Below are 172,710 nucleotides of genomic sequence, written 5' to 3' on the forward strand. Positions count from 1 at the left end.
CATCTTTGGGGTTGATCAGGTAGACCACCAACGGCACCTCGGTATGCCGCAGGCCGATACCGCCATGCGCCCCTTCGATATCACCATCAATGGCCGGTTCCATCAGCGGAACAACGATGGGCGGCAGCAGGGGGTCAAGTGTTTTGTCCTTGGGCATGGCGAGAGTCCTCACGGTCGTGCGCTGTTGGCTTACCGTTATCAAACGCCTTAAATCGCGGCGTGCCTACTGTCAGAATTAACAGGTAGTGCGGGATGCCCCTGGATCGGTACCTGTTAATTCTGACAGTAGGCAATGCCCGGTTTCAGGTGTTTGATAGCGCCAACAGCACACTTCGCAGGAACAGGAGAACAGCTATGCCAGCCCAGAAAAACCAGACATCCGCGCCTGCGACCAAGCCAGCAGCGGCAGAGGGAAAGACCAAGACCAAAGCCTCTGCCAAACAGAAGGTTCCGGCCCTATCACACACCATCATGACGCTGGAGGAAAAGAAGGCGCCCAAGTACCTCGACCGGCTTTACATTCCCGGCATGAGTGAGAACGTCAAAGGCTACGACGCTGGCGTCCCGAAGTGGTTGTTTGAGTCGGGCATGACGATTCAGGTAGACAAAGGCTGGGCCGCGGCCCCGGGCGATGTCATCACGGTCGGTAAACTACTCGACGACGGCACCGTGTCGGTACTCGCCACCAAGCAGCTCAAACCTGGCGAGGAGCTGAACAACGCCTACTTTTTCGCCGCCGAACAGAAGGACCTGCCCGACGGCCCGTATGCCCTGGTGTATGTGGTCCACTATGCCGGAGGCACGGACTACGACAGGTCTTACCCGCTGCTGACGCTGGTCAAGACCGACCTTCCCGCCGGTGACGACGACGACGGCCCTACAGTACCCGGGCATTCAGGACTGAAATTCAGCGTATCCGAGACGGTCATCGTCCCAGGCAACGCCAGCAAAGGCGTCACTATCACGCTCCAGCCGCCCCCAAACACCAACCCAACCGATGAAGTCGATCTTCACTGGGGATCGGTGATCAAGACGCAAAACATTGCGGGGGCACTCAAGCCCACAGTGATCTTGGTGACCTATGCGGATTTGCTTGAAGCCGGCGACAGTGATCTTCGGTACGTCTGGCTGGAGGTGCGGGATCTGGTGGGGAATGTCTCGACGCCCGGCTCGGCCAGCGTGGAGGTCTCGGTGAACCTGGGCCAGCACCTGACGGATGGCCCCGTCATCGTCAATGGCGGGCCACCTGGCTATATCGACCTTGAAGTCGTGGGGGAAAACCCCCTGGAGCTGCAGGTTCGCACGCCGTCTAGCGTGGGCGGTGTGGGTGATATTTATGATGTGATGTTCCGCATCTACCCGCCTAAAGGTGGCGTCAAAATCATTCACAAATTTGTCGAGATCAGGCGAGGTGGTCAGGTCTATTCAGTGTTCATCGATTACCTGGATGTACGGATGGCCGCTGAAGGCCGAGTGGAGACCAGCTTCGTATTGAGAAAGTCCGGCCCGCCCTACGAGGTGTACTCCAAGAAAACCGCCGCCGAGGTCAGAGGCTCAGTGGTTCGCCTGGAGCCACCGGACCTTGAGGGCTACCCAGACGATCACATCGGTAACGACCCGGCGCATGTCATCGCACGCTGCCCCTACTATGCCTGGCGGCAACCCACCGACGAGATTCTGTGGATCTTTCGACTTGTAAAAGGGTTGAACGAGGTGATCCTCCACACCGAGACACAAATCGTCGGCCAATCCTGGCCCGTCGGTGCGCCGGTCAAGCAGGTGTTTTACTGGGAACAATTGCGCCAGTTCAAAGGCTACAGCTTTGAGTTCTATTACGTGATCTCAAGCAGCTTCACCCGCGCGCGCGCAATAGACCTGAATGAATCCTTGCGTCGGATGTTGACCATCAGCTAGATACGTCAAACCCCAAGGCACTCCCGCGAGTGGCTTGGGGTTTGAGTCGCTCGACAATCAGTTTTGAATCTTGTGATCCAGCGCCGCATAAAAGTTGGCACTCTGTTGCAGGTACTTCTGAGTATAAGCCGTGACATTGGATTTTTTGCCGGTGACTTCCACGCTGGCGGCGGCAGGCAAGGCCACAGTGGCGGAAACAGCAGAAGCAGCGATGATCGAGAAGAGATTGAAGTTCATGGCGGTAACCCTTGTGTTCGTTTGGTTGGGTGGCCTGGGAAGGCCTTGGAACCCAACTTACGCCCGAGGGTTGAACCTTAGAAATGCTTTGAAACAGTAGCCGTTATCACTGCGATTAATACAAAGGCTCAGGCCCCGCAGTGCGGGGCCTGTGGCTTATTGACGCACCAGGAACTTGAGGTCACTGGGGGCATCGATCGGCAATTTCTGCACGGTTTTACCCAGCAGGCCGGTCTTGGGGTCGCGCTCGACGACGACAATTTCATTGCTTTTCTGGTTGGCGATCAGCAGGAATTTTCCGCTAGGGTCGAGGCTGAACTCACGCGGATGGTCGCCTTCGACAGAACGGCGCTGGATTTCCTTGAGGTGCGCGGTGGCTGGATCGATGCTGAACACCAGCATCTGATTGGCCGTGCCACGGTTGCTCACGTACAGGAATTTGCCGTCGTTTGACGCATGCAACGCCGCACCGGCCTTGTCGGACACCGGTTGGCCGGCGGCATAGTCGAGCAACTGGGTTTGCGTCAGCTTGCCGTCGTTGTAATCGAACACGGCTACCTGGGCGCTCATCTCAGTGGTCAGCCAGGCGTGTTTGCCGTCCGCGCTGAACAGCAAGTGACGCGGGCCGCTGCCCGGTGGCAACTGCACCGACGCCGGGTCGGCCGCTGTCAGTGGCAGTTCGTGATTGGCCTTGGGGTCGTAGCGGTAGGCAAACACCTTGTCCGCGCCCAGGTCCTGCACGAATACATACTTGCCGTCCGGCGACGACACTACCGAATGCACATGGTTGGACGCCTGGCGCTCCGGGTTCACACGGCTGGCCGGGTGTCCGCTCAATTGCACCGGTGCCGACAGCTTGCCGCTGGCATCCACCGGCAGGATCGCCAGGCTGCCACCCGGGTCTTCCACCACCGAATAGTTGGCGACGAACAGGTAACGCCCATCGGCGGCCACACTGGAGTGGGTGGGCTCATTGCCCAGGCTCTGCACCTGGTTGATCAGGGTCAACTGGTGGTTCTGGGGGTCGATGCTATAGCTGCTGACACGCCCCACCGGGTCTGCCTGGCCGGGGCCGTTCTCATTGACCACAAACAACTGCTTCTGGTCTTTGGAGATCGTCAGCCAGGAAGGGTTGGCGGTTTTCGCCGCCAGCACTGGCTTGCCGCTGAACTGCCCGGTGCTACTGTCGAATTGCAGGCGGTAGATCCCTTCACTGGTGCCGGCCGTATAGCTGCCGACCAACAGTTCATGGATATCGGCCGGTGCGGCCTGCACCGACATCGCACCGACACTGCCTGCCATCAGCAGGGGCCAGAATTTACGCATCATCTGCTTCGTCCTCGTCGTTATTGTTGTCGCCCTGGATGGCGCTCAAGCAGACCAGACGGTGTTCACCGTCGTCGTTGATCAGCAACCAGCTTTGCAAGCTCTCGTCAAAGGTAGCCGCCTGCAATTGTTCTGGACTGAAGGTCCAACGCTTGAGTTCCCGGCCATCCATGCTTTGGATCTGCAGTTGCTGATCAAGCTCGAAGTCAAAAGCGTGCAGCCCATTGATGATCAGCATATCGCTGGTGGCAAGGACGCAGGTCAGGGTGTCGGCAGTCATGGCAGTAATCATTTTGGGGAAAGCCGCAATGATAGCCCAGGCTGTAACCTAGAGGTTGAACACTGCGGTGATGCTATCGCAGCATAGGTATCTACAACTTCGGTACGACGCTAAACTTGTGGCGAGGGAGCTTGCTCCCGTGACGGCCTGACAGCCAACGCCCGCCTACCTGACACCCCCACGATCAAACTGTGGGAGCTGGCTTGCCTGCGATGGCGGCCTGACGGCCGACGCAGTTATACCGGGTAAATATCCATTCCTGCGGTATCAGACATGTAGGCGCTCTGATCCAACATCCCAGTTGGCTGCCAGGCCGTCTTCGCAGGCAAGCCAGCTCCCACACTTGGCACGGTGCGTCAGTTGGATCAGCTTCGGCTGTCAGGCCGTCACGGGAGCAAGCTCCCTCGCCACAGGTCCAGCTTTGCACCAACGTTGTGTAGATACCTATGCCTATCGCAGGCAAGCCTGCTCCCGCCTTTTGGGAGCAGGATCAGTGTGCGAACAACGAGTTGCCCTTCTGCCCTGCCAGCTTTTCAGGCTTGATCAGGAATCGCGCCAGCGCCGGCAACAGCCACAGCGCGCCGAACATGTTCCACAGCAGCATGAAGGTCAGCATCAGGCCCATGTCGGCCTGGAACTTGATGGCCGAGAAGATCCAGGTGCACACGCCGATGGCCAGGCACAAGCCGGTGAACAGTACGGCCTTACCGGTGGACTTCAATGTCTGGTAATACGCCTCTTGCAACGGCAAGCCAGCACGCAGGAAGCTTTCCAGACGGCTGTAGATGTAGATGCCGTAGTCCACGCCAATCCCCACACCCAGGGCTACCACCGGCAAGGTTGCGACCTTGACGCCAATGCCCATGAACGCCATCAGTGCGTTACCCAGTACCGAGGTCAGCACCAGCGGCAACACGATGCACAGGGTCGCCGCCCAAGAGCGGAAGGTGATCATGCACATGGTCGCCACGCACAGGTACACCAGGATCAGGATGATCAGTTCCGACTCCTTGATCACCTCGTTGGTGGCTGCTTCGATCCCGGCATTACCCGCTGCGAGAATGAATTCCAGGCCGTCCTTGTTGTTTTCCTTGGCGAAGTCCTGCACCGCATGCACCGCGCGGTCGAGGGTTTCGGCCTTGTGGTCATTGAGGAACACCAGCACCGGCGCCAGGGAGCAATTGTTGTTGTACAAGCCATCGGCACGGGCGATGGAGTTGTTCAGCACATCCGGGTTGCGCGACAGGGTTTCCCATTTCAGGTTGCCTTCGTTCATGCCCTTGATCATTTGCTTGGACACAGTCACCAACGAGATCGCCGACTGCACGCCCTCGGTGTTCTGCATCTTCCACATCAACTGGTCGATGGGCGCCATGGCTTCATAGCGCGAGCAGCCTTCGGCCTTGGTCTTGACCATCACCACCAGCACGTCGGAGCTGGTGGAGTAATTGCTGATGATGAAGTTGTTGTCCTTGTTGTAGCGCGAATCCGGGCGCAGTTCCGGTGCGCCTTGGTCCAGGTCGCCAATCTTCAGGTTCTGGCTGTACCAGAGGCCGCCACCAAAGGCGATCAACGCCAGGAACACCGAAACCGGCGCGACTTTCGGGCTGGCAAATTTGGACAGCAGGCGCCAGAAGCTATGTTCGCGGTTCGCGTCTTTCTTGCTCTTGGCGATGGCGCGCTTGCTGATGCCCACGTAGGAAATCGCGACCGGCAGCAGGATCAGGTTAGTGAACACGATCACCGCCACGCCGATGGACGCGCCGATAGCCAGTTCGCGGATCACGCCGATGTCGATGATCAGCAGCGTGATGAAGCCCACCGCATCCGCCAGAATGGCGATCATCCCCGGCAGGAACAGTTGCCGGAAGGTGCGCCGCGCGGCGGTGAGGGCGTTGTCTGCCTCGCTGGATTGCAGGGCAATGCCGTTGATCTTCTGCACGCCATGGGAAATGCCGATGGCGAAGATCAGGAACGGCACCAGCATCGAATACGGGTCCAGTCCGAAACCGAAGAAGTGCATCAACCCCAGTTGCCAGACCACCGCCACCAATGTCGTGCTCAACACCGCAATGGTGCTGCGCAGGCAGTTGGTGAACCACAGCAGCAGAATCAGGGTGATGACGAACGCAACGCCGAAGAACAGCACCACCATCACTAGGCCATCGATCAGGTCGCCGACCTTTTTGGCAAAGCCGACAATATGAATCTTGACGTTGGGGTTCTGGGTTTCGAACTTGTCGCGGATCTTGTCTTCGAGTTCATGGGAGAACTTGCGGTAGTCCAGGGCCAGCAACTTGCCCTGGTCTTGCGGGTCCGGGTAGGACTCCAACAGCGGGATATCAACGATGCTCGACTTGAAGTCATTGGCGACCAGCCGCCCGACCTGGCCGGACTTGAGCACGTTATTGCGCAACTGGTCGAGGCTCTGCGGCGAACCGTTGTAGCTCTGCGGGATGACCTCCCCGCCGGCAAAACCTTCTTCGGTCACCTCGGTCCAGCGCACGCTGGGGCTCCACAGCGACTTGAGGCCCGAGCGGTCCACACCGGAGATGTAGAACACCTCGTCGTGGATCTGGCGCAGGGTCTCCATGTACTCCTTGGTGAAGATGTCCCCGTCCTTGGCTTCCACCGAAATACGCACGGTGTTGCCCAGGTTGGCCAAATCGTTGCGGTGCTCCATCATTTTTTCGATGAAGGGGTGCTTGAGCGGGATCATCTTTTCAAAACTGGTGGACGGGCGAATCAAGGTCGCCTGCCAGAACAGGAAGAGGCTCACCAGCAGGCAGATGACGATCACCGCCGGGCGATTGTTGAAGATCAGACGCTCAAGAAAGGTCGCTTTATCGTTGTGATGACTGCTCATTGAATCCCCGCCTTCTTATTATTGTGAGAGCTCTGCGCCGGCCGATGTGGCAACCCGCATGCCACCCTGCCCCGCGAGGATCAAATTGCCATTGCCGGCCGCCGTGACCGCCGAGAGTGAAATACGGTCCGGGCGATTGAACACACTGAAGGTCTGGCCGTTGTCATGGCTGACCACCACGCTGCCGCCGTTGCCGACCACAACAATGGAACCGTCCTCCAGCAAGGTCGCCCCCGACAGGCCAAACTCCAACGCACCACGCGCTGCGTTCAATTGGACCTGTTCCCAAGTGCTGCCGAAATCAGTGGAGCGGTAGAGGTTGCCGCGCAACCCATACGCCAGCAGGGTTTGCGGCTGTGCGGTGCTGATCACGCCAAACAGCGAACCCTCGTAGGGGCCTTCGAGTTTTTCCCAGGTCTGCCCGTCGTCGCTGGAGCGAAACATGCTGCCTTGCTCACCGACGATAAACAGGCCGGCGCCCTTGACGTGCGCAATGGCGTTGAGGTGGTACTGGTCTTCGTTGTCGAGGCGCTCGCTCACATCGTTCCAGGTTTTGCCGGCGTCGGTAGTCTCGATCAACGCACCGTAGGCGCCCACGGCCAGGCCGTGGTTGGCGTCGTTGAACCACACATCGAGCAACGGCGCTTCGCGTTTGAGGTCTTGATATTGCTGGGTCCACGTGGCGCCGCCATCGGTACTGGCAAGAATCTGCGCATCGTGGCCGACGGCCCAACCGTGCTGATCATCAACGAAAAACACCGCCGTGAGCAGTTGCCGGGTGGGTACTTTGGCTTGGGCCCAGGTGTTGCCCTGGTCATCGGAATAAAGGATATGCCCCCGATCACCGACCGCCACCAGGCGCTTGCCCGCGTGAACCACGTCGATCATCAAGCCTTTGGCGGCCTTGGGGGATTCAATTGCAAAGACTGCGGCGGCGGAGGTATCGCTGGCGGCCAGAACCGGCAGCGACAATGCGCTGCCAGCAAGCAGCGAGAGCGCTGTGGCCAGCAACGCAACCCTGCGTGCGGCGCGTGGGCGGCAAACAACCCAACCCATGACAGGCTCACTCATAGACCTTTCTCCCATTTATTATTGTTAGGTCGTCTTCTCTGCCAGGACCTTGAAACCTGCAATCTAGAGCGCCTGGAGGAAGCAGGAGCCATCCTATCGGGCTTTGGAATCGTCTGACAATCGGCGCTACGTTATCTTTTGTTAACTGGCGGCGTTTGGCCCTGTGCTGAATATAGCTATATCAGCTGAAATGATGGCCCCACGTGATCGTTCCCACGCTCCGCGTGGGAATGCATCCCCTGACGCTCTGCGTCCTCACCGCGCAAACAGCGGGGCGCAGAGCGCCCCGGCCGGCATTCCCATGCGGAGCGTGGGAACGATCAGAAGAAATGAATTTTTATTCTATCTATTGAATTTAGTGAATTTTTATTCCATTAATAGCCTTCCTGAAAACAATAATCCAAAGGACCACGACGATGCGTGAACTCGGAATCGGCTTGATCGGCACAGGCTTCATGGGCCGCGCCCACGCGCTGGCGTTCAACAACGCCCGGGCGGTATTTGAACTGCCGGTGCAGCTCAAGCTGGCCGCCCTGGCCGATGCCGACACCGAACGCGCCCAGCGTTGCGCCAGCGCCTGGGGGTTTGCCCAGGCCCATGGTGACTGGCAAGCGCTGATCAACGACCCAAAGGTCGACGTCGTGGCCATCACCACCCCCAACCATTTGCATTACCCCATGGCCATGGCCGCGATTGCGGCCGGCAAAGCCGTGTATTGCGAGAAACCCCTGGCCGTCAGCCTCGAACAAGCCGACGCCATGCGCCGCGCAGCCCATACCGCCGGGGTGGTGACGCGTGTCGGCTATAACTACCAGCACAACCCCATGATCGTGCTGGCCCGGCAGATGATTGCCCAGGGCGAACTGGGCCAGATCATCAGTTTCCAAGGTGAGTTCAGCGAAGACTTCATGGCGGACCCGGCCTCCCCTTGGTCGTGGCGCTGCGAAGTGGAGCATGCTGGCGGCGCCCTGGCTGACCTGGGCAGCCATTTGCTGTCAATGGCCCGCTACCTGGTGGGCGACGTGACCCATGTCTGTGCCGATACCCAGACCGTGCACAACCAACGCCCCGCCACCGCCGGCAGCCCAACCTCAAAAGCCATTGCCGTGGATGACCAGGTGCATGCCCTGTTGCGCTTCGCCAACGGCGCCCGTGGCACGGTGAGCAGCAGTTGGCTCAAGCACGGCTACAAAAACCATCTGAGTTTCGAGATCAGCGGCACCCAAGGCACGCTGGCGTTTGACCAGGAACGCTTGAATGAACTGCGCCTGTACCGCATCGGCCAGGACGGCTTCCAGCGCCTGCTGGCTGGCCCCGCCCTGCCCGGCTATGCGGCATTCAGCCCGGCGGCGGGGCATCAGTTGGGCTACAACGAGTTGAAGACGTTGGAAGTGCAGGAGTTGATCATGGCGCTGGCCGGCCAAGGGGCCCAGGGGACGGACTTTGAGGCGGCGTGGGAGGTGGAGCGGTTGGCGACGGCGATTCGAGTGGCCGCCCTTGAGGAACGCTGGGTCAAAGTGGACACGGTTTAAAAGTGGGAGCGGGCTTGCTCGCGAATACGCTGTGTCAGTCGGCACCTTCAGTGCCTGAACCGCCGCATTCGCGAGCAAGCCCGCTCCCACATTTGGTTATCTGAACCATTCAATCAGCGCAAGGCCCGGCGCAGCACTTTGCCCACCGTGGTCTTGGGCAGTTCCGTGGTGCGAAACTCCACATACTTTGGCAGCTTGTACCCCGTCAGGTACTCCCGGCAGTGAGCAAGAATCTGCTCCTGGGTCAGGGTCGGGTCCTTGCGCACGACGATGATCTTGACCTTCTCCCCGGTCACTGGGTCTTCGACCCCAATGGCCGCCACTTCAGCAACCCCAGGGTGCATGGCCACCACGTCCTCGATTTCATTGGGGTACACGTTGAAGCCCGAGACCAGGATCATGTCCTTCTTGCGGTCCACCAGGCGGATATACCCGCGTGCGTCCATCACGCCGATGTCCCCGGTGGACAACCAGCCCTCGGCATCCAGCACCTCAGCGGTTTCCTTCGGCCGTTGCCAGTAGCCCTGCATCACTTGCGGGCCACGTACTTGCAACTCGCCCTGCTCGCCGATATCCGCCAGTTCGCCGTCTTCGCGTACGAAGCGCACCCAGGTAGAGGGCAATGGAACGCCAATGCTGCCGGTGAATTCCATCTCGCGCATGCGGGAAATATCAATAGGGCTGATGCTCACCACGGGCGAGCATTCGGTCAGCCCGTAGCCTTCGATGATCGGCAGCCCGGTTACTTCCTTCCAGCGCTTGGCCACCGCGGTGTGGGTGGCCATGCCGCCAGCAATCACCAGGCGCAGGTCGGAAAAGTCCCGTGCACAGAACTCCTTGTTTTCCAGCAAGCCATTGAACAGCGTGTTCACCCCGGCGATGCCATTGAAGCGTTCCTTGCGCAGGATCATCTGCACGCGCTTCACGTCCCGAGGGTTGGCGATGAGGATATTGCGCCCGCCCAGGCACATGAACATCAGGCAGTTCACCGTCAGTGAGAAGATGTGGTACAGCGGCAGCAAGGTCACGTTGGTTTCCTGCTTGTGCAGGTTTAACTGATCACCGACCCAGGCCTTGGCTTGCAGCAGGTTGGCAATGATATTGCGATGGCTGAGCATCACGCCCTTGGCATCGCCGGTGGTGCCGCCGGTGTATTGCAGAAAGGCCAGTTCATCGCGGTGCAGGCTGACCGGTAAATGGTGCATGGCCCTGCCCTGTTTAAGCACTTGGTTGAAACGCAGCGAACCGGGCAGCCTGAAGGCTGGTACCTGCTTCTGCACGCTGCGCAGGATGAAGTTCATTGCCGCGCCCTTGAAGGTGCCCAGCAAGTCACCGATCGCCGCGACCACCACACGCTTGACGCTGCTGCCGACCATGGCTTTTTCCAGGGTATGCGCGAAGTTTTCGAAGATCACCACGGTTTCGGCGCCACTGTCCTTGAGTAGGTGCTTGAGCTCGTGGGCGGTATACAACGGGTTGACGTTGACCACTACCGCCCCGGCCAGGATCGTGCCCAGCAGGCAGATCGGGTACTGCAAGCAGTTGGGCATCATCAGGGCCACGCGATCGCCCTTCTTCACGCCCTGGTCCTGCAGCCAGGCGGCAAAGGCAATGCCCTGGGTGCGCCAATCGGCATAGGTCATTTCAGTACCGATGCTGACGTAGGCCACCCGCTCACGGAATTTTTCCAGGTGCTCAAGGAACACTTCGCGCAACGACGGGTAGTCCTCAATCCCGGCCTCTATATCCGCCGGCACGCCAGGCAGGTATGTGTTCAACCAGATGCGTTCGGTGTGTTCCAGGCTGATCGCGTTCATCGCAGTGTCCTTATTGTTGTTTTTGATAGCGCTACTTTTCGACGATGGCGGTGATGCCCAACCCACCCGCCGCGCAGATCGAGATCAGGCCGCGACCGCCACCGCGTTCATGGATAGCCTTGGCCAGCGCCGCCAGCTGCCGGCCACCGGTGGCCGCAAAGGGATGGCCGCAACCCAGTGAGCCGCCGTTGACGTTCATCTTGGCCCGGTCGATGGCGCCCAGGGGGGCGTCAAGGCCGAGTCGCTCGCGGCAATACTGCGGGTCTTCCCAGGCCTTGAGCGTGCACAGCACCTGGGCGGCGAACGCTTCGTGGATCTCGAAGAAATCGAAGTCGGCAAACCTCAAGCCTTCCCGCGCAAGCATGCGTGGCACGGCGTAAGCCGGCGCCATCAGCAGGCCCTCGGTGCCGTCGACAAAATTCACCGCAGCCGTTTCGCCCGTGCGCAAGTAGGCCAACACCGGCCAGCCATGGGCGGCGGCCCATTCTTCACTGGCCAGCAGCACCACCGAGGCGCCATCGGTCAGGGGCGTGGAGTTGCCGGCGGTGAGCGTGCCGTTCTGGCGGTCGAAGGCCGGCGACAAGCCGGCGAGCTTTTCCAGGCTGATATCGGCACGCAAGTTGTTGTCACGGGCCAAGCCGCGGTGGGGGCTGATCAGGTCGTCGAAGAAGCCACGTTTATAAGCCGCATCCAGGCGCTGGTGGCTGGTGAGGGTCAGCTCGTCCTGGGCCAGGCGTTTGATCTGCCAGCGCTTGGCCATTTCTTCGCAGTGCTCGCCCATGGACAGCCCGGTGCGCGGCTCGCCATTGCGCGGCAGCAATGGTTTGAACAGCATCGATGGGCGCACTTTCATCAAGGCCTTGAGCTTGTCGCCCAGGCTTTTGGCGCGATTGGCCGCGAGCAAGGTATGGCGCAAGGATTCGTTGATGCCAATGGGCGCGTCGGAGGTGGTGTCGGCACCACCGGCAACGCCCACTTCGATCTGGCCGAGGGCGACTTTATTCGCCACCAGCAGCGCAGCTTCAAGCCCTGTGCCACAGGCTTGTTGCACATCATAGGCAGGGGTTTGCGCAGACAACGTGGTGGACAACAGCGCCTCGCGGGCCAGGTTGAAATCCCGCGAGTGCTTGATCACCGCTCCGGCGGCAAACTCACCCAGGCGTTGGCCGTGCAGGTTGTAGCGATCCACCAATCCTTGCAGGGCGGCGACCAGCAGGTCCTGGTTACTGTCGTGGGCATACACCGTGTTGGAGCGCGCAAATGGAATACGGTTGCCGCCGATAATCGCCACGCGGCGGGTCGGGGCTGGGGTAAAACTGTAATCACTCATTGCTGGCTCTCTTTCCAAATGAATAGCCCGCGCATATGGGGCTTGTCCCCGACAAAATTGCGCACTTCGAACTCGCGCCGTGGCCCGCTCACGGGGTGGCGCCACAGGGCGACCTGGCCGGGCAGGAAGATCGGCAATTTGAAGTCGCAATGTGCCTCGGCCTGGTCCAGGCCACCGGGCGGCTGTTGCGCTGCCAATGCGCGGCCCAGGGTCCACATGCCATGGGCGATGGCGCGACGAAAGCCGAAGAGCCTGGCACCGATGACCGACGTGTGAATGGGATTGAAATCCCCCGAGACCTTGGCAAAGCGTCGCCCCAGGTCGGCGGGCAGTACCCAGCGCTGGGTGCGTAACAGACCGTCTTCCTGCAGTGGCAGAGGGTCATTCCAGGGTTCACCCACCGGATTGCTGACGTCACGGCGCAAATACAGGCTATCGCTTTCCCACACCAGGGTTTCCTGGCTGTAGGCACGGGTAGCAATGCTCAACGCCTGCCCTTTGGGATGGGCCACCCAGCGCTCGCAATACACCTCCAGGCGCAACGCCTGCCCCTCGTACAAGCGCTGGTGCTGACGAATACGATTGGCCAGGTGCACCATGCCACTGGCCGGGTACGGAAAGCTTGGCCGAGTCAGCAGCATGAGGTGCAGTGGGAACGCCAGCACATGGGGATAGGACAATGGCACGCCCTGCTCGCGACGAAAACCACACGCCCGTGAGTAAGCGGCGATACCGGCCGACGAAAGCTCCACCGCGCTGCGCACCAGGCGTGCGGTGGGCAATGGCGGCGCACCGTCGGGCTTGGGTTTGCGCAAGGCGCGCAGGCCGTCGAGCAACAACTGCGTGCGCGACGGCGGTGGGTCGATAATCTGCGTCACGTAGTCCATCGGTCAGGCTCCCAACAGGCTTTGGCCGCACACCCGCACCACCTGGCCATTGACGCCGCCCGACGCCGGATGCGCCAGCCAGGCGATGGTCTCGGCCACGTCGATGGGTTGCCCGCCCTGGGACAACGAATTCATGCGCCGCCCCGCTTCGCGGATCATCAGCGGGATCTTCGCGGTCATCTGGGTCTCGATAAAGCCGGGCGCCACCGCGTTCACCGTGACCTGCCGGGCTGCCGCACGCGGTGCCAGGCCCTGTACCAGGCCTATCACACCGGCCTTGGACGTGGCGTAGTTGCTCTGCCCCAGGTTGCCGGCGATACCGGAAATCGACGACACGCACACAATGCGCCCACCAGGGTTCAAACCCTGACTGTCGAGCAAGGCCTCACTGAGCTGCCACGGCGCTTCGAGATTGACCGCCAGCACACTGCGCCAGGCGCCCTCGGTCATTTTGGCGATGGTCTTGTCGCGGGTGATGCCGGCGTTGTGCACCACCACATCAAAGGCGCCGTATTGGCTGACGTGGGTTTGCAACAGCGCGGCGGTGTCGGCGGCGGTGATATCCAGGGGCAACGCCGAACCGCTCACGCTGGTCGCCGCCTGCTGCAAGGCTTCCTGGGCCTGGGGCACGTCCACACACACCACATGGGCACCGTCGCGCGCCAGCACCTGGGCAATCGCCAGGCCGATGCCACGGGAGGCGCCGGTGACCAGGGCACGTTTGCCGGCAAAGGGTTTGTCCCAGTTGATGGCGGCGTGGCCATCGACCGGTTTTTCCAGGCGCACCACCTGCCCCGAGACATAGGCGGAACGGCGCGACAGGAAAAACCCCAGGCTGCTGTCCAGCGCGTCTTCCGCGCCCGGCGCCACGTACAGCAGTTGCACGGTGATCGCGCGGCGCAGTTCCTTGGCCAGCGAACGCACCAAGCCTTCAAGGGCGCGTTGGGCGATGGCCTGGGGCAAGTCGTCGCAATGCTCGGGTGCCGTTCCGAGCACCACTACTCGGCCATGCTGGCCGAGGCGCTTGGCATTGCTGTGAAAGAACAGGTAGAGCTCATCCAACTGTTGCAGGTCGGCCACGCCGCTGGCGTCGAACACCGCGCCTTGCACCTTGACCGTGGACGGTGCCTTGAGCGTCGCCGGGCTCGCGGCGACGGTGTCGGTGGCGCTGAACACGCGCTGCACCGAGGCCACCAGGCGCCCTGCCCCGGCGATGATCACAGGATTAGCCAGGCCGGCCTGGCCGCTGCGATGCCGTTGCAGGGGCAAGGGTTGCGGCAAGCCGACCGCCTGGGCCAGACGCCGGCCCCAGGGAGAATTGACGAACGAAAGGTAGCTGTCACTCATAAGGAGTCCACTCACAACACAGTTCTTGCCTGATAAACCGGTCAAATGTGGGGAACTGGATCGCCCTCTGTAGGAGCGAGCTTGCTCGCGAAAAACGTCAACGATAACGCTGGCTTCCTGAATCAACGCGGCGCCTGTGAGTTCTTCGCGAGCAAGCTCGCTCCTACAAAAAGCCTTCTGCCTGGTATTCAAGGCAAGCAGTTCCCACCTGTGGACCGGGTTTTCTCTTAATTGACCGGGACGCTGCGCCGTTTGGCCACCGGCTCGAGCGCCTGCTTACGCTGCTGCAGAGCCTCCAGCAAACCAAAGTCCTGGGGAAAGTCGTCCACCTGGATACCGTGGTCGGCGTATTCCACATAGCGCGCCAGCAAGGCGTCTTCGTCGTCGCTGATCAAATCCAGCGCCCGCGACTTCACGCGCCAATCGGTGAAGGCCGTGGCAGAAATCGGCAGCGGGCCGAGCAGACCTTGCTTGATGGCGGGCTTGAGCCGCGCCTCGATCAGCTCCACTTGGGGCAGCAAACGGAAACCCAATTCGCCGTAGGCCAGCTTGTCGACTTCCGCACGTGGGATGTAGGAGTTGGCCAGCAAACGGTCGCGGGTCTCGCCAGGGGTCTGCACCACCTCCGCCACCTGCGCCAACAGGCGGTCCGACGGTTTGCGCAGCGGGATGCCAAACGGAAAGCTCAAGGTGCGCACTACTGCTGCTGCGGGTTTTGAAGGGTAGTTGTCGAGCACTTCGGCCAAGGCTTCGTGGGCGCGCAACAAGGCGTCCTGGGCCGCCCAGTGCACCAGCGGCAAGTCCGCCTGGGGCCTACCGTCATCCTCGAAGCGCTTGAGCACGCAAGACAGGATGTACAGCTGCGACAAAATATCCCCCAGGCGCCCGGTAATACTTTCCTTGCGCTTGAGGGCACCGCCCAGCACGCCCATGGAGATATCCGAGATCAGCGCCAGCACCACCGACAGCCGATTGGCCTGGCGGTAGTAGGCAGCCAGCGCCGGGTCGGTCTTGGCCGGGGCCGCAATCAGGCGCCCGCCGGTCACGGCATGCACCGCTGCGCGTACGGTGTTGGCTACTACAAAACTCACATGGCCAAACATTGCGCTGTCGAAGTCTTCCAGTGCCTTGCGCCGGTCGGGGTTGTGCGCCGCCTCCATCTCGCGGAACACGTAGGGATGGCAACGAATCAAGCCCTGGCCAAAGATGATCAGGCATCGGGTCATGATGTTCGCGCCCTCCACCGTAATGGCGATGGGACTTTGCTGGTAGGCACGGGCGAGGAAGTTATTGGGGCCCATGCAGATGCCTTTGCCGGCGACGATGTCCATGCCGTCGTTGACGATGATGCGCGCCCGCTCTGTGACGTGGTACTTGGCAATGGCCGAGATCACCGACGGTTTCTCGCCGGCGTCCAGGGATGCCACCGACACCTTGCGCACCGCATCACAGGCATACAGATGCCCGGCCATGCGCGCCAGCGGCGCCTGTACACCTTCGAACTTGCCGATGGGCAGGCCGAATTGCTTGCGCATCGCCGCATAGGCTGTGGTACCGCGCACCGCCACTTTACCCAGGCCGACGTTGGCCGAAGGCAGGGAAATCGCCCGACCTGCCGCCAGGCACTCCATCAACATGCGCCAACCGTTGCCGATTTGTTCGCGGCCGCCGATCACCCACTCCAAGGGAATGAACACATCCTTGCCGGTGGTTGGGCCATTCTGGAAAACCGCATTCAACGGCCAGTGACGCCGGCCGCTGTTTACCCCCGGATGGGAGGTGGGGATCAACGCACAGGTAATGCCCAGGGAACCTGGCGCGCCAAGCAAGCCCTGCGGGTCTTCGGCGCGGAACGCCAGGCCCAGCACCGTGGCAATCGGGCCGAGGGTGATGTAGCGCTTGTCCCAGGTCACTTTGAAACCCAGTACTTCCTCGCCCTCATGCATGCCTTTGCAGACAATGCCCAGGTCGGGGATCGCGCCTGCATCCGAGCCGGCATAAGGGCTGGTCAGGGCGAAACACGGAATGTCGTCACCGCGTGCCAGGCGCGGCAGGTAGTAGTTGCGCTGGGCGTCGGTGCCGTAATGCAGCAGCAGCTCGGCCGGGCCCAGGGAATTGGGGACCATCACCGAAATCGCTGCCGCCGAGCAGCGTGTCGACAGCTTCATCACCACCTGGGAATGGGCGTAGTGGGAGAAGCCTTTGCCGCCGTACTGCTTGGGAATGATCATGCCGAGGAACCCGGCATCCTTGGTGTACTGCCAGCCTTCGGGGGACATGTCCTGCCAGACCTGCGTGGTTTCCCAGTCGTTGGCGATGTCGCACAGGGTTTCGACTTCGTTGTCGAGGAAGGCTTGCTCCTCCGCGCTCAGGCTGGCCGGCGCGGCTTGCAGCAGACGCTGCCAGTCGGGCTTGCCGCTGAACAGCTCGGCATCCCACCACACCGTGCCGGACTCGATGGCCGCACGCTCGGTATCGGACATCGCCGGCATGATTGTACGAAACAGGCCCAAGGCCTTGGTGGTCAGCAGCTTGCGGCGCAGGGGTTTGATTGCCAGCACCAAGGCGGGCAGCACCACCAACACTGCCGCCAGGGCAATGCCTGGCACAGCCACTGCGCTGAACAGGTAACCAACCGCCAGCCAGAGGATGCCGGCGCTTAGCCACAGGGCGGCAGCGGCTTGTCGGTAAGCCAGGGCAATCGCTGCTGCGATACCCACCAATAACCAGATAAGCATGGGGGAGACCTCTACTTGATTCAGGACGTGAAACCACACTACAAACTTCAAATCATTAATTCAAATTTTGTTTTGAAATTTTTATTTAATTCCTTGCCGAAAAAATTGGCTGACCGGGTCAGCCTGACGAAAGAAGGAATCAACGCACGTCGCCGAAAACAACAGCCATGGCAAGGCCTCCAGATGCGCTGAGTGCCCTGCCTTGCACGCGCCTCAGAACTTATAAGTCGCCGACAGGCTGACCACGTCACCTGAGGATTCAGCTTTGCCGTCCAGCTGCGCGCCTCCAAGGCGGTCAACGTTCTTGGTCTTCAGATTGACCTTTTCGACAAACTGGTGCGAGTAGGCGGCATCCACCGACAGGCCTGGTACCGCCTTGATGTCATAACCTGCACCGAACGCAAGGAAGTAGCGATCCCCGTCGGGGATCCGAGGGTCACGGGTGGAGTTTCGGGTCGGTGTCTGGTCGTAAGCCACGCCGGCACGCAGGGTGAGTTCGTCGGTCGCTTTGTAGTCGCCGCCGATAGAAGTCATCCACGCGTTCTTGTAGTTGTAGGGTATGGCAACGATGGTCGAGCCTTGTGACTTGAGCGTGAGGTCCTTGAACGAGGACCACTCTGTCCACTGGGCACTCACGCCCAGCGTCCAGCGATCATTGAACTGGTGGACCCAGTCAATCGCCGCCGTCGCCGGGATATCCAATTGAGCACTGGCATGCGCGCCATCCGGGAACAGTTTGAGACCAGGGTAGGCCATTTCAACCAGCGTTTCGCCGTTCGGACCAATCGGGTTGGTCATCGCGTTACGGCCAATCGCGTCTGTATAAACGTCGTACTTGCCCGTCATCTTGTTTTTGATCTTGGCGTGATAATTCACGCCCAGCGTGTCTTGCGCTGTCGGCTTCCAAACCACGCCGCCAAACCAGCCCACTGAGATATTGTCGACTTTCACGCGTATCAAGGAATGCCCGACGCCGGTCGGAAAACCGGTGCCTCCCAGACCGGGAGAGACATCCGCAGCAGCCAACAGGTCAACGTTCTGGCTGACGTTCCCTTGGCTACGTTGAACGATGGCACCGGCACCGACGGAAAACTCATCATTGACCTTGAATGACAAGGAGCCTGTCAGGCCAATGGTCTCGATCTTGGTGTCAACGGCGAAATCTCGCAGCTTAGAGTTTTCGTTCCACGTACTTTTCATGCCTTGCGGTACGACTTGGCTCAGGCCAAAAGCAAAACGGTCGCCGATGGGCATGACCATAAAGCCAGTAGGTAGCCATGCGGTGAAACCACCCTGGCCGCCATTATTCGTATTCAGCGTCGGATCGCCCAGGTTGCCCTGATCATCCAGCACCGGCGTATTGGTCACCGGGTTACCGTTATGGTCATACGCCTGGCCAGAATATTTGATCTTGATCCGGGCGTAATCGACGGTCTGCTGCACGATGGTTGAATCGATGAACGCCATGGCCGCCGGGTTGTTGTACGCGGCACTGGGGTCGTTCTTGAACAATGAACCGCCACCAAACGCGCGCCCCCAGCCAGGCGCACCGTAGGTTGGCGTGGAAAAGCCGCCCGCCTGCACATTTCCTGTGGTCAACAAGCCTCCCAACAGCGCCAACCCCAGTAACGTGTGAGCGTGTTGTTTCTTATTATTCATGCGCTGCTCCTTATTATTATTTCGCCCGGCCCCTGCCGGTGGGTCGTGTGGCCGTAGGCAGACCGTAAGTACCCTGCCCAACCGATGCCTCGCATGAGGCATCGGCCTTTCAACGGGTGATCAGCCCTCTGGAGTCACATGCTTACGGGTTAACCGTCAGCGTCGGGGCAACAACATTCAGCGATACGACAGTGCAGTTGCCGGTCAGCGACTGATTGGTAGCCGAAAGTGTTTTGGTACCAGGAGTCCAAGCCACGGCAATGGTGGTAGGGCCGCAGTTAGTGGCCGGAATCGAGGAGATTTTGTAGCCTACGTTGGTCACGGTGCCGGTGGTGCCCGTCGCAGCGGTAAGAACCCAAGGCAGGTTAGTCAGCGTGGGCAGTGCGCATAGGCCGCCGCCGGTCAAGGAAGCACCGTTGATAGAAGCCACGCCACCGCTAACGTTGCCGGTAAAGGTAATGCCGCAAGTCACTGCCGCACCAAAGGATGAGGGCGACTTCACCACGATGGTACCGGCATTAGTCGAGAACGGACCGTCTGGAGAAACGGAAGCCGCGCTCGCCATGGAGGCGGCACCAAAGCACAGAGCAAACGAAGTTGCACAAACGAGGGTTTTCAAGCTTTTCATTGTTTTTCCTCACATGTTATGGCGATTCATTTCGCCAGGGGTAATGGCCATGATCGAGAGGTCACGGTGAAACTGCAGAACTTCCCTTTCCAGCCAAATTTCAATGCATTTACCGCTACAACTGTCGGAACGTGTTATTCGACAACTTTGAAGTTGGGCGGCATCTTGATCGACACCGTCTTGATCTTGCAGTCTTCGCCAATCGCAACATCAACGGCTTCCAACTTGCCGGTGGCGTTATCCCAAGTTCCGTCGGCCGTCGACGGCCCACACTTGCCGCCCAGGCCAAAGGCATGCACGTCCACGCTGATCTTAGACATGGAGCCGCTTTTTGTATCTTTGGCGATTAACACCCAAGGCAAGTTGATGGCTTCGACACGGCTGCACTTGAGGCCACCGTCGAACTCGACTTTGTCGACATTCACCGATGAACCGTCGGCTGCAACCTTGCCAGCCACCTTGATGGTGCAGTCGGCACTGATGAGCTTGCCTTTGGAAAAGCTGATAGGCCCTTGGGCAGTGAAGGCACTGCCGGCGGGTTCGATACGCGCAGCCTGGGCCTGGTGGTAAGCAATCAGGCCCATGGCCGCCAACAGGATGTGGGCGGTGAACTTGGCAGAACTTTGCATGGTGTACGTCCTTCCCTTGAAATTATTGTTGTAGGGTCAAACCAGGTGCTTGCACTCAATACTCCAGGCGATCAGAACCTGCGCGATACACAGATCCCGAGTACACCCTGAAGGCTTACTTCATCTCAAAACGGCTTGGCACTGCCGCTGTACTTCTCCAGGTACTTCAAGCGTTTTGACGGTTGAAGATTGGTCAAGTTGATATCACCGGCATAGTGATTCAGTACGCGATGGTCCATGCGCCGCCGCCACAAGTACGGCACATACGCCCAGACAATCATGCTGGCGTAGCCATACGGAAGTTGCGGTGATTCATCAAAGTGACGCAGCGACTGATAACTGCGCGTGGGGTTGGCATGGTGATCGGAGTGCCGCTGCAACTGGAACAGAAAGATATTGGTGACAATCCGATTACTGTTCCACGAGTGGCGCGGCGAGCAGCGTTCATAACGGCCATTGGGCAACTTCTGACGCTTGAGGCCGTAATGCTCGACGTAGTTCACCACTTCCAGCAACGAGAACCCGTAGATGCCCTGGATAATCAGGAACGGAATTACCGCTGCCCCCAGCCAGGCAATCATTGCGCCCCACAACACCACGCTGTACATCCAGGCGCTGAGTACGGCGTTCTTCCAGTGCAAGGTCGGCAGGCCGAGTTTGCGCAGGCGTTCGCGCTCCAGGTTCCAGGCCGACACGGCGCTGAACCACACCGAACGCGGCAGGAATGCCCAGAAACTTTCACCGAGGCGCGAGCTGGCCGGGTCTTCCGGGGTGGCGACCCGTACGTGATGGCCACGGTTATGTTCGGTGTAGAAGTGGCCGTAGAAGGTCGGCGCCAGGGTGACCTTGGCCAGGAACACTTCCAGGGGTTTGGGTTTGTGCCCCAGTTCATGGGCGGTATTGATGGCAATACCGGTGGCGGCACCGGTGGACATGGCCATGCCCACATAAGTCAACCAGCTGACTGCACCGTGAAGTTCAGTGCGGGCGGTGATGAACGCGGCGGTCCTGGCCAGCCAGTTCGAGGGTTCCAGGGTGGCCGTGGCGTGCAACAGGCCGCCGTTGATGATCCAGTCTATACCGCCCGCAGCGAGCCAACCGGTGATGACCACCGAGGCAATCACAAACAGCACGCCGGTGTAGACGATCCAGCGGTAGTAGCGTTGGGACTCAAGGTGGCTGACCGCAGATTCGGGCGGGTTGCTGACGTCTTCGCCGAGCAGGCCGTCAATCAGCGGGATCAGGCCGAAGATCACGAGTACGCCCACCCACCACAGTTGTTGCACGCCTGTGGTGATGGCAAGGGCGCCGGAGAGCAAGGGCGTCGCCAGCGGCATGATGCCGAGCCACCACAGGTGGCGTTTGCCGTCGGCCCAGACATGCGGGGCTGCCAGAGTCTGGTTCATGGCAGCCTCCGAACGCATTCGGTGGGCAACGAGGCAGACGACAGGTATACGGAGCGTTGACTGCTCCTGGAAATCAACCATGCGATAAAAGGCGTTTTTTTCATTATTTTATTCGCTCTTAGGCATTTCAAAAATAATTTCAAATTACACATTGAAATAATTTTTTTAAATAAATAGCGCGGAATCGTTAGGTCGTCAACTAGTTTCTCCAGCCCTTTTTTCCGTGACCGAGCAGTCTCTTTTCAGCCGTTTGGTCAGGTACTCAGGGGCAGGCGTCAACGCCAGGCGCCGCAGTCAGGTGGCACTGTTACTGGCTCGCCAGGGCGACAGGTGGGTTTATCGGCCGGACGCTCTCGCCGGGTCGAGCCCGCTTGGCCACCTGCTCCACCAGCGCCGCCACGCGCTCGGTGGCGGTGATCGGCAACATATGCCCACGGCCTTCGATCACCTGCATTTTCAGCCCTGGCACCTTGCTGGCCAGGGCCTGGCCGTGTTTCTGGAAGTCGAGCACCTTGTCCTGCGCCCCGTAGATCAGGCCGATGGGCAGGGTCAATCGTGAGTAGCGCTTGACCATCTCCGGCAGGTGGTCGTTGACCCGGTTGATCTCGGTGGACGCGGCGTAGAAGTTGTCGGGGCGCATGCCCAGCAAACCGCCGCCACGGGTGGCGAAGTCTGGTGGCGCAAGATCGGGGGCAAATACGCCCTTCACTACCGAGTCTTTGGTCAGCAGGCCGATGGGCAGGGTCAAGGTGTGCGCTACCCAGCGCCGCAGCCAGGCCGGGCGCACGGCCAGAGACAGGAACACCAGCGGCAGCATGCGTTGGGGGTGAGTCAAGGGCGCAACCAGCACCAGCCCGGAAACGGCATGGGGATGGTCAAGGGCCAGCGCCAGGGCAATCGCGCCGCCCAGGGAGTGCCCCAGTACCAGCGGTTTGCCCAGATCCAGCGTATTGATGAAGGCCGCGATTTGTTGCGCCTGGGCCGGCAAGTCTGCCGGCGTACCGCTGTGCCGGGTGGAATAGCCTGAGCCCGGCCGGTCGAGACTGATGACCCGAAAATGCTCACGCAACTGACCGGACAAGGCATAGGTCAGGTTGCGACTACTGCCCATCAGCCCGTGAATCATCACCAGCGGCGGGCCCTTGCCCTCTTCGACATAATGAAAGCGCTCGCCATCCACCTCGACGAAGCGCCCGTTGATCGGCACAGTCGCTTCAATGCGCCGCGTCATCCAGGCACTCAAGCCCCACAACGCAGCACTGGCGCCTGCCAGCACTCCCGCAGCGACAACCCATTCGACAGCCATAGCTCGGTCCTCTGCTTCCCTGCTGCTGGCGACCCGACCGGAATTGATCTGGCCCCAGCCATCGTCCACACCCTGGACCTAGACTTCATGCATACCACGTTCGTCCGTCGGACAAATCGCTCATGCGCAACAAGGCCCTAGCGTAGGCGAATTTTTCAGGTAGATTATTCAAAATCTTTTTTAAAATAAATAATTCAATTTTCCTTTGCAATGGTGTTCTATCTAAGAGACAAAACAAAAACAGGAGCACATCCGATGCCCAAGCGCTTTATTGACGAGGCAGCCCTATGAATGCCCCCAGTGACTCAATCGACATCGCCATCATTGGCTCCGGGTTCGCGGGCCTGTGCATGGCGATCAAACTCAAGGAAGCCGGGCTCACCGACTTCTTTATCGCCGAACAGGCCCAGACCCTCGGCGGTACATGGCGCGACAACCACTACCCAGGTTGCGCCTGCGACGTGCAGTCCCATGTGTATTCGTTTTCCTTTGCGCCCAATCCGAACTGGACGCGACAGTTCGCGGCGCAACCCGAGATCCGCGCCTATCTGGAAGACTGCGCCAGGCGCTTCGAACTGGCGCCCTACCTGCGCTTTGGCATGGGCCTGCAACGTGCGGTGTTTGATGAACAACAACAGCGCTGGCAACTGACCTTCAGCGACGGCCGTCAGGTCAGCGCACGGGTGCTGGTGTCGGGCATGGGGGGGTTGTCACGCCCGGCAATGCCGGATATCCCAGGGTTGGACAGCTTCAGGGGCAAGCGCTTCCACTCCCAGCAGTGGGATCACGAGTATTCCTTGAAGGGCAAGCGCGTGGCGGTGATCGGCACCGGTGCCAGCGCCATCCAGTTCGTGCCGCAGATCGCACCGCAGGTAGCGCACCTGGACCTGTTCCAGCGCACACCGCCGTGGATCATGCCCAAGCCTGATCGGCCGATTTCCGCTGCCGAGCGCTGGTTGTTCAAGCATGTACCACTCACCCAAAAGCTGGTGCGCGCTACGCTTTACTGGGCGCTGGAAGGCCGTGTGGTGGGCTTTGCCCTGCATCCACGCCTGATGAAAATGGTGCAGAAAATCGCCCTGCGTCATCTGCGCAAACAAGTGGCCCGCCCTTCCCTGCGCAAAACCCTGACGCCGGACTACACCATCGGCTGCAAGCGCGTGTTGATCTCCAACGATTACTACCCGGCACTCTCGCGCAGCAATGTCGAGGTGGTCACCGACAGCGTACTGCGCATCGAAGCCGACGGCGTGGTTACCGCCGACGGTATCAAGCACCCCGCCGATTGCCTGATCTTCGGCACGGGTTTCCAGGCCAGCGACCCGTTGCCCCGTGGCTGCATCATCGGCCGTGACGGCATCGACCTGATGGACGCCTGGCGCGATGGCGCCCATGCCTACAAAGGCACCACCGTGCCGGGCTACCCGAACCTGTTTCTGATCGTGGGCCCCAACACCGGCCTGGGGCATAACTCGATGATCCTGATGATCGAGGCCCAGGTCGCGTACATCCTCGACGCCCTGAAACACATGCAGCGCCAGCGCCTTACCACGGTAGAGGTCAAGCCCGCCGTGGAGCACGCCTACAACCAGCAGTTGCAGGACAAGCTCAAGCGCACCATCTGGAATACCGGCGGCTGCCAGAGCTGGTACCTCGACCCGCGCACCGGCAAGAACACCACGCTGTGGCCCGGCTCGACCTGGCGCTTCAAGCAGGTCACCCGGCATTTTGCCCTCAAGGACTACAGCGTCAGCCAGGCGCCGGCGCCCGCCCTGCCGCGAGCGGTTGCAACGCCCCACTCCACCACAGAAGGCAGCCTGTCATGAAGTCATTCAACGGCCGCGTCGCGGCGATCACCGGCGCGGCTTCCGGCATGGGCCGCGCACTGGCCCTGGCGCTGGCGCGGGAGGGATGCCACCTGGCGCTGGCAGACAAAAACAGCCAGGGCCTGGAACAGACCCTGGCGCTGATCCGCACCTCGACCTTGTCGCCCGTCACTGTCACCACCCAAGTGCTGGACGTGTCCGACCGCCAGGCCATGCTCGATTGGGCGGCGCGTTGCGCGGCCGAGCACGGCCAGGTCAACCTGGTCTTCAATAATGCCGGGGTGGCGCTGTCGAGCACCGTCGAAGGCGTGGATTACACCGACCTGGAATGGATCGTCGGCATCAACTTCTGGGGAGTGGTGCATGGCACCAAGGCATTCCTGCCGTACCTCAAGGCCAGCGGCGACGGGCATATCATCAATACGTCCAGCGTGTTCGGCCTGTTCGCCCAGCCCGGCATGAGCGGCTACAACGCTACAAAGTTCGCGGTACGCGGCTTCACCGAAGCCTTGCGCCAGGAACTCGACCTGCAACGCTGCGGCGTGTCGGCCACCTGTGTACACCCCGGTGGCATTCGTACCGACATCTGCCGCAGCAGCCGCATCGACGCGAACATGACCGGCTTTCTCATCCACAGCGAGCAACAAGCCCGCGCCGATTTCGAAAAACTCTTCATCACCGACGCTGACCAGGCCGCCAAAGTGATCCTGCAAGGCGTACGCAAAAACAAGCGCCGCGTGCTGATTGGCCGCGATGCCTATTTCCTCGATCTGCTCGCCCGTTGCCTGCCGGCGGCCTATCAGGCCCTCGTGGTGTTTGCCAGCAAGCGCATGGCGCCCAAGCCGCGCACGCCAGTGTTTGAAACCAACGACGAGCCCCGACTCTGAACAGGAGCACGCACCATGTTGCCGATCCGTCGCGATATCCGTTTTGCCTTGCCTGCCGAGCGCATCAAGAACTGGCACGAACAAGGGCCTGTGGTCAGCCATTTCTTCAATGCCCTGTCGTTGCTGTTTCCCCAGGGCGAACTGTTCTTCATGGACAGCGTGCGCCACTACCGTGGGCAGATCGACGATGCCGAACTGAAAAAAGAGATCCAGGGGTTTATCGGCCAGGAGGCCATGCACAGCCGTGAACACGTGGCGTATAACGACTTGCTGCAAGCGGCCGGCCTGCCGGCGCACACCCTTGACCGACGCTTGAAGTTCTTCCTCGACCTGCAGAAAAAACACCTGCCGCCGTCGTTCAACCTGGCGGTGACCATCGCCCTGGAGCACTACACCGCAATGCTCGCCGAAATCCTGCTGAGCGACCCGTCGCGCTTTGGCGACTCACTCAAGGGGTACCAGCAGATGTGGTATTGGCACGCCCTGGAAGAAACCGAACATAAAGCCGTGGCGTTCGATGTGTGGAACAGGGTGATCAAACCAGGGCCTGCACGTTACCTGCTGCGCACGGGGACCATGCTGACCACCAGCGTGCTGTTCTGGGTGGTGGTGCTGGATTTTCACGTGCGCCTGTTGATTGCCGACCGCACTTCGGGCGGCACGCTGAAGGGCTTGTGGCGCATGGTGAAGTTCTTGTATGGGCCCAAGGGGGTGTTTCCACGGATGTTCCGGCCGTGGCTGCATTATTTCAAGCCGGGCTTTCATCCTTGGGATCATGACAACCGAGCACGGTTGGCGGGCATTGACCGGTTGGTCGAAGAGATAGAGCGCACGCGCCGCAGCTATGAATCGGCCTAGTGCCAGGGATCAATCCTGCCGCCTGTAGGAGCGAGCTTGCTCGCGAAAAACGTCAACGATGACGCGTGCTTCCTGAATGAACGCGGCGCCTGTGAGTTCCTCGCGAGCAAGCTCGCTCCTACATAAAGCAATGAGGGTTACGCCAGGCTCTTGCTGACCACCTCAAACACATCGCTGGACAGCTCACCCGCGCCCAGGATGCGCTCCAGCTCCGCTTTCATCAGCGCCTGCCGTGCGCTGTCGTATTTACGCCAGCGTGTCAGCGGCGCCAGTTGGCGCGAGGCGATCTGCGGGTTCAACGTATTGAGCTGGATCACCAGGTCCGCCAGGAAGCGATAGCCCGAGCCATCCGCCGCATGGAAGTTGATCAGGTTCTGCCCGGCAAATGCGCCCACCAGTGCGCGCACCTTGTTGGGGTTCTTGATGGTGAACGCCGGGTGCTCCATCAACGCCTTGACCCGCGCCAGCCCGCCCGGCAAGGTGCTGCCGGCCTGTACGCTGAACCATTGGTCCATGACCAGCGGGTTGTCCTTGAAGTTTTCGGCAAACACCGCCAAGGCCTGGGCTTTCTCTGCTTCGAACGGCGAGTTCACCAACACCGCCAACGCCGTCAGGCGTTCGGTCATGTTATCGCTGGTGTCGAACTGATCCAGGGTGGCCGCCACCACTTCTGGCTTGCCGCTGAGCATCAAGTAAGACAGCGCGATGTTCTGCAGCGCACGGCGGGCGAAGTGCTCGGCCTCTGCCACGTAAGGCGTTTGCTTGGACAGCTCGCGGTTGGCCTGGTAGCGCAGCCACAAGCCTTCGAACAGGTTGTCGGCCAGTTGCTTGCGGGCAAACTCGCGGGCAGCGTGGATAGCGTCCACGTCCGCCACCTCGCTGATTTCCGTGAGGTAGGCTTCGCTCGGCAGCGAGAGCATTTCGGCGACCATGGCCTGGTCCAGGCTTTCATCGCTCAACACCGTGCGCAGCGCGTCGATCAAGCGCTGATCAAGCTTCAGCGGCTGGCCCGCCTGGTGCTGGCCGATCAGTTCCTGCAATACCTGCACCGCCAACTGCTGGCCAGCATCCCAGCGGTTGAAACCGTCGCTGTCGTGCTGCATCAGGAACATCAGTTGATCGCGGCTGTACGGGAAGCTGAGCTTCACCGGCGCCGAGAAACCACGCAGCAACGAAGGCAAGGGTTTTTCAGCGATGTCGACGAAGGTAAACGTCTGCTCCGCTTCGGTCACCGAGATTACCCGCGAAGTGTCGCCCGCCGTCGCTTCACCGGCCAGGCGCAAGGCAATGCCGGCGCCCTGCCCGTCCAGCAAGCCCAGCTCCACCGGGATCACGAAGGGCAATTTCTCGACCTTGTCCGGAGTCGGCGGGCAGCTCTGGCGGAAGGTCAGGCTGTAGGTCTTGGCCGCCGCATCGTAGGCCTCGCTTACCGCCAGGCGCGGGGTACCTGCCTGGCTGTACCAGCGCTTGAACTGGCTGAGGTCGGCGCCATTGGCGTCTTCCATGGCCTTGATGAAGTCATCGCAGGTCACGGCCTGGCCGTCATGGCGTTCGAAATACAGGTCGCTGCCTTTGCGAAAGCCCTCGGAACCGAGCAAGGTGTGGATCATGCCGACCACTTCCGAGCCCTTTTCATACACGGTCAGGGTGTAGAAGTTGGAGATCTCGATAAAGCTGTCCGGGCGCACGGCGTGGGCCATGGGGCCGGCATCTTCAGCGAACTGGTGTGTACGCAGGTACGCCACGTCCTGGATGCGCTTGACCGTGGCCGAGTTCATGTCGGCAGAGAAGCCCGAGTCACGGAACACGGTGAAGCCTTCCTTGAGCGACAGTTGGAACCAGTCGCGGCAGGTCACGCGGTTGCCCGACCAGTTATGGAAGTATTCGTGGGCGACGATGGCTTCAACGCGCTGGTGAGCGGCGTCTGTAGCGGTTTCGGCGCGGGCCAGCACGGCACTGGAGTTGAAGATGTTAAGGCCCTTGTTCTCCATGGCGCCCATGTTGAAATCGTTGACCGCCACGATCATGAAGATGTCGAGGTCGTACTCGCGACCATAGGTTTCTTCGTCCCAGCGCATGGATTTTTTCAGGCTGGTCATGGCGTGCTGGCACTTGTCGATGTTTTCCGGCTCGACGTAGATGCGCAACGCGACTTCGCGGTTGGTCATGGTGGTGAAGCTGTCTTCGACGCACCACAGGTCACCTGCCACCAGCGCAAACAGGTACGCCGGCTTCTTGAACGGATCTTCCCAGGTCGCCCAATGCCGGCCGTCTTCGCCAGGGCCGCTGGCAATCGGATTGCCGTTGGACAACAGCACCGGATAGCTGTGCTGCTCGGCGATCACCGTGGTGGTGAACACACTCATCACGTCCGGGCGGTCGAGGTAATAGGTGATCTTGCGGAAACCTTCGGCCTCGCACTGGGTGCAGAACATGCCGCTGGATTTGTACAAACCTTCCAGGGCAGTGTTGGTTTCCGGATGAATCTTGACGGTGGTGTCGAGGGTGAAGGTCTCACTCTTTGGCTGCACGGTCAGGTGGCTGTCGGTCAGCTGGTAGTCAGCGTCCGTGAGCGGCTGGTCGGCCAGGTTGACACTCAACAGCTCAAGTTGCTGGCCGTCGAGCACCAATGGTGGCAAACCGGCGCCACGCTCGGGATTGCGGCGCATCACCAGCTGCGCGTGGACCAGGCTGTGGTCCTCGAACAACTCGAAGGTCAGGTGCGTCTCGTCGATCAGGTAGTCCGGCGCCTGATAGTCCTTCAGGTAAATCATCTTCGGTTGTTCGGTGCGCATGCTTGGGATCCTTCTACTGATGCACGGCGAGCTGGTAGGCCGTGTATTTACGAATGTTGATAACGCCGGTATCGAAGATCAGGTATTGGCCCTTGATCCCCAGCAGCGTGCCTTCGGCAATCGGGTTCTTGTCCAGGTTGAAGCTGACGATCTTGGTCGGATACTGCTCGACCGGGTAGCGGATTTCAATCGGCTCGATGTCAGCAATAGTTTGGATGGCTTGCAGGCCAAAGCGTTCCTGCAAACCCAGCAAGCCCTCGGCGCAAGAGGCAAATAGCTCATCACGCACCTGCTTGAGGTCCACCGATTGCGCGTCGCCCTTGAGCAAGGCACGCCAGTTGGTCTTGTCGGCCACCTGGCTGCGAAACAGATCTTCGACGAAGCCCGATTGCTGGCGCGTCGCCACGCGCATGATCGGCAGCGCCTGGCTGGCGCCCTGGTCCAGCCAACGGGTGGGCAACTGCGTAGCACGGGTAATGCCGACCTTGATCCCCGACGAGTTGGCCAGGTACACCACGTGGTCGGTCATGCAGAATGTCTCGCCCCAGCCCGGATCGCGGCAGGTACCGGCGTCGTAATGGCAACGCTCGGGGCTCATGATGCACAGGTCACACTGGGCCAGCTTGGTCATGCAGGGGTAGCAGTAGCCCTGGCTGAAGCTGGTCTTGGTCTTGCGCCCGCAATGGCTGCAATGAATCGCGCCCAGGTATTCCAGGCGTACATGGGTGCCGATCAACGGATTGACCGGCACCTCGGTGTCGCCCAGGCGAAAGGCGTATTGAACGGTCGGCTCACCGAGCTGCGCCGACATTTTGCTGACTGCACCGCGACCAATTTCAATCAATGGATCGCATCCGACTTGAACAGGATATTCGGTACTGGCGCGGATTTGGACGCGCACTCCTGCGGGCCCATATAACCGGTGCGCTGTTCTTCGGGCAGGTTCTGGATCTCCCAGGCGATCATCGCTTGCAACGACAATTCGCGCTGCTCGGCGGTGAGCTTGCGGCCATCGGACCATTTACCAATCTCTACCGCGAGCTTGAGGCTCTCGTAGATGTCCGGGGTGATGTTTTCGATCATTTCAGCAAAAGAGGACATAAGGCTCTTCCTTATCAAAGAGACGCTTTGCGACGGTTGTACAAACCGCCGAGCAAACCCGTCAAGCAACCGATGACCAACCCGCCCACATGGGCCGCGTTGGCGATTTCGCCGAAACCGATCATCGAGACCAGCCCCGACAGGCAGAGCAGCAACCACACCAGCATCATCACCAGCACCCCACGGGGCAGGCGATAGGCCGGGTTGGGCGACAATAATTGAAAGATCCAGCAGTGCCCGAGCAGGCCGTACAACACGCCAGACAAGCCGCCAAACAAGCCGGGGCCACCGTAGGCGTATTGCGCGTAGTTGGAGACCAGGCTGAACAACAGGGTCAGGCCCAGCAGGTTGATGCTGCCCTGGCGCGCTTCAATGCGCCGACCCAGCTCCCAGTACCACATGCCGTTCATCGCCAGATGCAGGATGCCGAAGTGGATCAGCATCGGCGTGACCAGGCGCCACCACTGCCCCGAGGCCAGGGTGTCAGCCAACGGCGTGAACTGGATGTACTCGCCCAGCACCCGGAACGGCAGGAAGGTCAGCCAGGCCATGGTTTGCAGGTTTTCGCCGAGCAACGTCACGGCCGCGACGATGAGGCTGGCCAGCAAAACCAGCGCGGTGACCGGGCTATGGCGCACTTGCTGGACAAAGCCCGGCCGCGCAACCGGCGCCTGCTCGGGAATATCCAGTTGCTGGTCCGGGTCGCCAGCGGGGAAACGTTGATACAGCACGCGCACGTCGTCGCTGATGGCCTCGGGCACCCACAGCACCTGTTCACCGGCCTCCTCGCTGACGCGGTGCGGCACCTGCATGCGGTGCAGCAACTTGACGAAACCACCCAGGTCGACGCTCAGGGGCAAGCGCAATACAGCTACGGTACTCATGGAATGGCCTCTGGTCGCTCAACGTCGACCCATACGAATTTACGCGGATCCAGCTGGGTTTCCTGGTCCAGTCGATACGCCACCAGCTTGCCGTACAGCACCGCGCTGTAGTCCAGGCAGGCCAGGTTCGGGCGGATCGGCGCGGGTTTGCCGCTGCGCCAGTAGTGGCCGACGAACAACAGCGGTTCATCGACGCCATAGCGCAGCAAAGAATTCTTTTGTGTGGACGACAACGGCGTGCGTGCCACCGGCTCCGGCAAGGCGTCGGGCTGGAACACGATGTCGCCGTAGGTCTTGGGGTCGTCTTCCCAGAACTTGGTGCGAAAGAACGAACGCGTCAGGCCATCGCCACCGGTCAGGGTGAGCCCATCGGGCAGGCGCATATCGGTGCCGCGCAACAGGCGATCGAATGCATTGCAGGCGAAACTGCCCGGTACGGCGGCGGCTTGCAGGAAGTGTTGGTCGATGCAGCCGTCCGGAAAGGTCGCGCGCAGCGGCTGGATAAAACTGTCATCCCAGCACGCGTGCACTACGCGAAAACGCCCGGCGTCGACAAACAGCGGCATGTCGTAGAACCAGCCGAGGAAGTCGTGCCAGTCGGCCGGGTGGTGTTCGAACTGGGTCAGGGTCTCTTGGATCAAGCGGGCGTGGCGCGGGTTGTGCTCACGCACGAACTGCTTGCCACTGCCCGGCGGGGCCGGCGTGGTCCAGCCCAGCGCATTGAACTCGTGGTTACCCATGATGCACAGCGCCTGGCCGGCCTCGGTCATATCGTGGACGATATGCAGCGCCTCACGGATGCGTGGGCCACGGTCGATGATATCGCCCAGGAACACAGCCATGCGTGACGGATGGCGCCAAGTGCCGCCCTGCTTGTGGTAACCCAATTGGTCGAGCAAGTGCTCAAGGGTATGAGCGCAACCGTGCACGTCACCAATCAGGTCGTAGCTACGCGCGGGATCGAGCATCAGTCGCCTCCACCTCCCAAGCGGCTGCCCCAGCCCAACTTGGTGCGGCACACTTCGTAGTAGTTGTGATCCAGCGGGTGGATCAAGCGCAACTTCTGTGCCTTCTTGCTCACGGTGATGGTGTCACCGGGGGCGCAGGTGAAATGGTTCTGCCCGTCGCAGGAGACTTGCGGGTAGATTTGCATGTCTTTGGACACCACGATTTTCAGCTCACTGTTGCCATCGACCACAATTGGCCGACTGGACAACATATGGGGGTACATCGGCACGATCACAATGGCATCGAGCTTGGGATGCATGATCGGGCCTCCCGCCGACAGCGCATACGCGGTTGAGCCGGTAGGCGTGGCGACGATCAGGCCGTCAGCCTTCTGGCTGCACACGAACTGGCCGTCGATATACAGTTCGAACTCAATCATCCGCGTGGATTTGCCCGGGTGCAGCACCACATCGTTGAGGGCATCGCCCTGGCCGATCGCCTCGCCATGGCGGCGCACTTCGGCCTGCAGCAGGAAGCGGTTCTCCACCAGGTAATGGCCGTCGAGCACCTTGGCCACTTCGACTTCCAGCTCATCGGGGCGTATATCGGTCAGAAAGCCCAGGCTGCCACGGTTGATGCCCAGCACCGGCACGTTATGCCGCGCCAGTGCCCGGGCAGCGCCGAGCAGGCTGCCATCGCCACCGACCACGATGACCATGTCGCACACCTCGCCGAGCATCTTGCGCGACGAGGTTTGCAGGCCGTGGCCGGGGAGGATTTCAGCGATGGTGTCTTCGAGGATCACATGCAGGTGGCGCTCGAGCAGAAACTTCTTCAGCCGGCGGACGGTGTCCAACACCTGGGTACTGCCCAGGCGACCGATAATGCCGATATTGCGAAATTGCTCCATGGGGCTCCTGCGGGATCTGGGGTGAGGCAAAAAGAGCGATTATGGGCGAAAGGCCGTCTCAGGCAAAATCCTTTGTCGCCGCCAAGCCTTGATGACAATGGTTCTCAGGCACCTTCTGCGCGCTGAAAAGGCTATGCTCGGACCATGACGCCATTCCCCGACTTGCACACCCTGCCCCGCCAACTGCGCCACCCCGAGGTGCGCGACCTGGCGTGGGTGATGCTCGCACCACCGATGCTGGCGCAGACGCCTTGGCCGCAGCGCCATCCGCTGGCGGGCAGTGACTGGGTGCAAGCCCCTCACCAACTCGAAGCCTGGCTGCGCCAGCTGGACCAGGACAGCAGCGCGTTGCAGCAGTGGTTGAGCCTGGCACGTACCCGGCGCCTGGGCCTGTACTACGAGCGCTTGTGGCAATTTGCGGTGCAGCAGGCGCCGGGTGTGGAGTTGCTGGCCGCCAACCTGCCGATCCGCCGTGCCGGGCACACGCTGGGCGAACTGGACATGCTGCTGCGCGACCGCGATGGGGTGCACCACCTGGAACTGGCGATCAAACTCTACCTCGGCCCGCAGGACGGCAACGGCCAGGACGCTACGCAATGGCTGGGGCCTGGCTGCCATGATCGGCTGGACCGCAAACTCGCGCATCTGGCCGAGCATCAATTGCCAATCTCCGCGCGGGCAGAAAGCCGCGAGGCATTGGCGGCGCTGGATATCCAAGCGTTCGATGCGCACTTGTGGCTCGGTGGCTATCTGCTCTACCCCTGGCCCGGCGCGGCGCTCTCCCCCCTAGGCGCACACCCGCAGCATCTGCGTGGGCGCTGGTTGCATCAGCGCGACTGGACGGACTTTGTCAGCACCCGCCCAGAGGGTCGCTGGCAACCCCTGCCCCGCCATGCCTGGCTGGCGCCCGCGCATTACCCGGCCGATGAAGTGTGGAGTGAGGTGCAGATGCAAGACTGGCTGGCAGAGCTAGACCCCATGGCCCCGGCGCAGTTGCTGGTGCGCATGGTGCCGAACGGTGAGGAGTGGGAAGAAGCCGAGCGGTTGTTTCTGGTGGCCGATCTTTGGCCGAATGTGCCGGGGACAGGCTGATAGGTGTGGGGTGTTTGAGGGCCTCATCGCAGGCAAGCCAGCTCCCACAGTTTGACCGCGCCGCTGGCTTGCCTTTTGTAGGAGCGAGCTTGCTCGCGAAAAACTCACTGACTCCGCGTTCATTCAGCAAACACGGGTTATCGTTGACGTTTTTCGCGAGCAAGCTCGCTCCTACAGAATTGACCGCAGCGCCGATTCCATGTGGGAACTGGCTTGCCTGCGATGGCGATAGCCCAGGCGCTACAGCTTATCGATGTGCTGATACTCCAACTGCAACCCCACCGCCAATTCCTCAGCCCGCCCCAACCTGATCGGCCCACGCTCGATGTCAATCAACATGCCTGGGCACTCCAATCGCGGCAGCGCGCCAATCGCCTTGAGCCTCCCATCGGTCACCACCAGCAACTTCTGTTGCTCGGCAGGATAGCGCTTGCGTCGCGCCGCCAACCAATGCCCCGCCTCGGTCAGCGCAGCCAGCAACGGCGTGCCCCCGCCCGCTCCCAACTGCTCCAACCAATCGGACAAGCCTTTCGCCGCCTTCAAACCTTGCACCTGCCACTTCGGCGATTGCCCGCTGGCCGTCAATAACGCCATACGCGCCCGTTGGCGATAAGCATCATCAAACAGCTGGGCCAGCAGCCCCTTGGCATCGGTCAGTGCCCGATGGCGCCGCGTGGACGCCGAGGCATCGACAATCACCAGCCACAGTTCAGGAGCCGACCGGCTACGCAGGTGGAACAACAGGTCCTCACGGCATTGCGGCCGCCCACCCAGCAACGTGCCCGGCCAATTGATCGCCCCGCGCTGTGCGCTGCGGGCCTTGCCCTGCCGGCCGGTGTTCAATCGCCCCGCCTGGGGCCGGGCATCCGCCCCCGCGTCAGGTCGGGGGCGGATGCCTAAGGCTTTTTTGGCCAGGTGGGTACATCGCGGCGTGCGCCCGTGGGCAAGGCGGGTGCGGGCATATCGCCCCACTGGCCTTGGCCGGGCGAGGTTTCAGAAGGTGACGACGACGGCCCGTCATTCGGCTGGGGCGGCGCGCCTGCCGGCGCTTGCTGCTGACGTCGATGGCGCAAGGCAAACTCCGCCACCGCGTCGATATCTTCCTGCTCGATAGCAGCGGCGCCACGCCAAGCCGCATGGGCACGGGCGCCACGCAACCAGACCAGGTCGGCACGCAGGCCGTCGACCCCTGCGGCAAAGCAGCGCTCGGTGATGCGGGACAACGCCTGGTCATCCAGGGCGATACTGTCTAGCCGTGCCCGTGCCAGGGTGCAGCGTTCGCGCAAGGCAGCTTGCGCTGGCGCCCACTGCGCGCAGAACGCAGCCGGGTCAGTGTCGAAATCCAGGCGACGCCGGATGATCTGCCCGCGCTCGGCGGGCAGAGTCTGCCCGCTCAAGGCCACGTTGAAGCCGAAGCGGTCGAGCAACTGCGGGCGCAGCTCGCCCTCCTCAGGGTTCATGGTGCCGATCAGTACAAAGCGCGCCGCATGGCGATGGGAAATCCCGTCGCGTTCGATCAAATTGGTGCCGCTGGCGGCTACGTCCAGCAGCAGGTCCACCAAGTGGTCGGCCAGCAGGTTGACTTCATCCACGTACAACACCCCGCCGTCAGCCTTGGCCAACACACCGGGGGAGAATTGCGCGCGGCCTTCGCCCAGCGCGGCATCCAGGTCCAGGGTGCCGACCAGGCGCTCTTCGGTCGCCCCCAGGGGCAAGGTTACAAACTGCCCGCTGGCCAACAGGTCTGCCAGCCCACGGGCCAGAGTCGACTTGGCCATGCCGCGTGGCCCTTCGATCAGCACGCCGCCGATCTTCGGGTCGATGGCGGCCAGGCACAGTGCGAGCTTCAAGTCATCAGCGCCGACCACGGCGGCCAGCGGAAAATGGGGAATATCAGTCATAGTCAACTCTTAATAACGCGTTCAAACGCTCCCGCGTGGGAACGCTTCGCTGGACGCTCGGCGTCCGTTCTTGTGACGCAGAGCGTCACGGGCTGCATTCCCACGCGGAGCGTGGGAACGATCAGCGGAGCGAGGGAATGATCAGCGGAGCGCGGGAACGAGCACTCAGCTGTCTTCTTCTATGTCCAGCAACAGGTTTTCCAAAGCTTCGCGGTACGCCCCCGGTGCCTGCCACAAGCCACGTTGCTGGGCTTCGAGCATGCGCTCGGTCATGTCGCGCAGGGCATCGGGGTTGTGCTGTTGCACAAAGGCACGGGTGTCAGGGTCCAGCAGGTAGGCATCGGCGAGCAAGGCGTATTGGTGATCGTCAATCAGCGCGGTGGTAGCGTCGAAGGCGAACAGGTTGTCCACGGTCGCGGCCATTTCAAACGCGCCTTTATAGCCATGGCGCTTCACGCCCTCGATCCACTTGGGGTTGGCCGCACGGGAACGGATCACCCGGTTGAGCTCTTCCTTCAAGGTGCGGATTTTCGGCACGTCCGGCTGGCTGTGGTCGCCATGGTAGCTGGCGGCCTTTTCGCCGCTCAGGGTTTCCACGGCGGCCAGCATGCCGCCCTGGAATTGGTAGTAGTCGTTGGAGTCGAGCAAGTCGTGCTCGCGATTGTCCTGGTTCTGCAACACCGCCTGCACCTGGCTCAAACGCTGGGCAAATTGCTCGCGGGCCGCAGTGCCTTCGTCAGCCCCCCCGTAGGCGTAGCCACCCCAGTTCAGGTAGACCTCGGCCAAGTCCTCGCGGCTCTGCCACAAGCGCCCGTCAATCGCGCCCTGCACGCCCGCGCCATAGGCACCCGGTTTGGCGCCGAAAATGCGCCAGCCGGCCTGCTTGGCCGCGGCACCTTCATCCAGGCCCGCCTCGAGCAATGCTTGGCGTTCACTGCGTACTTTGGCGGCCAGCGGGTTCATGTCGTCGGGTTCATCCAGGGCGGCCACCGCCTGCACCGCCGCATCGAACAGGCGGATCAGGTTGGCAAACGCATCGCGGAAGAACCCGGATACGCGCAGGGTCACGTCCACACGCGGACGGTCCAATAAGCTGATCGGCAGGATCTCGAAATCGTCCACCCGCTGACTGCCAGTGGCCCATACCGGGCGCACGCCCATCAGTGCCATGGCCTGGGCGATATCGTCACCGCCGGTGCGCATGGTCGCGGTGCCCCATACCGACAGGCCGAGCTGGCGCAGGTGGTCGCCATGGTCTTGCAGGTGCCGCTCAAGAATCAGGTTGGCCGACTGGAAACCGAGACGCCACGCCGTGGTGGTTGGCAGGTTGCGTACGTCCACGGTAAAGAAGTTACGCCCCGTAGGCAGCACATCCAGCCGACCGCGACTCGGCGCACCGCTGGGCCCGGCCGGGACGAAACGCCCATTCAAGGCATCGAGCAAGCCGCGCATCTCTGCGGGGCCGCAGGCATCCAGGCGTGGCGCGACGACAATGCGCAGGCTTTCGATCACCGACTTCACCTCCTGCCAGCCGGGCTCTTCCAACTGTTCGATGGGGCCTTCCAACGCCTGCTCGATCAAGCGCGCCGCGTACAACTCCAGACGTTCACGGGTATCCCCGGCCGTACGCCACAGCTGATCGTCAATCTTCTGCAACACCAACGGGCGCCGCCCCGTCCAGGGCTCGGCCAGTGCGCAATCGAGCGGATCAAACCCCAGGTCGAATGCCTTGGCCAACACACGCAGCAGACTCGACTGCGGGCCCCGGCCATCGCCACGGGGAATGCGCAACAGCGCCAGCAAGGTGTCGATACGCAAACGGCCCTCGGGCGACTCGCCAAAGATATGCAGGCCATCGCGGATCTGCGATTCCTTCAAGTCGCACAGGTAGGTATCCAGGCGCGGCAGCCACACCGCCGCGTCCGCCTCACTGCCCAGTTCAAGCTCCTGGTCGATACGGGTTTCGCGCACCAGCTTGAGGATGTCTTTTTGCAGCTCCAGCGCACGGCGCGGGTCGAGCAATTGCGCCTCGTAATATTCGTCGGCCAATAACTCAAGGTCACGCAGCGGGCCGTAGGTTTCGGCGCGGGTCAGCGGCGGCATCAGGTGATCGATGATCACCGCCTGGGTGCGCCGCTTGGCCTGGGCGCCCTCACCCGGGTCGTTGACGATAAACGGGTAGACATTCGGCAGCGGCCCCAGCAATGCATCCGGCCAGCAGTGCTCCGACAGGCCCACGCCTTTGCCGGGCAGCCACTCCAGGTTGCCGTGCTTGCCCACATGGATCATGCCGTGGGCGCCGTAGGTATGGCGTAGCCAGAAATAGAACGCCAGGTAGCCATGGGGCGGCACCAGGTCCGGGTCGTGGTACACCGCGCTGGCATCTACCTGGTAACCCCGGGCCGGCTGGATGCCGACGAAGGTCAGGCCCAGGCGCAGACCGGCGATCATCATGCGGCCATCGCGGCACATCGGATCGTTTTCCGGGGCGCCCCAACGCTCCAGCACGGCCTGGCGATTGGAGGCCGGCAAACGATCAAACATTGCCTGGTATTCCACAAGGCCCAGGCTTTGATGGCAGGGGCGCAGGTCGAGGCTGTCGAGGTCGTTGGTGACGCCGCCGAGCAGTTCGTGGATCAGTGCGGTGCCGCTGTCGGGCAGCCGCTCCGCTACCGGGTAGCCCTCTGTTTGCAAGGCGCGCAGGATATTCAGCGCTGCCGCCGGGGTGTCCAGGCCCACGCCGTTACCGATGCGACCGTCGCGGGTCGGGTAGTTGGCGAGGATCAACGCAATCCTTTTCTGGGCATTGGGCACCCGCGCCAACTCGACCCAACGGCGTGCCAGCTCAGCGACAAAATCCATGCGTTCGGGCGCTGCGCGGTAGCACACCACGTCCGACTGGCTGCGCTCGCTGCGCCAGGCCAGGTCCTTGAAACTGATCGGCCGGCTGATGATGCGCCCGTCCAGCTCCGGCAAGGCGATATGCATCGCCAGGTCGCGGGGCCCCAGGCCTTGTTCGCTGGCCTGCCAGCCGGGTTGGTTGTCCTGGGCGCAGATCGCCTGGATTACCGGGATATTGCGGCGAAACGGGCGCAAATGCGGCGCTTCCGGGCTCGATTGGGCAAAGCCGGTGGTGTTCAGAATTACCGCGGCTTGCACGTCATCCAACAGGTCCTCGACCACCGAGAGGCAGCCGGGTTCTTTCAAACTGGCCACCGCGACAGGCAACGGGTTGAGGCCCGCCGCCTGTAAGCGCTGGCAGAACACATCAATAAAACCGGTATTGGCAGCCTGTAAATGGGAGCGGTAGAACAGCACCGCAGCCACGGGCCAATCAGCGTGCCAATCGGCCTGCCAGTCATTGAGGCGGGCATTGGCGTTGTGCGGGTGATAGATCGCCGTGCGCGGCAGCGCTTGCGGCTCGGTCCAGGCATAGTCCCGGCCCAAGTGGGTACTGGCCAGGCAATGGTAAAAATCCAGGGCATTGCCCAGGCCACCTTGGCGCAGGAAGTGCCACAGGCGCTCGCGGTGTTCGGCAGCAACAGTGCTCAGGCCGCTGAGTTCCGGGTCCGGACGGTCGTCACCCGGCACCAGGATCAGGGTGACGCCGCGTTCGGCCAACTCCACCAGGCGCTCGATGCCGTAGCGCCAATACCCGATACCGCCGTGCAATGACAGCAGGATGACCTTGGCGTGGCGCAATACCTCGTCCACGTACAGGTCGACCGAGGCATGGTTCTGCACCTGCATCGGGTTGGCCAGGCGCAGGCTGGGGTAATCCTCGGGCAATTGCTGGGCGGCTTCGGCGAGCAGCGCCAGGCTGGAGTCGCCGCTGCACAGGATCACCAGTTCAGCGGGGGTCTGGCCAAGGTCGGCAATATTGTCGTCCGCGACGAAACCACCGGGTTGGGTCCTGAGCAGGTGCATGGTTAAACGCTGAGGGCAGCGCGCAATTGCGCTTCGAGGCCAGCGGCGTCCAGTTCCTGGCCGATCAGCACCAGGCGCGTGGTGCGTGCTTCGTCAGCGCCCCAGGCACGGTCGAAGTGTTTGTCAAAGCGCGTGCCCACACCCTGGATCAGCAGGCGCATCGGTTTGTTGGGGATCGCGGCGAAACCTTTCACCCGCAGGATGCCGTGCTGCACCACCAATTGGGTCAGGGCGTCGAGCAGCAGCGCCTCATCGGCTTGGGGCAAGTCGATGGAGATGGAGTCAAAGGCATCGTGATCGTGGTCGTCTTCACCCTCGTGGTGATGGTCGTGATGGCTGTGACGCCCGTCGATATGCTCTTCGGAACCGGCGCCCAGGCCGATCAGCACGTCCAGGGGCAGACGACCGCTGCTGGCTTCGATGATCTTCACCGCCGGCGGCAGTTCTTCGGCCACTTCCAGGCGCACGCGGGCCAGGTCTTCGGCGCTGATCAGGTCAGCTTTGTTGAGGATCACCAAGTCGGCGCTGGCCAGTTGGTCGGCGAACAGTTCGTGCAAGGGTGATTCGTGGTCCAGATTGGGGTCGAGTTTGCGTTGGGCGTCGACCTGATCCGGGAACGCAGCGAAGGTGCCGGCGGCCACGGCCGGGCTGTCGACTACGGTGATCACCGCGTCAACTGTGCAGGCGCTGCGGATTTCCGGCCACTGAAACGCTTGCACCAGGGGTTTTGGCAACGCCAGGCCCGAGGTTTCGATCAGGATATGGTCAAGGTCACCGCGACGGGCGACCAGTTCGCGCATCACCGGGAAGAACTCCTCCTGCACGGTGCAGCACAGGCAGCCGTTGGCCAGTTCGTACACGCGGCCGTTGGCTTCTTCCTCGGTGCAACCGATAGAGCACTGCTTGAGGATCTCGCCGTCAATGCCCAGCTCGCCAAATTCATTGACGATCACGGCAATGCGACGGCCCTGGGCGTTGTCGAGCATATGGCGCAGCAACGTAGTCTTGCCCGAGCCGAGGAAGCCGGTAACGATGGTGACGGGAAGTTTGGCCAGTGTTTTCATCGGATGCCCTTTGGGGCGGGCATACGGGACGACAGGCCCTGCGGCGGCGCGCAGCAGCGGATTTCGTCACCGGATCACCCCGCCCGGTTGAATTGAAAATCGGTGACGAGGCAGGTCTCCTGGCTTGGGGTGTGCAGGTCTTGCGACCAACGTTGACTGCGCCTTCCCGCCCTATCGGCAGTGGCGTGGCAGTCAACTGAACCCTTCACAGTTGCGGGGGCAGCCGCGGCTTGAACCGCGTTCCCTTCTTAGCTTCGGCCTGGGCCGAAGAACCTCGAAGGTGCAAGGCTACAGTGGCTTGCAGCATTTGACTACCGTCCCGGCCCATGCTCTCCTACACGCCTTGTTTCGGGTGCCCTTCACAGGGTGAAACGGGAAACCGGTGCGTCATAGACCTATGACCAGTCCGGTGCTGCCCCCGCAACGGTAAGCGAGCGAAGCGTCACGGCCACTGTGCTTTATGCATGGGAAGGCGATGCTTTCAGGAGGACTCTTTCCAGAGCCGCCCCTCGCAAGCCCGGAGACCGGCCCGAAAAATTCAGATAACAAACCCGCGGTGGGCGGGCGCTGTTCAGAACCCTGCGTGCCTGGCGCGTGGGGTTTTCATGCGCTCGTTTCACCCTGACACCTGAAAGGGACGCGCCATGTCGATCATCAGCAGCACTTCGCACACCGCTACTAGCACCGCCACCCTCAGCCAACGCCTGACCGCCGCCATCGGTGCGTCGATACTCGGCGCGTGTTTGGTGTATTTCGCCGGGTTCTCGCATATCGAGGCGGTGCACAACGCCGCCCACGATACCCGCCACAGCGCCGCGTTCCCGTGCCATTGAGAGCTGCCGACATGATCAAGCGTATTGCGCAAACCGCAGGGTTCACTGGGCTTTTGGCTGCCTTGCTGCTGACCCTGCTGCAAAGTTTCTGGGTGGCACCGCTGATCCTGCAGGCGGAAAGCTTTGAAAAAGCCCCGCCAGCCGCTGAAGTGGTGCACGAGCACGCCGCTGGCGCTGCTGCCCACAGCCACGATGCCCAAGCCTGGGAGCCGGAAGATGGCTGGCAGCGTGTGTTGTCCACCACTGGAGGCAACCTGGTGGTGGCCGTAGGCTTTGCACTGATGCTCGCCGGCCTCTACACGCTGCGTGCGCCGACCCGCACTGCCCAAGGCCTGCTCTGGGGCCTGGCCGGCTACGCGACCTTTGTACTGGCACCCACCCTGGGCCTGCCACCGGAACTACCCGGCACTGCGGCGGCTGACCTGACGCTACGCCAGACCTGGTGGATCGGTACCGCAGCCTCCACCGCCGCCGGCCTGGCGCTGATCGTGTTCGGCCGCAACTGGCTGTTGAAAGGCCTTGGACTGGCGATCCTTGCCGTACCCCACGTCATCGGCGCGCCGCAACCTGAGGTACATTCGATGCTGGCCCCGGAGGCGCTCGAAGCGCAGTTCAAGATCGCCGCGCAATTGACCAACGTCGCCTTCTGGCTGGCACTGGGCCTGATCAGCGCCTGGTTGTTCCGCCGCAACCGCGACGACCAATACTCGGCATGATGCTGGTTGTCGGTTTGGGCTGCCAGCGTGGCTGTGAGGTTCACAGCCTGCTGGCGTTGCTGGACGGAGCCCTGGCCTCGGCAGGCATTGATCGCTCACGCATAACTGCGCTGGCAAGCATTGATCGCAAGCGCGATGAACCTGGGCTGCTGGCGCTGGCCCAGCGGTTGAACCTGCCCTTGCAGTGCTTCAGCGCCGAGCAACTGGCGGACTATGAGCATCGGCTAAGTCATCGCTCAACGCTGGCGTATGCCCATACCGGCTGTTATGGGGTGGCCGAAAGCGCCGCCCTGGCCCTGGCCGAGCACCTGTCCAACGGCCCCGCGCGCCTGCTGATCACCCGCCAGAAAAGCGCACAGGCCACCATTGCATTAGCCTGCGCGGGCTAAAATCCCAATAATTGCCGCTTTTGAGCATGAGCCGTGTTCATGCTCACGCGTTTCTGAACAGGACTTCTCCATGACCGTCTACTTTATCGGCGCCGGCCCCGGCGACCCGGAATTGATCACCGTCAAAGGCCAGCGACTGATCCGCAGTTGCCCGGTGATCATCTACGCCGGCTCGCTGGTGCCCGCCGCCGTACTGGAAGGTCATCAGGCGTTCCAGGTGGTCAACAGTGCCGAGCTGCACCTGGAACAGATCATGGAGTTGATCAAGACGGCCCATGCCAAAGGCCAGGATGTGGCGCGGGTGCACTCCGGCGATCCCAGCCTGTATGGGGCGATTGGCGAGCAGATCCGCCACTTGCGGGAAGTGGGTATTCCTTTTCAGATCATTCCCGGGGTTACGGCAGTAGCGGCCTGCGCCGCGTTGCTGGAAACCGAGCTGACTCTGCCGGACATCGCCCAGAGTGTGATCCTGACCCGCTACGCCGACAAAACCAACATGCCGCCCGGTGAGAGCTTCGACAGCCTGGCCCGCCATGGTACGACCATGGCGATTCACTTGGGGGTCAATCACCTGGAAAAGATCGTCGCCGAACTGCTGCCCCACTATGGCGCTGATTGCCCAATTGCCGTGGTGCACCGAGCGACCTGGCCGGATCAGGATTGGGTTGTCGGCACCCTGACAGATATTGCCGCCAAGGTCACAGCCAAGGGGTTCCGGCGCACGGCGCTGATTGTGGTGGGCCGGGTGCTGGCCAGCGACAGTTTCGGCGAGTCGTCGCTGTATCGGGCCGGGCATGCCCACCTTTACAGACCCTGATTATGTGGGGTGGCTTGCCCTAATCCCCGTAGGAGCGAGCTTGCTCGCGAAAACCCCATAGGCGCCGCGTTTATTCAGCAAGCACGCATTATCGTTGACGCTTTTCGCGAGCAAGCTCGCTCCTACAAAGAGCGCATAAAAAAACGGCGCTCACGGGGCGCCGTTTTTTATGCTCGCAGTGAACACCTTACTCAGTAGTAGGCGTTTTCTTTCTGCGTGTGGTCGGTCACGTCACGTACGCCCTTGAGCTCCGGGATGCGTTCGAGCAGGGTGCGCTCGATACCTTCGCGCAGGGTTACGTCCGCCTGGCCGCAGCCTTGACAGCCGCCGCCGAACTTCAGTACGGCAATACCGTCATCCACCACGTCGATCAGGCTCACCTGGCCGCCATGACTGGCCAGCCCCGGGTTGATCTCGGTTTGCAGGTAATAGTTGATGCGCTCATTGACCGGGCTGTCGGCGTTGACGTTCGGCACCTTGGCGTTGGGGGCCTTGATGGTCAACTGGCCGCCCATACGGTCGGTGGCGTAGTCGACCACGGCGTCGTCCAGGAAGGCTTCGCTGAAGGCGTCGATATACGCGGTGAAGCTTTTGAGCCCCAGGGCAGTGTCTTCAGGCTTTTCTTCGCCGGGCTTGCAGTAGGCAATGCAAGTCTCGGCGTACTGGGTGCCGGGCTGGGTGATAAAGACGCGGATGCCGATACCTGGGGTGTTCTGCTTGGACAGCAGGTCAGCCAGGTAATCGTGGGCGGCGTCGGTAATGGTTATGGCAGTCATGGAAACTCCTCACAGGCTTGCCCGCAGTTTACGCCAAATCATTACAGAGGTACAAAGTCCTAGTATTTTTGTCGGGAAATTATTTCCGGGCCCTCAATACCCCACCAACGCTTGAGCATTCGATAGGTTCCCTTCTCCAACCATTGGTAACTGCCATAGGAACCCAACAGTATCAGTACGATGCAAACCGCCAGGACTGCGTAGGGATCCATACCCGTTCGCTCGACAACCCATCGCCCGGCGACCAGTACGAGCACATGGATCAAGTACACCGAATAAGAGCAATCGCCGAGCATCTTCAATACCCTGGAACCCTTGAAACAGGGCTCTAATGTCACGCAACTGATGACCAAGAGTGCACTGGGCACGCCCCACTCCAACGCGCGGGGAACATCGGCCCCGTGATAAATCGCCGCCAGGGCAGCCATGATCCCCAGCAACGGCAGCCACGGTTTGGCCCGACACAGGCCGCGGCGATACAGCATGCCAATCCCGATACCCATCAGAAACTCGATGACAATGTCATCGCGGTAAAAACCACCGGCCAGGTCGAAGGCCGGCCCGATGAGGTCACACACCAGGTACAACAGCACCGCTACCACCCATAGCCGATAGTCCCGGTGAACCAGCAAGGCACAGGCGAACAGCACGTAAAACAGCATCTCGAAGTTCAATGTCCACCCCACATCCAACAGGGGATAGATGCCGTACCCACCGGGGTTCTGCGCAGGCACAAAGAGCATCGACAGAAGCACGCGGCTCAGTTCCAGTCGCACCTCTGGAAACATCGAGGGCACCGCTGACACCAGCAGGGCCAAGAGCAAGGTGTAAAACCAGTACGCCGGAGCGATCCTGGCCACGCGCATCAGCATGAAACGCCAGGGGGTCAGTGCCTTGTCAGCGCTCGCCAGGAAAATCACCAGGCCGCTGATCACAAAGAACACATCCACACCGATACCGCCTTTATCGGCGAGCAGATACTCCAGCGCGTTGTGGGCCTCAAAGTCGAAAAACACCTGCATGAAATGGTGGCCTACCACCATCCACGCCGCCAAGGCACGTAGCGCCTGCACTGAAATCAACATCGTCGGAGAACCTTTTCCAGTCTGTTGGTAAATATCCGACCGCTTCAGCACCTGATTGGAGAGATGACTGGATCAATAACGATAGTTATAGGTTCTCATAGCGGTTCATGTCCAATACGCCCTCTTCCACCGGCGTGGTTTCGCGGATGTACTGCGACAAGTCGTGGAAATACTGCCAGAACAACGGATGGCTGCGCCGCACACCCCAGCGGTCGACGATTTTCTCGAAGCTCTTGGCGTCCTTGGCCTGCTCCATCAGCGCGACAAACTCAGGCACTTGCCGGGCCGGGATATTGAACATGAAGTTCGGGTAGCTGCTGAGCACGCCAGGGTAAATGGTCACAGTGTCCAGGCCCGGCTGATAGCGATACGCCTCACCCAGCAGAAACGCCACGTTACTGTGGGCACGGTTGCGCAGCAGGCTGTAGACCTCGCGCTTGCCGCTGGCAGTTTCGATGCGCAGCATCGTGGCTTCGGGCAATTGCTCGATCACCTTGAGCCCTGCCGCCGGCCGCGAGGTCAGGCGGCTCAGCGCTTGTTCGGCATCCTGCAAGGCCGGGTCGATGCCGTCGCGGGAGCAGAACGCGCCGCTGCAGCGGTTGATCGGGTCGGGGCTGGCGTTCAAATGGCCGTAGCGGGTCAGCAACTGGTTGGCGAAGTCACGCTTGGGGTCTTTTTCGCTCAGGTGCAAACCACTGGCCTTGTCATCGTCAATCGCTTCGTAGTCCAGCCACAGCTTGAGCTTGCCGCTGTTCTGGTACCAGTCGTCCATGAAGTCTTCGCGGGTGTCGGCGGGCATCAGGCGCAGGAAGTTCTGCTCGGCACCGTTGCGGATCAGGTCGAAATACAGGCGGGTCTGGGCCTGGTGCGAGACGTTGCCAAACACATCGAAATTCACCGCCAACTGGTAATAGGTGCGTTCCAGCAGTGGGTAGTCGAACAGCCACATCGTCTGCGGAACCTCGCCAATCAGGCCCTTGGTCACCGAGGCGCTGTCGAAATGGCGGAAAATGCTCAACAAGGCATTGTCATTGCCCGCCCACAATGTCGACCAGCTCGGCGCCGGCAGGTCTGCATAGTTGTCACGGCGCAAGGCTTCGTACTGGTTGCGCTTGTCGCGATAGGCCAGCCACAGGCTCAGCACACTGCCCACATCGTCATTCTGCCCGGGCATGGCCAGCAACGGCGTGGCCTGGCCGCGATAACGCGCATCGGTGACGTACAGATCATGGTCGGGGTCCTGGAACAGCGTCCAGAAGTTATCGCGGATCACGTCCGTAGCGATCTGCCCACGGCACACCGGCCCGCGAATGAAGGTACGCACGAAGTACTCAGCGTTATCGAGCATGAATTGGTAACGCGCTTTAGCCGGGATGGCTTCGAATGTCGCGAACGGGTTGGCGCGGCTGCCGGGGCCGTAGCCTGGCAAGGCCGTGACTTGCCAGTCGGCGGCGTAGAACAATGCCTTGATCCGCGCCATCTTCGCCGCGCTGAAGGGGTAAGTGATGTGGGTTTTATGCACGATCACGCCCTGCACCGGCCACAGGCGGTAGTACACCTGGGTGCCGGGGTCGTCGTTGGGGCGGCGGGTGGCGATCAGGTCAATCGGCTGGCCACTGGGCGTACGCGAACGCACCCACTGGAAATAATGCCCCGGCTCGCCGTTCTCGAAATAGATATGCGCCAGGAACAAATGCTCGAACAGCCAGCGCGCCACCAGGCTTTCCCGGGCGCCCGGCTGGTTGAACAGGTTTTCCCACTGTTGCACTTGCAACGCTTCCCTGGCGCTCGGCGCCAGGCCCTGCTCGTCAATCGGCGCGCCGGAGGCCAGCCAGCGTTGCAAAGTCTGGTACTGCTGATCGGTCAGGCCGGTGACCGCCAGCGGCATGCCTTCCTTGGGGTGAGCGCCGGCATAGGCATTGAACTCTCCGGGCGTTGCGCACATATTTTCGCGGTTGAGCCCCAGCACAATGTTGTCGGGCAGCTTGGCATTGGGCGCCAGCGGCGCGTTGTGCCCCAGCTCCAGCATGCGCGCCATCAGCGCAGCCTGGCTGCCCTGGGCGTCCAGCACCGAATAGAAGCCCTTCTGCTGCCACGCCTGCTTACCGAATGCGTCATAAAACAACCGCGTAGTTGGCGTGGCCTGGCTGCGCTCGCCGTCATACACCGGCATTTTGCTTGCCCCGCGTGCGGCGCCCTCGGCGCTCCCGAGGTTGAGCTGGCAGGCGGAGTCGTAGCAGGCGTGGCAGGCCACGCATTTCTCGGTGAAGATCGGTTGGATATCGCGGGTATAGGAAATCGCCGAAGCGGGACCCTCTGCCTGCGCAGTACTGGCTATCAAGGCCAGGACGGCGCTGACGATCAAACGAAGTGACATGTATCGGGTCCCGATTCAAGGCGTGCGGTCTGTGAAATGGCGGTGATTCTACCGGGCCATGACCGCCAGCAACATGAGCGATATTCATGCACAACCCGGACATGCTCCAAATCGGCACAGGTTTGCTATGATTCACGCCCTCCGTAATGCCTGACCAGAGTAGTCCCATGCCCGATCGTAGCGCTCGCCTGCAAGCCCTTCACCAAGCCCTCAAGGAACGTATCCTGATCCTGGACGGTGGCATGGGCACGATGATCCAGAGCTATAAGCTCGAGGAGCAGGACTACCGTGGCAAACGCTTCGCCGATTGGCCAAGCGACGTCAAGGGCAACAACGACCTGCTGGTGCTGACCCGCCCGGACGTGATCGGCGGCATTGAAAAAGCCTACCTGGACGCCGGCGCCGACATTCTTGAAACCAACACCTTCAACGCCACGCGTATCTCCATGGCCGACTACGGCATGGAAGAACTGGCCTATGAACTGAACGTGGAAGGCGCACGCCTGGCGCGCAAGGTGGCCGACGCCAAAACCCACGAGAACCCGGCCAAACCGCGTTTTGTCGCCGGTGTACTGGGCCCGACCAGCCGCACTTGCTCGCTGTCGCCGGACGTGAACAACCCCGGCTACCGCAACGTGACCTTCGATGAGCTGGTGGAAAACTACACCGAAGCCACCAAGGGCCTGATCGAAGGCGGCGCCGACCTGATCCTGATCGAAACCATCTTCGACACCCTTAACGCCAAGGCCGCGATTTTCGCCGTGCAAGGGGTGTTCGAGGAACTGGGCGTGGAACTGCCGATCATGATCTCCGGCACCATCACCGACGCGTCCGGCCGTACCCTGTCGGGCCAGACCACCGAAGCGTTCTGGAACTCCGTGGCGCACGCCAAGCCGATCTCGGTCGGTTTGAACTGTGCCCTGGGGGCCAGCGAGCTGCGCCCCTACCTGGAAGAGTTGTCGAACAAGGCCAACACCCACGTTTCGGCGCACCCCAACGCCGGTCTGCCCAACGAATTCGGCGAGTACGACGAACTGCCGTCAGAAACCGCCAAGGTCATCGAAGAATTCGCCCAAAGCGGCTTCCTGAACATCGTCGGCGGTTGCTGCGGCACCACGCCTGGGCATATCGAAGCCATCGCCAAGGCTGTGGCCGGTTACGCGCCGCGCTCGATCCCGGATATTCCCAAGGCTTGCCGCCTGTCGGGCCTGGAGCCGTTCACCATCGACCGCAGTTCGTTGTTCGTCAACGTCGGCGAACGTACCAACATCACAGGCTCGGCCAAGTTCGCCCGCCTGATCCGCGAAGACAACTACACCGAAGCCCTGGAAGTCGCCCTGCAGCAGGTGGAAGCCGGCGCCCAGGTGATCGACATCAACATGGACGAAGGCATGCTGGATTCGAAGAAGGCCATGGTGACCTTCCTCAATCTGATCGCCGGCGAGCCAGACATCTCCCGCGTACCGATCATGATCGACTCCTCCAAGTGGGAAGTGATCGAAGCCGGCCTCAAATGCATCCAGGGCAAGGGCATCGTCAACTCCATCAGCATGAAGGAAGGCGTGGAGCAGTTCATTCACCACGCCAAGCTGTGCAAGCGCTACGGCGCGGCGGTGGTGGTGATGGCCTTTGACGAAGCCGGCCAGGCCGACACCGAAGCGCGCAAGAAAGAAATCTGCAAACGCTCCTACGACATCCTGGTCAACGAAGTCGGCTTCCCGCCGGAAGACATCATCTTCGACCCGAACATCTTCGCGGTCGCCACCGGTATCGAAGAGCACAACAACTACGCCGTCGACTTCATCAACGCCTGTGCCTATATCCGCGACGAACTACCGTATGCGCTGACCTCCGGTGGCGTGTCCAACGTGTCGTTCTCGTTCCGCGGCAACAACCCGGTGCGCGAAGCGATCCACTCGGTGTTCCTGCTGCATGCGATCCGTGCGGGCCTGACCATGGGTATCGTCAACGCCGGCCAGTTGGAGATCTACGACCAGATCCCCGCCGAGCTGCGTGACGCCGTCGAAGACGTGGTACTCAACCGCACACCCGAAGGCACCGACGCCCTGCTGGCGATTGCCGACAAGTACAAGGGCGACGGCAGCGTCAAGGAAGCCGAGACCGAGGAATGGCGTGGCTGGGAGGTCAACAAGCGCCTGGAACATGCGCTGGTCAAGGGCATCACCACGCACATCGTCGAAGACACCGAAGAGTCGCGCCTGTCGTTTGCGCGCCCGATCGAAGTGATCGAAGGCCCGTTGATGTCGGGCATGAACATCGTTGGCGACCTGTTTGGCGCCGGCAAGATGTTCCTGCCCCAGGTAGTGAAATCCGCCCGGGTGATGAAGCAGGCGGTGGCGCACTTGATTCCGTTCATCGAGCTGGAAAAAGGCGACAAACCCGAAGCCAAGGGCAAGATCCTGATGGCCACGGTCAAGGGCGACGTGCATGACATCGGCAAGAACATTGTCGGCGTGGTGCTGGGTTGCAACGGCTATGACATTGTCGACCTGGGCGTGATGGTGCCGGCGGAGAAGATCCTGCAGGTGGCCAAGGAGCAGAAATGCGACATCATTGGCCTGTCCGGCCTGATCACGCCGTCCCTGGATGAAATGGTGCATGTGGCCCGCGAGATGCAGCGCCAGGATTTCCACCTGCCGCTGATGATCGGTGGCGCCACCACCTCCAAGGCGCATACGGCGGTGAAGATCGAGCCCAAGTACAGCAATGACGCGGTGATCTACGTCACCGACGCCTCCCGCGCCGTGGGCGTGGCCACCCAGTTGCTGTCCAAGGAATTGAAGGCCGGTTTCGTCGAGAAGACCCGCCTGGAATACATCGACGTACGTGAGCGCACCTCCAACCGCAGTGCGCGCACCGAGCGCCTGAGCTATCCGGCGGCAATCGCCAAGAAGCCGCAGTTCGACTGGAGCAGCTACACCCCGGTGGTGCCAACCTTTACCGGCGCCAGGGTACTGGACAATATCGACCTCAACGTCCTGGCCGAGTACATCGACTGGACGCCGTTCTTCATCTCCTGGGACCTGGCCGGCAAGTTCCCGCGCATCCTCACCGATGAGGTGGTAGGTGAAGCGGCTACCGCGCTGTATGCCGATGCCCGGGAAATGCTCAAGAAGTTGATCGACGAGAAACTCATCAGCGCCCGGGCGGTGTTCGGTTTCTGGCCGACCAACCAAGTGCAGGATGACGACCTGGAAGTCTACGGCGACGACGGCCAGCCTATTGCCAGGCTGCACCACCTGCGCCAGCAGATCATCAAGACCGACGGCAAACCGAACTTCTCCCTCGCCGACTTCGTCGCCCCCAAGGACAGCGGCGTGACCGATTACATCGGTGGGTTCATCACCACCGCCGGCATCGGTGCCGAGGAAGTGGCCAAGGCTTACCAGGACGCGGGCGATGACTACAACTCGATCATGGTCAAGGCCCTCGCCGACCGCCTGGCCGAAGCCTGCGCCGAATGGCTGCACCAGCAAGTGCGTAAAGAACACTGGGGCTACGCCAAGGACGAGCAACTGGACAACGAGGCGCTGATCAAGGAGCAATACAGCGGCATCCGCCCTGCCCCCGGCTACCCGGCGTGCCCGGATCACACCGAAAAAGCCCAGCTGTTCCAACTGCTCGACCCCCAAGCCCGCGAAATGCACGCTGGTCGCAGCGGCGTGTTCCTCACCGAGCACTACGCAATGTTCCCGGCGGCAGCGGTCAGCGGCTGGTATTTTGCCCACCCACAGGCGCAGTACTTCGCCGTGGGCAAGGTCGACAAGGATCAGGTCACCAGCTACACGGCACGCAAAGGCCAGGACCTGAGCGTGACGGAGCGTTGGCTGGCGCCGAATCTGGGCTACGACAACTGAGGTAACGCTGCTACTGGCTGCGGTAACCGTTTACCGCACCTACGATGACTCAATGCGATTTCCTGTGTCGGACCGATTCTCGGTCCGCTGAACCGGCAGCTCAGCACAACCGGTTTTATACAGGAAACGCATGTCATCATGACCGAACCCAATACTCCCTCGTCAAACTCAGCCTTTCGCCAACTGCCCGCCCAGGCAGTGCATGAGCGCTTCGCTACGCGGCCGGCGCTGTATTCCGTCGTCTTCAAGGCATTGCGCAGCCGGATGCTGGAGCACTACCCGTCGCTGGACCTCGACTGGCTTGCGGTCAAACTGGCCAGCCCTCAGCCCAATGGCGAATACACCTACCCCGCACTCATGGAGGTGGCTGTCGCCCATGTACTGAACCCACAGTTACTTGACCTGCGCGCCGTACGCGAGCGTCCGTACTTCCTCACGACACAGCCCCCCGCCGCGCTCAAGACCGGGGATGGCCAGCCGCTCGACATGCAGGTGGTCGCCCAGATTCTTGACGAATTTCCCGCGTCCCTTTACTTGTACATGCAACACGATCTGGCCGACTACTGGAGCCAGGTCGACAATCATGGCAACAGCCGCTGGCAGTGGCTTGCAGAGTTTCTCAATGGTCAGATGATTGCCACTGCGGCCAGCCAGTCACCGCTGAGCGACGTGCAGCGCGATATGCTGGCGGTAGTCGCCGCCTGGCCAGCGCAACGTGAGCGCCTGCCCCGTTCCTCACCCGCCACCTATGTATATTTCATCGAGAGCACCCTCACCCGCCTCGGCAAGACGGTGCGGGTATTGACCCCGGACCTGTTATTGGTACGCGATAAACAGGTGTTGCTCTACAGCGTAGCCGGCGCAATCCAGGCGTTTGATTCGCTGGAGGCGTTCAGCCAGGCCTGGGGGAGCAGGATGCAACGCGAGTTTCAGTTCGACAGCCTCACTTGGCAACGCAACGAAACTGCCGCCAACGTGTTTGAACAACAGGCCGGGCTGATCCTCAACCAACAACTCGAAGACCTGGCAGCCCTATCGTTCCAGGGGCAAGACGAAAAAGAACTCGATCAACGCCTGGACATGATCACCAACCCGGCCAGGTATTTTACCGACATCAAGTTGCCCGACACCGAGCGCCTTGGCACTGTGAGCCAGCAACTGCCGCAATGGCTCAAGCAAGCCGAGCCCGCGGATCGTTTCGCCTATCACCGCCACTTGCAGGATATGGCGCATGTTCTGCAAAAAAACCAGGGGCGATCGTTCAACGAGGGTATTGAAAACATCCACACATTCAGCCGCAGCGCATTGCGCAAGCAGATGCAAGCCGATCACGGCGATTTCGACCCTGATGCGGTGCTGTTGGACTTTGCCGTAGCGGCAGGTTATCCGGGCGGCGCGGGAATCATCGAGCACGTGCGCATGTCGCTGACGGAGCTGGCCCTGAAGAATCTGGCCGGCAAGCCCAAAGGTACGTTGAAGCTGTCTTCCACAACAGCCACGCCACTGCCTGGCTGGTTGAATGAAGACTATCTGATGGGCAGCAACGGCCTGATCCAGCGCGTCGATATCGGCACCACCTACCCTAATGCCCTCAAAGATCTGCTGCTGTCCGATACCGTCGAGGCGCGTCGCCGCGAGTTGCTGTTTACTCGCGAACTGAAGGCTCATCTGCCGATGCAGGCGCTGGAATTCAAGGTCCGCCAGCAGCATGGCATGACCGTGACGGGTTATCAGTATGTCAAGGCGCTCATGGGAGAAACGCCTTCGCTCAGACTCGTCAACGATCAGGAAATCGTCCTGCGCCCCCTGGCGTTGTGCCGTAAAGCCGGGGCCACGCCGGACGAAGTGAATAATATGTTTATCATTGAGCCTCGCGACTCCCAGGTCGGCCCACACTTGCTGTACCGACCGCTGTACGCCGAGTCCCTCAACGAATACCCCACGCGCCAGGCGTTGCTGGAGGCCATCGCCGAACCGGGTGCGTTGCAGGACAGCGTGCTGACCTGGCTGTCGGACAAGGCGCGCCCCATCTATGCACACGGCGGCATCAAAGAGCCGCACATCATCCGTTTCTTGCCCGGCGACGAGTTCAACCGACCCAAGAAACCAGCGCCCGCGACCCTGGCCGTCGATGACGGCGCCGGTGAATGGCTCCAGTCCCAGCTCAACGGCCAACTGCCCAACCATCTGTTTGGCAGCACCGCACGGGCACTGGTCGACCTGGCGGACCGCGAGTCGATCTCCAACACCGAAAGCCGATGGGCCATTGTGATGGAGGGTGCCTGGCTGTTGTTCAATACACTGCTGCTGCCCTTGGTACAGGGCCCAGCCATGTTGGCCGGCTGGTTCCTAGTGCTGGTTGCCAGCCTGGAGCAGGACTTGGCAGGCCTGGACAGCAACGATCCCACCACCCGCGAGTTGGCGCTGATTGATTTGCTGCTCAATACTGCGATGGTGTTGCTGCATGGCGCATCGCCTTCTGCCAAACCGTTGTCGCCACCGAGTGCAACCGACAGCGCGTTGCGCCTTGAAACCTGGCGCCGTGCACCAGGCCTGCCGCCACCACAGGATGCGCCAGTGATACGTTCTGGCGCAGTGTCATTGCCGGGAGAACCCCCGGCATCAGGCTACACCGCACTGGACTTCATTCGCTCGCTGGCAAGCCCACACGCAAGCGAACGACTGAGGGCGATGCTGGACATCAATGTGCCGTGGCCTGAACCCTTGCCGACTGCGCAAGGCAGCGGCCCGCTCAAAGGCCTTTACCGCATAAATGGCACCTGGCACGCCAGCCTCGGCGGGTTGCTGTTCCAGGTCAATGTGGTGCCGGGATTCAACGAGGTCTATCTGGTACACCCGCAATATCCGCAACACCCCGGTTTCAAGCTGATAAGCGACCACCAGGGGCACTGGCGCCTGGACACTCACGCCAGGCTGGAGGGCGGAATGCCCCGGGAACGCTTGAGTAAATGGCAGAAGGAACGTGCCGAAAAACTGGGTGTATTAAAGGCCGAATTGCAAGCACTGAATGCCGAAATATTCTCGCTGATACCCACTTCGCTTTCGCTACAAAGCACTCTGAACGCAGCCCGTGCCCAACTTGTTGAACAAAGCAAAAGCCTGCGCAAGGATTGGTTATTGCTGGCCAGTTCCGCGAACATACCGAAGTTGCACGCAGAAGTTCTTATCCGTCATGAGAAACGGCGCGTCGCGGCGGCCCAAGCCAGGACGCAGTGGAATATCGCCCTCGATAACTTCCAGCAGTACGGCCGCGAGGTAATGACGCTGATGAAAAAAGTTGAAGCCAAGACCAGCGAACTGATGGCTGTCGACAGGACTGACCCCACTTATGTAAGGGAGCGAAACAGGGCAAGCAAAAGCAATTTTGACTTCTGGGCAGGCATCTACGAATCGGTGTCGCAAAAAATGGCAGACGCCCTGGAAACCGATCGTGGCGAAACCGACGCTGAACTCAGCGCCCGCGCATCACGGGAGCTGCCGCAAAACATCAGCGGCGCCTACGACGACTACATCATCACCAAAAAACGCCAGCTTGCCGCGCTTACGGAAATGGTCGAGCCCGCTGAAAAGATCGAGACGTTACTCAAAGAGGCAGACCCGGCCCTGCGCCAGATACTCTTGCAAGGCAAGCCCTCTGATCAAAACATCCGCTCGGTCGCGATCAAACAGCACGCCCTGCTGGTGTTCATGGACTTGGTGTTCAATCGCATGAATGACTCGCGCAACCCAACGGAATTTCCATTCGTACGCGAGCTGACCGACAAGAGAACCGCAACCAGCTTGATGGCGCATACGGAAATGCTCACCACTACCGGCTATTCAGCCCGAGAGCAGATCGACGTCCTCAAGGACGTTCTGGAGCGATATGAGCAATTGGAAAACGCTGTCACATCGCTGGCTGAAATGAATTCCGGCTTCATTCGCGAGGAGCATCGCCAACCGTTTCTGGACTACCTGGCTTATGCCCGCACCAGCCTTGAAGCGCAGTTGGCCAATTTGATTCTGGTGGAAGAAGGCTTCGCGCCACTGCCAACGCCCGAGCGCATCACACGGCAGAAAGCACCGAACCGAAGAGTGATCAAGACCCGTGACCGCAGGACCCTGGTGGGTGAAGTGCGCCCTGCCCAGCGCGACACACCGGGTAACTTCGTCGATATCAAGGACCCGCTCACCGGAAAAACCCTCGCCACCTACCTTGAACACCCCTGCGAAGGTGTATGGAACGTGGTTGAAGAGGTCGGGCCCTCAGCGCCCGCGCCGACGGCAATCAAGCGTTCGCTGAAGACCATAGAAGCACAGGCGCAAACCGTCAGGGACGAGCGCACCGGCATTGACAGCAGCATCGCCTTCCAACAACGAAAGTTACGCGACCCGGGCCGACTGGAAAGCCTCGATCCCCTTGAGTGGGATGTGATACTGACGCAGCACGCAGCGAAGTTCACAACCCTTGCCGAAGAACTCCAGCGCGATCACGCCAACGATCCCGGCGCTCGCACGTTGATCGATCAGTACCGCAGCCTGGCGGCCGAGGCAACGCAACAGGCACGTGAGCGTTGCAGCGAAGGGTACAAGTTGCAACGCCCCAAAGCCTCCCACGTCGATTACTTGTGGAAACACGGTTTTGTCGATATCAACCTGGTGAAGAGCCGCGTGCCGTTGAAGGCCGGTGACTTTCTCACCGAGTATGCAGTACGCGATAAAAGCAAAATCAGGGCGGGTATAAAGGGAAAGAAGAATGTTTTGTGGTACGCGCATTTTCATTATTCGGCCGTCGATCAAGCGCCCTCCCAACCTGATTTCGGTCACCTTAAAACCCCGAGTGAACAGCGATATACGCGCCGGGAACTGATTGAACAGGCGCGTGCCGACAACCGCGCCGTGGTCAACCTGGAGAAAGCCGAGATCAAGTCACCGCTTGATCAGCGACTATTCCTGGGGTTGGAGGTACTGGCTTCCAAATGAGCCTCGACAGACTGTCTATACTCTGCATGAGAACCTTGTTGACGAGGGGTTTATGGACGATCCAATCGATGACAAACCACCGACCTTCCGGCAGATGCTGCACAGCGTGACGGCCGCCGCGTTCGGTGTGCAAAGCGGCAAGAATCGCGCCCGCGATTTCACCCATGGCAAACCCAGCCACTTTGTGATCCTGGGCGTTGCGTTCACGGTGGTGTTTGCCTTGACGCTGTTTGGCATCGTCAAGCTGGTGCTGTACCTGGCCGGTGTTTAACGCCGCCGCCGATGCAGACTGAACGCATAAACAGGACGCCGGTTTGCCAACGACCGCCAGCGCACGGAATCCACCGGCGCTGGCGGCGCTGACAAATGCAGGCGCTCAGATGAACCTTGAATATCGACCGCCATCATCTTGGCTACTCGACAACCAATCGCTGCTCAATCAACGGTTTTATTACTGGTGGCTGACCCAAAATACAGCGGTGCCGACCACGAGAATAATCAGAAACAAAATGGCCCAGGCATCAACGGTACTGTCAGGTTTACGGGCTTTGGTGGAATTACTCATCGCATCGCCTCTTGTCGGTTTTATAGGTGACTGCACTAAGACTCGTCCACAGTAAAGACCAGTCTTGCCCCCATGACAAATGTGGGTATCGCGATAACTGTTCTCATTAGTCAGTTTGGTTATGTGCATATACCCAAACATCACTTTTGCGCATATACGCAAACTGGTATCGTGCGCCGGCTCCGTTGGGAGTGCGCGGCCGTGCGCGCAGATTTGCCGAGAACAGGACCTATATGTACGTATACGACGAATACGATCAGCGCATCATCGAGGACCGCGTCAAGCAGTTCCGTGATCAGACCCGACGCTACTTAGCAGGTGAACTGAGCGAAGAAGAGTTCCGCCCTCTGCGCCTGCAAAATGGCCTTTACGTTCAGCGCTTTGCGCCGATGCTGAGGGTGGCCGTGCCCTATGGCCAACTGACGTCGCGCCAGACGCGAATGATGGCCAAGATCGCCCGCGACTTCGACAAAGGCTATGCCCATATCAGCACCCGCCAGAACGTGCAGTTCAACTGGCCGGCCCTGGAAGATGTGCCGGATATCCTGGCTGAACTGGCTACCGTGCAGATGCACGCCATTCAGACCAGCGGTAACTGCCTGCGCAACGTGACCACCGACCAATTTGCCGGCGTCGCTGCCGACGAGTTGATCGACCCACGGCCGTGGTGCGAAATCGTGCGCCAGTGGACTACCTTCCACCCTGAGTTCGCCTACCTGCCACGCAAGTTCAAGATCGCCATCAATGGCTCGACCTCGGACCGCGCCGCCATCGAAGTCCACGATATCGGCCTGGAGCCGGTGTACAACGCTGCAGGCGAGCTGGGCTTCCGTGTGCTGGTGGGTGGCGGCCTTGGTCGTACGCCGGTGGTCGGTGCGTTCATCAACGAGTTCCTGCCGTGGCAGGACCTGTTGAGCTACCTCGACGCCATCCTGCGGGTCTACAACCGCTATGGCCGTCGCGACAACAAGTACAAGGCCCGGATCAAGATCCTGGTCAAGGCGCTGACCCCTGAGGTGTTTGCCCAGAAAGTCGATGCCGAAATGGAACATCTGCGCGGCGGCCAGACCACCCTGACCGAAGCCGAAGTGCACCGCGTCGCCAAGCACTTCGTCGACCCTGAGTACAAGGCCCTGAGCAATCAGGACGCCGAGTTGGCTGCACTCGACCAGCAACACCCAGGCTTCGCCCGCTGGCGCACGCGCAATACCCTGGCGCACAAGAAGCCGGGCTACGTGGCAGTGACCCTGTCGCTCAAGCCCACCGGCGTTGCACCTGGCGATATCACCGACAAGCAACTGGATGCGGTCGCCGACCTGGCCGAGCGCTACAGCTTTGGCCAACTGCGCACCTCCCACGAGCAGAACATCATTCTCGCGGACGTTGAACAGAGCCAACTGTTCACCCTGTGGGGCGAACTGCGCGAAGGCGGCTTTGCTACGCCGAACATAGGCCTGCTGACCGATATCATCTGCTGCCCGGGCGGCGACTTCTGCTCCCTGGCCAACGCCAAGTCGATCCCGATTGCCGAGTCGATCCAACGCCGTTTCGACGACCTGGATTACCTGTTCGATATCGGCGAGCTGGACCTGAACATCTCCGGTTGCATGAACGCTTGTGGTCACCACCACGTCGGCCACATCGGCATCCTGGGCGTGGACAAGAAAGGCGAAGAATTCTACCAAGTGTCCCTGGGTGGCAGCGCCAGCCGCGATGCGAGCCTGGGCAAGATCCTCGGCCCATCCTTCGCCCAGGAAGCCATGCCGGAGGTGATCGGCAAGCTGATCGACGTGTATATCGAACAGCGTACCGAAGATGAGCGCTTCATCGACACCTACCAGCGCATCGGCATCGACCTGTTCAAGGAGCGTGTCTATGCAGCGAATCATTAAGAACAACGCAGTCGTCGACGAAACCTGGCACCTGCTGCCCAAGGACGCGAGCTTCGACGGCATCTCCAACTGCGACGACCTGATCGTGCCGCTGGCCCTGTGGCGCGAGCACGGCCACGCCCTCAAGGCCCGCGACGGCGGTTTGGGTGTATGGCTGGACGCCGATGAAGAAGCCGAAAAAATCGGTGATGACGTGCAGCATTTTCAGGTCATCGCCCTGAACTTCCCGGCCTTCACCGACGGGCGCAACTACTCCAACGCCCGCCTGCTGCGTGACCGTTATGGCTACAAGGGTGAACTGCGGGCCATTGGCGACGTGCTGCGTGACCAGTTGTTCTACCTGCACCGCTGCGGGTTCGATGCCTTCGCCTTGCGCGCGGACAAAGACCCGTACGAAGCGCTGGAAAGTCTCAAGGATTTCTCGGTGACCTATCAAGCGGCCACCGATGAACCCCTGCCGCTGTTCCGCCGCCGCTGACACCTTGTCCCTGTAGGAGCGAGCTTGCTCGCGAAAAAACTGAACGATAACGCAGGTCGCCTGGCTGTAGCGGCGCCCTCGCGTTCTTCGCGAGCAAGAACTGGGCGTCCCCCTCGTTCCTACAGTTCCGTCGCCCGTCAATCCTTCGTGATCGACTCCCGCTTGACATTAAAGTTAACTTTAAGCTTAGCCTGAGACCTCCCCTGCTCAGGAGTTAACCCATGTCACCGTTCGAATCGCTGCAACTGCCCAACGGCCAAGTCATCGCCAACCGCATCGCCAAGGCCGCGATGGAAGAGAATATGGCGGACCTGCATCAGGCACCGTCCAAAGCATTGAAGCAGCTGTACAAGACCTGGGCCGACGGCGAGCCCGGCTTACTGTTGACCGGTAACGTGATGATCGACCGCCGCGCCATGACCGGCCCTGGCGGTGTCGCGCTGGAAAACGAGCAACACCTGGCCAGTTTTCGTGAATGGGCCGACGTAGCCCGGGCCAAAGGTGTGCACTTCTGGGTACAGCTCAGCCATCCGGGCCGCCAGACCATGGCCAACCTCGGTCAACAAGCGTTGGCACCCTCGGCTATTGCGCTGGATGTGGGCAGTTTTTCCAAGATGTTCGCCAAACCCAAGGCCATGACCGAAGACGACATCCAGGACGTCATCAAGCGCTTCGCCACCAGCGCCCGCCTGGCCGAGCAAGCCGGGTTCACCGGGGTGCAGATCCACGGCGCCCATGGCTATTTGTTGAGTCAGTTCCTCTCGCCCTTGAGCAACCACCGCACCGACCGCTGGGGCGGCCCCTTGGAAAACCGCGCACGCCTGCTGCTGGAGGTCGTCCGTGCCGTACGTGCCAGCGTCAGCCCTTCATTTTGTGTGTCGGTAAAGCTCAATTCCGCAGACTTCCAGCGCGGCGGCTTCGATGAGACCGATGCACGCGCTGTAGTGGAAATGCTCAATACACTGCCGATCGATTTGCTTGAGTTGTCCGGCGGCAGCTATGAAGCGCCGGCCATGCAAGGTGAAGCGCGGGACGGCCGCACCTTGGCCCGTGAAGCCTACTTTTTGGATTTCGCCACGCAAATGGCGAGCATCGCCACCATGCCACTGATGGTGACCGGAGGTATTCGCCGCTTGCCGGTGGTCCAGCAAGTATTGGACAGCGGCATCGCCATGGCCGGCATCGCCACCGCCCTGACCCTGGAGCCGCAACTGATCAAACAGTGGCGTGAAGGTCGCGACCTCAACCCACAACTGCGGCCCATGGAATGGAAGCGCAAACCGCTGGCCGCCCTCGCCACCCTCGCCGTGGTGCGCGACCAGATGCGTCGCCTGAGCCGCGGCCGTCTGCCCAAACCCAACGTTGCGCCCTGGCTGGCATTGGCCTGTGACCAGTGGTTTATCGCGCGGCGTACGCGGCAGTATCGCGCGAGCATGACGCAATCTTCACATTAATGGCGGAGCATTCGCCGTGATTGAACTGTCCCCTACTGATCAGCAGTTTTTCAACCTCACTGACGATTGGAGTTCCTCATGGCGAAAATCAACCTGGCCCAGCAGTTGGCGACCACCCTGGAACAAGCGGGTATCAAGCGTATCTGGGGGCTCACCGGCGACAGCCTCAATGGCCTGACCGACGCCCTGCGCAGCATGGACAGCATCGAGTGGATGCATGTGCGCCACGAGGAGGTCGCCGCCTTCGCTGCCGGTGCCGAAGCGGCGGCCACCGGCGAGTTGACGGTGTGCGCCGGCAGTTGCGGGCCGGGTAACCTGCATTTGATCAATGGTTTGTTCGATTGCCATCGCAACCATGTGCCGGTGCTGGCGATTGCCGCGCAAATTCCGTCCTCGGAGGTTGGCCTGAATTACTTTCAGGAAACCCATCCCCAGGAGCTGTTCAAGGAATGCAGCCACTTTATCGAGCTGGTGAGCAACCCCGAGCAGATGCCTCAGGTGCTGCACCGTGCCATGCGTTCGGCGATCCTCAACCGAGGCGTGGCGGTGGTGGTGATTCCGGGGGATGTGTCGCTGTTGGAGGTGGAAGATAAGCTCAAGCCGTGGCCGGCCTTGCACGCACCGCGCACCGTGCCGATTGAGCAGGACTTGCAGCGCCTCACCGACATGCTCCAGAGCAGCGAGAAAGTCACCCTGCTGTGTGGCAGCGGCTGTGCCGGTGCCCACGATCAAGTGGTGGCGCTGGCCGACGCCCTCGGCGCGCCGGTGGTGCACGCACTGCGGGGCAAGGAGCACGTGGAGTGGGATAACCCGTTCGACGTCGGCATGACCGGCCTGATCGGTTTCAGCTCCGGCTACCACGCCATGCTCGATTGCGACACCTTGGTCATGCTCGGCACCGACTTCCCTTATCGCCAGTTCTACCCGACCGACGCCAGGATCATCCAGGTGGACCGCAACCCCCAAGCCCTGGGGCGCCGTGCGACCCTGGACCTGGGCATCGCCGCCGACGTCAGTGAAACCATCGACGCGCTGTTGCCGCGCCTGACCCGCAAGACCGATCGCAGCTTCCTCGAAACCTCCCTCAAGCACTACGAAAAAGCCCGCCAAGGCCTGGATGACCTGGCGCAACCGTCCAAGGCCGGCCGGCCAATCCATCCCCAGTATGTGGCGCGCTTGCTCAGCGAACTGGCCGATGATGATGCGATCTTTACCGCCGATGTCGGCTCACCCACCGTGTGGGCGGCGCGTTATCTGAAGATGAACGGCAAGCGCCGGCTGATCGGCTCGTTCAACCATGGCTCGATGGCCAACGCCATGCCTCAGGCTATCGGCGCTCAGGCGGCGTTCCCTGGACGACAGGTGATCTCGATGTCCGGGGACGGTGGTTTCACCATGTTGATGGGGGATTTCATTTCCCTGGCGCAGCTGCAATTGCCGGTCAAACTCGTGGTGTTCAACAATTCGTCCCTGGGCTTTGTCGCCATGGAGATGAAGGCTGCGGGTTACCTGGACACCGGCACCGAGCTGAAAAACCCGGACTTCGCGGCCATGTCCAATGCCATGGGCATTTTGGGCATACGTGTGGAGCAATCCGAAGACTTGGAGCCGGCACTGCGCCGAGCCCTGGCCCACGATGGCCCGGTGTTGGTGGATGTGGTGACCGCGACTCAGGAACTGGTGATGCCGCCGAGCATCAAGCTGGAACAGGCCAAGGGGTTCAGCCTGTACATGCTCAAGGCGGTGATGAGCGGGCGTGGCGATGAGGTTATCGAACTGGCACGCACCAACTGGTTGCGATAACCCCCTACTGTAGGAGCGAGCTTGCTCGCGAAGATCGCTAACGGTAACGCTGACATCCTGAATGAACGCGTTGTCGTCGAGTTTTTCGCGAGCAAGCTCGCTCCTACAGGTGCCGGGCTAATTTCAGCCTTTCTGCTTTTCCACCCACTTGCCGTAGGCATCGATGAATGCCTGCAGGAACGGCTTGGTCTTGTCCGACACCTTCCCCGCCTCATCGAACACACTGCCTGCCCCGCCCAGATAGGCTTCCGGCTGTTGCATGCACCACACATCCAGGAACACCAGGGACTGTCGCAAATGGTGGTTGGCGCCAAAGCCGCCAATGGCACCCGGCGACACGCTGATGATCGCCCCCGGCTTGCCACTCCAGGCGCTCTGTCCGTATGGGCGCGAGCCCACGTCAATGGCATTTTTCAAGGCCGCCGGCACGGAGCGGTTGTATTCGGGGGTGACGAACAGCACCGCGTCGGATGAACTCACTTGTTTGCGGAAAGTACTGTAGGCTGCGGGCGGAGTTGCACCGTCGATGTCCTCGTTGTAGAGCGGCAAGTCGCCGATTTCAACAATGTTCAACTTGAGATTGGCTGGGGCCAGTTCGGCCAGGGCCAGGGCGACCTTGCGGTTGATCGACTCTTTTCTCAAGCTGCCCACCAGGACGGCAATCGTGTAGACCTTGCTCATTGAGGTTTCCCGACTTCTGAATAAAGGAGCTTGTAGTTATAGAGGCTTCGCGACGCGTTCACCAGAGGGTTGTGCGGATTCCCTCGCCGTTTTCCTTGCAAGCACTTGCGTAGGAAGCGTCTGAAAATATCAGCGAATAGTATTTTTTTCTTATAGGTAAACTACCCCGCTCCCTGACGGTCTACAGAACCGCAAATCGAGTGTTTATCTCCAGAGGTTCTAAACAGATGGCTGCAGTACTTGTTGGACAGTTTCATGCCAGAGACGCGGAAGGTCGCGTTTATTCGGTGCATGAGTTTCAGGAATCCAACCCGGCGCAAGGCGACCTGGCCGGATCGACGCCCACCACGACCTACAAGCTGGCCATTGGCGACCGTGTAGAAAAGCTGGAAGGTGATGAATTCAAACTGATCCAGTCGGGCACCATTCTCGTGCGCGAGTCCGAAACCACTCTGGCATCGTAAGCGCTTGCCTTGTTCACCTGCTCAGTCCTGGCGGCTGGGCTGGGGACGTTCATGGGCGGCGGATCTGCGTCACCTCTATGCCCTGCTCGTCTTGCTTGAGCGTCACCAGCACCTGGCCGTGCTCCCCTTGCACGGTAAACATCGAGCGCTTGTAACCTGCCGCATTGTACGCGGGGTACGCCTCCACTTCCCTGACCAGTGTGATCCCCACGACTGCGCCCACCTGCTCGCCCACCTGTTGCTGGGAGCGAATAAAGGCCTCCAGTGCGAGATTGTCCGGCGTCGGTTCATCCTGATGATTGAAGAAGTAAGCCGCCAGGCCTCCCACGGTCACCATGACCACGAGTTGCTTGGCCGTTACCCCGAAGAACGTCGAGGGTAGAGGCATATGAGACCAGACCTGTTTTTTATTTTAAGTACCGGCAAACCGGCAGGGGTCGTTGCTGATCAGACCCGCCATTCTAATGGGGTCCTGGCTGAGCGCCATAGGCCGGGACGACCCCGGCAGTCTTTTTTGCGCACGAAGGCCTGCGCCATTGAATCCCCTGCGCACTGCACATAGACTCCGGCCATGCGTTTACGTCATATCGAAGTGATTCAGGCCATCTTGCAGACCGGCCACCTCGGCACCGCCGCCGAGTGGTTGCAACTCCCCGTGGGCGAAGTAGACACCATCCTCAAGGACGCTGAGCAGCAATTGGGCTTCATGCTGTTCGCCAGCGTGCGCGGGCGTTTGCAGGCCACCCGGGAAACCCTGGAATTGCAGGCACAAATCACTGCTCTGTATGAAGCCCTGGAGCCGTTGCAACGCCTTGCCAGCCGCTTGAAACACCATCATGCGCCGCCCCTGCGCGCGCTCTGCACGCCGCCGTTGGCCAACCAACTGTTGCCCCAGAGCATTGCTGCACTGCGTCGACGCTTCCAGGACATGCCGTGCAACCTGTCGAGCCAGCCAGTTGGCGAGATCATCAACAGCCTGCTGTTGCATGAAGCCGATGTGGGCCTGAGCCTGCATGACCCAGAACATCCCCATATCCAGAGCACGGTGCTGGCCCAAGGCAAATTGCAGTTGCTGGCCCCCCATGGCTGGCTCAAGCCCAAGCAAAAATACATTGCGCTGCAGGAGTTGGCCGGCCAGTCGTTGATCGGCCTTGAAGGCCATGACCCGCTCAGCCGCTTGCTGGATGCCAAGCTGCACGCCCTGCGGCCGCTGCCCGTGGTGCAGACGCGGGTGCAAACCTACCCGATGATGCGCGGCCTGGTGGAGGCCGGAGAAGGCCTGGCGATTGTCGACCCATTCACTGCCTTGGGTGCACGCGAGTCCGGGCTTGATGCGTGCCCGGTGTCACCACCGATAGTGGTCAGCCTGTATGCGTTGACCTTGAAATACGCTGCGCCCTCCCCGGCATTGAATGCGCTGCTGGAAATCGTCATCCAGAAAGCCGAAAGCCTGCTTGGCAACGACACCAAGTCCCCGTAGGAGCGAGCTTGCTCGCGAAGAACGTGAACGATCACACGCTCATCCTGATGCAACGCGGCGCCTTGGCGTTTTTCGCGAGCAAGCTCGCGCCTACAGGGGTCAGACAGCCTCCACTTGCGCCTTGAACAACCGATACCAGAAAATCGCGACCTCGCGGGTTTGCGGGTCAATCCCGCGATAACGCAGTTGATCGATGCCGCCCATTACATAGCCACAACGCTCATACAGGCGACAGGCGCCGAGGTTGTTGTTCTGGGTCTCAAGCATCATGCCCGGCAGGTTCTTCTTGCGGGCCCAGAACTGCGCCACGTCCAACAACGACTTGGCCACGCCATGTCGGCGCGCCGGTAACGCCACCGCCAACTCGTCAACATGGGCAAAACCGTTCCAGTTGGTGCTGACCACGATATGCCCCACTGCGCGGTCATCCAGGTACGCCATGAAGATCGAGCTGTCGGCGGCATCACGAAAACTGGCGAACTCTTCCGGGTCGATGCCATAGCACTTGCGGTACGGCAGCACTTTTTCCACCGGCCATTGTTCGACGCGCTGGCCCATTTGCGGCACCCCATAGGCACTGACTTCAAAGCTGAAATCATTGCCCCACACATAGGCGTCAAAACCTTCGTCGGCGACTCGCACACTGAGCCCTGGATACTTCGGGTTCATTACAGCTTGCATAGACTTCCTTAACCCTTGATGCAGTCGACGGTATAACGACGGCCCCTGCCGTCATCTTCGTGTTGCAGCCCATGCACATCCGCGACAAAACCGGGGAAACTGCTATCGAACGTGCGGGCAAATGCCAGGTAATCGATGATTGAACGTGTTGACTCGGTGAAGCGTTCGCCGGGCATGATCAGTGGTATGCCCGGCGGGTAAGGCACCAGCATTACAGCGGCGATGCGTCCTGCCAAGGCATCGATGCAGACCGCCTCCACCTCGCCCCTGACCAACTGGTCGTAGGCATCGGCGGGTTTCATCGCGATTTGCGGCAATACCGTGTACATACGCTTGAGGTGCCTGGCCGTGGCATTGCTACGGTAACAGCTGTGCAACTGGTCGCAAAGGTCGCGCAGCCCCAGGCCTTGATAACGTGCCGGGCCTTGGGCATACACCGACGGCAAGCAAGTGGCCAGGCTGACATTGGCATCGTAGCTACGCTTGAACTCCAGCAGCTCGGTGAGCAAGGTGCTCCATTTACCTTTGGTAATGCCCATGGAAAACAGCACGAGAAACGAATACAGCCCAGTCTTCTCCACCACCAGCCCGCGCTCCCAGAGGAACTTGCTGACCACTGCAGCGGGAATCCCACACTCGCTCAATGCCCCACCGGCGTTGAGGCCAGGCATCACCAGTGTGACTTTGATCGGGTCCAGCAGCACGTAGTCCTCTACCACGTCGCCAAAGCCATGCCACTCATCCCCAGGGTGCAACAACCAATCCGCTGTGGCGACCCGGTCGATGCCCGCGACCGAGGGTGGCTGCCAGATGGAAAACCACCAGTCTTCGGCCGCGATATGCTGGCGCAAGTTGGCCAGGGCGCGACGAAAACTCAAGGCCTCGTCGAACATTTCCTGAAGCAGCGAGCGCCCGGCCGGGCCTTCCATCATTGCCGAGGCCACATCCAGCGACGCGATGATGCTGTATTGCGGCGAGGTGGAGATATGCATCATGAAGGCTTCATTGAAGCGGTCACGGTCCAGTTGCCGTGCGCCGCCGTCCTGTACGTGGATCATCGACGCCTGGCTGAATGCCGCCAGCAACTTATGCGTACTGTGGGTGGTGAACACCAAGGGGCTGTCCGGCGTGCGCGAGGTACCCATGCCATAACGCCCGGCGAAGAACTCGTGAAAGGCGGCGTAGGCATACCAGGCCTCATCAAAATGCAGCACCTCGACACTGTTGCCCAGTTGCTGCTTGATCAGTTCGGCGTTGTAACACAGGCCGTCATAGGTGGAGTTGGTCACCACCGCCAATTTCACTTTCGGTGGTCGCCCACGGGTCAAGGGGCTGGCGTCGATCTTGGCGCGGATCGACTCAGGGCTGAATTCGCTCAGGGGGATCGGGCCGATGATCCCCAGCTCGTTGCGCTCCGGGCACAGGTACAGCGGGATCGCGCCGGTCATGATGATCGAATGCAACACCGACTTGTGGCAATTGCGGTCTACCAGCACCAGGTCATCGCGCCCCACCATGGAATGCCAGACGATCTTGTTGGCGGTGGACGTGCCGTTGATCACGAAGAACGTATGGTCGGCGCCAAAGTTGCGCGCGGCGCGTGCCTCGGCTTCGGCCAAGGGCCCGGTGTGATCGAGCAGCGAGCCCAGTTCGGGCACCGACACCGACAAGTCAGAGCGCAGGGTGTTTTCCCCAAAGAACTGATGAAACGCCTGCCCCACCGGGCTTTTTCGATAGGCCACGCCACCGCCATGACCGGGGGTGTGCCAGGAATAATTGGAATCGGCGGTGTGTTGCACCAGCGCCTTGAAGAACGGCGGCAACAGGCCATCCAAGTACGTGCGTGCGGCGCGGGCGACCTGGCGCGCCAGAAACGGCACGGTGTCTTCGAACAGATAAAGAATGCCGCGCAGCTGGTTGAGCTCGCTCATGGCATCGGCGGGCGCGTTTTCCAGGGTGACTTGCTCGCCCAGCGCAAAGATCGGCAGGTTGGGTGCGCGCAGGCGCGCCAAGCGAATCAACTCCACCATGTTCTGCAACAGATGGGTGTTTTCCCCGGCGCCTTCGGCGGCAATCAGCATGCAGGCCAGACCGTGATGGGTAGCGGCCACCAGCCGCCCCTCGGCGTAGTCCACCGCAGAAAAAATACTGAAGCCCTCCTGTTCCAACTCCCTGGCGATGCCTCGAACCCGGTCACCGGCAACGGTGTCGGCCTTGATGTCACGGTGCACGATCAGAACGGGGAACTTCAGGTCTTTGTACATGAGCACTCTTACTCCGGAGGCTTTGCACAAGGGTAGAAGCTGGAAGCAAAAGTGGCGAATGAAGATTTCACAGGTGGTCGAGAGGTATTTATATAACTTCGGTACGGGGCTGAACCTGTCGCGAGGGAGCTTACTCCTGTGACGGCCCGCCTGCCGGGCCATACCTACCTGACACCCCGCGATCAAACTGTGGGAGCTGGCTTGCCTGCGATGACGGTCTGCCAGCCGACACTTATCTACCTGAGGCTCCGCAATCCAAATGTCGGTGGGCTGGGCCGGCATTCCGGCTTTTCCAAAGTGACCCGCTGTCAGAGCGGAACGCTAAATGGCCGTTACCGCAGCAATGGATATGTACTCAATCCAACCGTGTTGACAGTCAGGCCGCATTCGCGAGCAAGCCCGCTCCCACAATTTGATCGCGGGGCGTCAGGTCGATAGGCGTTGGCTGGCAGGCCGCTATCGCAGCATAGGTATCTACACAACTTTGGTGCGACGCTGGACCTGCGGCGAGGGAGCTTGCTCCCGTGGCGCACTGACAGCCGACGCTGATGTAGCTGACGCACGCGATCCAAATGTGGGAGCAGGCTTGCCTGCGAATGCGGCCTGACAGTCGACGCAGTTATACCGAGTACATATCCATTGCTGCGGTAACGGCCACTTAGGGTTCCGCTTTTACAGCGGGTCACTTTTGGAAAAGAGCCCCAAAAGTAACCAAAAGGGCTCTTGCCCCACCACTCGGCACCTCGCCTAGGCTCGGTGTACCCGTAATCCGCCAATGATTTGGGGGGCCGCCGCCACGCGCCATCTATGGCGCGGGGCGGCTAAACCGGCATCCCTGCCGGTTTACCCCCCAAATCACTGTCGGATTCCGGCCAGCGTGGTTTAACGGGGCGCCTGAGATCAAAAGCAGATCAAGAGCAAGATCAAGAGCGACTCGCTTCGCATCGTGGTTACCGTCCAACGTTACAGCGTTGTGTAGATACCTGTGGCTATCGCAGGCAAGCCCGCTCCCACAGTTTGATCGCGCAGCGTCAGGTAGATAGGTGTTGGCTGGCCGGCCGTCACGGGAGCAAGCTCCCTCGCCACAGATGCAACTGTGTAAGTACCCATGGCTGCAAGCCTGCTCCTACATGAGCGGTTATTGCTGAGTGAGTTGAGTCCACAACGCCGGCGCACCGGCTGCCTTGGCAATCGCCTCCAGCCTTGCCGCATGCTCGGCCAGGTCCTGCTCGCTGGCACGGATGATCGGCGTCGGCTTGCGATCAGCTGGCAAGCGGCGGATTTCCGAAGGGCGGTTGCCCGACCCTTCCGCCGAACCGCTGCCATCGGATGCATTACCGGCCAGGGACAGGCTGGTCTGCCCGCCGGTCATGGTCAGGTAAACGTCGGCCAGGATCTCGGAGTCAAGCAAGGCGCCGTGGAGTTCACGGCCGGAGTTGTCGACGCCATAGCGCTTGCACAAGGCATCGAGGCTGTTGCGCTGGCCCGGGTGACGCTCGCGGGCCATCATCAAGGTATCGAGGATCGTACAGTGCTGGGAGATGTCCGCACGGTCAGTCTGCCCCATCAGGGCAAATTCGTTGTTGATGAAGCCGATGTCGAACGCCGCGTTATGGATGATCAACTGGGCGCCATTGATGAATTCGAAGAACTCATCGGCCACTTCGGCGAAGCGCGGCTTGCCCTTGAGGAATTCGTCAGTGATGCCGTGGACGCCAATCGCGCCCTCGTCACTGTCGCGGTCCGGTTGCAGGTAGACGTGGAAGTGGCGGCCGGTCAGGCGGCGCCCCATTAGTTCGACACAGCCGATTTCGATGATCCGGTGACCATCGGTCACCGGCATGCCGGTGGTTTCGGTATCGAGTACAACAGATCGGATGGCCATCAGGGTTCAGCTCTCAACGGTTCGGTACAGTTCAAGGGGCGGGATATTAGCACGCTCTGTAAACGAAGCGCCCATGGCACCCAATCACCGGTGGACACCCAACAGTTATTTACAACGTTTCGCAAACTTGCTGCGGTTTTCTACGTCCCTCGTCGCTAACCTGCGCGCCTCCTCCAGATACGGAATTCACTGACTCATGTTCAACCTGAAATGGCTGTTCATCCCCTGCCTGTTCAGCGCTGCCGGTGCGCAAGCCACCAGTTTCGTGATGACCACTGACGCCTTGGTGAGCCTGTCGATGAGTGCCACGGGCGGCACCAGCAGCAGCTTCAAGGACGACAAGATTGTGCTGGCGGCCAAGGCCGATGCCGCATCGTTTGTCGCAAGCGAAGGTGCAATACGCGGTGTCCAGTTGGAGTCAGCCTTGCGGCATATTCGCCAGACAAGAGTGGACCTGCGCTGCACGGACGAACAACTCGCCCGTGCAATCCTGGCTCTGTAAGCGACAACACTCACGGCATCTTTGTGATCAGGCCAAAGTATGCCTGCCTGAAGCTCAATGCCGTGCTGGTAGATTCGCCACACGCAATGGCGGCGGTGAAGCAGCGGCTCGAACGGCCGCCGCGGTGTCGCTGATTCAGCTCTGCTTGTAGCCGCGCACTTCATCCACGCCACGGTTGGCCAACTGGTCGGCGCGCTCGTTGCCAGGATGGCCGATGTGCCCGCGTACCCATTTCCAGGTGATGTCGTGACGGTTGCACTGTTCATCGAGCAATTGCCACAGGTCGGCGTTCTTGACCGGCTCCTTGGCCGCCGTTTTCCAGCCGCGTTTTTTCCAGTTGACCATCCACTCGTTGATGCCCTTCATCACATATTGCGAGTCGGTCACCAGCAGTACGTTGCAACGCCGCTTGAGTTCTTCGAGGCCGCGAATCGCGCCCATCAATTCCATACGGTTATTGGTGGTATTGGCTTCGCCGCCCCACAGTTCCTTCTCCACGCCCTTGCACACCAGCAAGGCGCCCCAGCCGCCTGGGCCCGGGTTGCCTTTGCAGGCGCCATCGGTGAAGAGTTCTACGCTATCGGTCATCGATTATTCGGCCTGAAATCAAAAAGAGGTTTTACGGTTCGCCTTGTTCGCGGTTGACCTTGGCCAACGGCATCGGCACGAGCTTGCCGATCGGCTCGCGGCGCACTTGCTGCAACGGTCGCAGCCCGACCACGATCTTGCGTGCGACCAATAAATAGAAGCCGCCACCCGACAGCTGCCAGGCTCCTGCCCGGCGTTCCCAACCGGCCAGACGGCCCTGCCACTTGGCAGTCGCAAGCGGCGGACGATAGCACCCGAAGCGGCGTTTCTCCAGCGCGAAGCCCAGCAGGTTGAGCCAGTCGCCCACCCGTGATGGCGCGATGCAACGCGCCTGGCGCAGTCCGTCATGGGCGAACACACGGCGCAGGCCCCAACTGCTCCAGGGGTTGATGCCGACAATCAGCAAATGGCCACCAGGGCGCACGCTGCTCGCCGCTTCGCGCAACAAACCGTGGGGCGACAGGCAGAAATCCAGGCCGTGCTGCAACACCACCACATCGGCGGCGTGTTCGCTCAAGGGCCAGGCCTGTTCCTCGCAGACGATCTCCACGCCCGGCAACGGTGCACCCAGGCGCACATTGCGTTGCACCTGCGGCGCCGATGGAGGCGTGTCGGCCGACGGTCCGTAATGCACCAGGTAGCCACCAAAGAACCGGCCCAGCTCGTCTTCGAGCATGCGCCGTTCTTCTTCCAGCAAAAACTGCCCAATCGGCCCGGACAACCATTCGCGGGCCGCGCTGATCAGGGCCAGCCACTCAGGATCGGCCTGGGCGAACGCTTTATCAGTCATTGCATTCTCCAACTCGCCTAGACGTTCTAAGATGCACCAATGTGTTCAGCTTGGCGAATCGAAGAATGATACAGATCAGTGCCCTACCCGCCTTTACCGACAACTACATCTGGTTGTTACAAGACCCTACGACCCAGCGCTGCGCCGTGGTCGACCCCGGCGATGCCACGCCAGTGCTGGCCTGGCTCAAGCAGAATGCCGAGTGGCGCCTCAGCGACATACTGGTTACCCACCACCACCATGATCATGTAGGCGGTGTCGAGCAACTGAAAAATGCCACCGGCGCCAAGGTTTATGGCCCTGCCAACGAAAAGATTCCGGCGCGGGATGTGGCCTTGCACGATAACGACCATATCCGCGTGCTGGGCTGGGACTTCGACGTGTACGCCGTGCCAGGCCACACCCTCGGCCACATCGCCTTTTATCACCAAGGCGTATTGCTGTGTGGCGATACCTTGTTCGCCGCCGGTTGCGGTCGCCTGTTCGAAGGTACACCCGAACAGATGTACAACTCTCTGGAACGCCTGGCCGCCCTGCCCGCCGATACGCAGGTGTACTGCACCCATGAATACACGCAAAGTAACTTGAAATTTGCCCAAGCCGTGGAACCGCACAATGCCGACATCGCCGAACGTGTGGAAAATGTCGCCCAACTTCGCGCCCGTGGCGAGATGACGCTGCCCTCCAACCTGGCCCTGGAAAAACGTACTAACCCTTTTCTGCGCACCGCTGAAACATTCGTTAAACAAAAAGCGGACGAACGGAACGGCCGCGACAACCGCTCTGGGGCCGAGGTGTTTGCTAGCTTGAGGGCTTGGAAAGATAAGTTCTAACCAGATGCAATCTGATACGTAATTTCTGAATGGTTGACCGGAACCAAAGCGCTTTCTAGAATCGCCCGACATTTTTGCCCGGAACTTACTTCCAGCCAATGTCGTCATCTATTCGTAAATCCATTTCTTCAGACGCATTGACCCGCCTGGCTCAAGCCGTGGCGGTGGCCGTTTCCGCAACTCTGGCGGGCTGCCAATCGACTCATTACGCTGCACAATCCACCGTGCAACCCAAACCGAATCTTGCTGCCAAGATCAAGCAAAAACCTATTTGGCTATCAGAGAAGCCCAGCCCCGAAGTACCCCAGGACGTCTGGGAACGCATGCGTCGGGGCTTTCAATTGCAGGACGGTGTCGGCGTCAACCCGCGCATCGAGCAACAGCGCCTGTGGTTCGCCAGCAACCCCTCCTTTCTGGAGAATGCCGGCGAACGCGGCAGCCTCTACATTCATTACATCGTCGAACGCCTTGAAGAACGCAACATGCCCCTGGAACTGGCGCTGCTGCCAGTGATTGAAAGTGCCTACAACCCGATGGCCTATTCGCGCAGCGATGCGGTGGGCTTGTGGCAGTTCATTCCCTCCACCGGGCGCTACTTCAACCTGCGCCAGACCCGCGCCTACGATGGCCGCCGCGACATCACCGCCTCCACCACCGCCGCCCTGGACTATCTGACGCGTCTGCATGACATGTTCAACGGCGACTGGCTGCTGGCCCTGGCGGCCTATAACGCCGGCGAAGGCACCGTCAGCCGGGCGATCGAGCGCAACGAAAAGCTCGGCCTGCCCACCGACTACTGGAACCTGCCCCTGCCCCAGGAAACCAAGGACTATGTGCCCAAGTTCCTGGCCTTGTCCCAGGTGGTACTGGCGCCCGAAGCCTACGGCGTCAACCTGAACCCGATTGCCAACACGCCGTACTTCGAGGTCGTTGAAGTCAAGCAAAGCATGGACCTGTCACGGGTTGCCGCGCTGGCCGAGATCGACGAAGACGAACTGTTTCAGCTCAACCCGGCCTTGAAACAACGCACCACTCTGGACGGCCCCCAGCATCTGCTGGTGCCGACCTCCAAGGCCCAACTGCTGACCAGCACCCTTTCGACGATGAAGCCGGAAGAGTTGCTGAGCATGCGCCCCAAGAAGCCGGTATTCGACGAAGTCGAGACCAAGGCGGTCGCAGGGCGTACCCGAAGCTACAAGGTACGCAGTGGCGACAACCTCACGCTGATCGCCAAGGCCAACAAGGTCGATGTGCATGACCTGCAGCGCTGGAACAAGCTCAACGGCCAGGCCCTCAAGGTCGGCCAGACCCTGGTGATGCAGGACACGCGTAAAGTCGCGGCGAAAAAACCGGTGCAGTATAAGGTCAAGAAAGGTGACTCGCTGTACATGGTGGCCAAACGCTTCAACGTCGAGATGCAACATCTCAAGCGTTGGAACCCGCGCACCGGCCAGGCATTGAAACCAGGGCAGATGCTGGTGGTTTCCGGGCCGCGCTAATACCTCGGGGAGAGCTGGCTTGTGTGGGAGCTGGCTTGCCTGCGATGCAGGCACCTCGGTCTATCAGTCAGACCGCAGTGATGCTATCGCAGGCAAGCCAGCTCCCACATTTGACCTTCACACCGTCCAATAGCTTGCAGTCCGCAAAATGGCCTTCCCGACAGCCTTTTTCCAACCGGAACAAGCTGTTACTGTACCGATCATAAAGCCCAAGCCGCCTGGATCGGATCTCTGACTTGAAGCGTCCCCTCCTTCTACTAATAAGTCTGGCCTTGAGCTTTGCGGCGAACGCGACGATCACCGAAAGCCACGGTTATGCGCAGTTCGGCACACTCAAGTACCCGGCCAAATTCACCCATTACGATTGGGTAAACCCTGCAGCGCCCAAAGGCGGGACATTGCGGGTGATGGCATTTGGCACCTTCGATACGCTCAACCCCTACACCTTCAAAGGTTCAAGCCCGGTTTCCACCGCCAACTTCCTGCAGTACGGCGTCAACGAGCTCAATGAACCCTTGATGGTGGGCACCGGGCAATACGCGCCGTCGGGCGATGAACCCACCTCAAGCTACGGCCTGATTGCCCAATCGGTGGAATACAGCGAAGACCGCAGTTGGGTGGTGTTCAACCTGCGCCCCGAAGCACGCTTTCACGACGGCAAGCCGATCACCGCCGCTGACGTGGCGTTTTCCTATCGCACCCTGCTGACCGAAGGCCACCCGCAGTACCGCACCAACCTGCAGGAAGTGGCCCGGGTCGATATCCTCAACCCTCACCGTATCCGCTTTGTGTTCAAGCGCGCCGGCAACCCCTTGCTGATCCTGCGCCTGGGCGAGTTGCCGGTGCTGCCCCAGCACTATTGGAAAAACCGTGACTTCAAGGCCACCACCTTCGAGCCGCCCCTGGGCAGTGGGCCTTACCGCATCACCAAGGTTGCGCCTGGGCGGCAACTGGTGTTTGAACGGGTCAAGGATTACTGGGGCAAAGACCTGCCGGTCAACCAGGGTTTCTATAACTACGACAAGGTCGAAGTGGAGTTCTATCGCGACAGCGACGTGGCCTTTGAAGCCTTCAAGGCCGGTGAATTCGACATTTATATCGAGCATCAGGCCAAGAACTGGGCCACCGGCTACAACTTCCCGGCGGTCAACCGCGGCGATGTGATCAAGGCGCAGATCGCCCATCAGATCCCCACCCAGAGCCAGGGCCTGTTCATGAATACCCGGCGACCGGCGTTCAGCCAGGCCAAAGTGCGTGAAGCCCTGGGGTTGATGTTCGATTTTGAATGGACCAACCGCACGCTGTTCAGCAGCGCCTACAAGCGTTCGGTGAGCTATTACCCCAACAGTGAATTCTCGGCCACCGGCCTGCCCGTGGGCCATGAGTGGTTGATGCTCTCGCCCTACCGCGACCAACTGCCGGCCGCGCTGTTTACCCAACCGTTCAGCCTGCCGCACACCGATGGTCGCGGCATCCCTCGCGAAACCCTGCGCCAGGCCCTGGCCCTGCTCAGCGAGGCCGGCTGGAAACTGTCGGGGCAGCGCCTGCTGGATAAGGACGGGCAACCGCTGCGCCTGGAAATCCTGCTGGTAAACCCGAACCTCGAGCGCATCCTGCAACCCTATGTCGAAAATCTGACCCGCATCGGCATCGACGCCCGCTTGCGTACCGTTGACCGCGCACAGTACAAACAGCGCCTCGATCAATTCGATTTCGACATGATTCTGATGACTCTCAACCAGACCTTGAGCCCCGGCCTTGAGCAGTGGCAGTACTTCCACTCCAGCCAGGCCGCAATCAAAGGCAGCAAGAATTACGCCGGTATCGCCAACCCGGTGGTCGACCACCTGCTGGACCAACTGCTGGCGGCGCAGACCCGCGAAGAACAACTGGCTGCCGGCCGCGCCCTGGACCGGGTGCTGCTGTGGCAGCACTACAGCATTCCCAACTGGTACCTCAACTATCATCGCCTGGCGTACCGCAACCGGTTCGCCTTCGTCACCACGCCGCCCTACAGCCTGGGCCTGAGCGCATGGTGGCTGAAAGCTTCGGAGAAAGCCCAATGATGTCCTTGCGTACTACCCTGCTCGCCAGCCTGTTGCTGTGCACCGCGGCGCACGCCGCGCCACAACATGCGCTGACTCTCTACAACGAGCCCCCCAAGTACCCCGCCGACTTCAAGCATTTTGACTATGTAAACCCCGACGCCCCCAAGGGCGGCACCTTCCGCGAATCGGCCATGGGCGGCTTCGACAGCCTCAACCCCTATATCAGCAAGGGCGTACCGGCAGACAACCTGCCACTGATCTACGACACCCTGGCCATGCAGAGCCTGGACGAACCCATCACCGAATACGGACTGGTGGCCGGCAAGATCGAAAAAGCCCCGGACAACAGCTGGGTGCGCTTCTATCTGCGCCCTGAAGCGCGCTTCCATGACGGCCACCCGATACGCGCCGAGGACGTGGTGTTTACCTTCCAGACCCTGATCAAGGAAGGCAACCCGCTGTACCGCAACTACTACGCCGACGTCGACGAAGTCGTGGCCGAAGACCCGTTGCGCGTGCTGTTCAAGTTCAAGCGCACCAACAACCGCGAGTTGCCGTTGATCCTTGGGCAGTTGCCAGTACTGCCCAAACACTGGTGGGCCAGCCGGGATTTTTCCAAGGGCAACCTGGAAATCCCCCTGGGCAGCGGGCCTTACCAGGTGGCCGAGGTCAAGCCGGGCCGCATGATTCGCTACGAGCGGGTCAAGGATTATTGGGCCAAGGACCTGCCGGTCAATAAGGGCTTCTACAACTTCGATACCCGCATCACCGATTACTACCGCGACAGCACTGTCTCCCTGGAAGCCTTGAAGGCCGGGCAGTTCGACTACTGGCTGGAGTTCAGCGCCAAGAACTGGGCCAATGCCTACAACATTCCAGCGGTGAAAGAAGGCCGATTGATCAAGGAAGAAATCCCCAACGGCAACCCCACCGGCATGCAGGGTTTTGTGTTCAACATGCGCAAGCCGATGTTCCAGGACGTGCGGGTGCGCAAGGCCATCAGCCTGCTGCTGGATTTCGAGTGGAGCAACAAGCAACTGTTCAACGGTGCCTACACCCGTACCCGCAGCTATTTCGAAAACTCGGAAATGGCCGCCACCGGCCTACCCGGTCCGGACGAGCTGGCGATTCTCGAGCCGCTGCGCGACAAGATCCCTGGCGAAGTCTTCACCCAGGCATTCGAACCGTCCCACACCGACGGCAGCGGCATGATTCGCACCCAGCAACGCGAGGCCTACCAACTGCTGCAGGAAGCGGGCTGGAAGATTGTTGACGACAAAATGGTCGACAGCACCGGCAAGCCAGTGACCATAGAGTTTTTGCTGGCCCAGACCGAGTTCGAGCGCATCCTGCTGCCGTTCAAGCGCAACCTGGCAGACCTGGGCATCGACCTGGTGATTCGTCGCGTGGACGTCTCACAGTTCGTCAACCGCCTGCGCTCGCGCGACTTCGACATGCTGGTGGGCAGCTTCCCGCAATCTACCTCGCCGGGTAACGAGCAGCGCGAGTTCTGGAAATCCTCCAGCGCCGACAAGCCCGGCAGCCGCAACTACATGGGCCTCAAGGACCCCGCGGTCGACCAGTTGGTGGAAGAGCTGATCGACGCCGGTTCGCGACAAAGCCTGATCGCCCACGCCAGGGCGCTGGATCGTGTGCTGCAGTTTGGTTACTACGTGATTCCCAACTGGCACATCAAGACCTTCCGCGTGGCGTACTGGGACCACCTTGGCCACCCCAAGGTCTCGCCACGCTACGACGTCGGCACCGCGACCTGGTGGAGCAAACCCGACGTCACACCTGCCGTCCCCCTGGACACACGCGCCGATGCGGCGAGCGGAGGCGATTAAATGCTGGCCTATATTGTTCGCCGCCTGTTGCTGATCATTCCCACGCTGTTCGGGATCTTGTTGATCAACTTTGTCATCATCCAGGCCGCTCCCGGCGGCCCGGTGGAGCAGATGATCGCCAAGCTCGAAGGCTTCGACGGCGCCACCAGCCGCATTGCTGGCGGCGGCGCCGAAGTTGCGGTGGCCGGTTCCAGCTACCGTGGCGCCCAGGGCCTGGACCCGGCGCTGATCAAGGAAATCGAAAAGATGTACGGCTTCGACAAGTCGGCGCCGGAACGCTTATGGATCATGGTCAAGAACTACGCCCAGCTGGACTTCGGTGACAGCTTTTTCCGAGACGCCAAGGTCATCGACCTGATCAAGGAGAAGATGCCGGTGTCCATTTCCCTCGGGTTGTGGAGCACCTTGATCATGTACCTGGTGTCCATCCCCCTGGGGATCGCCAAGGCCACGCGCCACGGCAGCCATTTCGATGTGTGGACCAGCTCGGCGATCATCGTCGGCTACGCGATACCGGCGTTCCTGTTTGCGATTCTGCTGATCGTGGTGTTTGCCGGTGGCAGTTATTTCGACTGGTTCCCCCTGCGCGGGCTCACCTCCAACAACTTCGAGGAGTTGAGCTGGGGCGGCAAGATCCTCGATTACTTCTGGCACCTGGCGCTGCCCGTCACTGCCCTGGTGATCGGCAACTTCGCGACCATGACCCTGCTGACCAAGAACAGCTTTCTCGACGAAATCAACAAGCAGTACGTGGTCACCGCCAAGGCCAAGGGCCTGACCAATCGCCGCGTGCTGTATGGCCACGTGTTCCGCAACGCCATGCTGCTGGTGATCGCCGGTTTCCCTTCGGCCTTCATTGGCATCTTCTTTACCGGCTCGTTGCTGGTGGAGGTGATCTTCTCCCTCGACGGCCTGGGCCTGATGAGCTTTGAAGCGGCGATCAACCGTGACTACCCAGTGGTGTTCGGCACGCTGTTTATCTTCACCCTGCTGGGGCTGATCGTGAAACTGATCGGCGACCTCACCTACACCCTGGTCGATCCGCGTATCGACTTTGCCAGCCGGGAGCATTGAGATGAACCTGTCCCCCCTCAATCGCCGCCGGTTCGAGCGGTTCAAGGCCAACAAGCGTGGCTGGTGGTCGCTGTGGCTGTTCCTGGTGCTGTTCGTGTTGAGCCTGGGCGCTGAGTTGATCGCCAACGACAAGCCCCTGGCGGTGCACTTCGACGGCGACTGGTACTTCCCGGCGCTCAAGCGCTACCCGGAGACTACCTTCGGCGGTGAATTCCCGCTGGAAGCCAACTACAAGAGCCCGTACATCCAGGAGCTGCTGAAAGCCAAGGACGCCTGGACCTTGTGGGCACCGATTCCGTTCAGCTACCAGAGCATCAATTACGACCTGAAAGTCCCGGCCCCGGCGCCGCCGTCCTCGGTCAACCTGCTGGGCACCGATGACCAGGGGCGTGATGTGCTCGCGCGGGTGATCTACGGCTTTCGCGTGTCGGTGCTCTTTGCCCTGACCCTGACCATACTCAGCTCGATCATCGGCGTGATTGCCGGCGCCTTGCAGGGCTTTTATGGCGGTTGGGTCGACCTGGCCGGGCAACGTTTCCTGGAGATCTGGTCCGGCTTGCCGGTGCTCTACCTGCTGATCATCCTGGCCAGCTTCGTGCAACCCAACTTCTGGTGGCTGCTGGGGATCATGCTGCTGTTTTCCTGGATGAGCCTGGTGGATGTGGTGCGCGCCGAGTTCCTGCGCGGTCGTAACCTGGAATACGTACGCGCGGCGCGGGCGCTGGGCATGCAGAACGGCGCGATCATGTTCCGTCACATTCTGCCCAATGCGATGGTCTCGACCATGACCTTCCTGCCCTTCATCCTTACCGGCGCCATTGGCACCCTGACCGCCTTGGACTTTCTCGGCTTCGGGCTGCCGGCAGGTTCGCCGTCGCTGGGTGAGCTGGTGGCCCAGGGCAAATCCAACCTGCAGGCGCCGTGGCTGGGCATGAGTGCCTTTGCGGTGCTGGCGATCATGTTGAGCCTGCTGGTGTTTATCGGCGAGTCCGCTCGCGATGCGTTCGACCCGAGGAAATGAGATGAATCCGGACAACCTGATCGAAATCCGCGACCTCAGTGTCGAGTTCGTCACCGGCGAGCATCATCACCGCGTGGTCAACCACGTCAGTTTCGACATCAAGCGCGGCGAAACCCTGGCGCTGGTGGGCGAAAGCGGTTCGGGCAAATCGGTCACCGCCCATTCGATCCTGCGCCTGCTGCCCTACCCGTTGGCCAGGCATCCGTCGGGCACTATCGAGTATTCAGGGCAAGACCTGCTGACGCTCAAAGAGAAGACCCTGCGGCATATACGCGGCAACCGCATTGCGATGATCTTTCAGGAGCCGATGACCTCGTTGAACCCGCTGCACTCGATCGAAAAACAGATCAACGAAGTGCTCGGCCTGCACAAGGGCCTGACCGGCAAGGTCGCCACCCAGCGCACGTTGGAATTGCTGGAGCTGGTGGGTATCCCCGAGCCACACAAACGCCTCAAGGCGTTGCCTCACGAGCTGTCCGGCGGCCAGCGCCAGCGAGTGATGATCGCCATGGCTCTGGCCAACGAGCCGGAGTTGTTGATTGCCGACGAGCCGACCACGGCGCTGGATGTCACCGTGCAGTTGAAGATCCTGGAATTGCTCAAGGAGCTGCAGGCGCGGCTGGGCATGGCGCTGCTGCTTATCAGCCATGACCTCAACCTGGTACGGCGCATCGCCCACCGTGTGTGTGTGATGCAGCAAGGTTGCATCGTTGAACAGGCCGATTGCGAGACACTGTTCCAGTCGCCCCAGCATCCCTATACCCAGGAGTTGCTCGCGGCGGAGCCCAGTGGTGGGCCAGCCAACAATGATGTCGGCCCTCCGCTGCTGGAAGTGGACGACCTGAAAGTCTGGTTTCCGATCAAGAAAGGCTTTTTGCGCAATACCGTGGATTACGTCAAGGCTGTGGACGGCATCAACTTCAGCCTGCCTCAGGGCCAAACCCTGGGCATCGTTGGTGAAAGTGGCTCGGGCAAGTCCACCCTGGGCCTGGCAATTTTGCGCCTGATCGGCAGCCAGGGCGGTATTCGCTTCGAAGGCCAGCAACTGGACCGCCTGAGCCAACAACAGGTACGCCCGTTGCGCCGGGAAATGCAGGTGGTGTTCCAGGACCCGTTCGGCAGCCTGAGCCCGCGCATGTGCGTCAGCGAGATCGTTGGCGAAGGCCTGCGTATCCACAAGATGGGCACGGCCGCCGAACAGGAAGCGGCGATTATCGCGGCGCTCAAGGAAGTGGGCCTGGACCCCGAATCCCGGCATCGCTACCCCCATGAATTCTCCGGCGGCCAGCGCCAACGCATCGCCATTGCCCGAGCGCTGGTGCTCAAGCCGCGCCTGATCCTGCTGGACGAACCCACCTCGGCCCTGGACCGCACGGTACAACGCCAGGTGGTAGAGTTGCTGCGCGGCTTGCAGGCCAAGTACAACCTGACCTACCTGTTTATCAGCCATGACCTGGCGGTGGTGAAGGCGCTGAGTCACCAATTGATGGTGGTCAAGCAAGGCCAGGTGGTGGAGCAAGGCGATGCCCAGGCTATTTTTGCCGACCCGCAACATGCCTATACCCAGCAGTTGCTCAAGGCCGCTTTTTTGGTACCGGCCTGACGTAACGCGGGTGAGAATGCAGGAGAAATAACGCCATGTCGCTCAGCCCAATCGCCCGTCCCGCAGACACGCCGCGCTTCTGGCGCGACGAACGCCTGCCGTTCATCGAAGCGCGCACCATCGCCGACGGGCGCAAGGTCACTTACACCCGGCACGCCCATGAGCATTTTTCCATCGGTGCGATCACCACCGGCTGCAGCTATTACCACTACGGCGCGCGCACCTTCGAAATCAGCGCCGGCACCGTGGTGCTGATGAACCCAGGCGATGTGCATGCGTGCAACCCCATCCATGACCAGCCCTGGTCCTACCACATGCTGTACCTCGACACGCCGTGGCTGACCGACCTGCAATACCAGTTGGGGTTCAGTACCGACCAGGGCTACCGGCCATTCGACACACCCCATACTCGCGACACCGGGCTGTACCACGGCTTGCTTGACCTGTACCGCACGCTAGTGGATGAACAGGCCGAACTGCTGCAAAAACAGAGCGCGCTAGTGAGTTACTTCACCGAGGTGCAACAGCGCCTGAACCCTTCGCTGACGCCGGTACGCGAGGTCAACCACAAACTGGAACGCGCCGCAGACTACATCCGCGCCCACTGCACACAGGCCTTGAAACTCGAAGACATCTGCCAGGCCGCTGAACTGTCGCCGTCTTATCTGATCCGCGCATTCAAGCAGTATTACGGCTTGACGCCCCACGCCTTCATGGTCAACCGACGCATCCAGTTCGCCCGCAGCCAACTGCGCAATGGCGCACTGATTGCCGACGTCGCCCTGGCCGCGGGCTTTGCCGACCAGGCGCACTTCCAGCGCACCTTCAAACAACACTTCGCGGCCACGCCGGGGCAATACCGCGAGAACCTCAAGCCATCAGCAAATAACCCACACTGGCCACCAGCAACGCGGCCATTGAGCGGTTGAACAGGCGCACACCTTTGGGGTTGTTCAAGTAGCGGCGCAAAAACGTCCCCGCATACGCCCAGCACGCCACCGACAGGTAGCAGATCACCAGGTAAAGCACGGCAAACAACCATACCTGCGCCGCATCGCCATCGGCCACGAACAACCCCATGCCTGCCACACACGCCAGCCAGGCTTTCGGGTTGAGCCACTGCATGATCGCGCCATACAACATCGACGGCGCGGAGTGCGCACCGTCAGCGTCCAGACGGCCATCATCCACCGCCAGCTTCCAAGCCATATACAACAAGAACGCCACGCCGCCCCAGCGGATCAATTGAATCAGGATCGGCCAGCGCACCAATACTTCATGCAACCCCAGGCCGATCAACACCAATAACAAGGTAAAACCCACGGCGGCGCCGAAGACATGTTTCTGGCTGGCGACGAAACCAAAACGTGCGCCAGAACTTAAAGCGACCACATTCACCGGTCCCGGCGTGATGGACGTGGCCAGGGCAAAGGCGGCCATGGAGAGAATCAAGCTCATTGCAGTTCCTTTTGTGATCCCAAACGAGGTTTAGATCACGGTACCGCGCAGGGACACGAGGGTATTGAAGAAAATGCCCCTGGGTACTTCAGAAACGGACGCTGATCTGATTAGTGCCCCCGCGATAAACTGTGGGAGCTGGCTTGCCTGCGATGGCGGCCGTTCAATCGACAGAGATGTCAAATGTGCCGCCCACAGGTAACCACGATGCGAAGCGAGCCGCTCTTGATCTTGATCTGCTTGTGATCTTGATCTCAGGCGCCCCGTTAAACCACGCTGGCCGAACGCAGGCTTGAATTCGTGGGTAACGTGGTGGGGCAAGAGCGTTTTGCTTACTTTTGTCTGGGCCGGCATTCCGGCTTTTCAAAAGTGAGACGCCGTCAGGGCGGAACCCTAAGTAGCCGTTACCGCAGGAATGGATAGGTACTCGGTATTACGGTGTCGACTGTGAGGCCGTCTTCGCAGGCAAGCCAGCTCCCACAGTTGGATCGCGGGGGCGTCAGGTAGATAGCCATCGGCTGGCACGCCGCCATCGCAGCGATACGGCGACCCAACAAGCCAGTTTTCATAGTGGGATCCAGGGCACTTCTCAGCGCTGGGTGGGAATACGAATATCGCCCCCCCGACACTGGCTCTTCACACTGCGCGGGCAACCGGCAAACGCGAGATCCTTGGTCAGGCACACCCGCACTTCCGACAGCACCTTGCCCTTGCAGATCACCGCCATACCGTGGTTGCCCATGCGTGGGTTGCTCTCGCGAAACAGCGCCTCGATCTCGTTGGCCTGCAATGACGGCGGCGTATTGAACGGCTGCAGTTGCTGCGGAATGGCAACCGCACCGAGCGCCACATCGGTCTTCTCCAGATACTCCAACGGCTCCAGCCCACTGCAGGTGCCATGCTTGGCCCACTCATGCTTGAGCAGCGTGCGGGTGGGAAACAGCGCCGCGCCCTTGTCCATTTCCGCCGCGCTCAAGCGCGTCTGCGGTGTACAAGACGCCGGCCACCCTCCCCGCGCGTATTGCGGCCACAAACCATGCAGCACAAAGCCGTAGCCTTTACCTGAGCATTGCTCGTTGCCTGGGTGCGTGAGGCAAAACGTGGGTGACCACGAGAGCGATAGCACATAGAAATCAAACTCACCCGCCTGCCCTTGGCTGCGTGGCGCCGCCGTTGCCGCGGTGGCCATCAGCAGCCACACCACCATCCAGTATTTCATCCCGGTATTCCTTTAAAAAAGTAAAGCCTTACGCTATCGCCACGCCTAGGGATGCTGGGAGTAACGGTGTAACACCTTGTCCAGGATGATATCGGTCTTCAGCGCTTCGATGCCCAGCGACGGATGCTCGGCCTCGCCACGAATATGCGCGTTCATGTTCAGGACGTGGTGCCATTGAATATGGGTGTGACACGGCACGTCCAACACCTCGGTGGTCTCGCCTTCAAGACGCAGCGGCTGGTCCTCGAACACCGAAAACTGAATACGACCGCGACTGCCGATCAGTTCGACCCGGTCTTCGCGTCGGTCCGCCACAAAATTCCAGCAGCCCATGCCCAATGCACCGCTGGCAAATGTCCAGCAGGCCGTCACGGCATCTTCTGCCGCGTAGCGCCCAGCCTGTCGCGCCGAAAAGCCTGAGACCTCGACGATGTCCCCGGCCAGGTACTGGAACAGGTCGAACCCATGGCTCGCCAGGTCGGCAAAGTAACCGCCACCGGCAATGGCCGGATCGGTGCGCCAATTGGTGGCGTCGGAGTCTGTTACGGCAGCGGGTTTGCACAAGGTCCAGGTCAGGTGGCGCAACTCACCGATACGGCCTTCGTGCAGCCAGGTGCGCACTTGCTGGAAGCGCGGCAAAGAACGCCGGTAGTAGGAGACAAACAGGTGCAGCCCGGCGCGCTCGAATGTGCGCTGCATCAACGCGCTCTGTTCAGCATTCAGCGACATCGGCTTTTCGACGCAACAATGTTTGCCCGCCGCGGCCACTCTCAGGGCGTACTCAAGGTGACTGTCGGGCGGAGTGGCAATGTAGACCGCATCCACCTCGGGGTCATCGATCAAGGCCTGGGCATCGGTATACCAACGGGCAATGCCATGGCGCGCCGCATAATCGCACACCGCCTCGGCACGCCGCCCCATCACGGCGACCAATGCCGAACCTGGCGCTTTATAGAAAGCCGGTCCACTCTTCAATTCAGTGACACTGCCACAGCCGATCATGCCCCAGCGTATGGTCTTCATCTAATGTCCTCGGTCGTATTCGTCAATCGGGCAGTATCCACATACAGGCCCTGGCGCGCCATAACCACTTAGCATGACAATTGCATTACACTTTTATGACATTCATCCGGCGCGGGGGCACACTCGATGAAAATTAGGGCGACCGTCATTTGCGAACATGAGGGGCACATCCTCTTCGTACGCAAGGCCAGATCAAAATGGGCATTGCCCGGCGGGAAAGTAGAAGCGCACGAGCGCCCGGTAGGCGCGGCGGAACGCGAGCTGGAAGAAGAAACCGGTTTAAACGTGGACGGCTTGCTGTACCTGCAGGAGCTCAAGGCCCGCGACACCGTCCACCATGTGTTCGAGGCCTCGGTGGTCAATATCGACGAGGCGCGGCCGTGCAATGAGATTGTCGATTGCCAGTGGTACGCCTACAGCGCCGTGGACGAGCTGGATACCACAGACACTACCCGCCACATCGTCAAATCCTTCCTGCGGCGCCTCTGACGCGCTGGACGGCCCTTAACCTACCGCAGCAAACCCACGGCGCCCGGCCTTTATCTCGGTACGCAACTCACCAATCAGGTTAGAGATGGCACGGATGCTGTCCAGGCCTTCGGGTGATACGCGGGTCAGCAGCAAGTCGACACGACCGGACGCAGGCTCGAACACGCTGATGCGCAGCGAGCCGTCACTATTGAGGCAGCACTCACACGCAAGCGGCAGGAAGCCTGAGGCCATGATGCGGTTGAATTCGGTGATGGAAATCATGATCAGCCCCCCGTCCCTGGGTTCTACCCGATTGAGGTGATGCAAGCAGCATAGATAAGGTTTTGCCGGTCGCCGGACAATTAATGCAAAAGTGTTAGCCAGCCCTCACTTTAGTAGGGCGTCACCGGCCATGAACGACAGGCCGAGATTAAATCGCGGGCAAAAAAAATCCCAAGTAGCTGATGGAAACTTGGGATTTAAAAATGCATAAACCGTGGGAGGTGAACGCCCGGCTATAGTAGCGATTGTAAAAACATGTAACAAGATTATTTTAATCCTTTCGTCGGATTGAAAGCGTCGTAAGTCATTCAATAACCACATATTTTTTAAGGTAGAAGGCAGTAGTCGTGCTACTTTTTGGTGCAAGTAACGACAGTAAGTCCCTGTATAAAAAATGGTTATTAATCGGGCGTAGCGCTTTCAAGTAACTGTTCACTTAACTGCTTGCATGTGTCTTGAAGGGCCTCACGACTGGAAGCAGTGGCGCCCACCACGGCCTCCAGATGACGACACAGCGTCAGGCGTTCAGCCGCCTCTTCGCGCTGGCGGTCGACCTTGGCGTTGAGTTGAATGAAATAGAACCCCAGCAGCACGGCGATGCCCAGCACACCCACCGCGAGGTAGCGCAAGCCGTTGGACGATGGAGGCTCTGGGGCATTCATGGCCTTATGGCGCCCTGCTCTTTTCATAACGAACGTCATCACCATCGACCGGCCCCACTACGGACCAGCCCAGGCGCTGATAGAACCCATTGGCGCGGATTTCATCACGCCCATCAGTCACCAGGTAGAGCGTGTCGTGGTGCTCAAACAGGGCCGCCTCGGCCACCGCCATCAGTTGACGGCCCAGCCCAAGCTTCTCGTGCGAGGGCAGCACGAACATTGCGAACACTTCACCTTCATCCAGGTCGACCATGGAAAACCCCGCCGCCTGGCCGTCCACTTCCGCGATCCAGCCGCAAGGTGCTGCACGCAACGTATCGCTCAATACCTGCGGGGTAATCCCCAGGCCAGCCATCTGTTCAAGGCTCAGGTGGTTTTGCACCACCGAGGTGCGAATCGCGCACAGCGTGTCGACGTCATCAGGTGTCGCCGTTCGAATCAGCACTTGCATACCCGCCTCCATCAAGAAGTGCGCAATTGTATGCAAATACTCACACGGGGTTTGTCGTGGATTTGTAAAGGCCCCACGGCTGGTGCGGGCTACGGATTACTTGCGCGCGACCTTGTAGCGCAGGCAATCCTGGTAAAAGCTTTGACGAATCGCCTCGGGCTTGAGCCTTGAGCGGCTGTCATAGGTCTGCTCGGTGATGCCCATGGCCATCATGCGCATCCACGATTTGCTGAACTTGAGGGTCTGGATCTTCTGCCGGGCCGCGTATAGCGAAACGCCGGATAACTTTAGCTCCTGGGCCCTGGCGGCCGTGCCTGCGCCCCAACTGCACATGTACTTGTCACCCTCGCGCAATTCCCTGGCCTGCGCGACAGTCGCGCCGCCGGCCAGGGAGCAGGCAATCAGCATCATTCCCACAGAGCGCATTTGCATCCTCACCTAACCACCTGAAAATAAAAGTGATTTTGGCGAGGATTTTGTTACAAAGGGGCCATTAAATTGCCTTACTGCGCAAAGCGACTCGCGGATGCTTCCTATCAAGGCTTGAGTTCGAACAGCGCCGGCATCGGTGGCCACTGCGAAGGCACTTTACGAAAGCGGCTGAACCCGGCTGCCTCAGCCATCTGGCGGGCACGCTTCTCGCCCATGAACGCCCCCAGCCCTGCCCCACCGTGGGACAGCGAACAGGTCATGCAATAGAGGGTGCTCTGCGGGTACATGACGCGCCCGAACAGGTTCATGTTCTCGTGCAGTTCCTCGGACAGGTTGAGCTCCACCATCAGGTAGGTACCGTCTTCGGCCGTGGCGGCGCGCAAATCCTTGAGCATCTGCTGAGGGTCGGTGGCATCGTGGATCACCACAAAGGTGGTCACGAAGTCGAATTGCTGGCCGCGCAAGGCATCGGAGTCGTTCACCTCGAATTGCACCCGGTCACCCACACCAGCCGCCTCGGCGTTGGCCCGCGCCAACTCGATGGAAGGCAGGTGGAAATCGCAGCCGACAATGCGCGCCTCGGGGTAGGCCTTGGCCATGGTGATCGCTGCAAGGCCCGCACCGCAGCCGAAATCCAGCACACTGCCGCCGGTCTTGAGCTTCTCCTCAACACCGTCCAGGGATGGAATCCAGTGCTGGACCAGGTAGTGCTTGTACCAGGGCATGGTCATGCGCTCCATGCCTTTCCAGGTTTCCAGCGGGAACGCCTCTTCAGCGCAACCACCACCATGGCGGAAGGCCTCGATGACCTTGGGCGCCATGCTCACGAACGGCACGCTCAGCTGGATAATGCCACCGGCAAAATACGGCGAATCTTCATCGGCCAGCACCGGCACAAACTCGGCGGGCATTTGGTAGCGGCGGGTTTGTGCGTCGTAGGTCACATAATTGCCGGTGGCCATGCTGCCCAGCCATTCGCGCAAGTAACGTGCGTTGTAGCCGGTCTTGTGCGCCAACTCTTCCAGGGTCACCGCCTGGCCGTCGGCCAACGCCTTGAACAAACCGAGCTGGTCGCCGATGTAGAGCATGGCGCCGCGCAGCGTGTTGCCGTAATCCTCCATGATGCGCGCCGAAAATTGCTGGACCTTGGCTTTATCAACTTCCATAACGTTGGACATCTGTCGCTCCTTGATGAATATGCAAATCTGTTAAGGGATCAGTGGCCGGCGAGTTTGGCCAGCACGTTGTCAACGATGCGTTCGGACATGCCCAAGTGAGTACGGGGCTCGAACAGCCGGGCCAGGGCGCCATCATTCATGACAGCAAGCACCCGCGCATCGGCCTCGATTGCCTCGCGGATCGACACGTGATTGCGCTGGCTGGCCTGGGACACTTCGAAGATGATCTGGTAGGCGCTGCTCTTGCCCAGCTTGCGCGCCATTTCGAACACCACCGCTTCGGTGCAGATGGCATCGCCATAGGCCTGGGCGGTGCTTTCCATCTTCTGCACATTCACGGTGAGCCCCTCGATGGTCTCGGTCAGAATCGAGAGCGCCATCAGCGCATAGTGGGAAACGTCCGCGACCGCGCACCACTCCAACCGCGTACCGCGGTAATCGCGCTCATGCTCAAGAATCATCGCGTCCAGCGCGAGCATGACCTGGGCCTTGGCCAGCCGTGCCAACACCACCACCTGCTCGCAGCCTTCGGGGTTGCGTTTGTGCGGCATGGTGCTGCTGCCGATCTGCTGGTCGCTCCAGCCCACTTCCACTTCAGCGATTTCCCAACGATTGAGCGTACGGATTTCATCGGCTACGCGGGCCAACGAGGCGGTGACCATGGCCAGGGTGCTGACGAACTCCGCAACGCGGTCACGGGACACATGCCAGCCCGTCAGGGGCACTTGCAGCGACAAGCGCTGGGCAAAACGCTCCAGCATCGGCATGGCGTCCGGGCCGAACGCCGCCATGGTGCCGACCCCGCCGAACAGTTGCACCACCAGTACACGCTGGCGGGCTTCGGCCAAGCGCTGCCGGTGGCGCAACAGCTCATCGATCCAGCCGGCGACCTTCAGCCCGAAGGTGGTCGGCAAAGCGGGAATCGAGTGGGTCCTGGCGACCATCAGCGAGTCACGGTGCGCATCGGCCAGGGTCGACAACTTGCCCAGCAAAGTCTCCAGGGCCTTATCCATCGCATCAAGCACATCGCGCATCTCCAGGGATTGGGCGGTGTCCTGGATGTCTTGGGTGGTAGCGCCGTAATGCACGTATTCACGGGCACTGGGGCTACAATTTTTTTGCAGGGCGCTCAGCAATGGCATCAGCGAATGCCCAGTGGCAGCCACGCCCTCGGCCAGTTGGCGCACATTGATGCCCGATAGCAACGCGGCCTTTTCGATCTCCAGGGCCGCCTCGCGCGGGATGATGTTGACATCGGCCTGGGCCATGGCCAGCGCAGCTTCCACGTCCAGCCAACGTTGAAGGCGACAATGACTGCAGAAGATCTTGCGGCTCTGCGGGCCGGCATAACCCGAACCGTGGGTTTTCGAATCGAGGATGTGGCTGTGTTCGTGACGGCATTGCTCGCCGTCATGATCAAAGCCCGGGTGGTCCGAACGTGCGGTGCAAGACGCACGGGCTGTCTTTTCCAATGTTTGCGCATCCATCACATACCCTCCGTAGCGTACAGGGACTGATTGGTATTGCCTTGGGTTGCCATCACTGCTTCAGCGCCATCGCCTGAAGCGCGAGGTCGTGCTTTAGTTGCCACCAGATCGACCATCTCGGCCGCCAGCCCTGTGTAGGCTGTCGGGTCAAGCAAGTCATCGAGCATTTGCGCGCTGAAACAACCGCGCAGCCGAGGGTCGCCAAGCAGCGCGTCGCGAAAGCAAACGCCCGCGTCTTGGGCCTGCTGGGCGATGTCGTGCACCAGGTGATGGGCCGTCTGCTTGCCACACCGAGGCGCCAGCGCAAGCATCACGCGCTCCGACAGGATCAGCCCGCCCAACAAGTCCAGGTTGCTGCGCATGCGCGCTTCACGCACCTGCAGCCCAGCCTGCAGCAAGCCTTCCATACGAGCGAGCAACGCACCGGCGTAAATGAACAGCTCGGGTAAGGCCGCCCATTCGATGCGCCAGGTGGTGCCGTCACGCTCGTGCATCTGGAAAGCGGCGTCGGTCAGCGCGACCATCTGCGCGCGCACCAGCCGCGACAGCGCGCTGATCAGGTCCACGGTCGATGGGTTTTGCTTGTGGGGCATGGTGCTACTTCCCACTTGCCCGGCTCGCCGCCCCTCGCGCACTTCGTCGATCTCGGTGCGCTGCAGGTGGTAGATCTCATTGGCGACACGGCCCAACGTCGCCGACGCCTGCACCAGCAACCACGCTGCTTCCAGGATGCGGTCGCGGGCGCTGTGCCAACTGCTCAACGGTGCCGACAGGCCGAGGCTTTCCAGGGTACGGCGCTGCACTTCCAAACCCTGCGGGCCAAGCCCGGCCAGGGTGCCCACGGCGCCGGTCAGGTTGCCGACCATCACCCGGGCGTAGGCTTCTTCAAAGCGTTCAAGGTGTCGATCAATCTCATCGACCCACACCGCCACCTTGTAGCCAAACGTGGTGGGCAAAGCGTGTTGACCATGGGTCCTGGCGACCATCGGCGTGTGCTTATGGCGCAGGGCGAGCGTGAGCAGATGCCCACGGATCCCGCGCAAACGCTGCATCACCAGGCCCCAGGCATCGCGGATTTGCAGGATCAGCCCGGTGTCGAGGATGTCCTGGGTGGTCACGCCGTAATGCACGTATTCGCCCAGCCCATCGGCGCATAACCCCTGCAATGCGCGCAGGGTCGGCACCAGGATGTGCCCGGTTTCCAGGCCTTCGCGCCCCAACGCGTCGAGGTCCAGCAGTTCCACGCTGGCTACCCGGGCAATCTCCCGGGCGGCCTCGTGGGGGATGAGGCCCATCTGCGCCTGGGTCGCCGCCAGCGCTGTTTCAACATCGAGCCACTTCTGCACCTGATTGGCATCAGAGAAGATCGCAGCAAATTCCGGGGACGAGTAAGCGCCCCCGTGGATACGGGATTCAGTGATATGACTTGGCATGTCGGGTTACTCGGGTTGTCCAGGGAGGGCTACTTCACGCGTTGTACTTCTTCCCAGACTGCATCGTAATAAGCCCGCTCCAGCCGGAAGTGCTCGGCCAAAGACGTCAGGAACGCATTCTGAAACCCGAGGTCCGGAATACGCCGTGAGATCAGCGCCCATTCACGCTTGGCCCGCGGCGGCACCAGGCTGATATGCACTTCGTAGTACTCCGCGTCATCCTGGCTCAAGCCCGCGTTGCGCAGGGCGTTGTACAGCTTGCCGTGGTTGCCCGGCACCACCAGTTCGGTGATGTAGAACACCGCCAGGCCCCAGCCGACATCGGGGTTGCGGAAACAGCGTGCGCGGTTGTTGAGGTAGGCGATTTCCTCGGGCATCGTCGAGAGCGCCTCGAAATCGGCATTCAGGCCCACGGCGGCAAGCAGCTTGGCTAACAGGCGGGGGTGGGAGCGCCGCTCGTCTTCTTCGCCCAACTCGCCGTAGAGATAACGCGCCAGGGCGGCCGCTTCGTCCACGTCGGTCAGGTTGACCAGCAGGTCGGCGGCATCCCGGTACAAGCGGTACGTGCGGAACCACTGGTGACGCAGAAACACCTGCAGTTGCTCGCGAGAGGCTTTGCCTTCAAACACATACTGCGACATCGGATGGTTTTCCCGCGACTGCGCGGCAATCTGCTCTTCCAGGCGTTGCTGGAAACCAGCCTCGGACAAGGGTGATGCCAGGTCGGCTGACGGCATGAAACGCTCTTGCACGCTATAGACGGCATTGGCCAGCCAGCGCCGGGTCGAGGCGGTGGCCACGTCATCGCTCAGCGACAGGATGTACAGCAATTGCTGGCACTGCGCTGCATTCGCGGCGTCGCCACGTTGGCCGGTCTCGCACAGGGCGCGCAGCATATTGGCGGCAATTTCGATGCGATTGAACGTCGCGTCCGGCTTCAAGGCTTCCGCCAAGAGACGGGCTTCGGCCGTGTGAATATTCTGCAATTGCGGCAGGGAAAAATTACGTGGGCTCATCATGTGCTCCATTATTTTTGTTTTCGGATCGCAGGTCGTTCAGGCAGACAGGCGTTGGGCCTGCATCTGCTGCCACAGGCTGTCGAAGTAGGCTTTGTTGATTTCGAAGTGGCGCTTGAGTGCGCGCATGAACGTGCGCTGAAAGCCCTCCTCGCTGGCGAACTTGGCAATCAGTGCCCACATTTCCTCGGTGTCGATCTCATCCTGGGTGCCATGCAAACGGTGGAATTCGCTGGGCTGCTCTGGAACGTCGAGGCGCTGCAACAGCTCGTAGATGCGCCGATGGTTGACGCAACTGACAGACTCCACCGCATACAGCAGCGCAAGGCCCCAGGCGACATCCGTGTGGCGCACACAGCGAATACGATTATTCAGGTAGGCCTTTTCCAGCGGATGCAGCGCGGGAAAGTCGATGGCCAGCGGAATATCGAAATACTCCATCAGATGGGCGAGCATCGCCGGGTGCGAACGCTCCGGTGTCTCAGCCCCTGCTTCGCCGTACAGGTTGCGGTAAAACACCGAGGCGTCCTCGATGGCTTCGAAGCGAAAGGCCAGTTCGGCCAGCAGGCTGTAGAAGTTGTAGGAACGGGTCCAGTGATGCTCCAGGAAGAAGCGCACATCCTGCACCGGCGGCGTACCTTGGAACAGGTGTACCGACATCGGGTGGTTGACCCGGCTACGTGCGGCGATTTCAGCGTCGACCTGTTGACGGAACTCGTCCACCGGCAACGCGGTGAAGCCCGGCACGTCGGCGGCGAACTCATCTTCGACGCGGTAGACCTCGCTGGCCATCCAGCGCCGGGTCGGCTCGGTGCGCGGGTCACCTGGAATGTGCAATTGCAGCAAGGCTGACTGGTAGTGCGCGTAGGCGCCAGCGTCTCCCGCCAGGCCTTGTCGAGTCAGTGCGAGCAGCGCTTCCAGCGCGCGGGTGACCTGGGTGTAGTTGGCGCCGGGTTCCAAGGCATTCGTCATCAGCCGCGAGGCGGTGGTGAACAGATCGGAATCCGAGCGTTGTTGCAGGGTAGCAGTATCCATTGATAACCCCTGAATCTTGTTTTTGTGGTTGGGCATACTCGGAAAAAAGCCTAAAGGTTCCCGTAGTGGCAAGGTCAACACCTGTAGGAAAATTCTTTCAAGGCTTGGCGATGGGAGGTGATGGCGTCAGGGCGGAGCCCCAATTAGCCGTTACCGCAAGAATGGATATGTACACGATCCAACTGTATCGGCTGTCAGGCCGTCTTCGCAGGCAAGCCAGCTCCCACAGTTAGATCGCGGTGCGTCAGTTAGATCAGCGTCGGCTGTCAGTCCGTCACGGGAGCAAGCTCACTCGCCACAGGTCCAGCGTCGCACCAAAGTTGTGTAGGTACCTATGGTCATCGCCGACGAGCCAGCGCCCACAGTTGGATCGGGGTGCCAGGTAGATAGGGTCGGTCATCAGACCAACGCCCTGCGCTCAAGCACAAAGCGCGGCAACTGATCCCCAGGCAGCGCCTTGCTGAAATACCAGCCCTGGATAAACAACTCAGGCCCGTTACTCAAAAAGGCCAATTGCTCAGCCGTCTCAACCCCTTCCACGACCACGCCCAGGTCCAGGGCCTCGCAGAAGCGCAACATACCGGTGAGCACCTGGGCGCCTTTAGGGTCGTGCTGGGCAACCACAAAACTGCGGTCGATCTTGATGAAATCCACAGGAAACTGGTGCAGATAGCTCAACGCAGAAAACCCAGTGCCAAAATCATCCAGATAGACCTTGGCCCCCATGGCTTGCAACTTCTGGATGGTCTGGCGGGTGGCCGGGATGTCGCTGACCAGCGCGTCTTCGGTAATTTCCACTGAAACTTGCCCACGGGCCTGGCCAAGAATTTCCACCAGGCGGTCGCCATAGGCGGCGTCCTTTAGTGTGGTACTGGAAATATTGATGGTCATCGGCAGTTCAAAACCCATCTTCTGCCATTTCTGATACTGGCGCACGGCCTGGGATGCCACCCACACATCCACGTCCGGCATCAGCCTGGCGTGCGCCAGCCATTGCAGGAACTCCCACGGCGAATGCACCGTGCCCTGGCTGTCCCGGGCGCGCATCAGCGCCTCGCACCCGGTGCATAAACCGGTACGGGTGGAGACCTGGGGTTGAAACTCAAGATAGAACTCGTAATCGCTGATCTGCTGGATGCGGTTCAACTCAGCGGCCTGGCGGGCCAATGTCTGGTGGGTGGCCAGCACCGGGTCGAACTCTAGCAGACGGCCTTTTTCCTCAAGGGCGCGAAACGTCATGTCCAAAGATTTGAGATACACCGTGCCGCCATCGCTGGACTGGCGGTGAATCGCTCTCACGTAAGGCGCATACACCAGCGTGCCGGCCCCCAGCAGAACGATCTGCAACACCACCGCCGCCACGTCGCCGTGGGTGCTGAGGTATGCATTGAGCAGCACCGGGGCGGTAAACGGCACGCTGGCCACCGCCGGCGACACCCAGCCCAGTTGTACCACCATCAACGCCACCATCGCGTTGAACGCCGGTACCAGTAGAAACGGTATAAACAGGCGCGGGTTGAGGATGATCGGCAAACCGAACAACAGCACCTCGCTGACATTGAATAACGACAACGGCAAACTCGCTACCGCCAGCAAGCGCATGGACTGGCTTTTGGAAAACAGCAGGATCGCCAGCAGCAGGCATAAGGTTGCCCCCGAACCACCGATAAACGCAAAACTGCCCAGCAAGCCGTTATTGAGCAAGTACAGCACCGGCTCCCCCGCCGCCAACGCTGCGCCATTGAGCGCCACGGCCTGGTCCAGGGCATCGAATAGCGGCTGCATGGCATACACGCCGTGAATGCCGAAGAACCACAGCAGCGAATTCATCAGTGTCACAAACAACCCGCTGCCGTAAGGCGTCTGCAACGCATCAAGCACCTGCGGCCCCTGGATTTGCGCCACATGGGGGATCAACAGCAGCAACGACAACATTGTCACCAACGACAAGGCCGTGAGTGCGCCGGGTATCACCATGTTGATGGTGCCCTTGAGGTTATGGCCGACCAGGTCTTGGTTGACCAGGCGTGTCCAGCGAAAGCGGTGCAGCCAGGCAATGGCAGGCACATTGATCAAGGGCGAAGCAATGGCAATAAACAGCAGGAACGTGGCCGAAGCACGCGGGTAATCACGCAGCACGAAGGTGGCGACCACCACATGGGCCAGGCACAGGAAGGCAACCGGCAGCTGTGGCAGACGGTGTTGAATCGCCAACATATAACCGATGGAGGCCGCGACCAGCAGTGGGATCACCGAACTGATCTGTTTATGCAACCCCGCCAGGAAACTCACCACTTGGGGATCGAACCCCAGCGCCAGGGCACATTCGGACAGAATCAGGAAGCCGGCGGACACCAACAGGCACGGCAGAATCCACAGCAGCCCCTCACGAATCGCACGCAACGACTCCGTGCTGGCCAGGACCGCCAGGCGCTGGGTCAGGAAAAGTTTGAACAGGGTGTGCGCCATGGGCCGTCCTCTGCCTGTCACCGACTGCCGCTGAAGATCAGCGGCCGGAAACACCGCTAACGCTACACGCCCTGATAGCCGAAGCGAAAGCCTTTATCCCCGTCCCAGCCCGGCTTTTTACCAGTGAATGCTTGGCTGCTAGACTAAATCCCTACAGATTTATCGAACTTTCTGACTTGAATCATCCCCTAAGGCTGTCTGAGTCGGTATCATCCGCACGGTTTGTGCGTGTTAAACGATGTTACAACCTGTCTGATAATGGGTACGCACTCAGGGAATCTTGCCTGGAACGACAACAGGCCAAAGGAGAGAACCTCACTATGCAAGACAAGCGCTCAAGTAACATGCGTCCTCTATTCGTCACCATTGTGCTGTGGTTGTGCAGCGTGGTGTTGCTGTTTGTGATCAAGAACGTCATTGAATTGTTTACCGGGCCTGTGGCTGAAACCTGGGTAGACCTGACGCTGGTGCTGATCGCCTATCTGATGTTTTTCTTGCTGGCGCCGTTGCAGAACTGGATGCGACGCAGGTCGCGCAAGCGTGCCCGCCATCACCTCAACGCACGCACGTCCGAGAGCAGCTCTCATCCTTCTCGTTAAGGTGTCTATCTGTGTCGACGCCTAACGATACTTATCAGCTTGCACTGGACAGATTTCTGCGCGAACAACCGCAGGTCGCTGCCGAGCTGGACAGTCTTAACCCGCTGGTAGCCCAGGCCAGGGGCGAAACCCTGGCGCAGTATCGCGCTGAACGCCTGCATGAGGCTTTCGAGGCACACGCTGAACAGCAACAGCTGTTCGCCTGGGAATTGACCCTCAAGCTGACGGCCGATTCCACCGAAGTCTTCGAGGCCCAGCGCCGTGAAGTGCATAAAGAAGTCGCACAGATGGCGGGCATGGACTGGCTGGAGTACTGCCAGTTGCACGGCTTGGCCGTTTGACCTCTTCCCTACAAGCGCCAGCGTGGCCGGTTGCGCCCCATGACTTGGCGCAACTCGGCGACCGTTATGCTTCGGTGCTGCGGGTCCACCGCGAGCGCAGCCTGTAACGCCGCCCAGCAATGCCTGGGCAACTGCGCAGGCCGGGACAGCCGGTCCATTGCGCAACGTTCGCCAACGCGCTTGCCATGGGCCAGTTCGTATAGGATGCAGGCCACGCCGTACAAGTCGGCGGCCGCGGTCAACGCCCCGCCGGCCAACAGTTCCGGGGCTGCGTAGGCAGGTGTCCAGGCATTGAAACGACTGCGGCTGACACTCGGCAAACCCACCCCAGCCTGCCCGGCGGCATGGCCCAGCCCAAAATCGAACAAGCGCACGCCCTCCTCGCCCACCATGACATTGGCTGGTTTGACGTCACCGTGCAGCACGTTTTGCTGGTGGGTGTAGACCAAGGCATCCAGCAACTGCACGGCGATGGGTTGCAGTTCGCGCCAGGGCAACCCATAAGGGCATTCCAGCAGCAGACGGTCCAGGGTCAGCCCCTGCAACAACTCCATGGTGAAGAACGCGACCTGGCTGTGTGTGTCGACTTCGAACGAGAACGTCCGTACCACGCGGTCGTGCCGAAGGCTGCGGGTCAACGCAAACTCGTTGTACAACAACACATGCGCATCGGGACATTGGGAAATGGATTCGTCCACCAGCTTGAGCGCCACGTTCGAACAGCGCTCGCCTAATTGCTCGTGCAGCAGGTCGCGCGCACGGTACACAACGCCCATCCCCCCTCTGCCCAAGACATGCTCAAGGTGATAACGCCCAACCAGCAGACGCAAGGCTTGTGGCGACGCGCTCAAGGCTGCACGACAACCGCGGTCAGGTCATCATGTACCGGCCTGCGCAACGCCCCTGCAAATAGCCGTTCCACTGCCTGCTGGGGCGTTTGCATACTCAACGCTCGTCCCAGGTCCACATGGCTGAGGGCCTGATACAAACCATCACTGCATAATAAAAATACATCCCCTGGGCGGGTACTGAGTTCCAATGCCTCAAGGTGCAACCGCGAACCCGCGCCCACGGCTCGGGTCAAGGCCCTGGCATCGGGGTAGGCCTGGGCTTGCGCGGCACTGAGGTGACGCTCGTCCATGAGCCGCTGCAGCAACGAATGGTCCTTCGACAATTGGTAGAGACTCTGCCCGCGCCATAGATAGCAGCGACTGTCTCCCGCCCAGAGACAAGCCGCCCGGCCTTTCTCCAGCAGCAGTGCAACTACGGTACTGCCCATCGTCGCGTCACCAGGTGCGCCAGGTTCTGTCCATGCACGCCTCAACCCTTGGTTGACGCCCTGCAAACAACTGCGAACGGCCTGGATACGCTGATCGAGGTTGCCCTGAGCCGACACGGCTGCCAACTGCCTGATTACCCATTGGCTGGCGACATCCCCGTTGCGATACCCGCCCATGCCGTCCGCAACCGCCCAGCAGCTGCGGCGCGGGTCGTCCAGGAATGCATCCTCGTTGCGCAGCCGCGCCTGCCCCTGCTGTGTACGACCAGCGCTGCGCCAGGGGGCTGCCATCTTCACAGTTGCTCCGGCAAGCGAAAGGTGCGCCACGTATCCACATCAAACGGGACAGGCGTGCGTTGGCTGGTCAGCAGGTAATTGACGCGCAGGCCGGCGAGGTCTGCCTTGAAAACCTGAGCATTTTGCCCACTGGCGGGTTCTCTCTGCAGCTGGTCCAGAAACCGGAACAGTGACCAAGCCCCTGTGTTCTTCTCGATTCCCAAGGGTCGCTGCTCGGTGCCTTTCTCCAGGACGAGACTGCTGCGCCCATTGTCTGCATCGGTGGGCCAACGGAACGCCACGGGCACGATGGGACCGTGGCGATATTCCAATTGCTGGTCACCCACGCGCAGAATCGCACGACTGATCGATGGGTCCAGGCTGTAGGGCGCCACGGTAAACCGCACAGATAACTCCTCCGTGTCCTCGGTAAAAAAACCGCGGCGTATGGCCTGGGTTTTTGTCAATTGCTCCAACAGCGAACGCGAAACCGGCAAGCTCTGGTCATCCAGCCCACGCAATCGGTAGCGAGTGCCGTCGACACTGATGAAAGGCCGCAGGTAGTTCTCATAAAAGCGCGCCATCACCCCTCGTGGCTTGAAGAACTCCTGAAAATCATGAAGGGCTACGTCATTGCTCGCGTTGGCATGGAACGGGTAACGTCGTCCAATTGCCTTGGCGTAAGGGCTACGCACATCGCTCTGATAGCGTTGGTTGACGTGCACATAGGCCTGCTCCAGCAAATGCCGCCAACTCTCGTCGGCCAGGCCCTCAAGCCAGCCGGCAACGGGTAGCGGCAGACGCGCAGCGGCATCACGCAGGCTACCCAGCACATCCTGCTGCCCCTCCATACGCTGCCGGGCACGCAGGAAGGCTGCCTGCTCGGGTGCGCTGTCACGGTTCAATGCCGTCAGTTGCAAGTGCAGTTCATCCAACTGACGCAAAGCCTGGGTCAGCTCTGCTCCGGGGTTGTTCTGCTCATCCAGCAATTGATGCAAAGGCTCGAATTTTTGTTGCAGCGCCCGCCGCGCAGCATCAGTCCCAGCCACCAGCGCCGCCTTGGCCACGTCTGCGGGATGTTGCACTGCTTTATCGAGCAGCTCATGACCTGGCAGCAAACGCGTGTTTTCACGCAACTGTTGCAACAACCGAATCAAAGGGGACTGGGCCGAAGTCAGGCTCATGAGCTGCTCGGCGTCCTGGCGTAGGCTGTCGGTCTCTTGCAGCGTGATACGGCCGAGAACATCGCTCCAGGCATCGGCATATTCACTGAAATAGCGCTGCTGCAATTGCGCCATCAGCCGACTCAGATCTTGATGGCCCAGGTCGGTACCCTCACCGAGCACCCAGTTATCCCGGGCAATGGTGTCAACCAACCGCGGGCCCTGCGTCTCAAAGTACTGCAGATACCTTTTGGTATAGAAACCCGGTACGGAGGGGGCGATACCAGCGAATACATTGCCTTCGGCCAAGCGCAAGGGTTCCAGGTCGCGGGCTTGTTCGCGCAGTACCCGATACACCACGTCGGCCAATGACTCGCCCCTCAGTGCTTCGCGAGCCTGAGCCACCCGTTCCTCGTTGAGCGGCACGACAAACGGACGCTCAAGCAGCCGCGCAAAGTGATCATTCAGGCGCTTTTGTGTCGACATGTCCCCGGCAAAACGCTCCGACCAGAGGCTCGCCATATGTTGTGCCAGCCAAGCAGTCTCACGGCGCTCGCGCAAGTTGAGCATCAAATACGCGCGCAGATTGTCCAATAGCCGGTCCCGATCTCCCAGGCTGGCATATACCTGCTCGTCCAGTTGGGCGGTTATCCAACGCAGCAATTGCTGGTGCAGTGCCTGCTCATAGGCGTGTTCGACACTGGGCCGACTCAGCTCGCCCTGATACAGCCCAACATGCTCGACCAGGCGCACATCTGCCGACCTGGGAAAAACCCGGGTCGCCGCCAGCCGCGCATCCAACAGCGCCAACAGCGCCGTGCTGTCATCGCTGGCTTGCGAGCCAAGTGGCGGGAGAGCTACCAGTGCCGCCAACTGCGCCAGTCGTTGATGGTTGACGGCATAACTGTGCCACCACAGCCCGCCGACACCGCCAATAACCAAGGCTACGGCCATCGCTTGCAACCCCTGGCGCCAACGGATTCGCTGTCGTTCCTCGGCCTGCAAGCCAGCGAGGTCGGCTTCGGCAAAGATTGCCTGGCTGAACAGGCCCTGCACAAATCGCGGGTGCCGGCCATCGGCGCAGGTCAGGAAAATCCCTCGCAGACCATTGATGGGTTGGTAGCGATGAGAGGAAAACGCCATTTCAGCGAACAGATTCACGCGTTCACCTATTCGTGCCACCTGCTGGGGGAATCCCAGCATCAGCCCCCGGCGCTCGACATTGCGCTCCTGGTGCAATCGCCCGATCAGCTCACTATTCAAGCGCTGTAACAATCGCTCGACCGCCCGGCGAACCTGCGTAGTGTCAGTATCCTCGACATGGGCGTCCAAGTGCTGCCCGAGCAAGCTGTCAGCACTCTCTGCGTGAGGCAGGTCGAAGAACTCAGCGAATCCCGACAACCGATCGGCCTGGGTCAAAACCAGGTAGATCGGCACATCCACATGCAACGTCTGCTGAATCTCCTGCAAACGTGAGTGCACACGGCGTGCGTGATGATCCAGGTCGTACTCGTTGATGCTCAACAACGTGTCGACCGACAGCGTCACCACTACACCATTCAGCGGACGCACTCGGCGCCGCCATCTGAGCAGATTGAGCAGGGTTGCCCAACCTGCGGCATCCACTGAGCTGTCAGGCTGGGTAAGGTAGCGCCCCGGCGTGTCGACGAGTATGCCTGCGGCGGCAAAGTACCATTCACAATGAGTGCTACTGCCCATTGGTCGCCCTTGGGCAGGGTCGAGCGCCAACGGCAAGCCGGCGGCAGCCAGTAACTGCGTTTTGCCACTGCCCGGCTCGCCGATCAACAGGTACCACGGCAGATCATGGCGCCACCGTGCGTTATGCACGCCATAATGGCTGGATGTTTTCAGCAGATGCACAGCGTTTTTGAATCGAACGCTTACCTGACGGCGCTCATCCTCGACCCACTTCAACGGCTGCTGACGCGGGGGCCTTTGGCGCCTGGTAGCACTACCAGTATCCGTAAGCGCTATCACCAGCCCCCACAGTAAAAACACGATGCTGATGGTAAGCAGGCGAGCAGTCGTCCCCTGCCAGATACGATAGTCATCCACTGCCAACAGCGGCCCTAAAAACCACACGAGTGCCGCACAGGAAAGCGCCAGCAGGAGGCTCCAAACCCAAACCCTGCCCAGCACGGCGCCCATCCTCTTGAAGAATGCGCTCATTCATTGCTCCAGCGTTTACAATGGCGTACGAATCAGGTCCGACGCCGAGAATTGAAGGGGTTGCAGTGCATTCGATCGCTCCTTGCTCAGTACCCAGGCAAATCCTGTATACAGAGCCAACAAACAGCTCAGGGTGAATGCCACACACCAGGTGACGGGAATGACACGGATCCGCTTGTGCGGGTCCTTCCCCTGTATGGCAGGCAGTAGCGGCGCCTTCAGCGGTTCCCCACGTACATGCCTGATCTGGCGATACAAGGCATCACGAACAGCCTCGAGTTGTGACGCGCCCCGCTCCATGACCCGGTATTTGCCCTCGAACCCCAAAGATAGACACAGGTACAAAAGCTCCAGCATCGCCAGGTGCTTGAGGGGGTCGCGCGACAGCCGCTCCAGCAGTTGGAAAACTTTTTCGCCCCCGAAGGTTTCGTTATGAAAGCGGCTCAACAGGCTCTTTTTCGACCACTCGCTCTGCGCCCCCCACGGAGTTATCAAGACCGCCTCGTCAATCACACTGCACAACACATAACGCGCCGATATTATCTGGCTGCTTTCCACGCCGCCCTGCAAAGCGTGGTTTTCAAATTGATTGACAGCCAACGACAACCGCTCGTTGAGCGTGTCCCAACTTTCACGGCCAGAGCAGCGCCTGAGCCCTACAACCTCGGACAATACCGCCCAGGCTGCGTCGACTATAGGGTTGAGCCCAACCTGGAAGCTTTGCGTATCGAGCCTGAGGCCGGCGTAGATCATCCGATCTTCCAACTGCTCATAACGCGGCGGCGACGGGAAGTCCGTTAATGGTCCTTGGGCAGGCCCATGACTTTCCCGGTCAAGCAAGACGGTTTTTTCATCTTGAGTGCATTCACTTTCCATGGCGTTCAATTCCTGATGGCCCAGAAGTCAAGTTCAAGCCCGGTGAACTCACCTCCTACGTGGAAAGCGAAACCACCTGACTGCTCCAGTTGTGCGATATCACGAGCGCTCATATCGAGCATGAAGTAGGTCTTGCCGGCGTGAAATGGAATCTGTCGCGGCGCCACTGGCAACGACGTGACCTTGATACCGGCCAAGTGCAGGTTGACCAATTCACGTATGCGCTCAACCGGCGCGACTTTCAGGTGTGCCGGCAGACGCTGGCGCAGTTCCTGCGCCTCACACTGCGCAGTGGCCGCCAAAATGAAGGTGGCCGTACCAAGCAATTTCAACTCGCTGACTGGGCATACCAGGACGCCATATTGGCGCGGCTGCAAAGCCAACTTGATCGCCTGTTGCTCCAACACCACAGACAGCACCAAGCGCACCTGCTCCATCAGCCCACGAAAACTGGCGCCCTGATTACCGTGTTGGTAATGAACGTTCAACTGCGCACGCTTACTGTCACTGGCGAACGTTGATAACTCACCGAGCAGCGACACCAGCGCACGGAACACTGCTTCGGGCCGCACCCGGGCCTGGCTCAGGCAGTGGCGCAGCTCCAGCTCGGTACGATTGATTACTTGCAGCATCAGGAAGTCAGCGATTTGTGTGCCTGCGTTCGTGCTCTCGCCACGAATACGTGCAGCGATGGCATCGCCCCTGCTGACAAGCAGGCCGATCACCTCCTTGAGACACGACGCCACGTACCCATGCTCCTGCACGAAAATGAACGTAGGGATGAACGCTGTATCCAGGTTCACTCCCCCCTCGTCGGTGGCGTCCAGTACCTGGGCAATCTTGAGTTTGACGAAGTGCTCGTCATGCGGGTGTTCGCCCAACAGAAGACGTAAGTCGGGACGTGCGCAGTTGATCCGGCAACGCGTATCCACACCCGCATTGGCATCTCCCACTTCCACTTCGCAGCTGACGTAGCGTGCCAGCACATCACTCTGTCCTGGCTGGCGAACTTCAAGGTGACTGCCACTGGCCAACGGGAGCGCCAGGAAAACGCCTTGTCTGCCCGTGTCGGTGGGTACCTGCAACACCAGAGGTTCCATGCCGGGGCTCAACTCAAACAGGCTACCGTCCGGCAAAACGCCGCTGGCCTGGTTGACCACCAGCTTGCCCAGCTTGAGGTACTGCAAATTGAGTTCCAGCGTGAGCAAGCCCCAGGTATCACTGCCCAACAAGCGCGTCTGGGTGAGTTGTTGATGATAATAACGGTCGTTGTGCTGCAAGTGCTGTGGCCGCAACAGCATGCCTTCTTGCCAGATAACTTTCTGAGCCTGCATGTCACTGCGCCTCCAGGCCGGCGAGTGAGCCAGCAACGCGTATACCGGTCTGATCCAATACCAGATCAGCACGGTTACGTTGTTGCACGGTCAGCGGGATCAGTAGCCGCCACTGGACATTGGGCAGGTCTCGATAAGCCGCCAGCACCCCCACGAAACGACTGTCAGGTCCGATACGAAGCTTGAGCTCCAGGCGGTCCCCAGGGCGCAATTCAAGTTCGTCGCTGTTTACCCAGTCCTTGGACAGCGTCTGCTGCGCATTGCCATACAGACCGAAGAAGTCGGCATGTTCAAAAGCGACGCCCTGGCGCAGTTCAATCAACTGCACCACAACTGGCGAGGGGCGGCCATGCAGATCCGGGTTGACGAGTTCACTGGCGGTCAGCGCCATGTCTAGCTTGGTCAGCTTAGAAAAAGGCGAGGCGGCGCTGCAACCTGTCAATAGCCCGAACATGAGCAACAGCAAAGCAAGGGTGACTCGGTACATGAGCATTATCCTGGAAAATCAATATGCAGGCTGGAGATCAGGCGCACCTGCTCCTCATAGGCCTTGGCGAAGTCGCCCCCCAAAGGACGATCATTCAATCGCTCTTGCGCCACCAGACGCTGGTAATGACGCTGGTACGCACGCCAATGCCCACCATCCGAGAAAAACCCGACCGACTTGCCCGAGGACTCGAAGCATCCCAACAGATAGCTGGGCTCAAAGGCCGCACGGGCGTTGCGCAAGGTGCTTCGACAGGCGGCCAACAGTGCGACCTGATGCGCTTGCAGTTCCCGGTGAGCCTGGGTGATAGCCCGTACAGCGGGCATCTGGCCTAACGCACTTATATCCAACATCGCAGCTACCGCAGCATCGATGTCGCTACACGCTTTCAAGGGATTAAGGCCCACACCATGGCTGCCGAACGGCGCTGTATCCAACTCGTTATTCAATTCGTCACGGGTGCGCAAACTTTGTTGCAACCCTTCGATCGTCAGGCGAAATAAGCGCGCCACCTTGATCGCCAGTGCTTGCCGACCCGGTTGATCGAGCGTATTCAGGTCCAGGCCCAAGGCTGCTGCAAATTGTGGCCAGAACTCGTCATCAGTCGGCACAGTCATCGCTGCCTGTACCGTAGCAACCTCTACCGCGGGTTCTTCCCGACGAGGGAAGACCACGTGCTCCCGGTCAGCCCCGTAGCGATCCGTCCACACTTGCTGCTCATCGGCGGACTCGTTCAATGCCTCCAGATCCTGCGAAAAGGCATGCATACGGCAATCAAGGTCCAACTGATGCGAAGGGCCCAGCGAGAGGAAGGCGTCTTCAGGGATCGTTACTGCCGAGGCGGCCTGCAAGCCGCCAGCAGGTTGCGGTGGCTCCAGCAAGCGCGCACGTATCGCCAACGCTCCCAGATCGAACACTTCGCCATCACTGATCAATCGCGCGTGCCCCTTGCGCAGGCGCTCATGACTCCCTGCCACCCTGATTCCGTTGCGGCTGATATCCGTGAGGAAATAGCGGCCCTCGCGGTAGGCGACCAGTCCATGGTGGCTGGAGAGCACGCGGCTGGCGTCAGGTATTACCCAATCACATTCCGAGCCGCGGCCGATCACGCCACCACTCACGTCAAAAACTTTGCGGTCCAGGGGCACGTTCTTTTCGCTCTCGGGCGCGCAGATCTCAAACACAAGCTGCATCTTCATGACCCTCCATTCAGCGGCCACGAGTGATCGCCTGTGGGTCACCCACAGGATGGTACTCAGCGTCATCGAATACATAGTTGGCGTTACAGCCACCCAGCAAAAACAGTACAAGCACGACGATGTGCCATGGACGATCAGGCATCGGCTTTCTCCCATAGTGAAAATAAGGTGCGTCATTCAGCGTTCTTCCCTGGCATCGCCAAAGGGAATGTTCAAGCGGGCAAGACGGTAGAGCAGCGTACGCCGGGCAACCCCTAGCTCCCGTGCCGTACGGGTGCGATTACCGCGATTCTTGTGCAGGCAATCGAGCAAAAACGTGCGCTCCACTCGTTCCATGCGCTGGCGCAGGGTCGCTTCATCGGTAGCGGCTGGCGTCAGTGTCATTGGCAGCGCCAGATGCTCCGGTCGGATCACGCTGTCGTCACACAACAGCACGGCGCGCTCCACCAGGCATTTGAGCTCGCGTATGTTGCCGGGGAAGCTGTGGCTGGAAAGTTGATCAAGGGCGGTATTCGACCAATCGACAGGTGACTTTTTCAGCGCTTCGCAAACCTTGTCCGTGAAATAGCGCGCCAGTTGCTGTACATCGCCGTCTCGCTCGCGCAGGGCCGGTAGAGTGATGGGGAACTGAGCAAGCCGATAATAGAGATCCTCGCGAAAGCGCCCCTCGGCAACCATCGCCGCGAGGTCGCGATGGGTGGCAGCAATGATGCGGACATCAACCTTATGGGCTGCACTGGCGCCCAGTGGGCGAACCTCGCCCTCCTGCAATACCCGCAGCAACTTGGCTTGCAGTGACAGCGGCATATCGCCGATCTCATCCAGCAGCAACGTACCGCCATGCGCAGCGTCGAACAGCCCCGCGTGATTGCGCTCGGCGCCAGTGAACGCGCCTTTTCGGTAGCCGAACAGTTCGCTTTCAAGCAACCCTTCCGGGAACGCTGCGCAGTTCTGCACGACAAAGGCCTTGGCCTTGCGCGGCCCGGCGGCATGGATGGCACGGGCCACCACTTCCTTGCCAGTGCCGGTCTCACCGTGCAGCAGCACGGTATAAGACGTGTGCAGCACTTTACTGATCAGCCGGCACGCCTGCTCCATTGCCGCACTGGTGCCAATCAAGCCATATGTTCCAGCCAACGGTTTGTAGCATCTGCGCTTTGTGCCAACGATGGGCTGGATATCGCGCAGTGCGAGTAACTGATTCAAGGCGAAGCTGCCCAAATGCCCCAAGGATGAGGCGTAGCCTCGCAACTGGACCGACTGCTGGCGGGCGAAGACCAGCACACCGGTCATACGTTTGCATCGGCTGAGCAGCGGCACGATCAATAGCGCACGCCAGGGTATCGCCATTGCCGGGAGGAAGCGGGTGTCATACCCACTGTCTTGCACATCCTCCAGACTCAGGACAGAGCCCTGGTTCAAGGTGTCGTGCAGCAGCCCTTGGTGGGGCTGATCGGGACACGCAGGCGCAACGGAGAGCGATGGTATCTGGGCCATATTTTGAGCGGTCAGTTCAAGCCGGCCGGTCACTTCGTCCAGCAGATACAATTGGCTGAGCTCACACTGGCTCAGCCGTGCCGCCCCGGTAACGCATCCTTCAAGTAACGAATGTTCATCGCGCTCGACCCCCAAGCGTGTGAAACAGGCAGACAGCGCGTCGACATAAACCAGCGGGTCGGCCTCTTTACCAAGCAGGTTATCGGTCATGGGCTGCACTCGTCGAAACACGCCAGGGCCAGCACTGTGTCGGTCTTGCCGACAGCGCGCCGATCAGTTGTTGCAGGTCCGCATTAGTCATGGTCATTAATCCCTGATGAATTGTGGGTCAGCGTGACCACGCCATCGGCCTGTTCATGCGCCAGCCAAGTGGTCCAGCCCAGGCGGCAAACTGTGTTCTCACCAATATGCAAGGCCTTGATCTGGCCCTGCGCCAACATCAGGCTCAGGTCGTAGTCCAAGGGGTCCCGCAGGGTCAGGCGCACCAGCGAACGCAGTGGTTGGTAGGCACTTCCGGTGGGCAGGAAATCGTGGAAACGCTCCCAGCACAGCGCCCGGACATGCACCCTGAACTTGCCACTGCGGTCAGCGATGCGGTGCCCCAGAACCAGGTCATCGCCAAGAGCACTATTGGCCCGCCCCAGATGATTGCGCTGCGTCTGGCAGACCTCGACCGTACGTGCAACCCATTGCTCTAGAAACAACGCCTCGTGCATGAAGTAGTAACGCAGGACCGACTCGATCAACGCCGCCGAATGCACCCGTAAACTCAGCAAGCCAAGGTAAGGCAGCAAGCGCTTGCAATCGACTTGGCAAACGCCCCGTATCGCAGCTGCGCCCAGCCCTATCAAGGCAAACATCTGCTCGGAAAACCTATCGTTGGCACCTGCCCGGAAACACGCCCGATAGCGGTACTTGCGCCAGATCGGCAGCATCAGCCGGTGCAGCCGATGGTGGAACAGGTCGAGTAAATCCCGAGTCGGGTTGCCACCCGAGCGCTCGGCGAATGCCTGCTCACCATAAAACGCGGGCAGTGGTGACCCCGCACCGAATAACCCCAACACATTCAGACGCAGGCGTGCGCGCAATTGGCCCTGTTCCATAAAGAACTCCACCCGGTCAATATCGTGCGCGGCAAACCCGAGACCAGGGTTGGCCTGGAATTCCAACTGGTCGTACAGCGCGTCGTCATCTAAAAGCGGATGGGCCTCGCGCAAATGCTCGATAACCTGCAGAACCGCCTGAAACAACGTGAACTCACGGATAACGCGACAAAGTTGAGTCAGAGCTGGGGTTGCTGTCCCATCTGGGATGGCCATAGATACACGTCTCCTTGTGTGCTGATGACCCGCAACTCGTGATACGAATTGAGGCTGGCATAAAGCGCAAAAAACTCATTTAGAACGCAAGCGAATACAAACAGGTCGCCCTGGCCAACAAAGCCCTGGGAATCGACCGTCAGATCGATCCGCACGCCTCGGATGGGCAGCCCGCGGTGCAGGCGATCCACTGGCTCTTGGCGGATGGAGAGCAAGGCGCCCAGTCTTTTCTGGCTGACCTTCAGCGCCTGGCGATCGTAATAACGCGACAAATCGTAGGACTCCAGAATCACTTTCAAGGCATTGATATCGGTCAACGACAAATAGTTGAGCGACATGTTGCTGATGAGCTTCCACAGATAGTCTTGGTCCAGTGGTGGTGCGAAGCTCGCCGTTGGCGCGGTGATGTTGCGGAACGTCAACGACTCCGGCGTCTGCTCACCGGGCAGATTGATATCACCCGCACGCAGTTGGCGCGGCAGGTTGCAATTAGTACAGGTCAGTTCGACCGACAAGGTCTCATGGCCCCGTTCGCGGCGGTTGCCAAACCCCATCCAGGTATCGAGCCCGGCATGTTGAACCGACGAGCGTTGGCGAATGCTGTAGCTGGGCGGTGCCGCCAGGGGCTCAGTGTCGCAGTCATGCTCAAACGACTCGAACGGCACGTAGGTTTGATAGCCCAAGCCACCGGGGCGCCACCCAGTGACCTGATCCACGGAAAAGACGCTGGCATTACCCGACGTATATTCCCCGGGCACCAAGAGGTACTCATCCTGCTTTCCATCCAGGCGAATAGGAATCGCATCCTGCTTGAACAGGTTGACGATAGGCGTGCAATACAACTTTATGTTGTCCAGGGTGGGACGCTGAGGTTCACGGCCGTAAGTGCGATGTTCAAAGCGCATTACCATGCCATGCGCCTGCCGGAGCAGCTCGTGAGACAGCGTGTGCAGCACACTCAGACCTTCAACGTCGACAAACAGGTACTTCTCGGGAAAAGCAAAGTACTCCTGCAGGTGTCGATAACCCCCCAGGGCATTCTGCGGATAAGGAATCAACGCCTGCTCCTTGGAGAATCCCACCGGCCGAACCTGGTCAGCAGCAAGCCGTAGCATCACGGGCATGCCATCGCTGGCGATGATCGGCATACCGTCGTGATCCAGTAACAGCAGGCAGATCCCATCGAGATGACGCAACAGGTTCAGATACAGGCCCTGACTGACATAAGGATCTCCGGCCAGGTGCAAGCGCAGTGAATCAAATGCCAACTCGCTGAAGTTACCTGCGACACTCATGCTCAGGTGCAAATCCAGACGGGCCCCTTCGCCCTGGCTCCGGTATTCCAGGCCACTGAGTTGCAGGGGCATGACATCGGTGGCGTAGCATGTACGGAACCGGCAACGCTCGCCGTGGATGGTGGCGCTTTCCACGGCGGTGTCCCGACCCACTCGAACACCGGGACCAGCGCGTTTCAACGGATCGAATTGCAGGATGCTGAAGGCCGGTATCGGCCGCATGTAATGAGGCCAGAGCAAGTGCATCAACGAATGCGTCAACTCCGGCAGTTCGTCATCCAGCTTCTGGCGCAGGCGCGCGGTCAAAAAGGCAAAACCCTCCAGCAAGCGTTCGACATCCGGGTCCTGACCAGCCTCGACGAGAAACGGCGCCAGGGCGGGATTGCGCTCTGAAAAACGCCTGCCCAGTTGGCGCAGGGCACTGAGTTCGCTTTGAAAATATCGGTCAAGCGTCATCGGTAAAAACCTCAACCCGCCCGGCATCCGTGAGGCGGGCGTGGAACACCACGGGCTGCAGGATGCCGTCAATGGCCCGCTCAGCCTCGATGGCAAACGCCAACTCCAGGGATTCACGCGCCCCCGGCAACAGCCTGACACGTGCATTCGTCAACCGCGGTTCATAGGCCTGGATAAAGCGCTCGATATGTAGACGCGACTGGCTCAAGGACTCATGCAAGCTAAGCCGCATGTCATTGAGGTCCGGCAGCCCATAATCAGGCAATGTCTTGACACTGCCCGCGCGAGTGCTGAGCATTTTCCCCAGATGGGCAGCAATGGATGCCGCCCCGCCCTCCGGGGGCGACGCACCGCATTCGAGGCGTTCGAAAAGGCTGCCGTGCTCTGGCATGCCGTAGCCTCTGCTCATTCTTTATCCAGCTTACCGACCAGGGACAAAGTGAAATCTGCCCCCATGTACTTGAAATGCGGGCGCACAGTCAGATTGACCCGGTACCAGCCAGGTTCGCCATCGACATCACTGACGACAATGCGTGCAGCTCGCAACGGGCGCCGCCCACGTACCTCGGCACTAGGATTTTCCTGGTCCGCCACGTACTGGCGAATCCACTTGTTGAGTTCCAGCTCCAGGTCTGTGCGCTCTTTCCATGCGCCCAACTGCTCGCGCTGCAGCACTTTGAGGTAGTGCGCCAAGCGGTTGACTACCATCATGTAAGGCAATTGGGTGCCCAGGCGGTAATTCAGCTCTGCGGCCCTGCCCTCCTCACTGATACCAAAGGATTTTGGCTTCTGCACGGAGCTGGCGGAAAAGAACGCCGCGTTATCGCTGCCTTTGCGCATGGTCAAGGCGATGAAACCTTCTTGTGCCAACTCGTATTCGCGTCGGTCCGATACCAGCACCTCGGTAGGGATTTTGGTTTCGATCTCGCCCATGCTCTGGAAGTGATGCAGCGGGAGGTCCTCGACCGCTCCGCCGCTTTGCGGGCCGATAATGTTCGGGCACCAGCGAAATCGCGCAAAGCTGTCGGTCAGGCGGGTGGCAAAGGCATACGCGGTATTGCCCCACAAGTAATGCTCGTGGCTATTAACCACATTCTCCTGGTAGGCAAAGGTCTTGACTGGATACTCAAGGGGGTCATACGGGGTACGCAACAGAAAGCGCGGTACGGTAAGGCCCATATAACGGGCGTCTTCGCTCTGCCGGAAACTTTGCCACTTGGCAAATTGCGGACCTTCGAAATGATCTCGCAGATCCTTCAGGTCCGGCAGCCCGGTGAAACTTTCCAAACCGAAGAACCCGGGCCCGGCAGCGGCGATAAAAGGCGCATGGGCCATGCTGGCGACGCTGGATGCGTACTGCATCAGCTTCACATCAGGTGCGTTGGGCGAGAGAAAGTAGTTGGCAATGATTGCGCCCACCGGCTGTCCGCCGAACTGGCCGTATTCAGCACTGTAGACATGTTTGTAAAGCCCGGACTGGGTGATCTCCGATGAGTCTTCGAAGTCGTCCAGGAGGTCCTGGCGCGAGACATTCAAGAGCTCGATCTTGATGTTTTCGCGAAAATTGGTGCGCTCGACCAGCAACTGCAAGCCTCGCCATGAAGCCTCCAGTGCCTGGAAGTCCGGATGGTGCAGGATTTCATCCATTTGCTGGCTGAGCTTGGTATCGATCTCGGCAATCATGCGGTCGACCAGGTGTTTCTTTACCGGCTCATCACAGTTATGTGGCTTCACCAGCTCTGCAATGAACGCCGACACGCCGCGCTTGGCGATGCCGTAAGCCTCGTCGTCGGCACTGAGCAAGGTCTGGGCAATGATGTTATCGAGGATGCTGCAGGTTTCGGTGGTTTGTACGAGTTTCGAGCTGTGTTCAATCGTGTTCATGGTGTCAGTGTCCCTTTACTGAAACGGCAATGCTTGAGGGCTGTCCAGCCCCAGTTCGGCCAGGACTCGAGCGCGGGAGTCGTCATTGGCCAATGCCTGCTCGATAGCCTTGCGAAAGTTCGGCGTGTTCCCCAGCGGCCCCTTGAGCGCCACCAGGGCTTCACGCAATGCCATCAGCTTTTGCAACGCCGGGATCTGCTCGACCAGGTTTGCGGGGTTGAAGTCCCTCATGACGTTGATCTGCACCTGGATCGGCAACTCCTCCACATCAGCGGTATCCTGCAGGCGATTGGGTACGCTCAGCGTCAGGCTCAAGGCTTGCTTGGCCAACACCTCGTCAAAGGTGTGCTTGTCGATACCGATGGGCTTGCGATCCTCGAGTTTGCGTGGGTCCGCACGCTGGGAAAAATCTCCCAGCACCAGCAGCTTCAACGGCAGCTCGACTTCTTCCTGGGCCCCACCGACAGCGGGTTTGAAAGTAATATTGATACGTTCCTTGGGGGCTACCGAACCGTCTTTGGCCATGGTGCTTTTCCTTTTTGATGAGGCGCTATTCAAGTACTGCTTCAAGATCGAAATGGCACAACCTGCGATGCAGTGCGTCTTTGCAGTCGCATATGGGCTGGGTTTGTGGCAACAGCTCATAGCAGCGATACAGAAGCTTGCCGACTTGCAAGGTCAGCGCCGGCTCCCAACTTTCCAGGCCTGTGCGCTGTAATTGAAGGTCGAGTTCTTCCAGCTGAAGCCTGGCCAGCTCATGCTTGCCAGCCGCCACGCACAACCTGGCCAGCGCCAGGCGCCAATGAAAGCGCGCTCGATCACCGCACGCCGCCTGCAGCCCTTGCTTGAGTACGGCCACTGCTGCCTTGAGGCCGTCCTTTCGCAGGCAAGGCATCACCGCTTGCAATGTGGTCTCCCAGGGCTGCGTGTGACTGTCGGCGACAACATGGGAGGGCTCGGGCTTGTGCACGTGACGCATCACATGCAGCGCGATCCACTCACCTGTCGCAGGGTCGGCAAAGGGGGTGCCGTCGTTGAACCGATATTCAGGCAGGTGCGGCAGGCGCTGCAGCAGCAGAGCCAAATGCATCTCCAGTTCAGTCATGGCCAGGTTTGCATGCAAGGCGTCCAGGCACTCCCAGACCATGCGCAAACCATCCAACCAGAACAACGCACCCGCCAGGCTTACCTCAAGCTCAGGCAACAGATCGGCGTAATGGCCTTGGCTGAGACGTTCTTGATAGCGCTTGCGCTTGTCCGCGACCAACGGGCGCAACGCCGTTACTCGCTCACTGTTGGCGTCGGGATAATTGACGAGCATCAACCACGCCAAGGTTCGACCCAGGCGCAAGGCACGCAGGTCGGTTGCGTTCTGGCGCAACCACCAGGCACATAACGGGCGGGCCTGCTCCTGTAAAGTGCGCAGCAGTCTGTGCGCGTCTTTTTCGTTATTGATCGGTTGCCCGGGACTCAGCAACTGGGTCGTCTGCTTGACCTGGGCAATGACGGTCGCTACACCGCCAGGTTCGGACACACCCTGCGCCAAGCGCTCCGACAACTGCCGGCGAATCGGCAGCAGCAAAGGTGCATCGCTTCCAAGTTGTTCTCCCCATAGCTGGTCGAGACATGCCAGGTGTTCCAACAGGGCCTGGAATAACGGCCGTTGATCGCTGAGCGACGGGTTGAGTGCAAATGCTTGCTCAAGGCGCGACACCAGCCAGCCAAACGCCGCAGCGCGGGTTCGTAGCTTGCCAGGGTAAACCTGCTCCCAATGGAGTTCACACAGGTCACGCAGCAAACCGAGACCGGCCAGCAATCCAGCAAATGAATCACGTTGATACAGGGCCCAGACCAACCAGACGGCGACGCGTAGATCCTTGGAGTGATCACGCAGCAAATGCTCGCTGATTTCGCTGACCTTCTGCCAATCCGGCTGGCCCGCAACATGGATAGACTGGGCTTTGCCAAGCTCGGCCTCCAGCGCTTCAAACTCGCTCGAAAAACGCACGTCACTACCAACAAAACTGCTTGAGCAACATGCTGTCCGTGCAAGCTTGCGGTAATGAACATAAAGTTCTTCTGAATAAGCCATTTTGAGTTGCACACATCCGTCCGAGGTAAATAGGAGGACTTAACGCCATTGTCGAAACGCCCTTGAACTTCCATTAAAAACTCATCGAAGTGAGTGAACCTTAGCCACGACAAAAACAATCAGCAAGTAACGGAACGGAACTTAAGAAACGTCCTACACACCCAACAAATAAAGGAATGCGCAACTATTTGCGCACCTCTTCATCGAAAAATCCACGCTTTATCTCCGACAGCCGCGCATTTACAACTTATAGGGCATGAGCAACTAAGTGCGCGCAGGCGTGAAACTAATAGCGCTGAAATCCACCTACCGCTCGACAATAAGCTCTCAACAAACGAACACAGAGCCGCCTTGGTCTTTATTTCATTGGTTTTCATACTTTCAGGCACGCTTCTTGTTATAGGCCTCTGCCCCTTCAGCGCTTTTGCTGTTCGGCAATACCTACTCAATCAGGCAAGGAAACCCGTCATGCCAACACCCGCGTATCTCTCCATCACCGGTGTCAAACAAGGTTTGATTACGGCAGGCACATTTACTCAGGACTCGGTAGGCAGCATTTATCAGGAAGGTCATGAGGACCAGATACTGGTACAAGCATTTGCTCACCAGGTGATCATTCCTCGCGACCCGCAATCCGGCCAGCCAACCGGTCAGCGCGTGCACAAACCGCTGATGATCAGCAAGGTTTTCGATAAATCCTCACCCTTGTTGTTCAGCGCCCTGACTACCGGCGAAGAAGTGTCCTGCCGGCTGGAATGGCTGCGCAACTCTTCCTCCGGGACCCTGGAGCACTACTTCACCATTGAACTGGAAGGCGCGACCATCGTGGACATCCAATCGCGCATGCCCAACTGCCAGGACCCCGACAACGCCCACTTCACCCATCTGGAGGACGTGCACTTCAGCTATCGCAAGATCATCTGGACTCACGAGGTCGCCGGGACGTCCGGTTCGGACGACTGGCGCAGTCCAGTGGCCGGCGGCTAAGCAGGGCGATAGGGCCCCGCTAACGAGGTGCCGAGTAATGGGGCAAGAGCGTTTTGCTTGATTTGCCGCTTTTGCAAAGTGAGCCGCCGTCATTGCGGAACCCTAGGTGGCCGTTACCTGAGTAACGGATATGTACGCGGTCTGATCTGACATCTGGTCGGCTATCAGGCCGCCTTCGCGAGCAAGCACGCAGTTTTGTTATCCTGGCGCTCCCGCCCACACGGATGCGCGCGTATGCACATCGACCCGGCCTTCATCCTTCACCAGACCGAGCACTGGCAGCTCAACCACCACCTGGCGTCGAAGCTGCCGGGCTACCTGATGCTTGGTGCCAAGGTACCGGTTGACTCCCTCGCTGACATGCCAGAAGCCGCACTGGCCGAAATGGGCCGTTTGCTCGCCAACATCCAACGAGTGATGCAAGCCCAGCTCCAGCCGAAGTGGCTATATATCAGCCGCTACGGACATATGCCGGGTTTCCCGCTGCACTTTCACTTCATTCCTGTCTATGACTGGGTGGAGCGAGCGTTCTGGCAGGACGAACGCTACCGCTCGCTGTACGCTTTCGGTACGCCGCCCCTCGAACCCCTGACCGATGGCGCTGAACTGACCCTGTTTGTATGGCGAGAGTTTGGCGAGAGCCTAACCCCGCCGCAGGTTCAAGGGCCAGGGGTGGCGCAGGTGATCGAGCAATTGCGCGCTGCATTCAAGCGGGACTCATAACCCGCAGCCGCTTCACCATCGGCACACACGCCAGCACCAACCCGGACGGAGAGCGATACACCGCCTGCTCATCGCCTACATACCCGCACGCGCTATAAAAACTTACCGCGTTCAAGGTCGCATCCAGCACAACCTGTTCAATCGCTTGCTGGCGTGCCACGCCTTCCAGATGAGCAAGCATTGCCTTGCCAAGGCCTTGCCCCATGTAAGCGGGCAATACAAACAAGGCCCCTATTTCACCGTCGGCAAGATCGAGCATACCGGTGGCGACAGGCTCGTCATTCAGCCAGCCCATGTAAAACTGTTTTTCCATCAACACGCTGTAGCCATCGCTGGCGTGACCTCGGGTCCAGAGCGCCATTTGCTCAGCGCTGTAGGCGCCAATGCATTGGCCGCGAATGGCCTCGCGTCGAATCTCGAACGCACGCTCGGCGTCATCCGGCGTGGCACGTTTTATCTCCAGCATCGCAAGCTCCTTCCATGACCTCAAACTGCCACTAGCCCATTTGTGCTAATCGACCCCACCCCACGGCGGCGCTATATTCCGCGGCACTTCCAACGTTCTCATCCACACCGCGCACTCAGTGCGCGCGGGTTCTTTGCGCGTTGGAAAAACCAAAACAACCCCAAGGAAGAAGCACCATGAAACTCCACTCCCCTGTCACTCGTCTTGCCCTGCTGGGCGCCTTGATCATCGGCGTCGCCGGTTGCAGCAATATCAAGCCCACCGAAGATCATCTCAAGAAGCTCTCGGAAACCAATCTGGGCGAGCCGGTAAAACGTATTTCCAATGTGCGCAGCGACTCCATGACCACCTACTACGTCGCTAACACAGCCTCCGGCGAGTACAACTGCTCCGTGCCCAGCGGTGCGAGCGGCGGCGCGTTCGCGATTGCCAGCTTCGGCCTGATGAAGCCCGCGGCCTACTGCATGCCCAAGGGCGCCAAAGGCAATGGGTTGACGCCGTTCATGCAGTAATTTTTTCCTGACTGAGCTCACGCAGGGTGCCGCGCAGCTCCGCAGGGCGTACCGGTTTGGAGAGGATAGCGATCTGCCGATCATGCAACGCGGCCTGGATTTTCTCCACATCGTGCCCGGTGAGGATCAGCGCTGGCACCGCCCAGCCGCGTTGTTCGCGTAGCTGGTCGATGCATTCAATGCCGGTGGCATGGTTGCCCAGATCGTAGTCGGCAACGATGATGTCGCAGTCGCTGACCAAGCCCTGCCCCGTGGACTCGGCCTGCACCTCGCACCCCCAGCGCTCGAGCAAAGCTTGGGTGGCGAGCAGCACGTTGTAGTCATCCTCCACCAGGCACACTTTCAGACCGCTGAGCAGACCGGCCTGGCGAGCATCGTCACGCACTGCCGGTCGACGCGGCGCGGTGGCCAGGGCCAGGCCATGCAGACTCACTGAGGTGCCATGGCCCACCCGCGAACGCAGGCTCACCTGCAACCCCATCAACTGCCCCAGGCGCTTGACGATGGACAGCCCAAGGCCCACGCCTTCAACGTCCTTGTCACGCAGTTGGCGCACGCGATAAAACTCTTCGAAGACCTTTGACAGATGCTCCCTGGCAATGCCCCGCCCCTGGTCGTGCACCTCCACCACCAAGCCGTTATCGCGAACACGCACACCGATCAGCACTGGTCGTTGCGCGCCGTATTTGAAGCAATTGGAGAGCAGGTTCTGCACCATCGTTGCCAACATGGCCGGGTCGACCAGCACCCAGTGAGCGCAGGCGCGCAAGCGCAACTGCACTCCAGCCCAACGCGCAGCCTCGGCGTTCTGGCGCACCAGGTCGGCGAGAAAGTCACCCAGGTGAATCACTTGGTATTTGGGCAACAGGCGTCCGTTGTCGAGGGTGTAAAGGTCGAGAATCGAACGAAACAATTGCGACACGTTAAGCAAAGAGCGGTCGATATTGTCCACCAGGCGCTGTTCGTCCTCCCCCAAGCGGGCTTCGCGCAAGCAGGCGGTGAACAGGCCGATGGAGTGGATCGGCTGGCGCAGGTCATGGCTGGCCTGGGCAAGAAAGCGCGACTTTTCCAGGTTGGCGGCGATGGCTTGCTCGGAAGCCTTGCGTGTGCGCTCCAACAGGATATGGGCGTACACCGGGATCACTGTGCTGGTGATCATCAGCATCAGCATCATGAAGGGTTGCGCCTGCCACAGCGGCGTGAGTTGGTACACGATCAACAGCGCCAGCAACGCCAGCCCCGTCGCGATTGCCAGGTAGCGCGAACCGTAGCGCATGCCGTTGCCCAGGTTCACCCAGACCATCACCGCATACAGCGGCAATGCCGCCTCACCGCCCATCACCAGGCCGAACGAAGTGCCCGTGTAGTCGTGGATCATGCCGAAGATCCGCCGCGCCGGATAATGCCCGGGCCAGCGTGCGATCACCTGGCGCAACACGATGGATGCCAGCAGGAACAGCAAGATATACAGGATCACCGGCAGATAGGTGTCCAACGACTGCCCAGGCAAAAAGCCCAGCACGCCGATGTAAACGATAGCGATGCTGGCCACTACGATGCGCAGATTAGCCTGATCGAGTTCGGAGTTAGTCTCGGGGCTCATCGTCATATCCTTGACCTATCATCTGTAGGAGCGAGCTTGCTCGCGAAAAACGTCAACGATAACGCGTTTGACCTGGGAATACGCGGTGCCGGTGCGTGCTTCGCGAGCAAGCTCGCTCCTACACCGAGGGTAAATAAAGTAGCATGCCTCGACACAACCTGGCCCCAGGAAGGAGCTCACCATGACCGGCCGGATCATCATCGCCGACGACCACCCCATGTTTCGCGAAGGCATGGCGCGCACCGTGCAACGCTTGCTGCCCGACGCCCAGGTGCAAGAGGCCGGCGACCTGGCCACGGTGAATACGTTGCTGCGCGAGGCGGGCGAGGTCGATACCCTGATCCTCGATTTGCGCTTTCCCGGCCTGACCTGCATCAGCCAACTGGCCGAACTGCGCCAGCAACTGCGACGCACCACCTTGGTGGTGGTGTCGATGGTCGACGACCCTGCGCTGATCGAACAAGTCATGGCCTTGGGCGTCGACGGTTTTATCGGCAAGAACATCGCCCCGGATGAGATCGGCCAGGCGCTGCTGGCGATACGCGCCGGCGAAGTGCTGGTCAAGTTCGCGCCGTCGGGCCTGCTGCCGCTGGACACTCATACCCTTACCACCCGCCAGCAGGAAGTGTTGCGCCTGATTGCCCAGGGCAAGACCAACAAGGAAATCGCCAAGGCCCTGGATATCTCGCCGTTTACCGTGCGCATTCATGTGTCGTCCCTGCTGCGCAGTCTGAAGGTACCGTCGCGGGCGGCGGCGGCGGTGAAGTACTCCGGAGAGCTCTAAGCTGTTTGTAGGAGCGAGCTTACTCGCGAGAAAACCACAGGCGCCGCGTTGACTCAGAAAACACGCGTTAGCGTTGACGTTTTTCGCGAGCAAGCTAGCTCCTACAGCCCCCTCTGCATCCGATATTTATGCTCAATTCCCAACTTAATAATATTTTATTAATCACCGCCCGCCCCCTAACTTGACGTCATGCCCAAGCTGAATCCAACTGCATTACGCAAGGACAGACACATGACTCAAGCAATAACAAAAATAGACACGCTGGTGGTGGGCGCAGGTCAGGCTGGCGTGGCCATGAGCGAGCATTTGAGCAAGCAAGGCGTGCCGCACCTGGTGCTGGAGCGCAGCCGTATCGCCGAACGCTGGCGCACCGGGCGCTGGGACTCGTTGGTCGCCAACGGCCCGGCCTGGCATGACCGCTTCCCCGGTCTGGAATTCGACGACGTCCCTGCCGATGGCTTCGCGCCAAAAGAGCGTGTCGCCGATTACTTTGAAGCCTACGCACGCAAATTCAATGCGCCGATCCGCACTGGCGTGGACGTGACGTCAGTGGTACGTAACATCGGCCGCCCCGGCTTCACCGTGCACACCAGTGAAGGTGTGATCGAAGCCAACCGCGTGGTCGCCGCCACCGGGCCATTCCAGAAGCCCGTGATTCCAGGCATAGCGCCGACAGGCACGGCTCTGCACCAGATCCATTCCGCCGACTATCGCAACCCTGGGCAACTGCCGGCGGGCGCCGTATTAGTGGTGGGCGCCGGTTCTTCCGGCGTACAAATCGCCGATGAACTGCAGCGCGCCGGTCGCCAGGTCTACCTGTCGGTAGGCGCCCATGACCGACCGCCCCGCGCCTATCGCAACCGGGATTTCTGCTGGTGGCTGGGGGTTTTGGGCGAGTGGGACCAGGCGGCGATGAAACCTGGCCGTGAACACGTGACCATTGCTGTGAGCGGCGCCCACGGCGGCAAGACCATCGACTTCCGTGAACTGGCCCAGCAAGGCATGACCCTGGTTGGCCTGACCCAAGCCTTCGACGGCACAGTGGCGACGTTCCAACCCAACCTGGTGGAAAACCTGGCACGCGGGGATGAGAACTACCTGGCCCTGCTGGACGCGGCCGACGCGTATGTCGAACGCAATGGTCTCGACCTGCCCCAGGAGCCCGAAGCACGTCGCGTGTTTCCCGACGCTGAATGCATCAAGCAGCCAATCCTGACGCTGGACCTGGCCGAAGCGGGCATCACCTCGATCATCTGGGCCACCGGGTTTGTCGTGGACTACAGCTGGCTACAGGTGGACGCTTTCGACGCCGCCGGCAAGCCGCAACACCAACGTGGTGTATCCAGCGAAGCCGGCATCTACTTCCTCGGTTTGCCATGGCAATCGCGGCGTGGCTCGTCGTTTATCTGGGGGGTGTGGCACGACGCCAAATACGTAGCCGACCATATCGCTATCCAGCGTCAGTACCTCGAGTACCGCGAAGCTGCGCCGGTTGCCCGCCAGACCCCTGTCAGCGCCTGATCACTTTTTCCTGGAGTTTTTTGATGCCTACTCACACTCGCATCCGCATGTTCAACACCAAAGAAACCTATCCCAACCAGAGCCTGGATAACGACCTGTGCCAGGCCGTGCGCGCCGGCAACACCGTGTATGTACGCGGCCAGGTGGGCACTGATTTCGATGGCAACCTGGTGGGCCTCGGCGACCCTCGGGCCCAGGCCGAGCAGGCGATGAAAAACGTCAAGCAACTGCTCGAAGAAGCCGGCAGCGACCTCAGCCACATCGTCAAAACCACCACCTACTTGATCGACCCACGCTACCGCGAGCCGGTGTATCAGGAAGTGGGCAAGTGGCTCAAGGGCGTATTCCCGATTTCCACCGGGCTGGTGGTCTCGGCCCTGGGCCAGCCGCAGTGGCTGATGGAAATCGATGTGATCGCGGTTATCCCAGAGTAAGGAGGCTAGCCATGACCTTTTCAATCGTTGGCCGCTGCGCGGAAACCGGCCAGTTGGGCGTTGCCATCAGCTCATCAAGTATCGCCGTAGGCGCTCGCTGCCCATGGCTGCGGCCCGGCGTGGGCGCGGTATCGACCCAGAACATCACCTTGCCGGCCCTCGGCCCAGATGTGCTCGACGGGCTGGAACAGGGCCTGGCCCCAACCGATGCCGTGGACAAAGCACTCACCCGCAACGGCTACAGCCAGTATCGGCAACTGACGGCGATAGACCACCTGGGCCGCAGCGTGCATTTCAGCGGCAGCCAGACCCTGGGTACCCATCACGCGGTATCGGGCGAGCAATGCGTGGCGGCGGGCAATATGCTCGCCGACCGTGAAGTCATCACCGCGATGGTCTCGGCCTTTGAACAGGGCGAAGGCCAGCTCGCAGACCGGTTGCTGGCAGCGATGCATGCCGCCATCGCCGCCGGTGGCGAAGCCGGCCCGGTGCATTCCGCCGCGCTGGTGGTGGTGGGCGAGTTGACTTGGCCGATCATCAACTTGCGCGTGGATTGGGCCGACGAAGCGCCGATTGGCGAATTGCAAAAACTCTGGGACGCCTACCGCCCACAGGTACAGGACTATATCGATCGCGCCCTCGCCCCCGACCGCTCCCCCGGCTACGGCGTGGCCGGAGACGAGCGATGAGCCGCAGCCGCGACCTGCTGGAAACGCTGGTGGGCTTCGACACCACCAGCCGTGAGTCCAACCTTCAGTTGATCGAGTTTGTGCGCGATTACCTGGCCGGGTTTGGTATCGCCAGCGAGTTGGTCTACAACGCGCAACGCACCAAGGCCAACCTGTTTGCCAGCGTCGGCCCGGTTGAGCTGCCAGGTATCGTGCTGTCGGGGCATACCGACGTGGTGCCAGTGGATGGGCAACCCTGGACCCTGCCGCCGTTCACGTTGACCGAGCGTGACGGCAAGTTGTTCGGGCGCGGCACTGCCGACATGAAGGGGTATATCGCATGCGTGCTGGCGTTGGTACCCGAACTGGTCAAAACACCGTTGCGCCTGCCGGTGCATATCGCCCTGTCCTACGATGAAGAAGTCGGATGCCTGGGCGTACGCTCATTGCTCGCTGCTCTGGAACAGCGCCCGGTGAAACCCATGCTGTGCATCATCGGCGAACCGACCGAACTCAAACCGGTGTTGGGTCATAAGGGAAAGTTGGCGATGCGCTGCGACATACAGGGTCAAGCATGTCATTCGGCGTATGCGCCCTCGGGGGTGAATGCGATCGAACATGCCGCCGATCTGATCTGCGAACTCGGGCGTATCGGCCAGCGCTTGCGTTCGCACCAGGACCCACGTTTCAACCCACCTTTCAGCACGGTACAGACCGGCCTGATCAGTGGCGGCAAGGCATTGAACATCGTCCCGGCCGATTGTCGCTTTGACTTTGAAGTACGCGCCCTGCCCGCCTCGGACCCCGCTGAAGTCGCTCAAGAACTGCAAGCGTACGCCATGCAGCAGGTACTGCCGCGTATGCAGGCGGTCAGCAAGCAGAGCTCCATTCGGTTCACAGAGCTGTCGGCCTACCCGGGGCTGGTCACGGATGAGCACAGCCAGGCGGCGCAGCTGATTGCGGCGTTTTGCGGCTCGCAAGCGTTCGGCACCGTAGCGTTTGGCACCGAAGGCGGGCTGTTTGATGCGGCGGGCATTCCCACCGTGGTATGCGGGCCCGGGAGCATGGAGCAGGGGCATAAGCCGGATGAGTTTGTGAGCGTAGCGCAGTTGGCGGGATGTGATGCCATGTTGGGGCGCATGCTGGACTCGATCCGCTGAGCCAAACACTGCTTCCACAGACAATGCAAATGGATCGTGTTGGATCAGGCAGATAGGGGTCGGCTGGGGGCCATCATCGCAGGCAAGCCAGCTCCCACAAAAGGCCAGCCTCCAGTCAGACCAGCTCCCGAGCAAGAAACGGCGCAGTCCGGCTGGTCTTGCTCTTGGCCACTTTCTGCGGCGCCCCACACGCCACGACTCTCCCGCCCAAGTCCCCTGCTCCCGGCCCGATATCAATCACCCAGTCACTTTGGGCCACCACGCGCATTTCATGCTCCACCACAACCACCGTATGCCCCGCATCCACCAGCTGGTTCAGTTGGCTGAGCAAACGATCGACATCCCTGGGGTGCAACCCGGTGGTCGGCTCGTCCAGCACATACAAGGTGGCGCCCCGGGCATTGCGTTGCAACTCGGTAGCGAGCTTGATGCGCTGTGCCTCACCGCCCGACAACTCGGTGGCCGGCTGCCCGAGGCGCAGATAACCCAGGCCGATATCGCGCAGCACGACTAACGAACGCAGGATGCCCGGCTGCTCGGCAAACACCTGCACCGCTTGCTCCACTGTCAACCCCAGCACCTGGGCGATGTTCAAGCCCTGCCATTTGATCGCCAGAGTGTCGGGGTTATAGCGCGCGCCGTGACAGGTCGGGCATGGCGCGTACACGCTGGGCATGAACAGCAATTCAACGCTGACAAAACCTTCACCCTCACAGTTCGGGCAACGGCCCTTGGCGACGTTGAAGGAGAACTGCCCGGCATCGTAATTGCGTTTCTTGGCCGCTGGCGTGGCGGCAAACAGTTTGCGCACGTTGTCGAACAGCCCGGTGTAGGTCGCCAGGTTGGAACGCGGCGTGCGGCCGATGGGCTTCTGGTCCACCTGCACCAGGCGCTGAATGTGCTCGAGCCCGGCGCTGATGCGCCCGCCACTGGCTTGCGGTGCAGCATCTTCCAGGCTCGGTTCGTCGTCGCTTTCCAGCACACGCCCCAGGCCCGTGCCCACCAATTCCAGCAGCGCCTGGCTGACCAGGCTGGATTTGCCCGAGCCGGAAATCCCCGTCACCGCGGTGAAACAGCCCAGCGGGAAATCCACGTTCAAATCTTTCAGGTTATTTCGCGTCACGCCTTTGAGCTTCAGCCAACCGGCCGGCTCGCGGCTTGGCACATTGGCCGGGCGAGGTGAGGCAAACAGGTATTCGCGGGTCTGCGAGGCCTCGACATCCGCCAACCCTGCGGGCGGCCCGCTGTACAGCACTTGCCCGCCATGTTCGCCGGCAGCCGGGCCCACGTCGATCAGCCAGTCGGCGCGGCGCATGGTTTCCAGGTCATGTTCCACCACAAACAGCGAATTGCCCGCGGCCTTCAAACGATCAAGCGCGGTGAACAATGCTTCGCCATCCGCCGGGTGCAGGCCCGCCGAAGGCTCATCGAGCACATAAATAACACCGAACAACTGCGAGCCCAATTGGGTAGCCAGGCGCAGACGCTGCAGTTCCCCGGACGACAGGGTCGGCGTGCTGCGCTCCAGGGACAGATAGCCCAGGCCCAGTTCGATCAAGGTGTTGACCCGTTCGAGCAGGTCCTGGGCGATGCGCTGGGCCGCCAGGCGTTTTTCCACCGACAGCTTCATCGTGTCGTGCCCCGCGGCCACCGGCTGCAGCAACTCGGCCAATTGCGCCAGGGACAATTGCGACAGCTCACCGATATCCACCCCGGCAAACTTCACCGACAACGCCGCCTGGTTCAGGCGTTTGCCCTCGCACAATGGGCAGGCACTGCCTTGCATGAACTGCGATACACGCTTTTTCATCAGCGCGCTTTGGGTGTGGGCGAAGGTGTGCAGGATATAGCGCCGAGCGCCGCTGAAGGTGCCTTGGTAGCTGGGTTCGAGCTTGCGTTTCAACGCCTCGCGGGTCTGCTGCGGGGTGAAGCCGGCGTACACCGGTACGGTGGGGGTTTCTTCGGTGAACAGGATCCAGTCGCGCTGCTTTTTCGGCAGCTCGCGCCATGGGATGTCCACGTCATAACCCAGGGTCACGAGGATGTCGCGCAGGTTCTGGCCCTGCCACGCCAACGGCCAGGACGCCACTGCACGCTGGCGGATGGTCAAGGACGGATCGGGCACCATCAGCGCTTCGGTCACTTCATACACGCGGCCCAGGCCGTGGCATTGCGGGCACGCGCCCTGGGGCAGGTTCGGCGAGAAGTCCTCGGCGTACAACATGGCCTGCCCTTTCGGATAACGGCCGGCGCGGGAATAGAGCATGCGGATCAAGCTCGACAAGGTGGTGACACTGCCCACCGACGAGCGCGCACTGGGTGTACCCCGTTGCTGTTGCAGGGCCACGGCAGGCGGCAAGCCTTCGATGCTGTCTACGTCCGGCACGCCGACCTGGTCGATCAAGCGCCGCGCATAGGGCGCCACCGATTCGAAATAGCGGCGCTGGGCCTCCGCGTACACCGTGGAAAACGCCAGAGACGATTTGCCGGAGCCAGACACGCCGGTAAATACCACCAGGGCGTCCCGGGGAATATCCACATCGACATTGCGCAAATTATGTTCACGGGCGCCACGCACCCTGACAAAGCCGGTTTGCCGGGCGGTGAGCGGTGGGATGTTGCGCTGTGAAGTCATGGGCAACCTTGTCTTGCGCTTAGCACCCTGCGCACGCGTTGGGTCAGGGCATCGGGGCTGTAGGGTTTGCTCAGCAGGTGGATATCGGCGCTGAGCAGATGATTGGAAGACAGAATGTCGCGGGTGTGGCCCGAGGTAAACAGCACCGGCACCGGCGGGTTCTGCGCGCGGGCCCAGGTGGCCAGGTCGGTGCTCTTGACCCGACCCGGCATCACCACATCGGTGAAGATCAGGTCCGGCGACACGCCGCGCTGCAACACTTGCATCGCGCGGTCGCCATCCTCGGCGGTCAGTACGGTATAACCCGATTGCTGCAGCAACTCGACCACCGTCAGGCGCACGCCTTCGTTGTCCTCGACCACCAGGATGGTTTCCTGGCCGCCGCCTTGCAGGTCCGCATCACTGTAGTCGTCGAAGCATTCAGGCTCCAGGCAGTGGGGGAAATACATCTGCACCACCGAGCCCTTGCCCTCCTCGCTCCACATGTCCACGTGCCCGCCACTTTGGCGCACAAAACCGAACACCATGCTCAGGCCCAGGCCGGTGCCGTGGCCTTCGCGCTTGGTGGTAAAGAAGGGTTCGAATGCGCGCTTGAGGGTCGCCTCGGACATGCCCACGCCGGTGTCGGCCACTGCCAGGCGCACGTACTCGCCGGGCTTGATGCTTTTACCGATGCAATCGTCCGGGTTGAGGATGACGTTTTCTCCGGTGATACGAATCACACCCTCGCCCTGCATGGCATCCCGGGCGTTGATCGCCAGGTTGAGCAGCGCGTTTTCCAGCTGGTTGCGGTCGACATTGATGCACCAGGAGTCCTGGGGCAGTTGCACGTCGATATGAATGGTTTCCCCCAACGCCCGTTGCAACAGCTCGCCCAGGCCAGCGTAGATGCGCTGCGGGTTGTACACCGCCGGAGACAAGGGCTGGCGACGGGCAAAGGCCAAAAGTTGCGACGACAGCTTGGCCCCTCGCTCCACGGCGGCGATGGCCGCGGTGACGCGACGTTGCACCTGACAATTGTCCGGCTCATGCCGGGCGAGCAAATGCAGGTTGCCGGCGATCACTTGCAGCAGGTTATTGAAGTCATGGGCCACGCCACCGGTCAGGCCGCCAATCGCTTCCAGCTTCTGTGACTGGCGCAACTGGTCTTCTGCGGCAGACCGCGCCTGCACTTCAGCGGCTACGCGTTGCTCCAGATTATGGGTGAGCTCCTGGCGCACCCGCTCGGACTTCACCAGTTCGGTGGTTTCCACCACAATCGCCAGCACCCCGGCCGGCTGTTGGTTGTCCCCGGCCACGGGGCTGTAATAGAGGTCCAGCCATACGCTTTCCGGTTGGCCGTGACGCGATAACACCAGCTCCTTGTTATTGAACGACAAGGTACCGCCCGCCAGGCACGTATCCACCACATGCCGATTGAACTCGGCCACCTCCGGCCAGCCCAGTTCTACCGGAGTGCCCAAGAGGTAGGGATGGCGCCCGCCGGCAAATACCGAATAGCTGTCGTTGTAGATCATGTACCCCGCCCGCCCCCACAGCATCACCATCGGCACGGGTGAGGCGAGCATCATTTGCACGGTGCAAGCCAGGCTCGTGGACCACTGATCCAAGGGGCCAAGGTCGGTACTTGACCAGTCAAACGTGCGAATCCGCTGGGCCATTTCGCCGGCCCAGCCTTCACAGCCATGGGGGTTGGATAAAAATTGCATGATTGGGCTCTGTGCAGGGACAAGACAGTCGCAAGTTTTGGAGCGCGCCAGCGGTGGATGGTTTCATCCTGAGCACAGAGGAATGCACAAACCCCTGGAACTCAATGAAAATCCCGGTTGCGCACCACCATTCCATCCAGCAACGGCGTCAAATCGGTGAGGCGCCCCGCGATCAAATGCCGCACCTCACCTACCGCCTCCCAACGGCCGTCCACCTTGAGCAAACGCGAGCCCACCAGCGCCTGGCGCTGACGCTCGGCCAGGTCGCGCCAGACCACCACATTGAGGTTGCCGAACTCATCTTCCAGGGTGACAAAGGTCACGCCGCTCGCTGTGCCTGGGCGCTGGCGCCCTGTGACCAGCCCGGCGATGCTCACGTTGCGCCCATGCTCCACCGCCAGCAATTCCTGGGAACTGCGGCAGCGGCGCCGGCGTAACTCGGCGCGCAATAGTGCCAGGGGATGGGGCCCCAGGGTGGTACCGAGGGTGGCGTAATCGGCGTGCAAATCTTCGCCTACCGTGGGCTCGGGTAATGCCACCCGCGTTTCATCGGGGCTCGGCAGCCCGGCAAACAAGCCCAGTTGCTGATGCACACCGGCCACGTCCCAGCGCGCCTGATGGCGGTTGCCGGCCAGGGCGCGCAAGGCCCCGGCATCCGCCAGCAGCGCCTGGGCACGCGTATCCAGCCCGGCGCGCGCGTCCAGGTCAGCGATGTCATTGAACAGCCGCTGCTGCCTCGCCGCTTCGATACGCCGCCCGTCGTCCTCGCGAAACCCAGAGATCATGCGCAAGCCCAGGCGAATCGCCGGTTGCTGGCCGTCGATGGGCTCCAGGCTGCATTCCCAGTCGCTGGCCTGCACATCTACCGGGCGGATCTGCAAGCGATGGCGCCGGGCGTCCTGCAGGATCTGGTCCGGGCTGTAGAAGCCCATGGGCCAGCTGTTGATCAGGGCGCAGGCAAAGGCCGCCGGCTCATGGCATTTGAGCCAGCAACTGGCATAGGTCAGCAAGGCGAAACTGGCGGCGTGGGACTCCGGGAAACCATAGCTGCCAAAGCCCTTGATCTGCTCGAAAATCTGCGCGGCAAAGGCTTCGGTGTAGCCGTTTTTCAGCATGCCGGTGCGCAGGCGCTGCTGATGGGGCTCCAGGCCGCCGTGGCGTTTCCAGGCGGCCATGGAGCGGCGCAACTGGTCGGCCTCGCCGGGGCTATAGTCGGCGGCGACCATGGCGATTTGCATCACCTGTTCCTGGAACAGCGGGATGCCCAGGGTGCGTTCCAGCACGGCTTTCAATTGCGGCGACGGATAGGTGGTGGGCTCTTCATTATTCCGTCGACGCAAGTACGGATGCACCATGCCACCCTGGATCGGCCCAGGCCGCACAATGGCAACCTCGATCACCAGGTCATAAAACGTCTGCGGCTTGAGCCTGGGCAACATCGACATCTGCGCCCGCGACTCGATCTGGAACACACCGATGGTGTCGGCCTTGCTGATCATGGCGTAGGTGGCCGGGTCTTCCTTGGGAATCGTGGCCAGGCTCAAGTCCCGGTGGCGATGTCGGCGCAGCAAATCGAAGCAGCGGCGGATCGCGCTGAGCATGCCCAGGGCAAGGATGTCCACCTTGAGCAAACCGACGGCGTCGAGGTCGTCTTTGTCCCACTGGATAATGGTGCGCTCGGCCATGGCCGCATTTTCCACCGGCACCAGGGTGTCCAGCGGGTATTCGCTGATCACAAAGCCGCCAGGGTGCTGGGACAGGTGCCGCGGAAAACCGATCAGTTGCTGGGTCAACGTCAAGACACGCCGCAGCAGTGGGCTGTCCGGGTCGAAGCCGCTTTCACGCAGGCGCTCCAACGGCGGCGCCTCATCGCTCCAGCGCCCGCAGCAATCGGCCAAGGCGTTGATCTGGTCCGCCGGCAGCCCGAGGGCCTTGGCCACATCACGTACCGCGCCCGTGGCATGGTAACTGCTGACCACCGCCGTCAAGGCTGCACGGGTGCGGCCATAGCGCTGGAACACGTATTGCAGCACCTCTTCGCGGCGCTCGTGCTCAAAATCCACGTCGATGTCCGGCGGCTCGTTGCGCTCTTTGGACAGGAAGCGCTCGAACAGCAGGTTGGTAAGGCTCGGGTTGATTTCGGTGATGCCCAGGGCAAAACACACCGCCGAGTTAGCCGCCGAACCACGGCCCTGGCACAGGATCGAACGGCTGCGGGCGAAACGCACGATGTCATGCACCGTAAGGAAATAGCTTTCGTAACCCAGCTCGCTGATCAGCTGCAGTTCACGATGGATTTGCTGCAAGGTCTTGTCGTCGATGCCTTCGGGCCAGCGCTGGGCGATGCCTTCTTCGGTGAGGGTGCGCAGCCAGGATTGGGCGTCATGCCCCGCGGGTACCAGCTCGCGTGGATAGTGATAGCGCAACTGGCCGAGGTCGAAGGTGCAGCGCCGCGCGAGGGCGAGGGTTTCATCCAGCAAGGCCTGGGGGTACAGCGCCGCCAGCGCGTCGAGGCTGCGCAGGTGGCGTTCGCCATTGGGGTGCAGGCGCGTGCCAGCTTCGGCCACCGGCACGTGGTGACGGATGGCGGTCATGGTGTCTTGCAGGGCACGGCGGCCTCGCGCATGCATATGCACATCGCCGCAGGCCACGGCAGGGATTTGCAGGCTGTGGGCCAGTTGCAAGCGCTGTTGCAGATGGCGCGCATCGTCCTGCCCACAGTGCAGGTGCACCGCCAGCCACAGGCGCTGGTCGAAGGTGCGGCGCAGCCAGTCGAGGCTGGCCTGGGTGTCGCTGTCTTGCGCCACCCACAACGCCAACAGGCCGGGCAACGGTTGCTCGAAATCTTCCTGTAGCAGGCGATAACTGCCCTTTTCAGCCCGACGCCGGGCCAGGGTGATCAGCCGGCACAGGTGCTGATAACCGCTCAGGTTCTCCACCAGCAGCACCAGTTTCGGACCATTTTCGATGTGCATTTCGCTGCCGATAATCAACGGCAAGTCCACGGCTTTGGCGGCTTGCCATGCACGCACGATGCCTGACAGCGTGCATTCATCGGTGATCGCCAGGGCGCTGTAGCCTTGGCGCTTGGCGCGCTCGAAAAGCTCCAGCGCACTGGAGGCACCACGCTGGAAGCTGAAATTGGACAGGCAGTGCAGCTCGGCATAATTCATGCGCCCCCACCCCCTGTTGTAGGAGCGAGCTTGCTGTGGCGAGGGAGCTTGCTCCCGCTGACTGCGCAGCAGTCTCCGGCTTTTATTGGGGGCGCTACGCACCCCAGCGCAAGCAAGCTTGCTCGCCACAGTAAGTGCGCTCCAACTGAGGGGATGCTCATGCAAACCACCCTTGCAACCACAGCCCATCGCCTTGCCCCACCGTGCGATAGGCCCAACCCTGCTGGCCGGCGCGGGTCTGGACCAGGTAATAGTCGCGGCGGACATCGGCGCCATCCCACCAGCCCGATTCAATGCGCTCCGGACCCATCAGGATCTGTACGCCGTGTTCGGCCAGCAAGGTCGGTTGCGGCAATAACCAGCCTGGGCGGCGGACCTTGTTCAAGCTCGGGCACGCCTGGTGGTCGGTCGCAGCCTGCCAGGCGCATTCGGGGCGATAGTCGGCCTGAAAACGCAGGCCCTGCACCGCCTCATCCCCCAGGCGTGCACGCAGGCGTTCGCGCAACTGTTCCCACGGCAGGGTTTGTTGCGGGCGGTCGTCGAACAGGTCCTGGCGTTGCGGCACGAACACCGGCAAGTCCTCGGCCACCAGGCGCACACCCCGCACCGGCGCGGTGACCTGTACCTGCTCCAGGCGCCCACGGGCCAGTTCGAACAACATTGAAGGCTCGCGCTCGGCGCTGAGCAGGCCCACCTTGATCACGCTGTCTTGTGCCTGGGCGTGTTCCAGGTGCAGGTCAAAGCGCTGCACGCCACTGTCGCGGCCGCACAGGAAAGCGGACAGGTCGCCGGTCAAACGCCGCAAGGGGAACAACAGCGCCTGGTGGGATTGCACATCGAAATTCAACTCGATGCGTGCATCGAACTGGTCGGGCGGTTGATAAAAATCCAGGGCCAATGGCCGCTGCCCGCTCAGGGCGTCGAGGTGCTTGAGCAGGCTGGCGTCAAAACGTCGCGCCAGGGTATGCCGGGGCAAGGCCTGCACCTGGGCCAGGCTGCGCAGGCCCATGCGCGACAAGGCGGTGGCGGCCTGGGGTTCAAGGCCTGCACGGTCGACAGGCAGCGACGCCAGGGCCTGCATCAGGGCGCTGTCATCGGCCACGGCCAGGCCGTCGTAGCCGTTTGCCAATATCCGCGCCGCCGCCGGGTTGGGCGCAGCGACGATGCGATGACGAAAGCCAAGTTCGGTCAGCTCTTTGCGCAAACGCGCCTCAAGTTGCGGCCAGGGGCCGAACAGGCCCAGGCTCGATTCGATCTCGAACAACAAGGCCCGTGGGTAATACAGGCTGACTTGGGAGCTGAATCGGTAGGCCCAGGCGGCCAGAAACTGCTGCAGGCGCTCGATCTCCAGCGGGTCGTATTCGACACAGGCAAACTGCATGACCAGGGCATGGGCTGCCGTCAACGATTGCCCGGGGCGCAGGCCCAAGGCGCGGGCGGCGGCGTTGACGGTTTGCAACACACGCCGCTGCGGCGTGCCGGCCAGCAGCGCCAGCGGCTGCTCGGGTTCGGGATGCACACGCTGTGCCCCGTCCAGCGCCAATTGCGGGAAGACAATACACACCCAACGCATGGCAACCTCAATGCCCCGCCAGGGCAATCGGCGCCGGATGGGCCAGCCCGCCACGGCACTTGAGCACCCGCACTTGCGCGGGCCTGGCCTCGACCGCCAGGCGCAGGGCGGCAGGCGAGGCATTGATCGCCTCGCTCAGGGAGCGCCAGGCAAACGCCAGGGTCTGCCCGGTTTCGGCCGCCACCTGCAAACGCCGCAAGGCACGATCATCGGCCTTGCGCGGCCAACACAACACCGCCCCGCAACTGCCAGAACGCAGGCATTGCTCCACCGCCCACAGCGCGTCACGCTCCTCGGCCCGGATGATGGACAGCTGGCGCACATCCACCCCGGCGTTCTGCCACGCATGGGGATAGGGGGTATAGGGCGGCGCCACCAGCACAATGCGCTCGCCCAAGGCCGACAGGCGCGCCAGGGTAGGCAGCACCAGTTGCAACTCGCCCACCCCGTCCTGGGCCATCAGGATTTCACTCAAGGCCGATTCCGGCCAGCCGCCACTGGGCAGCACCGCATCCAGCGCCGCCAGCCCCGTAGGATGTACGCTGGCCGGGGGCGCGGCGGGCCGGCCCTTCCAGACTCGCCCGCCATTGAACAGCGAGTCCAGGGCAACCACGGCGCCCATCAGCCTTGCCTCACCAGGCCGCAGAACACGCCTTCGATGGCCAGGTCCTGCTCGGGCCCGACCACGATGGGTTGATAGGCCGGGTTGCGCGGCAACAGGCGAACCCTGTCGCCGTGGCGCTCGAAACGCTTGATGGTGACGTCGCCGTCCAGGCGCGCCACCACAATCTGCCCGTTCAAGGCTTCGGCACTGCGGCGCACGCCCACCAGGTCGCCATCGAGAATGCCATCTTCAATCATCGAATCGCCCTGCACCCGCAGCAGGTAATCGGGGGTTTTGGCGAAAGTGGCGGGGTCCAGTTGCAAGCGGCTGTGCACCTCGGCATCGGCGCCAATCGGCCGACCGGCCGCCACACGGCCGAGCACCGGTACATCCAGCCACTCGGGACGCGCAGGTTGATTGAGCAAGCGAATGCCACGGGCCTGGTTGGGGTTGACCTCGATAAACCCAGCTTCGGTCAGCGCCACTACATGCTTGCGGGCGACGCTGCGCGAGGCGAAGCCGAACGCCTCGGCGATCTCGGCGAGGCTGGGAGGCTGGCCTTGTTGCGCGATGCGCTCGCGAATGAAGGTCAGGATGGCGATGCGGCGGGGAGTCAGGTTTGTCATGGAGTACATTTGTACTCCTGTGGGAAATTTCTGACAATAACCGTCAGTCTGCTAATTGCCAGCTCCCACATGAAGGCATAGGTATCTACTTAAGTCTGTAAGCTCAACGGTTAAAACGATGCGAAGCGAGCCGCTCTTGATCTTGATCTTGATCTGCTTTTGATCTTAGGCGCCCCGTTAAACCACGCTGGCCGGAATTCGACAGGGATTTGGGGGGTAAACCGGCAGGGATGCCGGTTTAGCCGCCCCGCGCCATGGATGGCGCGTGGCGGCGGCCCCCCAAATCACTGGCGGATTACGGGCACACCGAGCCTAAGCGAGGTGCCGAGTGGTGGGGCAAGAGCGTTTTGCTTACTTTTGCGCTTTTCAAAAGTGAGCCGCTGTAAGAGCGGAACCCTAGGTGGCCGTTACCGCAGGAATGGATATGTACGCATTCCAACCCAACTAAATGGTCGACCAGAAGGCCGCCATCGCAGGCAAGCCAGCTCCCACATTGGATCGCGGGGCATCAGTTATATCTGTGTCGGCTGCCAGGCCGTCACGGGAGCAAGCTCCCTCGCCACAGATTCAGCGTCGTGCCGAAGTTATGTAGATACCTATGCACATGAAGGCATACCTCACCACCCCTCTTTCAACATCCGCAGCTCCAGATGCTGCAACAACATAATCGTCTTGCCATCCACAATCTCCCCGCTCTGCACCATCGCCAGTGCCTGCTCAAAGCCCAGCTCCAGTACCTCGATATCCTCGCCCTCTTCTTCCAGGCCTCCGCCCGCTCCCACTCGGTCGCCTGGCTGGTATTCACCGATAAAAAAGTGAATCCGCTCCGTCACAGATCCCGGGCTCATGAACGCCGCGTAGATTTTCTCAACATGCCCGACGCGATAGCCGGTCTCTTCCTCGGCCTCCAGGCGGATGCGTTCTTCGGCGCTGGCGTTATCGAGCAAACCGGCCGCCGCTTCAATCAGGTAGCCGGGGTAATCGTTGACGAAAGTGGGCATGCGGAACTGGCGAATCAGCAAGACTGTGCGTTGCTCACGGTTGTACAACAGGATGGTCGCACCGTTGCCCCGGTCATACACCTCGCGGGTCTGGGCTTGCCAACTGCCGTCGCGACGGCGCAGGTCGAAGCTGTATTTCTTCAGCAGGTACCAGTTGTCCGAGAGGGTTTCTTCGGCGGTGATGCGCACGGGGCTGTTGTTCATGTGTGGGCCTTTGCAGGTAGGGCAGGTTCGAGCCGTCCACCCTATCAACCCGCGCGAGGATTGTTCAATGCTGTAACACTTTCATCCGTCACGGCCGTCGCATTAATGCCTACCCGCCCAGGCCATCTGGTAAAACCCGTGCTTCATCTTTGTTCTGGAACCTTCATGTCTTCTGTTTCTATGCCCCGCCGGGGCCTGCGCTGGCTTGTCTGGCTGTGCATGGCCGTGTTGATTGTCGGCCTGCCGGTCGGCTGCGCCGTGTTGCAACACAAGGAGCGCGAACTTGTGTTTCGCATCGAGCCGGGAACCGCCGGCTGGTACACCGGCCTGCCCAAGGCGGTGCAGGAATTCGAACTCACGCCCGCCAGTTTCAAAGCAGGGCAGAACATTCATGGCTGGTGGTACCCGGCAGCCAACAAAGACGCGCCCGCCATCCTCTACCTGCACGGGGTACGCTGGAACCTCACGGGCCAATTGTTTCGCATCGAGCAACTGCATGCCCTGGGCTTTTCGGTCCTGGCCATCGACTATCGCGGCTTTGGCCAAAGCCAGGGCGACCTGCCCTCGGAAGCCACGGTGTACGAGGACGCTCGCATTGCCTGGGAGCGTTTCCAGACCCTGCAACCAGACCCCGGCAAACGCCTGATCTACGGGCACTCCCTGGGTGGCGCGGTCGCCATCGACCTCGCTGCCGAGTTGGGCAAGCAGGTGCCATTGCCGGTGCGTGGGCTGGTGATCGAGTCCACGTTCACCTCCCTGGCGGATGTCGCCACGGCCGTTGCCAACACCTCATTGCCGGTGCGCTGGTTGCTGTCGCAGAAGTTCGATTCCATCGACAAGATTGCCGACATCCACATGCCGCTGCTGGTGGTCCACGGCCTCGACGACCGCTACGTACCACCGCGCTTCAGCCAGCAGTTATTCGAAGCCGCCCAGCAACCCAAACACCTGTTGCTGGTGCCCGGTGCCAGCCATAACAACAGCATGAACCTCGCCGGACGCAGCTATGGCCAGGCGCTGGAAAACCTGATGCGCACGAAGATGCCTGCCCAGGTGGTGACACACTCCACAGGCCGCGATAACGCCTCGTAAATACGCTTTTCGACACTGGGTTCGCGCTTGGCTATCAAGCGCAAACCCTGGCCATGTTGGCCCGAAATACAAGTTGATCAAATAATGACCTTCGCTGAAATCGCCAACGCTGCCGGGCCTTCGCAAAGTTATCCACAGAGATACCCACGGTTTTCGTGGACAACTCTTTTTATATTTTTACGGTTTTTTTGCTCAAGCCGTGCTCCCAGGAAAGGTACCGGGCAACAGGATTTCGCGATTCACTTCGCGTATATCCTTATAGCCACAGAGCGCCATCGACACATCCAGTTCGCGGGCGATGATATCGAGGGCCTTGGTCACGCCCGCCTCGCCCATCGCCCCCAGCCCATACAAGTGCGGGCGGCCAATCATGGTGCCCTTGGCGCCCAGCGCCATGGCCTTGAGCACGTCCTGGCCGGAACGAATACCGCCGTCGAGCCACACTTCAATGCGGTTGCCCACGGCCTCGACAATCGCCGGCAATTGGCTGATGCTCGACGGTGCGCCATCAAGCTGGCGGCCACCGTGGTTACTCACCACCAACGCATCGGCACCGCAATCGGCCGCCAAGCGCGCATCCTCCACATCGAGAATGCCCTTGATGATCAGCTTGCCGCCCCAGCACCGCTTGATCCACGCCACATCGTCCCAGCTCAGGCGCGGGTCAAATTGCTGGGCGGTCCACGACGACAGCGAACTCATGTCGGCCACCCCCTTCACATGCCCGACGATATTGCCGAAACCACGCCGCTGGGTACCCAGCATGCCCATCACCCAGCGCGGCTTGGTCATCATGTTGAGAATGTTCGGCAGGGTCAGCTTGGGCGGCGCGGACAAACCATTGATCAAGTCCTTGTGGCGCTGCCCCAGAATCTGCAAATCCAGGGTCAGCACCAATGCATCCACCCCGGCCGCCTTGGCGCGCTCGATCAACTGCTCGATAAAACTGCGGTCGCGCATCACATACAACTGGAACCAGAACGGCTGGCCGACGTGCTCGGCGATGTCTTCCAGCGAACAGATACTCATGGTCGACAAGGTATAGCGCAGCCCGAACGCGGCAGCGGCACGGGCAGTGAGGATTTCGCCATCGGCATGCTGCATGCCCGCCAGGCCAGTCGGCGCCAGCGCCACGGGCATGGCCATGTCCTGGCCAATCATACTGGCGCGGATCGAACGCTCGTCGATATTGCGCGCCACCCGTTGACGGAACTTGATACGCGCAAAATCAGTTTCGTTGGCGCGGTAGGTGCTCTCAGTCCAGGAGCCGGAATCGGCGTAGTCGTAGAACATGCGGGGGACACGTTTTTGCGCCAGCTTGCGTAAGTCTTCGATGGTTGTGATCAACGGCATCGGGTCACCTCTCCCTGAACTGAACACAGAGAGTAACCGGCAGGAGCGTGGGCAACCAGCCGTTGCGTTTAGATGGGCCGGCGATTAATCTCGCACAAACCCGCAATAAAGCGCACAAACATGCATAACACTCATCAAGCCATCGACCTGCCTTCCCTGCGCAAACAGAAGATCTTGTTGTTGCTGGAACGCGACGGCAAGGTCACTGCCTCCGAGTTGGTCGAGCATTTTGCCGTGTCCCAGGACACCATCCGCCGCGACCTCGGCGAACTCGCTGCCGCCGGCCTGTTGCAACGCGTACATGGCGGCGCCCTGCCCCGACCCAAGGACACCGGCAAGGATTTCTTTACCCGTGTCGGGGAAACCAACGAGGTCAAGCGCCACCTCGCTCGCGTGGCGGCGGAGCGCGTTGAAGACGGCCAGATCGTGCTGTTCGATTCTGGCTCCACCACCTTGCAGATCGCACAGTGCTTGCCCCATGCACTGCACCTGACCGTGGTCACGCCATCCCCCATGATCGCCATCGCCCTGGCCGACCATCCGCATATAAAAGTGATCCTGGCCGGCGGCCAACTCAACCCCGCCACGCTCTCCACCGGCGGCCATGACGCGGTGCGGCTGATCCAGAGCGTCAAGGCCGACCTGTTGTTCACCGGGGTTTGCGCACTGCATCCGCAAGTGGGCATCACCTCGCTGCATTTTGGTGAAGTCGCCGTCAAGCAAGCCTTGCTCGACAGCGCGTCCCACGTCATCGCCGTGACCACCTCAGACAAGCTCGGCGCGGTGGAACCCTTTGTGGTGGCGCCTTGCAGCCGTATTCATACGCTGATTACCGAGTGGGACGCGCCGGAGGTGCAAGCATATGAACAGTTGGGGTTGCAGGTGCAGCGGGTGGACGTGCAGTGATGCAAACCCTGTGTAGAGCGAGCTTGCTCGCGAAAACGTCAACAATAACGCGTGTTTCCTGAATGAACGCGGCGCCTGAACGTTTTTCGCGAGCAAGCTCGCTCCTACAAAAAGGGCACACCGAGCCTGGGCGAGGTGCCGAGTGGTGGGGCAAGAGCCTTTTGCTTACTTTTGGCTGGGCCGGCATTCCGGCTCTTTTCAAAAGTGAGCCGCTGTAAAAGCGGAACCCTAAGTAGCCGTTACCGCAGGAATGGATATGTACTCGGTCTGACACCCTGTATCGGCTGTCAGGCCGCTATCGCAGGCAAGCCAGCTCCCACAGTTGGATTGCGGGGTGTCAGGTAGGTAAATGTCGGCTGGCAGGGCGTCAGGCAGCGCTGCGGATCTTGTGCAAAGCATCCGCCACCCATTGACCAAACGCATCCACCGGCCCTTGCAGGTTGCCGAGAAAATGCGGATAGATCAGCCACAAATCCATCACCGGCTTGAAGTCCTTGAGGGGCATCGCCGCCAGGTGCTCGCGATGAGCACTGCGTTCCAGCAACGGACGTGGCACCAGGCCAAGGCCGAGGCCGTCGGCCACCAGGCCCAGTTGCAGTTCGGTGCCGAAGGTTTCCAGGTTCACCCGCAACGCCAGGCCCTGGTCAGACAAGGTGCGCTGCAACCCCGCACGGAACCCGCAACCGTCCGGGTTGAGGATCCAACCGCTCTGGTACACGTCCGCCAGCTTGCAAGGCTTCTTCGGCAACTGCGCCTTGGCACAGACCACCACCAACTCCATCTTGCCGATGGACTCACCGACCAGGTTGTCCGGGAAGATCTTGCCTGCGGGGAACAACGCCACCGCCGCATCCAGTTCGCCGCGTTCAATCTTGCCGACCAATTGGCTGCCCCAGCCGGTGGCAACCTGGGCGCGCAAGTCGGCGTATTCGCTGCGCAGGTGCTTGAGTGCGTCCAGCAGCACCACATCGCCGATGGTCTGCGGTACGCCCAGGCGCAGCACGCCGGTGGGCGGCGCATCGGTAGCCACCAGTTCGCGCAGGGCATCCATCTCGCGCAGGATCAACCGGCATTGCTCATAGACACGGGTACCGATCAGCGTTGGCTTGAGGGGCTTGGTGTTGCGGTCGAACAACTCCACTCCCAGGGCCTGCTCGAAGTTCTGCACGCGGCGGGTGATGGCTGGCTGGGTCAGCTGCAACGACGCGGCGGCATGGCTGATGGACTGGCAACGAATCACTTCGACAAAGGCATCGATATCGTCAATTTTCATTTGGGCCGCACATACAGATCAGTCATTAAGATGTGCGTGAAGCATAGTGGCCGCACACAGGTCTGGATAGCCCAGCCAGTGATCAATAACGTCTAACACTATTCAAACCGGTTCTAAATTACCTCCGGCTATAAGCTAATCATTAAAAAATAGCATATTAAAAATAAACATTATGCTTAGATAAAGCATACCAACAGCCCGATGGAATGGTCATGACCCAGGCCCGACACCCCGAGAGACTCAGAGCCTTCATAGGCGCCCTGGCGGAATTGATCGACGGCAACCCGCGTGAAGGCGACCTGCTGCACCGTGGCGGCAAGCTGCTGGCGCAACTGGTCAGCCACGATGATTGGCTGCCCGACGAGTTCGCCCAGCCCGACCCCGAGCGCTACCAGCAATTTTTGCTGCATGCCGATTCGCGCCAGCGGTTCAGCGTGGTCAGCTTTGTATGGGGGCCAGGGCAACGCACGCCGATTCATGACCACAGGGTGTGGGGGCTGATCGGCATGTTGCGCGGGGCGGAGGTTTCCCAAGGGTTTGCCCGGGCGCCGGGCGGCAGCCTGATAGCGCGAGGCGAACCCGTGCAATTGCTGCCGGGCCAGATCGAGGCAGTGTCACCCAAGGTCGGCGATATCCACCAGGTCAGCAATGCCCACGGCGATCAGGTGTCCATCAGCATCCATGTATACGGCGCCAATATCGGTGCGGTGCGCCGGGCGGTGTATCAACCCGACGGCAGCGAGAAACTGTTTATCTCCGGTTATTCCAACGCCTATCTCCCGAACATCTGGGACTTGTCCAAAGAAAAGAGCCCTGCCCTATGACCACCCTATCGACCCGCAGCTTTGCGCAGATTCGCCAGGCCCTGTTGGCACGTGAAGAAGTCGCGCTGATCGACGTGCGTGAGGAAGCCCCCTTTGCCGAGGCCCACCCGCTGTTCGCCGCGAATATCCCCTTGTCCAAGCTGGAGCTGGAGGTGTACGCGCGCATTCCACGCCGCGATACCCAGTTCACCCTGTACGACAACGGCGAAGGGCTGGCCCACCGCGCCGCCGAACGCCTGGTTGCACTGGGCTACACCCAGGTCAGCCTGCTGGAGGATGGGCTGGACGGTTGGCGACGGGCCGGTGGCGAGCTGTTTATCGACGTCAATGTACCCAGCAAGGCGTTTGGCGAACTGGTAGAGAACCAGCGTCACACGCCGTCCCTGGCCGCCGAAGAGGTCCAGGCCCTGCTCGACAGCCAGGCCGATGTGGTGGTGCTCGATGCGCGCCGTTTCGACGAATACCAGACCATGAGCATCCCCACCGGCATCAGCGTGCCGGGAGCCGAGTTGGTATTGCGCGCCCGTGAGCTGGCGCCCGATCCGTCTACGCGCATTATCGTCAATTGCGCCGGGCGCACCCGCAGCATTATCGGCACCCAGTCGTTGATTAACGCCGGCCTTCCCAACCCGGTGGCAGCCCTGCGCAACGGCACCATCGGCTGGACCTTGGCCGGGCAGACCCTCGCCCATGGCCAGGCGCGCCGCTTTGCGCCGACCTCGGAAAACCATCGCCAGCTCGCCGCCCAAAAGGCACGTGGTGTTGCCGACAAAGCCGGGGTAAAACGTGCAACGCTCAATGACCTGCAGCGCTGGCAACAGGACGCGACCCGCACCACCTACCTGTTCGATGTGCGCACCGTAGAAGAATTCGAAGCCGGCCACCTGCCGGGCGCCCGCGCCACCCCGGGCGGGCAACTGGTGCAGGAGACCGACCACGTTGCCAGTGTGCGCGGCGCGCGCCTGGTACTGGTGGACGACGACGGCGTGCGCGCCAATATGTCCGCGTCATGGCTGGCCCAGTTGGGCTGGCAGGTCTCGGTGCTGGACGACCTGCAAGCCACGCACTTCAGCGAACGCGGTGCATGGGTCGCACCCGTGCCGCCACCGCCCCAGGCCGAACTGATCAGCCCCCACACCCTTGCCGACTGGCTCAGCCATGGCGACACGCAGGTGCTGGACTTCACGGCCAGCGCCAACTACGTGAAACGTCATATCCCCGGCGCCTGGTGGGTGCTGCGCGCGCAACTGCCCGAGGCCCTGAGCAAGGTACCGAGCGCCCAGCGCTATGTGTTGACCTGCGGCAGCAGCCAACTGGCGCGCCTGGCCGTGCCGGAAGTCGAGGCCCTCACCGGCAAGCCGGTCTTTTTGCTGCAGGACGGCACGGCTGGCTGGATCCATGCGCAACTGCCCCTTGAGTCAGGCGAAAGCCACCTGGCTTCCCCGCGTATCGACCGCTACCGCCGCCCGTACGAAGGCACCGACAACCCACGGGAAGCCATGCAGGCTTACCTGGATTGGGAGTTCGGCCTCGTGGAGCAACTGGCCCGCGACGGCACCCATGGTTTCTACGTGATCTGATTCACCGCTGCACCGTTTCGCTCAACCGACCCCTTCTCCAGGCGGAGGTACTTTCCTTTACCCAACGCCTGGAGTTTTTCCCATGCTGTACGCCATTCCATTCAAACGCCTGTTGCTGGGCGCTGCCCTCGCCCTCGGCCTGCTTTCCACCGTCCAGGCTGGCGACCTGCAACCGCTGCGCGTGGCCAACCAGAAATCCACGATCAAGGCGCTACTGGAAGCCTCGGGCGAAAGCCAGAACGTGCCCTACGAGATCAAATGGTCGGAATTCCCCTCGGCCTCGCCCCTGGGCGAAGCGCTGAACGCCGGCGCTGTGGATGTCGGCGCCCTGGGTGATGCCCCTTATGTGTTCGCCCTCGGCGCCGGTGCCTCGATCAAGGTGATCAGCATCATCCATGCCGAAGGCCGTAACACCACGGCGCTGCTGGTGCCCAAGGATTCGCCGATCAAGACCGCGGCCGACCTCAAGGGCAAGAAGATCGTCACCGGGCGCGGCTCCATCGGGCACTACCTGGCGATCAAGGCCCTGAACGATGCCGGGCTGACCACCCAGGATGTGCAGTTCATCTTCCTGCTGCCCGCCGAATCCCGGCTGGTACTCGACAACGGCACCGCCGATGCCTGGGCGACGTGGGACCCTTACACCACCGTGGTCACCTCACAGAGCAATGCTCGCGTGCTGGTGAGCGGCAAGCACCTGCTGAGCAATCATCTGTACTTCGCCGCTACCGGCCAGGCCATTGCCGACAAGCGTGTGCAACTGGACGACTTTGTCGCCCGCATTGATCGCGCCTACGCCTGGGCCAATACCCATCCCGAGCGATACGCCGCTGCCCAAGCCAAGATCACTGGCCTGCCACTGGCCGTGCATATAGAAGTGGCCCAGGACACCCATCTTTCCCCGGTCACGATTGACGATACGGTGATCCATGGCCTGCAAGCCACCGCCGACACCTATGTAAAAGAAGGCCTGCTGAGCAAACACATCGACGTCTCCCAGGGCTTCGATTCCAGCTTCAACGCCAAGCGTATCCCCCTCGAACAAGCCTCGCGCTAAGGAGCAGAACATGAGCAAGCCACGTCAATTGAAACTCGGTGCCATGGTGCACGGTGTCGGCCACGGTTGGGGCGAATGGCGCCACCCGCAGGCACAACCCGACGCCAGCACGAATTTCGGCTTCTACAAGCAGCAGACCGAACTGGCCGAAGCCGCCCGGTTCGACTTCGTGTTCATCGCCGACAGCCTGCATATCCACCCCAAGTCCAGCCCCCATTACCTCAACCGTTTCGAGCCGCTGACGATCCTCTCGGCCCTGGCCGCGCTGACCACTCATATCGGCCTGGTCGCCACCGTGACCGTCAGTTACACCGAGCCTTACCAGGTAGCACGCCAGTTCGCCTCCCTGGACCACATCAGCGGCGGCCGCGCCGGCTGGAACGTCGTCACCTCGTGGCTGAGTGGCACCGCCGATAACTTCGGCAAGGCCGAGCATCCGCCCCACGCCGTGCGCTACCGCATCGCCAAGGAACATCTGAATGTGGTCAAGGGTCTGTGGGATTCCTGGGAGGACGATGCCTTTGCCTATAACAAACACAGCGGCGAATTCTTCACCCCAGGCAAGTTGCATGCGCTTAACCACAAGGGCGAATTCTTCTCGGTCAAAGGCCCGCTGAACATCGCGCGTTCGCGCCAGGGCCAACCGGCGATTTTCCAGGCAGGCACTTCGGAGGATGGGCGTAACTTTGCCGCTGAAAACGCCGATGCGATTTTCGTGCATGTGGAAACTATCGATGAGGCCAAGGCCTACAGCGCCGATTTGAAACGCCGCGCCAAGGGCTTTGGCCGCGACCCGGACAGCCTGTCGATCCTGCCGGGCATCCGCCCAATTGTCGGGCGCGATGCCGCCGAAGTGGAAAGCCGCTACCAGCAAGCCGTGGCGCTGGTCACCGTGGAAGACGCCATTGTCGCCCTCGGCCGACCGTTCAACGACCATGATTTCAGCCAGTACCCGCTGGATGCGCCCTTCCCTGAACTGGGCGACCTGGGCGCCAACAGCCAGAAAGGTGGCTCCGAACGTATCAAGCAACTGGCCCGTGACGAAGGCCTGACCCTGCGCGAAGTGGCCCTGCGTTTCTCACGGCCCCAGCGCGACTTTGTCGGCACCCCTGAACAGGTCGCGGATGCCATTCAGACCTGGTTCGAGAGCGGCGCCAGCGATGGTTTCATCATCAACTCGGTACTGCCGGATGGCCTGCAGTATTTCACTGAGTTGGTGGTGCCTGTGCTTCAACAGCGAGGGTTGTTCCGTACCGAGTACAGCGGCCACACCCTACGGGACAACCTCGGCCTGGAAGTGCCAGCGAACCGCTACAGCGTGATCGAAGCCACCGAACAAGCCCTGGCCTGAATGCTACCCCCTGTAGGAGCGAGCTTGCTCGCGAAGAACGCCCACGATAACGCGTACTTCCTGAATAAACGCGGTGCCTGTGAGTTTTTCGCGAGCAAGCTCGCTCCTACAAGGGGGTCAGGGCTTGCCACCCTCCCACATTTTTGACCGAGTACAGACTTATGACTCAACCGTCTCTCAAGGCTGTGGAGGCCGTCGATTTCGACGCCCTGCTTGATCACCTCAGCGCCGAGCTGGCCAGTACCGCGCCCCTCTATGACGAAAGCGGCGCCTTCCCCCACGCTAATTTCAAGCTCCTGCACCAACACCAACTCATCGCCCTGACCGTGCCGAAAAAACTCGGCGGCGGTGGCGCCAGCCTGTCCCAGGCGCGCAAGGTCATCAGCGCCATCGCCAAGGGCGAACCGTCCACGGCATTGATCCTGGTGATGCAATACCTGCAACACGCCCGCCTGCAAGACAACCAGAGCTGGCCCGCACACCTGCGCGTGCAGGTCGCGCAGGAGGCGGTGCAGAACGGCGCGCTGATCAATGCCCTGCGCGTCGAACCTGACCTTGGCACCCCAGCCCGTGGCGGGTTGCCGGCCACCACTGCCGTGCGCACCGCCGACGGCTGGCGTATCAGTGGGCGCAAGCTCTACTCCACCGGCAGCCATGGCCTGAGCTGGTTCAGCGTGTGGGCGCGCAGCGATGACGCCGACCCGCTGGTAGGCGCCTGGCTGGTGCCCCAGGCCAGCCCCGGCGTCAGCATCATCGACACCTGGGACCACTTGGGCATGCGCGCCACCTGCAGCCATGAGGTGGTGTTGGACAACGTATGGGTGCCCCTGGACCATGCGGTCAGCGTCAGCCCCTGGAGCGCCCCGCAAGCGGAGCTGGATGGCGAAGGATTCCTCTGGATGTCGGTGTTGTTGTCCTCGGTGTACGACGCCGTGGCCCAGGCGGCACGAGACTGGCTGGTGGACTGGCTGGAGGAGCGCAAGCCGTCGAATCTCGGCGCGGCACTGTCCACCCTGCCGCGTTTTCAGGAGACCGTCGGCCATATCGACACTTTGCTGTTCGCCAACCGTAGCCTGCTCGATGCTGCTGCCGCAGGGCACACGCCGACGGCCAATGCCGCACAAGTGAAGTACCTGGTGACCGGCAATGCGATCCGTGCGGTCGAGCTGGCCATCGAAGCCTCGGGCAACCCTGGCCTGTCACGGCACAGCCCACTGCAACGGCATTACCGCGATGTGCTGTGCAGCCGCGTCCACACTCCGCAAAATGACGCCGTGCTGCAAGGCGTCGGCAAAGCTGTGTTCAACCAGCGCCAAAAGGAACGCACATGAGTCAGGTGATTATTGCCAGCCAACTGGACGAAGATTACAACCAGGTGATCCGGGAGCGCCTTGCCCCACTGCACCCCGAAGCCCAGGTAATCGGCGTGCCGGTCGGTGTGCCCAGTGACTTGCCGCCCCACGCCAATATCCTGCTGCTGCGCCCGATCAATGTGCGGGGCTACACCGCCCCCGACACCCCGCCACCGGGCTGGCCCTACGGCGCACAGTGGGTGCACCTGGTGTCGTCGGGTATCGACTTCTACCCCCAGTGGCTATTCAACGGCCCACCCGTGACCACTTCCCGTGGCAGCGCCGCCGATAACCTGGCCGAGTTCGCCCTGGCGGCAATCTTTGCCGCGGCCAAGCATTTGCCGGACATCTGGGTAAAGGATGCCCAGTGGCAGTTCACCGCGCTGCGCCCGCTCAAGGGCACCACGCTGGGCCTTTTGGGCTTCGGCGCGATTGGCACAAGCCTGGCGCAAAAGGCTCTGGCACTGGGGCTCAAGGTGGTGGCGCTGCGTCAAAGCACAACCCCGTTCGGCCTCGATGGCGTGGAAGCGGCCAAGGACATCCACGACCTGTTTGCCCGCGCCGATCACCTGGTGGTGGCGGCCCCCCTGACGGAAGCAACGCGGCATATCATCAATCGTAATGTGCTGGCCAGCGCCAAGCCGGGGCTGCACCTGATCAATATCGCCCGCGGTGGCCTGCTCGATCAGCAAGCGCTGTTGCACGCAGTGGATAACGGCCAGATCGGCCTGGCGTCCCTCGACGTCACCGAGCCAGAGCCACTGCCCGATGGGCATCCGCTGTACAGCCATCCGAGGGTACGGCTGTCGCCGCATACTTCGGCTATTTCGACCCGCAGCAAGGAGGAAATTGCGGATACGTTCCTGGCTAATCTGGAACGGTATGTGGCGGGCCTTGAGTTAAGTAACCTCGCGAACGCCTGATGGCTTGCCCGCGAAGAGGGGGTGCCAGCCACTGAATATTCAACTGAGCCACCGCTATCGCCGGCAAGCCAGCTCCCACACTGGTCATGCATTGCCCAAAAAAAATCAGCGCCTGGCACAGATCCCTGTGGGAGCGCGGTGTGTCAGTCACTGAATATTCAACTGAGCCACCGCTATCGCCGGCAAACCAGCTCTCACAGGTTTTGGGAAGGTGGCGGGGGAAGCTCATTTGATGCGGTAGTGGAAGGTGTTGCGCACTGCCGGTACGGCAACAGCTTTGCCATCGACGATTCTCGGCTGGTAGCGAAAAGTATTGGCCGCCGCCAATGAGGGCCTGATGAACAACGGGTGACAGCCTTCCAATACCTTGGGGTTTTCAACGTGCCCCTGGATGTTGACGGTGTACTCCACCGAGCAGTCGCCTTCGATGTTCTTGTCCAGGGCGCGTTCGGGGTAGTCGGGGGCGGCCTTGCTCAAGGGTTGGTACTGGCGGATGTCGAATGCAGGGGTAGGCGCAGGCACGGCGGCTCGGGCTTTTTCCGAAGCGGCACGCTCCTGACTCAGAAGTTGCTGTTCCAACTCCCGATTGCGCTGCTCGGTCGCCATGCGCTGCTGTTGTTGCTCGAGTTTCTTTTCTTCAACCCGCTTGCGCGCCAGCGCGGCTTTCTCGAGCTTTTGCGCCTGCACCTGCGGATCAACCGTCGGCCTGGTCGGTACCGGGATGACAACAGGTTCTGCCAGCGCGGCAGCTACGGGCTCGGGTGTCGGCACAGGCGCCGGCGCCGGAGCGGGTAAAACCACCAACTGCGTGTGCATCACCCGCGGCGCATCCACCCCTGGTCGCTCCGTCGACCAGCCCAGCATCAACGCCACTGCCACCGCACCATGCAGCGCCACGGCCAGACTCGCTGCCAGGCCTTTACGCCATAAACCATCGCCGTTGGGCGCCAAGGCCAGTGCCGGACTGTGCAGGATCATCGTTGTCATTGTGGGGCCTCTGTCACCAGCCCAAGATTGCTGATGCCGCCCTTCTGCAGCACCGCCATGGCCGCCACTACACGGCCATAACCTGCATTGTCGTCAGCGCGGATATACACCTGGGTATCGCTGCGCGCCGCCACCACCTGCATGACCTTGGCGCTCATTTCTTCCAGGGTCACCGCGCTATCGGTCTGCTGGCGCGTATCCAGCTCGCCACCCAGGTTCCAGTAGTAGCCACCGTCCGCCTTCACCGACAACGTCAGGATCTGCTGGCGCGTATCGGTGGCCAGCGCCTCGGCGGCGACCTTGGGCAGTTCGATCTTTACGCCCTGGGTGAGCATGGGCGCAGTGACCATGAAGATCACCAGCAGCACCAGCATCACGTCGATGTAGGGCACCACATTCATCTCGGCCTTGGGCCCGTGCTTGCGTTGCGGCCTGATCAACATCGCTTTGCTCCTTGTTCAGGCGGCCACGGCCAGATTGTTCGAAGTACCGCGCAGCGTGCGGTGCAGGTGCACTTGCAGCTCATTGCCAAAAGCGTAGTAGCGCGTGAGCAAGGTCTGGCTGCGTGCCGCGAAACGGTTATAGGCGATCACTGCCGGAATCGCCGCAAACAGGCCAATGGCCGTGGCAATCAAGGCTTCTGCGATACCCGGTGCCACGGTCGATAGCGTGGCCTGTTGCACCTGCGACAAGCCGAGGAACGAATTCATGATGCCCCATACAGTCCCGAACAGGCCGATATAGGGGCTGACCGACCCCACCGTCGCCAGGAATTGCAGGCCCTTTTCCAGCTCAAGTTCCTGCTCGGTGATCGCTACCTGCAAGGCGCGCTCCACACCCTCGAGCACTGCCGGATCGTGGTGGTGCAGATGCTGGTATTCCTGCATGCCGGCAATAAAGATCGGCGCCACACCGCCCTCGCCCGCCTGCACGGTGTCGCGATACAAGGGTTGCAGGTCCGACGCCACGCGAAAGCGCGCCAGGAAGCCGTTGAGCTGCCGTTCCAGACCACGCAGCACACTGCTGCGCTGAATGATCAGATACCAGCTGAACAAGGAAGCCAGCAACAAAGTGACCATCACAGCCTTGACCAACAGGCTAGCGTCGCTGATCAAACTCCAGATCGTCATATGTTCCATCGTCGCGTGCATGGTAAAGCTCCTATTCGATTAAAAACGGATGACTGCGTGATGACAGCTCAGGGTAATTTCAACGCGCGGCTCACCTCGGCCCAGGGCACAAACTTGAAGTTCTGGGCTTGCTCGGGCATGCGCTTGCGCCCGTCCTGTACCACCAGCATGCCCTGGCTCCATGGCCCACCGAGGTTGACGGCAGTGACCTCCAGGCCATCGGTTTCCGAGGCGCCATCAATGCCTGCGGCCGCATTGAGGCCAACGCGCAAGGCGCCGTGCACAGCGAATGGCGGCTCGGCGTCCAGCACCAGGTAGCTGTCATTGCCTTGGCTGGAGATCACCAGGTAATCCCGCGCGGGGCTTTGATACAGCGCCAGGCCTTCGACATCTGCGTGCAGTTGCGGGCCGACTTTGATCACCGGAGTGAGCGTGGCCGGTTGGTCGGCACGGGCATCCATCGCCCACACACCGACATCTTCCTCACCGATAAACAAGCGTTGGCGCTGGTCATCGGCCACGCAGCCCTCGGGCTGGCTGTCGACCTTGAACTGACGCACCAACTCGCCCTGCACACGGCCAGCCGGTGCACTCAGGCGGTATTGCAGGAAGGTGCCATCCTTGTCATTGGCGAACGCGTAGAGCTCACCGCTGGCGGGCTGGTACAGGCAGATGCCGTAGATGTCCTTGAGTGGCGTGGGGACCTCACCGGCTTCAAGCAACTCGCCGCTCTGGCGGTCGATGCTGAACAGGCTCAGGCTATTGCGGTCGCGATTACTCGCCACGGCCAGGTCGACGGTGTGCGTACCGAGTTTGAAGCCAGGGCGTATGTCGACATTGTTCAGGCGCCCCACTGCCAGCTCCTGCAACAGCTTGCCGTCGAGATCGTAGGCCAACAGGCCCTGTTTCTTGTTGGTCCCCAGCACACGACTTTTGGCCGGCGTTTCAGGGTGAACCCAGATGGCCGGGTCATCCGCCGCGTCGCCTTGGCGACCCACGGGTTCGGTCTGGCGCAGTGCGGCGACTTGCGCAAGTATCGGCGCAACCGGCACCGGCGTGGCTTGCCAGTCAAGGCGGCCCTGATAGAGCTGCTCGCTGTCGTCGTCCCGCACCAGCACCTGCCGGCCCTGTATCACCAACTGCTCCGGTTCCTTGAGGCCCGGCAAGGCCAGGCTGGGTTGCTCAACCCAACGTTCCCCGACTTGCTGGAACAGGTGCAATTGCGCGGTTTTCGGGTCCAACGCGAGCATCCCGCCCGGCACCAGTGCCATGGCGCCTGCTTCGCGCTGGGGATCGTCGAACAGCGCCACGGGCGTGCGCTTCACCTCGGCTTCCGGGTGCGCCGGGTAGGCCCACCAGCCGACGTTTTGCTCGTTCACTACCAATCGCTCGGCCGCATCATCCACTTGGCAGAATTGCGCCGATGGCGGCAGTGGCAGGCTGCGAACACGCTGCGCCTGGGCCAACAGCGTCGAACCATTGCCCACCAGCCACTGCTCGCCCTTGCCCTCTTCACCGACCAGAAACACAAACAGGTTGGCCGCCGAATCGCGATAGAGGCACAGGCTATTTACCGCGAAGTCGCGGGTCGGCAGGTACAGCGGCGTACCCCAGGTTTTGCCGGCGCCATCGAGACCGATCAGCAAGGCCTGCTGGCGGTCGTTATCGAGGCTGGCGATCAGCGATTGAGTGCCGGCAGCGCGTGTGTCGAGGCTGCTGAAACGGCCTTTGAAGCGGGCCAGTTCGACGCCTTTATCGTCGAGCAGCAGCAGGCCGTCGCGGGCACTGGCGGCCACGCGCTGGGTGCCGCCGGGCAGGAAGGCAACGGCCTGGGCGTTCAGGCTGGGTGCCCAAGGGGTCAGCGGTAGGTCAGTGGCGAACGCATTGGCGCTGCTAACCAGTACGACCAGCAGGCACAGCTTGGAAATTCTCATGAACAGACAATCCTTCGAAAACAATGGAGATCCCGTTTGGGAGGGCTTGCCCTGATGCCCTGTAGGAGCGAGCTTGCTCGCGAAAAACTCCCAGGCGCCGCATTCATTCAGGCGCCCCGCGTCATCGTTGAAGTTTTTCGCGAGCGAGCTCGCTCCTACAGGGGCCAGGGTTAGAAATGGGTGAACGTCAGGCCCAACTTGTAGGTGGGACCGTACTCTTCGTACTGGCCGTTGTAGCTTCGGTGGCCGGTATAGACGAAGTACGACTCGTCGGTGAGGTTCTGTGCCTCGAAGCTGACCTGCAGGTTCTTGGTCAGTGAGTAGCGCGCACTGAAATCAACGAAGGTTTGCGCGTCGACGTGCAGGTCATGAGCCTTGTCATTGATCGACGCCAACTCATACAAATAGGCCGATTTGTAATTGGCCGACAGGCGCAGGCTGAGGGTGTCGTCTTCCCAACCGAGCATCAGGTTGCCGACCGTGTCCGACTGGTTGGGCAGGCTGATGTTGCGCTTGCGATTGCGCCCGCTGGCACTGTCGAAGCCCTCGATGTCCGCGCTGGAACGGCTGAAGGTGCTGTTGGCACCGATCATCAGGCCGTTCCATGGCGCAGGCAGCCAGTCGAACTTCTGTGAGTAGGCCAGTTCCAGGCCATACAGTTTGGCGCTGTCGCCGTTGGCAAAGGTGTGCGCCTCGGCGAAGTTGGCCCAGGCACCGGTACCAGCCACGTCGGTGTTGTAGACGAAGTTCTGGATGTCTTTGTAGAACACGAAGGCCGACACGGTACCGGCACGGCCCATGAAATGCTCGATGCCCAGGTCCAGGTTGCTCGATTCCAGAGGCTTGAGGTCCGGGTTGCCGAACGTGGCCTCGTCATCGTCGATCACAAAACCCGGGGCCAGTTGGCCAAAGGTCGGGCGCACCACCGATTTGGTCCAGGCGGCGCGCACCTGGGTGTTCTTGTCAATCTGGTAGCGCGCATGCAGGCCCGGCAGCCAATGGTGATAACGGCGCTTGGTCTCGGTGGCGCTGAACTGGCCGTCCGTGGCACCGGTGCCCTTGGCTTCGAACTCGGTACCCTCGTAACGCATACCGGCGATGAAGCGCCAGTCGTCAATATCGACGGTGTTCATCAGGTAGCCGGCATTGATGTCTTCGCGGATGGTGAAGTCGTTGACAGTGGATTCGGTCGGGTCATAGAAGTCATCACGGTTGAGGCCGCCGATCAACTGGCGGATATTGCCCGCGCTGATGCCTGGGCCAAAGCGGCCGAGGCGGTAGTCGACGTTGCCCTTCTGGAACTGCGTGAGGTTGAGTTGTTCATCGCTCAAGCCCTGTTCATCCAGGTCCTTGTAGACCCAGGCCTCCAGGTCATTGTCCTTGTGGCGCCGGCTGACCTTGCCGCCGAACTTGAACTGGGATGCGTAACCGCGCAGGTCATAGTCGCGGGCCAGGTCCAGGCGCAGGTTCTTCTCGGTGTCCTGGGTGTGCTGTTTTTCCCAGTCGACTTTGTCGAGGCTGAAATTGGCGGGGTCGTAGAAACCGCTACCAACGAGCGGGCGCGGCTTGGCCGTGTCGTAGAAGCCGCTGTCGGCAAAGTCACCGCCGTCGAAGGTCGCACCGGCAATATGCCCCGGGCTGTCTTCGCTGGAACGGCTGTAACCGGCCTGGCCGCTCAAGGTCCACAGGCCGAGCAGGCGTTCACCGCCCAATACGTAGGACTGGATTTGCTGGGTTTCCTCGCGGTTCTTGAGCTTGCGTTTGCCCTCGGCTTCGCCCAATTCACCGGGCGCTTGCGGGTCAGCGAACTCGAGGCTGGCGGCGTTGCGGGTTTCGGTGTCCTTGTAGCGGCTGTAGAGGGTGCGCAGGTAGTAGCTGCTCAGGTCATCGGGCTTGTAATCGAAGTTAAGGCCACCACCGGCGCGTTCACGGCTGATGTCATAGTCGCGCTGCTCGAATTTGTTGAGCCGGGCGCCGTTGGTAAAGTCCCAGGCGCCGCCGGTTTCGACGTTGTCCGAGCCGAAATCACGCTTCTGCCAACTGAGGGCCGCGGCCACGCCAAAGTTGTCGATACCGTCGCCGAGGCTGAACCGGTTACTGGCGGCGCCGGAGAATTTCGGGCTGGTCTGGTGCGTGTTCTTGTCGTAACTGGCCTCGGTGCTGCCGGTGTAGAACAGGCCCTTGTGATCGAACGCCGAGAGGCTCTTCACATCGACGGTGCCGCCGAGGGAGTTGGCGTCCATGTCCGGTGTGAGCGTCTTGATCACGGACAGCGACTGCACCAATTCCGAAGGCAGAACATCGAGGGCCACGGCGCGGCGCTCGCTCTCGGGGGATGGCACCAGGGTGCCGTTGATGGTCACGCTGTTGAGGTCCGGGCCCAGGCCGCGCACGCTGACAAAGCGGCCTTCGCCCTGGTCACGTTCAACGCTGATGCCCGGCAAGCGCTGCACCGCCTCGGCAACGTTCTCATCCGGCAACTGGGCGACGCCGTCGGCATGCACTACGCTCTTGATACTGTCGGAAGAGCGCTGCTCCTTGAGGGCGCTGTCGATCGCAGCGGCTTGGCCGACCACATCGACATGCTCGGTGGCCGCTTCCGCGGCGTTGAGCCGCTCGCAGGCTATCGCCAGAGCCAAGGCGGTAAGCGTAAAGCTGACGAGCCCGGTGCGCTTGTACATGAAACCCTCCCCAAGAATCCGTTGGCGCCAGGCAAGGGGCCCGGCAACTGGGAGGGCACGCTAGGGGGCAGGCGTGACGGTTCTGTGACAAGGTTGCGGGCAGAGCCTGTCAAAGCGGGTTTACAGGCTTCTGGAGCGGATAAATGAGCTGAAATGACCTCAGTCAGATGCGGGAGCAAGCGGGCTTGCCTGCGAAGACGGCAGTTCAATCGACAGAGAAGTCGAATGTGCCGCCAGGTAACCACGATGCGAAGCGAGCCGCTCTTGCTCTTGCTCTTGCTCTTGATCTGCTTTTGATCTTAGGCGCCCCGTTAAACCACGCTGGCCGAAATTCGACAGGGATTTGGGGGGTAAACCGGCAGGGATGCCGGTTTAGCCGCCCCGCGCCATGGATGGCGCGTGGCGGCGGCCCCCCAAATCACTGGCGGATTACGGGCACACCGAGCCTAAGCGAGGTGCCGAGTGGTGGGGCAAGAGCGTTTTGCTTACTTTTGCGCTTTTCAAAAGTGAGCCGCTGTAAAAGCGGAACCCTAAGTGGCCGTTACCGCAGGAATGGATATGTACTCGGTATAAACAGTGTCGCCTGTCAGGTCGCCATCGCAGGCAAGCCAGCTCCCACATTTGGAACGCTGACCGTCAGATAGATAGAGGCCGGCTGCCAGGCCGTCTTCGCAGGCAAGCCAGCTCCCACATGGGCTCTATGTCCAGCTAAAAAATAGGCCGACGGCATGAGCTGATTCGACCCTCCCCGCCCGTCATCCAACCGTCACATCCATCTGCTGTGCTGGCGCCCATTACTCATTTGCCCAAGGACCCGTGGCCATGTTTTCCGTGCTCAAACCCCACCGCTGGAAACTCGCATTGCTCCTGATCGCCGCCAACCTCGGGCTGATCCTGCACCTGGCCTGCGGCGAGCTCAAGAGCGTCAGCGAATGGGTGTGGCTGGATATCATCGGCGAAGGCGGTTCGGCGCTGCTCGCGCTGATCTGGCTGGGCCTGGTATTGAAAAGCCGCCCCGCCGGACGGGTCACCCAATACCTGGCGCTGGGGCTGTCGTGCATCTTTTTTTCCTGGTGGATCGACAGCCTCGACGAATTCATCCGCCTGCCTGACAGCATCTCCTGGGATCACTGGCTGGAGTCAGGGCCAATGCCGGTGGGCATGATCCTGCTGACGATTGGCATTTATCACTGGCACCACGAACAACTGGCGATCAGCGCACAGATGGAAAAACGCGAGCGGTTGTTTCGCGAGCATCGGCTGTTCGACAAACTCACGCCCCTGGCCGGCGCCGACTACCTCAAGCGCCAACTCGCCGACAGCCTGCGCGACAGCCAAGCGCAGCAACAACCACTGTCGTTGTTGGCCCTGGACCTGGACAACTTCGCCACCATCAACCAGGCCTACGGGCATGCCGAGGGTGATGCGGTGCTACAGGCGGTCAGCCATGTGCTGCTGCTCAACCTGCGTCGCCAGGACCTGTTGTGCCGCCTGGCGGGCGATCGTTTTGTGGTGCTGCTGCCCAACACCGGCGAGCGCCAGGCCCAGGGCCTGGCGCTGGAGTTGCAACACGCGGTGCAGAGCCTCGCCCACAAGAGCCGGCAACAGGGCGAACGCCTGCAACTGACGGCGACCACGGCGGTGGTGATGGCCTTGCAAGAGTCACCTCACGAGCTGCTCAAGCGGCTGAATATGGGCCTGGCCCGGGCCAAGCAACCCCTTGCGAAAAGTGCCTGAAATGGCCGTGAAAACCAGCTGGTATGAAAACGACAGCCGCTTCATCCCCGGTCACTATCAACCCGCCACGTTGATCGACCTGGGCTTGTCCCGGGACATCGACAGCCATCGCCTACTGCGCGGCACCGGCCTGTTCCACGAAGACATCCTGGCCGGCAATGCGCGGTTGAGCCCGCAGCAGTTCCTGGGTTTGATCGGCAACAGCCGCAAACTGCTGGATGCCGATGACAGCAGTTTCCTGTTTGGCCAACGCCTGCTGCCCGGCTACTACGGCGCCGCCAGTCATGCGCTGGGGCATGCACAGAACCTTCATCAGGCCCTGGATATCCTGATCCAGCAACAAGCGCTGCTCAGCCCGCTGGCCACGCTGCAACTGGAGCTGGATGAGCACCACGCTTACCTGTATTGGTTGGACAGTTGCGGCGCCGGCGAACACTGGCGCTTTCTGCTCGAAGCCAGCATGACTTCACTGGTTGCCATGAGCCAATGGCTCAGCGGCCAGCGCTTGCCGTGGGTGTGCAGCTTCAGCCACGCCGAACCTCGGTATGTCGAGCAATACTGGGTGCATCTGGGCGAACACACGCGCTTCGAACGCCCTCTGAACATGATGTGCCTCCCCCGTGAATACCTCACCCACACCTGGCCGGGTGCTTCGGCCACGGCGGGCCAGGTCGCGCGCCAGCAAGCCCTTGAACAAATCGAGCAACTGGGCTTTGCCACAAGTTTTCTGGACTGCCTCGATGCCTACCTGCGCGAACACGTGCGCCAGCCACCAAGCCTGGAACAGGCCGCCCACACCTTCGCCATGAGCCCGGCCACGCTAAAGCGCAAGTTGCAACGGCACGACACCGGTTTTCAGCAACAGGTCGACCGGGTGCGCAAGCATGTGGCGTTGCACCTGTACCAGGCCAAGGGGTGGAGTAACGAGCAAGTAGCGGCGTACCTGAATTTCAACGATGCGGCGAATTTTCGGCGCTCGTTCAAGCGGTGGACGGGCAGCACGCCCAACCTGATCCGTCAACTGTTCAGCAGCCGCTAGCCAGGCGTTCGCGCAGGAACTCCACCAGCGCTTGCACCGGGCGTGAACTCTGGCGGTGCTGCGGGTACACCGCCGACAGGGTCAAGGCCTCAGGAGCGAAGTCCTCCAGTACCTTGACCAGACGCCCATCCTTCAAGGCCTCGCTGACAATGAACGTCGGTAGGTAGGTAACGCCCAAACCGGCTATCGCGGTATCGCGCAGCAGGTCACCGTTGTTGACGCGCATGCGCCCACTGACGCTCAACGCTTGCACCTTGCCTTTGAAGCGCCATTGCACCTGGCGGCCGTGGCCGTAGGGCAGGCAGTCGTGCGTGGTTAAATCCTCGGGTTTCAAAGGCGTACCCCGCAGCGCCAGGTAGTCGGGGCTGGCGCAATACACCCGCTCGATAGCGGCGATCCGTCGGGCGATCAGGGTGGAATCTTCCAGGGTGCCGATGCGTAGCACCAGGTCGTAGCCTTCGCCGATCAAGTCCACCGGACGGTCGCTCAGGTCAACTTCAACGCAGACCTGCGGATGCTGGCGCAGGAACAACGGCAACAGGCAACCCAGGTGCGCCATGGCGAACGACAAGGGTGCACTGAGGCGAATGGTGCCGCGGGGTTCGCTGTTCTGGCCGGCGATGCCCTGCTCCACTTGCTCCACCTCACCGAGCAGGCGCAAGGCCGACTCATAGTAACTCTGGCCCAGCGGCGTGACGTCCAGGCGCCGTGTGGAGCGGTTGAGCAGGCGTACGCCCAGGCGGTCTTCCAGTTGGATCAGGCGGCGGCTGACAAATTGCTTGGACAAGCCCAATTGCTCGGCGGCGGCAGTGAAACTGCCGGATTCCATGACCTGGCAGAACAGGCGCATGTCTTCGAAGGGGTTCATTGTCGCTTCTCAGGGGACGATAGGCTGTTTTATAGCCCGTCAGTGGTCACACCACAAACCAAAATGTGAACACGATCAAATGTTGGAGAGAACTTGCCCTAATGCCCTCTGTAGGAGCGAGCTTGCTCGCGAAAACCCCATAGACGCCGCGTTTATTCAGGAAGCACGCGGTTATCGTTGACGTTTTTCGCGAGCAAGCTCGCTCCTACAAAACAGGTTACTTGGCAGCGAACGCCGAGTAGCTGTTCATCAGGTTGCGGTAGTTGGGAATGCGCGGCGAAAGCAGGTTGGCCAGGCCTTCCATATCGTTGCGCCAGTCCACTTGCAGCTCGCAGGCCACGGAGAACCAGTTGACCAGTTGCGCACCGGCGGCGGTCATACGCGCCCAGGCGGCTTGTTGCACGGTTTCGTTGAAGGTGCCGGAAGCGTCGGTGACCACGAAAACCTCGAAGCCTTCGTCAAGGGCACACAGGGTCGGGAATGCCACGCACACGTCGGTCACCACACCGGCAATGATGATCTGCTTGCGGCCGGTCGCCTTGACGGCCTTGACGAAATCTTCGTTGTCCCATGCGTTGATCTGGCCAGGGCGCGGAATGTACGGCGCGTCGGGGAACAGTTCTTTGAGCTCAGGCACCAGCGGGCCGTTGGGGCCGCTTTCAAAGCTGGTGGTCAGGATGGTCGGCAGGTTGAAGAACTTCGCCACGTCGGCCAGGGCCAGCACGTTGTTCTTGAACTCGTTGGGGGAAAAATCCTGCACCAGGGAGATCAGGCCGGTCTGGTGATCAACCAACAGCACAACAGCATCGTCTTTGTTCAAGCGCTTGTAAGTCATGGGTAACTCCTTTGGGGATGGGGTGTTTTTCAAAAAGCAAAGCAGGAGCAGCCGAACGCCCCCCAGAAACCCTGGAAGTCGCTGACCGGCACGCTGGAAAGGCGCGCTTTTTCATGGCTGTGGGCATGCACGCCACAAGGGCCGCTGCACTGGTGAACCTGGGCCTGCATCGGCGACGTCGGGCGCCAGTGCCCTGGCACCTTGACCACCGGCGACCAGTCGGGCAGCACCGGTACTCGTGGCGGTGCGAAATCTTCGAAGTCGCCAGCGCCGTACACGACCTTGCCGCCGACCACGGTCAGCACCGACTCGATCCACTTGATAGCTTCTTCCTCGATACTGAAAAAGTCCGCCGACAACGCGGCGACATCCGCCAATTGACCGACCTTGATCTGGCCTTTCTTGCCCTGCTCGGACGAGAACCAGGCGCTGCCGTGGGTGAACAGCTCCAATGCGGTAAGGCGCGGCAAGCCCTCGGCGTGCAGCTCCAGGCCACCGACGGTACGGCCGCTGACCATCCAGTACAGCGAGGTCCAGGGGTTGTAGCTCGACACGCGGGTGGCATCGGTGCCCGCCCCAACCGGCACGCCTTCGGCCAGCATGCGCTTGATCGGCGGTGTGGCTTCGGCGGCCTTGGCGCCGTAGCGCTCGACAAAGTATTCGCCCTGGAACGCCATGCGATCCTGAATCGCAATACCGCCACCGAGGGCACGCACACGTTCGATGTTTTTCGGGGTGATGGTTTCGGCGTGGTCGAAGAACCACGGCAAGCCATTGAACGGAATATCGCGGTTGACCTTCTCGAACACGTCAAGCATGCGCGAGATGGACTCGTCGTAAGTGGCGTGCAGACGGAACGGCCAGCGCTGTTCCACCAGGTGGCGCACCACCGGTTCCAGCTCCTGTTCCATGGTCAGCGGCAGGTCCGGGCGGGGCTCGAGGAAGTCTTCAAAGTCCGCCGCCGAGAACACCAGCATCTCGCCGGCCCCGTTATGGCGCAGGTAGTCATCGCCCTGATGCAGGGTGACGCTGCCGGTCCAGTTCTTGAAGTCGCTGAGCTCTTCCTTGGGCTTCTGGGTGAACAGGTTGTAGGCGATGCGCACCGTCAACTGTTGATCCTTGGCCAGTTGCTCGATCACCGCGTAGTCATCGGGGTAGTTCTGGAAGCCGCCGCCGGCATCGATGGCGCTGGTCAGGCCCAGGCGATTGAGTTCCCGCATGAACTGGCGGGTGGAGTTGACCTGGTATTCCAAAGGCAGTTTCGGGCCCTTGGCCAAGGTCGCATACAGGATCATCGCGTTAGGCCGCGCCACCAGCATGCCGGTGGGGTTGCCGTTGCTGTCGCGCACGATCTCACCGCCCGGCGGGTTCGGCGTGTCCTTGGTGTAGCCCGCCACCCGCAGGGCTGCGCGGTTGAGCAAGGCGCGGTCGTACAAGTGCAGCACGAACACCGGGGTGTCCGGGGCGGCCTGGTTGAGTTCTTCCAGGGTGGGCATGCGCTTTTCGGCGAACTGGAATTCGTTCCAACCGCCCACCACGCGTACCCATTGCGGCGTGGGCGTGCGGTCGGCCTGGTCCTTGAGCATGCGCAAGGCATCGGCCAGGGACGGCACGCCTTCCCAGCGCAGTTCAAGGTTGTAGTTCAACCCGCCACGAATCAGGTGCAAGTGCGAGTCGTTGAGGCCGGGAATTACGGTGCGGCCCTTGAGGTCGATGACCTGGGTGCCGCTGCCGCGCAGGGCCATGGCTTCGCCGTCGGTACCCACGGCGACAAAGCGCCCTTGGTGGATGGCCACGGCGGTGGCGCGTGGGTTTTCCCGGTCCACGGTGTGGAACTGGCCATTGAACAGAATCAGATCGGCGTTCATAGGGTTTCCTTTACAGAGGCTTCAAGCCAGGGAGCGAACAGGCGGGTGGCCGCCGGCATCAGCAGGTACACCACCAGCAACACGATGGTCAGGGTGACCAGGAAGGTGGAGACCACGTAATTGGACAGAAACGGGTGCAACCGCAGGATCGGCCCCCAGATAAACGGCAGCAGCAGGGTTTGCGGCAGGATCACAAACAGGCTGACCACCGCCTGCTTCCAGCGAGGCGGCTTGGCACCACCCTCGGCCTGGGGCGTGAACCAGAATTCATTGGCCGCGCCGATTTCCGTCTGGTCGCCGTCCGCCAGCATCGGCGCGGCTTCGTCGATCAGGGCCTGGCGTTGCGGGGAGCCGAGCCACAGCTCAAGGGCGCTGGTGGAGCTATAGCGCAGCACGCAAGTGAACAGCGCCATGCCGTTTTGCTGGCTGCGCACCACGTCAACACCAAGGTGCCCAGGGCGTTCGCCCGCGATGCGCACGATGCGGCGCAACCAGGCTTCGTACTCGACTTCAAAACCGGGTTTGACCCGGTGCTTGACGACCAGGGTGACGACTTCGTCGGGGCCGGTGTTGGTGGTTGAATCCATGGCTGAGTGCTTCCCCGGAGTATTGAGCGATGGGGAGAGTCTGGCGGCTTGGCGGCTGGGGAGAATTGGATGTATGTGCTGTTTGGCTTATTGCCGGCAAAGCTATGTGGCCCGCGCCATATGCTCCGCAATCCTGCCCCTCAGCCACCGCTCCGCCGGGTCGTTGTCATGCACCCCGCTCCACACCATCGACAGCTCCGCCGCATCAATCGCAAACGGCGGGTCCTCGGCGCGCAGGCGTGTGCCTTCGGTCAGCGCGCACGCGGCGTAATCCGGCACGGTCGCGATAATCTGCGTCCCCGCCAGCAACGCCCGTAACCCGCTGAACTGCGGCACCGCCAGCACCACGCGGCGCGAGCGGCCGATGCGGGCCAGGTCCAGGTCGATATTGCCGCTCAGGTCACCGGAGAACGACACCATTGCATGGGGCCTGGCGCAGTAATCATCCAGGGTCAGCGGCGCCTCGCCGTCATCGCCGCGCAGGACCTTGCAGGGGATATCGCGCAGTTTCTTGCGCTTGGCATTGGCCGGCAGATCGGTGGTGTAGCTGACCCCCACGGAGATTTCACCGCTGGCCAGCAGCGAAGGCATCAACAGGTAATTGGCGCGGCGCACCACCACGATGATGCCTGGCGCTTCTTCGCGCAGGCGGCTGAGTAACGACGGAAACAGCCCGAACTCCGCATCATCGGACAGGCCGATACGAAACACCGCGCAGCTGGTGGAGGGGTCGAAATCCTTGGCGCGGCTGACGGCGCCCGAGATGGTGTCCATGGCAGGTTGCAGCTCCTTGAGTATCGCCAGTGCACGCGCCGTGGGTTCCATGGCACGGCCGTTACGCAGCAGCAACGGGTCGTCGAACAAATCGCGCAAACGGCCCAGCGCGGCGCTCACTGCCGGTTGGCCGATAAACAGTTTTTCGGCGACTCGGGTCAGGTTTTTCTCGAACATCAAGGCTTCGAAAATCACCAGCAGGTTCATATCGACGCGGCGCAGATCGTTGCGGTTCATGGGCGCTATCCAAACGTTTTCCAGGGGGCCAGGGAAGCATGCACTGCACGCCTGGGATTGCATAGCTGTGCTGTCTTTTCCGGCACCGCACCTGGCGAAATTAACAACGATTAACTCGTCAGCCAGGCGCTCCGGCAACAAGATGAAGCGCGTCTACACTGCACCCATCCACCGGGAACGTTCCCATCGACTGCGGATATTTGTCATGGCCCGACTCGAGCAATATTCCCCCCGGTTGCCCGCCACCGGTGGCCTGTGCCCCCGGCGCGAGCGCATCGCCAAGCAACTGATCCTCGCCAACCTCGGCGAAAGCCTGGCGATCGCCGACCTGGCCCAGGCCTGCGCCTTGTCGCGCAGCCATTTTTCCCGCGCCTTCAAGTGCACCACCGGGCTGTCGCCCCAGGAATGGATTCGCCAGCAACGCATCCAGCGCGCCAAGGAACTGATTACCGGCTCGTCCCTGAGCCTCACACAGATCAGCCTGGAATGTGGCTTTTGCGACCAGGCGCACTTCTGCCATATGTTCACCCGCAGCGAAGGCGTCAACCCGATGACCTGGCGAAATCACCACTCGCGCAGCAAACCTGATGTGATCGCTGCCTAGTGGTCTGCACGTACCTGGAATATGCTGGTCGCTCCCTTCCTCCAGAACCTGGGCAGCCATGAATGACTTGAGCGACCAGGCCGTGCATTTCGGCCCCTACCGCATCCACCCGCGCCAGCGCCTGGTGCTGGAGGCCGGCCGCCCGCTGCGCCTGGGGCGGCGGGCGGTGGACATTCTGCTGATCCTGCTGGAGCACGCCGGCAATGTGGTGAGCAAACAGGAGTTGATCGCAAGGGTCTGGCCCAAAAGCGTGGTGGAAGACGGCAACCTGCGTGTGCACATGGCTGCGTTGCGCAAGGCGCTGGGCGACGGCCAGGCCGGGCAGCGCTATATCGTCACGGTCGCCCAGCGCGGCTACAGTTTTGTTGCGCCACTGAGCATCGAACCCATGACGCTGCCCACCGACGGTGCGCCCCAACGCCCCAGCCATAACCTGCCCCTGCGGCGCACGCGCATGATCGGCCGCCAAGCGCTGATCGACGCCCTGGTACAACAACTGCCGCAGCAGCGCTTTATCACCCTGACCGGCGCCGGTGGCATCGGCAAGACCACCGTCGCTCTACGGGTCGCGGAATTGCTGATCGGGCATTACCGCGACGGTATTCACCTGCTGGACCTGGCGCCGCTCAGTGCCGCGTCCATGATCCTGCCCAACCTCGCCGCCCTGCTCGGCCTGACACCGGGCGAGAATGCCTCCCTGGCCAGCCTCGCCCGCAGTCTGCAGGCACGCCAGATGCTGCTGGTGATCGACAACTGCGAGCACCTGCTCGACGACATCGCCCTGATCAGTGAAACCCTGCTGCGCCATGCACCGCACCTGCACATCCTCACCACCAGCCGCGAAGCCCTGCGCGCCGAAGGTGAATATGTGCAGCGCCTTGAGCCGCTGGCCTGCCCGCCCGCCACCGGCAACCGCGCCCAGGCCCTGGGTTACCCGGCCATGCAATTGCTGATCGAGCGCGCCATGTCCCACCAGGAGAGCTTTGCCCTCAGCGACGCTGAACTGCCCCTGGCGATTGATATCTGCCAGCGCCTGGACGGCATTCCCCTGGCGATCGAACTGGTGGCCGCGCAAATCGAACGGTTTGGCTTGCCGGGCCTGCTGGTGCAGATGGAAGACAACTTTCGCCTGCTGACCCGCGGCCGACGCAGCGCCCTGCCCCGCCAGCAGACCCTGCGCGCCACGCTCGACTGGAGCTTTGACCTGCTCACGGCGTGCGAGCAAATCTGCCTGCGCCGCCTGGCGGTCTTCCGTGGCGGCTTCAGCCTGGTCAGCGCAGCGGCGGTGATCGCCGGGGAGCAAGTGGCCCCCGCCGAAGTGCTGGGCTCCATTACGCAACTGGTGGCCAAGTCGTTGTTGAACGTGGAAGCAAGCGATGACGAGATGGTCTATCGCCTGCTGGACATCACCCGCACCTACGCCCTGGAAAAGCTCAGCCAGGCCTGCGAACTGCATGCCACACGAGAGCGCCACGCTGCACGCTGCCTGGCGCTGATGGAACAGGCCCAGGGCGACTGGGACCTGATCGCCACACAGCCGTGGATCGACCGTTACGCACCGCTGCGCGAAGACGTGCGTGCCGCCCTCGACTGGGGCTTTGCCGATGGCGGTGCGCAGTTGCTGGCTATCCGCCTGACGGTCAGCGCGATGCCACTGTGGCAAGAGTTGTCGTTGCTGCGAGAGCACGGCGGCTATGTGGACCAGGCGCTGGCGCTGATCGGCCAGGTCACCGCGCCCTGCACGCAATTGACCCTGCAACTGCAATTGGCCCTGGGCAGCCTCTCCTACCACGCCATGGGCGCCGCACCTCGGACCATTGCGGCATTCGAGGGTGCCGCACGCCTGGCCGAGACAACCCAGGACCTTGGCGGCCAGTTGCGGGCGGTCTCCGGGCTGATGGCGGTGAACCTGTGCGCCGGGCGCTACGGCCCAGCGCAGGCGCTGAGTGTGCAGTTCGAACGCCTCGACCCACGCACCGAGCCGTTGCTGGGCCTTAGCGCGCAGCGGTTGCGTGCGCTGGGCCAGCATTACACCGGCAACCAGACGCTCGCCCGGCACCACGCCGAGCAGGTGCTGCAGCGCATGTCCCAAAGCGGTCACGTGAACCGCTTTGCCTTCGGGGTTGGCGTGCAGTACGACCAGGGCGTCGCCTCCTTGACCGTGCTGGCGCGAATCCTGTGGTTGCAGGGCTTTCCCGAGCGCGCCTGGCGCACCGCCAGTCAGGCGCTGGAGTTGGCGCTACAGATCAACCACGGCACCTCGATCTGCTACACCCTGGCCCTGGCTGGGGTGGTGATCGCCCGCTACAACGGCGCCGAAGACGACGCCCAAGCCCTGCAAAGGCTGCTGCTGGAGCAGTCGCACAAGCATTCTGTGCAGTTGTTCCAGACCTGGGCCGGGCATTACGCCGGTATTCTTGGCCAACCGGATTGGCAGGGCCTGGGCCTGATCCAAGACACCTTGATCACCTTCGGCACCCATGCTGTGGATGTGCCAACCCTGGAACGCGCGCGCAGTGGCGCGGCGGGCTGGTGCGCCCCGGAGATTCTGCGGGTGTACGCCTTGCAGCTAGAGGATGAGCACACCACTGAAACCCTGCTGCTGGAGGCGCTGGGCCTGGCGCACCAGCAAGGAGCCCTGGCCTGGGAGCTGCGCTGCGGCGCAGCCCTGGCGCTACTGTGGCAACAGCAGGGGCGCATTCAGCTCGCCAGGGACTTACTCAGTTCAATCCACGCACGTTTCAGCGAAGGCTTCGCCACTCAGGATCTACTGCGCGTGCGCTGCCTGCTCGACGAGTTGCAGGACAAACGGCCGGCCTGAGAACGCCCCCAGGCAAGGCGCGTAGCCCTGCTGCAAACGCGCGACCTGACGCGGGTCGCGCAGTTGCCCCAAAGCGTAGCTGCGCACACAGTTGAGCAGCCGATAGCGCGCCGGACCCAGGCCGGGCTCGACGCTCAGCAGCGAGACGTTGACCAGGCGCGCCAGCAGGTAAGACAGGTCGGCATGTTCGAGCTCGGTACCGGTCACTAGGTCACTCAGGGTGGGTAAGGTGACTGCCATCTTGAACAGACTCAATTGCAGAAACAGCCAGCACTCCGGCAGGCTCAAGCGCTCGTAGCTCCAATCCAGGGCCGCGGTCAGTGAGCGATGGCGCTCCACTGCCGTGCGGCGCCCACGGGCCAGCACTTGCAAGCCTGTGCGTACTTGCGTCTGCACACCGCCGATGCCCAACGCATCCACCTGGGCGGCCGCCAATTCCAGGGCCAACGGCAGGCCGTCCAGACGCCGACACAGGTCGCCCAGCGGCGCCAGGTCCTGAGGCCGCAAATCAAACCCCTGCTGATTGGCACGCGCGCGCGCCACGAACAGTTGCACCGCAGGACAGGCCATCGCCTGCTCGACATTGGCCAACGCCTTTGGCGACGGCACTGCCAGCCGAGGCACGCGCACTATCCACTCGCCAGGGGCCAGCAAGGCTTCGCGACTGGTGATCAGCACGCTGATGCCCGGCGCCGCCTCGCGCAGCGCACGCATCAGTTGTCGACACGCGCCCAGCAGCAGGTCAGCGCCGTCGAGTACCAGCAACACGTGGCGCGAGGCCAGGCGCCGGCCCAGTTCGTTGAGGCTCGCGGGCGTCGAATGCAACTGCAACACCCTGGCCAGGCTACCGAGCAGTTCGCTCGGGGTTTGCACAACGGCCATGTCGACCCACCATACGCCGTCGCGATAACGCGGCAATACCCGCTCGGCCAGGGCCAGGGCCAGCGTGCTCTTGCCAATGCCGGCCACGCCGGTGAGGGTCAATAACCGCTGCACAGGCAACCGCCGCGCCAGCACGCCCACCAGTTCATCTCGCCCCCACACCGGGCTGAGCCGTGCAGCCAGGTTGTGCTGAGGCAGCAGCGTCGGCAGCGCGTCCTGCGCAGGCGCAGCGAAGCAGTAACCGCGCTGGGGGTGATTGAGGATCCAGCGTTGGCCGTCAAGGGCACGACGCAGCGCGGCGATATGCACACGCAGGTTGCTGTCTTCAACGACGCTGTTGGGCCACACCCGTTCGATCAAGGTCGCCTTGCTGACGAAGTGCCCGGGCGCTTCGAGCAGTACTGCGAGAATATCCAAGGCTCGCCCGCCCAGTGGCACCGGCCAGCCCGCCTTGCTGACCAGGCGCTGCTGCCGATGAAAGGTGTAGGGGCCAAAGCTCACCGCCGTACCATTTTGCATGTCCGTCAAAGCGCTGAAACACCCGTGCTTGAGTGCCTGCGCATCCTTTTTCCATGGGCTCGACGCTATCTTGCCAGTTGGCGATGACAGGACAATGCTGGCACGGGGAGCGATACGGACAATCGGGTGCCTGAGACGGACATGGTGTCGTTAACTGAACTGTTGTCGGTATTGGGTAGGGTTCAGCCCGAGCTTTTCGCTGAACAGAAAACGCATATGCCGCACGCTGCCAAAGCCTGCGTGGAAGGCCACGGTCTTGAGCGGCAGGTCGGTGGTTTCCAGCAGGTGCCGGGCCCGGTCGATGCGCGCGCCCTGCAGGAACGCCATGGGCGTCATCTGCACGTCCTTGGCGAACAGCCGCGCGAAGTGGCGTGCGCTCATTCCGGCCAACTCAGCCATGGACTCGATGGTAAAGGGTTGATCCAGATGCGCCAGGACGTGGTTCTGCACGCGAGTGATCGGAGTTTCCTGAGGCGCCACGGCGGCAGTCATCGGGCTGAACTGGGCCTGGCCGCCCTGGCGCTTCATCACCACCAGCAGCACTTTGGCCACATCCACCGCCACTTGCTTGCCATGGTCCTGGGCAACGACCGACAGGGCCAGGTCGATACCCGCAGTGACGCCGCCAGAGGTGATCAGCCGCCCGTCCTGCAAATAGATGCGATCGGTCTCGACGATGGCGTTGGGAAACGCCTTGATCAACCGCTCGGTGTAGTGCCAATGGGTGGTCACGCGGTGCCCGTCGAGCAAACCTGCGTGGCCGAGCACAAAAGCGCCGGTGCAGATCGAGCCAAAACGCCGAGCCCGTGGCGCCGCAGCTTTGAGCCAGGGCAACAACGCGGGGTGGCATTCGTTATAGGCGCCGGGGCCGCCCGGCACCAACAGCAGGTCATAAGCCGCCTGGGCCTGTTCCAACAGCAGGTCGGTCTGCACGCTCACGCCATTGGAGGCCTGCAACGGACCGGGCTCAGTGCCGATGGTCAGGATCTGGTAGTGGTCGGCCGCCGGCAGGTAGCGGTTGGCAATCGAAAACACTTCCAGCGGCCCGGCCATATCGAGCAGCAGGAAGTCCGGGAACAGCGCCATGGCCACGGTTTTCATAAGCGGGAAACGTCCATCGAAAAGGAGTGCGACGGGCATTATGGCACGACTTTAACTGTCAACTTAAAAGAGACAGTTATTCTATTTTCATCTTCTTAATCAATCATTCGTTAACCATTAACCTTCTTCTCAACGCAAGCGCTCTGCATCTCGCAGCCCGCGCTCACTTGAGGACTGGACCCATGCTGACCCTTCGCAAAGCTTCCGAACGCGGCGCCGCCAATCACGGTTGGTTGAAGTCGTTCCACACCTTCTCTTTCGCCAACTACTGGAACCCCAAGGAACAGGGTTTTTCCGACCTGCTAGTGATCAACGACGACCGCGTCGCCGCAGGCAAAGGCTTCGGCCAGCACCCGCACCGTGACATGGAGATCTTCTCCTACGTGCTCGAAGGCGCGCTGGAACACAAGGACACCCTGGGCACCGGCTCGGTGATCCGCCCCGGCGATGTGCAACTGATGAGCGCGGGCAGCGGCGTAGCCCACAGTGAGTTCAACCACAGCCAGCGTCATGGCGTGCACTTCCTGCAAATCTGGATCGTGCCCAACGAAGCAAGCGCCAAGCCGCGCTATCAGCAGGAGCACTTCACAGAAGCGCAAAAACGCGGGCGTTTGCAGTTGATCATCTCGCCGGAGGGCGCCAACGGTTCGCTGAAAGTGCGCCAGGACGCACGGGTGTATGCCGGGCTGTTCGACGCTGACGAAAGTGCCCGCCTGGAGCTGGCACCGGATCGCTACGCCTACATCCATGTGGCGCGCGGCAGCGTTGAACTCAACGGCCAGCGCTTGCAGGAAGGCGACGGTGTACGCGTACGGGACGAACGCCAGATCCGCCTCAGCCACGGCGAAGACGCTGAAGTACTGGTGTTTGACCTGCGCCCCAACGAACTGCCGCAAATGCCATGACGGCCGCAGTGGTGGTCCCGCCAGCGGGACCATCGTTGGCATCGATAGTCACCATCAGCGCAATGAAGTTCTCTAAAAAAATGCAACGCGTAACATCAAACCCATGCCAAACGGCACCCAACTAAAACACTCGGAGCACATCATCATGAAACGCCAACTCTTGCTTAGCCTCGCTTTCTCGGTACTCGCTGCAAACGCTTTTGCCCACCCGGTTGTCGCTGAAGGCGGCGCGGATCGCCTGATAGAAACCCGTGTTGCCGAAGGTGGCGCGGATCGTCTGCAAGAACGTGGTTTGGCTGAAGGCGGTGCTGATCGTCTGCAGGAACGTGGCCTGGCTGAAGGCGGTGCTGATCGCTTGCAGGAACGTGGTCTGGCTGAAGGCGGTGCTGATCGTCTGCAGGAACGTGGCCTGGCTGAAGGCGGTGCTGATCGTCTGCAGGAACGTGGCCTGGCTGAAGGCGGTGCCGATCGTCTGCAGGAACGTGGTCTGGCTGAAGGCGGTGCCGAGCGTCTGCTGAGCACCCACGTATAACCCCGCACTGTTGGCGGGACACCCCAAACCGGCCTGATCAGCCGGTTTTTTTTCGTCTTCGATTTGCCTGGGTATCCACACGATGTCGACTGAAGCGCTAAGCCGTGCCTCAACCCGGCAGCGGAATTACCCGCAGCGGCCTTACCGACTTGTAGGAAAAACTCGAATAGATCTCCTTGACGCAAGGCAAGGTCTGCAAGACCTCTCGGGCAAATTCACCGAACGATTCCAGGTCCTTGGCCACCACTTCCAGCAAAAAATCATAGCGCCCAGAGACGTTATGGCACGCCACAATTTCTGGGATGGCCAACAGACGTTGCTCGAACGCCCGGGCAATTTCCTGGGTGTGGCTTTCCATCATGATGCTGACGAACGCGGTCACCCCGTAGCCCAGTGCCTTGGGCGAGAGAATCGCCTGGTAGCCACTGATCACCCCACTTTCTTCCAAGGTGCGCACCCGACGCCAGCACGGTGAAGTGGTGAGCGCCACCCGCTCGGCCAACTCGGCCACGGTCAGGCGGGCATTGCCCTGCAACGCGTTCAAAAGGGCTTTATCGGTGCGGTCCAGCTTGATGGGCATAACGTGCCTCTAATCATTATTTTTATCGGTGTTTGATCCACAAACGCAGGTTTTTCTGGGTTTTTTTGCAAGGTTCATCCGTGGTTATGAGCATAGCATTGTAGGAAATAAGGAGCGCCCGACATGCACAATAAACACACCACATTCGGCTTTTCCACCCGTGCCATACACCACGGCTATGACCCCCAGGACCACCACGGCGCGCTCGTCCCGCCGATCTATCTATCTGCGACCTTCGCCTTTCCCACCGTCGAATACGGCGCCGCCTGCTTTGCCGGCGAAGCCAGCGGCCACTTCTATACGCGCATTTCCAACCCGACCCTGGCCCTGCTGGAGTCACGCATGGCCAGCCTGGAAAACGGCGAGGCCGCCGTGGCGTTCAGCTCCGGCATGGGCGCGATTGCCGCGACGTTCTGGACCCTGTTGCGCCCGGGCGACGAGATCATCGTCAGCCAGACGCTCTATGGTTGTACGTTCGCCCTGCTGCACCACGGCCTGAGCGAATTCGGCATCAAGGTGCGGCATGTCGACCTGACCGACCTCACCGCCCTGCAAGCAGCGTTCTCCCCGGCCACCCGCATGCTCTACTGCGAGACCCCGGCCAACCCCAACCTGCGCCTGATCGACATCGCCGCCGTGGCCGAACTGGCCCATCAGCAGCCGAATGTCACCGTGGTGGTCGATAACACCTATTGCACTCCCTATCTGCAACGTCCCCTGGAACAGGGTGCCGATGTGGTGGTGCACTCGGCCACCAAATACCTCAGTGGCCACGGCGACATTACCGCAGGCATCGCGGTGAGCAACCAGGCCCTGGCGCAGCGCATTCGCCTGCAAGGGCTCAAGGACCTGACCGGCGCGGTGATGTCGCCCCAGGACGCCGCATTGCTGATGCGCGGCCTCAAGACCCTGGGCCTGCGCATGGACCGCCATTGCAGCAACGCCCAAGCGGTGGCCGAGGCGCTGCAGGCGCACCCTGCGGTGCAGTGGGTAACCTACCCCGGTCTGCGTTCTTTCCCACAATACGAACTGGCAAACCGGCAAATGAAACTGCCTGGCGGCATGATCGCCTTTGAACTCAAGGGCGGCCTCGAAACCGGCCAGCGCTTCATGAACGCTCTGCAACTATTCACCCGCGCAGTCAGCCTGGGGGATGCCGAATCACTGGCCCAACACCCGGCGAGCATGACCCACTCCACTTACACCCCCGAACAACGGGTGCAGCACGGTATCAGCGAGGGCCTGGTGCGTTTGTCGGTGGGGCTTGAAGACGTCGCCGACCTGCTGGCCGATATCCAACAGGCCCTGGCCAAGTGCAGCGCTGCCAACCTGCGGCCCATTGCGACAGCGGCGTATGCGATGAAATAGCGTCCAACCCCATGGGTTATGCGGTGCCTGGGCGGCGGTCGGAAGGATCCGACTGCCGCTCTGCCTGTTTAATGTTTTTTTTCGCAGATTGGATCCCCCTCCTTTAGCCAGGCTGTACTAGCATGTCAGCGGCGGGACGCACTATCACTGCAGGTTATTCACATTAGTTACCTTCTTAACCCCCGTCGCTATAAGGCCCGATACCTGCACGAAACTCATGGACGAATTGATGAACTCACACCTGTTCCCACAGATAGGCAAGGTCATCGCCAGCACCGGCAGCCGCCATTTCCCACGCATGCTGCATGACCTGATCCTCACCCAATTGGCAGTGGACGCCACCCATATCACCCAATTGCAAGTCAGCCGCGAAGGCCTTGGCCGCCGCAAGATCAGCCCGGTGTACACCGATTCGGTGGCGGCCCTGGGCAGCGAGCAACTCGCCGCACAACTGCACCTCACGCGCCGCAAGGACGATGTGCGCTATGTGCTGTCGGTGTATCGCTCGCACCCGTCCGACAGCTTTTCTGCGCAAGAGCGCAGCATGCTCCAGGACTTCTCCACGCTGTTGCTGCCCATGGTGGAAAAACACATCACCGCGCTGCAGCCCTCGCTCCCGGACAGCCCGTGCGCAGTGCCTCAACCCCAGGGCATCGACACCTTGCGCCGACGCATCCAGGAGCGCCTGGTGCAATCGGGGCTGACCTTGTCCAACCGTGAACTGGAAGTGTGCGTAGGCCTGCTGGCCGGGCGCACCGCGCCGGAGTTGGCCGAGCAATTGGCGTTGAAGGTCAACACCATCGAGAGCTACCTCAAGCGTGCGGCGATCAAGTTGGGGATCAGCGGACGGCACTCGTTGTTGCGGTGGATGTACTCGACCGAAGACTAAGATCGTTCCCACGCTCCGCGTGGGAATGGATCCCGTGACGCTCTGCGTCACCGTGGACGCAGAGCGTCCATGGCGGCGTTCCCACGCGGAGCGTGGGAACGATCAGCACATCACCGCGCTGCAGCCCTCGCTCCCGGACAGCCCATGCGCAGTGCCTCAACCCCGGGGCATCGACACCTTGCGCCGACGCATCCAGGAGCGCCTGCTGCAATCGGAGCTGACCTTGTCCAACCGTGAACTGGAAGTGTGCGTAGGCCTGCTGGCCGGGCGCACCGCGCCGGAGTTGGCCGAGCAATTGGCGTTGAAGGTCAACACCATCGAGAGCTACCTCAAGCGTGCGGCGATCAAGTTGGGGATCAGCGG

Annotated in this window: 144 protein-coding genes, 1 pseudogene and 2 riboswitches; of the genes and pseudogenes, 58 read left to right on the forward strand and 87 right to left on the reverse strand. The window is 61.0% G+C overall.

What is annotated here, in order from left to right; all coding sequences use genetic code 11:
* Window positions 1-354: 354 nt before the first annotated feature.
* Window positions 355-1,914: a hypothetical protein gene (locus GIV26_RS08795; RefSeq protein WP_236280100.1), complete on the forward strand. Its 1,560-nt coding sequence runs from the start codon at window positions 355-357 to the stop codon at window positions 1,912-1,914.
* A 57-nt stretch (window positions 1,915-1,971) separates the two neighbouring features.
* Here the strand turns inward: GIV26_RS08795 and GIV26_RS08800 are convergent, their stop codons facing one another.
* The 5 genes from GIV26_RS08800 to GIV26_RS08820 form a co-directional block, all read right to left on the reverse strand.
* A complete protein-coding gene (locus GIV26_RS08800; protein ID WP_034126032.1) occupies window positions 1,972-2,151 on the reverse strand; it encodes a hypothetical protein in 180 nt (59 codons plus the stop codon).
* Between the two features lie 156 nt (window positions 2,152-2,307).
* Window positions 2,308-3,480 (reverse strand): lactonase family protein, encoded by a 1,173-nt coding sequence (locus tag GIV26_RS08805; protein WP_054922650.1) that lies wholly within the window; start codon window positions 3,478-3,480, stop codon window positions 2,308-2,310.
* A complete protein-coding gene (locus GIV26_RS08810) occupies window positions 3,470-3,757 on the reverse strand; it encodes a DUF5629 family protein (RefSeq protein ID WP_034126034.1) in 288 nt (95 codons plus the stop codon). The genes GIV26_RS08805 and GIV26_RS08810 overlap by 11 nt, the downstream gene beginning before the upstream one ends.
* A gap of 490 nt (window positions 3,758-4,247) precedes the next feature.
* Window positions 4,248-6,623 (reverse strand): efflux RND transporter permease subunit, encoded by a 2,376-nt coding sequence (locus GIV26_RS08815; RefSeq protein WP_057974813.1) that lies wholly within the window; start codon window positions 6,621-6,623, stop codon window positions 4,248-4,250.
* A gap of 18 nt (window positions 6,624-6,641) precedes the next feature.
* Window positions 6,642-7,679 (reverse strand): WD40/YVTN/BNR-like repeat-containing protein, encoded by a 1,038-nt coding sequence (locus GIV26_RS08820; RefSeq protein WP_236280248.1) that lies wholly within the window; start codon window positions 7,677-7,679, stop codon window positions 6,642-6,644.
* A gap of 431 nt (window positions 7,680-8,110) precedes the next feature.
* Here GIV26_RS08820 and GIV26_RS08825 point away from each other — a divergent pair, with 431 nt between their 5' ends.
* Entirely contained in the window at window positions 8,111-9,226 is a 1,116-nt protein-coding gene (locus tag GIV26_RS08825) for a Gfo/Idh/MocA family protein (protein WP_089041829.1), read from the forward strand.
* A gap of 113 nt (window positions 9,227-9,339) precedes the next feature.
* Here the strand turns inward: GIV26_RS08825 and GIV26_RS08830 are convergent, their stop codons facing one another.
* From GIV26_RS08830 to GIV26_RS08850, 5 genes are all read right to left on the reverse strand, one after another.
* The gene (locus tag GIV26_RS08830) at window positions 9,340-11,043 is read right to left on the reverse strand and encodes an AMP-binding protein (RefSeq protein WP_236280102.1); all 1,704 of its coding nucleotides are present in this window, start codon (window positions 11,041-11,043) and stop codon (window positions 9,340-9,342) included.
* 31 nt (window positions 11,044-11,074) lie between these two features.
* Complete coding sequence (locus tag GIV26_RS08835) at window positions 11,075-12,373, reverse strand: acetyl-CoA C-acetyltransferase (protein ID WP_236280104.1); 1,299 nt, start codon at window positions 12,371-12,373, stop codon at window positions 11,075-11,077.
* Window positions 12,370-13,260, reverse strand: coding sequence for a MaoC/PaaZ C-terminal domain-containing protein (locus GIV26_RS08840; RefSeq protein ID WP_236280106.1), 891 nt, complete (start codon window positions 13,258-13,260; stop codon window positions 12,370-12,372). The genes GIV26_RS08835 and GIV26_RS08840 overlap by 4 nt, the downstream gene beginning before the upstream one ends.
* A gap of 3 nt (window positions 13,261-13,263) precedes the next feature.
* Complete coding sequence (locus GIV26_RS08845) at window positions 13,264-14,607, reverse strand: 3-oxoacyl-ACP reductase (protein WP_236280108.1); 1,344 nt, start codon at window positions 14,605-14,607, stop codon at window positions 13,264-13,266.
* 227 nt (window positions 14,608-14,834) lie between these two features.
* On the reverse strand, window positions 14,835-17,345 hold the full coding sequence (locus GIV26_RS08850) for an acyl-CoA dehydrogenase (RefSeq protein WP_236280110.1): 2,511 nt from the start codon (window positions 17,343-17,345) through the stop codon (window positions 14,835-14,837).
* A gap of 15 nt (window positions 17,346-17,360) precedes the next feature.
* Between GIV26_RS08850 and GIV26_RS08855 the strand changes: the two genes are divergently transcribed.
* On the forward strand, window positions 17,361-17,537 hold the full coding sequence (locus GIV26_RS08855; protein ID WP_236280112.1) for a hypothetical protein: 177 nt from the start codon (window positions 17,361-17,363) through the stop codon (window positions 17,535-17,537).
* A 21-nt stretch (window positions 17,538-17,558) separates the two neighbouring features.
* Here GIV26_RS08855 and GIV26_RS08860 read toward each other — a convergent pair whose 3' ends face one another.
* The 5 genes from GIV26_RS08860 to GIV26_RS08880 all read right to left on the reverse strand — a co-directional run bounded on the left by GIV26_RS08860 (window position 17,559) and on the right by GIV26_RS08880 (window position 22,973).
* A complete protein-coding gene (locus GIV26_RS08860; RefSeq protein ID WP_181125450.1) occupies window positions 17,559-19,004 on the reverse strand; it encodes an outer membrane protein transport protein in 1,446 nt (481 codons plus the stop codon).
* Window positions 19,005-19,146: 142 nt separating this feature from the next.
* Window positions 19,147-19,632: an alkane oxidation protein activator PraB gene (gene praB / locus GIV26_RS08865; protein ID WP_014718293.1), complete on the reverse strand. Its 486-nt coding sequence runs from the start codon at window positions 19,630-19,632 to the stop codon at window positions 19,147-19,149.
* Window positions 19,633-19,766: 134 nt separating this feature from the next.
* Complete coding sequence (gene praA, locus GIV26_RS08870; RefSeq protein ID WP_127880605.1) at window positions 19,767-20,261, reverse strand: alkane oxidation protein activator PraA; 495 nt, start codon at window positions 20,259-20,261, stop codon at window positions 19,767-19,769.
* 125 nt (window positions 20,262-20,386) lie between these two features.
* Entirely contained in the window at window positions 20,387-21,667 is a 1,281-nt protein-coding gene (locus GIV26_RS08875) for an alkane 1-monooxygenase (RefSeq protein WP_054920800.1), read from the reverse strand.
* Window positions 21,668-21,974: 307 nt separating this feature from the next.
* The gene (locus GIV26_RS08880) at window positions 21,975-22,973 is read right to left on the reverse strand and encodes an alpha/beta fold hydrolase (protein ID WP_236280114.1); all 999 of its coding nucleotides are present in this window, start codon (window positions 22,971-22,973) and stop codon (window positions 21,975-21,977) included.
* Window positions 22,974-23,260: 287 nt separating this feature from the next.
* On the opposite strand from GIV26_RS08880, the gene GIV26_RS08885 reads away from it, so the two are divergent.
* Genes GIV26_RS08885 through GIV26_RS08895 form a run of 3 tightly spaced genes read left to right on the forward strand, consistent with a single transcriptional unit; the run spans window position 23,261 to window position 26,544 of the window.
* Window positions 23,261-24,799 (forward strand): flavin-containing monooxygenase, encoded by a 1,539-nt coding sequence (locus GIV26_RS08885; protein WP_236280116.1) that lies wholly within the window; start codon window positions 23,261-23,263, stop codon window positions 24,797-24,799.
* A complete protein-coding gene (locus tag GIV26_RS08890; RefSeq protein ID WP_054920805.1) occupies window positions 24,796-25,686 on the forward strand; it encodes an SDR family NAD(P)-dependent oxidoreductase in 891 nt (296 codons plus the stop codon). Before GIV26_RS08885 ends, GIV26_RS08890 begins: the two co-directional genes overlap by 4 nt.
* Window positions 25,687-25,701: 15 nt before the next feature.
* Window positions 25,702-26,544 (forward strand): metal-dependent hydrolase, encoded by an 843-nt coding sequence (locus GIV26_RS08895; protein WP_034126050.1) that lies wholly within the window; start codon window positions 25,702-25,704, stop codon window positions 26,542-26,544.
* A gap of 137 nt (window positions 26,545-26,681) precedes the next feature.
* On the opposite strand, the gene pepN is transcribed toward GIV26_RS08895, so the two are convergent.
* Genes pepN through GIV26_RS08925 form a run of 6 tightly spaced genes read right to left on the reverse strand, consistent with a single transcriptional unit; the run spans window position 26,682 to window position 33,182 of the window.
* Complete coding sequence (gene pepN / locus GIV26_RS08900; protein ID WP_236280118.1) at window positions 26,682-29,339, reverse strand: aminopeptidase N; 2,658 nt, start codon at window positions 29,337-29,339, stop codon at window positions 26,682-26,684.
* Window positions 29,340-29,352: 13 nt separating this feature from the next.
* On the reverse strand, window positions 29,353-30,183 hold the full coding sequence (locus GIV26_RS08905) for a DUF2797 domain-containing protein (protein ID WP_003190752.1): 831 nt from the start codon (window positions 30,181-30,183) through the stop codon (window positions 29,353-29,355).
* The gene (locus tag GIV26_RS08910; protein ID WP_003190750.1) at window positions 30,180-30,440 is read right to left on the reverse strand and encodes a YeaC family protein; all 261 of its coding nucleotides are present in this window, start codon (window positions 30,438-30,440) and stop codon (window positions 30,180-30,182) included. Before GIV26_RS08910 ends, GIV26_RS08905 begins: the two co-directional genes overlap by 4 nt.
* A 14-nt stretch (window positions 30,441-30,454) precedes the next feature.
* Complete coding sequence (locus GIV26_RS08915) at window positions 30,455-31,324, reverse strand: rhomboid family intramembrane serine protease (protein ID WP_096144260.1); 870 nt, start codon at window positions 31,322-31,324, stop codon at window positions 30,455-30,457.
* Window positions 31,321-32,295: a metallophosphoesterase gene (locus GIV26_RS08920; RefSeq protein ID WP_161793215.1), complete on the reverse strand. Its 975-nt coding sequence runs from the start codon at window positions 32,293-32,295 to the stop codon at window positions 31,321-31,323. Before GIV26_RS08920 ends, GIV26_RS08915 begins: the two co-directional genes overlap by 4 nt.
* A complete protein-coding gene (locus GIV26_RS08925) occupies window positions 32,292-33,182 on the reverse strand; it encodes an NAD(+) kinase (protein ID WP_003217892.1) in 891 nt (296 codons plus the stop codon). The genes GIV26_RS08920 and GIV26_RS08925 overlap by 4 nt, the downstream gene beginning before the upstream one ends.
* Before the next feature lie 144 nt (window positions 33,183-33,326).
* Here GIV26_RS08925 and GIV26_RS08930 point away from each other — a divergent pair, with 144 nt between their 5' ends.
* Window positions 33,327-34,274: a DUF1853 family protein gene (locus GIV26_RS08930; RefSeq protein WP_236280120.1), complete on the forward strand. Its 948-nt coding sequence runs from the start codon at window positions 33,327-33,329 to the stop codon at window positions 34,272-34,274.
* Between the two features lie 240 nt (window positions 34,275-34,514).
* Here GIV26_RS08930 and GIV26_RS08935 read toward each other — a convergent pair whose 3' ends face one another.
* The 4 genes from GIV26_RS08935 to cobW form a co-directional block, all read right to left on the reverse strand.
* Window positions 34,515-35,117, reverse strand: a complete 603-nt coding sequence (locus GIV26_RS08935; RefSeq protein WP_054897518.1) for a vWA domain-containing protein — start codon at window positions 35,115-35,117, stop codon at window positions 34,515-34,517.
* 53 nt (window positions 35,118-35,170) lie between these two features.
* Window positions 35,171-36,175 carry an ATP-binding protein gene (locus tag GIV26_RS08940; protein ID WP_213159393.1) on the reverse strand — a complete coding sequence of 335 codons (1,005 nt, stop codon included), beginning with the start codon at window positions 36,173-36,175 and terminating at the stop codon, window positions 35,171-35,173.
* A 165-nt stretch (window positions 36,176-36,340) separates the two neighbouring features.
* Window positions 36,341-40,102, reverse strand: a complete 3,762-nt coding sequence (gene cobN, locus GIV26_RS08945; protein ID WP_236280122.1) for a cobaltochelatase subunit CobN — start codon at window positions 40,100-40,102, stop codon at window positions 36,341-36,343.
* Between the two features lie 2 nt (window positions 40,103-40,104).
* Entirely contained in the window at window positions 40,105-41,166 is a 1,062-nt protein-coding gene (cobW, locus tag GIV26_RS08950) for a cobalamin biosynthesis protein CobW (RefSeq protein WP_034126057.1), read from the reverse strand.
* A gap of 92 nt (window positions 41,167-41,258) precedes the next feature.
* Window positions 41,259-41,458, reverse strand: a riboswitch (cobalamin riboswitch).
* A gap of 41 nt (window positions 41,459-41,499) precedes the next feature.
* Window positions 41,500-41,713, forward strand: a riboswitch (cobalamin riboswitch).
* Between the two features lie 97 nt (window positions 41,714-41,810).
* On the opposite strand from cobW, the gene GIV26_RS08955 reads away from it, so the two are divergent.
* The 4 genes from GIV26_RS08955 (at window position 41,811) to cobM (ending at window position 43,921) form a co-directional block, all read left to right on the forward strand.
* Window positions 41,811-41,999: a CbtB domain-containing protein gene (locus tag GIV26_RS08955; protein WP_003190735.1), complete on the forward strand. Its 189-nt coding sequence runs from the start codon at window positions 41,811-41,813 to the stop codon at window positions 41,997-41,999.
* An 11-nt stretch (window positions 42,000-42,010) separates the two neighbouring features.
* Complete coding sequence (locus GIV26_RS08960) at window positions 42,011-42,715, forward strand: CbtA family protein (protein ID WP_198791216.1); 705 nt, start codon at window positions 42,011-42,013, stop codon at window positions 42,713-42,715.
* Window positions 42,712-43,104, forward strand: coding sequence for a cobalamin biosynthesis protein (locus GIV26_RS08965; protein WP_236280124.1), 393 nt, complete (start codon window positions 42,712-42,714; stop codon window positions 43,102-43,104). The genes GIV26_RS08960 and GIV26_RS08965 overlap by 4 nt, the downstream gene beginning before the upstream one ends.
* A 70-nt stretch (window positions 43,105-43,174) precedes the next feature.
* Entirely contained in the window at window positions 43,175-43,921 is a 747-nt protein-coding gene (gene cobM / locus GIV26_RS08970) for a precorrin-4 C(11)-methyltransferase (protein ID WP_096144266.1), read from the forward strand.
* Between the two features lie 191 nt (window positions 43,922-44,112).
* On the opposite strand, the gene nfuA is transcribed toward cobM, so the two are convergent.
* The 3 genes from nfuA to GIV26_RS08985 all read right to left on the reverse strand — a co-directional run bounded on the left by nfuA (window position 44,113) and on the right by GIV26_RS08985 (window position 48,159).
* Window positions 44,113-44,697 carry a Fe-S biogenesis protein NfuA gene (gene nfuA, locus GIV26_RS08975; RefSeq protein WP_003190728.1) on the reverse strand — a complete coding sequence of 195 codons (585 nt, stop codon included), beginning with the start codon at window positions 44,695-44,697 and terminating at the stop codon, window positions 44,113-44,115.
* 59 nt (window positions 44,698-44,756) lie between these two features.
* The gene (locus GIV26_RS08980) at window positions 44,757-45,782 is read right to left on the reverse strand and encodes an acyltransferase family protein (RefSeq protein ID WP_236280126.1); all 1,026 of its coding nucleotides are present in this window, start codon (window positions 45,780-45,782) and stop codon (window positions 44,757-44,759) included.
* A gap of 85 nt (window positions 45,783-45,867) precedes the next feature.
* The gene (locus tag GIV26_RS08985; protein WP_236280128.1) at window positions 45,868-48,159 is read right to left on the reverse strand and encodes a fatty acid cis/trans isomerase; all 2,292 of its coding nucleotides are present in this window, start codon (window positions 48,157-48,159) and stop codon (window positions 45,868-45,870) included.
* Window positions 48,160-48,326: 167 nt separating this feature from the next.
* Here GIV26_RS08985 and metH point away from each other — a divergent pair, with 167 nt between their 5' ends.
* From metH to poxB, 8 genes are all read left to right on the forward strand, one after another.
* Window positions 48,327-52,037 (forward strand): methionine synthase, encoded by a 3,711-nt coding sequence (gene metH, locus GIV26_RS08990; protein ID WP_181125337.1) that lies wholly within the window; start codon window positions 48,327-48,329, stop codon window positions 52,035-52,037.
* Window positions 52,038-52,175: 138 nt separating this feature from the next.
* Complete coding sequence (locus GIV26_RS08995; protein ID WP_236280130.1) at window positions 52,176-57,020, forward strand: dermonecrotic toxin domain-containing protein; 4,845 nt, start codon at window positions 52,176-52,178, stop codon at window positions 57,018-57,020.
* Window positions 57,021-57,072: 52 nt separating this feature from the next.
* Window positions 57,073-57,291, forward strand: a complete 219-nt coding sequence (locus GIV26_RS09000; RefSeq protein WP_034126066.1) for a DUF2970 domain-containing protein — start codon at window positions 57,073-57,075, stop codon at window positions 57,289-57,291.
* A gap of 43 nt (window positions 57,292-57,334) precedes the next feature.
* Window positions 57,335-57,640, forward strand: a complete 306-nt coding sequence (locus tag GIV26_RS09005) for a hypothetical protein (RefSeq protein WP_200583141.1) — start codon at window positions 57,335-57,337, stop codon at window positions 57,638-57,640.
* 178 nt (window positions 57,641-57,818) lie between these two features.
* Complete coding sequence (locus GIV26_RS09010) at window positions 57,819-59,477, forward strand: nitrite/sulfite reductase (RefSeq protein ID WP_003190712.1); 1,659 nt, start codon at window positions 57,819-57,821, stop codon at window positions 59,475-59,477.
* The gene (locus GIV26_RS09015; protein ID WP_236280132.1) at window positions 59,461-59,955 is read left to right on the forward strand and encodes a DUF934 domain-containing protein; all 495 of its coding nucleotides are present in this window, start codon (window positions 59,461-59,463) and stop codon (window positions 59,953-59,955) included. Before GIV26_RS09010 ends, GIV26_RS09015 begins: the two co-directional genes overlap by 17 nt.
* A 221-nt stretch (window positions 59,956-60,176) precedes the next feature.
* Entirely contained in the window at window positions 60,177-61,409 is a 1,233-nt protein-coding gene (locus tag GIV26_RS09020) for an NADH:flavin oxidoreductase/NADH oxidase family protein (RefSeq protein WP_236280134.1), read from the forward strand.
* Between the two features lie 78 nt (window positions 61,410-61,487).
* Window positions 61,488-63,212 carry a ubiquinone-dependent pyruvate dehydrogenase gene (gene poxB, locus GIV26_RS09025; protein ID WP_054897504.1) on the forward strand — a complete coding sequence of 575 codons (1,725 nt, stop codon included), beginning with the start codon at window positions 61,488-61,490 and terminating at the stop codon, window positions 63,210-63,212.
* A 123-nt stretch (window positions 63,213-63,335) separates the two neighbouring features.
* On the opposite strand, the gene GIV26_RS09030 is transcribed toward poxB, so the two are convergent.
* Window positions 63,336-63,893, reverse strand: a complete 558-nt coding sequence (locus GIV26_RS09030) for an NADPH-dependent FMN reductase (RefSeq protein ID WP_003190705.1) — start codon at window positions 63,891-63,893, stop codon at window positions 63,336-63,338.
* Between the two features lie 227 nt (window positions 63,894-64,120).
* On the opposite strand from GIV26_RS09030, the gene GIV26_RS09035 reads away from it, so the two are divergent.
* A complete protein-coding gene (locus GIV26_RS09035; protein ID WP_032874044.1) occupies window positions 64,121-64,357 on the forward strand; it encodes a hypothetical protein in 237 nt (78 codons plus the stop codon).
* A gap of 49 nt (window positions 64,358-64,406) precedes the next feature.
* Here GIV26_RS09035 and GIV26_RS09040 read toward each other — a convergent pair whose 3' ends face one another.
* A complete protein-coding gene (locus GIV26_RS09040) occupies window positions 64,407-64,745 on the reverse strand; it encodes a hypothetical protein (RefSeq protein ID WP_060772654.1) in 339 nt (112 codons plus the stop codon).
* Window positions 64,746-64,928: 183 nt separating this feature from the next.
* On the opposite strand from GIV26_RS09040, the gene GIV26_RS09045 reads away from it, so the two are divergent.
* Window positions 64,929-65,837 carry a LysR substrate-binding domain-containing protein gene (locus GIV26_RS09045; protein ID WP_236280136.1) on the forward strand — a complete coding sequence of 303 codons (909 nt, stop codon included), beginning with the start codon at window positions 64,929-64,931 and terminating at the stop codon, window positions 65,835-65,837.
* A gap of 99 nt (window positions 65,838-65,936) precedes the next feature.
* On the opposite strand, the gene GIV26_RS09050 is transcribed toward GIV26_RS09045, so the two are convergent.
* The 3 genes from GIV26_RS09050 to dnaQ all read right to left on the reverse strand — a co-directional run bounded on the left by GIV26_RS09050 (window position 65,937) and on the right by dnaQ (window position 70,661).
* Window positions 65,937-66,506, reverse strand: a complete 570-nt coding sequence (locus tag GIV26_RS09050; protein WP_019820276.1) for a GNAT family N-acetyltransferase — start codon at window positions 66,504-66,506, stop codon at window positions 65,937-65,939.
* 20 nt (window positions 66,507-66,526) lie between these two features.
* Window positions 66,527-68,782 (reverse strand): Orn/Lys/Arg decarboxylase N-terminal domain-containing protein, encoded by a 2,256-nt coding sequence (locus GIV26_RS09055; RefSeq protein WP_236280138.1) that lies wholly within the window; start codon window positions 68,780-68,782, stop codon window positions 66,527-66,529.
* Window positions 68,783-69,920: 1,138 nt separating this feature from the next.
* The gene (dnaQ, locus tag GIV26_RS09060) at window positions 69,921-70,661 is read right to left on the reverse strand and encodes a DNA polymerase III subunit epsilon (RefSeq protein ID WP_164692278.1); all 741 of its coding nucleotides are present in this window, start codon (window positions 70,659-70,661) and stop codon (window positions 69,921-69,923) included.
* A 202-nt stretch (window positions 70,662-70,863) separates the two neighbouring features.
* On the opposite strand from dnaQ, the gene GIV26_RS09065 reads away from it, so the two are divergent.
* The gene (locus GIV26_RS09065; RefSeq protein ID WP_054897498.1) at window positions 70,864-71,169 is read left to right on the forward strand and encodes a DUF2388 domain-containing protein; all 306 of its coding nucleotides are present in this window, start codon (window positions 70,864-70,866) and stop codon (window positions 71,167-71,169) included.
* Window positions 71,170-71,304: 135 nt separating this feature from the next.
* On the opposite strand, the gene rnhA is transcribed toward GIV26_RS09065, so the two are convergent.
* Both rnhA and GIV26_RS09075 read right to left on the reverse strand, forming a co-directional pair.
* Complete coding sequence (rnhA, locus tag GIV26_RS09070; RefSeq protein WP_003173571.1) at window positions 71,305-71,757, reverse strand: ribonuclease HI; 453 nt, start codon at window positions 71,755-71,757, stop codon at window positions 71,305-71,307.
* Window positions 71,758-71,788: 31 nt separating this feature from the next.
* Entirely contained in the window at window positions 71,789-72,547 is a 759-nt protein-coding gene (locus tag GIV26_RS09075; RefSeq protein ID WP_034126074.1) for a class I SAM-dependent methyltransferase, read from the reverse strand.
* A gap of 65 nt (window positions 72,548-72,612) precedes the next feature.
* Here GIV26_RS09075 and gloB point away from each other — a divergent pair, with 65 nt between their 5' ends.
* From gloB to GIV26_RS09115, 8 genes are all read left to right on the forward strand, one after another.
* The gene (gene gloB, locus GIV26_RS09080; protein WP_236280140.1) at window positions 72,613-73,380 is read left to right on the forward strand and encodes a hydroxyacylglutathione hydrolase; all 768 of its coding nucleotides are present in this window, start codon (window positions 72,613-72,615) and stop codon (window positions 73,378-73,380) included.
* 98 nt (window positions 73,381-73,478) lie between these two features.
* Window positions 73,479-74,879, forward strand: coding sequence for a transglycosylase SLT domain-containing protein (locus GIV26_RS09085; protein WP_003190692.1), 1,401 nt, complete (start codon window positions 73,479-73,481; stop codon window positions 74,877-74,879).
* A gap of 236 nt (window positions 74,880-75,115) precedes the next feature.
* On the forward strand, window positions 75,116-76,945 hold the full coding sequence (locus tag GIV26_RS09090; protein ID WP_186527395.1) for an extracellular solute-binding protein: 1,830 nt from the start codon (window positions 75,116-75,118) through the stop codon (window positions 76,943-76,945).
* Window positions 76,942-78,774: an extracellular solute-binding protein gene (locus GIV26_RS09095; RefSeq protein ID WP_054920846.1), complete on the forward strand. Its 1,833-nt coding sequence runs from the start codon at window positions 76,942-76,944 to the stop codon at window positions 78,772-78,774. The genes GIV26_RS09090 and GIV26_RS09095 overlap by 4 nt, the downstream gene beginning before the upstream one ends.
* Window positions 78,775-79,848: a microcin C ABC transporter permease YejB gene (locus tag GIV26_RS09100; protein ID WP_034126078.1), complete on the forward strand. Its 1,074-nt coding sequence runs from the start codon at window positions 78,775-78,777 to the stop codon at window positions 79,846-79,848.
* 1 nt (window position 79,849) lies between these two features.
* Window positions 79,850-80,869, forward strand: coding sequence for an ABC transporter permease (locus GIV26_RS09105; protein WP_057974844.1), 1,020 nt, complete (start codon window positions 79,850-79,852; stop codon window positions 80,867-80,869).
* Between the two features lies 1 nt (window position 80,870).
* Complete coding sequence (locus GIV26_RS09110) at window positions 80,871-82,472, forward strand: ABC transporter ATP-binding protein (protein ID WP_236280142.1); 1,602 nt, start codon at window positions 80,871-80,873, stop codon at window positions 82,470-82,472.
* A gap of 35 nt (window positions 82,473-82,507) precedes the next feature.
* Window positions 82,508-83,401: an AraC family transcriptional regulator gene (locus GIV26_RS09115; RefSeq protein ID WP_054920849.1), complete on the forward strand. Its 894-nt coding sequence runs from the start codon at window positions 82,508-82,510 to the stop codon at window positions 83,399-83,401.
* Here GIV26_RS09115 and GIV26_RS09120 read toward each other — a convergent pair.
* From GIV26_RS09120 to GIV26_RS09130, 3 genes are all read right to left on the reverse strand, one after another.
* Window positions 83,343-83,930 carry a LysE family translocator gene (locus GIV26_RS09120; RefSeq protein ID WP_054920851.1) on the reverse strand — a complete coding sequence of 196 codons (588 nt, stop codon included), beginning with the start codon at window positions 83,928-83,930 and terminating at the stop codon, window positions 83,343-83,345. The genes GIV26_RS09115 and GIV26_RS09120 overlap by 59 nt on opposite strands.
* Window positions 83,931-84,519: 589 nt before the next feature.
* On the reverse strand, window positions 84,520-85,149 hold the full coding sequence (locus GIV26_RS09125; protein ID WP_236280161.1) for a ribonuclease T2: 630 nt from the start codon (window positions 85,147-85,149) through the stop codon (window positions 84,520-84,522).
* Between the two features lie 45 nt (window positions 85,150-85,194).
* Complete coding sequence (locus GIV26_RS09130; RefSeq protein ID WP_089041855.1) at window positions 85,195-86,172, reverse strand: Gfo/Idh/MocA family protein; 978 nt, start codon at window positions 86,170-86,172, stop codon at window positions 85,195-85,197.
* A gap of 126 nt (window positions 86,173-86,298) precedes the next feature.
* On the opposite strand from GIV26_RS09130, the gene GIV26_RS09135 reads away from it, so the two are divergent.
* On the forward strand, window positions 86,299-86,661 hold the full coding sequence (locus GIV26_RS09135) for an NUDIX hydrolase (protein WP_236280163.1): 363 nt from the start codon (window positions 86,299-86,301) through the stop codon (window positions 86,659-86,661).
* Window positions 86,662-86,676: 15 nt separating this feature from the next.
* Here the strand turns inward: GIV26_RS09135 and GIV26_RS09140 are convergent, their stop codons facing one another.
* From GIV26_RS09140 to GIV26_RS09185, 10 genes are all read right to left on the reverse strand, one after another.
* Window positions 86,677-86,925, reverse strand: a complete 249-nt coding sequence (locus GIV26_RS09140) for a DUF1652 domain-containing protein (protein WP_003191753.1) — start codon at window positions 86,923-86,925, stop codon at window positions 86,677-86,679.
* 401 nt (window positions 86,926-87,326) lie between these two features.
* Window positions 87,327-87,587 carry a hypothetical protein gene (locus GIV26_RS09145; protein ID WP_236280165.1) on the reverse strand — a complete coding sequence of 87 codons (261 nt, stop codon included), beginning with the start codon at window positions 87,585-87,587 and terminating at the stop codon, window positions 87,327-87,329.
* A gap of 4 nt (window positions 87,588-87,591) precedes the next feature.
* Complete coding sequence (locus GIV26_RS09150; RefSeq protein ID WP_034126087.1) at window positions 87,592-88,038, reverse strand: GNAT family N-acetyltransferase; 447 nt, start codon at window positions 88,036-88,038, stop codon at window positions 87,592-87,594.
* A gap of 96 nt (window positions 88,039-88,134) precedes the next feature.
* Entirely contained in the window at window positions 88,135-88,464 is a 330-nt protein-coding gene (locus GIV26_RS09155) for a hypothetical protein (RefSeq protein ID WP_003191756.1), read from the reverse strand.
* 110 nt (window positions 88,465-88,574) lie between these two features.
* Window positions 88,575-89,648, reverse strand: a complete 1,074-nt coding sequence (locus tag GIV26_RS09160; protein ID WP_014718237.1) for a class I SAM-dependent methyltransferase — start codon at window positions 89,646-89,648, stop codon at window positions 88,575-88,577.
* 38 nt (window positions 89,649-89,686) lie between these two features.
* Complete coding sequence (locus tag GIV26_RS09165) at window positions 89,687-91,135, reverse strand: class-II fumarase/aspartase family protein (RefSeq protein ID WP_236280167.1); 1,449 nt, start codon at window positions 91,133-91,135, stop codon at window positions 89,687-89,689.
* Window positions 91,135-92,568 (reverse strand): adenylosuccinate lyase, encoded by a 1,434-nt coding sequence (purB, locus tag GIV26_RS09170; protein ID WP_236280169.1) that lies wholly within the window; start codon window positions 92,566-92,568, stop codon window positions 91,135-91,137. Before purB ends, GIV26_RS09165 begins: the two co-directional genes overlap by 1 nt.
* A gap of 29 nt (window positions 92,569-92,597) precedes the next feature.
* A complete protein-coding gene (locus tag GIV26_RS09175) occupies window positions 92,598-93,584 on the reverse strand; it encodes an HOASN domain-containing protein (protein ID WP_060764836.1) in 987 nt (328 codons plus the stop codon).
* A gap of 39 nt (window positions 93,585-93,623) precedes the next feature.
* Window positions 93,624-94,619: an HOASN domain-containing protein gene (locus GIV26_RS09180; RefSeq protein WP_072448390.1), complete on the reverse strand. Its 996-nt coding sequence runs from the start codon at window positions 94,617-94,619 to the stop codon at window positions 93,624-93,626.
* A 399-nt stretch (window positions 94,620-95,018) separates the two neighbouring features.
* Window positions 95,019-97,088 (reverse strand): EAL domain-containing protein, encoded by a 2,070-nt coding sequence (locus tag GIV26_RS09185; protein WP_236280171.1) that lies wholly within the window; start codon window positions 97,086-97,088, stop codon window positions 95,019-95,021.
* 344 nt (window positions 97,089-97,432) lie between these two features.
* On the opposite strand from GIV26_RS09185, the gene GIV26_RS09190 reads away from it, so the two are divergent.
* A complete protein-coding gene (locus GIV26_RS09190) occupies window positions 97,433-97,687 on the forward strand; it encodes a hypothetical protein (RefSeq protein WP_236280173.1) in 255 nt (84 codons plus the stop codon).
* 11 nt (window positions 97,688-97,698) lie between these two features.
* The gene (locus tag GIV26_RS09195) at window positions 97,699-98,028 is read left to right on the forward strand and encodes a DUF6388 family protein (protein WP_054898536.1); all 330 of its coding nucleotides are present in this window, start codon (window positions 97,699-97,701) and stop codon (window positions 98,026-98,028) included.
* 8 nt (window positions 98,029-98,036) lie between these two features.
* On the opposite strand, the gene GIV26_RS09200 is transcribed toward GIV26_RS09195, so the two are convergent.
* The 15 genes from GIV26_RS09200 to tssA all read right to left on the reverse strand — a co-directional run bounded on the left by GIV26_RS09200 (window position 98,037) and on the right by tssA (window position 115,375).
* Entirely contained in the window at window positions 98,037-98,879 is an 843-nt protein-coding gene (locus GIV26_RS09200) for a serine/threonine-protein kinase (RefSeq protein ID WP_080757681.1), read from the reverse strand.
* A complete protein-coding gene (locus GIV26_RS09205) occupies window positions 98,876-99,598 on the reverse strand; it encodes a PP2C family protein-serine/threonine phosphatase (protein ID WP_127880628.1) in 723 nt (240 codons plus the stop codon). The genes GIV26_RS09200 and GIV26_RS09205 overlap by 4 nt, the downstream gene beginning before the upstream one ends.
* A 2-nt stretch (window positions 99,599-99,600) precedes the next feature.
* Entirely contained in the window at window positions 99,601-102,936 is a 3,336-nt protein-coding gene (gene tssM / locus GIV26_RS09210; protein WP_236280181.1) for a type VI secretion system membrane subunit TssM, read from the reverse strand.
* A gap of 15 nt (window positions 102,937-102,951) precedes the next feature.
* Complete coding sequence (gene icmH / locus GIV26_RS09215; RefSeq protein ID WP_236280183.1) at window positions 102,952-103,812, reverse strand: type IVB secretion system protein IcmH/DotU; 861 nt, start codon at window positions 103,810-103,812, stop codon at window positions 102,952-102,954.
* Window positions 103,813-103,817: 5 nt separating this feature from the next.
* Complete coding sequence (gene tssK / locus GIV26_RS09220; RefSeq protein ID WP_236280186.1) at window positions 103,818-105,146, reverse strand: type VI secretion system baseplate subunit TssK; 1,329 nt, start codon at window positions 105,144-105,146, stop codon at window positions 103,818-103,820.
* 1 nt (window position 105,147) lies between these two features.
* A complete protein-coding gene (gene tssJ / locus GIV26_RS09225; protein ID WP_198862091.1) occupies window positions 105,148-105,633 on the reverse strand; it encodes a type VI secretion system lipoprotein TssJ in 486 nt (161 codons plus the stop codon).
* Between the two features lie 5 nt (window positions 105,634-105,638).
* Window positions 105,639-106,832: a type VI secretion system-associated FHA domain protein TagH gene (tagH, locus tag GIV26_RS09230; RefSeq protein WP_236280188.1), complete on the reverse strand. Its 1,194-nt coding sequence runs from the start codon at window positions 106,830-106,832 to the stop codon at window positions 105,639-105,641.
* Window positions 106,833-106,842: 10 nt separating this feature from the next.
* Window positions 106,843-106,974: a hypothetical protein gene (locus GIV26_RS09235; RefSeq protein ID WP_034126102.1), complete on the reverse strand. Its 132-nt coding sequence runs from the start codon at window positions 106,972-106,974 to the stop codon at window positions 106,843-106,845.
* 35 nt (window positions 106,975-107,009) lie between these two features.
* The gene (locus tag GIV26_RS09240) at window positions 107,010-108,539 is read right to left on the reverse strand and encodes a sigma-54-dependent Fis family transcriptional regulator (RefSeq protein ID WP_236280190.1); all 1,530 of its coding nucleotides are present in this window, start codon (window positions 108,537-108,539) and stop codon (window positions 107,010-107,012) included.
* Between the two features lie 83 nt (window positions 108,540-108,622).
* Window positions 108,623-109,648 (reverse strand): type VI secretion system baseplate subunit TssG, encoded by a 1,026-nt coding sequence (gene tssG / locus GIV26_RS09245; RefSeq protein ID WP_236280192.1) that lies wholly within the window; start codon window positions 109,646-109,648, stop codon window positions 108,623-108,625.
* Window positions 109,612-111,399, reverse strand: coding sequence for a type VI secretion system baseplate subunit TssF (gene tssF, locus GIV26_RS09250; protein WP_236280194.1), 1,788 nt, complete (start codon window positions 111,397-111,399; stop codon window positions 109,612-109,614). Before tssF ends, tssG begins: the two co-directional genes overlap by 37 nt.
* Window positions 111,389-111,790, reverse strand: coding sequence for a type VI secretion system baseplate subunit TssE (gene tssE, locus GIV26_RS09255; RefSeq protein WP_054898539.1), 402 nt, complete (start codon window positions 111,788-111,790; stop codon window positions 111,389-111,391). Before tssE ends, tssF begins: the two co-directional genes overlap by 11 nt.
* Window positions 111,791-111,804: 14 nt before the next feature.
* Window positions 111,805-113,283: a type VI secretion system contractile sheath large subunit gene (gene tssC, locus GIV26_RS09260; RefSeq protein WP_096144286.1), complete on the reverse strand. Its 1,479-nt coding sequence runs from the start codon at window positions 113,281-113,283 to the stop codon at window positions 111,805-111,807.
* 15 nt (window positions 113,284-113,298) lie between these two features.
* Complete coding sequence (gene tssB / locus GIV26_RS09265) at window positions 113,299-113,808, reverse strand: type VI secretion system contractile sheath small subunit (RefSeq protein WP_034126107.1); 510 nt, start codon at window positions 113,806-113,808, stop codon at window positions 113,299-113,301.
* A 25-nt stretch (window positions 113,809-113,833) separates the two neighbouring features.
* Window positions 113,834-115,375 (reverse strand): type VI secretion system protein TssA, encoded by a 1,542-nt coding sequence (gene tssA / locus GIV26_RS09270; RefSeq protein ID WP_236280204.1) that lies wholly within the window; start codon window positions 115,373-115,375, stop codon window positions 113,834-113,836.
* A gap of 468 nt (window positions 115,376-115,843) precedes the next feature.
* Between tssA and GIV26_RS09275 the strand changes: the two genes are divergently transcribed.
* Together GIV26_RS09275 and GIV26_RS09280 are read left to right on the forward strand one after the other, a co-directional pair.
* Window positions 115,844-116,362 carry an Hcp family type VI secretion system effector gene (locus GIV26_RS09275; protein ID WP_034126109.1) on the forward strand — a complete coding sequence of 173 codons (519 nt, stop codon included), beginning with the start codon at window positions 115,844-115,846 and terminating at the stop codon, window positions 116,360-116,362.
* Between the two features lie 234 nt (window positions 116,363-116,596).
* Complete coding sequence (locus GIV26_RS09280; protein WP_236280206.1) at window positions 116,597-117,085, forward strand: HIT family protein; 489 nt, start codon at window positions 116,597-116,599, stop codon at window positions 117,083-117,085.
* On the opposite strand, the gene GIV26_RS09285 is transcribed toward GIV26_RS09280, so the two are convergent.
* Window positions 117,069-117,551 (reverse strand): GNAT family N-acetyltransferase, encoded by a 483-nt coding sequence (locus GIV26_RS09285; protein ID WP_054917124.1) that lies wholly within the window; start codon window positions 117,549-117,551, stop codon window positions 117,069-117,071. The genes GIV26_RS09280 and GIV26_RS09285 overlap by 17 nt on opposite strands.
* 176 nt (window positions 117,552-117,727) lie before the next feature.
* On the opposite strand from GIV26_RS09285, the gene GIV26_RS09290 reads away from it, so the two are divergent.
* On the forward strand, window positions 117,728-118,063 hold the full coding sequence (locus tag GIV26_RS09290; protein ID WP_044273082.1) for a hypothetical protein: 336 nt from the start codon (window positions 117,728-117,730) through the stop codon (window positions 118,061-118,063).
* Here the strand turns inward: GIV26_RS09290 and GIV26_RS09295 are convergent.
* Entirely contained in the window at window positions 118,053-119,666 is a 1,614-nt protein-coding gene (locus GIV26_RS09295) for an ATP-binding response regulator (RefSeq protein WP_060764842.1), read from the reverse strand. The genes GIV26_RS09290 and GIV26_RS09295 overlap by 11 nt on opposite strands.
* 181 nt (window positions 119,667-119,847) lie before the next feature.
* Between GIV26_RS09295 and GIV26_RS09300 the strand changes: the two genes are divergently transcribed.
* The 5 genes from GIV26_RS09300 (at window position 119,848) to argE (ending at window position 124,233) form a co-directional block, all read left to right on the forward strand.
* Window positions 119,848-120,450, forward strand: a complete 603-nt coding sequence (locus GIV26_RS09300; RefSeq protein ID WP_034126113.1) for a LuxR C-terminal-related transcriptional regulator — start codon at window positions 119,848-119,850, stop codon at window positions 120,448-120,450.
* 189 nt (window positions 120,451-120,639) lie between these two features.
* A complete protein-coding gene (locus GIV26_RS09305; protein WP_371264156.1) occupies window positions 120,640-121,971 on the forward strand; it encodes a flavin-containing monooxygenase in 1,332 nt (443 codons plus the stop codon).
* Between the two features lie 23 nt (window positions 121,972-121,994).
* Window positions 121,995-122,405 carry a RidA family protein gene (locus GIV26_RS09310; protein WP_014718154.1) on the forward strand — a complete coding sequence of 137 codons (411 nt, stop codon included), beginning with the start codon at window positions 121,995-121,997 and terminating at the stop codon, window positions 122,403-122,405.
* 11 nt (window positions 122,406-122,416) lie between these two features.
* On the forward strand, window positions 122,417-123,094 hold the full coding sequence (locus GIV26_RS09315) for a DUF1028 domain-containing protein (protein WP_034126115.1): 678 nt from the start codon (window positions 122,417-122,419) through the stop codon (window positions 123,092-123,094).
* Entirely contained in the window at window positions 123,091-124,233 is a 1,143-nt protein-coding gene (gene argE / locus GIV26_RS09320; protein WP_236280208.1) for an acetylornithine deacetylase, read from the forward strand. Before GIV26_RS09315 ends, argE begins: the two co-directional genes overlap by 4 nt.
* A 115-nt stretch (window positions 124,234-124,348) precedes the next feature.
* On the opposite strand, the gene uvrA is transcribed toward argE, so the two are convergent.
* The 7 genes from uvrA to GIV26_RS09355 form a co-directional block, all read right to left on the reverse strand.
* Window positions 124,349-126,868, reverse strand: coding sequence for an excinuclease ABC subunit UvrA (gene uvrA / locus GIV26_RS09325; protein WP_236280211.1), 2,520 nt, complete (start codon window positions 126,866-126,868; stop codon window positions 124,349-124,351).
* Window positions 126,865-128,577, reverse strand: a complete 1,713-nt coding sequence (locus tag GIV26_RS09330; RefSeq protein ID WP_034126118.1) for an ATP-binding protein — start codon at window positions 128,575-128,577, stop codon at window positions 126,865-126,867. The genes uvrA and GIV26_RS09330 overlap by 4 nt, the downstream gene beginning before the upstream one ends.
* A gap of 101 nt (window positions 128,578-128,678) precedes the next feature.
* Window positions 128,679-131,750 carry an error-prone DNA polymerase gene (locus GIV26_RS09335; protein ID WP_236280213.1) on the reverse strand — a complete coding sequence of 1,024 codons (3,072 nt, stop codon included), beginning with the start codon at window positions 131,748-131,750 and terminating at the stop codon, window positions 128,679-128,681.
* Window positions 131,751-131,907: 157 nt separating this feature from the next.
* The gene (locus GIV26_RS09340; protein WP_236280216.1) at window positions 131,908-133,323 is read right to left on the reverse strand and encodes a Y-family DNA polymerase; all 1,416 of its coding nucleotides are present in this window, start codon (window positions 133,321-133,323) and stop codon (window positions 131,908-131,910) included.
* A gap of 7 nt (window positions 133,324-133,330) precedes the next feature.
* Window positions 133,331-133,945, reverse strand: a complete 615-nt coding sequence (gene imuA / locus GIV26_RS09345) for a translesion DNA synthesis-associated protein ImuA (RefSeq protein WP_003191873.1) — start codon at window positions 133,943-133,945, stop codon at window positions 133,331-133,333.
* The gene (lexA, locus tag GIV26_RS09350) at window positions 133,945-134,562 is read right to left on the reverse strand and encodes a transcriptional repressor LexA (protein WP_236280218.1); all 618 of its coding nucleotides are present in this window, start codon (window positions 134,560-134,562) and stop codon (window positions 133,945-133,947) included. The genes imuA and lexA overlap by 1 nt, the downstream gene beginning before the upstream one ends.
* A gap of 608 nt (window positions 134,563-135,170) precedes the next feature.
* On the reverse strand, window positions 135,171-135,758 hold the full coding sequence (locus tag GIV26_RS09355; RefSeq protein ID WP_034125680.1) for an NUDIX domain-containing protein: 588 nt from the start codon (window positions 135,756-135,758) through the stop codon (window positions 135,171-135,173).
* Window positions 135,759-135,923: 165 nt separating this feature from the next.
* Between GIV26_RS09355 and GIV26_RS09360 the strand changes: the two genes are divergently transcribed.
* Entirely contained in the window at window positions 135,924-136,850 is a 927-nt protein-coding gene (locus GIV26_RS09360; RefSeq protein WP_054898677.1) for an alpha/beta hydrolase, read from the forward strand.
* 192 nt (window positions 136,851-137,042) lie between these two features.
* Here the strand turns inward: GIV26_RS09360 and GIV26_RS09365 are convergent, their stop codons facing one another.
* A complete protein-coding gene (locus GIV26_RS09365) occupies window positions 137,043-138,203 on the reverse strand; it encodes an alpha-hydroxy acid oxidase (RefSeq protein WP_014718172.1) in 1,161 nt (386 codons plus the stop codon).
* A gap of 120 nt (window positions 138,204-138,323) precedes the next feature.
* Here GIV26_RS09365 and GIV26_RS09370 point away from each other — a divergent pair, with 120 nt between their 5' ends.
* A complete protein-coding gene (locus tag GIV26_RS09370) occupies window positions 138,324-139,109 on the forward strand; it encodes a DeoR/GlpR family DNA-binding transcription regulator (RefSeq protein WP_054898675.1) in 786 nt (261 codons plus the stop codon).
* Between the two features lie 367 nt (window positions 139,110-139,476).
* On the opposite strand, the gene GIV26_RS09375 is transcribed toward GIV26_RS09370, so the two are convergent.
* Window positions 139,477-140,382: a LysR family transcriptional regulator gene (locus tag GIV26_RS09375; protein WP_032896831.1), complete on the reverse strand. Its 906-nt coding sequence runs from the start codon at window positions 140,380-140,382 to the stop codon at window positions 139,477-139,479.
* 212 nt (window positions 140,383-140,594) lie between these two features.
* Here GIV26_RS09375 and GIV26_RS09380 point away from each other — a divergent pair, with 212 nt between their 5' ends.
* The 6 genes from GIV26_RS09380 to GIV26_RS09405 all read left to right on the forward strand — a co-directional run bounded on the left by GIV26_RS09380 (window position 140,595) and on the right by GIV26_RS09405 (window position 147,469).
* Window positions 140,595-141,206: a cysteine dioxygenase gene (locus GIV26_RS09380; RefSeq protein ID WP_236280220.1), complete on the forward strand. Its 612-nt coding sequence runs from the start codon at window positions 140,595-140,597 to the stop codon at window positions 141,204-141,206.
* A complete protein-coding gene (locus GIV26_RS09385; RefSeq protein WP_236280221.1) occupies window positions 141,203-142,786 on the forward strand; it encodes a rhodanese-related sulfurtransferase in 1,584 nt (527 codons plus the stop codon). Before GIV26_RS09380 ends, GIV26_RS09385 begins: the two co-directional genes overlap by 4 nt.
* A gap of 82 nt (window positions 142,787-142,868) precedes the next feature.
* Window positions 142,869-143,843, forward strand: coding sequence for an ABC transporter substrate-binding protein (locus GIV26_RS09390; RefSeq protein ID WP_236280224.1), 975 nt, complete (start codon window positions 142,869-142,871; stop codon window positions 143,841-143,843).
* 10 nt (window positions 143,844-143,853) lie between these two features.
* A complete protein-coding gene (locus GIV26_RS09395) occupies window positions 143,854-145,194 on the forward strand; it encodes an LLM class flavin-dependent oxidoreductase (RefSeq protein WP_034127403.1) in 1,341 nt (446 codons plus the stop codon).
* Between the two features lie 161 nt (window positions 145,195-145,355).
* Window positions 145,356-146,525 carry an acyl-CoA dehydrogenase family protein gene (locus GIV26_RS09400; protein WP_236280225.1) on the forward strand — a complete coding sequence of 390 codons (1,170 nt, stop codon included), beginning with the start codon at window positions 145,356-145,358 and terminating at the stop codon, window positions 146,523-146,525.
* Window positions 146,522-147,469 carry a D-isomer specific 2-hydroxyacid dehydrogenase family protein gene (locus tag GIV26_RS09405; protein ID WP_236280227.1) on the forward strand — a complete coding sequence of 316 codons (948 nt, stop codon included), beginning with the start codon at window positions 146,522-146,524 and terminating at the stop codon, window positions 147,467-147,469. Before GIV26_RS09400 ends, GIV26_RS09405 begins: the two co-directional genes overlap by 4 nt.
* Before the next feature lie 225 nt (window positions 147,470-147,694).
* Here GIV26_RS09405 and GIV26_RS09410 read toward each other — a convergent pair whose 3' ends face one another.
* The 5 genes from GIV26_RS09410 to GIV26_RS09430 form a co-directional block, all read right to left on the reverse strand.
* Window positions 147,695-148,456, reverse strand: coding sequence for an energy transducer TonB (locus GIV26_RS09410; protein ID WP_236280229.1), 762 nt, complete (start codon window positions 148,454-148,456; stop codon window positions 147,695-147,697).
* Entirely contained in the window at window positions 148,453-148,899 is a 447-nt protein-coding gene (gene tolR, locus GIV26_RS09415) for a protein TolR (RefSeq protein WP_014718165.1), read from the reverse strand. Before tolR ends, GIV26_RS09410 begins: the two co-directional genes overlap by 4 nt.
* Window positions 148,900-148,914: 15 nt before the next feature.
* Window positions 148,915-149,607, reverse strand: coding sequence for a protein TolQ (gene tolQ, locus GIV26_RS09420; protein ID WP_236280231.1), 693 nt, complete (start codon window positions 149,605-149,607; stop codon window positions 148,915-148,917).
* Between the two features lie 47 nt (window positions 149,608-149,654).
* Window positions 149,655-151,520, reverse strand: a complete 1,866-nt coding sequence (locus GIV26_RS09425) for a phytase (protein ID WP_236280233.1) — start codon at window positions 151,518-151,520, stop codon at window positions 149,655-149,657.
* Window positions 151,521-151,690: 170 nt separating this feature from the next.
* A complete protein-coding gene (locus tag GIV26_RS09430; protein ID WP_236280235.1) occupies window positions 151,691-154,201 on the reverse strand; it encodes a TonB-dependent receptor in 2,511 nt (836 codons plus the stop codon).
* Window positions 154,202-155,023: 822 nt separating this feature from the next.
* Here GIV26_RS09430 and GIV26_RS09435 point away from each other — a divergent pair.
* Both GIV26_RS09435 and GIV26_RS09440 read left to right on the forward strand, forming a co-directional pair.
* Entirely contained in the window at window positions 155,024-155,938 is a 915-nt protein-coding gene (locus GIV26_RS09435; protein WP_054898662.1) for a GGDEF domain-containing protein, read from the forward strand.
* 1 nt (window position 155,939) lies between these two features.
* Window positions 155,940-156,977 (forward strand): AraC family transcriptional regulator, encoded by a 1,038-nt coding sequence (locus tag GIV26_RS09440; RefSeq protein ID WP_236280237.1) that lies wholly within the window; start codon window positions 155,940-155,942, stop codon window positions 156,975-156,977.
* On the opposite strand, the gene GIV26_RS09445 is transcribed toward GIV26_RS09440, so the two are convergent.
* The 5 genes from GIV26_RS09445 to GIV26_RS09465 form a co-directional block, all read right to left on the reverse strand.
* Window positions 156,964-157,845 carry a LysR family transcriptional regulator gene (locus GIV26_RS09445; RefSeq protein WP_032903519.1) on the reverse strand — a complete coding sequence of 294 codons (882 nt, stop codon included), beginning with the start codon at window positions 157,843-157,845 and terminating at the stop codon, window positions 156,964-156,966. The genes GIV26_RS09440 and GIV26_RS09445 overlap by 14 nt on opposite strands.
* A 217-nt stretch (window positions 157,846-158,062) precedes the next feature.
* The gene (gene ycaC, locus GIV26_RS09450; RefSeq protein ID WP_003191905.1) at window positions 158,063-158,680 is read right to left on the reverse strand and encodes an isochorismate family cysteine hydrolase YcaC; all 618 of its coding nucleotides are present in this window, start codon (window positions 158,678-158,680) and stop codon (window positions 158,063-158,065) included.
* A 29-nt stretch (window positions 158,681-158,709) separates the two neighbouring features.
* Window positions 158,710-160,548 (reverse strand): amidohydrolase, encoded by a 1,839-nt coding sequence (locus GIV26_RS09455; RefSeq protein ID WP_236280239.1) that lies wholly within the window; start codon window positions 160,546-160,548, stop codon window positions 158,710-158,712.
* Window positions 160,545-161,135: an antibiotic biosynthesis monooxygenase gene (locus GIV26_RS09460; protein ID WP_054898659.1), complete on the reverse strand. Its 591-nt coding sequence runs from the start codon at window positions 161,133-161,135 to the stop codon at window positions 160,545-160,547. Before GIV26_RS09460 ends, GIV26_RS09455 begins: the two co-directional genes overlap by 4 nt.
* 102 nt (window positions 161,136-161,237) lie before the next feature.
* Window positions 161,238-162,146: a LysR family transcriptional regulator gene (locus tag GIV26_RS09465; protein WP_003191909.1), complete on the reverse strand. Its 909-nt coding sequence runs from the start codon at window positions 162,144-162,146 to the stop codon at window positions 161,238-161,240.
* A gap of 205 nt (window positions 162,147-162,351) precedes the next feature.
* Here GIV26_RS09465 and GIV26_RS09470 point away from each other — a divergent pair, with 205 nt between their 5' ends.
* Both GIV26_RS09470 and GIV26_RS09475 read left to right on the forward strand, forming a co-directional pair.
* Window positions 162,352-162,750, forward strand: coding sequence for a helix-turn-helix domain-containing protein (locus tag GIV26_RS09470; RefSeq protein WP_034127392.1), 399 nt, complete (start codon window positions 162,352-162,354; stop codon window positions 162,748-162,750).
* Window positions 162,751-162,808: 58 nt separating this feature from the next.
* Window positions 162,809-165,571 carry an ATP-binding protein gene (locus GIV26_RS09475; RefSeq protein ID WP_236280241.1) on the forward strand — a complete coding sequence of 921 codons (2,763 nt, stop codon included), beginning with the start codon at window positions 162,809-162,811 and terminating at the stop codon, window positions 165,569-165,571.
* Here the strand turns inward: GIV26_RS09475 and GIV26_RS09480 are convergent.
* On the reverse strand, window positions 165,518-166,972 hold the full coding sequence (locus GIV26_RS09480; protein WP_236280243.1) for a winged helix-turn-helix domain-containing protein: 1,455 nt from the start codon (window positions 166,970-166,972) through the stop codon (window positions 165,518-165,520). The genes GIV26_RS09475 and GIV26_RS09480 overlap by 54 nt on opposite strands.
* 150 nt (window positions 166,973-167,122) lie before the next feature.
* Complete coding sequence (locus tag GIV26_RS09485) at window positions 167,123-168,073, reverse strand: GlxA family transcriptional regulator (protein WP_038450439.1); 951 nt, start codon at window positions 168,071-168,073, stop codon at window positions 167,123-167,125.
* 182 nt (window positions 168,074-168,255) lie between these two features.
* On the opposite strand from GIV26_RS09485, the gene GIV26_RS09490 reads away from it, so the two are divergent.
* Both GIV26_RS09490 and GIV26_RS09495 read left to right on the forward strand, forming a co-directional pair.
* Window positions 168,256-168,978 (forward strand): pirin family protein, encoded by a 723-nt coding sequence (locus GIV26_RS09490; RefSeq protein WP_236280245.1) that lies wholly within the window; start codon window positions 168,256-168,258, stop codon window positions 168,976-168,978.
* Between the two features lie 145 nt (window positions 168,979-169,123).
* Complete coding sequence (locus GIV26_RS09495) at window positions 169,124-169,510, forward strand: hypothetical protein (RefSeq protein ID WP_078467263.1); 387 nt, start codon at window positions 169,124-169,126, stop codon at window positions 169,508-169,510.
* 109 nt (window positions 169,511-169,619) lie between these two features.
* Here the strand turns inward: GIV26_RS09495 and GIV26_RS09500 are convergent, their stop codons facing one another.
* Window positions 169,620-170,090, reverse strand: a complete 471-nt coding sequence (locus GIV26_RS09500; protein ID WP_014718112.1) for an Lrp/AsnC family transcriptional regulator — start codon at window positions 170,088-170,090, stop codon at window positions 169,620-169,622.
* A 123-nt stretch (window positions 170,091-170,213) separates the two neighbouring features.
* Between GIV26_RS09500 and GIV26_RS09505 the strand changes: the two genes are divergently transcribed.
* The 3 genes and pseudogenes from GIV26_RS09505 to GIV26_RS09515 all read left to right on the forward strand — a co-directional run.
* Complete coding sequence (locus GIV26_RS09505) at window positions 170,214-171,458, forward strand: methionine gamma-lyase (RefSeq protein ID WP_236280247.1); 1,245 nt, start codon at window positions 170,214-170,216, stop codon at window positions 171,456-171,458.
* Window positions 171,459-171,687: 229 nt separating this feature from the next.
* Complete coding sequence (locus GIV26_RS09510) at window positions 171,688-172,347, forward strand: helix-turn-helix domain-containing protein (protein WP_198791240.1); 660 nt, start codon at window positions 171,688-171,690, stop codon at window positions 172,345-172,347.
* Between the two features lie 100 nt (window positions 172,348-172,447).
* Window positions 172,448-172,710, forward strand: a pseudogene (locus GIV26_RS09515) (LuxR C-terminal-related transcriptional regulator); the annotation flags it as partial.

This window comes from Pseudomonas sp. PA-1-3F (assembly GCF_021609665.1).
GTDB lineage: Bacteria > Pseudomonadota > Gammaproteobacteria > Pseudomonadales > Pseudomonadaceae > Aquipseudomonas > Aquipseudomonas paracarnis.

Coding starts and splice junctions, on each gene's coding strand:
- GIV26_RS08795 (WP_236280100.1), top strand. CDS start 355: ATGCCAGCCCAGAAAAACCAGACATCCGCGCCTGCGACCAAGCCAGCA.
- GIV26_RS08800 (WP_034126032.1), bottom strand. CDS start 2,151: ATGAACTTCAATCTCTTCTCGATCATCGCTGCTTCTGCTGTTTCCGCC.
- GIV26_RS08805 (WP_054922650.1), bottom strand. CDS start 3,480: ATGATGCGTAAATTCTGGCCCCTGCTGATGGCAGGCAGTGTCGGTGCG.
- GIV26_RS08810 (WP_034126034.1), bottom strand. CDS start 3,757: ATGACTGCCGACACCCTGACCTGCGTCCTTGCCACCAGCGATATGCTG.
- GIV26_RS08815 (WP_057974813.1), bottom strand. CDS start 6,623: ATGAGCAGTCATCACAACGATAAAGCGACCTTTCTTGAGCGTCTGATC.
- GIV26_RS08820 (WP_236280248.1), bottom strand. CDS start 7,679: ATGGGTTGGGTTGTTTGCCGCCCACGCGCCGCACGCAGGGTTGCGTTG.
- GIV26_RS08825 (WP_089041829.1), top strand. CDS start 8,111: ATGCGTGAACTCGGAATCGGCTTGATCGGCACAGGCTTCATGGGCCGC.
- GIV26_RS08830 (WP_236280102.1), bottom strand. CDS start 11,043: ATGAACGCGATCAGCCTGGAACACACCGAACGCATCTGGTTGAACACA.
- GIV26_RS08835 (WP_236280104.1), bottom strand. CDS start 12,373: ATGAGTGATTACAGTTTTACCCCAGCCCCGACCCGCCGCGTGGCGATT.
- GIV26_RS08840 (WP_236280106.1), bottom strand. CDS start 13,260: ATGGACTACGTGACGCAGATTATCGACCCACCGCCGTCGCGCACGCAG.
- GIV26_RS08845 (WP_236280108.1), bottom strand. CDS start 14,607: ATGAGTGACAGCTACCTTTCGTTCGTCAATTCTCCCTGGGGCCGGCGT.
- GIV26_RS08850 (WP_236280110.1), bottom strand. CDS start 17,345: ATGCTTATCTGGTTATTGGTGGGTATCGCAGCAGCGATTGCCCTGGCT.
- GIV26_RS08860 (WP_181125450.1), bottom strand. CDS start 19,004: ATGAATAATAAGAAACAACACGCTCACACGTTACTGGGGTTGGCGCTG.
- praB (WP_014718293.1), bottom strand. CDS start 19,632: ATGAAAAGCTTGAAAACCCTCGTTTGTGCAACTTCGTTTGCTCTGTGC.
- praA (WP_127880605.1), bottom strand. CDS start 20,261: ATGCAAAGTTCTGCCAAGTTCACCGCCCACATCCTGTTGGCGGCCATG.
- GIV26_RS08875 (WP_054920800.1), bottom strand. CDS start 21,667: ATGAACCAGACTCTGGCAGCCCCGCATGTCTGGGCCGACGGCAAACGC.
- GIV26_RS08880 (WP_236280114.1), bottom strand. CDS start 22,973: ATGGCTGTCGAATGGGTTGTCGCTGCGGGAGTGCTGGCAGGCGCCAGT.
- GIV26_RS08885 (WP_236280116.1), top strand. CDS start 23,261: ATGAATGCCCCCAGTGACTCAATCGACATCGCCATCATTGGCTCCGGG.
- GIV26_RS08890 (WP_054920805.1), top strand. CDS start 24,796: ATGAAGTCATTCAACGGCCGCGTCGCGGCGATCACCGGCGCGGCTTCC.
- GIV26_RS08895 (WP_034126050.1), top strand. CDS start 25,702: ATGTTGCCGATCCGTCGCGATATCCGTTTTGCCTTGCCTGCCGAGCGC.
- pepN (WP_236280118.1), bottom strand. CDS start 29,339: ATGCGCACCGAACAACCGAAGATGATTTACCTGAAGGACTATCAGGCG.
- GIV26_RS08910 (WP_003190750.1), bottom strand. CDS start 30,440: ATGTCCTCTTTTGCTGAAATGATCGAAAACATCACCCCGGACATCTAC.
- GIV26_RS08915 (WP_096144260.1), bottom strand. CDS start 31,324: ATGAGTACCGTAGCTGTATTGCGCTTGCCCCTGAGCGTCGACCTGGGT.
- GIV26_RS08925 (WP_003217892.1), bottom strand. CDS start 33,182: ATGGAGCAATTTCGCAATATCGGCATTATCGGTCGCCTGGGCAGTACC.
- GIV26_RS08930 (WP_236280120.1), top strand. CDS start 33,327: ATGACGCCATTCCCCGACTTGCACACCCTGCCCCGCCAACTGCGCCAC.
- GIV26_RS08940 (WP_213159393.1), bottom strand. CDS start 36,175: ATGACTGATATTCCCCATTTTCCGCTGGCCGCCGTGGTCGGCGCTGAT.
- cobN (WP_236280122.1), bottom strand. CDS start 40,102: ATGCACCTGCTCAGGACCCAACCCGGTGGTTTCGTCGCGGACGACAAT.
- cobW (WP_034126057.1), bottom strand. CDS start 41,166: ATGAAAACACTGGCCAAACTTCCCGTCACCATCGTTACCGGCTTCCTC.
- GIV26_RS08955 (WP_003190735.1), top strand. CDS start 41,811: ATGTCGATCATCAGCAGCACTTCGCACACCGCTACTAGCACCGCCACC.
- GIV26_RS08960 (WP_198791216.1), top strand. CDS start 42,011: ATGATCAAGCGTATTGCGCAAACCGCAGGGTTCACTGGGCTTTTGGCT.
- GIV26_RS08965 (WP_236280124.1), top strand. CDS start 42,712: ATGATGCTGGTTGTCGGTTTGGGCTGCCAGCGTGGCTGTGAGGTTCAC.
- cobM (WP_096144266.1), top strand. CDS start 43,175: ATGACCGTCTACTTTATCGGCGCCGGCCCCGGCGACCCGGAATTGATC.
- nfuA (WP_003190728.1), bottom strand. CDS start 44,697: ATGACTGCCATAACCATTACCGACGCCGCCCACGATTACCTGGCTGAC.
- GIV26_RS08980 (WP_236280126.1), bottom strand. CDS start 45,782: ATGTTGATTTCAGTGCAGGCGCTACGTGCCTTGGCGGCGTGGATGGTG.
- GIV26_RS08985 (WP_236280128.1), bottom strand. CDS start 48,159: ATGTCACTTCGTTTGATCGTCAGCGCCGTCCTGGCCTTGATAGCCAGT.
- metH (WP_181125337.1), top strand. CDS start 48,327: ATGCCCGATCGTAGCGCTCGCCTGCAAGCCCTTCACCAAGCCCTCAAG.
- GIV26_RS08995 (WP_236280130.1), top strand. CDS start 52,176: ATGACCGAACCCAATACTCCCTCGTCAAACTCAGCCTTTCGCCAACTG.
- GIV26_RS09000 (WP_034126066.1), top strand. CDS start 57,073: ATGGACGATCCAATCGATGACAAACCACCGACCTTCCGGCAGATGCTG.
- GIV26_RS09010 (WP_003190712.1), top strand. CDS start 57,819: ATGTACGTATACGACGAATACGATCAGCGCATCATCGAGGACCGCGTC.
- GIV26_RS09015 (WP_236280132.1), top strand. CDS start 59,461: ATGCAGCGAATCATTAAGAACAACGCAGTCGTCGACGAAACCTGGCAC.
- GIV26_RS09020 (WP_236280134.1), top strand. CDS start 60,177: ATGTCACCGTTCGAATCGCTGCAACTGCCCAACGGCCAAGTCATCGCC.
- poxB (WP_054897504.1), top strand. CDS start 61,488: ATGGCGAAAATCAACCTGGCCCAGCAGTTGGCGACCACCCTGGAACAA.
- GIV26_RS09030 (WP_003190705.1), bottom strand. CDS start 63,893: ATGAGCAAGGTCTACACGATTGCCGTCCTGGTGGGCAGCTTGAGAAAA.
- GIV26_RS09035 (WP_032874044.1), top strand. CDS start 64,121: ATGGCTGCAGTACTTGTTGGACAGTTTCATGCCAGAGACGCGGAAGGT.
- GIV26_RS09040 (WP_060772654.1), bottom strand. CDS start 64,745: ATGCCTCTACCCTCGACGTTCTTCGGGGTAACGGCCAAGCAACTCGTG.
- GIV26_RS09045 (WP_236280136.1), top strand. CDS start 64,929: ATGCGTTTACGTCATATCGAAGTGATTCAGGCCATCTTGCAGACCGGC.
- GIV26_RS09050 (WP_019820276.1), bottom strand. CDS start 66,506: ATGAACCCGAAGTATCCAGGGCTCAGTGTGCGAGTCGCCGACGAAGGT.
- GIV26_RS09055 (WP_236280138.1), bottom strand. CDS start 68,782: ATGTACAAAGACCTGAAGTTCCCCGTTCTGATCGTGCACCGTGACATC.
- GIV26_RS09065 (WP_054897498.1), top strand. CDS start 70,864: ATGTTCAACCTGAAATGGCTGTTCATCCCCTGCCTGTTCAGCGCTGCC.
- rnhA (WP_003173571.1), bottom strand. CDS start 71,757: ATGACCGATAGCGTAGAACTCTTCACCGATGGCGCCTGCAAAGGCAAC.
- GIV26_RS09075 (WP_034126074.1), bottom strand. CDS start 72,547: ATGACTGATAAAGCGTTCGCCCAGGCCGATCCTGAGTGGCTGGCCCTG.
- gloB (WP_236280140.1), top strand. CDS start 72,613: ATGATACAGATCAGTGCCCTACCCGCCTTTACCGACAACTACATCTGG.
- GIV26_RS09085 (WP_003190692.1), top strand. CDS start 73,479: ATGTCGTCATCTATTCGTAAATCCATTTCTTCAGACGCATTGACCCGC.
- GIV26_RS09095 (WP_054920846.1), top strand. CDS start 76,942: ATGATGTCCTTGCGTACTACCCTGCTCGCCAGCCTGTTGCTGTGCACC.
- GIV26_RS09100 (WP_034126078.1), top strand. CDS start 78,775: ATGCTGGCCTATATTGTTCGCCGCCTGTTGCTGATCATTCCCACGCTG.
- GIV26_RS09105 (WP_057974844.1), top strand. CDS start 79,850: ATGAACCTGTCCCCCCTCAATCGCCGCCGGTTCGAGCGGTTCAAGGCC.
- GIV26_RS09110 (WP_236280142.1), top strand. CDS start 80,871: ATGAATCCGGACAACCTGATCGAAATCCGCGACCTCAGTGTCGAGTTC.
- GIV26_RS09115 (WP_054920849.1), top strand. CDS start 82,508: ATGTCGCTCAGCCCAATCGCCCGTCCCGCAGACACGCCGCGCTTCTGG.
- GIV26_RS09120 (WP_054920851.1), bottom strand. CDS start 83,930: ATGAGCTTGATTCTCTCCATGGCCGCCTTTGCCCTGGCCACGTCCATC.
- GIV26_RS09125 (WP_236280161.1), bottom strand. CDS start 85,149: ATGAAATACTGGATGGTGGTGTGGCTGCTGATGGCCACCGCGGCAACG.
- GIV26_RS09130 (WP_089041855.1), bottom strand. CDS start 86,172: ATGAAGACCATACGCTGGGGCATGATCGGCTGTGGCAGTGTCACTGAA.
- GIV26_RS09135 (WP_236280163.1), top strand. CDS start 86,299: ATGAAAATTAGGGCGACCGTCATTTGCGAACATGAGGGGCACATCCTC.
- GIV26_RS09140 (WP_003191753.1), bottom strand. CDS start 86,925: ATGATTTCCATCACCGAATTCAACCGCATCATGGCCTCAGGCTTCCTG.
- GIV26_RS09145 (WP_236280165.1), bottom strand. CDS start 87,587: ATGAATGCCCCAGAGCCTCCATCGTCCAACGGCTTGCGCTACCTCGCG.
- GIV26_RS09150 (WP_034126087.1), bottom strand. CDS start 88,038: ATGCAAGTGCTGATTCGAACGGCGACACCTGATGACGTCGACACGCTG.
- GIV26_RS09155 (WP_003191756.1), bottom strand. CDS start 88,464: ATGCGCTCTGTGGGAATGATGCTGATTGCCTGCTCCCTGGCCGGCGGC.
- GIV26_RS09160 (WP_014718237.1), bottom strand. CDS start 89,648: ATGTCCAACGTTATGGAAGTTGATAAAGCCAAGGTCCAGCAATTTTCG.
- GIV26_RS09165 (WP_236280167.1), bottom strand. CDS start 91,135: ATGGATGCGCAAACATTGGAAAAGACAGCCCGTGCGTCTTGCACCGCA.
- purB (WP_236280169.1), bottom strand. CDS start 92,568: ATGCCAAGTCATATCACTGAATCCCGTATCCACGGGGGCGCTTACTCG.
- GIV26_RS09175 (WP_060764836.1), bottom strand. CDS start 93,584: ATGAGCCCACGTAATTTTTCCCTGCCGCAATTGCAGAATATTCACACG.
- GIV26_RS09180 (WP_072448390.1), bottom strand. CDS start 94,619: ATGGATACTGCTACCCTGCAACAACGCTCGGATTCCGATCTGTTCACC.
- GIV26_RS09185 (WP_236280171.1), bottom strand. CDS start 97,088: ATGGCGCACACCCTGTTCAAACTTTTCCTGACCCAGCGCCTGGCGGTC.
- GIV26_RS09190 (WP_236280173.1), top strand. CDS start 97,433: ATGCGTCCTCTATTCGTCACCATTGTGCTGTGGTTGTGCAGCGTGGTG.
- GIV26_RS09205 (WP_127880628.1), bottom strand. CDS start 99,598: ATGGCAGCCCCCTGGCGCAGCGCTGGTCGTACACAGCAGGGGCAGGCG.
- tssM (WP_236280181.1), bottom strand. CDS start 102,936: ATGAGCGCATTCTTCAAGAGGATGGGCGCCGTGCTGGGCAGGGTTTGG.
- icmH (WP_236280183.1), bottom strand. CDS start 103,812: ATGGAAAGTGAATGCACTCAAGATGAAAAAACCGTCTTGCTTGACCGG.
- tssK (WP_236280186.1), bottom strand. CDS start 105,146: ATGCAGGCTCAGAAAGTTATCTGGCAAGAAGGCATGCTGTTGCGGCCA.
- tssJ (WP_198862091.1), bottom strand. CDS start 105,633: ATGTACCGAGTCACCCTTGCTTTGCTGTTGCTCATGTTCGGGCTATTG.
- tagH (WP_236280188.1), bottom strand. CDS start 106,832: ATGAAGATGCAGCTTGTGTTTGAGATCTGCGCGCCCGAGAGCGAAAAG.
- GIV26_RS09235 (WP_034126102.1), bottom strand. CDS start 106,974: ATGCCTGATCGTCCATGGCACATCGTCGTGCTTGTACTGTTTTTGCTG.
- GIV26_RS09240 (WP_236280190.1), bottom strand. CDS start 108,539: ATGACCGATAACCTGCTTGGTAAAGAGGCCGACCCGCTGGTTTATGTC.
- tssG (WP_236280192.1), bottom strand. CDS start 109,648: ATGGCCATCCCAGATGGGACAGCAACCCCAGCTCTGACTCAACTTTGT.
- tssF (WP_236280194.1), bottom strand. CDS start 111,399: ATGACGCTTGACCGATATTTTCAAAGCGAACTCAGTGCCCTGCGCCAA.
- tssE (WP_054898539.1), bottom strand. CDS start 111,790: ATGCCAGAGCACGGCAGCCTTTTCGAACGCCTCGAATGCGGTGCGTCG.
- tssC (WP_096144286.1), bottom strand. CDS start 113,283: ATGAACACGATTGAACACAGCTCGAAACTCGTACAAACCACCGAAACC.
- tssB (WP_034126107.1), bottom strand. CDS start 113,808: ATGGCCAAAGACGGTTCGGTAGCCCCCAAGGAACGTATCAATATTACT.
- tssA (WP_236280204.1), bottom strand. CDS start 115,375: ATGGCTTATTCAGAAGAACTTTATGTTCATTACCGCAAGCTTGCACGG.
- GIV26_RS09275 (WP_034126109.1), top strand. CDS start 115,844: ATGCCAACACCCGCGTATCTCTCCATCACCGGTGTCAAACAAGGTTTG.
- GIV26_RS09280 (WP_236280206.1), top strand. CDS start 116,597: ATGCACATCGACCCGGCCTTCATCCTTCACCAGACCGAGCACTGGCAG.
- GIV26_RS09285 (WP_054917124.1), bottom strand. CDS start 117,551: ATGCTGGAGATAAAACGTGCCACGCCGGATGACGCCGAGCGTGCGTTC.
- GIV26_RS09290 (WP_044273082.1), top strand. CDS start 117,728: ATGAAACTCCACTCCCCTGTCACTCGTCTTGCCCTGCTGGGCGCCTTG.
- GIV26_RS09295 (WP_060764842.1), bottom strand. CDS start 119,666: ATGAGCCCCGAGACTAACTCCGAACTCGATCAGGCTAATCTGCGCATC.
- GIV26_RS09300 (WP_034126113.1), top strand. CDS start 119,848: ATGACCGGCCGGATCATCATCGCCGACGACCACCCCATGTTTCGCGAA.
- GIV26_RS09305 (WP_371264156.1), top strand. CDS start 120,640: ATGCCCAAGCTGAATCCAACTGCATTACGCAAGGACAGACACATGACT.
- GIV26_RS09310 (WP_014718154.1), top strand. CDS start 121,995: ATGCCTACTCACACTCGCATCCGCATGTTCAACACCAAAGAAACCTAT.
- GIV26_RS09315 (WP_034126115.1), top strand. CDS start 122,417: ATGACCTTTTCAATCGTTGGCCGCTGCGCGGAAACCGGCCAGTTGGGC.
- argE (WP_236280208.1), top strand. CDS start 123,091: ATGAGCCGCAGCCGCGACCTGCTGGAAACGCTGGTGGGCTTCGACACC.
- uvrA (WP_236280211.1), bottom strand. CDS start 126,868: ATGACTTCACAGCGCAACATCCCACCGCTCACCGCCCGGCAAACCGGC.
- GIV26_RS09330 (WP_034126118.1), bottom strand. CDS start 128,577: ATGCAATTTTTATCCAACCCCCATGGCTGTGAAGGCTGGGCCGGCGAA.
- GIV26_RS09335 (WP_236280213.1), bottom strand. CDS start 131,750: ATGAATTATGCCGAGCTGCACTGCCTGTCCAATTTCAGCTTCCAGCGT.
- GIV26_RS09340 (WP_236280216.1), bottom strand. CDS start 133,323: ATGCGTTGGGTGTGTATTGTCTTCCCGCAATTGGCGCTGGACGGGGCA.
- imuA (WP_003191873.1), bottom strand. CDS start 133,945: ATGGGCGCCGTGGTTGCCCTGGACTCGCTGTTCAATGGCGGGCGAGTC.
- lexA (WP_236280218.1), bottom strand. CDS start 134,562: ATGTACTCCATGACAAACCTGACTCCCCGCCGCATCGCCATCCTGACC.
- GIV26_RS09355 (WP_034125680.1), bottom strand. CDS start 135,758: ATGAACAACAGCCCCGTGCGCATCACCGCCGAAGAAACCCTCTCGGAC.
- GIV26_RS09360 (WP_054898677.1), top strand. CDS start 135,924: ATGTCTTCTGTTTCTATGCCCCGCCGGGGCCTGCGCTGGCTTGTCTGG.
- GIV26_RS09365 (WP_014718172.1), bottom strand. CDS start 138,203: ATGCCGTTGATCACAACCATCGAAGACTTACGCAAGCTGGCGCAAAAA.
- GIV26_RS09370 (WP_054898675.1), top strand. CDS start 138,324: ATGCATAACACTCATCAAGCCATCGACCTGCCTTCCCTGCGCAAACAG.
- GIV26_RS09375 (WP_032896831.1), bottom strand. CDS start 140,382: ATGAAAATTGACGATATCGATGCCTTTGTCGAAGTGATTCGTTGCCAG.
- GIV26_RS09380 (WP_236280220.1), top strand. CDS start 140,595: ATGACCCAGGCCCGACACCCCGAGAGACTCAGAGCCTTCATAGGCGCC.
- GIV26_RS09385 (WP_236280221.1), top strand. CDS start 141,203: ATGACCACCCTATCGACCCGCAGCTTTGCGCAGATTCGCCAGGCCCTG.
- GIV26_RS09390 (WP_236280224.1), top strand. CDS start 142,869: ATGCTGTACGCCATTCCATTCAAACGCCTGTTGCTGGGCGCTGCCCTC.
- GIV26_RS09395 (WP_034127403.1), top strand. CDS start 143,854: ATGAGCAAGCCACGTCAATTGAAACTCGGTGCCATGGTGCACGGTGTC.
- GIV26_RS09400 (WP_236280225.1), top strand. CDS start 145,356: ATGACTCAACCGTCTCTCAAGGCTGTGGAGGCCGTCGATTTCGACGCC.
- GIV26_RS09405 (WP_236280227.1), top strand. CDS start 146,522: ATGAGTCAGGTGATTATTGCCAGCCAACTGGACGAAGATTACAACCAG.
- GIV26_RS09410 (WP_236280229.1), bottom strand. CDS start 148,456: ATGACAACGATGATCCTGCACAGTCCGGCACTGGCCTTGGCGCCCAAC.
- tolR (WP_014718165.1), bottom strand. CDS start 148,899: ATGTTGATCAGGCCGCAACGCAAGCACGGGCCCAAGGCCGAGATGAAT.
- tolQ (WP_236280231.1), bottom strand. CDS start 149,607: ATGCACGCGACGATGGAACATATGACGATCTGGAGTTTGATCAGCGAC.
- GIV26_RS09425 (WP_236280233.1), bottom strand. CDS start 151,520: ATGAGAATTTCCAAGCTGTGCCTGCTGGTCGTACTGGTTAGCAGCGCC.
- GIV26_RS09430 (WP_236280235.1), bottom strand. CDS start 154,201: ATGTACAAGCGCACCGGGCTCGTCAGCTTTACGCTTACCGCCTTGGCT.
- GIV26_RS09435 (WP_054898662.1), top strand. CDS start 155,024: ATGTTTTCCGTGCTCAAACCCCACCGCTGGAAACTCGCATTGCTCCTG.
- GIV26_RS09440 (WP_236280237.1), top strand. CDS start 155,940: ATGGCCGTGAAAACCAGCTGGTATGAAAACGACAGCCGCTTCATCCCC.
- GIV26_RS09445 (WP_032903519.1), bottom strand. CDS start 157,845: ATGAACCCCTTCGAAGACATGCGCCTGTTCTGCCAGGTCATGGAATCC.
- ycaC (WP_003191905.1), bottom strand. CDS start 158,680: ATGACTTACAAGCGCTTGAACAAAGACGATGCTGTTGTGCTGTTGGTT.
- GIV26_RS09455 (WP_236280239.1), bottom strand. CDS start 160,548: ATGAACGCCGATCTGATTCTGTTCAATGGCCAGTTCCACACCGTGGAC.
- GIV26_RS09460 (WP_054898659.1), bottom strand. CDS start 161,135: ATGGATTCAACCACCAACACCGGCCCCGACGAAGTCGTCACCCTGGTC.
- GIV26_RS09465 (WP_003191909.1), bottom strand. CDS start 162,146: ATGAACCGCAACGATCTGCGCCGCGTCGATATGAACCTGCTGGTGATT.
- GIV26_RS09470 (WP_034127392.1), top strand. CDS start 162,352: ATGGCCCGACTCGAGCAATATTCCCCCCGGTTGCCCGCCACCGGTGGC.
- GIV26_RS09475 (WP_236280241.1), top strand. CDS start 162,809: ATGAATGACTTGAGCGACCAGGCCGTGCATTTCGGCCCCTACCGCATC.
- GIV26_RS09480 (WP_236280243.1), bottom strand. CDS start 166,972: ATGCAAAATGGTACGGCGGTGAGCTTTGGCCCCTACACCTTTCATCGG.
- GIV26_RS09485 (WP_038450439.1), bottom strand. CDS start 168,073: ATGAAAACCGTGGCCATGGCGCTGTTCCCGGACTTCCTGCTGCTCGAT.
- GIV26_RS09490 (WP_236280245.1), top strand. CDS start 168,256: ATGCTGACCCTTCGCAAAGCTTCCGAACGCGGCGCCGCCAATCACGGT.
- GIV26_RS09495 (WP_078467263.1), top strand. CDS start 169,124: ATGAAACGCCAACTCTTGCTTAGCCTCGCTTTCTCGGTACTCGCTGCA.
- GIV26_RS09500 (WP_014718112.1), bottom strand. CDS start 170,090: ATGCCCATCAAGCTGGACCGCACCGATAAAGCCCTTTTGAACGCGTTG.
- GIV26_RS09505 (WP_236280247.1), top strand. CDS start 170,214: ATGCACAATAAACACACCACATTCGGCTTTTCCACCCGTGCCATACAC.
- GIV26_RS09510 (WP_198791240.1), top strand. CDS start 171,688: ATGAACTCACACCTGTTCCCACAGATAGGCAAGGTCATCGCCAGCACC.